The organism is Neobacillus mesonae (genome assembly GCF_023715155.1).
In the GTDB taxonomy this organism is placed as follows: Bacteria; Bacillota; Bacilli; order Bacillales; family Cytobacillaceae; genus Neobacillus; species Neobacillus mesonae_A.
This window is the reverse complement of the sequence record NZ_JAMBNQ010000003.1, coordinates 115,344-289,528: the sequence shown is the minus strand read 5'-3', so window position 1 is coordinate 289,528 and position 174,185 is coordinate 115,344. Positions and strand designations below refer to the sequence as shown.

At 39.2% G+C, this 174,185-nt stretch carries 165 protein-coding genes, 1 tRNA gene, 1 other RNA gene, 5 pseudogenes and 2 riboswitches (1 of these 174 only partly in view); of the genes and pseudogenes, 29 read left to right on the top strand and 143 right to left on the bottom strand.

All coding sequences use genetic code 11. The annotated features are described in order from the left end of the window. A partial coding sequence (locus M3183_RS05760; protein WP_251467466.1) for an IS3 family transposase occupies positions 1 to 90 on the top strand: 90 nt, incomplete at its 5' end. A gap of 59 nt (positions 91 to 149) precedes the next feature. On the opposite strand, the gene M3183_RS05755 is transcribed toward M3183_RS05760, so the two are convergent. Next, positions 150 to 476 carry a YuzD family protein gene (locus M3183_RS05755; RefSeq protein ID WP_251467431.1) on the bottom strand — a complete coding sequence of 109 codons (327 nt, stop codon included), beginning with the start codon at positions 474 to 476 and terminating at the stop codon, positions 150 to 152. A gap of 157 nt (positions 477 to 633) precedes the next feature. Here M3183_RS05755 and M3183_RS05750 point away from each other — a divergent pair. After that, positions 634 to 925: pseudogene (locus M3183_RS05750) on the top strand (NifU family protein). A 48-nt stretch (positions 926 to 973) separates the two neighbouring features. Here the strand turns inward: M3183_RS05750 and M3183_RS05745 are convergent. Continuing rightward, positions 974 to 1,954: a 2-hydroxyacid dehydrogenase gene (locus M3183_RS05745; protein ID WP_251467428.1), complete on the bottom strand. Its 981-nt coding sequence runs from the start codon at positions 1,952 to 1,954 to the stop codon at positions 974 to 976. Positions 1,955 to 2,011: 57 nt separating this feature from the next. Then, a complete protein-coding gene (gene yutH, locus M3183_RS05740) occupies positions 2,012 to 3,022 on the bottom strand; it encodes a spore coat putative kinase YutH (protein ID WP_251467425.1) in 1,011 nt (336 codons plus the stop codon). A gap of 196 nt (positions 3,023 to 3,218) precedes the next feature. Between yutH and M3183_RS05735 the strand changes: the two genes are divergently transcribed. Further along, positions 3,219 to 3,728: a phosphatidylglycerophosphatase A family protein gene (locus tag M3183_RS05735; RefSeq protein ID WP_251467423.1), complete on the top strand. Its 510-nt coding sequence runs from the start codon at positions 3,219 to 3,221 to the stop codon at positions 3,726 to 3,728. Positions 3,729 to 4,031: 303 nt separating this feature from the next. On the opposite strand, the gene M3183_RS05730 is transcribed toward M3183_RS05735, so the two are convergent. Continuing rightward, on the bottom strand, positions 4,032 to 4,796 hold the full coding sequence (locus M3183_RS05730) for a TIGR01457 family HAD-type hydrolase (protein ID WP_251467420.1): 765 nt from the start codon (positions 4,794 to 4,796) through the stop codon (positions 4,032 to 4,034). 44 nt (positions 4,797 to 4,840) lie between these two features. Then, the gene (locus tag M3183_RS05725; protein ID WP_251467417.1) at positions 4,841 to 5,278 is read right to left on the bottom strand and encodes a DUF86 domain-containing protein; all 438 of its coding nucleotides are present in this window, start codon (positions 5,276 to 5,278) and stop codon (positions 4,841 to 4,843) included. Between the two features lie 288 nt (positions 5,279 to 5,566). Here M3183_RS05725 and M3183_RS05720 point away from each other — a divergent pair, with 288 nt between their 5' ends. Both M3183_RS05720 and M3183_RS05715 read left to right on the top strand, forming a co-directional pair. Further along, positions 5,567 to 5,833 (top strand): DUF3055 domain-containing protein, encoded by a 267-nt coding sequence (locus M3183_RS05720; protein WP_251467414.1) that lies wholly within the window; start codon positions 5,567 to 5,569, stop codon positions 5,831 to 5,833. A 61-nt stretch (positions 5,834 to 5,894) separates the two neighbouring features. Then, a complete protein-coding gene (locus M3183_RS05715; protein WP_251467411.1) occupies positions 5,895 to 6,188 on the top strand; it encodes a cytosolic protein in 294 nt (97 codons plus the stop codon). A gap of 23 nt (positions 6,189 to 6,211) precedes the next feature. Here the strand turns inward: M3183_RS05715 and M3183_RS05710 are convergent, their stop codons facing one another. Continuing rightward, positions 6,212 to 6,487 (bottom strand): YutD family protein, encoded by a 276-nt coding sequence (locus tag M3183_RS05710; RefSeq protein WP_251467407.1) that lies wholly within the window; start codon positions 6,485 to 6,487, stop codon positions 6,212 to 6,214. Between the two features lie 116 nt (positions 6,488 to 6,603). On the opposite strand from M3183_RS05710, the gene M3183_RS05705 reads away from it, so the two are divergent. Next, a complete protein-coding gene (locus M3183_RS05705; RefSeq protein ID WP_285878721.1) occupies positions 6,604 to 7,236 on the top strand; it encodes a YhcN/YlaJ family sporulation lipoprotein in 633 nt (210 codons plus the stop codon). Positions 7,237 to 7,351: 115 nt separating this feature from the next. On the opposite strand, the gene lipA is transcribed toward M3183_RS05705, so the two are convergent. Beyond that, positions 7,352 to 8,269, bottom strand: coding sequence for a lipoyl synthase (gene lipA, locus M3183_RS05700; protein WP_251467401.1), 918 nt, complete (start codon positions 8,267 to 8,269; stop codon positions 7,352 to 7,354). A 173-nt stretch (positions 8,270 to 8,442) separates the two neighbouring features. Between lipA and M3183_RS05695 the strand changes: the two genes are divergently transcribed. Beyond that, positions 8,443 to 9,435 (top strand): M23 family metallopeptidase, encoded by a 993-nt coding sequence (locus tag M3183_RS05695; protein ID WP_251467399.1) that lies wholly within the window; start codon positions 8,443 to 8,445, stop codon positions 9,433 to 9,435. A 22-nt stretch (positions 9,436 to 9,457) separates the two neighbouring features. Here the strand turns inward: M3183_RS05695 and yunB are convergent, their stop codons facing one another. The 21 genes and pseudogenes from yunB to M3183_RS05590 form a co-directional block, all read right to left on the bottom strand. Continuing rightward, the gene (gene yunB, locus M3183_RS05690; RefSeq protein WP_251467397.1) at positions 9,458 to 10,255 is read right to left on the bottom strand and encodes a sporulation protein YunB; all 798 of its coding nucleotides are present in this window, start codon (positions 10,253 to 10,255) and stop codon (positions 9,458 to 9,460) included. Between the two features lie 108 nt (positions 10,256 to 10,363). Then, positions 10,364 to 10,666: a YunC family protein gene (locus M3183_RS05685; protein ID WP_251467395.1), complete on the bottom strand. Its 303-nt coding sequence runs from the start codon at positions 10,664 to 10,666 to the stop codon at positions 10,364 to 10,366. Positions 10,667 to 10,733: 67 nt separating this feature from the next. Beyond that, complete coding sequence (locus M3183_RS05680; RefSeq protein WP_251467394.1) at positions 10,734 to 12,080, bottom strand: bifunctional metallophosphatase/5'-nucleotidase; 1,347 nt, start codon at positions 12,078 to 12,080, stop codon at positions 10,734 to 10,736. A 7-nt stretch (positions 12,081 to 12,087) separates the two neighbouring features. Next, entirely contained in the window at positions 12,088 to 12,909 is an 822-nt protein-coding gene (locus M3183_RS05675) for a sulfite exporter TauE/SafE family protein (RefSeq protein ID WP_251467393.1), read from the bottom strand. A 59-nt stretch (positions 12,910 to 12,968) separates the two neighbouring features. Next, positions 12,969 to 13,313, bottom strand: a pseudogene (locus tag M3183_RS05670) (DUF72 domain-containing protein); the annotation flags it as partial. 358 nt (positions 13,314 to 13,671) lie between these two features. Next, the gene (locus M3183_RS05665) at positions 13,672 to 13,812 is read right to left on the bottom strand and encodes a hypothetical protein (protein WP_251467392.1); all 141 of its coding nucleotides are present in this window, start codon (positions 13,810 to 13,812) and stop codon (positions 13,672 to 13,674) included. 332 nt (positions 13,813 to 14,144) lie between these two features. After that, entirely contained in the window at positions 14,145 to 14,315 is a 171-nt protein-coding gene (locus M3183_RS05660) for a hypothetical protein (RefSeq protein WP_251467390.1), read from the bottom strand. 28 nt (positions 14,316 to 14,343) lie between these two features. After that, positions 14,344 to 14,814 (bottom strand): hypothetical protein, encoded by a 471-nt coding sequence (locus M3183_RS05655; RefSeq protein ID WP_251467389.1) that lies wholly within the window; start codon positions 14,812 to 14,814, stop codon positions 14,344 to 14,346. Between the two features lie 343 nt (positions 14,815 to 15,157). Further along, the gene (locus M3183_RS05650) at positions 15,158 to 15,607 is read right to left on the bottom strand and encodes a hypothetical protein (protein ID WP_251467388.1); all 450 of its coding nucleotides are present in this window, start codon (positions 15,605 to 15,607) and stop codon (positions 15,158 to 15,160) included. A gap of 1,259 nt (positions 15,608 to 16,866) precedes the next feature. After that, positions 16,867 to 18,249, bottom strand: coding sequence for a nucleotide-binding domain-containing protein (locus tag M3183_RS05645; RefSeq protein WP_251467386.1), 1,383 nt, complete (start codon positions 18,247 to 18,249; stop codon positions 16,867 to 16,869). Between the two features lie 7 nt (positions 18,250 to 18,256). Continuing rightward, complete coding sequence (locus M3183_RS05640; protein WP_251467384.1) at positions 18,257 to 19,348, bottom strand: SAVED domain-containing protein; 1,092 nt, start codon at positions 19,346 to 19,348, stop codon at positions 18,257 to 18,259. A 334-nt stretch (positions 19,349 to 19,682) separates the two neighbouring features. Continuing rightward, complete coding sequence (locus M3183_RS05635; protein ID WP_251467378.1) at positions 19,683 to 20,996, bottom strand: restriction endonuclease subunit S; 1,314 nt, start codon at positions 20,994 to 20,996, stop codon at positions 19,683 to 19,685. A 6-nt stretch (positions 20,997 to 21,002) separates the two neighbouring features. Continuing rightward, the gene (locus M3183_RS05630) at positions 21,003 to 22,439 is read right to left on the bottom strand and encodes a class I SAM-dependent DNA methyltransferase (RefSeq protein WP_251467371.1); all 1,437 of its coding nucleotides are present in this window, start codon (positions 22,437 to 22,439) and stop codon (positions 21,003 to 21,005) included. 13 nt (positions 22,440 to 22,452) lie between these two features. Next, a complete protein-coding gene (locus M3183_RS05625) occupies positions 22,453 to 22,815 on the bottom strand; it encodes a replication/maintenance protein RepL (protein WP_251467367.1) in 363 nt (120 codons plus the stop codon). A gap of 147 nt (positions 22,816 to 22,962) precedes the next feature. Then, a complete protein-coding gene (hsdR, locus tag M3183_RS05620; protein WP_251467364.1) occupies positions 22,963 to 25,284 on the bottom strand; it encodes an EcoAI/FtnUII family type I restriction enzme subunit R in 2,322 nt (773 codons plus the stop codon). Between the two features lie 157 nt (positions 25,285 to 25,441). Continuing rightward, complete coding sequence (locus M3183_RS05615; protein ID WP_251467362.1) at positions 25,442 to 26,200, bottom strand: hypothetical protein; 759 nt, start codon at positions 26,198 to 26,200, stop codon at positions 25,442 to 25,444. Then, positions 26,184 to 27,935 carry a site-specific integrase gene (locus tag M3183_RS05610; protein WP_251467360.1) on the bottom strand — a complete coding sequence of 584 codons (1,752 nt, stop codon included), beginning with the start codon at positions 27,933 to 27,935 and terminating at the stop codon, positions 26,184 to 26,186. The genes M3183_RS05615 and M3183_RS05610 overlap by 17 nt, the downstream gene beginning before the upstream one ends. 22 nt (positions 27,936 to 27,957) lie before the next feature. Then, positions 27,958 to 30,603 carry a hypothetical protein gene (locus M3183_RS05605; RefSeq protein ID WP_251467359.1) on the bottom strand — a complete coding sequence of 882 codons (2,646 nt, stop codon included), beginning with the start codon at positions 30,601 to 30,603 and terminating at the stop codon, positions 27,958 to 27,960. After that, the gene (locus tag M3183_RS05600) at positions 30,604 to 31,917 is read right to left on the bottom strand and encodes a hypothetical protein (RefSeq protein WP_251467357.1); all 1,314 of its coding nucleotides are present in this window, start codon (positions 31,915 to 31,917) and stop codon (positions 30,604 to 30,606) included. It lies immediately after the preceding gene. Between the two features lie 58 nt (positions 31,918 to 31,975). After that, a complete protein-coding gene (locus tag M3183_RS05595; RefSeq protein WP_251467355.1) occupies positions 31,976 to 32,512 on the bottom strand; it encodes a helix-turn-helix domain-containing protein in 537 nt (178 codons plus the stop codon). 353 nt (positions 32,513 to 32,865) lie between these two features. Continuing rightward, positions 32,866 to 33,378: pseudogene (locus tag M3183_RS05590) on the bottom strand (DUF72 domain-containing protein); the annotation flags it as partial. 348 nt (positions 33,379 to 33,726) lie between these two features. On the opposite strand from M3183_RS05590, the gene M3183_RS05585 reads away from it, so the two are divergent. Both M3183_RS05585 and M3183_RS05580 read left to right on the top strand, forming a co-directional pair. Then, positions 33,727 to 33,963 carry a hypothetical protein gene (locus M3183_RS05585; RefSeq protein WP_251467354.1) on the top strand — a complete coding sequence of 79 codons (237 nt, stop codon included), beginning with the start codon at positions 33,727 to 33,729 and terminating at the stop codon, positions 33,961 to 33,963. Between the two features lie 30 nt (positions 33,964 to 33,993). Continuing rightward, positions 33,994 to 35,055 (top strand): annotated as a pseudogene (locus M3183_RS05580) (aminotransferase class III-fold pyridoxal phosphate-dependent enzyme). Between the two features lie 378 nt (positions 35,056 to 35,433). On the opposite strand, the gene M3183_RS05575 reads toward M3183_RS05580, so the two are convergent. From M3183_RS05575 to M3183_RS05510, 14 genes are all read right to left on the bottom strand, one after another. Further along, positions 35,434 to 36,078 (bottom strand): hypothetical protein, encoded by a 645-nt coding sequence (locus M3183_RS05575; RefSeq protein ID WP_251467353.1) that lies wholly within the window; start codon positions 36,076 to 36,078, stop codon positions 35,434 to 35,436. Positions 36,079 to 36,145: 67 nt separating this feature from the next. Next, positions 36,146 to 37,333 (bottom strand): restriction endonuclease subunit S, encoded by a 1,188-nt coding sequence (locus M3183_RS05570; protein WP_251467351.1) that lies wholly within the window; start codon positions 37,331 to 37,333, stop codon positions 36,146 to 36,148. Between the two features lie 3 nt (positions 37,334 to 37,336). Then, the gene (locus M3183_RS05565; RefSeq protein WP_251467350.1) at positions 37,337 to 38,890 is read right to left on the bottom strand and encodes a type I restriction-modification system subunit M; all 1,554 of its coding nucleotides are present in this window, start codon (positions 38,888 to 38,890) and stop codon (positions 37,337 to 37,339) included. Positions 38,891 to 38,914: 24 nt separating this feature from the next. Next, positions 38,915 to 39,505 (bottom strand): restriction endonuclease subunit S, encoded by a 591-nt coding sequence (locus M3183_RS05560; protein ID WP_251467349.1) that lies wholly within the window; start codon positions 39,503 to 39,505, stop codon positions 38,915 to 38,917. A gap of 168 nt (positions 39,506 to 39,673) precedes the next feature. After that, entirely contained in the window at positions 39,674 to 42,427 is a 2,754-nt protein-coding gene (locus tag M3183_RS05555; RefSeq protein ID WP_251467348.1) for a type I restriction endonuclease subunit R, read from the bottom strand. A gap of 130 nt (positions 42,428 to 42,557) precedes the next feature. After that, positions 42,558 to 42,923 (bottom strand): HEAT repeat domain-containing protein, encoded by a 366-nt coding sequence (locus tag M3183_RS05550; RefSeq protein WP_251467347.1) that lies wholly within the window; start codon positions 42,921 to 42,923, stop codon positions 42,558 to 42,560. A gap of 452 nt (positions 42,924 to 43,375) precedes the next feature. Continuing rightward, complete coding sequence (locus M3183_RS05545) at positions 43,376 to 43,939, bottom strand: hypothetical protein (protein ID WP_251467346.1); 564 nt, start codon at positions 43,937 to 43,939, stop codon at positions 43,376 to 43,378. 2 nt (positions 43,940 to 43,941) lie between these two features. Beyond that, positions 43,942 to 44,589, bottom strand: a complete 648-nt coding sequence (locus tag M3183_RS05540) for a head maturation protease, ClpP-related (protein WP_251467344.1) — start codon at positions 44,587 to 44,589, stop codon at positions 43,942 to 43,944. 20 nt (positions 44,590 to 44,609) lie between these two features. Then, positions 44,610 to 44,891: a hypothetical protein gene (locus M3183_RS05535; RefSeq protein WP_251467343.1), complete on the bottom strand. Its 282-nt coding sequence runs from the start codon at positions 44,889 to 44,891 to the stop codon at positions 44,610 to 44,612. Between the two features lie 169 nt (positions 44,892 to 45,060). Next, entirely contained in the window at positions 45,061 to 45,399 is a 339-nt protein-coding gene (locus tag M3183_RS05530; RefSeq protein WP_251467342.1) for a hypothetical protein, read from the bottom strand. A 217-nt stretch (positions 45,400 to 45,616) separates the two neighbouring features. After that, on the bottom strand, positions 45,617 to 45,985 hold the full coding sequence (locus M3183_RS05525; RefSeq protein ID WP_251467341.1) for a hypothetical protein: 369 nt from the start codon (positions 45,983 to 45,985) through the stop codon (positions 45,617 to 45,619). Then, positions 45,960 to 47,708: a DNA polymerase gene (locus tag M3183_RS27300; protein ID WP_251467339.1), complete on the bottom strand. Its 1,749-nt coding sequence runs from the start codon at positions 47,706 to 47,708 to the stop codon at positions 45,960 to 45,962. Before M3183_RS27300 ends, M3183_RS05525 begins: the two co-directional genes overlap by 26 nt. Further along, positions 47,705 to 48,283, bottom strand: coding sequence for a hypothetical protein (locus M3183_RS05515; protein ID WP_251467337.1), 579 nt, complete (start codon positions 48,281 to 48,283; stop codon positions 47,705 to 47,707). Before M3183_RS05515 ends, M3183_RS27300 begins: the two co-directional genes overlap by 4 nt. Positions 48,284 to 48,422: 139 nt before the next feature. Beyond that, complete coding sequence (locus tag M3183_RS05510; RefSeq protein WP_251467334.1) at positions 48,423 to 48,713, bottom strand: helix-turn-helix domain-containing protein; 291 nt, start codon at positions 48,711 to 48,713, stop codon at positions 48,423 to 48,425. Positions 48,714 to 48,872: 159 nt separating this feature from the next. Between M3183_RS05510 and M3183_RS05505 the strand changes: the two genes are divergently transcribed. Continuing rightward, positions 48,873 to 49,277 carry a helix-turn-helix domain-containing protein gene (locus M3183_RS05505; protein WP_251467332.1) on the top strand — a complete coding sequence of 135 codons (405 nt, stop codon included), beginning with the start codon at positions 48,873 to 48,875 and terminating at the stop codon, positions 49,275 to 49,277. A 7-nt stretch (positions 49,278 to 49,284) separates the two neighbouring features. Beyond that, complete coding sequence (locus tag M3183_RS05500; protein ID WP_251467331.1) at positions 49,285 to 50,442, top strand: tyrosine-type recombinase/integrase; 1,158 nt, start codon at positions 49,285 to 49,287, stop codon at positions 50,440 to 50,442. Between the two features lie 88 nt (positions 50,443 to 50,530). Here the strand turns inward: M3183_RS05500 and sufB are convergent, their stop codons facing one another. The 10 genes from sufB to M3183_RS05450 form a co-directional block, all read right to left on the bottom strand. Beyond that, complete coding sequence (gene sufB / locus M3183_RS05495) at positions 50,531 to 51,928, bottom strand: Fe-S cluster assembly protein SufB (protein WP_251467330.1); 1,398 nt, start codon at positions 51,926 to 51,928, stop codon at positions 50,531 to 50,533. Between the two features lie 137 nt (positions 51,929 to 52,065). Beyond that, complete coding sequence (sufU, locus tag M3183_RS05490) at positions 52,066 to 52,503, bottom strand: Fe-S cluster assembly sulfur transfer protein SufU (RefSeq protein WP_285878705.1); 438 nt, start codon at positions 52,501 to 52,503, stop codon at positions 52,066 to 52,068. Continuing rightward, positions 52,493 to 53,722, bottom strand: coding sequence for a cysteine desulfurase (locus M3183_RS05485; protein WP_251467328.1), 1,230 nt, complete (start codon positions 53,720 to 53,722; stop codon positions 52,493 to 52,495). The genes sufU and M3183_RS05485 overlap by 11 nt, the downstream gene beginning before the upstream one ends. Further along, positions 53,722 to 55,032: a Fe-S cluster assembly protein SufD gene (sufD, locus tag M3183_RS05480; RefSeq protein ID WP_251467327.1), complete on the bottom strand. Its 1,311-nt coding sequence runs from the start codon at positions 55,030 to 55,032 to the stop codon at positions 53,722 to 53,724. The genes M3183_RS05485 and sufD overlap by 1 nt, the downstream gene beginning before the upstream one ends. A gap of 22 nt (positions 55,033 to 55,054) precedes the next feature. Continuing rightward, the gene (gene sufC / locus M3183_RS05475; RefSeq protein WP_251467326.1) at positions 55,055 to 55,840 is read right to left on the bottom strand and encodes a Fe-S cluster assembly ATPase SufC; all 786 of its coding nucleotides are present in this window, start codon (positions 55,838 to 55,840) and stop codon (positions 55,055 to 55,057) included. A gap of 424 nt (positions 55,841 to 56,264) precedes the next feature. Then, positions 56,265 to 57,116, bottom strand: coding sequence for a MetQ/NlpA family ABC transporter substrate-binding protein (locus M3183_RS05470; protein WP_251467324.1), 852 nt, complete (start codon positions 57,114 to 57,116; stop codon positions 56,265 to 56,267). Between the two features lie 18 nt (positions 57,117 to 57,134). Beyond that, complete coding sequence (locus tag M3183_RS05465; RefSeq protein WP_251467323.1) at positions 57,135 to 57,800, bottom strand: methionine ABC transporter permease; 666 nt, start codon at positions 57,798 to 57,800, stop codon at positions 57,135 to 57,137. Further along, positions 57,793 to 58,818 carry a methionine ABC transporter ATP-binding protein gene (locus M3183_RS05460; RefSeq protein WP_251467322.1) on the bottom strand — a complete coding sequence of 342 codons (1,026 nt, stop codon included), beginning with the start codon at positions 58,816 to 58,818 and terminating at the stop codon, positions 57,793 to 57,795. Before M3183_RS05460 ends, M3183_RS05465 begins: the two co-directional genes overlap by 8 nt. A gap of 119 nt (positions 58,819 to 58,937) precedes the next feature. Further along, positions 58,938 to 59,041, bottom strand: a riboswitch (SAM riboswitch). A 118-nt stretch (positions 59,042 to 59,159) separates the two neighbouring features. Beyond that, positions 59,160 to 60,476, bottom strand: a complete 1,317-nt coding sequence (locus tag M3183_RS05455) for an O-acetylhomoserine aminocarboxypropyltransferase/cysteine synthase family protein (RefSeq protein ID WP_251467321.1) — start codon at positions 60,474 to 60,476, stop codon at positions 59,160 to 59,162. Positions 60,477 to 60,542: 66 nt separating this feature from the next. Then, positions 60,543 to 60,645: riboswitch (SAM riboswitch) on the bottom strand. Positions 60,646 to 60,723: 78 nt separating this feature from the next. Next, positions 60,724 to 61,077: an SCP2 sterol-binding domain-containing protein gene (locus tag M3183_RS05450; protein WP_251467320.1), complete on the bottom strand. Its 354-nt coding sequence runs from the start codon at positions 61,075 to 61,077 to the stop codon at positions 60,724 to 60,726. Positions 61,078 to 61,284: 207 nt separating this feature from the next. Between M3183_RS05450 and M3183_RS05445 the strand changes: the two genes are divergently transcribed. Beyond that, positions 61,285 to 62,196: a nuclease-related domain-containing protein gene (locus M3183_RS05445; RefSeq protein WP_251467319.1), complete on the top strand. Its 912-nt coding sequence runs from the start codon at positions 61,285 to 61,287 to the stop codon at positions 62,194 to 62,196. Positions 62,197 to 63,175: 979 nt separating this feature from the next. Here M3183_RS05445 and M3183_RS05440 read toward each other — a convergent pair. The 7 genes from M3183_RS05440 to M3183_RS05410 all read right to left on the bottom strand — a co-directional run bounded on the left by M3183_RS05440 (position 63,176) and on the right by M3183_RS05410 (position 70,910). Beyond that, positions 63,176 to 63,499: a thioredoxin family protein gene (locus tag M3183_RS05440; protein WP_251467318.1), complete on the bottom strand. Its 324-nt coding sequence runs from the start codon at positions 63,497 to 63,499 to the stop codon at positions 63,176 to 63,178. A 4-nt stretch (positions 63,500 to 63,503) separates the two neighbouring features. Continuing rightward, positions 63,504 to 63,860, bottom strand: a complete 357-nt coding sequence (locus M3183_RS05435; protein ID WP_251467315.1) for a toprim domain-containing protein — start codon at positions 63,858 to 63,860, stop codon at positions 63,504 to 63,506. A gap of 212 nt (positions 63,861 to 64,072) precedes the next feature. Continuing rightward, positions 64,073 to 64,456: a glycine cleavage system protein GcvH gene (gene gcvH, locus M3183_RS05430; protein WP_251467313.1), complete on the bottom strand. Its 384-nt coding sequence runs from the start codon at positions 64,454 to 64,456 to the stop codon at positions 64,073 to 64,075. 70 nt (positions 64,457 to 64,526) lie between these two features. Beyond that, positions 64,527 to 64,886, bottom strand: coding sequence for an arsenate reductase family protein (locus tag M3183_RS05425; protein WP_251467310.1), 360 nt, complete (start codon positions 64,884 to 64,886; stop codon positions 64,527 to 64,529). A 180-nt stretch (positions 64,887 to 65,066) separates the two neighbouring features. Continuing rightward, positions 65,067 to 66,848, bottom strand: a complete 1,782-nt coding sequence (locus M3183_RS05420) for an acyl-CoA dehydrogenase family protein (RefSeq protein WP_251467308.1) — start codon at positions 66,846 to 66,848, stop codon at positions 65,067 to 65,069. Between the two features lie 61 nt (positions 66,849 to 66,909). After that, positions 66,910 to 68,085 (bottom strand): acetyl-CoA C-acetyltransferase, encoded by a 1,176-nt coding sequence (locus tag M3183_RS05415; RefSeq protein WP_251467463.1) that lies wholly within the window; start codon positions 68,083 to 68,085, stop codon positions 66,910 to 66,912. Positions 68,086 to 68,522: 437 nt separating this feature from the next. Next, positions 68,523 to 70,910 carry a 3-hydroxyacyl-CoA dehydrogenase/enoyl-CoA hydratase family protein gene (locus tag M3183_RS05410; protein WP_396953698.1) on the bottom strand — a complete coding sequence of 796 codons (2,388 nt, stop codon included), beginning with the start codon at positions 70,908 to 70,910 and terminating at the stop codon, positions 68,523 to 68,525. Positions 70,911 to 71,126: 216 nt separating this feature from the next. Here M3183_RS05410 and M3183_RS05405 point away from each other — a divergent pair, with 216 nt between their 5' ends. After that, entirely contained in the window at positions 71,127 to 71,261 is a 135-nt protein-coding gene (locus M3183_RS05405) for a YuzL family protein (RefSeq protein ID WP_251467305.1), read from the top strand. A gap of 48 nt (positions 71,262 to 71,309) precedes the next feature. Here M3183_RS05405 and M3183_RS05400 read toward each other — a convergent pair whose 3' ends face one another. Further along, the gene (locus M3183_RS05400; protein WP_251467302.1) at positions 71,310 to 71,561 is read right to left on the bottom strand and encodes a DUF2573 family protein; all 252 of its coding nucleotides are present in this window, start codon (positions 71,559 to 71,561) and stop codon (positions 71,310 to 71,312) included. A 451-nt stretch (positions 71,562 to 72,012) separates the two neighbouring features. Here M3183_RS05400 and M3183_RS05395 point away from each other — a divergent pair, with 451 nt between their 5' ends. Beyond that, on the top strand, positions 72,013 to 73,368 hold the full coding sequence (locus M3183_RS05395; RefSeq protein ID WP_251467299.1) for an alanine/glycine:cation symporter family protein: 1,356 nt from the start codon (positions 72,013 to 72,015) through the stop codon (positions 73,366 to 73,368). 42 nt (positions 73,369 to 73,410) lie between these two features. Here the strand turns inward: M3183_RS05395 and M3183_RS05390 are convergent, their stop codons facing one another. Both M3183_RS05390 and M3183_RS05385 read right to left on the bottom strand, forming a co-directional pair. Continuing rightward, positions 73,411 to 74,580 (bottom strand): FtsW/RodA/SpoVE family cell cycle protein, encoded by a 1,170-nt coding sequence (locus tag M3183_RS05390; RefSeq protein WP_251467297.1) that lies wholly within the window; start codon positions 74,578 to 74,580, stop codon positions 73,411 to 73,413. A gap of 127 nt (positions 74,581 to 74,707) precedes the next feature. Beyond that, entirely contained in the window at positions 74,708 to 75,487 is a 780-nt protein-coding gene (locus tag M3183_RS05385; RefSeq protein ID WP_251467457.1) for a DUF4931 domain-containing protein, read from the bottom strand. Positions 75,488 to 75,639: 152 nt separating this feature from the next. On the opposite strand from M3183_RS05385, the gene M3183_RS05380 reads away from it, so the two are divergent. Both M3183_RS05380 and M3183_RS05375 read left to right on the top strand, forming a co-directional pair. Beyond that, on the top strand, positions 75,640 to 76,422 hold the full coding sequence (locus M3183_RS05380) for an undecaprenyl-diphosphate phosphatase (protein WP_251467296.1): 783 nt from the start codon (positions 75,640 to 75,642) through the stop codon (positions 76,420 to 76,422). Between the two features lie 140 nt (positions 76,423 to 76,562). After that, a complete protein-coding gene (locus M3183_RS05375) occupies positions 76,563 to 77,315 on the top strand; it encodes an SDR family NAD(P)-dependent oxidoreductase (RefSeq protein WP_251467294.1) in 753 nt (250 codons plus the stop codon). A gap of 71 nt (positions 77,316 to 77,386) precedes the next feature. Here the strand turns inward: M3183_RS05375 and lpdA are convergent, their stop codons facing one another. From lpdA to M3183_RS05245, 26 genes are all read right to left on the bottom strand, one after another. Next, complete coding sequence (lpdA, locus tag M3183_RS05370) at positions 77,387 to 78,769, bottom strand: dihydrolipoyl dehydrogenase (RefSeq protein ID WP_251467292.1); 1,383 nt, start codon at positions 78,767 to 78,769, stop codon at positions 77,387 to 77,389. Positions 78,770 to 78,972: 203 nt separating this feature from the next. After that, a complete protein-coding gene (locus tag M3183_RS05365; RefSeq protein WP_251467290.1) occupies positions 78,973 to 80,175 on the bottom strand; it encodes an MFS transporter in 1,203 nt (400 codons plus the stop codon). A 216-nt stretch (positions 80,176 to 80,391) separates the two neighbouring features. Further along, positions 80,392 to 81,144, bottom strand: a complete 753-nt coding sequence (locus M3183_RS05360) for an SDR family oxidoreductase (RefSeq protein ID WP_251467288.1) — start codon at positions 81,142 to 81,144, stop codon at positions 80,392 to 80,394. Between the two features lie 78 nt (positions 81,145 to 81,222). Next, entirely contained in the window at positions 81,223 to 81,789 is a 567-nt protein-coding gene (locus M3183_RS05355) for a VOC family protein (protein WP_251467286.1), read from the bottom strand. Between the two features lie 36 nt (positions 81,790 to 81,825). Beyond that, positions 81,826 to 82,839 carry a 2,3-butanediol dehydrogenase gene (locus tag M3183_RS05350; protein WP_251467284.1) on the bottom strand — a complete coding sequence of 338 codons (1,014 nt, stop codon included), beginning with the start codon at positions 82,837 to 82,839 and terminating at the stop codon, positions 81,826 to 81,828. Positions 82,840 to 82,906: 67 nt separating this feature from the next. Further along, positions 82,907 to 83,740, bottom strand: coding sequence for a sugar phosphate isomerase/epimerase family protein (locus M3183_RS05345; RefSeq protein WP_251467281.1), 834 nt, complete (start codon positions 83,738 to 83,740; stop codon positions 82,907 to 82,909). Positions 83,741 to 83,865: 125 nt separating this feature from the next. Continuing rightward, positions 83,866 to 84,885 (bottom strand): 2,3-butanediol dehydrogenase, encoded by a 1,020-nt coding sequence (locus tag M3183_RS05340; RefSeq protein WP_251467278.1) that lies wholly within the window; start codon positions 84,883 to 84,885, stop codon positions 83,866 to 83,868. Positions 84,886 to 85,044: 159 nt separating this feature from the next. Further along, positions 85,045 to 87,024: an NAD(P)/FAD-dependent oxidoreductase gene (locus tag M3183_RS05335; RefSeq protein WP_251467275.1), complete on the bottom strand. Its 1,980-nt coding sequence runs from the start codon at positions 87,022 to 87,024 to the stop codon at positions 85,045 to 85,047. 106 nt (positions 87,025 to 87,130) lie between these two features. Then, positions 87,131 to 88,213: a TRAP transporter substrate-binding protein gene (locus M3183_RS05330; protein ID WP_251467272.1), complete on the bottom strand. Its 1,083-nt coding sequence runs from the start codon at positions 88,211 to 88,213 to the stop codon at positions 87,131 to 87,133. A gap of 297 nt (positions 88,214 to 88,510) precedes the next feature. Next, positions 88,511 to 89,785 carry a TRAP transporter large permease gene (locus tag M3183_RS05325; protein WP_251467270.1) on the bottom strand — a complete coding sequence of 425 codons (1,275 nt, stop codon included), beginning with the start codon at positions 89,783 to 89,785 and terminating at the stop codon, positions 88,511 to 88,513. Between the two features lie 17 nt (positions 89,786 to 89,802). After that, complete coding sequence (locus M3183_RS05320; protein ID WP_251467267.1) at positions 89,803 to 90,339, bottom strand: TRAP transporter small permease; 537 nt, start codon at positions 90,337 to 90,339, stop codon at positions 89,803 to 89,805. Positions 90,340 to 90,522: 183 nt separating this feature from the next. Continuing rightward, on the bottom strand, positions 90,523 to 91,767 hold the full coding sequence (locus tag M3183_RS05315; RefSeq protein ID WP_251467454.1) for a dihydrolipoamide acetyltransferase family protein: 1,245 nt from the start codon (positions 91,765 to 91,767) through the stop codon (positions 90,523 to 90,525). Positions 91,768 to 91,824: 57 nt separating this feature from the next. After that, positions 91,825 to 92,865, bottom strand: a complete 1,041-nt coding sequence (locus tag M3183_RS05310; RefSeq protein ID WP_251467265.1) for an alpha-ketoacid dehydrogenase subunit beta — start codon at positions 92,863 to 92,865, stop codon at positions 91,825 to 91,827. 184 nt (positions 92,866 to 93,049) lie between these two features. Then, positions 93,050 to 94,051: a thiamine pyrophosphate-dependent dehydrogenase E1 component subunit alpha gene (locus M3183_RS05305; RefSeq protein ID WP_251467262.1), complete on the bottom strand. Its 1,002-nt coding sequence runs from the start codon at positions 94,049 to 94,051 to the stop codon at positions 93,050 to 93,052. A 57-nt stretch (positions 94,052 to 94,108) separates the two neighbouring features. Further along, the gene (locus M3183_RS05300) at positions 94,109 to 95,590 is read right to left on the bottom strand and encodes an aromatic ring-hydroxylating oxygenase subunit alpha (RefSeq protein WP_251467259.1); all 1,482 of its coding nucleotides are present in this window, start codon (positions 95,588 to 95,590) and stop codon (positions 94,109 to 94,111) included. Positions 95,591 to 95,795: 205 nt separating this feature from the next. Beyond that, positions 95,796 to 96,872, bottom strand: coding sequence for a TRAP transporter substrate-binding protein DctP (gene dctP / locus M3183_RS05295; RefSeq protein WP_251467256.1), 1,077 nt, complete (start codon positions 96,870 to 96,872; stop codon positions 95,796 to 95,798). A gap of 151 nt (positions 96,873 to 97,023) precedes the next feature. Then, complete coding sequence (locus tag M3183_RS05290) at positions 97,024 to 97,689, bottom strand: 3-oxoacid CoA-transferase subunit B (RefSeq protein ID WP_251467253.1); 666 nt, start codon at positions 97,687 to 97,689, stop codon at positions 97,024 to 97,026. Continuing rightward, complete coding sequence (locus M3183_RS05285) at positions 97,689 to 98,357, bottom strand: 3-oxoacid CoA-transferase subunit A (protein ID WP_251467250.1); 669 nt, start codon at positions 98,355 to 98,357, stop codon at positions 97,689 to 97,691. Before M3183_RS05285 ends, M3183_RS05290 begins: the two co-directional genes overlap by 1 nt. 26 nt (positions 98,358 to 98,383) lie before the next feature. After that, positions 98,384 to 98,785 (bottom strand): Zn-ribbon domain-containing OB-fold protein, encoded by a 402-nt coding sequence (locus tag M3183_RS05280; protein WP_251467248.1) that lies wholly within the window; start codon positions 98,783 to 98,785, stop codon positions 98,384 to 98,386. A 1-nt stretch (position 98,786) separates the two neighbouring features. Continuing rightward, positions 98,787 to 99,926 carry an acetyl-CoA acetyltransferase gene (locus M3183_RS05275; RefSeq protein ID WP_251467245.1) on the bottom strand — a complete coding sequence of 380 codons (1,140 nt, stop codon included), beginning with the start codon at positions 99,924 to 99,926 and terminating at the stop codon, positions 98,787 to 98,789. A 319-nt stretch (positions 99,927 to 100,245) separates the two neighbouring features. Beyond that, complete coding sequence (locus M3183_RS05270; protein WP_251467242.1) at positions 100,246 to 101,673, bottom strand: acetate--CoA ligase family protein; 1,428 nt, start codon at positions 101,671 to 101,673, stop codon at positions 100,246 to 100,248. Next, positions 101,670 to 102,413 (bottom strand): acetate--CoA ligase family protein, encoded by a 744-nt coding sequence (locus M3183_RS05265; protein WP_251467238.1) that lies wholly within the window; start codon positions 102,411 to 102,413, stop codon positions 101,670 to 101,672. The genes M3183_RS05270 and M3183_RS05265 overlap by 4 nt, the downstream gene beginning before the upstream one ends. Positions 102,414 to 102,646: 233 nt before the next feature. Next, complete coding sequence (locus M3183_RS05260) at positions 102,647 to 103,429, bottom strand: IclR family transcriptional regulator (RefSeq protein WP_251467235.1); 783 nt, start codon at positions 103,427 to 103,429, stop codon at positions 102,647 to 102,649. Between the two features lie 171 nt (positions 103,430 to 103,600). Further along, complete coding sequence (locus tag M3183_RS05255) at positions 103,601 to 104,413, bottom strand: enoyl-CoA hydratase/isomerase family protein (RefSeq protein WP_251467232.1); 813 nt, start codon at positions 104,411 to 104,413, stop codon at positions 103,601 to 103,603. Further along, positions 104,410 to 105,501 carry an acyl-CoA dehydrogenase family protein gene (locus M3183_RS05250; RefSeq protein WP_251467229.1) on the bottom strand — a complete coding sequence of 364 codons (1,092 nt, stop codon included), beginning with the start codon at positions 105,499 to 105,501 and terminating at the stop codon, positions 104,410 to 104,412. Before M3183_RS05250 ends, M3183_RS05255 begins: the two co-directional genes overlap by 4 nt. Beyond that, a complete protein-coding gene (locus M3183_RS05245) occupies positions 105,501 to 106,652 on the bottom strand; it encodes an acyl-CoA dehydrogenase family protein (protein ID WP_251467227.1) in 1,152 nt (383 codons plus the stop codon). Before M3183_RS05245 ends, M3183_RS05250 begins: the two co-directional genes overlap by 1 nt. Positions 106,653 to 106,863: 211 nt before the next feature. Between M3183_RS05245 and M3183_RS05240 the strand changes: the two genes are divergently transcribed. From M3183_RS05240 to M3183_RS05210, 7 genes are all read left to right on the top strand, one after another. Continuing rightward, positions 106,864 to 108,366 carry an aldehyde dehydrogenase family protein gene (locus M3183_RS05240; RefSeq protein WP_251467225.1) on the top strand — a complete coding sequence of 501 codons (1,503 nt, stop codon included), beginning with the start codon at positions 106,864 to 106,866 and terminating at the stop codon, positions 108,364 to 108,366. A 96-nt stretch (positions 108,367 to 108,462) separates the two neighbouring features. Next, complete coding sequence (locus tag M3183_RS05235) at positions 108,463 to 109,536, top strand: zinc-binding dehydrogenase (protein ID WP_251467223.1); 1,074 nt, start codon at positions 108,463 to 108,465, stop codon at positions 109,534 to 109,536. A gap of 186 nt (positions 109,537 to 109,722) precedes the next feature. Further along, positions 109,723 to 110,202, top strand: a complete 480-nt coding sequence (locus M3183_RS05230) for a VOC family protein (RefSeq protein WP_251467221.1) — start codon at positions 109,723 to 109,725, stop codon at positions 110,200 to 110,202. Between the two features lie 48 nt (positions 110,203 to 110,250). Next, positions 110,251 to 110,571, top strand: coding sequence for an EthD family reductase (locus M3183_RS05225; RefSeq protein WP_251467219.1), 321 nt, complete (start codon positions 110,251 to 110,253; stop codon positions 110,569 to 110,571). A 40-nt stretch (positions 110,572 to 110,611) separates the two neighbouring features. Further along, positions 110,612 to 111,550 carry an aldo/keto reductase gene (locus M3183_RS05220; protein WP_251467217.1) on the top strand — a complete coding sequence of 313 codons (939 nt, stop codon included), beginning with the start codon at positions 110,612 to 110,614 and terminating at the stop codon, positions 111,548 to 111,550. 117 nt (positions 111,551 to 111,667) lie between these two features. Then, positions 111,668 to 112,600 (top strand): aldo/keto reductase, encoded by a 933-nt coding sequence (locus M3183_RS05215; RefSeq protein ID WP_251467214.1) that lies wholly within the window; start codon positions 111,668 to 111,670, stop codon positions 112,598 to 112,600. Between the two features lie 39 nt (positions 112,601 to 112,639). Beyond that, a complete protein-coding gene (locus M3183_RS05210) occupies positions 112,640 to 112,837 on the top strand; it encodes a 2-hydroxymuconate tautomerase (protein WP_251467212.1) in 198 nt (65 codons plus the stop codon). Between the two features lie 46 nt (positions 112,838 to 112,883). On the opposite strand, the gene M3183_RS05205 is transcribed toward M3183_RS05210, so the two are convergent. The 4 genes from M3183_RS05205 to nadE form a co-directional block, all read right to left on the bottom strand. Beyond that, positions 112,884 to 114,398: a flotillin family protein gene (locus M3183_RS05205; RefSeq protein ID WP_251467209.1), complete on the bottom strand. Its 1,515-nt coding sequence runs from the start codon at positions 114,396 to 114,398 to the stop codon at positions 112,884 to 112,886. Between the two features lie 144 nt (positions 114,399 to 114,542). Continuing rightward, on the bottom strand, positions 114,543 to 115,091 hold the full coding sequence (locus M3183_RS05200; protein WP_251467451.1) for an NfeD family protein: 549 nt from the start codon (positions 115,089 to 115,091) through the stop codon (positions 114,543 to 114,545). A gap of 320 nt (positions 115,092 to 115,411) precedes the next feature. Beyond that, a complete protein-coding gene (locus tag M3183_RS05195) occupies positions 115,412 to 116,233 on the bottom strand; it encodes an amino acid ABC transporter substrate-binding protein (RefSeq protein ID WP_251467207.1) in 822 nt (273 codons plus the stop codon). Between the two features lie 164 nt (positions 116,234 to 116,397). Continuing rightward, the gene (gene nadE / locus M3183_RS05190; protein WP_251467203.1) at positions 116,398 to 117,219 is read right to left on the bottom strand and encodes an ammonia-dependent NAD(+) synthetase; all 822 of its coding nucleotides are present in this window, start codon (positions 117,217 to 117,219) and stop codon (positions 116,398 to 116,400) included. Between the two features lie 165 nt (positions 117,220 to 117,384). On the opposite strand from nadE, the gene M3183_RS05185 reads away from it, so the two are divergent. After that, positions 117,385 to 117,855: an acyl-CoA thioesterase gene (locus M3183_RS05185; RefSeq protein ID WP_251467447.1), complete on the top strand. Its 471-nt coding sequence runs from the start codon at positions 117,385 to 117,387 to the stop codon at positions 117,853 to 117,855. Positions 117,856 to 117,898: 43 nt separating this feature from the next. Here M3183_RS05185 and M3183_RS05180 read toward each other — a convergent pair whose 3' ends face one another. The 5 genes from M3183_RS05180 to M3183_RS05160 all read right to left on the bottom strand — a co-directional run bounded on the left by M3183_RS05180 (position 117,899) and on the right by M3183_RS05160 (position 122,679). Further along, positions 117,899 to 118,900 carry a DUF3231 family protein gene (locus tag M3183_RS05180; RefSeq protein WP_251467200.1) on the bottom strand — a complete coding sequence of 334 codons (1,002 nt, stop codon included), beginning with the start codon at positions 118,898 to 118,900 and terminating at the stop codon, positions 117,899 to 117,901. 101 nt (positions 118,901 to 119,001) lie between these two features. Then, positions 119,002 to 119,964, bottom strand: a complete 963-nt coding sequence (locus M3183_RS05175) for a cation diffusion facilitator family transporter (RefSeq protein ID WP_251467196.1) — start codon at positions 119,962 to 119,964, stop codon at positions 119,002 to 119,004. Between the two features lie 290 nt (positions 119,965 to 120,254). Then, positions 120,255 to 120,488 carry a group-specific protein gene (locus M3183_RS05170; RefSeq protein WP_251467193.1) on the bottom strand — a complete coding sequence of 78 codons (234 nt, stop codon included), beginning with the start codon at positions 120,486 to 120,488 and terminating at the stop codon, positions 120,255 to 120,257. A gap of 54 nt (positions 120,489 to 120,542) precedes the next feature. Continuing rightward, positions 120,543 to 121,544 (bottom strand): AI-2E family transporter, encoded by a 1,002-nt coding sequence (locus M3183_RS05165; protein WP_251467191.1) that lies wholly within the window; start codon positions 121,542 to 121,544, stop codon positions 120,543 to 120,545. A gap of 88 nt (positions 121,545 to 121,632) precedes the next feature. Then, a complete protein-coding gene (locus tag M3183_RS05160) occupies positions 121,633 to 122,679 on the bottom strand; it encodes a polysaccharide deacetylase family protein (RefSeq protein WP_251467189.1) in 1,047 nt (348 codons plus the stop codon). Positions 122,680 to 122,980: 301 nt separating this feature from the next. Here M3183_RS05160 and M3183_RS05155 point away from each other — a divergent pair, with 301 nt between their 5' ends. The 3 genes from M3183_RS05155 (at position 122,981) to arcD (ending at position 125,585) form a co-directional block, all read left to right on the top strand. Continuing rightward, the gene (locus tag M3183_RS05155; RefSeq protein WP_251467187.1) at positions 122,981 to 123,199 is read left to right on the top strand and encodes a hypothetical protein; all 219 of its coding nucleotides are present in this window, start codon (positions 122,981 to 122,983) and stop codon (positions 123,197 to 123,199) included. 168 nt (positions 123,200 to 123,367) lie between these two features. Continuing rightward, positions 123,368 to 123,991, top strand: a complete 624-nt coding sequence (locus M3183_RS05150) for a DUF2085 domain-containing protein (RefSeq protein ID WP_251467183.1) — start codon at positions 123,368 to 123,370, stop codon at positions 123,989 to 123,991. Positions 123,992 to 124,184: 193 nt separating this feature from the next. Beyond that, entirely contained in the window at positions 124,185 to 125,585 is a 1,401-nt protein-coding gene (gene arcD / locus M3183_RS05145; RefSeq protein WP_251467180.1) for an arginine-ornithine antiporter, read from the top strand. Positions 125,586 to 126,491: 906 nt separating this feature from the next. On the opposite strand, the gene ssrA is transcribed toward arcD, so the two are convergent. The 14 genes from ssrA to M3183_RS05075 form a co-directional block, all read right to left on the bottom strand. Next, positions 126,492 to 126,829: a transfer-messenger RNA gene (gene ssrA / locus M3183_RS05140) on the bottom strand. A gap of 155 nt (positions 126,830 to 126,984) precedes the next feature. Further along, the gene (gene smpB, locus M3183_RS05135; protein WP_251467178.1) at positions 126,985 to 127,452 is read right to left on the bottom strand and encodes an SsrA-binding protein SmpB; all 468 of its coding nucleotides are present in this window, start codon (positions 127,450 to 127,452) and stop codon (positions 126,985 to 126,987) included. Between the two features lie 137 nt (positions 127,453 to 127,589). Beyond that, a complete protein-coding gene (gene rnr, locus M3183_RS05130; RefSeq protein WP_251467176.1) occupies positions 127,590 to 129,929 on the bottom strand; it encodes a ribonuclease R in 2,340 nt (779 codons plus the stop codon). A gap of 24 nt (positions 129,930 to 129,953) precedes the next feature. Beyond that, positions 129,954 to 130,700 (bottom strand): alpha/beta hydrolase, encoded by a 747-nt coding sequence (locus tag M3183_RS05125; protein ID WP_251467174.1) that lies wholly within the window; start codon positions 130,698 to 130,700, stop codon positions 129,954 to 129,956. 268 nt (positions 130,701 to 130,968) lie between these two features. Beyond that, positions 130,969 to 131,202 (bottom strand): preprotein translocase subunit SecG, encoded by a 234-nt coding sequence (gene secG / locus M3183_RS05120; protein WP_251467172.1) that lies wholly within the window; start codon positions 131,200 to 131,202, stop codon positions 130,969 to 130,971. A gap of 165 nt (positions 131,203 to 131,367) precedes the next feature. Next, positions 131,368 to 132,666 (bottom strand): phosphopyruvate hydratase, encoded by a 1,299-nt coding sequence (eno, locus tag M3183_RS05115; protein WP_251467170.1) that lies wholly within the window; start codon positions 132,664 to 132,666, stop codon positions 131,368 to 131,370. Between the two features lie 49 nt (positions 132,667 to 132,715). Further along, positions 132,716 to 134,248 (bottom strand): 2,3-bisphosphoglycerate-independent phosphoglycerate mutase, encoded by a 1,533-nt coding sequence (gene gpmI, locus M3183_RS05110; protein WP_251467167.1) that lies wholly within the window; start codon positions 134,246 to 134,248, stop codon positions 132,716 to 132,718. Continuing rightward, positions 134,241 to 135,002 carry a triose-phosphate isomerase gene (gene tpiA / locus M3183_RS05105; protein ID WP_251467164.1) on the bottom strand — a complete coding sequence of 254 codons (762 nt, stop codon included), beginning with the start codon at positions 135,000 to 135,002 and terminating at the stop codon, positions 134,241 to 134,243. Before tpiA ends, gpmI begins: the two co-directional genes overlap by 8 nt. A gap of 170 nt (positions 135,003 to 135,172) precedes the next feature. Then, a complete protein-coding gene (locus M3183_RS05100) occupies positions 135,173 to 136,357 on the bottom strand; it encodes a phosphoglycerate kinase (protein ID WP_251467162.1) in 1,185 nt (394 codons plus the stop codon). 358 nt (positions 136,358 to 136,715) lie between these two features. Then, positions 136,716 to 137,723 (bottom strand): type I glyceraldehyde-3-phosphate dehydrogenase, encoded by a 1,008-nt coding sequence (gene gap, locus M3183_RS05095; protein ID WP_251467158.1) that lies wholly within the window; start codon positions 137,721 to 137,723, stop codon positions 136,716 to 136,718. A 50-nt stretch (positions 137,724 to 137,773) separates the two neighbouring features. Next, the gene (locus M3183_RS05090) at positions 137,774 to 138,796 is read right to left on the bottom strand and encodes a sugar-binding transcriptional regulator (RefSeq protein ID WP_251467154.1); all 1,023 of its coding nucleotides are present in this window, start codon (positions 138,794 to 138,796) and stop codon (positions 137,774 to 137,776) included. Between the two features lie 132 nt (positions 138,797 to 138,928). Then, a complete protein-coding gene (locus M3183_RS05085; RefSeq protein WP_251467444.1) occupies positions 138,929 to 139,186 on the bottom strand; it encodes a glutaredoxin family protein in 258 nt (85 codons plus the stop codon). A gap of 18 nt (positions 139,187 to 139,204) precedes the next feature. Beyond that, entirely contained in the window at positions 139,205 to 140,530 is a 1,326-nt protein-coding gene (rpoN, locus tag M3183_RS05080; protein WP_251467151.1) for an RNA polymerase factor sigma-54, read from the bottom strand. 153 nt (positions 140,531 to 140,683) lie between these two features. Next, positions 140,684 to 140,755, bottom strand: a tRNA-Arg gene (locus M3183_RS05075). 201 nt (positions 140,756 to 140,956) lie between these two features. Between M3183_RS05075 and clpP the strand changes: the two are divergent. Next, positions 140,957 to 141,565, top strand: a pseudogene (gene clpP, locus M3183_RS05070) (ATP-dependent Clp endopeptidase proteolytic subunit ClpP); the annotation flags it as partial. A gap of 128 nt (positions 141,566 to 141,693) precedes the next feature. Here the strand turns inward: clpP and M3183_RS05065 are convergent. The 27 genes from M3183_RS05065 to M3183_RS04935 all read right to left on the bottom strand — a co-directional run bounded on the left by M3183_RS05065 (position 141,694) and on the right by M3183_RS04935 (position 167,415). Continuing rightward, entirely contained in the window at positions 141,694 to 141,957 is a 264-nt protein-coding gene (locus M3183_RS05065; protein WP_251467147.1) for an HPr family phosphocarrier protein, read from the bottom strand. A gap of 55 nt (positions 141,958 to 142,012) precedes the next feature. Continuing rightward, positions 142,013 to 142,963, bottom strand: a complete 951-nt coding sequence (gene whiA, locus M3183_RS05060) for a DNA-binding protein WhiA (protein WP_251467144.1) — start codon at positions 142,961 to 142,963, stop codon at positions 142,013 to 142,015. 58 nt (positions 142,964 to 143,021) lie between these two features. Continuing rightward, positions 143,022 to 144,005: a gluconeogenesis factor YvcK family protein gene (locus tag M3183_RS05055; RefSeq protein ID WP_251467142.1), complete on the bottom strand. Its 984-nt coding sequence runs from the start codon at positions 144,003 to 144,005 to the stop codon at positions 143,022 to 143,024. Continuing rightward, positions 144,002 to 144,895 carry an RNase adapter RapZ gene (gene rapZ / locus M3183_RS05050; protein WP_251467140.1) on the bottom strand — a complete coding sequence of 298 codons (894 nt, stop codon included), beginning with the start codon at positions 144,893 to 144,895 and terminating at the stop codon, positions 144,002 to 144,004. Before rapZ ends, M3183_RS05055 begins: the two co-directional genes overlap by 4 nt. A gap of 16 nt (positions 144,896 to 144,911) precedes the next feature. Next, positions 144,912 to 145,370, bottom strand: a complete 459-nt coding sequence (locus tag M3183_RS05045) for an 8-oxo-dGTP diphosphatase (protein WP_251467138.1) — start codon at positions 145,368 to 145,370, stop codon at positions 144,912 to 144,914. Positions 145,371 to 145,611: 241 nt separating this feature from the next. After that, entirely contained in the window at positions 145,612 to 146,562 is a 951-nt protein-coding gene (gene trxB, locus M3183_RS05040) for a thioredoxin-disulfide reductase (protein WP_251467134.1), read from the bottom strand. A 141-nt stretch (positions 146,563 to 146,703) separates the two neighbouring features. Continuing rightward, entirely contained in the window at positions 146,704 to 148,197 is a 1,494-nt protein-coding gene (locus tag M3183_RS05035; RefSeq protein WP_251467131.1) for a tetratricopeptide repeat protein, read from the bottom strand. A gap of 328 nt (positions 148,198 to 148,525) precedes the next feature. Further along, positions 148,526 to 149,158 (bottom strand): bifunctional phosphoribosyl-AMP cyclohydrolase/phosphoribosyl-ATP diphosphatase HisIE, encoded by a 633-nt coding sequence (hisIE, locus tag M3183_RS05030; RefSeq protein WP_251467129.1) that lies wholly within the window; start codon positions 149,156 to 149,158, stop codon positions 148,526 to 148,528. Then, positions 149,155 to 149,916, bottom strand: a complete 762-nt coding sequence (gene hisF, locus M3183_RS05025; protein WP_251467127.1) for an imidazole glycerol phosphate synthase subunit HisF — start codon at positions 149,914 to 149,916, stop codon at positions 149,155 to 149,157. The genes hisIE and hisF overlap by 4 nt, the downstream gene beginning before the upstream one ends. Next, positions 149,913 to 150,644, bottom strand: coding sequence for a 1-(5-phosphoribosyl)-5-[(5-phosphoribosylamino)methylideneamino]imidazole-4-carboxamide isomerase (hisA, locus tag M3183_RS05020; RefSeq protein ID WP_251467125.1), 732 nt, complete (start codon positions 150,642 to 150,644; stop codon positions 149,913 to 149,915). Before hisA ends, hisF begins: the two co-directional genes overlap by 4 nt. Next, positions 150,641 to 151,264, bottom strand: coding sequence for an imidazole glycerol phosphate synthase subunit HisH (gene hisH, locus M3183_RS05015; protein ID WP_251467122.1), 624 nt, complete (start codon positions 151,262 to 151,264; stop codon positions 150,641 to 150,643). Before hisH ends, hisA begins: the two co-directional genes overlap by 4 nt. A gap of 63 nt (positions 151,265 to 151,327) precedes the next feature. Then, complete coding sequence (gene hisB / locus M3183_RS05010; protein ID WP_251467119.1) at positions 151,328 to 151,915, bottom strand: imidazoleglycerol-phosphate dehydratase HisB; 588 nt, start codon at positions 151,913 to 151,915, stop codon at positions 151,328 to 151,330. A 171-nt stretch (positions 151,916 to 152,086) separates the two neighbouring features. Next, positions 152,087 to 153,361: a histidinol dehydrogenase gene (gene hisD, locus M3183_RS05005; RefSeq protein ID WP_251467116.1), complete on the bottom strand. Its 1,275-nt coding sequence runs from the start codon at positions 153,359 to 153,361 to the stop codon at positions 152,087 to 152,089. Continuing rightward, positions 153,362 to 154,000: an ATP phosphoribosyltransferase gene (hisG, locus tag M3183_RS05000; RefSeq protein WP_251467114.1), complete on the bottom strand. Its 639-nt coding sequence runs from the start codon at positions 153,998 to 154,000 to the stop codon at positions 153,362 to 153,364. It abuts the gene before it with no gap. 24 nt (positions 154,001 to 154,024) lie between these two features. Next, a complete protein-coding gene (locus M3183_RS04995; RefSeq protein ID WP_251467112.1) occupies positions 154,025 to 155,197 on the bottom strand; it encodes an ATP phosphoribosyltransferase regulatory subunit in 1,173 nt (390 codons plus the stop codon). Positions 155,198 to 155,769: 572 nt separating this feature from the next. Continuing rightward, positions 155,770 to 156,300, bottom strand: coding sequence for an acyltransferase (locus tag M3183_RS04990; protein WP_251467109.1), 531 nt, complete (start codon positions 156,298 to 156,300; stop codon positions 155,770 to 155,772). 2 nt (positions 156,301 to 156,302) lie between these two features. Further along, on the bottom strand, positions 156,303 to 156,947 hold the full coding sequence (ppaX, locus tag M3183_RS04985; RefSeq protein ID WP_251467107.1) for a pyrophosphatase PpaX: 645 nt from the start codon (positions 156,945 to 156,947) through the stop codon (positions 156,303 to 156,305). Then, positions 156,916 to 157,887, bottom strand: coding sequence for a nucleoside recognition domain-containing protein (locus M3183_RS04980; protein WP_251467103.1), 972 nt, complete (start codon positions 157,885 to 157,887; stop codon positions 156,916 to 156,918). The genes ppaX and M3183_RS04980 overlap by 32 nt, the downstream gene beginning before the upstream one ends. Before the next feature lie 18 nt (positions 157,888 to 157,905). After that, positions 157,906 to 158,724, bottom strand: coding sequence for a prolipoprotein diacylglyceryl transferase (gene lgt / locus M3183_RS04975; RefSeq protein WP_251467101.1), 819 nt, complete (start codon positions 158,722 to 158,724; stop codon positions 157,906 to 157,908). A gap of 18 nt (positions 158,725 to 158,742) precedes the next feature. Beyond that, positions 158,743 to 159,684 carry an HPr(Ser) kinase/phosphatase gene (hprK, locus tag M3183_RS04970; protein WP_251467098.1) on the bottom strand — a complete coding sequence of 314 codons (942 nt, stop codon included), beginning with the start codon at positions 159,682 to 159,684 and terminating at the stop codon, positions 158,743 to 158,745. A gap of 137 nt (positions 159,685 to 159,821) precedes the next feature. Beyond that, positions 159,822 to 160,190 carry a phage holin family protein gene (locus M3183_RS04965; protein ID WP_251467097.1) on the bottom strand — a complete coding sequence of 123 codons (369 nt, stop codon included), beginning with the start codon at positions 160,188 to 160,190 and terminating at the stop codon, positions 159,822 to 159,824. An 18-nt stretch (positions 160,191 to 160,208) separates the two neighbouring features. Then, on the bottom strand, positions 160,209 to 161,312 hold the full coding sequence (locus tag M3183_RS04960) for a DUF4097 family beta strand repeat-containing protein (protein ID WP_251467095.1): 1,104 nt from the start codon (positions 161,310 to 161,312) through the stop codon (positions 160,209 to 160,211). Positions 161,313 to 161,349: 37 nt separating this feature from the next. Next, positions 161,350 to 161,664 (bottom strand): magnetosome magnetite crystal formation protein family, encoded by a 315-nt coding sequence (locus tag M3183_RS04955; protein ID WP_251467093.1) that lies wholly within the window; start codon positions 161,662 to 161,664, stop codon positions 161,350 to 161,352. Positions 161,665 to 161,910: 246 nt separating this feature from the next. Then, on the bottom strand, positions 161,911 to 162,084 hold the full coding sequence (locus M3183_RS04950; RefSeq protein WP_251467091.1) for a hypothetical protein: 174 nt from the start codon (positions 162,082 to 162,084) through the stop codon (positions 161,911 to 161,913). Positions 162,085 to 162,161: 77 nt separating this feature from the next. Continuing rightward, entirely contained in the window at positions 162,162 to 165,035 is a 2,874-nt protein-coding gene (gene uvrA / locus M3183_RS04945; RefSeq protein WP_251467089.1) for an excinuclease ABC subunit UvrA, read from the bottom strand. Between the two features lie 7 nt (positions 165,036 to 165,042). After that, positions 165,043 to 167,022: an excinuclease ABC subunit UvrB gene (gene uvrB / locus M3183_RS04940; protein WP_251467088.1), complete on the bottom strand. Its 1,980-nt coding sequence runs from the start codon at positions 167,020 to 167,022 to the stop codon at positions 165,043 to 165,045. A gap of 156 nt (positions 167,023 to 167,178) precedes the next feature. Then, the gene (locus tag M3183_RS04935; protein WP_396953699.1) at positions 167,179 to 167,415 is read right to left on the bottom strand and encodes a DUF2198 family protein; all 237 of its coding nucleotides are present in this window, start codon (positions 167,413 to 167,415) and stop codon (positions 167,179 to 167,181) included. A gap of 329 nt (positions 167,416 to 167,744) precedes the next feature. On the opposite strand from M3183_RS04935, the gene M3183_RS04930 reads away from it, so the two are divergent. Further along, positions 167,745 to 170,114, top strand: coding sequence for an immune inhibitor A domain-containing protein (locus M3183_RS04930; protein ID WP_251467085.1), 2,370 nt, complete (start codon positions 167,745 to 167,747; stop codon positions 170,112 to 170,114). A 119-nt stretch (positions 170,115 to 170,233) separates the two neighbouring features. Here M3183_RS04930 and panF read toward each other — a convergent pair whose 3' ends face one another. The 5 genes from panF to M3183_RS04905 form a co-directional block, all read right to left on the bottom strand. After that, complete coding sequence (gene panF / locus M3183_RS04925; RefSeq protein WP_251467084.1) at positions 170,234 to 171,685, bottom strand: sodium/pantothenate symporter; 1,452 nt, start codon at positions 171,683 to 171,685, stop codon at positions 170,234 to 170,236. Further along, positions 171,682 to 171,966: a YhdT family protein gene (locus M3183_RS04920; protein ID WP_251467083.1), complete on the bottom strand. Its 285-nt coding sequence runs from the start codon at positions 171,964 to 171,966 to the stop codon at positions 171,682 to 171,684. The genes panF and M3183_RS04920 overlap by 4 nt, the downstream gene beginning before the upstream one ends. Positions 171,967 to 172,177: 211 nt before the next feature. Continuing rightward, on the bottom strand, positions 172,178 to 173,107 hold the full coding sequence (locus tag M3183_RS04915) for a cation diffusion facilitator family transporter (protein WP_251467082.1): 930 nt from the start codon (positions 173,105 to 173,107) through the stop codon (positions 172,178 to 172,180). A 77-nt stretch (positions 173,108 to 173,184) separates the two neighbouring features. Next, positions 173,185 to 173,796: a class I SAM-dependent methyltransferase gene (locus M3183_RS04910; RefSeq protein WP_251467081.1), complete on the bottom strand. Its 612-nt coding sequence runs from the start codon at positions 173,794 to 173,796 to the stop codon at positions 173,185 to 173,187. 140 nt (positions 173,797 to 173,936) lie between these two features. Further along, positions 173,937 to 174,185 carry the final stretch of a heavy metal translocating P-type ATPase gene (locus M3183_RS04905; RefSeq protein ID WP_251467080.1) on the bottom strand. 1,830 nt of this gene lie beyond the right edge of the window, so 249 of the gene's 2,079 nt are visible here — the last part of the coding sequence; its start codon lies off the right edge, out of view; it ends in the stop codon at positions 173,937 to 173,939.

The following is a 174,185-nucleotide window of genomic DNA, read 5'->3' as shown; positions in this document are numbered from 1 at the left end:
ATCCGCCACTATAACCATACTAGATATCAATGGAATCTAAAAAAGATGACTCCTGTACAGTACAGGAATCATCTGTTACAGGTAGCCTAGGCCTTTTTTTAAAATGTCCTTTACAAGGGGTACACTTTAATGAAGGAATGCTTGTTTTTTTATACCGCTTTATATCCATATTTCTCAAGTTCTGCAAAAATCGTTTTCAGGCGGGGATTGCCTTCTCCTACCACTTTTTCTCCAATCAAAACGACTGGATAAAACATATCCTCTTCAATGACCCGCTTGGCAAAATCGCCTTTTTTTGTGTCTTCCTGCGGCTGGTGAATATCAACATAGCTAATTTTAAAAGGCTGCTGAGGAAATTTCCTTGCAATTGCCGCTTCCAGCCATTCGTATGTTTCCTTGGAGGATGGCATGTTTACACAGCTGGGACAAATCTGCTCAGCACCATAAAGAACAACCTCAACCTCTGTAAATTCCATAAAATCATTCCTTGCTCTTTTTCTTCTATTTTACTATAATTCTAGGGGAAAATTAAATGGCAACTTGCAAATTGGCAGGCCCGTCATCCGGTTTCATACTGTATAATTGACTTTATCTAAGAAAATAGTTTTTTGGGTGATCCGGCAAATTCTGAGAATGGATTTTTACTGCTGGCATCAGTATAATATAATTAGGAAAGGAGTCGATAACTATGTCAGAACAAGAAATGTTTGAACAGGTTTCAGAAGTATTAGATAAATTACGTCCATTTCTTCTTCGCGACGGCGGGGATTGCCAATTAGTTGATGTTGAGGATGGTGTTGTGAAACTTCGCTTGTTAGGTGCATGCGGATCCTGCCCTAGCTCAACTATCACACTTAAAGCAGGTATTGAAAGGGCACTTCTTGAGGAAGTTCCTGGTGTTGTTGAAGTTGAACAAGTTTTCTAAAATTTAAATAGTTAAAGCGATTGCTGTATGTCCAGCAATCGCTTTTTTTTAGGCATTCTGCCATGCTTTATTTACCAGCGTTATCGGAGGCTTACCTGTTAAAACAGCCTCAATGTTATCAACACAAACCTTCATCATGGCTGTTCTTGTTTCAATGGTGGAGCTGCCAATATGAGGAAGGGCGACAACATTATCAAGTTTTAATAGGGGATGATTATGACGTATTGGTTCTTTTTCAAAAACATCCAAACCGGCTCCGGCAATTTCTCCCGTCTTCAGCGCCTCTACTAAATCCTGTTCATTTACAACCGGACCACGGGAAGCATTGACGAAAATAGCCGATTGCTTCATTTTTTTAAATACACTGAGTGTAATCATATTCCGTGTTTCTTCTGTTAATGGTGTTAAACAAACAACAAAATCAGACTGTTCAATTAGTTCTTCAAACGATACATATTTAGCTCCCAATTGCTGTTCCGTTTCCGGTTTTCTTGAGCGATTGTGATAGAGAATGTTCATGTCAAAGCCTGCTGCCCTTTTGGCAACAGCTTCTCCTATTTTCCCCATCCCAAGAATGCCAATGGTTTTATGATGGATGTCATGTCCAATCAAAAGATAAGGGTTCCAGTTTTTCCATCGATCTTCCTTTATGAAACGGGCTGCTTCTTCTAATCTTCTGGCGGATGCCATCAATAAGGCAAAGGTCAAATCTGCTGTTGCATCTGTTAAAACATCAGGTGTATTGCAAACAGCAATCCCATATCTGGTTGCTGCCTCAATGTCTACATTATCGTAACCAACCGCCATATTCGCGACTATCTTCAATTTTTCCCCGACGGAAAATACATTTTCATCGACCACATCCGGCAGCATCGTTAATAAGGCATCGGCCTTTTTTGCTTCTTCCAGCAATACTTCTTTTGGTACTGGCTCCTCCTTATCCTCCCACATATTTACATTGAATTGCTGTGTTAACGGTTTAATCACCGCTTCAGGAAGTTTTCTGGTAATATAAACGTATGGCTTCATCCTCATTCCCTTTCCTTGTCTTTTTTGTCTATTTTACCATAGTCTTCCTGAATTTGTTTAATGATACAGCCATTCCAGCTGGGGCAGGTTGATTCGATTAATAGGCGCTCCGCTCATTTGAAAAAAGCCAGCTAAAAACCGCTCGTTTTCAGATGATTGCCGGAGAATTTTACTCAACTGTTCTTCTAACATCTTCCTAGCCTGTTCTTCTTGTGTGGAATAATAATCCTCAATACAATCAAAATAGTGAAGCGGAAAAATTAATCTTGCATACAACAGCCGCCACGAAAAAGGTGATAGCGGCACAATGCTTTGATATTCGGAAAAAAACTGCCTTAATTCTACATCATAGGTTTGGTTATTACGAAAATACCTCTCTCTTGTCCATTCAGCTAAATCCCTGCTTCGATGATCAAAAATCCAATCAAATGGGTTCTTAACGATATACCGGCCGCCCCATGTATGGGTGGTAAATCGATTATGACAGACCGTCCCGCTGTCGGTTTCCAGCGGTTCATCATCAAGTTCCGTATCAACCAAATATTGTATAGCGTTCTCGGTTAATCCCATATAATAGGGAAAGGATTCAATAAACATTCTTTCGAATTCATCTTCAGGTGTTTGAAACAATAACCCATTCCAAACCCTCTCCATTTGTTCCAGCCTTTTTTCCCATAATCCCTTCCACTGCCCGATTCTCGAGGTCCGTTCAATTTGAAATGGCACCCTTCTGCCACGCTCATGAAACTTGGCTAATTTCCTGCCTAATTTCGTCTGACGCTGCTGCCGCTCCACTTCCATAACCGCCAATACACAATACTGCTTGCCTTCCCACTTGGTAATAAAATTCCCGTCCTTTGAAGGCATAATGACGGGTACCTGCTGATCTCCATATCCCCTGAGATGCTGTGATATGCTGCTCAATTCTTTCAAGTCTTCTTCTTCTTTTCCATGTGGACCGCTAATCAAATACAGCCACCCATCTCCTCTTACTGCATCAAAGGCGTTGATTTTGAATTCCTCTTTCGCATTAATTCCATAATAGGTCCCCAACATTTTCGATAACAAATTAAGCCACCTCTTTTCGGTACACCTTCTAAATTCATATATATGTTTTGAAATGGCAAAACTTGTTCCCTACCTTCTTTTAAAAAAATCACCAGAGAAGCCGGTCACTTTCGTTGATTGTTTTTAATGAATTTGCATATTATAAAATAATAGAGCACGGAGTTAGCTAAATTATACAGAAAAGGTGATATAAGGTATGGCAGATCACAAAAAATTAGATCAAGTCGAAGAAACAGCACGCAGATGGCTGAAGGAAAGAGGCGTGCAAATTAAAGATATTGCAGATTTAGTGTTTTATCTGCAGGAAAAGTATCATGAGAATTTACAATTAGATGATTGTATAGCTAACGTGGAGCGGGTTCTTTCCAAACGTGAGGTACAAAACGCTATTATTACCGGGATACAGCTTGACAGACTGGCTGAAAAAGGAATGCTTGAGGAACCGCTGCAAACCATTATCGGAATAGATGAGAGCTTATATGGGGTTGATGAAATTCTCGCCTTTTCAATTGTGAATGTGTACGGCTCCATTGGCTTTACGAATTATGGTTATATTGATAAGCAGAAACCTGGGATTTTGGCAAGATTAAATGATAAGTCAACAGGGGAATGTCATACCTTTTTAGATGATATTGTCGGTGCGATTGCAGCAGCTGCATCAAGCAGGCTGGCTCACCGGGCAGCAGGTGTAGATGATAAGGATTGATAGGAGAAGCGCAAGCGCCTCCGGAATAAGCGCAGCTTGTTCCTGCGATGATGATTCTTAGCAGCATCCTTAGTGATCAGTTTAAAGGGCTGGCAAATGTTCTGCGGCCCATAAACGCGGTTTTACTTAATGAACAGCATTTTTTTTAACTGCGGGCTGCTTTGAGCTAACGCTTTACGCAGGATTTTCTAGGATCTGATTCGAGAAAGAAGACTTGCGGGGGATGAGGCTGGATTATTTTCAGAGCCAAAATTTAATACTTCTTTACTTTTTAAAAAAAGGATGGCGCGGGCCATCCTTTTTTTAAAACTCCCAATCATCTAAGGAATCAATGGCAAATGTCGGCATTTGGTCATAGCCCGTCAGAAGTTCTTTTGTTGTCACACCAGTGTGGACAAGGAGCGTGTCCATCCCGGCATTTATTCCTGCCAAAATATCCGTGTCATAATTGTCGCCGACCATAATCGTTTCTTCCTTCGATGTACCCAAAACTTTCAATGCCTGCTCCACGATAATGGACTCCGGTTTGCCAATGAAGACTGGCTTTGTTTTAGTTGAAACAGCAATCACTGAAGTTAATGCACCATTTCCTGGAAGCAGGCCTCTTTCAGTTGGAAGGGCAATATCACCGTTTGTGGAAATGAATTTTGCCCCATTTCTGACCGCTAAACAGCCAACAGCCAACTTTTCATAACTAATTGACCGGTCGATTCCTACAACGACAAAGTCTGCGTCTTCTTTAGCCTGCTTCAATCCCTTTTCTTCGATTGCAGTTTGTATCCCTTCTTCTCCAATCACATAAACAGAAGCATCCTTTTTTTGTTCATAAATGTAATTAGCTGTTGCCATGCTTGTAGTAAAAATAAGCTTCTCTTCGGCGGGAATGTCGAATTGAACCAGCTTTTCGGCAACCTGCGCCGGTGTCCGGGAAGAATTATTCGTCACAAATAAATAAGGAATCCCCTTTTCCTTTAATCTTTTTACAAAATCAGAGGCTGCTTCAATCCGCTCAGACCCCCGATACATTGTTCCATCTAAATCAATCAAATAACCATTGTATTTTTTCAAAAGATTCACCCCAATATGGAAAAAAGACCGCATTCACGGTCCAGTTAGTTTTTAAATGCTGAAACAGGTCCCAATTCATTTTCAAGATAGTCACGAACATTTGCAGCAAAAGTGGTTAATGCTGGTACACTGGCCGCATACTGCTCAAATAGCTTTTCGTGATCTACTTCTGTATAGGCTCGTACAAGCGGTTTCCGAAAGCTGATAAGGCCTTTTAAGGATTCTCCTATTTCGGCAGAAACCACCTTTTCATCCATAAGAATATCAATAATATCCTCATAACTTCCAGGGTCACGCATGATAAATCCATCAATCATCGCGTTTCCCACATCTAATACAGACTCCAATGACATTTGTGCAATCCGTTCAAGAGCTGCTTTTTCCAATGGAGACTGCCATTCTTCCCTGCTTGAAAAAAGCTGAACCTGTGCTTCTAAATATACCAATATTGTTCCTATTTTTTCTCGGTCCACAAAATACATTGCTTCCACTTCCTTACGATTTCTATGTTGCTATATTTTTTACCTTGCCACAGACTTTGGCCGCGGGCAAGAATTTCAACAGCACGAACATCGTTTAATCGCAATATCCATGATAGGCTGTTCAACAGCGGCATTCGTTCCTCTATATTGTAGCATATTTTGACAATATTCGTATTTTCCTTTATATAATTTCCCCCAAAATTCTAATGATGTATTTATTCCCATAAACCGGCTTTATTTGTTACTATTAAGAAGATGTGAAAAATGTAAAAAAGGAGACTGCCTTTCATGACAGAACGTTTTTTTCTATATGATGATAAAGAAGATACAAAAACAAGGTTTGTAAGCTTTATGGGGGAACACAAACGGTTTGATTTAGCCATTACCCAAACAGGGCGTCATTATGGAAAACATCTTGTATTGGATATGCAGGGAAACCGCTTTGCTATTATTGGGCAGGATGACCTTCAGGAAGAAGGCTATTTAGAATATGCTTTTCAACTAAATGAAGCGGATGCCGAGGAATTAAGATCTTTCCTAAGTGAAATCGTCTAGGTTTGACACATGTTTTTCCCCTTCCCTGCCATAATAAGGGCAAAGGAGGAGTGAAAATAGAATGGCTGATAATAATGAAAGAGAATACTTTGACCTGTCCAATGTGGAAAAACAAAGGAATTACCTTACCGCTGAGGAATTTCCCGATGGACCATTTGGATCTCCAATCAGACAAGATGAGCCTGTCCAGCTTAAGAGCACTCCATGGAAGGAAGGACAGCGCCGCTATAGTGCTTTCAATTATGAGAATAAATCATTACATCAAGATATGCCGCGGCAGATGGAAGGATCCCATCCAACACATGATGATCCTGATGCCGATGAACAGCCCCCATATAATAAAATACATCAGTGAAAAACTCGCCTCATTGGCGAGTTTTATTTTTTTATCTTTTTTAATACGAAGTAGGCACAGCCAAAATTGCAGTATTCATAAAGGTATTCACTTAATGTACTTATTTTTGTATCGAAGGTTGCCTTTTGGTTTTGATCATCAAAGAATCCCTTTAAGCGGAGCTGGCCATATCCCCAATCACCGACAATATAATCATATCTGGATAAAATATCGCTGTATCTCGCCTTTAGCGCTTCTTCATTAAATCCATTCCGATATTCCTGAAGGAGCTCATAGGCAGTGTTATTAATCATAACCATGCTTTATCACCTCTAATTCGCCACACATGTCTATCTTCCATTATAACCGATAAACCATCAATTACTAAGAAAAAAAATATAGGCTTTGGTCATTCTAATAAAAGGAGGTGTTTCATTTGAAAAAAGCAGCCATCACACTTGGCATATGTGCTATTACAGCTTTAACGGGCTGTTCAAAGGATATGGGTAACAGAGATGTATATGAAGAATCAGGCAATACCGTTAATGTCAATAATGAGCGGCATGAGCTATACCGGGAAGGCGCCGGCAAGTCTATTCGCAATGTCAGCAATGACTATGGCTTTGTCCGCCATCAAAAAAGTCCAGTGATGAATGATAATAGTGCCAATGATCAAAGGTCAGCCATTGACCGGGAACAGCTTGCCCATCTCATTAGTAAATATAGTGTAAATCTTCCGAACGTAAATGACGCTGCCACACTTGTCACTGATAAAGAGGTCTTAGTGGCTTATGCAGCCGATACGAAAGATCGGAAATTAACAGCAGACCAGGTAAAAAGAACAGCAATGTCTGTTGTACCAAGATATTATCATGTGTATGTCACTGATAACAAATCATTAATGCAGGATGTGGAAAATCTTGCAAGCCTTAATTCAACTAATCGACAAGCCCGTGAACAGGTGAATTATGTCATCAATAAAATGAAAAAATCACCTCAAGGGAGCAAGTTAAATTCTGGTGAAGATGCAAACGGTTTGGCACCGGAAGATCAAAACAGAACTCAATAAAATAAAAAGAACTGCAGCCTCTAATTTTGGACTGCAGTTCTTTTCTTAAAAGTAAGTGTTATATTCCGGCCTTGAAAATAGCCCGTTCAAGCGCCAAGAAGGACTTGCACATTTCTTATGCTTCCTGTGCATTTTGTTCTCCAAGCAGCTGCTTATGTTTGGCAGCGGCATTAACCTGTTCATCTGCATGATAGGAAGAACGGACAAGCGGGCCTGCTTCGCAATGATTAAAGCCTTTGCTCATCGCAATTTCCCGTAACTCATTAAATTCATCAGGACTGTAATACTTTTGTACCTTTAGATGTGATCTGGTTGGCTGTAAATATTGCCCAATGGTCATAATATCCACATGATTTGCCCGCAGATCATCCATCACCTCGATAATTTCCTCTTTTGTTTCTCCCAAACCAATCATTAGACTTGATTTAGTTGGGATATCCGGCTGCATTTCTTTTGCACGGCGCAAGAATTCCAGGGAACGGTCATATTTTGCACGAGCTCTGACTCTTGGAGTTAACCGGCGGACTGTTTCGATATTATGATTCAAAATATCTGGCTTTGCGTCCATTAAAGCCCTTAAATTTTCTTCCTTGCCTCCCATATCTGATGGAAGAACTTCAATACTTGTAAATGGATTTTTCCTGCGGATGGCACGTACCGTTTCAGCGAAAACCGCGGCTCCTCCGTCTTTTAAATCATCACGGGCAACAGCTGTGACAACAACATGTTTAAGATTCATTAATTGCACAGAATCAGCAACTCTTTCTGGTTCGGCCCAGTCCAATTCTGTTGGCAGACCCGTTTTTACCGCACAAAACCGGCAGGCACGGGTACAGGTATCTCCAAGAATCATGAATGTAGCTGTCCGGCGTGACCCCCAGCATTCATGAATATTGGGGCAGCGGGCTTCTTCACAAACCGTATGTAAATTTTTTTCCCGCATTAATTTTTTCAATCCTGTATAAGACTCATTTGTATTAAGCTTTATTTTTAACCAATCTGGTTTTCTTAGAACATCATCATTCTTGCTCATTTTTAGCCCCCCCATTGAAAAATACTTCTTCTGATGTCACTTTAACATACGATTCCCGTAACCACAAGATAGCAAACTTTTTTGGTTTGAAACACTTACCATATATTAGCGATAATGAAATTTCTTATAATTCATAAACTAAACTTGTAATTTAATCGGAAGGAGAGATTCCTTTGCGTGCTGCTCTATTCATTGGAGCCTTTCTTTTTTGTTTTAATACAGCATTCACGGTTCAGGCAAAAGAACCGGGTGCCAATCCATACCAAGAAAGAATGCTTCTCTATAAAAAGGTTGAAACAGTTACCCAGGTCCCATGGTATTATTTAGCGGCCATTGACCAATATGAAAGAAATATGCGCTCAGTCCGCCGTGATCTGCCAAAACCAAATGGAGTTTTGGGTATTTATTTCCCAAAGGAAGTTTGGGCAGGGCCGGCCAATCCGAATCTTCTTGAGGAAAATCCTGCAATTATACAATTTTTTAACGGGATTGGAGTTGATGGGAATGGGGATGGCAAGGCAAGCCTGAATCAAGATGAAGATGTCTTATATGCGATGGCCAATTATCTGACAGCCTACGGGGTCGATCACGATAATATAAAAATTGGTTTATGGAATTATTATAAACGCGATCGCACTGTTGGCAGCATCGCGACCTATGCAAAGCTGTACCGCCACTTTGGCAGGCTTGATTTAGACAAGCGGGTGTTTCCTGTGCCCCTTCATAGCAACCACAGTTACCGGAGTACATGGGGAGACAGACGAGGCTGGGGCGGCCGGCGGATTCATGAAGGAACTGACATTTTTGCAGGTTATGGCGTTCCAGTAAGAGCTACTTGCTATGGAGTAGTGGAAATTAAGGGCTGGAATAAGTATGGCGGCTGGAGGATTGGAATCCGTGACATCAATAATACGTACCATTACTTTGCACATCTAAGCGGGTTCGCAAAAGATATCCACGTCGGTCAAATTGTCGAGCCGGGAACGGTAATCGGCGGAGTAGGAAGCACTGGCTACGGTCCTCCTGGAACCTCTGGAAAATTCCCGCCTCATTTACATTATGGGATGTATAAAGACAATGGAAGATTAGAATGGTCATTCGACCCTTATCCACATTTAGCAAGATGGAAACAGCTTGAACGGATGGAAATGAGAAAGAAAAAGTAGGACTGTCCATGCGGATAGTCCTTTAATTTTTCTTCTTTTTGGATTTATCTTGCTTTTCCTCTATTGGAACTTGAAAAGAAGGAGTGACTCCCCCGCCGCTGTTATAAAACTGCGGAACTTCTCCTTCCACCAGCTGGCCGCCGACTGGAATACTTTGCTTTAGCTTCGTTATATCCGTCGCAAACGGTGTAATAATTTGTACGGATACTTCAACGTCTACAGAAACTTCTATCCAAGTATTGTTAATCCCCATTTCTTCTTTTTTTATTTTAACATCCGGTTCCACTTCACCGATCGCATGAAATTTGACGGGAATTTTCGGACCTAGGTTTCCCAATAAGGCAATATTTGTTGATTGCCCCAATGGCACATACCATGTAATGGTTTCATTATCGGACGAATCTTCTGTTTCAATTTCTACATCTGTCAACTGTTCAAGAGAAGCAAGTTTCCCCTGTTTCGCTGCCCTGATATTTTTTTGAATTTGGGCCGTTGTTTCCGCCAAAACCCGGTTGATGAGATCCGTATTTAATTGGGCATTTTGCCCGATACCGTTTTTGCCGGCTGATACAACGATCACATCATTATTTTCTCCAACATTTGTTGTTCGTTTTGTAATGGCCTTATTGATGACAACCGAAGCAATATTTCTTGTTTCCGTTTCAGCATAGCGCATTAACGTAGGTTCGATTCCTTTGTTCACCAGTATGATTCCTATTGCTGTCGATAAAATAAAAAAGACAAAGGATAACAGTATGACATATCGGAATGGCAGCGCTCCCCGCCGCAGGCGTCTTTTGCGAAATTTAGCCAAGTTCATCACCCCTTCTAGCTATATGTATGCTAAAAAAAGGTGAACTAGCCCAAAAAACTTGGCTGTAAGATATGGACAAGCAAAACAAAAAAGCCTGCATTTTAAACAGGCTTTTTAAATCATCTTTAGCAGTGCATCCCTGCCAATCATTCCTTTATGAATGCCTAATGCCTCTGCTTCCAAGGTCACTGACTCCAGCGGAGCATCTAACAGCTGATCAATCGTACGGACTCCAACTGCCCTCCCGGCAATAATCCTACGGTCCTTAAGTTTTTCATTTAGCAGACCGACATCAAGAGCACCGCACATGATATAGCCCTTATCACTCTGAACTGCCAAGAGCGTTGTTTTTGGAAGCTGCACGGACACTGCCAAAAATGTATGGCCGTTAATCTCGATTGGTAAAAGATTAATCAAGAGTCCTACACTCCTTTCCCTACTAACACACTATGTCAATAGGGAAAAATGTGTCCTAGGCAAAGGACTAGTTTTTAAGTCTCCATTTTAAAATATCACGAAGAAATTCAGGAAGAAAATACTTTTTCTCCTTGTTCGGCAAAACTTCTTTAAAGAAATGGCCAAAGGTAAACATATCAGGCAAAGCTAACGAATAAGTTCTTTCCGGTTCTAATTGCTTTTGCCCGACCAAAATCCTGTCTGAATGGATTTCGATTTGGTCATATACAAATATCCCCAAAACAGTTCCCCTAAACCCAAGTCCTTTAATTTCACGATGATGCAGTGATTCATCCATGGATTCCAAAATGATCTTAGATAATTCTGTACCTGTCAGCTCGATTACACATGGGTTAATCGGATGAGGACAAATGGATAACAAATCATATTCTGTAACATCGCCAGATAATGACCCTAATAACAATCCGGCATTGATCATAGCACAATCAGCGCCGCACCATTCCCTTACCGCCTCACACAAAAGCCTTGAGAACACTGTTTCCTGGAATGGATTTGTTTCCAGTGTCTCGTTCAATGTCGTGACTTTATTTTGCAATAATCCTTTACCCTCATTAAAAAATGAATCGATTTGCTCTGCCTCGTTCACTACAGCTGGAAGAGATTCTACTTCATATAGAACTGCCTGTTTGTTTTGAACCGTTTTTTGCTGATCAAGCTCCAATGTTACATGTCCAACATAAAACCCAAACTTCCCTGCTGCTCCAAGAAGTGTATCATGGACCAGTTTTCCTTTTTCAAGAACATGGTGGGTATGAGCACCCAAGATTATATCCAGTTCCGGAAACTCTTCAGCTAACTGTTCATCCATGCTGAGACCGAGATGAGAAAGAAGGATCATGACATCTGACTGCTCTTTTACCTCATCTATCCATTTTTTCAATTCCTCAACAGGATCAGTGCATTTCCATTCAAGCAAATGATATAAATGGGGAAAGTTTACTGTTAACCCGATTACACCGAGCTTTGTCCCTTTTTTTGTTTGAAAAATCTTGTATGGACGCACCCAGTCAGGGTATTTCCCATTTGTATAATAAAAGTTTGCTGACAGTACATCAAAATGCGCATGATCATACAGATGATTTAAATCATCATGTGGAAGATTGACTCCTTCATTATTCCCGATTGTCACCGCATCATATTGAAGTTCATTTAAAAGCTTGATATTTTCCTTCCCCATCGTCGCCTCCGTTAATGGATGCCAGCGATCAATAAAATCACCAATATCAAAGAGGAAGAACTCTTCATCGGCTGTTAAATGACGTTCCCTTTCTTGCTCAATGAAATGATGGAGTCTTGGCCAATGCTCTAAATGGCTGTGAACATCATTTGTATGATAAACATGAATTTTTTCCATATCAACACTACCCTGTTATTCCTTCATAAATTAGCCGTACGGCAACTACTATGAGGATAATTCGAATGATTAATACAATTGTTTTACTCTTAAGCCTTGAATTTAAATAAACCCCCACTTTTGCCCCGATCCAAGCGCCTGGAACCAATGCCAGTGCATAAAGCCAATTAACATTTCCCAGGGCAATATGTGTAATGGAGCTTAAAATCGAAGTGGGCAGAATCATAAACATTGAAGTCGCAGTGGCTACATGCGGCGGAAAGAAAAATAACAAAATCATGGTTGGAACCATTAAAGATCCCCCGCCAATTCCAAATATACCAGACAGGAAGCCGACAATAAAGGAGATGACCACAGCTAAAATTGGATTAAAGCCATATTCAAAGGTTTCCCCGCTATTATCGGTAAAACTTCGGACAATCCCTTTTTCCTTTTTATATGGAAGAGGTTTTAACTTTTCCTTTATCACCATGACAATAGAGACGAACAAAATAAAAATCCCAAAATAAATATTAAAAGAGTGCAAGTCTAATTTTTCCGTCACCCATGCCCCAAGGATACTCCCTGGTCCGCTTCCGATAAGGAAGATAAGTCCGCTTTTATAGTCAACCGTTTTAAGCTTCAAGTAAGCCAATGTGGACGAAAGGCCTGTAAAAATCATGGTAAACAGCGATGTCCCGACAACCACCTGTGGAGTCAGATGACTAAAGGCTGTAAGTGTTGATAAATACAGCAAAGCCGGCACCACAATGATTCCGCCGCCCATGCCGATCAGCGACCCCAATGAACTGGCCGCAATTCCTACTAAAAGTAATATAATCCATTCCATATTTTCACCTTCTACATTCCTAAATTAACGTGTTTTCCTGCCGTCATACATCCTTACTTTTAAAATAAATCCAGCTGTCTTGGAGCAAGTCCTTCATATTCAATATGTAAAAGCTGCATCATCTGTTTCGCATTATCTGCCGCATCCCCGCCGGAATTATTATTAAACAAAAGATATAAATCTTTGCTTGTCTTCGTTAATTTTATAATTTGTTCTGCCCATTCCTCAAGCTCTTCTTTGTTATAGCGGTAAAGATAGCGGACTTCGCGCCAATCTTCAGAAGATCGTCTTTGCTTTTGCCAGCCGTAAATATTCCTCCCATGAAATCGGACTAACACTTTATCAGGATGCGTGGTTTCTAAGATTGCCGGTATAGATCCTTCGCCTGCCTGCGGCTCATCACATTATATTAGATATATGTTTGTGTGAAATTAACTTTTCCCTTTAATATCATATGTTATATCAATTTCACCCAAATGTATTTGTGCGAAATAAATTAATTTAAACAAAAATTTAAGTATTTTATGTATAAAAATACAATTTTATTGAATTTATATTTGTGTTTCTCTTGCTTGGTGCATCAAGTGAAAACCGTCACGATTTTCTAAGGAAAAACCATTTCCTTTTTAGTCTTTCTAAAAATTCAAGAAGCTCCTTTGTTTCCCTTTCTCGTTTAGCAGTCATTGGAGAAGGAGAAGGAAGGGGGCAATAAACTCTTGATTTAGCCACGAATTTCTTTGCACCCATTGTTAAAATACCCCCTTAGTATCCTAATTTTGCAAGAAGTCGAAGAGCTTTTTCATTCATTTTCCGTACTTTTTCCAAATCAGATTCATGGTCAACAGACATCGGTCTTCTATTGGGATTAACTATCGGGGTTCTTTTCTTCCATTTTAATGACATTGAAACCACCTCATTATAAATGTAATTTTTCCAAATCATTTTCTAAACCTTACATCTATATGTAAATCAGTGTAAAAATTTGAAATCACAAATGGAAAAACCACCCCAAGCTCCGCATTAGGCAAAAAGGTGGCTTCCTGGTCGTTCTCGTAAATAACCTTTAATGAACCAAACCTTAAAGCTCGGTTATATGGACAACGATAAATGTCCAGTATCGTTATCCACTTTAAGATTACAATAAAAAGGGATATAACACCAGTATAAGAAAAGTTTAAAAAAACAAACTTCCCTGTAAAAATGGTAGAGAAGTTTTCGATGCTGACCTGTATTTTTTATAATGACCGCATGTAAGAATTTTCAAGGGTCAATTCTAATACTGCCAATGCTTGGGAGTGAATTTTTTTATCCTTATCATTGATATCTTGTTCCAATTGATACTTCAATGCTTGAATCTGTTTTTCCAGTTTCTTTTTATCAGATGAGATGACAGCATGAATCGGCATAACTATCGCTCCTCCAAAAAATAACAAGTTATTTATTCATTAATCTTCGTATTGTTTCCGCAGACTCTAATCCTTGTTTCTCCGTTTCAATAAATTTATCATCTTCGCTGTTGTAATAATAACGATAATACCAAAGAGAATTCGTATCGAGAACATAGCAATAGATATATAAAGTATTATTTTTCTTGTTATATTGATACTCATGATTCATGTTGAGCGAACGACCAAATTGTAAAACCACTTGTTCAACAATCTCTGTGCATTTTCGTTCCATTTCCATTTCTTCCACGATTTCTCCCAATTCCTTTCGGGTTTTTATCGGCAAGTTTTTCACCATTGTTTCTAATCCTACATTCTGCATTAATAACAAAAGCATTTTTATCCGTTCGTCTTCGCTGAAAAACAGATTGTTCTCAAACATTTCAACCTTTTCTGGAGTATATTCTTTATACTGGTCAAATGTTATCTTTTGCGGTTCTCTGTGAGGTTTAAGCTCCATTACCAACACTCCCTATAGTTTTGGTTTCGTATGTACACTTGGTCTATAATCTTTTCAACCCTATGAACCCCAGTTAGGTTTGATATTCCAAACTATCAATCATGCCATTTTGAGTAAATTCCCGAAGTAATGGAATAAATAAACACTGCATATCCAAAGTTATAACTTCCTCTTCCATGTATTTAAACAATATGGGCATTTCCAGGCAACAATTGAATCCCAATTGGATATACCAATTTTTTCACTGACATAACGAAGGTTGTATTTCTTTTGTTCTTGTTCCGAAGGTACTCTTATCAAATTCTTACCACAGAACGGACAATATTCTTTTGGTATTTCTTGCTCATTCTTCATTATTTTCTTCATCACCCACACCTTGTTCATTTAACAGCTTTCGTAAGATATCCTTTTTATCACCAGAAAGGAGTTCTAAAAAATCATTCCAACCTATTGCGTGAAGACCAAGCAATATCATATTTCTTGCCCCATCCAGTTTCCCCCATCTTACATACATATCTTGCGGTAAGCATTGAAAAGGTAATAATCTATCCTCAATATATTGTGGTTCGGCTGTTATTTCTAAGGTTTTCGCAAACTCTAACTTTTGATGTTCTTCTCTAAAGTGTTGAACTTTGTAAATAGGTACTCCAAACTTTTCAGAAATCCTTTCATCATCATAATTAGTAGTTTCCACATAAATTCTGGCAACTTCCTCTGCCACTTCCTGCTTTGCCTCTTTTTTTATATCCTCAAGTATTTCTGCTTTAAACTTTTCTTTCCAATCTTGTTCCATTAAACCTTTCCCCCTTATACCAAGATACTCGAAACAGAAAACAAACCCACACCTTTTGTTTAAATACAACATATCAGGGTTTTCTTATAAATCTATTTAACGTTTACAGTAGGAACAACAAAATTAACAGCAATGCTTTTCAAAATCGTTTCCATTTCCTTAATATCAGCTTCACAGATACCACTGCTAAAACTACAATAATTACTATTGCAAATAGACTTACAACAATTAATGAACCCATTACTTTTCACCCCACTTCCCTATACTTACTTTCCATCCTTGCAATGCTTTACACCTCACTTATCCCTTGAATATAGTCAAAAAATAAGGCATCCTGCTTTATAGACTACTACCCTACTTTTTTTTAAGTAGATGAGTCTATAGCAAGATGCCTCTGAATTTGCCTATATATGTGACCTTTATTATTTATAGAATAATGTTGGATGGACAGAATTACAACAACAAAATCATAATTCTTACCAATCCATATTTATTAGCCCCATTTTCCCCGTTCTGAATTGACATTTTTTATAATTCTACATATTATCCGACATTTACTTGTTCAAAGTCCGTATTTTCCCGTACTATGTGGCGTATTTTTGTTTCATCGTGTCAATTTTTCCGTTCTGAAGTGACATTTTGTAGCTTATCAGACATGAATAACGGGGTGTTCCGATTTCTCCGTTCTGAATTGACATTTTTTATAATTCTACATATTATCCGACATTTTACTTGTTCAAAGTCCGTATTTTTCCGTACTATATGGCGTATTTTTGTTTCATCGTGTCAATTTTTCCGTTCTGAAGTGACATTTTGTAGCTTATCAGACATGAATAACGGGGTGTTCCGATTTCTCCGTTCCGAAGTGACATTATTGTATATTAAAGCCTATTATTCGCTTTTATACTTATTCAAAGTCGATATTTTCCTTACTGTATGACATATTTCTTATGCCATCGTGCCAATTACTCCATTCTGAAGCGTCACTTTTCGATACATTTTGTAAAGTGCGTAAAATATTAGATATGATTCAAATAAGGAGAAAACCACCATGAAGCTCCGTCACAGCAAAAAAGGGTGGTCCTCCTTGTCGTTCTCGTAAATAATCCTTTCGGTGAAACCAAACCCTTAAAGGCTCGGCATAAGAAACAACGATAAATGTCCAGTATCATTGTCCTCTTTTAGATTACATTAGCGAGGAAGAAAATTCCAGTATAAATAATAAGGATAAATTATCTATAAAAGGATTACATATATTCTTAGGAAATTTTAATATCTACATTAATTCTTTGTTTAGCAACACATTCTCCATTTTTGACAATATAGCATTCAACATAATGATTCCCTTTGAAAGATGTCTCTTCATAATGAAACAAGCTATCTGTCTGTACAATTTCTCCTCTAATCATATCATTTGCTTCAGCTACTACCCCTCTATTTTTCACTTTCCAATACACGTTATAAGGTGCAGGGACATTTGTTTTAGCAATAAAGTATAACTGACAACTCGGTAATAATACCTCTCTTTTTTTCATCATAGACTGTAACCAACCAATTGTTTTTTCATTTCGGACTACTCTACAATCTATCGTAATTTCATATTGAGATTCGTAGTTCACTGGAAATAGATGTTGAATAAATTCCTCGGTTTCTCGATAATGGATAAATTCCTCCATTTCATTAAGAGAAGTGTAGGATTCCAATGCCTTTGAAAGTTTTTCTTTTTGTTCTGTCCAATAAGAATGATTAAAGAACGCTTCCCATGCTTCAATTGCTTGATAATCGGTACAATTGTCATCAAAGAGAATTTCTAATTTTGATAACTTATCTTTCAGTCTGTTGTATAAATTGACCATTTTCGTATCATCTTTGCTAACCAATTTAAGACTCTTGGTCTCATCCGTAGGATTAACTACTTCTGTGTCTTCTTCTAATCTATCTTTAATCGCCTTTGCAGTATAATAGAAACATTCATCCATTCTCTCATAGGACTGGAATTGTTCGTTTGCCAAAACACTTTGAATGAGTCCACCAGGCATATTTACCCAACTCTCTCTTGATTTACAGAACATTTTTAACAAACGAACCACTTCTCTTAATTGATAATTCTTTTCTTTATTTTCATCCAAGAACCATTTCGTTATTGCTCTTGGATTTCTTTCTCTCCATTCACTACCGCAATGTTCATATGTGTAACTATCATCCTGTTCATTCTCTTTATATCTGCGATAGATAGCAAAATCAATATGATACCCTTCCTGATACTCTATACGAACGCAATTCGTCTTTGCTGTTGGTTCGACTTTAAAATTTGTGCATTTTCGTTTTAAGGCATCCACGATGATGTTCTTTGTGGCTTTTGTTCCTTCTGGAAGTTGGTCTTTTTCAAAAACAATAGCCACATCAATATCATAGTCCTTACTTTCGTTTTGAGTAACTGTAGACATCGCCACACTACCTTGAACAATAGGTTCTTCTGCTAATTTGTAACTTGTGCCTTTCTCCTCGTTGTATTCTTTTAACCCTTCCTTCAATCGTTTAATGTTTAGATTTTTTTTCTCAAAAAGAGAATCCTTTTCGGTTTTTGGCAAAACCACATGTTTACCATAAAATGTGTTAAACTTACTATTCAGATTTTTCATTCCAGTTCTATTTTCCCCCTGTTATTTTTATACTTATTTGATTTCCTATTTTCTTAAGATTAATAGTCCAATTGTACTTTGGATAAGATATCCCTACATAGTTATAGACCCAAATCTCTTTATCCATTCTTGGAGAAATAGCACTTCCCAAACGATACGCTAAGGAAGGTTGTCCTGAATATAATAAATGAATTTTTTTCAATTGAGGATAGGTTTGATTGATTTCATCTAAAAGCTGTCGAAATTGCTTCTGGTACTGATTAAGTTGCTCCATACAAACAATCGCATTTCGGTGTGGATGTTCTAAATGGAGATAATAGGAGTTAAAGTTATCCAAATCAAGTCCATTTAGGTCAGCATCATTAACTGGATAAGTGATTCCTATTTTAACAACTACCTCATTTGTTTCGTCTACACCTTGTTTTGAATTATTTTTCTCTATCTTCAGGGTTGGATATATCGTCTGTTTGTCTTTAACTTTTTCCCACCTTAATTGATTCTGATTCCATTCATAAAAGGAGCTATTCGACTTGTCAGCTATTTGATAGCCAAGCAAAAAAAGTAATGGAATATGAGCCAATCCCCAATAGGATAACTCGATATCATTATTTCCATCTACACGTTGGAGAATTTTTGTAACTGTTTTCTCCTGCTCTCGTAATGCATGGCGAAGATTAGTCTCATTAATTACTTTAAGCTCTTCTAATTGAAGAATTGGATATGGTTCGATATTGTAATCGGATAAATCAACATCAACTTTGGTGTAATCTACCGATTCTATAGAGGAATGGCGAATTTGCAACATTGTTTGTTTCTTTACTTTTTCTTTTGTTTTGAAATAAAACCAAAATCCTAATCCGATTAATCCTGCACCAATTAATGTTGATATTGTTAAATAAACGTAATTGGTTGGCTCTTCTGTGTTTTCTAAATGGGTATCAAACACTTCATTTATAAAAGATACAAGTACACTTTTCCACCAATCTTGGGCAAATCCAGTCGATAATACACCGACTCCACTTGTGATTAGGAAGAAAGTGATTTTCTTTTCAAACCAGCCTCTAAAGAAATCTTTTATTTTTGAAAATAGATTGTTCAAATACTAAAACCTTCTCTCCTAAATTTTAATAGTATTATTTTACCATGTTTATAGATATTATTGACCTGTATTCTTTTATTCAACACACATCCCGAAAGGTGTCTTATTTAAATAAATTGTAGAAAAAGAAAACCACCCAAAGCTCCGCAAAAGCAAGGGGTGGTCTTCTTGGTCGTTCTTTCGTGAACCGAACTTTTATTAGGCTCGGTTACATAGAAGACACGATGTGTCCAGTGTCAATGTCTTCATTAAGATTCAATAAAAAAGAGTTGAATTCCAGTTTTTATGTTACCTTTTCAATAAAGAGAAACCTTTTTGATTATGACTGTTGTGATTATAATTGACCGAAAGCCTCTTGGAATACTTTCTTGGTGAAATTTTGCATTTCATCTTTAGCCAAATGAATTTCTTCTTTGAGCTTATTTAAATATTCCATAAGACTATCAATTTTTTTCACGATTCTCTTTTGCTCCTCTAAGGGAGCTAAAGGAATTGGATACTCTTTCACTGTTGATGTAGATAATTCTATTTGCTTTGTACTACCAGTAGACACACTTTCGATTTCAGATTGTACAAAAGGACTTGATAACCAATAAAATAAAAATTGTGAATCAACAATATTACTAAACGGTCTTATAACTGTAACATGCGAATCTGCCACAGCAATCTTAAATGGGTTATATTCCTCTTTATATACAATAATTCTTCCAAGTGTTCCTAATCCAGTAGAATTCCATAATAAATCATTTGACTTTAAGAATCTTTCATCTGAATAACCTTTCAATGTATCTGGGTCTATAAACTTTGCTTTATGGATTTCAAATCCACTCCATTGAATACATTTCTGTGCAATTACAGGAATTTCTTGTATTTCAGAGTATTTTGGAGACTTTCCTCTTTGAATATAGGAAGATATATCTCCCAGCCTTACCCATTCCCATCCTTTGGGCAATTCAAATCGCACCTCAGAAATTGGAATTTCATCTTGTATTTGACCACCTTTTTCCTTTTGCAATCTTTCTAAAAGCTCTGAAACAGGTTCATCACTTGAATTTTGTTCAAGTAATTTTCCTTGTATCCCCTGACACAAAATAGCCTTTTGTAATTCAGCAACTAATTCATTTTGTTCATTAAGTTCCGTTTCAGCCTGATTTATAAGGCCAACCACATTATTTATTTTCTGAATAACCACTTTTTGTTGTTCGATATTAGGAAGTGGTATTTCAATCTCTAAAAATTTTTTCTCATTTAATCTTACCCTGTTGGTTGTTCCAGAACTTGCTTTAACACATTGCTCAATAAACCATGTTGTTTTGCTCAACCAGAATAAATATTCTGGAATTATTAAGTCTTCATTAAAATTAAAAGAAAGGAAGTCCCCCGTTGTTACAGCTCCGTCTAACTCATTGGGAATTAAACCAGAAGCTCCATTTCTTGCATCAATTTTAGAAATGATAAATTGGTTTGGTTTTACAATAAATCTTTTGGCAGACTTGATTTCATGCCCTTTGACTTCATCCCTTAATTGAACACCTTTACCCCAAAGTCGAACTGTTACCTGTTTATAAGTTTGATTATCTTCAATCGTTACTTGTTCTTTATTTCTTTCAATTACTTTTCCGAGTTGAATAAATTTAATACTTTTCATTTTTACTTACCTCAAAATCCTATTTAGTTCTTCAATAAGGTGATGAATGTTTTGATTTTTTTCTTGTATCTTAAATAAAATTTCAGATGCAGTAAGATTGGTACTTTCATCGGCTTTATTTGGGTTTTTAAAATCAAGATTATATCCCTTGGATATAATTTCTTCTATCGAAACTTTCCAAGCATACTCATTTTCAGTTCTGTTGTTCCACCAATCAATTTCAGCTTTAAATTCCTCTAATTTAATTGGTCTGGTTTTTGTATAATTTTTAAATCCTTGCGGAAGTGGATGTCCATAATACCAGATTTCTTTTGTAGGTACAGTTTTATCAAAAAATAAAAGATTCGTTGGTATATCTGTATAAGGTGAAAATACCCCTTTGGGCAACCTAACAATTGTATGCAAATTGAATTCAGTTAATAGTTTCTCTTTAATGGCTCTCTTCGCACCATCTGTAGCAAACAAAAATCCATCTGGAAGAACAACACCTGCTCTTCCATTTTTCTTTAGCCTATACATGATTAGAGTCATGAATAAGTCTGCAGTTTCAGAGGATTGCATACTAACAGGGAAATTCACTTTAATGGCATCTTCTTCAGTGCCACCGTAAGGGGGATTCATTGCAATTACAGAGTATCTATCTTCTTCCTTATAATCCCTAACATTTTTGGATAAAGAGTTTCCATGAATTAGATTTGGTGAATCAATATCATGGAGAACTAAATTAGTCATTGCCAATAAATATGGAAGTGGCTTTTTTTCAATCCCAAACAAACTCCTCTGTATCACTTTTTTATCTTCTGGAGTCTTTACTTGACTTTCCATGTGAGAAATTGCTGATGTTAAGAACCCACCTGTTCCACACGCCAAATCCGCAATACTTTCACCAATTTGAGGATTCAACATTTCAATCAAAAATTCTGTTACAGGTCGTGGGGTATAGAACTCTCCAGCATTTCCAGCAGATTGAAGGTCTTTTAAAATATTCTCATAAATATCATTGAACGTATGACGTTCTTCATATTCGGTAAAATCCACTTCGTTTAACACGTTTATGATTTGGCGTAGAAGCGTACCATTTTTCATATAGTTAAAGACATCTTCAAAAACATATTTTACGATAGCACTTCTTTTTTCAATTGTTTCATCTACCTTCAAATCTTTCAACGTAGGGAAAAGCTCATTATTGACAAAATCAAGCAATTTTTCACCTGTAAGTGCTTTACCGTCTTTTTCGTCAACTGCCCAATTTCTCCAACGTAATTCCTCTGGTATGATGGATTTATAATTTTCGTCATAGAACTCCCACAACTCTTCTTTCGCATCATATACTTTTAAAAATAGTAACCACACCATTTGGGAAATACGCTGAGCGTCACCATCTACACCAGAATCCTGACGCATTATATCCTGAATGCGTTTAATTAATGTTTCAATACTCATATTAAAACCCCTTTCAACTCGGTTCTATCTCTTTTTTATTTTTTCCATAGGTTACTTTAAATGAAACTATATTACCTTTGATTAACTTTGAAGCATTTAATAGAGTGGCATGAGGGACATAAACCCCTCTATCTAACCGTTCCAATAGCCCTGAATCTTTTAACTTTGTTAAGGCATTATCGATTGTTCCTTTGCTGATTTTCACTTTTTCAGCTAATTCTTTTTTGATAAAAGCGTTGATAACAATTTGATTATCTTTATTTACATAGCTCAATAACTCAAAAAGAAGAAGAGCAAGGTTCTTCGGAACGCCATTTAGCAATAATAGGTCTTCCAAATAACATTTCGATTGTTCAAATTCAGTTGAGTTCTTCAATTTATCACCACCATAAAACTCATCAAAAACAATGAATATAATTAACATTTTTTAATTAATATTTTATCTGCATTTTTTGTATTCATCAAGTCATAATTTGATTAATTCTGTCGAACAAAAAGCTCCTTCCTAAAGGAAAGAGCTACATTAAGCGTAAATATTCTTTTCAAGTTCCTTGATTGCTTGAATATAATTGTTTTTACCTCCAAATGACTTGGTAATCTTCATAGGATTTCCGAACTTATTAAATGGATTTAATTCTAAAAGCTGTACGTCTTCAAAGTCAAATCTGCCTTCGTCTTGATACTTGTCTATAAGGGCTTCTAACACGTCTCTGGCTATTCCTGAATACTTGGAAAGGTAATCTTCCTTCCGAGCCTTCTTAGCCCTTTCTGAACGTGTCATAGGCTTCATATCGAAGGCTATGTGAGTGATTAAGTCGAACTCGTCAAAATCTTGGCCAACTTCCTCTTTAAGAGCTTCTAAAAGGACACCATGTTCCTTTAATTCATCAATAATAGCCTGTTTACGGTCTTCGCTGTTCCACTTTTTGATAAAGTCATCTAACGTAGCAAATTCTTGTAAGATTGTCTTTTTAGAATAATCTTTCAGGCTTTCTGTAATTAGTTTTCCATCTTTGTCATAATAAAGAACTCTTTCATTCAAGACTTGGACACCAGCATCGGCTACATAGAACTTTTTCTTTCTTTCACCGTCACCATCTCCATCATCATTGTTATCGTCATCATCACCATTACCACCAGGTGGCGTAGGTGGAACAATGTCATCATCTTCATCAGGTTCATATATTTGTACTGGTTCGCCATCAAAGTTAGGGTCAGCAAACAGTCGAGATGCGTTACGGAAGTCCATAATCGTAAAGTATTCTTTTCCGTATTCGGGCTTTAAACGTGTACCCCTACCAATAATTTGCTTAAATTCCGTCATACCATTTTCACCAAAAATGTTGTCCAATACAATGAGTTTGCAAGTTTTACAGTCCACACCTGTTGTCATTAATTTACTTGTGGTAACAATGGTTGGATAAAGACTCTCTTCATCGATAAAATTATCCAATTGAGCCTTGCCTTCGGCATTATCTCCAGTAATTCGCATGACGTATTTTGGATTTTCTGCTACTAAATCAGCATTTTCGTTTACCAGAGCTTGTCTCATTCGTTCTGCATGTTCAATATCAATACAGAAGACAATCGTTTTAGCAAAACGGTCTGTTTTCTTTAAGAACTCTGTTATTTTCTTGGCGACCAATTCCGTTCTTTTTTCTAATACAATATCTCTATCAAAGTCCGTTAAATAATACTCCCTGTCGTCAATTATTTGACCGTATTTATCTAATTGTCCTTTGGTTGGGCGATACCCTTCCAAGTCCCTATCAATGCCAATACGAATCACTTTATACGGTGCTAAGAAGCCATCTTCAATACCTTGTTTGAGGGAATAAGTATAAACTGGTTCACCAAAGTAAGCAATGTTACTGATTTTATCGGTTTCTTTAGGTGTAGCAGTTAAACCGATTTGGGTAGAGTTGTGGAAGTATTCAAGAATTTTTCTCCATCTGGAAGATTCCCTTGCACTTCCTCTATGAGCTTCATCCACGACTATTAAATCAAAGAAGTCTGGTGAGAATTGACGAAAAATCTCCATTTCGTCTGTGTTGCCTGAAAGCTGTTGATATAAAGCCAAATAAACTTCGTAACTACTATCCATTTGACGGTTTTCAATCTTCGTCATAACCCCTTGAAAGGGTTTAAAATCATTTTGCATAGTTTGGTCAACCAAAATGTTACGGTCAGCTAAAAACAGGATTTTCTTCTTCTTTTCAGCTTTCCATAACCGCCAAATAATTTGGAATGCTGTATATGTCTTACCAGTTCCAGTAGCCATGACCAGCAAAATACGGTCTTGCCCTTTTGCAATCGCCTCAATGGTACGATTAATGGCATTGAGTTGGTAATAACGTGGAGTTTTGTCTCCAATTGTATAATAATAAGGCTCTGTAATCAGTTCCTCTTGTTCTTGTGTGATACCTTTAAACTGCTTGTATCTATGCCATAAATTTGATGGTGAAGGAAACTCTGCTAACGTAAGCTCACGCTCCTTACCAGTCAACATATCATGTTCAATGAAGCCATCGCCATTGCTTGAATAGACAAAAGGTACATCTAATATATCTCCATATTCAATAGCCTGTTGCATCCCTGCACCGATAGAATGTTTATTATCTTTTGCTTCAATAATGGCAATAGGTAAATTTGCTTGGTAATAAAGAAGGTAGTCAGCTCTTTTTCTTTTCCCTCTTGTAGTTAAGTTTCCTCTTACTATTACACGACCATCGGTAAAGCCATATTCTTCTCTAACTTGCTTTTTTATATCCCATCCTGCCTGTTCAACAGCAGGACTAATGAATTTCGTACAAATATCACGTTCGCTCATTTTTTTCTTATCCACTGAAAACATACCTCCTTCCCTATCAATATTATTATAACTGTTAATCAATGGAATTCTATTAGTTATTTTATAAAATATAGTCAATATATATCATTTCTACGCAAAACAAAAAACCACCCAATTTTAAAATATGGGTAGTCCTTCATAAAAATTCTTTTTACTCCTTTTGGTTAAACTGTTCTGTTATCTGCTGAAGTCTACTTTTCTTATTTATTGGTGTCACAACACTATCTTTTGTATTTGCTATTGCTTTTTCATTATTTCTTTCAGCATTTTTCCTGAATTGTTCAAATTTTTCATATCCCTCAGTTGGGTTAGAAAATGCAGTTTTAAAAAACAAATCAATAATTGGATGTCTCGACTTCCCTGTAGTTATCAAATTGATTAAAGGGACATCTGATTTTAGACTTGCATTGAACCATGAAAATAAAGTATTTTGATATTGCTCCACCAATACCTCTAATTCCTTATTCTTGTCTTTTTGGATGGATATTTCCTGCTTTAATTCTTCTATCTTAATCAAAAGATTATTTGAATCCTTTGCCTTTTTTTCGTTAATCTTTAAGGCTTGAATCAATCTTTTCTTATCTGACGGTTTACCTGTAAAGAATTTATTGACACATTCTTCTGTATCTACAAAAATATCAGTTTCATTTGTCTTTTTGTTTACAATTGTAGTTTCATATAATCTATTGGCTTTATCTATCGTTTCTTTTCCTTGTCTGCCATCCCGTCTCCAATAATCTTCACTAAATTTATATGGTATTTCCCCATTTTCATACAATTTGTTAGCGAACCGATACATTTCTGAATACCTAATTAATCCACCAACCTTATCTTCTTGTGTAAATCGGTAAATGATGTTGTCAATTTCTGGTTGAGGATATATCTTTGGTTTTCTACCTCTTGTTTCCAATAGAATCAATCCTTTCTTTTACCTTCATAAGATTGATATATTTTCTAATTGCGTTGTCTATCCGCTTTGATTTGTTAATTAACTCATTTCGTATTTCTGGGTTGTCGGAAGAATAAAATTCATCCTTTCCAATATTATTGTAAATACCCTTATATAGGTTTGTAAGATTACCTACAACTTCATTAATACCAGATTCGGAGTCCTTTAATTTTTGTGCTAAAATATCTTGTTTTTCTATTAATTCTTCTTCTGTTATTCGCCAAGAATCACATTCCCAACAATCTTCCACCTTACAATTCTGGTTAGCATCGGTACAATAGCCATCCCTCAATTTTATTTTAACGTCACCCATCGGTGGTCTTAATACATACTTCTCAATGAACGATACACTAATCGAATGGTCGCTTTTTGTTTCCGAATCTTCCATTTTATTCTTATAACTATCTAAATCAATATTTGCAATCAACTCTAATATCTCAAGGTCTACAAAATTAGAAACATGATTGAAATAGTGGTTTTGAGAATATATTGTATTATGACCACCAATCCTTGCAATTTCCACTGGATGATAACCCTGCCTATTTAAATTGAGAAATGCGAGATGTCTTGTATCCCCAGGTCGTAGCTTTTGAGTAAGAGATAATCCTTCTATATCAGATTCACCCTCCACCTGTAGAACATTATACTCACCGAAAACAATGTATTCATAAAAACTCTTTAAATTCTCCCTCAGAATATTTATTGAATAATTATATGGATTCAATTTATTATCATGAAATGATGTAGTGGTTGGAAAATATCTTTTATCTACAAAATGTGGAATGGATAAATAAGAAATCAAAGTATCTGTTCTACCATAAGGTTCTGTTTTTTCTTTATATTCTTCTATCTTTCTATATAACTTTTCAGGAATACTTATTTTATCAAGAACCTGTATGTTTCTTCTGTTATTAAACTTCTGTTTATGCCTGGGTAATTTAATGTAAAATTTACCATCCTTTTGTAAAAGGCAATCACGTTCTATAGTACAATACTCAGAAGGTCTCATAGGAATCAACATTGTTAAATTCCACCACAGCCAAATAGGAAACCACTTAAGATATTCTAATTCAGACAGGTCCTTAGAAAAATATTCTTCTAAAACTTTTGAAAAGATAAGAATATCCTTAGAAGGGGGAAGTAATCTTGCTTTAGCACCTTGATATTCTGGTTTGACGGAATACAGTAAAGATGCATAATCCTCACCTAAATCTGGAAAATAATCCAAAAAATTTAATGCACTATTGCAGACAATCCTTTTTTTACTCTCCGATAAATTTAATAGTGTATCTGCAAGTTCATCTTCGTTTGCTTCTGTAAGACCTTTTGTTATAATCAGAAAATCTTTCAACCCTTCATTAACCATTTTTGCAACAACATTTGAATTATATCCTCCCTCAATTAAAGAGGCGGTCCAACACTTTACTATATTAATGAATTCTATTGCATCAATTTTTTTGTTAAATTGAATACTTTCCCTTATTTTATTGAAATCAATTCCTACTCTCTTTGCAAGAAAGGTAGATTCTAAGTACCATTTATTTTCTTTAAAATGACACTCACTTAATTTGTTTATACTCATTTCTTCTTCAAGAACAGCAATAGATTCCTCAATTGAACTTTCCAAGTTAAATCTATTATCATTAAAATCTTGGATATTCTCTATAAGTTCCTCCATAATATTGACTGTTTCCATACTATTCGCCTTCTTTTTTCTTTTAATATATATTTTCAATATACTGAGGGTCTGGTAGTTCCACTAAACGCCTTGAAAAATCATTTAGGTCGCTATCTAAAAACATCTCAACAATTTCATTTCCAAACTTTTGTTTAGCTTCCATAATGCTCTTAAAGTCAATTATCAATAAATTATAGAGCCTTATTTTTTCACCCACTGGAATTTCTTGATTATAGGCTATTTCCTGATAACTCTGGAATGTTCTTTTTATTCTTTTTGAAATTGAGTTAAGTGAATAAAAGTGCGGAATTGAAAACGGACACTTACTACAATCTATCTCCATAGCAATACAACTTGAAAAAAAGCACTGATATGTTTCTTCCTTCGCTGGAGAAAGACCTAAATTTATCAGGTTTAATCTATTTTTCAATTCCTCTTTTGGCATCTCTTGCAAGTATTTACCTAATTCGTCTCGTTCTTGTGATAACTGCTTCAAATAGGTAGTCGTATCTTCCAATTTAACTACGTCACCAAACAACTCCTTCAATTCATTTGATGCTCTTGTTTGTTCTATCCTATTTGTAGGATTTCCACCAATCAGCAATTGATTGACTTGATTATAAATAAATCCAAAATACCCTGTGTCAAAAAGCTGTTCGCTAATAAAATCTAAATGCTCTTGAGGGAGTTGTATATAAATATTAGTAGTTTCACTGGTTGTATGTCCTCTTAAATGACGAGCGATTTCTATAGGGTCACCATTAAAAGTGGATTTAATTATTGAACTTGTATAAGTTAAAACCGTTCTGTTCATTTTTCTTGATTCAAATTTAAACTCCCCACTGTAGTTTTTAAAGAATCCACCATGTATAGCAGGGGTAACATTATTTCTTGAATTGTAAAAATGAATCAGATTTTTTTCGTTATGAAGATGCAATTTTCTACATCTAAATTCGCAAATGACAATGGCATACGCCATTGGTAAAGTTAAAACACTGGAACAATAAAATGTCGCTTTTTCTTTGGTTTTATTATGTTCAAACCACTGCATTTGATAGTATTTTACTATCCGTTCGGCTTCATTATATGTTAAATGTAAATTTTCAAGAGACTCAATAGAATTTAAATTGAGCTTATCAAATATAGGATTGTTGAATCTTGGGAACTCTAAAACAGTACCATTCCTCCAACCATTGTTCATATGAAGCAATACATACAACCAGAAAGAATCGTATTTTTTGTAACCCTTTTTGTTGTTTAATGCCTTTTCAACATCAGCAATCGCTAATTGCTTATGACTTTCAAAGTCGCTTAAGTAATTGTATAAAGCTAAATATTCTTCAACTGAATATATTTCTTTTTCCTGTTTATTTGTATTTTCGTATTTAAAATTTAATTTCGATACGTTAAATAGCTTTTTACCTGTTTTTTGTTCAACTGTTTGTATAATATTATACAGGAATGAAAAAATTTCCCTTTGATACTTTTTCGGGATATTATTGTTAAAAATACCCATGTTTAACTCATTCACTGAAAACTCATATATCTCTTTCGTAGCTGTAAATTCGGCTAACAGTTTTGTGGTATGTCTAAAACCAGACACTCTATGCAAAGCCGTTCCTCGACTGCCTTGCATATTTTTAAGTTTCCAATGAACAAATTGATACCAAAGCTCTTTTGTTAGTGATGCATTATTAGAAAAAAATACATTATCAATCTCAAGAATTTGTTGTAAAAGAGAATAATAATCGGTGGTGGTTATTTCACATAACCTTGATATTTCTTTATCTTTTTTTAATTGTTCTATATACTTGTCAACACCAACTTTAGAATAGACTGTCATCTTTCGCTTATATTTATCAATTCGTACAAGTGGATAAATATTACCTGGTACTACAAACTTTTTAATTGCATTATCATCTATTTTTTTCCCACCAATATTCTCTTTATAAAGAGAGTCAACTTCCTCCCAAGTATAAGTATTCTCTTTTAAATCATTTAATGTTTTTTCCTGTAAATTTTTCAAAAGTTCAAAATCTTCTCTTCTTATATAGAGTCTTGACTTACTTCCCCAAAAACTTTCGATTTTGCAAAGTTTAATTGCCTCACTAAGGTTTTTTTCTGTTAAACCTAATAGGTTTCTGACTTCAACAACACTTATAATACTCTCATATTTATTCAAATCTTCCTTCTTTACAAACTGAAGCTCATAACGATTTTGAAATGTTACAACTATTATTCCTTGTTTTTTTAAGTATTCTCTAAAATGCCAAATATCTTTGTGCATTTTTAGTTGATTGTAGGCTTCCTGAATTGATATATAATCCTGCAAAAATTGTTCATAACTACTTTTTTTAATAAGGTATTTCTCACTTTGCGTTATAGGTATGTCCATAATTAGCAGTTCAAGGCAGGACTCTTCTACAATTTGTTTAACTACACGAATATTGTATCTTCCTTTTCCTGTAAGTTTTAAATAAAATTCTTCAATTGTCATATAATTACTGCGAATTTCATCCACTTGCTGGATGTATCTCTCCAAAGATTGAACAGAAATATATGTTCTATTTCCTATAACTTTCTCTTCCAATTCACCACTTTTTGATAATTGCTTAACTTTCCCAACCGTCAATCCATATTCATTGTAATTACTATAAACATTAGATACCGCTTTATATCCTTCCATTTATAAACCCCTTAAATTTTCTATACTTGTATAATTTCGCTGATTAGCTTGAATTGTTGCTCTGGCAATAATTTCTACTGCTTCTTCCGTCTGTTTCTTAACATTTTGCTCTTCAATATAGTCTTGTGCGGATTGAATATTACTATCTCCTCTTGCAATCGCCACTTGACTTGCTGACCATCCGAGTAGGAACACAAGCATATTAGTATAAATCCCTCTGCCTATATGTGTTGACCAGGACTTTGATGTTAAGAATTGATAATCTTTTTCATTAGGTTCAAGAATTTCTAAGAATTTGTCTTTCACCTTCGTAAAGCGTTCCCAATAAGCCATTCCCGTAATTGGCTTTCCAGTGTGAATAGAACAGAACAAAGCGTGTTTATTTTTTATTCTTCCTCTTCTTTCTAAACGTAATAAATTCTCTTTATGTTTTTTATATAGTTCTAAGACAATGGGAACTTTAAATATTGCTTGTATCCGTTCCTTTTTTACCTGTTCTGACACAGTAAGTTCCTTATCTGGAAAGAGTATTTTCCAGTTATCCTGTATGTTAAGTGTAAATTCTCCAGAATCATTCTTGTTCGGTTCTTTTACACTGCTTCGTAATAGATTTACCACTTCGCCTCTCCGTAACCCTCCATAACACTGAAATGCTATTCCTAATGCAATATCGGGGGCTTCTATTTCCGCAACTCTTATAAAAAGATTTACAAGGTCTAACCTACCGTTTCCAAAATCATGTAATTTTATATCCTTTGCTTTTGTACTTTCCCTTTTATTTGGGTACTCTGTTCCAAGTTCAAAGTTATCAAAAGGTGAAATGGTTATAGTTCTTTTTTCACCTTTCACAATTCTAATTTCTTCCCTATACTGAACATTCTCTTTAGTTATGTTTTGTTCTATTAACCAGCGAAAAAATCTAACAAGAATACGTTCTGTACGGAATACTTGAGTTGACTTGATTTGGCCCAATTTAACCCTGTGAGTCAGGAATGAGATATATCTTGCACCATGCTGTAATTGTAATCCAAATATCCCCTCCTCCTCTAAATGTAAAAATGTTTCATCTTCATTCTCAATACACTCTAAAATATAATTCAAAAATTTTTTTATTTCCTCCGCATAATTCCTTTGTGTAGTAAGAGAAAGTGATTTCCTCTCCAGTTCACTTTTTATGAAATTGGATAATGGATGTGGGTAAATAATTCCTGTTACCTTATCTTTTATACACAGAAATGTTTTATCACCTGAATTGAGTTTTCCTTCCCTAATTTCATTTATCTTTTTTTGTTTTACTACGAATTCATAATTCACAATTATCACCCTTTAAGAGCAGATTAAATTCTTTTAAGCCCAACTTTATTTCTAATCATTAATCTTCTTCAAGCCAATTATAAAAAGGAACTGTTTGCTGACTATATTCTGATTGATTACTTCGGACTCTTGCTATATTTCGTTCCCTCTTAATAGGCAGTGTATTGGGAGTCCACCCTTTAGTAATTGCCTTTCTGATAAATCCTTCGGGATTTTTAACCTTATTAGGTGACTGACTCATGATTAGCAAGATTTCTAAGGTACGCCTAATTCCTATATAGTTTAGAAGATTAATTATGGTGTCCGTAGGTGAAGTCATGGTGACTGCTTGATATGCCAATGATACTAATTCTTTTGAATCCTCATTCCGAGGTGGTTGAGAAATATACAAATTTGACATTTGTTCGTCTATATGTGGAGAAATGCTCCTTGTGGTTTGCAGGACTTGGACATCTTCATGAGGAATCTGCCACCCTTTCTTATCAGATTCTTTGAAAGCATTAGCAAATTTTCCTAAGCGTAACCATCTTTTAATAGTTTCCTCACTTTTATTAAGTCGTTCTGCTACTTCTTTTACTGTTAGCAAATGTTCCATTTTAGCCCACCTACCTTAATTATTTTCTTGAACCCACATCGCATATAAGCAATACACATTCTTTTATTGACTATAAATGCAAAACGTATGTTCGGTTTTAATGCAAAAAATTTACAACAACATTTGCTGAACAAAAAACAATGTTGTTGTTGTAATAGTGGTCTATTGAGAGTCTTAAAGCAGTCAATAAATATACAATATTTTATACAATTATATTAAATTAAATAGAATATAATTTCAACACAAAATTGGAAAGATGTGTTAAATATTTTCTCGAACAATACATTGGTATATGTAGGTTTATATATATAGTGGTAAAATATGGATTATAAAACAAAAAGAGACTAATATAAATCACAAATACTATGAATCCATTTTTCCATCTTCATAAAATCAAGTGTCTGCACTCGGTATTTTGGGATGAACCAAGATTGATGCCTGAACTCAAGGGCACATGGGATATCACCCATTTGCTTTTTGCACCATCTTAAATAATTGACGTTTTCTCTTCGCAGATCAAACCATGGCGGGAATTGGAATAATACCATTGCCAGCTTATTTTTATCTATGTATGGTTCAAGGGATTCTTTAAATGCTTGAAACATCTCTTCCTTGGTTTCAAAGGGAATTTCGCCGCGCTGATGTCCAGTCATCCCTTGATAGGCTTTGACGATAAACTTGAAGCTTTCAGGGGTTTCAGTGACCCATTTTACAGCATTTCGCTTCGGCTGTATGGCATAAAAAGCGGTATCCACCTCAACAATCGGGAAATGACCTGCATATTCTTTCAGCTTATCACGTGAAGACGTCAGGTTCGGATACAGGCTTTTATGATCGCCCCATCCCGTAAGGCCAATGTAAATCAATTGAACTCACCCCCATTACCTAATAATAGCATATCCTTTTTTTAAAAAAGGAGTTTTTTAAACCTATACCTTTCACAAAAGATAAAAAGCTGTCCTTTATCTAATGTGTAAAGAAAGGCCGAATGATTTTTATCATGAGGAAATGGGCAGAGCCTGAATTACTATTTTTACTGAAAGGTGTACACAAACTGGTTGTGATGTTATGATGACATTATAGTTAATTGTGTGAATTTTCTAACTATGATATTTAATGCACAAATCATTCATTTTTGGTATATTACGGCTCAATTTGGAAGTGAACCGTTTTGGATGTACGATTCTAAAAATGATTTTTTGGGGGGGCTTATAATGAAAGGCGATATGGAAACGCAAGAACTCTATCTAAAAGCAAAAAGTCATTTATGGCACGACATGTATAGTTTTGATGGAAAATCGAGCCCTATCATTGGGGTAGAAGGGGAAGGAGGATGGTTTATAGATATAGATGGAAACAAATACTTTGAAGCTATGTCTGGACATAGTTGTCTAAACTTAGGATATGGAAGAGTAGAACTTGCACAGGCTGCTTATGAGCAAATGTTGTAATTAGCTTATTTTTCACCAGATTCATGCAATATCCCTGCCATTCAATTAGCTTCTAAACTTAGTAATTTGCTTGATGGTTCATATGTTACTTTTTTCTCAACAAGCGGGTCTGAGGCGAATGAAGCCGCTTTAAAAATAGCAAGACAATACCATATTCAAAACGGTCATCCTGGGAAACATAAATTCATCTCCCATTATCGGGGTTATCACGGGGGCACTTCTGGTGCTCAAAATATCTCAGCAACGCCTGCATTCAAGGGCAAATTTGGATCTTCATCCCCAGGTTTTATCCATGTTCTGCCTCCGTATTCGTATCGATGCCCTTTTGGTGATTCTGGATCAAATTGTGACCTTATTTTTGCAGAGCTTATCGATCAAGTAATTCTACGGGAAGAAGCAGATACTGTAGCAGGGATCATTTTAGAACCTTTTCTCTTTGCAGGAGGATGTATTATCCCATCTAAAGAGTATTTAACTCGGGTTTCAGAAATTTGCAAGGAACATGATGTTCTCTTAATTGTAGATGAAGTGATTACAGGATTCGGAAGAACAGGGAAAATGTTTGGATTTATGCACTCTGAAGATGTCCAACCCGATATTGTGACGATGGCTAAAGGATTGACAAGCGCTTAGGCTCCGCTTGGTGCTGCTGCGGTAAGTGAAAAAATTTATTTAACGTTTAAAGAAAAGGGAAACCATTTAAGACACTTTTCAACTATGGGAGGAAATCCTGCAGCATGTGCCGTAGCCCTAAAAACGATAGAAATCATTGAACGTGAGAATCTGGTGGAACAATTGGACCAATTCAGCAGCACCATCTTAAGCCAGCTGCATGAATTAACTCGTTTAGACAACAACGTTGGCGAGGTTCGTGGAATTGGATACTTATATGGGATTGAGTTTGTAGAAGATAAGGAATCAAAAACACCAGTACCAGAAGAATTTACAAAAAATATTGCAGAAGAGTGTAAAAAGAGGGGCCTTATCGTTGGTCAAGATGAAAATATTATTCGTATTAATCCACCGATATCTTCAACAGAGGAAGAACTGCAATTTGTAGTTACTACTTTAAAATCTGTTCTGAATGAATGAATGGGGTTAAAATTTTTTGGTAGAATAGCATGCTTAAGATAGGATTGTATCTGAAATCAAAAATCCCTTCTATATAAGACAGCAGTTTCTGCTGCCTTTTTAGAAGGGATTTAAATCAACTATTTATTTTAAAAATCTTAACCTATGCTGCCTTCCATTTCGAACTTGATTAATTCTGACCGAAATGGCACGAAATGATTTATAAAAAGGTCGGTTAAACCGCGATATAAAGCCATTTCTTCAAATGGTTTAAAATGGATGATAATTTCAACTTGGCATGGATTTGGCACGGTGTTGGCACGAATTTTGAACTTAAAACATGTGAAAAGGGTTAAACACTTGAGAACTCACAGTTTGTACTGCTGTGGGTTCTTACCTCTAATATTCCATTTCAGCTTCAAGTTCACTTCTTCGTTCCAATATTTCTAACAAATAGGATGACATATTGTGTAAATCACTAAATACATCATTAAAGAACTGCACGAAGTTTTCTAAATCAATAACAACGTTATCGAATTCTGTAATATAAAACTGCGGTTCTAAATCTCTTGTTAAGGAATAACGAGCAAAAGTAATATCATAAACTTTTTTACCATTATCTTTTACAGTTTCAATTTTAGTATAGAGTTCATCTATATATTTTTCTAATTGTATAGACCATTGTAATGCCTCAGGTTGATTATCAAACTCTACAATTAATTTTTTCGTTTCCTTTATTAGATTTTTAAGATTATGTGATGCCTCAAAGGTTTTAGCTTTATTTAATAGCTGATTTAAATTCCAACACATTGCTTTTAAGTAAACTTCAATACCATGATTTAAATTAAACAGAATCGGAAAAATTAACATATCAGCTTTTTTGTCATGATTATCTTTTAAGCAGGATTGGGCTAATGAGATTGAAGAATTCATAAACCCCTCCGCTATTACATGCATGTTATGTATATGATCAAATCGATTTGTTCTCCAATTCATATAGGCATTCTTATTTATATCAGCATTATAGGAAAAAATATCTTTCATCGGGAAAACCTCCTTATTTTTTAAAGAGCTAGAGTACATGGAATAATACTCTAGCTTTTATTAGTTATTAAATAAATATTTGTTGCATGATGGCTTGTTTTTGTTTATCAAGTTCTAGGAGCATAGACTGTTCTATTCTAATTTTCTTATCAAACATATTCAAGAAGTCTGAAATCTTTTGTTGTTCTTCTTCACAACAAATCTTAATTTTAAATCTATCTATAAAGCTTTTTGAAACATGTGGAACTCCTGAACCCTCCCTCCAAGATTTTTTTATAATTGGCTCAAAGTATTGTAATTGTTGACCAATAAAGTTTGAGTTGATTTTTGGAATTAATTCTAATGCCATGAAAGTTGATCCAAGTACACCTTCTCTATTAAAATAAATATTACCAGCTTGTGAACCATCCCATAAAATCAAAATGTTTTTATTAGAAACATCATTTTCTTTGTTTACATATAGAGGGTTTATACCGAGTTCAAGAAACTCATTGTGTAAAAGTAAATTGCCTTGTGATGGGTCTTCTGAATAATCGGCATTGCTCCCTTTGAATTTTTTTGAAACAATGTCTTTTAAAAATGTTTTTGTCCATTGTGGAAAATCTTTTCCCGTATCATCTTTAAATCGCAATCTCCGACTAAAAATCTTCTGCATATAGCCTTTTTTCTGTTCTTTCAGCAAGTCGATTTTTTCTTGTTGAAGTTGAATTTTTTTATCGAAGTTACTGATAAAGTTAGCAATTTTTTCTTGTTCCTGTAAGCAAGGAATATTTATTTCTATTGAATTTAAGATAGGTTGGCTAACATTAAAACGTGTACTTCCGCCAGCTTTAGAACTTATTTGGTTACGTACATTCGGTAATTCCAGATTGAGTTTTAAAAAATATGGATGGTAATCGCCATGTTTTTTGCCACGAATTACAAAGCCACCAAATAACGCAAACTCATCTTTATCCAAATAGACAGAACTTTTACCTACATCTTCTCTAGTTTCAGAACTACGAAGAAATAGTAAGTCTCCGTACTCGACCTTATTGGTTTCTTCAACCTTTTGAGAAACAGATACAGAACCAATAATATCTTTATACTTTATAGACGTATTATTTAAAATGTCTAGTACGTTAATAAATTTCCTTCCATGACCATAACTATCTTTGTCAGCGTTGATACCATTATTAAATGTCATTAAATCGCTAAGAAGAGTCATTTTCCAATCGTCACCAAAACCCGCAAATCTCAATTTAGGTGCATTCATCTCTTACACCCCCAACTCTTTAAAATACTTCTCTAATTCACGATCCACTTCTGCAGTTTCATCATCGATTTCTTTTAGACGTTGTGCAACTGCTTGTAAATCAATTGATTCTTCTTCTTCAAATGTATCCACGTAGCGAGGGATATTTAAGTTATAATCATTTTCTTTGATTTCATCAAGCTTTGCTGAATACGAATATTTATCAATTGTTTCACGACCTAAATAAGTTGAAATGATTTTTTCAACATGTTCATCTGATAATAAGTTTTGATTTTTTCCTTTTTCGAATTCATTTGAAGCATCAATGAAAAGAACATTGTCATCATGCTTACGACATTTTTTAAAAACTAAAATACAAGTAGGAATGCTTGTACCATAGAAGACATTCGCTGGTAAACCAATGACTGCATCTAAGTAGTTTTTTTCCTCTATAAGATACTTACGAATCGCTTCTTCTGCTGCACCACGGAATAGGACACCATGTGGTAACACGACTGCCATTGTGCCGTTATCATCTAATTGGTGAATAAAATGTTGAATGAAAGCAAAGTCTGCTTTTGATTTTGGTGCTAGTTTTGCATAGGCGCTAAAGCGTTCATCTTCTTTGAACTTATCATCTGCGCTCCATTTTGCTGAGTATGGAGGATTGGCAACGATTGCTTCAAAGCGTTGGTCGATATGATGCGGTTCCTCTAATGTATCCGCATTTTGAATATCAAAACGTTGGTATGGTACATCATGTAGCAACATATTCATGCGAGCTAAGTTGTATGTTGTTGAAACTTTTTCTTGTCCGTAATATTTGTGTACTTTCGCTTCTTTTCCTACACGTAGTAGCAAAGAACCTGAACCACAAGCTCCGTCATATACATCACGAATTTCTGATTTTCCAGCAGTCACAATCTTCGCTAAGATTTTTGATACTTGTTGTGGCGTATAGAACTCGCCAGCTTTCTTCCCTGCATTTGCTGCGAATTGAGAAATCATGTATTCGTATGCATCACCTAAAACATCAATTTCTACATCATCTTGTAAAAATGGAATATCTGCAATGTTGACAATTACTTTACTGATTAAATTTGTACGATCCTTCACTGTACGCCCTAAGCGGGAAGAAGTTAAATCCATATCGTCGAATAGATTTTGGAAATCGTCCTGGCTTTCAGTACCTATAGTTGATGATTCAATTGCTTTAACACCGTTTTGTAGCATCTCTACATCAAAGTTACCATTTGCCCCTTTTTCGATTTCTTCAAGGAAACGTGAAAACAAGAATTGCGGCTCTACTACATAACCTAACTCATCAATAAGATACTCAGCTAAGTCCTCACGGTACTCATCATTTCCCCATGCTTCTGCGTAAGATATGTTATCGTCTTTTAGTAGTTTTTTTGCACGAGCTTCTACTTTTTCAGATAAGTAGCGGTAGAAAATTAGCCCTAAAATATAATCCTTGAATTCGTTGGCATCCATTTGACCTCGTAAATCATTTGCCATCGCCCATAATTTTTTATGTAATTCAGCTTGTTGTTGACGTTGCTTTTCACTTGTAGTCATAATTGAGTTCCTCCTAAGATAATTTTAATTTACGTTGATACTTTGAATTAGCTTCTGTTGAATATATATCTGTTGTAATTCACGTTTTTCATCCATCAATAATTCTCTTCTCTTTTTAAGCTGTGCGATTTTCCCAATAATGATTTGCTTTTGGATAGGTGGTAAGTCAATTTCTAAATCCTTTAAATTAGAAAGTTTCAATAATGAAATGACTGTTCCTTCACTTAAAACAGACAGTTGTTTTTGAATGGATGGATGTTCATTAAAATACCATTCAAAAAAGGCTGCATCTACATCACTGGTTAATTCGATTTTTATAAAGTTATTTGTTAATAATAACCCGCTATATTTCTCGGGTAACAGAGCGACCTTTTGCGTATGCGTGTGTAAAATAAGACTAACTGTATCAGTTAGCAGTTGTGGAACTAATTTTTCTTTCGGTACAGCAATTTCCACATTTTTTTCATTTGAAATTCGATAAGCCAAGCCCAGTGTTTCGTTAAATTCCTTTAATGAAAGTGGCTTGACTTTTGATGTTTCAATGTTGTCAGAAAAAGTTTCCAATCGATTTGCAAAGGCACCTTGTGTTAATTGTGCAATTTGATAAAGTTTCACAACACTCCTCCTTTGATATTTTTTAATATATCAACATCAATACATTTAATATAAATGATATTTTAAAAAATATCAATGTTTTTCCATTTATTTTTTTGATATTTTTTAAAATAACAAGAGAGAGCACTATTTAGCGCTCTCTCTTTTATTACATGGGTATTGTGGTAACTACGCACCGTATTTTTCGGTAAAGTCACGAATGAAAGAAGTAATCGCTTTAATTGCTTTGTTCTTTTTCAAGAATGACCCTGATAAAGAATCCATAATCGCATTTTTTTCAATTAAAGTGGAATACTCATATGTTGATACTTGTTCACGTAATACACTATCTTCAATATTTACTTGTTTCGCAAATGTTGAGAGTTCTTGCTCACTCATTTCTTCTTCGTAACGACTGTATGCATCCATTACTGATTCATTAGGTGCTAACGTTGGTGCGACCTTATCTAAGAAACCTTTTATCAACTCAATTTTTAGACGTAACTTCGGATCAGATGCATGGTCTAATTCTTGTTTGATAAAACGAATCTCTTTGTCACGTTCTTTTTCATCTTCTGTGTTAAGGTTCGCAATGAGATTTAAAATGTAGCTTACGTTAATACGGTCTGTATGCATTAGCTCTAATTCAAAGTCGATATCATGCAATATGGATTCTTTTGGTACTTCACCACGTTTGATCATTTCATATACCTTGAAGTACTTGCTCTTAAAGTCTTCGTATGTTTGCTCCGAGATTTGCAATTTTTCTTCATCAAACACAAAGTCAGAGAAGGACTGCAACTTCTGCAAGAACTTCGTCATGTTTTTGAAAGCAGTAATGAAACCTTTTTTATCCTCTTCACTTTCTAATAAATCCACTGCTTCTGGATTTGCTGCGATTTCAAGTAGAGCATTTCGAGCCGTTAAGAAGGCAGCTAAGTACTCCTCAGGGTTATGCATCAATACTTCGTCCACTGATTTTGTTTGGGAAAACAGTTTGATGGCTTCATCGGTATTCTCTTTTAGGTTACGGTAACAGACAATATTTCCATAAGGCTTTGTCGCTTTCTCTACACGGTTTGTACGACTGTATGCTTGCAGTAAATCATGATAAACCATGTTTTTATCTACATATAACGTATTCAGCGGCTTGCTGTCAAAACCCGTTAAGAACATTTTAACAACCAATAAAATATCGATTTGTGCCTTCTTTACTTTTTTCGATACATCGGAGAAGTAGCGATCCCATGATTCTGTTGAGAAATCGGTATCGTACATTTTGTTATAGTCAACAATCATGCGGTCTAAAGATTCACGAGAGTGCTCTTCCGTCCCACTACTTTCCTCATTTTGCCCATATGAATAAATGCCAGCAATCTTCAGATTGTGTTTCTTCTGTTTGAAAATATCATAGTACTTGATAAGTGTTGGAATAGAATCCACTGCAAACATCGCACAGTAACCTTTACTTTTTGACCGTCTTATATGGTTATCTATAATATGGTCGGCAATAAGGTTTAAACGTCTTTCGTCATGCCATACTTCATTCGTATCGATAGCTTGTACTTTAGTTGGGTCACTTTCATCAATATTAGCATTAAAAGTACGAATGTATTCAACTGAGAAACCCAGTACATTCCCATCACGAATTGCATCTTTAATTAAGTAATGGTGTAAGCATTTTTCAAATAGGTCGGCTGTTGTACGACCATCTTGGCTCTTGTTTTCTACAAAACGAGGTGTTCCTGTAAAGCCAAAGTATTGAGCGTTTTGGAAATGACGATCAATTTCTTTTCGCATATCACCAAATTGGCTACGGTGACATTCATCGATGATGAAGACAACATGTTCTTGCTTGTAAGGCTCCATAACTTTTGTATATCTTGGACTTTTTATAGCATTGTTCATCTTCTGAATTGTTGTTACGATAAAACGCTTCATTGGGTTTTGGATTTGTTCAATCAGTATTTCCGTTTTGTCTGTACGGTCTACAGAGCCTTTTTGGAATTTATTAAATTCCGCAATTGTTTGGCTATCTAAATCTTGTCGGTCAACTAGGAAGAATACCTTTTTGATACTTTCTTCATCTGCTAAGATTTGACCAGCTTTAAAAGAGGTTAAGGTTTTACCAGAACCCGTTGTATGCCAAATATAGCCATTGTTGTTGGTTTCCGTTGCACGTTTTACCAATGCTTCTACCGCATACATTTGATATGGTCGCATAACCATTAACGCTTTATCAGTATCATTAATGACCATGTAACGACTAATCATTTTGGCTAAATGACACGGCTTTAGGAAAGCACTAGCAAAATCTTGTAAGTTTGTAATCAGTTTATTCTTCTCATCCGTCCAGAAAAATGTGAACCCAAATTGAATATCGTAATCAGAGTTCGAAAAGTATTTAGTATCAACACCATTACTTACAATAAAGATTTGTAGGAAACGATACACACCAGGAAATGTATGACGACGATAGCGCTGTATTTGATTGAATGCTTCTTTAAAGTCTAGTCCACGTCGTTTCAATTCGATTTGAACAAGTGGTAACCCATTAATTAGGATGGTCACGTCATAACGATTTGTGTATTTTCCAATCACCGTTGTTTGTGTTGTGACTTGGAATAGATTTTTACACCACTCTTTTGTATTGAGTAGCTCTACATACAATTGCGTACCATCTTCACGTTCTATCAGTAGCTTGTCACGTAAAATTTTCGCTGAATCGTAAATACTTTTACCTTCAATTAAGGTAAGAATTCTCTTAAATTCTATATCAGTTAATGGTTGTCCATTTAGTTTATGTTCATTGAATTTATTGAGTTGTTGCTTAAAGTTGGTTAATAAAGCGTCATAGTCTGTAATCTTGACTGCATCGTAGCCTTGATCCACAAGCTGTTTATGTAAATTTTTTTCAAGCGCTGCTTCAGGTTGATGTGCCATGGCGGAAACCTCCTTAATACCCATCATCCCTCTATTATACAAAAAAATTAATGCTTAAGTTTCATTTATTTAGGATAATAAGAAATAAAAAAATGCCAACCCACTTAAGGCTGACGCTATCCATACTTGATTAATTTTGGAGTTTAGATATCATTAATTCAACTTCACTTCTTACACCATGTGCTTTATCTTCTAAAAATGGTCTCAGTATTTCAAGTGAGTCTGTCCCCATTAAATTAACAATACACTTTAATGCTTCTAACCTGATATGCCAATCTTTATTCTTTGTAAACTCAATGATGGTCCCAATTTCGTTTTTTGAAATAATATTTCCATACGCTTTTAAAGCTCCTAACTTTGCATATGTTGGACCTTCTAAAGTGATTTTTAACAATTCACTCTTTAGCTCTGACGGTTGCTCCATAATTATTTTTTCTATCGCTTTATTCCGCTCATTCATATTATTAGATAAGATACCTTCCAATAATGAATCCACATCATCACCCCAAAAAGATCAATTTTATAATAACATCTTACACTTTTTTACGTTTACCCTTAATTATATCAATAAAGTGTAAAAGTACGATAATAAAAAAGCTATAAACAGCCCACTTATGAGTCGGTTTGGATTCCGTTATTCGTTCACAAATCTGTCGAAAGGGAAAAAGAGAGACTTTACTGAATATAAATAATTTTAGATCACTCTAGGCAATGGGTCTGTCCTTTGCTTTCTTAATGCCCTTTTATTTCTCCAATTAATATTCCATCAAATAAAAAAGCAGCTACTTTTTAAAATGCTGCTAAAACATTGAAGAAACGTTTAGTTCCGATAATATTCGGGCATTTCTTTAAAAATCTTCCAAAAAAATACATGTAAGCATCACGCAGAAAAATTCTTCTCCCGTCATCGGTACCCTGGGCGAAGCCCATCATTTTTTACAGGGGGGACTAGGCGAGTTCTTTTTGTAATAATTTTTTTAGTGTGTTTTCAATATCGGTGATACTATTGATTCTTCCGAATTTTAATTCAAATTGTTGAATCAGATCTGGTTCCAATCGAATCATAACAGCCCGATAGTTTTCTTTCCTCCGTTGTTCCATCCGTCGTTCATCTTGTTTCTTCTGAGCTTTAAACGTCTTCTTTACCTTTGTCCAAACCAACGCCCGAACAAATTCCTCAAGCGTCATCTTTGCCTTGTTAGCAGCTTGACCCAATGATTCCTTTGCTTCCTTATCAAACTCAAGCGTCAGCCAATCCTGAGGGTCTTCCTCTGTTTGTGGTTGGATTAAACCATCCACCTCATCGATGCCTTCAAGTGCCGTTCTAACAAAGCGTATAGACCCCTGATTCTTCATATGGCATGCAGAGATAACTGCATTATATTCTTGCTCCGTTATCCGTACCTTGACTTTCCCATCATATGGCTTCTCAGCTGGTTCCTCTTTCTGAAACCACTGTAAACCACGCTTTTTCTGTTCTTTACTTGGCAATTGCTCTTTTGTAATTTTCACCGTTAGATACCTACTTTCAATTTCATTAATTTTAATTGTGCTGCCATCTTTCTCGTTTGATAAGTAGCTAACTTACTTCTTCCATCAAAACTTAATCCCTGCTGTGATCGATCGTCAAACAGGATTTCATCAACGAAACCATGTAATAAAGCAGCTTCAGGAGTGAGCCAGGTTTCTGCATCCAACATCGATAGAAGCTCCGCTTCGGTTTTGCCCGTCTTTAATCGGTAGGCATTTGCCAGAGTTTGATTCACGTTCTTTAACACACCTGACATATGATTCATGTCCCTATAATCGCCGTTTGCGCCATTAATGTAGGCATTGTGAATCATAATCTGCCCCACAGGAGTGATTCGCACCACATCCCCTGCCATAGCAATAACCGATGCTGCACTTGCTGCCAAGCCGACAATATTTACTCCAACATGACCGCCATTGAGAGAATAAGCTCTTAAAGCCGAATAGATTTCACTCCCAGCGAACACATCTCCGCCACCAGAGTTAATATCTACTTCCACAGGCTGACCATTAGCCGCAGCAAGTTGGTTATGAACGATTCTAGGGCTTGTGGCTTCTATATCAAGCCATTCGTAAACGGGGTAATCATTATTTGAAACTATTGCACCTTTGATCATAATTTTGTTCGCCATTTGGCTGTCCTCTTCTTTCCTCAGTAAAATGTTGCGACAGATGGCTCATATTTCATTGCTTCTCTTGCCTCTATTTCAAGTTGCTTATTTTTCAATTGTTCCAATTCAAATAAGGCTTGCTCTTTAGGTGTCATGGATTCTAGTGGTTTCTCCATCTTTACTTCCTTTGCTATCAATGCTCTTTTCAAAAACCAATTATCACGATACCCTTGTACTTTTTCTGGGTTTAACTTTCGATAATCTCTCATATATTCTCGGTGATAAGCCCGTTTCGCTTCTTGGATTAATTCACGTTCATCCATTGAAACACACCTCGTTTAATATTTATTTTTTATCCTTAACTTTATTATTCCAATAGGATTAATCGTTTATGCTTTAAGGCATCCTAATTAATAAGCCTTTGAAACTGACCTTAGCCAATATTTTTTCACCGCCAAAACAAAAAGCCAGCCCCATCAAAGGCTGGTCTTTTTATTGAATAATATGGAATCGATATTTTTCACATAGCTGGTCCAATTCAAATTTTAAATCGCTAATTCCTTTTGCATGACGGATTTCAAGAAGTCGTGTTTGATTTTCCCATAAATAAATAGAAAATTCCTGCTTTTCATCACATCCGCCCTCGATTTCAATATCATATCCATTCTGTAAATCATATAACAAACAAATTCCTGAATCGATTATCACAATTCGATAACCCTCTCCTAAATTTCTTAACACCTGAAGCATGTTTTTTTGCTCGGGAGGATCAAGTTTATTTAATATTTGTTTTTCAGAATTAGTTAGTCCGTCTTCAAGTTTAATATTCAATACCCCTTTAAAGAAATTTACTATTTGTCCACTTGACAGAAGGTGTTAAGTCACATTTACACAAATGTAAGGTCGCAAATGTGTAATATATGTACGACTTAACACCTGGTCTATTTATTAATTATTTATATTACTTAATTAAATTTATTAAGTAAGTATTTTATATAAATATACTTTATAGGTACTGGTACCTTTGATAATAAAGCGGATTAATTCCTCAACTTTCCACTAATTTGAGGACCTTAATCCTCGTTTTACTTCCTTGACTTTTTTGAATTTCTATTAGCCCTTTATCCGCTAGTTCTTTTAAGGTAAGGCAATATGTCTGCCTTGTAATTCCCCATTCTTCAAGTTTGCTAGAAGGAATATAGAATCGTTTATCTTTGTTTAGGCTACTGTAGTACAGCACCAATAACGTAACCAGTGGTTTTTTATATTTGGAATCCATTGCTTGACGGACCCAGTTTAACTCCACGTTTCGAATGTAAGGCTTAACATTCTTCTTTTTAGTTTTCTTCATTTCATGCCGTTGCTTGGAAAACTCAGATAAGTATTCACCATCAGCTAACCTGAATTGCTTGAACAAATTTCCCACCGCCTAATTCATTTAGGATTTTTATAATTTTTTCAAACGTTTCTTTACCTCGTTCATCTTCATAACGATCAGGATAATGAAAAATATCAGCATCGGAACGTAAGGGAAAGTCTTTTAGTATAATTTTTGATGCATCAACTAATGCCGCTTGGGTAATGGCTACCGCTTCTTGAATGTTGCTGCTATCTGCTTCAATCAGAATCGCATCATGTATAGGTGCCAATACTTTTACACCTCGTTCCAAAGCAATAATACAGCCTAAACGCAGCATTTCCGCTCCATTTGCCTGCATCGGGAAGTTTTGCAGCATTCGGAAATTATAGCCGCTCTCGACAGCAAGGTCCCAGCCTAATACGCTTTGAATATGTCCGTTAAGAATAGCAGAATTAACTGCTGCGTCCGACCATTTCCAAAACATTTGATACGTTTCCTTATGGGCATTTAATAACCGCCTTGCTTTTAAAGGAATGTCCTGAATCTTGTCTGCTAGTGACTCAGCACCCATCCCATATTGAGTGGCCAAGACACAGGCTTTATATTGGTCCCTTATAGCCTTATGACTTTTTTTAGTTGCATCCATCGGCACAGCTCCAGCTTGTTTGGCAAATTCTAAATATGGGTCTCCACTTAAATAAGCTTGTTTCATTTTTTCATCATTGGATAAGGCTGCCGCTATTCCAAATTCCTGTTGGCTCCAATCAACGTAAGCAATAGATTTCCCGCATTCTGGTTTAATCAGGCTCCGAAGCCAGACCGCAGGTCCAAAGATGAATTTGCTGTTACTTGGCTGATTCCTGCCCGTCCGTGACTGAAAAGGGCTTAACATACAACGATTCCTTCCATCCGCACCAACGGCAAGTTTATTCAGCTTCAACTGACCTAAAATGTACCGCAAATCCCGCAGGGGTTGCAGTTGAGGAAACGATTTACACGCATCTTTAAAGGTTTCATCGTCCAATTTCAAGTTCCCATTTTCGGTTGTCGGCCATGGAATTTTATTTTCCACCAGCCAACGCTCCCATTTATCTACCTTGAACGTAGTGCCTTCATATACATGAAAATCATTATCGACATCGGCTATTAATCGTGATTTGATTTCTTCCCAATGATCCATCAAGTGCTTTAATAAATGAGTGTCGATAGGTATCCCATACCGCTCCATTTGAGCAACTGCCCACATATAACGGCCACGGATCAAGGCCTGACCTAGATGAATCCGATCCTTCATACACGGGAATATTTTATTTAAGGCATAAACATCTTCCGAACAATAATCCAATAAAGCTTTTTCTTCAGCGCTGGAATAAGGGCCACCTCTTATGGCCAAATCCCGCATTTCTTTCTTTTCAGAAGCTAACATAGGATCTAGTCCGAAATAAGTTAATGCTCCCAAAAGGCTTCGACTATAAGGAATTGTCTTTCCATTTGTCAGATTTCGATATTCCACATACAAATCCAATATATGCACAGGAATTTCCCATCCTAATGCCAAATAGCAGCTGATTTCTGCTGAAGCAAAATAGGCAATATATAAAGTATCAGGTCCTATATTAAAAGGAATTGGTACTGAAGCTTTATCCCAAAGCCAAAGCCTAATTTCTCGCTGCGTTCGCAATTCTAGGGCTACCATACAGACAGGTCTTGGCAAAAGGTCTGGGCCTGATGAAAATTCAAAGTCTACAGCCCAGATTTCTTTAAAACCTTCAAATTTCACGACATTCCTCGTAATTTATTGAGGGCTTCATGGTCCATATTATCAATAATTCTATGTTTAAAGGCTTTGAGCAATAAACTTTGGAAATCTTCATCTGGCCAATTTGGGTCTGCAAGGTTCCCTTCTGCATGATAACAATCATAACCACCAATATTCTGATTGGCGACAACTCGGGACCATTTCTCAATAGCTCCTTGTGCCGCTTCCCGTGCAGTCTGCCACCATTCAAGATCTTTGCCATCAGGCCCTGGTTGTGGGATTGGCCACAAAAACACATCACCCTGCTTCGTAATAGCTGTGTAGATGGTTTGAGCTTTCATATATTGATGAAATTCAGCATATATTTCCGCTGATACACTACTAGCCACCAAATAAAGTTCTTTCCCGAAGGCATCTGAGATTTCCAAAAGATAAAATGTACCTCTATATTTTTCATTCTGATGAACACGAACAAACCAGGATTTGTCTGGCTTACGTACTGGTACTTTAATGATTTGCTTTTTAACCAATTCGTGTTGAGAAAAGTCTTGGTTTACCTTAAAATCATCTAAGGAGTAATCTTTTTGTATATCCATTAATAAAATCCTTTCTGCGCCTTCTTTTTGGAAGGCGTTATTTTTATTCGTATCATTTATCTCGCACGGAAACCACGGTTTCCATTTAAATTAAAAAATTTCATCGACACTGACAATAATTTTGTCCTCAATAAGCTTTCTAATCACATTCTATAACGCAGCCTTTTTTCCTAACATCAATAGACCAACGTTTGATATATTCCTCTACTTCTTTACGAGGAAACAACCACTTCTTCCCTACTCGCATGGAAGGAAAGTTCGGATTGTATATAAATAATTTTTCTACTGTTGGTCTGCTTAACGAAAGCATTTTACAAAGTTCTTTCATATCCATGAGCAGTGTTTGTTGCTCCCAATCTTCTAATCGTTTTTGTACTTCTTCAAGATAGATCGTTTTTAATTCGTCTTCATTTAAGCTGATGTTAAACATTAGCGAACTCCTTTCGGTGAATTATTTACTATTTGCGACCGCAATCGCATAATAACACTTTTGTTATGTATTTGCAAACATATCTAAAAAATAGTTTACTTTTGCAACCGAATGAATTAAAATGAAATAGGATTCAAATAGAAAGAGGGAGATGAAATAGTGAGAGAATTTGGAGAGGAATTACGGCAGTTAAGAAAAGAAAAAGGACTTTCTATTAGGAAACTTAGTGAATTGTCAGGGGTCGCACACTCTTACCTTTCTCAAGTTGAAACAGGAAAACGGGGGATTCCAAAAGTTGAAACGCTTGAAAAGATTGCCGCAGGGCTTAATATTCCATTGCCTGATTTGCTAGAGATGGCAGGGTATCTCCCAACTGAAATAGTAGAAGATATGCAATATGAAAAATTGGAACATAATCCTTCAGGATATGACCTTTACTATTTATTAAAAAATTCAGAGCACCTAAAAATTTATTTTAAGAAAAAACCGCTCACAAAAGATTTACAAATTGCAGTAGCAAACATATTAGAACCCATCGTAGAGGAATTGTTAAAAAGGAAGTGATTTAACCATGGCAAACTTCAGAAAGTTAGCCAGTGGAAAATGGCAAGCACGTGTTCACAAGGATGGAAAATTAGTAAGCCTTGGCACTTTCAGAACAAAAAAGGAAGCAGAAATTGAAGCTGCAAAAGTTGAAGAAAGAAAATATTACGGACAAACGATAAATGATAGAAATATGCTTTTTGATGAAGTTGTGAAAGATTGGCTTGAACATAAAAAAGCTAATGTAAAGGAATCGACATTTAAACAAATTGAAGTCATTATAAGGAATCACGTTTTGCCCACCTTTGGACATAAAAAAATTATGACGATTCATAGACCAGAAATAAAAAGATGGATGGCTACATTTGGTGAACTAGATGAAAACGGAAAAGAAAAATATTCTTTTGGTTCAAGATTGAAGTATCTCTCTTATATAAAAAGTATTTTCCATTATGCAGTTCACGAACTTGAAGTGCTTGAAAAAAATCCTGCTGATAAATTAAAGGTTCCTGTCCAAGATTCTGTCGCTATAAAGAAGGAAAAAGTAAAATATTTCAGCCTTGAAGAATTAAATCAGTTATTGGATTTCATGAAAACATATAAGCATCAACGCTTTCCTGATTACCAGCTTTATTATATGCTCATGCTTTTTTTAAGCAAAACTGGTTTAAGGATAAGTGAAGCATTAGCCTTAAGATGGGAAGATATTAATGGAGATAAAGTAACGATCGACAAACAAACAAGTCGTGATGATAATAACAATGTAAAATTGACAACATTAAAAAATTCTTCTTCCTATCGTACGATCAAGATTGATAATGATTTAGTACGTGAATTAAAGAAGTTCAAGATGAAGCAAAATGAATTGATTTTAGGAAACCCAAGATTCCGCAAAAATGAGGACAGCATTATCTTTCAAAATTATAACGGGCATTATTTAACGCCTTCTACTATTCGTGAAACCATGCAAGATTATTGCAAAAAAGCTGGTGTTGAATATAAAGGCACCCACGGTTTCAGACACACACATGCAGTATTGCTACTTGAATCAGGTACAAGCCTCAAATATGTATCAAATCGCTTGGGACATAAAACCATCAAAACAACAGCGGATACTTATCTTGATGTTACCCCAAAAATAGAAGAAGACGAACTTCAAAAGTTCGCCTCCTATACTAAAAGATAAGGTCAACTTGGCACGAATTTGGCACGCCATCAAGTTGGCACGTTATAGAATCCCCTCAAACCCGCAATATATATAGGCTTTTTGGATATTAACCGATGCTGCCTTCCATCTCGAATTTGATAAGTCTGTTCATTTCAACAGCATATTCCATTGGTAGTTCTTTTGTAAATGGTTCAATGAAGCCCATAACAATCATTTCAGTTGCTTCCTGTTCTGAAATACCACGGCTCATTAAGTAGAAGAGCTGCTCTTCAGAAACCTTGGAAACCTTCGCTTCATGCTCAAGGGAAATATTGCTATTTAACACTTCATTATATGGAATCGTATCAGATGTTGATAAATTATCCATAATTAATGTATCACACTCAACATTTGAACGGGCGCCATCGGCTTTACGGCCAAAGTGTACTAAACCGCGATAATTTGTTTTACCGCCATGTTTAGAGATGGATTTTGACACAATGGTTGAAGAAGTATTTGGTGCCAAATGATGCATTTTGGAACCCGTATCCTGTACCTGCCCTTTGCCGGCAATGGCAATAGATAATGTCATACCGCGGGCACCTTCGCCTTTAAGGATAACAGCCGGGTATTTCATCGTTAATTTAGATCCAATGTTACCGTCAACCCATTCCATTGTTGCATTTTCTTCACAGACCGTACGCTTTGTAACAAGATTGTATACGTTGTTAGCCCAGTTTTGAATCGTTGTATAACGGCAGTAAGCGCCTTTTTTAACAATGATTTCAACAACCGCACTATGAAGGGAATTTGTTGTATAAACTGGTGCTGTACAACCTTCTACATAGTGTACGCTTGCACCTTCATCAACGATAATTAGTGTTCTTTCAAATTGTCCCATATTTTCAGAGTTGATCCGGAAATAAGCTTGCAATGGAGTATCTACCTTTACACCTGGCGGAACATAAATGAAAGAGCCGCCGGACCAAACAGCAGAGTTCAGTGCAGCAAATTTATTATCTGTAGGCGGAATTACTTTTGCCCAGTGTTCACGGAAGATATCTTCGTTTTCTCTTAACGCAGAATCAGTATCTTTAAAGACAATTCCTAATTCTTCAAGATCCTCTTTCATGTTGTGGTAAACAACTTCTGATTCATATTGAGCAGAAACACCAGCAAGGTATTTTTGTTCTGCTTCCGGAATGCCGAGTTTATCAAAAGTTGCCTTGATTTCCTCTGGAACTTCATCCCATGATTTCTCAGATTTCTCGGATGGTTTTACATAATAAGTGATTTCATCAAAGTTTAATCCGCTTAAATCTCCGCCCCATATTGGCATTGGTTTGCTGTAGAAGATATCAAGTGATTTTAAGCGGAAATCAAGCATCCACTGTGGTTCTTTTTTCATCTTTGAAATCTCTTCAACAATCTCACGTGTCAGGCCACGTTTTGACCGGAAAATGGAAACGTCTTTATCGGCAAAACCGTATTTATAATCACCGATTTCAGGCATTTTTTTTGCCATCGTCGTATTCCTCCTTTTTAGAAAAGCGAAGCGATTTGGTCGGAGGGACAAGAAAATGAAGAGCCATCATATTCCCTTTTACTTGATCCCTGGACGCGAAAAGCTGGATAAAGCCTTTTTAATCGCATTTTCTTATTTTATTGTTTTTCCCCTTCATTTAATCCTTTTTCCATCGCCTTCCATGCTAGTGTTGCGCATTTAATGCGGGCTGGAAATTTGGATACACCGTGCAGTGCTTCAATATCACCTAAATCAATATTCTCATCGATTTCTTTTCCTTGCATCATATCGGAGAAAATCTTGGACATCTGCAATGCCTCTTCCACTTTTTTCCCCTTAATGGCCTGTGTCATCATCGATGCAGATGACATTGAAATAGAACAGCCTTCCCCTTCAAACCGGCAATCCTCAACAACTCCATCTTCTACTTTGAAAGTTAATTGAATCCGGTCGCCGCAGGTTGGATTATTCATATTAATCGTATGACTGCCATCTTCTAAAATTCCGCGGTTACGCGGTTTTTTATAATGGTCCATAATTACTCTTCTGTATAGTGCATCTAAATTAGAAGACATCACTGAAATACTCCTTTGTTTTGACAAGCCCTTCAAAGAGTTTATCAATATCTTCTTCCGTATTATACAGATAGAAACTTGCCCGTGCTGTTGCTGACTGTTTCAGCCATTTCATCAGCGGCTGTGCACAATGGTGGCCGGCACGTACCGCAATTCCTTCTGCATCTAAAACGGTTGCTACATCATGTGGGTGTACATCTGCTAAATTAAAGGTTACAAGTCCGCCGCGTTTTGCAGGATCATGCGGACCATAAATGGAAATTCCTTCAACAGAAGAAAGTTTATCAAGCGCATAAGCGGTAAGCTTATGTTCATGCTCTAAAATATTATCCAAGCCGACTTCATTTAAAAAGTCGATAGCAGCTCCAAGTCCAATGGCACCGGCGATAATTGGAGTACCTCCTTCAAATTTCCAAGGAAGCTCTTTCCATGTTGATTCATATAAATGAACGAAATCAATCATTTCACCGCCAAATTCAACCGGCTCCATATTTTCGAGCAAATCCTTTTTACCATAAAGAACGCCAATCCCCGTAGGTCCGCACATTTTGTGACCAGAGAATGCAAGAAAGTCGCAATCCAAATCCTGGACATCTATTTTCATATGCGGAGCACTTTGGGCACCATCAACAACCATGACAGCTCCATTTTCATGGGCAATCTTAGCGATTTCCTTGATTGGATTAATGGTGCCAAGAACATTGGAAACCTGTGTCACCGAAACAATTTTCGTATTCGGTGTAATAGTTGAGCGAACATCATCCAATGACAATGTACCATCTTCCTGAAGCGGAATGTACTTTAACTGAGCACCTGTCCGTTTTGCAGCCTGTTGCCACGGAATGATATTACTATGATGCTCCATATATGTGATAACAATTTCATCACCTTGTTTTAGGTTGGCCGTTGCATAGCTATGAGCCACTGTGTTCAGTGATGTCGTCGTCCCTCTAGTAAAAATAACTTCCTGCGTTGATTTTGCATTAATAAACTTACGAACTTTTTCTCTTGCACCTTCATAAGCATCAGTTGCCTTTGTTCCTAATGTATGAACACCGCGGTGAACATTAGAGTTATACTCGCGGTAATAGTTATTCACTGTCTCGATTACCTGAATCGGCTTTTGTGATGTTGCGGAACTGTCCAGGTAAACAAGCGGATTGTCATTCACTACTTGATCTAGTATTGGAAATTGACGGCGAATATCCTGGATATTCATTATCTAACTTTCCTTTCAATAACATCCGTTAATTGTTTTTTCACTTTTTCAATTGGAAGCTGCATAACAACCGGCGCAAGGAAGCCGTGAATGACTAAACGTTCTGCTTCCTTCTGCGGAATGCCGCGGCTCATTAAGTAATAAAGCTGAACCGGATCGACGCGTCCGACTGAAGCTGCGTGACCTGCCATGACATCATCTTCATCAATTAACAGGATTGGGTTTGCATCGCCTCGTGCTTTTTCACTCAGCATTAACACGCGTGATGTTTGTTCAGCATCTGATTTTGATGCTCCATGCTCAATTTTTCCAATTCCATTAAAAATAGATGTTGCACTTTCTAATACTACTCCATGGTTTAAGATATTGCCTTGAGTATTTTTACCAAAGTGAACAACTTTTGTTGTAAAGTTTTGTGTCTGTTTTCCACGGCCGACAACTACCATTTTTGCATCTCCGGAAGCCCCGTCACCGAGTAAGTTGGTGGTGTTTTCAAAAATCGTATTTCCTTCATTCATTGAACCAAGAGCCCAATCAATCTCGGCATCTCTTCCGGCAACCCCTCTGCGGTTTACATAGGAAGTAATCCCTTTAGCTAAGGTATCAACCGCACCATATTGAACACGTGCATTAGCACCGGCAATAACCTCAGTTAAAATACTGGCCAAAGTATTAGACTCCTCCACTGTGGAAATATAGTTTTCAACATATGTTAAAGAACTATTGTCCTCAGCCACCACTATTACATGGTTAAACAAGTTTGCTTCTGCATCATCTTGAATGAAAACTGCTTGGATTGGCTCAGTTACTTCCACATTTTTTGGCACATATAAGAATGCTCCGCCATTCACTAGTGCCGCGTGCAATGCAGTCAGTTTATGTTCATCAGCATTAATGGCCTGTGTCATATAATATTTTTTCAATAAATCGCCATGTTCTCTTGCTGCAGTTAATAGATCTGTAAAAATAACACCTTTATTTTTCAATTCATCTGACAAAGTCAAATAAGCAGGTGTTTGATTTCTCTGTACATATAGGTTTTGATTGCCAGCTTCCACATCGACTAAGTCTTTCACTTCTTCTGGAAGTTCAGTTAGAGACGAAAAAGCTTGACTTTTAACTGTATGCTGTTGGAATTGTGTAAAATTCCATTTGTCAATTTTTGTTTTATCTGGTTTTGGCATTGGCAGTTGTTCAAACTGCTCTAATGCCTTTAGGCGGAGATCAGCAAACCAGGCAGGCTCGTTCGTTTCTTTTGAAAAAGAGCTGACTAACGCCTTATCAAATGGTAATTGAATTTCAGTTGTCATTTTAATCCCCCTAACCTAACACTTAAGCTTCTTGCTCAACTGTTTCATCTTCAATGCCAAGTTCCTTCTTAACCCAGTCATAACCTTCCGCTTCTAAGCGCTGCGCAAGTTCTGGACCGCCGTCTTTCACAATACGGCCTTGCATCATGATATGCACATAGTCAGGAGTGATATAGTTTAATAAACGTTGATAGTGTGTGATAATCATGCATCCGAAGTCTTCAGAACGCATTTCGTTAACGCCTTTTGAAACAACCTTTAAGGCATCGATATCAAGACCAGAGTCAATTTCATCTAAAATAGCAATTTTTGGCTGAAGCATCGTTAATTGAAGAATTTCATTACGTTTTTTCTCCCCGCCAGAGAAACCTTCATTTAAGTAACGCTGTGCCATATCTAAATCCATTTCAAGGAATTCCATTTGTTTATCCATTTGGCGGATAAATTTCATTAAAGAAATTTCATTGCCCTCTCCGCGGCGGGCATTGATTGCTGAACGCAAGAAATCTGCATTTGTTACCCCGTTGATTTCGCTTGGGTATTGCATTGCTAAAAATAGACCAGCACGAGCACGCTCATCTACTGCCATTTCTAACACATTTTGACCGTCTAATGTGATGCTTCCGCTCGTCACTTCATATTTTGGATGGCCCATGATTGCTGAAGATAAAGTGGATTTACCTGTTCCGTTAGGGCCCATGATGGCATGAATTTCGCCGCCTTTAATTTCGAGGTTTACCCCTTTTAATATTTCTTTTCCCTCAATTGCAACATGAAGGTCCTTGATTGTTAAAGTTGATCCAGCCATATTTATACCTCCGAAATAGTTGTATCTTGCAGACCGTAACGATCTGTAGTTTTTATTCTCATTCTATTCTCATTACAATCTTATAACAAATTAAAAGTATTAGCAACCTTTCCATAGTAATAACTAAAGTGTATTTTCACTAAAGACATTGCAAATGAGAATAAAAAAAGAAAAAGGCGTATTCTTATAAAAAGTATGTAAAAACAACTCGATTAAAATTTTACTCTTTTTTCAGAATAAATGCTATGGGTACGTAAAATCTATTTTTTGCCATATGATGTTATTTCATGTATAAAATATGAAAAGCACGCTTCTTGTCAGCTTATTAAAGATGAAATGGCCGGACGCATGTGCTGAACAGTTCTATAAGTTGAAATAAAACAAGAAGCCGGTGATTTAAGTTCACCGGCTTCTTGTATGACTATTATTTTGTTGGGGCAGGTACAACTGCACCTTTGTATTTTTCTAGAATAAAATCTTGAATTTCTTTTGATTGAAGAACTTCTACAAGGGCCTTGATAGCCGGCTTGTTTTCGTCGCCTTTGCGAACCGCAATAATATTTACATATGGTGAATCTTTATCCTCAATCGCGATTGAATCTTTTACTGGATTCAACCCAGCGTCGATGGCATAGTTAGAGTTAATTAATACAGCATCGCCTTCGCCATTGTTAAAGATTTGCGGCAGAAGCTTTGCCTCATAGTTTGCATCAAATTTAAGATTCTTAGGATTTTCTACTACATCTTTAATTTCCGCTTTAGTTTTATCGATGCCTTCTTTTAACTTGATTAGCCCATTTTGCTCAAGCAATGATAATAAACGGCCATGGTCGGCAACAGAGTTACTCATAATGATGTGTGCACCTTTTGGCAGGTCTTCAAGTTTCTTATATTTCTTTGAATAAATTCCTATTGGTTCAATATGAATACCGCCAGCGTTCACAAAGTCATAACCAAATTCTTTAATTTGTCCATTTAAATAAGGAACGTGCTGGAAGTAGTTTGCATCCAATTCCTTTGAAGCAAGAGCTTTATTTGGAAAAACATAATCTGTAAATGTTTTTATTTCTAAATCGATGCCTTTTTCCTTTAAAATCGGTTTTGCTTTTTCCAAAATTTCAGCATGTGGCACAGGAGATGCTCCAACTACTAATTTGGTCGTCTCAGCCTTGTCTGCGCCAGTATCTTTACTTTCTGACTTTTGTTCTGATTTACCGCATGCTGCCAATGCCAGCACAAGTGTTAATGCTAAAAATATTCCAAGCCATTTTTTCATTTCAACCTATCTCCTTTTTTATCTTTTATCTAATTTTGAAGTGATAAAATCACCTATAAACTGAATAACAAATACAATGATCAGAATAATGACAGTTGCGATTAATGTGACATCATTTTGGTTTCGCTGGAACCCGTAGTTATAGGCAAGGTTCCCTAAGCCGCCGGCACCGATTGCTCCGGCCATTGCCGTATAACCGACAAGTGCAATGGCTGTCACAGTGATGCCCGAGATTAATGCCGGCATGGACTCTGGCAGCAGCACCTTCCAAATGATAGTTCCAGTGCTTGCCCCCATTGATTTCGCTGCTTCAATAACACCTTTATCAATTTCCCTTAGACCAATTTCCACCATTCTTGCGTAAAATGGTGCAGCACCCACAATTAAAGCAGGAAGTGCAGCTTTTTCGCCAATCATCGTCCCTAATAATAAGGTCGTAAATGGAATCAATAAGACAATTAAAATAATAAACGGAATCGACCTAAAAATATTGACGACAGCGCCGATTACCGTATTAACCGGTTTATTTTCCCATAAGTTATCTTTCCCTGTAAGGAATAGCAGCATGCCAAGAATGATTCCCAAAACAAATGTCGCCAGGACTGATATTCCAGTCATATAAAGGGTTTGTTTTGTCGCATCCCACATAATAAGCCAGTCAACGTTCGGAAAATATTTATCCATTCGTAACCACCTCCACTCCTACCTGCTGGGAACGAATAAAGTCAACAGCCTTGTCCACTTCTTCATCTTCCCCATCAATATGAATGAATAGTGTGCCATATGATCCGTTCTGGGTTTGTGAAATTTTCCCCTGAAGGATGTTCACATTGACATTGGAATGGCGGATAAGGTTCGTTATAACAGGCTGCTCGGCAGAATCCCCTATAAAAGTTAATTGAACAATCTTTCCTGAAACAAACCGTTCAAGCAGGTGTTCCAATGTTTCTTTTGTTTCTTCCGGTTCTGTAACTTGCTGAACAAAACGTTTTGTAATCGGCTGCTGCGGGTTTCTGAATACGTCGAGAACAGGACCCATTTCAACAACCTTTCCGCTTTCCATGACCGCTACCCGATGTGAAATTTTTCGAATGACATGCATTTCATGTGTAATCAACACAATTGTCAGACCCAGACGTTTGTTGATATCCACTAATAAATCAAGAATAGAGTCCGTTGTTTGCGGATCCAGCGCCGAAGTAGCTTCATCACAAAGGAGAACCTTCGGACTGTTAGCCAGCGCTCTGGCAATTCCGACACGCTGTTTTTGTCCCCCGCTCAATTGTGAAGGATAGGCATTTTCTCTTCCCTCTAAGCCAACTAGTTTAATCAGCTCATCAACGCGTTTTTTTCTTTGCGGCCCCTTAACCCCTGCAATCTCAAGTGGGAAGGCAATATTTTCACTGACTGTCCTTGACCATAGTAAATTAAAGTGTTGAAAAATCATGCTGATTTCCTGCCGTGCCTTACGTAGTTCACTGCCTTTAATTTTTGAAATCTCCCTTCCGGCAACCGTTACCGATCCTTCTGAAGGGAGCTCTAGTCCATTTAACATTCGGATTAGGGTACTTTTCCCGGCACCGCTGTATCCAATCACCCCAAAAATTTCTCCATCCTGGATTTCAAGATTCACATCATCTACTGCTTTTAACTGACCTTGTTTGGTTGGAAAAATTTTTCGGACATTTTTGATTGAAATCATCAAATCACCCGCTTTTTATCCCTAATAGATATAGAATTTGATTTTTTTAAAGGAAAGATTCCCGTTTAAATGAAAAAGCCTTTCTGCAAAGGCAGAAAGGCACGTCAAACATAACCTTTCTCCCATCTTTCAAAGCGTTTGCTTTGTGTGAATTGGCACCATTTCAATAATTGACGGTTGCCGGGTTTCATCGGGCACATCCCTCCACCTCTCTTGATAAGAGACAAAAAACAATTCTATATTTAATTATGTTTTATGTTTAATGACATTGTAAAATCCAAGAGCAATCGTAACATGGATAAAAAGAGCTGTCAATAAAATTGTCTTATATTGTCGAATTTTTAAGCTTTTGCTTTTAAAGAAGTTAAGCCTGTCGCAGCTTCAATCGCATCTTCAAGATCTTCGATTAAATCTTCCACATTCTCAATCCCAATGGAAAGACGAATTAAATCCTCAGATACTCCGGCAGCCTTTAATCCTTCCGCATCTAACTGTTGGTGGGTCGTGCTTGCCGGATGGATAATTAAGCTTTTAGCATCACCGACATTCGCCACGTGAGCCCAGATTTTAATCGAATTGATTAATTTAGCTCCTGCTTCTTTTCCGCCTTTAATGCCGAAAACAACCATTGAACCTGCACCTTTAGGAAGATATTTTTGAGCAAGCTCATAATCTGGATGTGACGGATGACCTGGATAAGTAACCCATGCCACTGCAGGGTGATTCGTTAAATACTCGACAACCTTCTCTGTGTTAGATACATGCTCTTTCATCCGAACATGGAGGGTTTCAAGTCCCAAAACAAATTGGAATGCATTAAATGGGCTTAATGCTGGGCCAAGGTCTCTTAATAATTGGACACGTGCTTTAATAATGTATGCAGCTGCCCCAATGGCTTCCGCATAAACAATATCATGATAGCTGGCGTCTGGTGTTGTTAAGCCAGGGAACTTTGGTGAATTCCAGTCGAACTTTCCTCCGTCAACAATAATTCCGCCTGTTGATGTTCCATTACCTAAAAGCCATTTTGTTGCTGAATGAACAACGATATCAGCTCCATATTCGATTGGGCGGCAAAGATACGGCGTAGCAAATGTATTGTCTACAATTAATGGAACTCCAGCCTCATGTGCAATTTCTGCAACCTTTTCAATATCTAAAATAGCTAAACTTGGATTTCCAATCGTTTCCGCAAATACAGCTTTTGTTTTTTCAGTAATGGCTGCACGGAAGTTTTCTGGATTTGACGGGTCTACAAAATTTACTTTAATTCCGTACTTTGGAAGGGTAACAGCAAACAAGTTAAAGGTTCCGCCATACAGGTTAGAAGCAGCAACAATTTCATCTCCTGCTTCCGCAATATTTAAAATGGCCAGCGTAATGGCAGACATACCGCTCGCAACCGCAAGCGCACCGACACCGCCTTCAAGAAGAGCAACTCTTTCTTCAAAAACGGTTGTGGTAGGATTATGAATCCGCGTATATATGTATCCAGGCTCTGCTAAGGCAAATAGATTCGCCGCATGTTCCGTGCTTTTAAACTGATAGGCATTATTTTGATAAATCGGAACAGCACGGGCACCTGTTACCGGATCTGGTGACAGTCCTCCATGAACACTCAATGTTTCAAAACGATATTTTTTTTCATTCTCCGCCATTTATTCCCGCTCCTTCTTTTACCATTTCAATAAAAAATCCCCGCTTCATAAGAAGAGAGGATTCTCTTCTTATCTTTCAGAGCTTTAACTCTGCTGGATGTAGCACCGTGTATTAAAACCGGTTGCCGGGCATCATTGGGCCAGTTCCCTCCGCCGCTCGCGATAAGAATTTTTATGAAATTGATTATTGATTTAGAATATTTAAAAGTATCATACACCTTATTTAATCCCGAGTCAACAGGTTTGATTAAATTATTTTTTCTAAATAACGGTCTGATTGGGTTAAGAAAAAAATCGACTCGAGCAATAATATGGTTCTTAATGGTGCGGTGACTGTTAAATTCCCGCTTCGCTCTAGTGTCCGCAATCTTTCTTTTCCTGTAAGCAGCCTATTCAGGTTGTCCGGATTGCCGGAAATTTCGAAGATTGTGGGTTGTTCTTGGCCGGCAGTCATTATAGAAATTTGGCCCTTTTGTATGGACAGCTGAATGATCTCGTCGTTTGTTTTTAGATTGACTGTCAACTCCTTTTGGTGGATCAATGGAAGGATATGCGTTTGTTTTTTTAATGCATGGATAAAGCTGTTCACTGCCTCTATCATATCTATCACTCCGGTTCATTACTCATTATTTAAAACTATTCCGTAATGAGACCAAAAATCCTTTTTAATTCGCTCGACTTTTTTTGAGATTTCCTGAGAAATATGTCAATTTTAAAACAATTGTATCGAAATTTCAAAAAATTCATGGTGTGATTAGGGCTTTTTTATTAAAATAGGTATGAGTTAGATGATGAAAGGTTGTGGAATATGAAAATCGGACCGCGTACTGCTGCAAAAAATTTACTAGTTTTGAGATCATTGAATGCCCGTATGACATTAGCTGAACAGGATTATTGGAACTATATCGGGCAGGAAAAAGGGTTTGAAGGTGAACTGCAGTTTGACCTGTTAACCGACAACCTTCAAAATCAGTGTATCGTTTTGAAGGGCCTGCTGCTTGAGATTGGCGGAAATGAATTTCAAATTGATACCGTTATGATTTTTCAAGACACGATACACCTTTATGATGTTAAAAACTATAAAGGTGAATACTATTATGAATCCGGGAAACTATATCGCGCCAATGGAAACATCGCTAAAGATTTGCTTTCTCAACTTCAACGCTGTGAATCATTGTTTATCAAATTGCTCCAGGAACTTGGCTTTGACTTTCGCGTTGAGGCTCGTCTTGTCTTCATCCATCCCGAATTCACCCTCATGCAGGCTCCAAAAGAATATCCAATTGTTTACCCCACCCAAGTTAAAAATTATGTGCAAACCCTGAATTTCATCCCAGCAAGATTAACTAAATCCCATGAAATACTTGTACAGCAGCTGCTTTCTATGCACAAATCTGTGTCTTCCCATATGCGCATGCCTTTCTACGCATATGAGAATCTTATAAAGGGAATGCTTTGCAAATTATGTTTTTCACTTGAGACCTATGTTGATGGAAACTGGCTGGTATGCAGGAAATGCGGGCATAAAGAGCCATTAGAGGCTGCTGTAGTACGGAATGTTCAGGAATTACTGCTGTTATTTCCGGGTATGAAGATTACTACTAACGGGGTGCATGAGTGGTGTGGGATGGTCTTGTCTAAGAAAACGATTCGAAGGATCTTGTTGAAGTATTATAGGTCGGTTGGGAAGACAAAAGTTAGATATTTTCTAATTGAATAGGGGTTATTTTTAAGGTTCAGCTTTAACATTATTATGATAGAGCTGAGCCTTACTTTTTGGGAATTATGCTGATACTAACCATTCGCTCTTTTTCAAATTTCTTCTGGGAAAAATCAACCCTTTTTTTTTACCGTTGGACTTCTTTTGACTTCCTTCCGGGAAGAATTAACCCTTTATTTTTACCGCCAGACTCCTTTGGGTGTTCTCTCGGGTAGAATCAGCTCCTCATTTTTACCGCCAGACTCCTTTGGGTGTCCTCTCGGGAAGAATTAACCCTTTATTTTTACCGCCAGACTCCTTTGGGTGTCCTCTCGGGAAGAATCGACCCTTTTTTTTACCGTCAGACTCCTTTGGGTGTCCTCTCGGGAAGAATCGACCCTTTTTTTTTACCGTTGGACTTCTTTTGACTTCCTTCCGGGAAGAATTAACCCTTTATTTTTACCGCCAGACTCCTTTGGGTGTTCTCTCGGGTAGAATCAACCCTGTTTTTTTACCGTCAGACTCCTTTGGGTGTCCTCTCGGGTAGAATCGACCCTTTTTTTACCGTTGGACTTCTTTTGACTTCCTTCAGGGAAGAATTAACCCTTTTTTTTTACCGTCAGACTCCTTTGGGTGTTCTCTCGGGTAGAATCAGCTCCTCATTTTTACCGCCAGACTCCTTTAGGCTTCCTCTTGGGAAGAATCGACCCTTTATTTTTACCGTTGGACTTCTTTTGACTTCCTTCCGGGAAGAATTAACCCTTTTTTTTTACCGCCAGACTCCTTTAGGCTTCCTCTTGGGAAGAATCGACCCTTTATTTTTACCGCTGGACTTCTTTTGACTTCCTTCCGGGAAGAATTAACCCTTTTTTTTTACCGCCAGACTCCTTTTGACTTCCTCTTAGGTAGAATCAGCTCTTATTTTCTCCCAAATCCCCTTTATTAACCAATCCTGAGAAAGCCCCTTAAGTAGTTCCTCAAATATAAAAAAGCAGATACCTCAAGCATCTGCTTTTTTCATCAATTCACCCTTTATTTTGTCCAAGAGATAGGGAACCGAGTGAAAGGCGTAAATTCTTTCCTTCACTTGGCCGTTTTTTATCAACAGGAGGCAGGGGACACTTTCAATTTCAAATTTTTCAGCCAAGGCAGGGTAAAAATTAAGGTTCATCTTCCCCATTTCCAGCTCAACAATTTTTTCTACGACCTGCAGCATTTTTCCAGCAAGCTGGCAGGTCCCGCATAACGGGGTAAAGAAATACAATGCCCCTGTTCCGCCTTTTTCCATAAATAAAGATAAATCGTCTTGATTCCATTCATTCATAGTATTATCCCATTTCTAAAAACTCTGTGTGGACATCAATATTGGCACCAAGTAAGACGGTTGCCAGGTGTTGCACCGGTGCAGTCGCAACTTCGCGGTACATCCGGTCTATATATAAATGCTCAGCATTTGGAAATTCACGTTTAAACAGCTTTCGAAGCCTTTCTCCTGCTTCGTCGGCATCGACAAGGATATAGACATCCTTATCATCTAAGAATTCAATCCATTCATCTAATTTTGTATGGCTGATGGTCCCGTTGGTACAAATAATATCCACCGGTCCCTTCACAATCTTTTTAACCTTATTTTTATCTGATTTTCCTTCGACAATAAGAACTTTGTCAACATACGATTCATTCATCATCCATCACCTAAAAGAAGTGGTTTACTGTTAACATATTCTAATTCCTTGAAGATTGCTTATGCTCTGTATGTTAACAATATCATTATTGTCAATTAAAAAATAGTTTTTTGCTTACAACCTATTTTTTCCTATAGATGTCCATGATATAGTGGAAGTTTTTTCAAAATAAAAAGCACCCGAAAAAAGGGTGCCTCTAAAACAAAATAGGATTAGTCTTCTTGTGTCATTTGTTCATATTGTTCTGCAGTCATAAGTTTTTCTACTTCACTTGAGTTTGATACTTCCACAACAATCATCCAAGCTTTTTCGTAAGGTGATTCGTTCACAAATTCTGGGCTGTCATTTAACTCTTCATTTACTTCTACCACTTTTCCGCTGATAGGAGCGTAAAGTTCAGAAACAGTTTTTACAGATTCAACACTGCCGAATGGTTCGTTAACGGTTAATTCAGAGCCAACTTCAGGCAGTTCTACGAAAACGATATCCCCAAGTTCAGATTGTGCAAAGTGTGTGATTCCAACACGTACTTTTTCACCTTCCACTTTTACCCATTCGTGTTCTTCAGAGTAACGTAAATCCTTTGGTACTGTCATTGTCATTTCCCTCCATGTTTCATTCTAAAATCTATCATCGATTAAAATCGATTTCACTGAGTTTGGCGGCTTATTTCAGCCATATTTTTTCATAATCCTCTTCTTTAAAACCAACTGTGACATGTTCGCCATCGGTTAAAACCGGGCGTTTAATCAGCATGCCATCAGATGCCAGCAGGTCCAAAAGGTCAGATTCACTAGCTGTTTTGATTTTATCCTTGAGACCTAATTCACGGTACTTTTGTCCGCTGGTATTGAAGAATTTTTTCAATTCTAAACCACTATTTTTGTAAAGCTTGTCCAATTCCTCACGTGATGGTGGGTTATCGACAATATGTACGGCTTCATAAGAAATATTATGGGTATCCAGCCATTTCTTCGCATTTCGGCATGTTCCGCATTTTGGATACCAGTAAAAAGTCAGCGACATTGATTTCACGCCCCTTTTCAATAAAATAGTACCACATGATATTATCATATTCCTGTTTAAATTCCTAACAGGCAAATGAATTCCACCAGATACTTTCGACATGATTCGTAGAATTTCCTTCTTTTTTTTCAAAAAAATAAAAAGGACTTCCTTCACCAACGGAAGGAAGCCATTCATTCATTAAACTAGATAGCGCTCAGCAGCAATCACTACATCTGCAGCTTCACGTTTTTTCGCAATGACGTTGATTGGGGTATGACGTGTAAATTTGCGAAGGGAGGACAACATCATTCGAAGCGTGTCGCCCTGCTCCACCGCAACAAGCGTTTCTTTTGCAACGGCTTCAATATGATTGAATGCTTCTTGACAGAAGATTTGAGTGTAAAGAAGCTTCTGATGATTTTTCTTAATCCCTTCTTTTGCAAATGCTTTTTCCGTACGTAAAACAACAGATTCCATTGCATAAACGTCTGAAATAATATCTGCAATATTGGCCAGCACTTCTTGCTCTCTTTCAAGTGCTTTGCCATATTTCTGTGCTGCCAGGCCTGCAGCAAGCAGCGCAATTTTCTTCGCATTTCGAACAAGATATTTTTCCTGGGCAAGCGGTGCATCACCTGGTTCTTCCGGCATCAGCATCATTAACTCCTCTTGCAGCTGAAGCGCCTTTTGGAATAACGGAAGTTCGCCCTTCATTGCTTTTTTTACAAGCGTGCCCGGAACAAGCAGCCGGTTAATTTCGTTCGTTCCTTCAAAAATACGGTTGATACGGGAATCGCGGTATGCTCTTTCAATTGGATACTCCTGCATAAATCCGTAGCCGCCGTGGATTTGCACACCTTCGTCCACTACATAATCAAGAACTTCACTAGCGAAAAATTTATTTAATGAACATTCAATAGCATATTCAGAAACAGCCTTCGCAATCTTTTTGATATCCTTAGCATCCTCCAAAGAAAGCAGGCCTTGGTTGTTTTCATACAATCCGACCGTGCGGTACACAGAGCTTTCTGCTGCATAAATTTTCGAAGCCATTGTCCCGAATTTTTCTTTTGTCAAATTGAACTGTGAAATAGGTGTTTTAAACTGCTGGCGTCCATTCGCATATTTCACAGTCATTTCCATAGCATTTTTAGCACCGCCTACAGCTCCGACAGCAAGCTTATAGCGCCCGATATTGAGAATATTAAAGGCAATCACATGGCCTCTGCCAAATTCACCTAATAGGTTTTCAACTGGAACAGGGACATCTTCTAAAATAAGTGTACGAGTAGATGAACTCTTGATTCCCATTTTCTTTTCTTCTGCTCCGGTAGAAACCCCTGGGAATTCCCTTTCCACAATAAAGGCGGTGAAGTGCTCGCCATCCACCTTTGCATAAACAACGAAAACATCGGCAAAACCGGCATTGGTGATCCATTGCTTTTCACCATTTAAAATATAGTGAGTGCCTGCCTCATTCAATTTGGCCGTGGTCCTCGCGCCTAGGGCATCAGATCCTGAGCCAGGCTCTGTTAACGCATAAGCAGCCAGTTTTTCCCCAGAAGCAAGGGCAGGCAGATATTTTTTCTTTTGATTTTCATTACCGAATAAAACAATCGGCAGAGACCCAATCCCAACGTGGGCACCATGGGATAAGGAGAATCCCCCTGCCTTTGCCATTTTTTCAGTTAATAAGGATGAAGTGATTTTGTCTAACCCTAATCCTTCATACTCTTCCGGCACATCTGCTGCTAAAAGTCCAAGTCCGCCCGCTTTTTTTAATAATTTTACAGTGCGGTCAAATTCGTGTTTTTCTAAATATTCAACTTGTGGAAGTACTTCTTTTTCAATAAAATCTTCAGCTGTTTTAGCAATCATTAAATGTTCTTCCGTAAAATCCTCTGGTGTAAGTACTTGTTCATATGAAATATCTTCAATTAAAAAGCTTCCGCCTTTTACCATTTTTTTTGTCTCAGTCATAAATGTTTCCTCCTAAACTTGTTTTTCAAGAGGGCCTGATTTTTTTTGCCCCAAAGATCCTTTATAGCAATTCAAATACCCCGGCTGCCCCCATACCGCCGCCAATACACATGGTCACAACACCAAATTGTTCGTTTCTGCGTTTCAATTCATGAATCAATGATAAAGTCAGCTTTGCTCCTGTACAGCCAAGCGGGTGACCAAGGGCAATAGCACCTCCATTGACGTTTACTTTTTCTTCATCAAGGCCCAGTTCACGAATGACTTGAATCGATTGGGAGGCAAATGCTTCATTTAATTCAAATAGATTAATATCAGATAATTCAAGTCCTGCAAGCTCCAATGCCTTTGGTACAGCAACAACCGGGCCAATCCCCATAATTTCCGGCGGTACTCCGCCGACAGCAAAGGATCTGAATTTGGCTAATGGTTTAAGTCCAAGCGCCTCTGCTTTTTCACGGTCCATTACCATTACGGCAGCCGCTCCGTCACTTGTTTGCGATGAGTTTCCTGCTGTTACGGTTCCCGTTACCGAAAAGGCCGGACGAAGTTTTGCCAGAGTTTCCAGGTTTGTATCCGGGCGGACACCTTCGTCTTGTGCAAATTGAATCGTTTTTTCTACCAGCTTATTGTCTTTCCCGACAGAACGCAGCATTACATCCACTGGTACAATTTCATCGGTGAATTTTCCTGCTTGTATAGCCTGAAATGCCCGCTTGTGGCTTCGTACGGCAAAGGCGTCTTGTTCTTCGCGGGTAATGCCGTATTTTTTTGCTACCTCTTCTGCTGTATGACCCATTCCCATATAATATTGCGGGGCAGATTCTACCAACTTTGCATTCGGCCGTAGAACATGACCTGTCATCGGCAGCATACTCATTGACTCGACTCCGCCGGCGATGACAGTATCCGTTTGCCCCAGCATGATGGATTGTGCTGCATATGCGATTGTCTGTAAACCTGATGAACAATATCGGTTTACTGTCAGGGCAGGAACTGTATGCGGAAGCCCTGCCAATGCGCCAATATTTCTTGCGACGTTTAATCCCTGCTCAGCTTCAGGAGTTGCACAGCCAATTATTAAATCATCAATATTTCCTTCATAATTTCCGGCACGCTTCACTGTTTCTTTTACTGCCAATGCTCCCAGGTCGTCAGGACGAACATGGGCAAGCGTTCCTTTCTTTGCCTTACCTACCGGTGTTCTGGCCCCGGCTACAATTACCGCTTCTCTCATGCATGTTCCCTCTCTTTCTTTCAAGTTATAAAGTAAAACTTCATTCATTGGGTTTTTTCCATCCCCAAATGATTGTTTATCGAACCACTCGGGCTTTTACGTGCAGTTATCCCCCGCTTTTACTTCCTGCTTGCGATAACCCTAGAAGCGGGGATCATAAGCCCGTTAAAGCGGGATAAAAATACGAATCTATTATTTAGAAAAGCGCAAGCGCCTGGGTCAGACCCGACAAGCACAAAACGAGCCGGTAAGAAATAAAGCTCTTTAACCTTCTTGACGGATTGACTTGTGGCCTCGAGCTGCTTAAAGCTATCGCTTTGCGTAAGATACTCGAGAAGTTTATTCTGAGATGAATACTGGCTAGGCGCTGGAGCTGGACAATTTTCAAAGTCGAAAACATATTATTCTGATATTATTGAAGAGGACATCTCCTTACTTTAATTTCTTAACGGCTTGCCTTTCAGGAGCATGTGCTGCATACGCTGCTGTGTTTTTTGCTCTTGAATCAGGCTTAAGAAGGCCTCTCTTTCCAAATCCAATAAATATTGCTCATCTACTTCGGTTCCAAATGGCAGGCTGCCGCCGGAAATGACGTAAGCAATTTTCTTGGCAATTTTTAAATCATGTTCTGAAATATAGCCAGATAAGCGCATTGCCTCTGCACCGAGTAAAAGGGTCGCATAACCTGACTCTCCAGTAACCGGAACCTTTCTCCGTACTTTTGGTTTGTAGCCGTTTTCGTGTAACCTAATTACAGCCTGTTTAGCATCATAAAGCTGATGGTCACTATTCACGCTGATTCCGTCAGATTTACTTAAAAAGCCATTATCACGTGCTTCCTCTGCTGATGTTGAGACTTTTGCCATGGCAATCGTTTCAAATACTTTATTAGCCACTTGCTGCAGATCGAATTGAACGCCTCTTGGCATATTATCTAAGTGCTTCATATAAAGCTCCTTGTTTCCGCCGCCGCCTGGAAGCAGGCCGACACCGGTTTCAACAAGGCCCATAAACGTTTCAGATGCTGCTTGAATATGTGCAGCTGGCAGACAAACTTCTGCACCTCCGCCAAGAGTCATGGAAAATGGTGCAGCAACAACCGGCTTGATACTGTATTTGACTTTCAGCATGGCACTGTGAAGCTGGCGGACAAGCAGATCCAGTTCAAAAACATCATCATCCTGTACGGCCATTAACATCATCGCAAGGTTTGCGCCGACACAGAAATTTTTCCCCTGGTTTCCAATGACAAGGCCCTTATAGTTTTTCTCTACTTCATCAACTGCGAAGTTGATCATTTGAATAATATCAGGACCAATGGCATTATTTTGGGAATGAAATTCGAGGAGTGCCACACCGTCGCCGATATCAATCAGGCTTGCACCACTGTTCTTTTTAATCACACCTTTTTGTTTCTTTACTCTGTTAAGGTCAATAACCTTTGGATTAAAATCTACAGGCTGGTATTCACCTTTGTGATAGAAATAAAGCTGTCCGTTTTCTTCCTTATAGAATGAACCATTGCCTTTGCCCAGCATTTCTGTGACCCAGGCAGGAACCTCCATTCCGGATTCTTTCATTTTCTTTACAGACTTTTCTACACCGATCGCATCCCATGTTTCAAATGGGCCCATCTCCCAGCCAAATCCCCATTTCATGGCCCGGTCAATGGCAACAATATCATCCGCAATCTCACCCAAAAGCTGGGCAGAGTATACAAATGATTTTGTAAAAGTGTTCCATAAGAATTGACCAGCACGGTCATTTGCATAAACAAGCGCTTTCAATTTATTGACAGTTCCCTTTTCCTGTTTTGCAAGTTCGATAGCAGGTGTTGAAAGCTTTTTACGCGGGCCATATTCCAATGTATTTGGATCAAGTTCAAGGATTTCTTTGCCTTTTTTTAAGAAGAAGCCTTGACCGGACTTACTTCCCAGCCACCCGTTTTCAATCATTTTCTTTAAAAATGCCGGTACGGCGAATATCTCTTTTTCTTCGCCCTCCACCTTTTCATATACATTGCCGGCCACATGATAAAATGTGTCCAATCCAACCACATCCAGCGTGCGGAAGGTTGCACTTTTAGCTCGGCCAATCAGCGGTCCCGTGATAGAGTCAATTTCACCGACACTTAAACCGGACTGCAGCATTTCCTGTACAGTCACTAAAAGGCCGTAGGTCCCAATACGGTTAGCGATAAAGTTGGGAGTATCTTTTGCAGCCACAACCCCTTTTCCGAGAACATCTTCACCAAAGGTTTTCATGAAGGAGAGCACCTCTGGGTCTGTATGTTGTGTGGGAATCACTTCTAATAATTTCAAGTAGCGCGGCGGGTTAAAAAAGTGTGTACCCAAGAAATGTTTTTTGAAATCGTCCGAACGTCCCTCTGCCATTGCTTCTACCGAAATGCCGGATGTATTTGAACTGATAATACTTCCTGGTTTACGGAAATGATCTACTTTTTCAAACACCTGTTTTTTCACATTCAGGTTTTCAACCACTACTTCTATGACCCAGTCCACATCTTTTAATTTGACTAAATCATCTTCAAGGTTGCCTGGTTCAATTAAGTCAAGATTCCTTGTCACTGTCAGCGGAGCCGGTTTTTGCTTTAACAGTTTTTGAACAGCCGCAGTACTGATACGGTTTCGTACTTGTTTATCTTCTAATGTAAGTCCTTTTAATTCTTCTTCTTTTGTTAATGTATTTGGCATAATATCTAATAACAAGGTAGGAATTCCGATATTTGCCAGGTGTGCTGCAATTCCGGATCCCATTACCCCAGATCCTAATACAGCCGCTTTTTTTATCAATTGGTTCAACATTGTCTCCCCCTTTACGAACTTTGAATGAACACTCATTCATTTTTTGCTCAAAAAAATTTACCCTTGAATGAGTTCCGTTATCTTTACTATAAAATATTTTGAAAAATTTCGCAATCAGTAAAAGTGGAAAATTTAAATTTTTTTGAATAATAAATCCTCACTTTTGCTGAAGATAATTTTAGCGTCAAAGGGCAACCTAAAGCTGAGGTGATGAAAATGGCAAGAATGAAGAAGGACCCTTCTAAAGCAGGGGTCAGTGCAGCCAGTGTCAAAGGCAATGCCGGTCCCGGCCGTGAAGCAAGCGGGATTGACAAACAAAACAGCCAGAACAGCCAATACAAAAAAGATTAAACAACTTAGGCACCATTCCTGCAAATGGTGCCTTTCGATTTCAAATTATTATTTTTTCGTCGATTTCCGATGCTGTTCGTTAAGATCCTTAATTTCTTGGATAATCTCCTTCATTTCCGCCCGTGCATTGGGATACAAGGCACTCCAATGGGAAATGAGCGGCGGCATGGATTTCGCAATATGGGTATACATGGCCCATGCCTTCACTTTTTCTTTCGTTTCCTCATTCGTTTCCCCTACTAAAAGCTCGCTATATTTTTCAAGCAAAGCATCAAGCTGCTGAACAAATTCTTTCTCCATGTGTGTATTTTCCCTCCTTGAAAATTTATCCCGCCGTAACGGGCAGTAAAGCTCCTGCTTATTGAAGTTTAACTTTATTCACAGAACGAAATCAGCGCTGTTTTTAGTATATCAATAATTAGAGAAATGTTGTTTATGAAAGGGGAAAACGGTCAAATATATCCAATCTTATAAGCTATACTTTTATTTTACTTATTAGAAAATAGAATCTTTTCTAAAAAAATAATAGACACTATCAGAATTGTTAGGTTATAATTTTTGTTATATAACAAATCATAGTTACTTCACCTTTATTTATAACAGTTGACAGATGACCGGTGTTTTTATCCAATTTACAAGATTCTTAATATTGCAAAAGCACTGCTAATATTTTAATATATTATTAGAATATTTTGCTTTTTGCCTAATATAGGCGGTTTTACCTATAAAAAGATAAGGGATGGTGGAATGAATGGCAGATTTTCTAGAATGGTTAGGCGGTGTTGTGTGGGGGCCTCCAACATTAATCCTCATTGTGGGAACCGGGCTTTTGCTTACATTACGGCTGGGCTTTTATCAATTCTCTAGTTTGCCTTATGCTTTAAAGCTTGCTTTCTCGAAAAAGGATCAAGATCACACCTCTGATGGTGATATCTCACACTTTCAGGCATTAATGACAGCACTCGCTGCAACGATTGGTACCGGTAATATTGCTGGTGTTGCTACCGCTGTTGTGCTGGGAGGACCTGGTGCCGTATTATGGATGTGGATTACAGCACTTGTTGGTATGGCAACCAAATATTCAGAAGCCATTTTAGCAGTTAAATACCGGATTGTAGGAAAAAATGGCCAAATGGCCGGCGGTCCGATGTATTACATTGAAAAAGGATTAGGATGGAAATGGCTTGCAGTCCTGTTTGCCCTTTTTGGTTCCGTTGCCGCATTTGGAATCGGCAGCTCTGTTCAATCCAATTCAGTTGCCGATGCAGTTAAAACCAGCTTTGGATTAAATCCTTGGATAACAGGAGTTATTTTAACTGTCTTTACGGCTCTCGTCATTTTAGGCGGAATTCAAAGTATTGGAAGAGTAACTTCTTATTTTGTACCAGTTATGGCCATTTTTTATGTATTAGGCGGACTTGCTATTATTTTTATGAATCTTGATCTTGTTCCACATGCAGTAGGATTGATTTTTTCAGATGCATTTTCAGGCCAGGCTGTAGCCGGCGGTGCAATTGGTTCCGTAATCCGTTACGGAGTGGCACGCGGGGTATTCTCGAACGAAGCAGGAATGGGTTCTGCTCCGATTGCGGCAGCTGCTGCTAAGACCGATCATCCGGGACGCCAAGCACTTATTTCCATGACCGGAACATTCCTTGATACCATTGTTGTTTGTTCTATCACCGGTATCACGCTTGTCATGGGCGGTATGTATATGGACGGGCCGACTGGAGCTGCATTGACAACACAAACTTTCGATGCTCTGCTTCCAGGAGGCGGCTGGATCGTTACAATCGGCATTATCCTTTTTGCCTACTCGACTGTGTTAGGATGGGCTTATTACGGGGAAAAATGTTTTGAATACTTGTTTGGTACTAAATCCATTACCATCTACCGTGTGATTTATGTTGCTACTGTTTTACTTGGTGCAGGCATGAATTTAGGTATGGTTTGGACCATTGCCGATATCTTTAATGCCTTAATGGCCATTCCGAACTTAATCGGACTTGTCTTCCTGTCAGGTATTGTTGTAGCTGAAACAAGATCATTTAAACAGCTGCGGGCACAGGAAAAATTACAGCAAAAGAATCAAGGAGTAAACGTCTAAAGTAAAAAGAGCAGGATCTGCATCCTGCTCTTTTTGTCGTCTTTAAGAATCGGTGGAAAACATATATTTCTTATAATGATAACGGATCGAAAAAATTAACCCAACTGCCAGCATATTTCCCATTAAAGCACTGCCTCCATAGCTGATAAATGGAAGCGGAATACCGGTAATCGGCAGCACGCCGATGGTCATGCCGATATTTTGAAATACGTGGAACGTAATCATGCTGATAACCCCGACACATATATAAGTGTAAAATGGATTCTTTGTTTCCATTCCAACCTTAGTAATATGGTAAATTAACAAGAAAAACAAACTTATGAGGACACTTGCACCAATAAAACCATATTCCTCACCGACAACGCTGAAAATAAAGTCTGTCTGGCTTTCCGGTAAATACACTTCGCGGTTCCCGATCCCTTTTCCGTTCGTTTGTCCTGAACCAATTGCCAGCATCGATTTAATCAGCTGATATCCTGCTGAACTTTGATAATTATAGGGGTCAAGCCAAGAATAAATACGGCCAAATTGATATTGCTTTACCCCGAGGTATTTTTCCAAAATGTCCGGCTTCCATAGCACAAAATAAAAAATGGTCCCAATCAATAGGGTTGCTGCAGAAAACATGGGGACAAGCATCTTCCATGTAATCCCCGAAATAAAAATCATTCCTAGTAAAATCGCTAAAAAAACAAGTCCAGTTCCCAAGTCCTCTTTAATGATTAGGCCAAGCGGCACCATAGTCACCATTCCCAGCTTTATTAACAGCCAAAAATCGGTTTGCAGCGTCTTTATCACGTTTTTTTGATGATGATCATCAATTACGCGGGCTAACGCAAGAATCAAGAATATTTTCATAAACTCTGAAGGCTGAATCGTTCCTATTCCAGGAAGCTGAAACCAGTTTTTAGAACCATTGATTCTTGGAGCAATACTTTCCGGTGCAATAATTAATAGAATCAAAACGACAACGCCAAATCCGTAGGCATACCATGTCAGCTTACGCAATTGGTCGGAGTCAAACCGCATCACCACACTGATGATAATACTGCCGACCACATACCAGGCAATTTGCATCACTAAAAAGTTCCGATCATACTGCCCGCTTTGCTGGGCACTATAAATCGCCGCACAGCTGGCCAGAAACAGAAGCATTAGTATAAGAACAAGACTATAGTCCAGATTCGAAGTTGAATTTTTATTGGAAGTCATGATGGTCTCCACCTTGATAATAAAACTTGTACATTCCTACATTATATTTTTAAAAAGGGGAAATCACAACTTCTAAATAACGTCTGACTATATTTACTATTGCCATTTACCCCATGGATTCCCTTTTCTAAGCCGTTTGAGGTACATTAAAATAGATACGTTCAATTTCCCCTGCCATCCATTCCAGATTGCTGGGCACCTGCGGCAAACCATAGCCGATAAACAAAGGAGTCGTCACAAAGCGCGGCACCACTTTAGCGAATATTTTTCTATCAATATGATAAAAAAAGACATTATAACTATTAGCCTTAAACGGAAAGTGATTCAGAATGTAATGCACAGCGATTTGCAAATACTCCGAGAATCTTTTTTGATAACATGAATCGGACATCTCCATATTAAATTCGTAAAAGCCGACACGGGGTTTTGTTGATAATGTAAAACGAGTGCCGTCTTCCTCTTCTGCAATGACAATTCCTTCAAACATTTCCGGGAAAACTTTTTGCTTATAGTCAATCTCATGAAAGCCAATGATTTGCATATGTGGATGAGATAATGACCCTCCAGATAATGGTCCATGATTCTTAAAGAAAATAACTGAACGGTAAGCGCCCGATTCTTCCATCTCAAGCCAATGCTTGATCCCAAACTGAATTAATTTGTGCAGATATTCCTTTGAATAAGTCGAAAGGTCCCCATGACAATCGTCTGTTTCGATTAACACGGTTTGATAAGCATTCTCCAAAACTGGATATTTATTTTTCAAGAGAATAATAGGTTCTTCCACATCAATGATATTCGTAAGTTCGTTCCTGGCACAAAAAGGACAGGCCGTTGTTTTGTTACGAATATTTTCAGGCTTTTGTACACCAATTGACGTATTAAAGTGAAGATGTTTTGTTTCCACCATGCTTATCTCCCTTCGAATGATTATGATTCTATTTTATGGGAGAAAGCGGTTCGATTGCACACATTTTGATTTGTTATTTTCATAGCCTGTTAGTTTTTTGCATATCAATATGGTACAGGCTAAAACTTCATGGAAATGAGAGGGACGATATGTTAACAAAACTTGAGGCACTTATTCTTGGAATTATTCAAGGCTTAACAGAGTTTTTACCCATATCCAGTACGGGGCATTTATATTTAGGAAGAAATTTATTTGGTTTGCAGGAAGCAGGACTTCTGCTCGATACCATGCTCCATGTCGGCACATTAATCGCTGTATTTATCTTTTATAAGGACGAGTTTCTGAAAATCATTCGAAACCCCTTTAGTAAATTAACCTTTTTATTAATTGTCGGCACAATTCCTGCTGTTATTATTGGGCTTGGTTTTAAAGACTACATTGAAGATATTTCAAAAACCGGGGTGACAATCGGATGGGAGTTTCTGCTGACAGGTTTATTCCTTTGGATGGCGGATTCCGCCAAAAACGGTTATAAACGGATGGACGACATCACCTATAGAGATGCCTTTATAATCGGCTCGTTTCAGGCCGTGGCCATTCTACCTGCCATTTCCCGTTCCGGCATGACGATTGTGGCTGCACTTTGGCGTAAATTGGACCGTGAAACCGCCGCATATTTTTCATTTTTATTATCCACACCTGCCATTGCTGGTGCAGTTGTCTTACAAACGAAGGATTTAATCAGCGGCGGCGGGGAGCAAATCTCATTATCGGCTCTCCTGGTCGGAATCGCTTCCTCTGCTTTTTTTGGCTATGTTGCGGTCAAATGGATGATTCGCTTTTTGAAAAAGCACTCATTAAAACCGTTTGCCATCTACGTGTGGGTATTGGGGCTTGTTGTGCTGGCGTTTCAGTTCACAGGAAAATTGTAATGGCTAAGAGGTACCCCCCATCCTCAGTTAACGAACAAAGAAGCTTAAAGTCCTCCCCTCTTTAAAGTTGATTTAACCACTGCGGCAACATACAATATGATAAGAAACTTTACATAAACTCTGCGATAGGGGGAGCTGTCATGAAATATGCCATTGTGACCGGGGCTTCCAAAGGTTTAGGGGAAGCTATAGCCAAACGTTTAATCAATGAGCAAATTGCCATTGTATCTGTTTCTCGTACGGAAAATGAGGACCTTAAAAAACTGGCACAAGAAAAGAAAACTTTCTACCATCACTTTTCCTGCAACCTTTCTTTAGAAAAAGAAGTGGAGGAAGTGTTCATGTTTATCAATCATTATATTTTTGAAAAAGAACCGGAAGAAATATTACTGTTTAATAATGCCGGTATAATTGAACCAATTGAAAATGTCGGGAATCTAGATTTAACCCCAATGGTTCGCAATATAAAAGTCAATTTAGTGGCACCCATACTGATTACAAATCTACTTTTTAAAGAGGCACATCTTGCCAGTACGCCTATTCAGGTCATTAATATTACGTCTGGAGCAGCCAATCGTCCAATTGAAGGGTGGAGTGTTTATTGCAGTTCTAAGTCTGCACTTAATATGTTTACAAAAACGGCGGCTATTGAGCAGAAGGAAAAGAAGACGAAAAATAAAATAATCGCCTTCAATCCCGGTGTGATGGATACAAAGATGCATGAAACTGTCAGGACCGCTTTCAAGGATGCGTTTAAAGAAATTGACAAAGATAAAGAATATAAGAAAAAAACAAGAATCGTACAGGTAGAAGATGCCGCAAACTATCTTATTGACTTAGTTCTAAGCGGTAATCTAGAAAACGGTAAAGTGTACCATATGAAAGAACAATAATTATGTATAAAAAATAGAAAACACTGCAGTTTGAAATTTCAGCTGCAGTGTTTTTCATCTACAAACATATACTACGCATGGATTTGCTGACCAGAAACACTAAGGAGTGCCTCATGAATCGCTTCTGATAGGGTTGGATGAGCGGCAATAAAGCTCTCCATCGATTCAGCAGTCATTTCGGCCTGCATCATAATGGCCCCTTGCCCAATTAATTCCGTTGCATGTGGACCAACAATAGTGATACCCACAATTTCATTAAACTGCGGCTCCACAATCACCTTTACCTTTCCAGCCGCTTCCCCGCTGATTAATGCTTTTCCATTGGCCGCAAACGAGAATTGTCCCGTCCTAATATCGCCATACCTTTCCTTGGCCTGTTTTTCATTTAATCCTACACTGGCAACTTCGGGATAAGTATAAATACAGCGGGGAACCACTTGCAAGTTTGCCATTTCCCTCCCTCCACATGCATTTCTTGCTGCTGTCCGGCCTTCATGAAAACCGACGTGTGCCAATTGTATACCACCAATTACATCACCGCAGGCATAAATTCCCGGAATGTTGGTCTGCATGTATTCATCTACATGAATTCCCTTCCTTTCATCGAAAGAGACACCTATTTTCTCTAAATTCATCCCTGCCACACTTGGCTTTCGGCCAATTGCAACAAGGATTTTGTCAGGCTTAAGTTCTTTTAATCCTTCTTTTTTCGTTTCAATCATTGCTTCCCTGTCTCCCTTATCAATTCGTGATAAGCTTGAACCACAATAGATTGACACACCTGATTTTTTCAAAGCCCTTTCTAAAAAGGACACAACATCAGGATCTTCACCTGGAAGCAGATGATCCTCCATTTCCACAATTGTCACTTTTGATCCCATTCGACTGTAAATACTGGCAAATTCACAACCAATGACTCCTCCTCCTATAATAAGTAAAGAAGATGGAATTTCAGACAACGTCATTGCCTGCCTGCTGTCAATGACCCAATCATCAAATGGGGCAAAAGGAAGACTCGCTGATTCTGACCCCGTGGCAATAATGACTTTGTCCGTTTGAATTTCTTCTACTCCCGCTGTCGTTTTAACTTGTATTCGCTGACTGGATATAAATTCAGCTTCACCAGTGATTACCTGAATCTTGTTCTTTTTCATTAAAAAGTGAATGCCTTGAACAAGTTTTTCTGTAATACTATTTTTATAGCGCTGCACCTGGGGCCAATCGATTTCGGCTACATCGTCTTTGACTCTTATGCCAAAATGATAGGCATTCTTGACCTGTTCGAATCTAGCAGCACTTTCCAGAAGTGCTTTCGTTGGCATACATCCTTCGTTTAAGCAAGTGCCTCCTAGGTTCTTTCGTTCGATAAGGATTACATTGCTTCCCTGCTGTGCCGCTGTAATCGCGGCAACGTATCCTGCAGGACCTCCACCTATTACTGTAACTGTATTCATCATCTATCCTCCGGTGTTATATAAATATTTTATATAGAAAGAGCTGCTTTAAATCCCGCATGCACGGCTCGGCCGATTACGCTTGGTAATTCATGATTTACTTAATGAGCAAGCATTTTGGAAGTTTTTTATGAAAAAGGAACAACTGAACTGGTCTAGATTTGTATTCATCTTAGTTTTGTGACAATTCAAAGTCTAATTCTTTATACTTCCGAGGATACTGGTTTATTAAATGCTGCCTTTTTCCCATGTATGACATAGTATAAAAACGCACAAAACAGAACAATAATCCCTAAAGTAAAATACATATTTCGATAACCTATGACTGGAATAAGATAGCCAAGAAGAAAAGGGCCAATTCCCACCCCAACATCATGACAGATAAAAAATGTTGAAACCGCCAGTCCTATTCGATGACTTGGGGTCTTTTTTATTGCCACTGCCTGTAAAGATGACTGCAAATTCCCAAATCCAAGCCCAATAAATGCGCCGCCAATTAGTAAAGTAAGGCCGTGCCCTGCTTGACTCAAAAAAAACAAGCCGGCTGAAAAAAGAATAAAAGCAGGGTACATGACAATGTTATCTCCTCTTGAATCCAGTACTCTGCCTGTGACAGGGCGGGAAAGTAGAACGATAACAGAATAAACAATAAAGAAGAAGCTTGCTGCAGTCATTAGATTGATTTCCATGGAATAGGCCGCTAAAAATGTGAGAATACCAGAGTAAGATAAGGCTAAAATCCCCATTAATAACGCAATCGGGAGTGCCTTTCCTTCAAAGAAATCCTTAAAATGAAATCCCTTCATTTCATCAAGTTGTTCACTTGTGATATTTCCTTTTGGTATTGAAGTAAAACAAGATAAAACAACACTGATTGCCGTCATTATGGTACAAACGATAAATATCGTTTGCATATTTGCTATTTGATTAATCAATACACCCAGAAAGGGACCAATCGCTGTTCCTAGAATAAAATTTAATGTATAAAAACTGATTCCTTCGCCACGTCGTTCATCTGGTATTAGGTCCATAACAGTTGTTTGCATAACCGCAAGCGCTATCCCCATTACTGCACCGTGAATAAACCGGATGATTATTAAGATATTTAAATTGTCTACTGGAAAGTAAAGCAGCGTTGCGAAAAAGGTCAAAAAAACACCAATATAAAAAAGTTTTCTTCGACCTATAATTTCAAGATATTTTCCGATAATGAGACGGGATATAAGGATACCAATAACATAAATACTTGCCGCAAGCCCTGCTTTACTTTCTGCGGCATTGAAGTTCTCAATCACATATGGCGTTATAGTAGTCAGGATTAAAAAATACATGACACTTATAAAAAAAGATGTCAGTGTAATCAATATAAAATCTTTTGTCCATAATCGTTGTTTAGAAATACTCATTTCAAACTCTCCATTCGCTTCCTTTTTTAACTAGCATAAAAACACTAAGATTCGATGACGGAGATGGTGATGCTTTATTGCTTTTACCTGAAACAATAAAACACTAAGTAAAAAAGGATAAATACGAATGTTAGCAAATCTATAAATATATCGTTTTATCAATTTCTCAACTAATCTTTTCATCGTGCTCTTTTATACTAACCTCTTATTCATTCTTTAGCGTGCTAAGTATCCGCCATCTACTGGAATAATTGTTCCAGTAATATAATTGGATGCTTGTGAGGAAAGGAAGACCACAATACCTTCTAAATCTTCAGGGGTGCCCCATCTGCCGGCAGGAATACGTGAAGTAAGTTCTGAAAATCGTTCTTTTTCATTGGATAACGATTTTGTCATTTCTGTCTCCATACATCCCGGGGCTATTGCATTCACTTGGACGCCGTATCTTGCCCATTCATTCGATAATGATTTCGTCATTTGCGCTACGGCACCCTTGCTGGCAGAATAGGCTGTTCCATTAATATGTCCTATAAAACTAGTTAAGGAACAAATGTTAATAATTTTTCCACTCCCTTGTTTGGCCATCATTCCACCAGCAAACTTACAAAATTCAAATACTGCCGTTACATTAATTTCAAACGTTCGATTCCAGGATTCAATAGGATATTCAACACTTGGGCCTTTATCATTAATGCCCGCTGCATTGACTAAAATATCTAGTTCTCCGCCCAGTAATTTGACAGCATCTTGAAATAATCGATGACGATCCTCACGATTGGATAAATCCCCCGTCAATGCATGTACCTTTGCTTGGCTGGCTGTAAATTCTTGTTTTGTTTTTTCGACCTCATTAGAAATATCGATTAAAACTACTTCAGCTCCAGCCTTATGTAACCCATAGGCCATCCCCCTGCCAAGGCCGCGGCGGCCGCCGGTGACAATTGCCTTTTTTCCTTCTAATCCAAACATAATAGAACCTCACTTTTTAAAATTTTAATCAGTCATCATAAATTCTCATTTGCCAAAAAGAAATAATAGGATAACCTATTATTCAGGTATTTCTTCTTCTTTCCTATAGGGCCTTGTACCGTCCCATCCCTCCGCAGCTTTAGCAATTCTTTTATATAAATCTGTGATCAAAACATTCTTTTCATATACCTCCGTCATGGCACCAGTTATTGTTCTTGTATCGAACATAGCTACCCTCATACCACTTTTCGCCGTACACTCCCATATAACTGAAAATCCTAAGTTCTCCATCCGCTCAACTTCTTGATCAAAATGATTTGCCGTATAAGAAATATGATGGAACTTCCCAAATCCTTCTTTGATCGTGTTCATTTCCTTCATTCCTGCCGGACTATCACAGTGTTGTAACCACAGTTCAATCTGGATCGGTCCCCACTGTCCTAATGCATGGGAATGATCAAGGGAAGCAGCCTCACCTTTGTAAATTAATTCATCTACAGGGCGGTGCATCCGCTCGAAAAATGGTCCCGCACCGAAAACAGCCGCCCATTGCTTGGCTGCTTCCTCCAAATTATTGACGGCATAGCACAACTGTTGAATAGAACCATTATGGAAAGGATTGGGAAACAGTTTACCATTCCTCATAGAATGTACCCTCCTTTCATCCGCTTTTTGATTTTTTTATTCAGGGGAAACTAAAATTTTGCATTCATCTTTACTGGAAGATAATTTATTAAAACCCTGTTCTACTATATCTTTTAGACTGATTTTGCTTGTAATAATTGGATTTATATTAATAGATCCTTTTTCCATTAAAGAAATAACTTGCGGGAAGATGTTCTTATAAGCCCTTGAGGTATTAATTTTGCGTTCACCCAGCCTTTGTATTTCTATGTTATAGGCGACAGGTTTTGTAAAAACACTAATAATCATCAGCTCTCCACCCGGTATTAAACTACTAAGCCCTGCATGAAAAGTAGCTTCAACACCTGCTGCATCAAAGGAAACATCAACCCCTCCATTTGATAGTTCGCGAATCCTTTTAACGGCATCTTCCTTTTGTGGATTAATGACATAATCCGCGCCCATTTCCAGTGCTAACTGTTGGCGCTTTTCTTCTATTTCTACTACTATTATTTGACTGGCACCTGCCGCTTTTGCACACTGTGTCACGAGCAGCCCAATGGGTCCTCCCCCAAAAACAGCTGCCTTATCCCCAATTTTTAATGCACTTGATTTTACTGCCTGCATAGCTACTGCAGCTGGTTCTACAAGTGCAGCTAATTCATAGCTCATATTTTCAGGAAGAGGAACTAGATTTTTTTCCTTTACAAGAATATATTCCGCGAATCCCCCCGGATGATGAAGGCCATAGGATTGAAGGTGTTCACATGTGTTGTAATTCCCCTTTCGACAGCTGCTGCATTCATTACAGGTTATGATTGGTTCAATAACAACCCGGTCCCCAACCTTGTAATTTGACACACTTTCTCCAATGTTGACAATTTCACCGGTAATTTCATGGCCCAAGATCATTGGTACTTTAGAGAATCCTTGTTTATGATATTCATGTAAATCTGTCCCGCAAATACCTGTGTATTTAACCTTAACCAAAACAGTACCGGGCTGTACTTCAGGTACCGCCACCTCTTCTAGCTTTATATTATTCGTACCGTAATAAACCATTGCCTTCATTAATAACCCCTCCTATGAAAGGATGAAAAAATTTTTCCAGATTTGTCATCAACCATTATCCTGTACCTCATTGCGGTAATAGACTGCGATCGAGATATTCTTTTGCCGTTTGTAAACAGTTACGGGCAAACTTTTCTACTCCCAATTCCTTGATCCGTTTTACATTTGGTATTTCAATAGCATACGGAATTTCCGGCATTTTCGATAGAATCGATGCGAGATCAATTCCCCCTTCGCCGACATATAAACGCTCTTTCGTTGCTGTATAGATGAGTTCTTCTTGTGTGGCAGGAATCTTAGCAGGGGCATCACAAAGTTGTGCATAATGAAGCCATTCTTTAGGTACATTTTCCAGCTCATTAGGATGAATTCTAGAACGATGGAAGTGAAGGGGATCGATTAAAATACCTCCATTATCACAGCCAGCAGATTTAACAATATCAATTGCTCCTTTAAGTGTTGAAACATTAAACCATGTGACAAATTCAAGATCAATGGTTAACCCAAACGGTTTTGCTAATTCACAAAGTTCTGAGTAGCATTCAATTGCCTGATGACGGTCACTCGTTCTAATAACGGTAAGAACATGTCTCCCACCCAGCTCTGCCGCTGCTTCAAAGTCTGAAAGATGTTCTTTTGGATCGACGCCATCATAAATGACAACTACTTCAAGATCGAGAAGTTTTATGCCTGTTTCGTTCAGTGCCGTTTTTGTTTTACGGAGCATTTCTTTATTCTTTGATAAGGAAATAGATGGATCTACAGCAGAAAATTTACGGTCATGTGGAGTAATCGATCTAAAACCAACAAAATCATACCCTGCCTGCTTGGCGATATACGTCATTTCTGGGGGAGAACAGCCAAGTGCAGTTAGGTAAGACATTGAAAATTCCCTAGTCATCTCTTTTTATCCCTCCAAGTATTTTTTATAAAATCCTGCCTTGCCATTTCAATGAATTGCTAAAAAAGGAATCGAAAAATGGCGAGGTCCAGTCAGTTTTAAGTAAGATTTATAGAATCATATATTTACAATTCCGGGGAAACCAATACTTTCCCTTCCTCACCGGCAAGCAGTTTTTTATAACCCAGCTCTACAATATCGTCTAAACGGATAGTACTTGTAATAACCGGATCGACTACAATAGAACCTTTCACTAATAAACCCATAACTTTTGGAAACATATGATGGTTCCCTCTGGTTGTTTTAATGGTTTTTACCCCTTTTTGTTGAAAAAATGGGCTATAGGTTACATAATCTGCAAACACGCTGACAATCATTAATTCTCCTTTTGGCCTTACACTATCTAGAGCAGCTAGGAAAGATTCTTCAGCCCCTGCCGCATCGAAAGCAATATCAACACCATCACCGGTTAATTCTTGAACTTTTTTTACCGGGTCTTCTTTCGTTGGATCAAAGACATAATCTGCTCCCATTTCCCAGGCAAGCTGTCGTCTCTTTTCATGGATTTCAAAAACGATAATTTGACTGGCACCTGCTGCTTTTGCACATTGGGTCACAAGCAGACCCATAGGGCCGGCACCGAATACGGCTACCTTGTCACCAATTTTCAAATTACTGTTTTTAACAGATTGCATAGCAACAGCTGTTGGCTCAATAACTGCTGCTACTTCATCGCTTATTTGATCTGGGAGCTGAAATACTTTATCTTCCCTGACAACAACATATTCAGCGAATCCCCCTGGATGTTGGAGACCGTATGCTTCAAGTTGTTGACATGCATAGTATTCTCCCTCTCTACAATAAATGCATTCACCGCATCCCCAAAAATTTTCCACAATGACACGATCTCCAACATTACATTGAGTAACCCCTGCTCCTGTCTCAACAATCTCTCCTGTAAATTCGTGGCCCGATATTATTGGTGCTCTGGCCCCTATCTTTTTTTCACCACGGTATACATGTAAATCAGTGCCGCAAATACATGCATATTTGACCTTCACCTTGACTGTACCTGGTTGTACTTTAGGTTCTTCTACATTTTCCACCTTTACATTTTGGGGGCCGTAATAAACACTCGCTTTCATACTAAATCCTCCCTAAACCATTAATCTGATAGATTAATCCCCGCTATTTCCCAGAAAAGTTAATCTAAAGTAAGAGCTTTTTAGGAAATAGCGGGTTTACTATTATCTCAGCGTTCCGCTGACTGGTTAATGCTTTTATTCCAAGTACTACAACGATTTTTAATTAATAGTCAATCCAGCAATAAATCCAGTGTGAACAGCCTCACCAGTCAGGCCCTTACCTGTAGAGTCCCCGACATTAACAGCATTGCTATATTTATCACAAATTTTATTGGCCAGCACACTTTCTCCTTTTCTTCCAAATGCAGCAACAACGGTATCAGCCTCTATTTCAAACTCTTCACCTGAAGATACCTGTACCTTGACACCTTTTTCAGTAAACTCCGTGACTTTGTGATTAGTTAAAACCGTAATATCAACTTCTTCCATTTTAAAAATTAATGGATTACGGTTTTCTACAATTAAATCATGGGCAATCGCATCACCCATTTCTACAATAATCACTTCTTTCCCTTTTCGACCAAGCTCCAATGCAAATTCAGATCCAATCCGCCCGCCGCCGGCAATCACAATTTTATCCCCTTGAACCAGTTCCGGATGAATATGTGCCTGCGTCACTTCAATAACATTTGCTCGGTTAATCCCTTTAATATCAGGAATGACTGGTTTTGCACCAAGTGCTACAATAATGTGATCTGCCTCCGCCAGCACAGGGGAATTTTCGTTTATTTCTGTATTCAGACAAACATTTACGCCTAACTTTTTCAGTTGGATTTGTTGATGCGTAATAAATTTCTTTAACCTATGCTTAAATGAAACCCCGGATGCAATATTTATTTGGCCGCCAAGCGTGTTGCTTTTTTCGTAAATAGTTACATTATGCCCGCGTAAAGCTGCTACTCGTGCCGCTTCCATACCTGCAGGGCCCCCGCCAATGACCACAACATTTTTAGCTGTATCAACAGTATTTTCAAGATGATTAACATCTACTTTGATATCCGGGTAATGTAATTTAAAATTAGTGACCGGATTAATGGCACAAGTAATTCCTTTACCAAGCTGTACATACCCATCACAATATTCATTACAGAATAAACATGGTTTGATGTCTTCCTCATGGTTGTTTAGAAGCTTATTTGGCAAATCAGGATCAGCAATTAACGGCCGTCCCATTTGTACAAAATCAATTTTTCCTTCCTCCAATAGTTTTTCAGCCGTCTCTGGAGTATGGGTTCCCGCATTAATGACAGGAATATTTACATGTTTTTTAATTTCTGCCGCGGCATGTGCCATACTAGACATTCCGTGAACCGGAGTAGGAACGATCCACTGTTTACGTTCATAGGCACCTAGGTCAATGTCCAATGCATCAAACCCAATTTTCTCCAAGTATTGGCAGATTTCAATCGTTTCTTCTATTTCTCTGCCTCCAGGGAAATCATGGTATCCAGCCAAACGAATGGTAATTGGGTAATCCGGGCCAACAACATTCCGTATCGCTTCATAAGCCTCTTTTACAAAGCGCATTCTATTTTCAAAGCTTCCGCCATATTGATCTGTACGCTTATTCCAAAGTGGTGTCATAAATTGATCCAACATATATCCAGCATGAGCATGGATTTGAAGCATATCTACATTGGCTGCCACTGCGCGTTTAGCGGTTCTTTCATAGCATCCAACCAAATAATGGATCTCCTCCACTGTTAATGCACGGCAAATATGATTTGGATCACGATGAGAAGGAACCGCAGAAGCCGATACCATCTGACCTTCGTCACCAAACAGAAATCCATTTCTTCCCAAACCAATGCTCAATTGCATCCCCATTTTAGCGCCATGGGCATGTATTCTATCTGCAAGGATAGCCCAGCCTTCTCCTTGTGCATCTGTGTCTGCAATGGTCTTATTACGAATCCAAGGGTCGGTTTTATTCGTAATATACTGAGATTCAACTATAACCATTCCGACTCCGCCCTTTGCCCGGTTTTCGTAATATTCGAGTTGAATGTCATTAAGTGAACCATCAGGATTATCCAAAAAGCTTCCCATCGGAGACATCGTTAGTCTATTCCTTAGATTTAGACCGTTAATTTTGGCAGGCTCAAAAAGTTTCGCATATTTTGTTGTTGTTGTTTGCATATCAACATCTCCCTATTATTAAAATTGTTTCAACTGTCCGATTTGCGGTTGAATCATAAAAGTATCGACTATCGATATCAGGTACCACGTATAATTCAAAAAAAAATTACTTCCTTACTTTGGCTACTTCTTCCTTAAACTGCTCTAGGACATCTTTAAATTGGTCATCTTGTTTTGCAAGGAACTGTTTTTCAAATTTATCAAAGAATTTTTGCCATTCGGCACGTTCTTCTTTAGTGACATCATGTAAAGGTACATCACCATCTTTAATCCATCTTTCTTCCCTATCGAACGTGTCCTTATCCCAAGCCTTTGACCCGTTGGCAGCTACATACTTACCAGCTTCCAGCAAAGCATCCTGAATATCTTTAGGCAGCGTTTTCCATAATTTCTCACTTATAATAAAGCCGGTTGTTCCTGCTGAAAACCCAAGGTTTCTGCTTCCCCAGTTACTTAATTCCCTTATTCCGTGGGCTACATCTGATGCTGCATAATGATGAAGTACATCAACTGCTCCCTTGTCATATGCTTCATACGTTTCCGTTGCCGGTATACCAACAGGGGTTCCACCTGCCATTTTAATAATTTCTGATAATGTTCCTGCACTTGTCCTAACCCTATGGCCTTTTAGGTCAGAAGGAACATTGATTTCTACTCCTTTGGAATAAAAGTTAAATGTTGGAGTTGTAACGGCTAACAATGGCCTTACCCCATGACTTAAAAACTCATCAATCATAGGACTTTTTTGAGAGACGGCATTAAACGCCATTGAACCTTCGTAGGCATTTTGAAATAATCCAGGCAAAGCAGTTACTTTATTTGCAAGTGATAGTTCACTAGGAAATACACTTGCAGAAAACATCCCAATATCTGCTACTCCATCTGCTGTCAAAGTTAGATAATCCGCCATTTGCCCTAATTGTTGTGAGGGGTACCATTCAAATTTCAGTCTTCCATTCGTCAATTCTGTTGCTTTATCCATAAATGCTTTGTAAATATAGACAGAATCAGGGTCTTCCGGTACAGATACAGTAGCCACCTTAAATGTATAGGTCTTTTCACCGCTGCCATTATTACCTTCTTTCGATTGACTGCCTGCCTCTTTGGTGTTTGAAGAACTGCAACCTGTAAACAATAAAAGGATTGCAATAATACAGGTTATTAGGAATGAAGACTTTTTACCTTCCAAATTTACTCCCCCTTATATAAATACAAAAACATAATGTATCTTTCTAAATGCACTTTAACTTGAAAACTCTAGCAATTTATAAATCATCCATATAAACTTTCTTTTCACCATTCTAATTGGTTAGAGTTAAACATTTATTTTGACTCTAATTCTGCAGGATACAATTGAACTAAACTTCTATATTTTTATAAAATTCTTATACTATCACTCCCAAATAATGAAAGTTTACATGGAAATTATTAGACTATCATATGCTAGCTTTTTAAAATTATGTTTCTTTCATTCGGTAAAGAATCTTCACATAAGCGATGGCAGATATAAAGCAATTTGTGGGAAAATACATAAAATTAAAATACTTAATAACAATACTCCGATAAATGGAATGGACCCTACAAAAACTTTTTGTACAGATATTCCCGTATGCTGGCTGGTAATATATAAATTAATGCCAACAGGCGGAGTCACTAACCCAATTTCAAGTACTAAGACAACAATGATACCGAACCATACCGGGTCATATCCGAGACTTGTAATTAATGGGAATACCAGTGGGAGAGTGATTAACATTGATGCCATCAGGTCCATAAATAAACCAAGAATTAAGTATAATAAGATCACAAGCAATAAGACGGTCCATCCAGGAAATCCGCTTCCTTGGATGTAGTTTAAGATATCGACTCCAATTCTTGATAGAGTAATAAAATAGGAGAAGATATATGAACCAATAATGATGATGAAAATCATGCCAGTTTGCCTGATGGTTTCCAAAAGTGAGTCCACAATCTCCTTAAAAGAAAGCCTTTTGGTCATCAAACCGATAGCGAGGGCGCCTGCTGCACCAAAAGCGGCCGATTCAGTAGGAGTTGCGATTCCAAAATAGATGATTGATATGACGAATAGTACTAAAATGGCTGCTGGCCAAACCGTTTTTAAGGAGCTAAACCTATCTTTCCAAGGGTATTTTTCTGTCATGCTTTTCTGTTTAGCCCCCACAATCACAACAGCAGTAATTAACAAAAAAGCGATTAACAACCCCGGAATAATACCTGCCATCAAAAGTTTACCAATTGAAGTTTCCGTTTGAATTCCATATAACACCAATGGAATGCTGGGTGGAATCATTACGGCCAATGTTCCTGTACATGTTGCTACCAAACCTGCCGCAAACGATTCTGAATAACGTGATTGCACCATTTTTGGAACAGCGATTTGCGACATAACGGAAGTGGCAGCGAGACTAGACCCGGAAAGTGCTCCAAAGCCTGCACTTCCAAAGATTGTTGAAATTCCTGCACCACCGGGAAAATGTCCAAACCATTTCAATATACTGTCAAAAAGATCATCTGCAATTCTACTTTTGGAAATAAAATGAGCCATTAAAATAAACAAGGGGACTGCACTAAAAGTAAAGTTATTCACACTTCGATACGCAGTTGTTGAAAGATAACTCTGTACGATATCGAACCCAGAAATTAAATATAATCCGATAGAGCCTGTAATTAATAAAACAAATCCGATTGGCATTCCAAGTAGAATCAGCCCGATTAATATAACGATACATAGTGCAACCATTCTTTCATCACCTCTTTTTAGTTTGCAAAATTACTTGTTTCTTGCAGTATTTCACTTTCTTGTTGTACACTTTTGTCATTAATCATATTGATAGAATCGACAAATAATCTAAGGGAAAATAACAAAATCCCTATAGAAACCATTATTAAAGCAGGCCATAAAGGATATTTAAGGAGACTTGCACTTCTTGTATCCGCTGCTATATATTTCAATGCTTGATGATAGTTGTTAATCCCCAGCATAAGATAAATAAATAATGCACATAAATTAGATAATAACCGGGTAATCTTTTTCATCATTTTTGGAAACCTTCGTTCTATTAAATCAACATTTACATGGCCTTTATGTTTTTGTGTATAACTTATCGCAAAATAGACGATAATGGGCAGCAAATATTCTCCTGTAAACTCAAGTGTTCCTACAATCGGAGAATTAAAAAATGTCCTTAGCACGACATCCAAAAAGATCCACATCATCATTAGAAAAAGGATGGCTGCAGATATATAACCGAAAAAGTTATCTAATTTATCCATCCATCTATTGATCCTAACCATATTCCAACCACCTTTCTTAATTTGATTATCTTTATAAAGAAACCGCTTTCAACGTTATTTTGAAATAGCTTCTTATAAAGATAACTTCTGGGGATTTTAGAAAGAGTATAATAAGTTTCCAAGACAGTGATCACCTCAAGCCAAGGAAACTTATTATTTTTAATCTCTAAATTCATAGGCTCTTTATAAGAGTAAATGAATAGGTTCTTCCAGGTAATTCTTTACCGTTCGGAGAAATTCAGCTGCCGGAGCCCCATCTACCACTTGGTGGTTAAATGTTAGACTTAAAGGCAGAAGGGTTCGTTTCTGAATGGCTTCCCCTACAAATATAGGGGTATCCTGTGCAGTTCCTACACCTAGAATGCCTGTTTCTGGCGGATTAAGAATCGGAGTGAAATATTCTACTCCATAGCCCCCTAGATTACTAATGGTAAAAGTTGAACCTTTCATCTGTTCGGAGGTTAATTTTTTCGATTTTGCAAGCTGGCCGAGTTCTTTAATAGAGTGAGAGAGTTCTAAGAGTGATTTGGATTCTGCTTGATGAATAACTGGAACCACCAGCCCATTTTCCACATCTGCTGCGATTCCAAGATGGATATTGTGGTAAACGTGAATTTCATCTTCCATTAACGCACTATTCATCTGTTCATGTTCTATAAGGGATAGAACAACTGCCCGAGCGATGAAATCTGTTACTGTCAGTTTGCCATGAAGACGATTTTGCACATGCTCTGCTGTTTGTTTTTTCAAAGATAGAAGTTCGGTAATATCAGCTTTAACATGATGGGTTAACTGGGCGCTTTGTTGAAGACTTTGCTGCATCCGGGCAGCAATCACCTTGCGCATTCCAATTAATGGAGTCTTTTTTGAAGATGCCGCCGAAGTCTGCTCTTGTTTCGTTTCAGGTTCAGCTGGTTTTACTGTAACCGTTACACTTGCAGCTGCTGCTTTTTCTTGTATTACTTTTTCAACGTCCTCTTTTGTAATCCTCCCGTTTGGTCCAGTCCCCGCAATGGCTTGCAAATCGAGATTCGCCTCAACTGCCATTTTACGAGCAACAGGACTAATCTTTATTTTAGCCGCTTGGTTTTCGGGCTGATTAACAGCCTTTCTTTCTACCTTAGCTTCAGCAAACGTTTGGAGAGCTGCTGCTGCTTCTTGCGAATGGTTCCCATTGCCCGTATTTTCTCCAGGCATTCCTATGTACGCCAGTACGGAATGGCAGGCAACAGACTCTCCTTCTGAAGTAACAATATTCAGGAGCACTCCATCTTCAGGAGAATCCAATTCACAAACTTCTTTATCAGAACTGACCTCAACAATCGCTTCTCCCTTTTTTACCGATTCCCCAACTTCCTTCATCCAATGTAAAACAGTCCCCTCTTGCATGGTGAGACTTAGCTTTGGCATCTCAATGATTACTGCCATCATGATTCTCCCTTCAATATAATACAGTAAGGTGGTTGATCCACCTTACTGAGCTATTTAAACTGGTATAATGGATTCGTCGTTTACAACTTCAGCTACAGCCCTAATAATGTTCTCAGCTGATGGAGTGTATAAATCCTCTAACGGTTTTGAGAATGGCACAGGTGTATGTGGTGCATTTACCCGTTTTATCGGAGCATCCAGGTTATCAAAGGCTTTTTCCTGTACGATAGCTGCAATATCAGCTGCTGCACTGCATCTAGGGTTTGATTCATCTACAATAACCAGCCTGTTCGTTTTCTCGACCGATGCTAAAATAGTATCCTCATCCAGTGGAGAAAGGGTACGAGGATCAACCACTTCTGCATCAATCCCCTTAGCTGCAAGCTGTTCTGCTGCTTGAAGTGCTCTTTGAACCATATTTCCGATAGCAACTATTGTCACATCACTTCCAGCCCGTTTGATTTCTGCCTTTCCTAAAGGAATTGTATAATACCCCTCCGGAACCTCTCCCTTTAAGCCGTAAAGGGAAATACTTTCGAAAAAGATGACTGGATCATTATCTTCAACCGCGGCAAGAAGCAGCCCTTTTGCATCATAAGGAGAAGATGGGACTACCACTTTAAGTCCTGGAACGCTTGTTACCATTGAATATAATGTTTGTGAATGCTGTGCACCTGCACCATAACCTGCCCCAAATGGCATGCGTACAACAAGCGGTACATTTGCTTTTCCGCCATACATATAACGAAATTTTGCTGCCTGATTCATTACTGCGTCCAGGCAATAGCCGAGGAAATCATTGAACATGACTTCAACGATGGGCCGTAATCCAGTAATGGCAGCCCCTACCCCTGTTCCAACAATTGTGTTTTCAGAAATCGGGGTGTCCAATACCCGTTCCCGGCCGAATTCAACGGAACAGCCTTTGGTTACACGGAATGCACCGCCAACTGCTTCGATATTTTGCTCTTCCAAATGGGGCAGACCAGTACCTCCTACAACATCTTCCCCCATCACAATAACTCTTTCATCAGCCCTCATGGCAAGTTTAATCGCTTCATTAAGTGCTTGAACAGTAGTAATTTGTCTGCTCATTTCTTCAACTCCTATTCTTAGGGGAGGGTTAGACAATATGGCAATAAGAAACAGCCCCCTTATCATCTACCCCTTTTTAAGTTTAAAAAATGATTTTATCGAGCTGGGTTTTAATTTCCTGTTGATCTCCCCTACAATCAACAGTGACCTATCACACAGCCTTTTATTAAGAAAATATCAATAATTAATAAGATACATACACATCTGTATAAAGCTCTTTTGCATCAGGGTATGGACTATTAATCGCAAATTGAAGAGCTTTTTCCACTGTATCTTCTATAGATTGGTCAATCTCTGACATCTCTTTGTCGCTCAGCAGCTGATGTTTAGTAACATATGATTTAAATTTTTTGATACACTCCTCATCTGTTAAATGTAGCTGCTTTTCCTCTTCTGTTTTGTATATTTGCGGGTCTGAAATTCCATGACCTTGAATTCTGAATGTCTCGCATTCAATTAAACTTGGACCTTCTCCATTTCGTGCCCTCTCAATAGCCTCGCCGACTGTTTGATATACCTCAACTACATCATTTCCATTAATTGTTTTCCCTGGTATATTGTAGCCTGCAGCACGATCAGAAATTTTGGTGGCTGCTGTTGCATAACCGTTCCAAGTGTACTCCCCATATTTATTATTTTCACAAACGAAGACTACTGGTAATTTCCAAATTGCTGCAAGATTAAGTGCTTCATGGAAAACTCCCTGATTGTTCGCGCCATCGCCAAAGAACGCTACCGTAACCGCACCACTCTTCGTCAATTTTGCAGTTAGGCCTGCACCGCATGCAATCGGCAGACCTCCGCCGACCACACCATTTGCGCCGATATTCCCTTTCGTTAAATCAGCTAAATGGAGAGAACCGCCTTTTCCTTTATCACAGCCTGTAGCTTTTCCCGCCATTTCAGCCATCAATGTATTTAAATCTCCGCCTTTTGCAATGCTGTGGCCATGGCCCCTGTGAGTACTTGTAATATAGTCCTTTTCATTTAAATGAGCACAAGTACCAACGGCAACTGCCTCCTGACCGTCAGATGTATGTGCAAAAGGTCCTAAAGATCCGTTTCTCGTACCCTTTATCACAGCTTCCTCAAATTTGCGGATTTCTACCATTTTTCTATATATCCATCTTGTTTTTTCAGCTGATAGAATATTTGCTTGAGTTTGCTGAGTTTGAGTATTACTCATTTTCTAACCTCCAGAACGACTTTTATAAGTCTGAAATATTCTTAACTATAAAGTTAGTTACTTTAAATCTTTCATATATAAATCGTATTCAGCAAAGAACTGCTGGATTCTGCGTTCTTGCTCACTGAGACGAAGAACCCCATTCAATCCTTTCGATTTAATTCCTCTGTGTACCTGGCCGATTTGCTGTAAGTCCTGATCTAGCAAAAACCCTACTTCAGAGTTTTCGACAGTTGTATGCTTTAACTCTGGGCGGAAATTCCCGCTGATATCTTGATTAGGATCAACACCATAGGTGAACTCTAAGAAGAACGGCCGTCTTTTCTCCGTATTCATTTTTCTACTTAAAATCGTGATATGATAATATGATTGATCCGGATCAGACTCATGTGGAATAAACCGTTGAATAAGGGCCACCTCTGCGTTAATGTTTAAGTTTAAGTTAGGAAAAACAGAACAGCTCCAAGTATCGATGATTTGGCTGTCAGATAGATTAGTATAATCCACTTGGAAAGGACTTAATCCCTGACGTTTTGCTTTTTGGCAAGCATCTCTTACATCATCAGCTTTCCCCGTGAACGTATCAGGATTAACCCCTGAATCTTCCATTAAACTGCGAAGCGCATCATTAATGGTTTCATGATCATCCTGCCTTTTACTTACCTTCCCTCTAGGTACAATCATTCGGCTGTGCCCATTCTTGTAAAAATCATATTGGCCAAAATGATCGTCCGTCGCTAAAACACCTTGAGGATGTGTTTGATGAAGATGGTACATTTCAGCAAATGCATCAAGATTCGTTTTCCAGTTTGCAGGTACAGTTACCTTGACATCTTTTACAATATGCCATTCTTCAAACTTGTAAGCATCCAATGCACGCCTTAATGCAGGATCCAGATATTCGTCAAATGGAACAGGATTTTCGGCCAAATTAATAAAAATAAAACCGCCCCAAATATGACAATGGATTTTGGATAAATTTAAATCATCACATAATAATTCTGGAGAAAATGTATTTCGATCTGTTACACGGGCAATATCTCCATCACATTTCCACATCCAGGAGTGATAACTACAGATAAAACTCTTTGCCCCTTTGCCGCATTCCTCGTGGACCAGCTGATTCCCTCTATGCTTACATACATTGTAAAAAGCTTTCACAGTATCTTTATCACTGCGTACAATCAAAATAGATTCCCTGCCGATATCAAACTTAAACCAATCACCTGGCTCAGCTACATCCGATGCACGGCCGGCAATAATCCAAGTTTTTGTCCATAACTTTTCCCATTCCTTTTCCATTGCATCATGACTGTAATATAGCTCTGTAGGAATCTTCCTATAGTGTGCGATATCTGGGTACAGTTCTTGCAAACGTTTCGGCGCCTTCGCGTCTAACGAGCCTGGTGCAGCATTTGGTTCCACAAGAAAATCCTCTGGATCAGCCAGCACAGGGTTAATCTGCCGGTTTGTTTTGCGAAGATCATCGAGCATACTTGCAAAATTAGATGGATTTGACTTACTTGTCTTAGTACTCATTTCCATTACTTCCTTTCAAAAATATGATTATTATTTATTCAGACCCCTAGGAGCCCTGCTAACAACAATGGCCGTTTTTCCTATAAAAGATATAAATCTGTTTAAAAATTTCGTGACCTTCTAGTAAATAAACAAAATACAGACTCTTAAAAGGAGAAGAGATGTTTATCCATAGAAAGCCCTTTCATGTTTATCAAACTAAAATTTATTGTTTACGGACTTTTTCTACTTCTTCTCTGAACATCTTAATCACCTTATTTACATCCTCGCTGTTTTTCTTCTTTAAATAATATTCAGTAAAATCATCATAATATTTTTGCCACTGTTCTTTTTCACTTTCTGTTGGTTCGTATAGGTCTACATCACCATTTTTAACCCAGCGGTCTTCTCTTGCTTTTACATCATCTTCGTATGCTTTAGAACCGTTTGCGGCGATATAATCTCCTGCTTCCATAAACGCCTTTTGAATATCTTCAGGAAGCCCGTCAAATAACTTTGCATTCATCATCAATCCCGTTGTTCCCCCAGAAAAATTAAGATTACGAGTTCCATAATTACTTACCTCTCTATAACCGCCGGAAGTATCAGATGAAGCAAAGCCATGAAGACCATCTACTGCTCCTTTTTCATACGCCTCGTACATATCGGCTGATGGAATAGCAACTGGAATTCCACCTGCAAACTCTACCATTTCTGCATGTAAGCCGCCGCTGGTCCGAAGTTTAACTCCTTTTAAATCCTTTGGAGTCTTAATTTTAATATTTTTTGTATAGACATTATATGGAGCTGTTGTGATCGCCACTAATGGTCTTACACCATGGCTTAAGAAGTCTGTATCAAGCATAGGACTTTGCCGGGTTAAATTATTATACGCAATGGACCCTTCCCGTGCATTCTTATAGATTCCTGGAATACCAGTCACTGTATTCCCCAAAGGCATTTCATTTGGAAATACGCTGACAGCAAACATGGCGATGTCAACTGCTCCATCCGCAGTCATGTCAATATAATCAACAATGCTTCCTAATTGCTGTGCAGGGTACCAATCAAATTGAACTTTACCATCCGTTAACTCTGTTACTTTATCCATAAACCCCTTATAAATTAATTGGGAGTCCTGGTCTGGTTCAGCACTGGCAGTGGCAACTTTAAAAGTGTACTTCTTTTTTCCATCATCCTTTGGCTGGCTTCCAGTCTTTTCTGTGTTAGATCCACATCCAGCTATAATTAAGAGCAGGACCATAAGATAGCTAAATATGATGGGAAATTTTATTCCTTTCAACTTGGTTCCTCCTTTTTATTATCAAACTATGGTTAATCTTCTGATTATTTATGCTGGTATCTGCCTATTCTAGTTGATAATAAAGAATAAAACCTCCCAACTCCTTTCTAGTCCTGATTTCCCTCTTAAGAAAATTCCTACTATTATATAGTTAAATTGACATCTCCTTTAATTCATTGGAAACAATCAATCTAGCTTCGGTAACCTTTTGTACATCCTCTGCATTTAATCCTGGCGCAACCTCTTTTAGAACTAATCCTTCTGAAGTAACATCAATAATCGCCATGTCTGTATATATTCGGTCTACACAGCGAAGAGCAGTTACAGGATAGTCAAGCTCCTTCACAATTTTAAAGCCGCCATCTTTGCTCGTATGAGTCATCGCAATAAAAAGTTTTCTACTTCCTAATGCGATATCCATTGCTCCGCCAATACTGCCAAGCTCAGCGCCTTTCACCTTCCAATTTGCCAAATCTCCTTTTTCAGATACCTGCATACCGCCCATAACAGCAATATCAATATGCCTGCCTCTTAACATGGCAAAAGAATCTGCATGATGACAGAAACTTCCTCCAGGGACAAGAGTAACCGGCTGTTTTGAAGCGTTTACCAAATCTGGATCTTCTTCACCCGGTTTAGCCACGGATCCCATCCCCAAGACCCCTTGCTCACTTTGATAAATAATTTCAGCATCATTTGAAACATAATTGCTGACTAACACCGGAATCCCAATTCCCAGATTTACAATAGCGCCGTCATGAAGATCCTGTGCAATCCGCTCTGCAACCTGCTCCCGAGTTAATAATGTTTTCTCCATTACAATCCCCCCTTTTTGACGATACGATGTACAAATATTCCCGGGGTAACAATGGTTTCAGGATCCAGTTCGCCTAACTCGACAATTTCATCGACCTCTACAATGGTTATTTTGGCTGCTGTGGCCATAATTGGATTGAAATTTCTTCCTGATTTATTGTAAATAAGGTTTCCCCAACGATCTGCCTTTTTGGCTTTAATCAAAGCAACATCAGCCTTTATTGCCTTTTCAAGGACACATGGTGTACCATCAAATTCCCTTTCTTCTTTACCGGCAGCAATTTCTGTCCCCACACCAGTCGGCGTATAAAAGCCCTCAATTCCAGCACCTCCTGCCCGGATTCTTTCCGCTAAAGTCCCTTGAGGAACTAATTCAAGCTCGATTTTTCCTTCTTTATATTTTTCTTTAAAAATATAACTTTCCTTCATTAAAGGAAAAGAACAGATAATTTTTGAAATCCGATCATCCATGATCAACTTAGCTAAACCCTTTTCATAGTATCCACAATTATTACTTACAGCCGTAATATTTTTGGCACCTTGGCGCGATAAGGCTGAGATTAATTCATTTGCAACACCTGCACCTCCAAAACCGCCAAATAAAATCGTACTGCCATCCGTTATATCCTTTACTGCATCATCAACGGAATTAACTATTTTATTAATCATCTAGCAGCCTCCTTGAAATTCCATTCCTATACCGGTCTAAACTGCACCAAATTATACTCACCGAAGCTCTCACTAAAATCGACCTGCACCTTCATTCCAATTTTCACATCTTCTATTTCTGCACCGACCAAATTTGTTAACATTCTAGGGCCTTCATCCAATTCAACCATTGCAACAATAAATGGAACCTTTTCTTTAAAGTCAGGATTAAAAACCTTCTGCACTTCTGAAAAGCTATATAGAGTTCCTTTCCCTTTAGATGTGGTCCATTCTACATCCGATAAACAGTTTTTGCAGACAATACGAGGATAAAATTGATGGGTATTACAAGTTGGGCAATATTGAATAAGTAATTCACGCCGTTTTGTCGCTTCCCAAAACGGACGAGTATCACTGTCAATCGTATTTAAAACATCTTCAACCAGCATATTAATCCCTCCCAAGAATAACCGTACATGAGGACGAAAGAACGCCTCCCATTCCGTTACATAATGCTGTTCTAGCATTTTTAACCTGCCGTTCCCCGCATTCTCCGCGCAATTGGCGAACTCCTTCAATGAGAAGAAAAATCCCAAACAGACCAGGGTGACAATATGAGAGCCCTCCACCGCTTGTATTCAGGGGAAATGTTCCGCCAGGAGCAATCCGTTGGTTTTCTACAAATCTTCCGCCTTCCCCTTTTTCACAAAAACCTAAATCCTCCAGCTGAAGAATGACGGTAATGGTAAATGAATCATAAACCTGAACCACATCTATCTCATCCGGCCTTAACCCCGCCATTGCAAATGCCCTTTCACCTGACTCTCTTGCTCCTGTTATAGTAAGATCCGGCATCTCGCTAATATTTAAGTGTGTATGAGTTTCTCCCGTCCCGAGCACCCATATTGGCTTTGTTCGGCATTCCTTCGCTTTCCTATCTGATACAATAACGATTGCGCCCCCGCCATCCGTTACTAAGCAGCAATCCAATGCATGGAGAGGACTGCTGATTAAAGGAGAGTTTAGAACATCTTCTACTGCCAGCTCTCCCTTTGCATAGGCCTTTGGATTTAAGTTTGCCCATTTCCGGGCAGCAACGGCTACTTCAGCAAGCTGTTCTGGTTTGGTTCCATATAGTTCCATATGTCTTTGCGCCGCTAATGCATAGCCGCCTACTGGGAAAGGCATCCCATATGGCGCCTCAAAGGGGTTTACAGCGATACTGCTGCCAGGACGCACCCGTTTACTTCGTTGATTACTTCCATATGTAATAAGGGCGACATCAAATAATCCTGCATAAATACCTGCAACTGCATGTTCAATATGGGCTTCAAATGAAGATCCTCCTAGACTGGTAGAATCAGAATATTTTGGTGTGATTCCTAGATATTCTGCTATAGTCATAGTTTGCAGGTAAGCATATGGACCTGCAGAGAAGATCGCTTCTACCTCTTGTTTTTCAATTCCCGCCTCTCGGAGTGCCGCGCGAGCTGCCATTGCTTGCAATTGAAGTGGATTTTTGTCCCCCACTTTTCCTAATTCCGACTCAGCAACACCCACAATGGCCGCTTGCCTTGAAAGTTTCGACATGACTGACCCCCTTCTTCCACTTTAAAAATGACTGTGATTGTTTTCTTTTCATTTTACCGATTAACGGTTTTATATATCGTTAGTATATAAATACATGATAATATACTTTTTTGCGAATTTCAATATTTTTAACTAAATATTGAGAAAATTTAAAATAGAGTATTTTTATCTTATTTAATGAGGATGCAAAACTATGATGAATGGAACATACATTAAACCATGTTCATTTTATATAAGGGGTAAAATTTACCTTATAGAGCTGCTTTGGTTAAATCTCCGGTCAGAATGATAATTTTATTAAGTAAAATTCAACAAATGATTAAAAAACACCTTCTATTAGCAGGTCTTTCTTCTTAAGATAATAATTTGTAACATAGTTTAGGACATTGATTGCCCTCTCCGGACTTGAGAAGATCGGTATTTGATTCTTTCTCAGTAAGTGAAAGGCATTGGATGCTAGAGTTTCAGAAATAAGCCAAGTTACAATTAAACTCTTAGAGCTGCTTTTCGATATTTCAATAATATCTTGAGCAACAATGGATGCAATAGGTTCACCGACAGTAGTCAACATGAGGACTATAGAATCAATTGCAGGATCTTCCATCAGAACTTCCATTGATTGACGGAACATTTTGGGATTATTAATGATATTTGCTGTCGTGTCAAAAGGATTTTGCACAACACCATAGTCGGGAATAATTTGATTTAGTTTAACCTGAGTCTCTGAAGAAAAAGCTGGCACATTTAGACCATGTTGAATACATGAATCCGCAATAATCGTACAGCAGCCTCCTGAAGTTGAGACAACGCCTACATTTTTATCTCGGATATCCTTCATTGACAAGATCACATTCGCAACATCAAACATTTCTTCCAAATTATCAACTGCAATAACTCCATATTGTTTAAAAACGGCTTCGTAGATTTGATGGTCTCCAGCTAAGCTTCCGGTATGCGACTTTACAGACCTTTTCCCCAAGGATGTTCGTCCATTTTTATAGATAATAACAGGTTTTTCATTTAGAAAGGCCCTTTTCAAAGCATTTATAAATTTTTGACCGTCTTTTAATCCTTCTAAATAAACACAAATGACCTCCGTATTTTTATCATCAGCTAAAAAAGCAATATAATCAGCGGAATCCAGGTCTGCTTCATTTCCAGAGCTAATATAATGACTGGTTCCTATTCCCTCTGACCAAACCCTGCTTAACAATCCGCCCCCAATTGCACCGCTTTGGCTGACAAATGCTATTTTTCCATTTTGAGGTATTTTCGGGGTTTCCATTGACATACTAAAACTGCCATAAAAGTTTTGATGCGTATTGACAATACCAATGGCGTTCGGTCCACAGATATACAGGTCTAATTCTCTTGCTTTTTTAAGAAGCTTTTCCTGAAGTACCTCTCCTTCCCTCCCAAGTTCAGCAAAACCGGATGAAAATATCGATATGACTTTTATCCCTTTTGCAGCACATTCTTCCATCGTAGAAAAAATCAGTTGAACAGGAAGTACAACTAACGCCAAATCCACTTCTTTCGGAATGTCCTTTATGGATCGATAACAGGTTATCCCCTGTACTTGTTCCTCTTTAGGGTTAACCGGATAAATTTCATATGGATATTCATGTTTTAAAATATAAGACAACAGCCTTCCGCCGGTCTTCTTTATATTATTTGACGCTCCAATTACAGCAATCGACTTAGGATAAAGCAATTTATTAACCGCTTTCATTCTACTGCAATTCATTGCTGCACCACTCCTTTCTCATTCATTTTCATTGGTGCCATGATGATTCTGGCATCAACAACCACTGCCCCCTTGCCTTCTTCATAAAGGAAAACAGGATTTAAATCGATTTCACTTATTTCTGGATACTCTAGCGCTAACCTTTCCACTTGAAAAATAATAGTTTTTAAGGCATCAATATCACGCGGTTTTGCCCCGCGGTAATCTCCGAGTAAACGGCTGCCTTTAATCTCTGAAATCATTTCATCTACATCCTTCTCCCGTAAAGGCGACACCCTAAGTGCTGCATCCTTCATCACTTCCACCCATACCCCGCCGAGCCCAAAGAGAATGGCCGGCCCAAATATAGGATCCCGTTTCATCCCAATGATAACCTCTGTGCCAGGCTCAGCCATTTTCTGCACTGATACTTGAACCTGATGATTAGCAGGAAGGTACTGACAAGTATTTTTAACGATTTCACGAAAACCTTTCCTAACCTCATTAGAATTCTTTATTCCGAGCAGGACACCATTGGCATCACTTTTATGAGAGATTTTAAAAGAATGGACCTTTAATACAACTGGGTATCCAATTACCTCTGCTAAATAAACTGCCTCATCCTCTGATCCTGCCAATCCTTGCTCCGGTATATTCATTCCGATGCTTTCAAAAATTTTCTTTGAGAAGACTTCAGGAATAGCAAGGCTTTTGTTTGCTCTTGTCAATTGTATAATCTGATTAATTTCCTCAATTCTCATTTCTTCACCCCACGGTTACACTTATAATATATTTAGTTCATAACATTATCGATTTACGGTAACTAAAATCATAATACGATATTTATAATTATAGTAACACATATATAAATTAACTGTAAATTATTTTTTGAAAATTTTAATTATTCCATTTACAAAACATCAAAAAAAGAAACGATCTCGTAAAATCGTTTCTTTTTTTGATGTTTTTGGGATAGGATTTCTGTAATCGAAATTTAATTAAAGGTTTTAAGGGATTGTGTAATTTTACCAGATCCTTCTTTTAACAACTCAATTAACATTTCCTTATCGTATTCTTCAAATCGTGGCGAAGGTATAGCTATAGAAAGTCCAGCCAAGATTTCATTAAATGGGTTAAAAATAGGAGTGCTTACAGATACGGCTCCTTTTACTCGTTCCCCAAAACTAAAAGCATACCCCTGCTGCCTAATTTTCATCAGCTCTTGGTATAACGATTCTTTTGATATAATGGTTTGCTCTGTGATTTTACCCAGATCGGTTTCTTCTACATATTTTTCTAACTCATCAGGGGATAAATACGCTAATAAAATCTTTGCAGACGCCCCTGCATATAAAGGAGATTCTTGTCCGACAAAGGTAAGCGTTTGCAGTTCGTATTTACTTTTTAGATAGCCAATACATTTGCGCAGATTATCTTCAATTACATTCAAGCTGACACTTTCTCCTGTTTTTTCCCGGATTTCTTCCATTATAGGAGTAGCAATCGATAATAAACTTGAATTTTTTTCAACAAGGCTGCCAAGAAATAATAACTCTAATCCCAGCTGATATTTTTTTGTTTCCTCATTTTTTTGTAGTATCCCTTCAAACACAAGTGTGGATAATATTCGTTGTAAACTAGCCTTCGATAAGCCTGTTCTGTTATGTAATTCTGTTAACGTGAGCATCTTATTTTCAAGTGAAAATGCTCTAAGTATTTGTATGGATCGATGAATGGTCTGCATGGAATAATTTTTTCGGAAATTCTCCTCATTCATGACATTCCCTCCTTGTGTAGATCTGCTGCTTCACGATGATTCTTAAAGGTTATAGTTCAACTCTAGAGTACCATATATATTGAAATTAACAAGAATTTCTATGGTCCGATAAAAAGAATCCAAGTAAAAGAGCGCCTAATGATAAGGCAGCTCTTCATACTTCCTTTTCAGTTAACGGAAATTCGGTTTTCTCTTTTCAATAACTGCTTTTATTCCCTCATGATAATCTTCCAGTTCCGTGACAATGCCCAGTGAAGATGAAATCATATCTAAAGCGGATCGTAAATTCATTTCCTGCCCTTGATAAACTGCTCTTTTTGTAAGGCGGATCGCTGTTTGAGGACCATTTGCTAATTTTTCTACATATTGATTCACAAATTGATCCAATTGATCATCTTCCACCACATGAGTAACGAGCCCCAATTCTTTTGCTTCCTGAGCGGTTAATACGTTCCCGGTCCAAAGCAGTTCTAAGGCCTTATCGACACCAATCAGTTTTGGTAAAAAGTAGGCTCCCCCATCCCCAGGCACTAACCCTGCTTTTAAGTAGCTTTCAGATATTCTTGTACTTTCCGCAGCAATTCGGATATCACAAGCTAAACTCATATCAAATCCAGCACCAATAGCAAATCCATGCAGGATAGCAATAACCGGCTGATCAATTTCCTGTAAAATCAAGGGTACTCTTTGAACCTTTTTCCATATTGCATTTTTTCTTGCCAGGGCAGTGGAGGTTAAATCCTCGGTGCCATCGGAATGTATAAACCCCAGCCCATTTTCCATAGATTTCAAATCACCGCCCGAGCAGAACCCCCGCCCGTTTCCTGAAATAATGAGAACTCGAATCTCCTCTGAATCACGAACCTCTTCTAGTGCCTTGATCCACAAATCAATCATTTCTACACTAAATGCATTTAATCTTTCTGGTCTGTTAAGAGTTATTCTTGCAATATTGTTTTCAACGGAAAATAACAAATCACTCATTTGATTTCCACCTTTTCTTCATTAATAACTTCTGTGACTAATGACCAGAGTTGATTTTGCTGTAGTTTCAGCAAATCCTTCGCTATGATTTTCTCCCAATCCGTTTCCGTACCAAATTCATCTCTCCATGCCCAAAGTCTTCTTGTACTGTGGTGTAATGTATGTTCATAGGTAAAACCGATAGCTGCTAGTACTTGGTGGGCAATGGGGCTTGCCTTTCCGGCTGCCTCGTTGACACGAATTTTAGCTAAAGCAATTTCTTTATTACCAGAAGCCTTTTGAAAAGCTGCAACTGCACAATTTGCGGCCATATTCGCTGCCGCTGTTTCCCCTGCTAAAAGTGCTAAATGATGCTGAACAGCTTGGAAGCGATTGATTGGGCGGCCAAATTGAGAGCGCTCTGATGCATAGTTAACCGTCAGTTCAAAAATATTTTCTAATGCTCCCGCCATCATAATGGCTCGTGTGAGTGCACCACCATAATAGATTTTGTCTGCCATTTGATTGGAATTTACGGAGAATATTTTACAGTCATCCATCAAAACTTGATTAAATACCACTTCATCCCTAGCTTCACCAGCTAGATTATGACCTTTTACAATATTGGCATGTTTTAAGTTAATGAGTGCTAAGATTGAACCTTCTTCCGCTTCTCCTTGAATAAGAAGTTTTTCAGCAAATCTTGCCCATGGAACATTCTTGACCTTGCCCATTACGATCCATCCTGAATCTTCTTTCACGAATTGAAGCGGGTTCGAATTGTTTGAATAAGAAATTGTCATGATTTCCGTTGTAACATACTCACCTAATTCACTTAATAGCCAGTTGGCAAGAAAGGTCTCTGCAAGTGGAACCGGCGCTGAATACTTCCCTGCTAAACGTAAAATACTGAAGGCATCCGCATAATCCCCGTCGCTGCCGCCCAATTCCTCAGGGATGGCAACCGATGTCATTCCATATTCCACTAGAACATTCCATAATTCTGCTGCCCATTGTCCTTGTTCCGCCTCATTCACCACTTCTTTTGTGGAAAACTTCTCCATAATCTTTATCGTTGAGTCAATAATCATCTCTTGCATTTCGCTCATTATTGCATTACCCCCTTTGCCACAATTCCTCGAAGTATTTCTGTTGTACCACCGCGCAGTGTAAAGCCTGGTGAATGGAGAATAGATTCGGCCATTAGTCTTTCTAATTGCGAGCCGGATTGAATGGATGGTACAACCGATACAAGCAGCCTGGCCGTTTCAGCAATTTCCTGTTCAAACTTCGTCCCTATATCTTTCACTAAAGAAGCAATGATATTAGAGGGCACACCCTGCTCTAATATTTGGGCAATTCCAAGCGACATGTTTCGTAAAGTCCATAACCTGGAGACTAATCGACTTACTTTAGCCAGTCCTTCCTCATCTTCATCTTCTATTAATCTATTTGTAAGTTCATTAAGCAGCGGATATGTACTTAAAAAACGCTCAGGTCCGCTTCTTTCATAAGCCAGTTCAGTCATTCCCTGTGCCCAGCCATTCCCAACTTCACCTATCACCATTTCATCGGGGACAAAAACATCCTCAAAGAAGACCTCATTAAAGTGATGTTCCCCTGTCATTAAATGAATCGGCCGTATGGTAACACCTTTAGATGTTAAATCTACTGCCAGCTGGCTCATGCCCGCATGACGATTATTTGAATCTTGCGGGCATGTACGGCAAAGCGTGATCATATAATCAGCATAATGTGCCCCGCTCGTCCAGGTTTTGCTTCCATTTAGCACCCAGCCTTTTTCTACCTTGACCGCTCTTGTTTTAATAGCAGCCAAGTCCGAGCCCGCATCTGGTTCGCTAAGACCAATGGAAAAAGCACATTCGCCTTTTGCTATTCTAGGCAGAAAAAAATTTTTTTGTTCCTCTGTTCCAAATTTCAAAAATAATGGTCCGGATTGCCGATCTGCAATCCAATGACGGGCAACAGGTGCCCCGGCTGCTAATAATTCCTCCGTTACTACATATCTTTCAATTGCTGAACGACCGCCGCCGCCGTATCGAACAGGCCATGTCATACCAATCCAGCCGCGGCTTCCTAATTTTTTAGAAAATTCTAGAGATACAGCACTTAGCCAACAGTCACTTTTCGGTATAAATGCTCCCTTCTCTTTTTCTTCTTTGATAAATTGCCTTACTTCTCTTCGGAGAATCTCGGTTTCTTTTGGAAGTTCCACAACAGGAATTTTTAATGTCTTCATAACTGTTCACCTCTTTTTGTTTTACCACTATTCGGTACTAGTTATCTTTATTTAATAATATTATAAATGCAGAATATTGTTTGGTCAATTCCAAATTATCTGAAATTTAATTTTAAAAATATTTAAAATATTGTTGACATTTTTAGAAATACTTTGTTATAAATTAACTGTAGTTATGCATTCCAAATCTCCTAATGAAATGAGGTATTTTATGTCGGTAGAAACTATGATTCCATTAAACTCTAAAGCTGCTAAATTTGTTTCGACTCCTAAACAACTTTTTATTAACGGAAAATTTGTCGATGCTGTATCGGGAAAAAGATTTGAAACTCTTAATCCGGCAACTGGAGAAGTTATTACTACCATAGCTGAAGGAGATAAAGAGGATATTGACAGGGCCGTAGCCGCAGCACGAAAGGCATTCGAAGAAGGTCCTTGGGCTTCTATGAAACCAAACGAGAGAGCTAGACTTCTATTAAAATTTGCTGATCTTGTCGAAGAAAATATAGAAGAATTGGCTCATATTGATACACTCGAATTTGGCCAGCCATTGGCTACCACTACTGCATTCGCCAGCTCAGTTCCCGAACTTTTCCGCTACTATGCCGGCTGGGCAACAAAAGTAACAGGAGAAACCATTCCTGTATCCACACCAGGTACTATTTTCAATTACACAAGAAGAGAACCTTTAGGAGTCTGCGCGGGAATCAGCCCTTGGAATGCTCCAGTAAGTGTAGCTGCTATGAAATTAGCTGCTCCGCTATCAGTTGGAAATACAGTCGTCTTAAAACCAGCTGAACAAACACCATTAAGCTCATTAAGATTAGCCGAATTATTTGTTGAGGCCGGTTTCCCGGATGGAGTTGTTAATATTGTTCCAGGATTTGGCCCAACTGCAGGTGCTGCATTGGTAAATCATCCAGATGTAGATAAAGTCGCCTTTACCGGTTCGACTGTTGTTGGTAAAGAAATTATGCGGTCTGCTGCCGGAAATCTGAAAAAAGTAACTCTTGAATTGGGTGGAAAATCACCACATATCATTTGTGCCGATGCTGATTATGAGAAAGCGCTTGCCAATGCAGCTTTTGGAATCCTATTTAACTCCGGTCAAGTATGCTTTGCAGGTACACGCTTATTTGTTGAAAAGAAAATTTACGATAATTTTGTAAGCGATTTAATTAACTATACGAAAAAGTACAAGCTTGGCAGCGGATTTGATGCAACAACTACTCTAGGTCCGCTGATTTCTGAAAAACAAAAAAATAGAGTGTTAAATTACTTAGATATCGGCCAGCAGGAAGGGGCTGAAATGTTAGTCGGCGGAAACGCTGTTTCGAGTGATTTAGCAAATGGCTATTTCGTAAAACCAACTGTATTAGCGAATGTCCAAAATACAATGACTGTTGCCCAAGAAGAAATTTTTGGTCCTGTTATTTGTGCAATGCCATTCGATGATCTGGATGAAGTTGTGAAGACTGCTAATGAAACCTACTATGGTCTTGGTGCAGGTATTTGTACCACAGATCTGCGAAAAGCCCATAAGCTTGCCCATGCCATTAAGTCTGGAAATGTGTGGGTCAATACGTATCACCTGATGGATCCGGCTTCCCCAATGGGAGGATACAAACAGAGTGGTATTGGCAGGGAAAATGGAGCAGCTTCTGTACTAGATACGTATACACAAATTAAAAGCGTCTGGGTTGATTTAGACTAATACCTAAACAGGAGGTTATGCCATCATAGCCTCCTCCCTTAAGACAGCCACTTATTTGAACAAACACCAAATTAATTGTGAAAGGGAGTAGATGAAATGTTAGCTGCTGTTATGGAGGAGATTGGAAAACCCTTAGTTGTAAAAAATATGCCGGATCCAGAATTAACACCTGATGGCGTTATTATTAAAGTGGAGGCTAATGGAATATGCCGCAGTGACTGGCATTTATGGCAAGGACACTTCGATTGGGTTGGTCTAAAAATGCAGCTCCCTCATATTTTTGGTCATGAACTCAGTGGTGTTATTATTGAGGTTGGCAAAAATGTAAAGAACTTCAAAAAAGATGATCGAGTAGTCGTTCCGGTCAGCGGCGGTGATGGCGTTTGTGAAATGTGCCGCAGGGGGCACCAGAATCTTTGCGATCACGGACAAACCCCAGGCGTTGCTTATTGGGGCGGATTTGGACAATATGTTCACGTACCTTCAGCTGATTTCAATTTAGCTTTAATACCAGATAATGTTGACTTCATTGAAGCATCAGCTATTGGCTGCCGATTTGCTACAGCTTTCCATGGTGTGCTCGACCGTGCTAAGGTTCAGGGGGGAGAATGGGTCGTCGTTACTGGCTGCGGCGGAGTTGGGCTTTCGGCGATTCAAATTTCTGCAGCAGTAGGTGCAAATGTTATTGCAGTAGATATTGATGATAAGAAATTAGAATTTGCTAAACAATGCGGGGCTGTTGCCGCTATTAATTCAAAAAAGCAAAATGTTCCAGAAGCTGTCCGCGAGATTACAAAAGGCGGTGCACATGTTTCGATTGATGCCCTTGGAATCACAGCAACGGCCCAATCTTCTGTTTTAAGCTTAAGAAAAAGAGGGCGTCATCTGCAGCTTGGCATGACATCTGACAAAGAGCAAGGATTCATTGCATATCCGGCCGATTTAATTGTGGCTACAGAACTTGAAATCGTTGGCTCCTACGGGTCTCCTTCCTATCGATACGCAGATATGTTAGAAATGGTTGATAAAGGAATTTTTCAGCCAAAGAAACTAGTAACGCAAACCATTAATGTACACGAAGTAAGCTCCGTTCTAGAAGCCATGACGAATTTCGAAACAACAGGTCTTACCATTTTAAATAAATGGGAACAATCTTTCATTACAGCTTAGCCAGCATCACATAAATCATCACTCTCTTTATATAAATATATTATTTTTAAAATAAAAGGCTGCTATTATTTAAGGGGCATTCGACTATATTGATTTAGGCCGGTAATCTGCTAATGATAGAATTCAAATGTCCCTTTTTTTAGAATGTCTCTATTTAAGTAAATTAGCAAATAAAGGAGGGGCATAATGGTTGAAGAGGGAATAATCCGCGGAATCCATCACACTTCATTTACAACCCAGAATTTCGAAGGAATGCTTCATTTCTATCGTGACTTATTAGGCCTTGAAGAAATCTTTAGAAATGAACTGATTCAAAGTGAAATTCTTGACTATATTTCAGGAATCCAAAACACGACGTTAAAAAATGTAATGTTAAGGGCCGGCAACATGATTATTGAGATTTTTCAATATATATCCCCGGAAGGTAAAGCAGGTAATCCGAACCGCCCCGCAAATGATGTAGGTCTTACCCATGTCTGCTTTGATGTTGTGAATATTTTCCCAATTTATAACCGACTAAAGGCCGCTGGTGTTGAATTCAATTGCGAACCACAAAATTTTAAAGACAGAGTCTGGTCAACATATGGCCGTGATCCGGATGGAAATCTATTTGAGTTACAAGAGATTATCGATCCGAGCCACCCTGCCATGTTGAAATGGGACTAATAAAACAGCATTGGCATCAATTCATTACATAGTGATGGAGGGTGAAAAATGGCGAAAATTGTTGTGTTTTATAAAAAAACAGACCAACAGGAGGAATTTGAAAACTATTATTTTCATGTTCATCTACCATTAGTTAAAAAAATTCCACAGATTCAAAACTTAAAAATATCCAGGGTTGTTTGGAACAATGGAACGGCACCAGATATTTATTTACATGGTGAAATTGAATTTGCAAATATGGAGGCATTAAATCAAGCTTGCGAATCCCCTGAAGGGAAGGCCATGTTCGAAGACGCCAAAATGATGAGAAAATTCTTTGATTCACCACCGATAACAGCTTTTATTGACGGAGTAGAGATAGATTCCTAGACCTTAGAAACTTTTTTTTATCACACTGGAGGGAATAAACATGAAATACACTACACTTAAAAAGACGGATATGAAAATTTCAACAATTGGAGTTGGAACGAACAAAATCGGCGGCCATAACATTTTCCAAGGACTGGATGAAAGCGAAGGAAAAGCGTTTCTCCGTGAAGCTATTCATTTAGGCATGAATTTTATCGATACCGCAGATATATATGGTCCTGCGCGTTCAGAAGAATTAGTCGGCGAGGTTCTTCAGAACATTGATGTAAAAAGAGAAGATCTTATTGTTGCTACAAAAGGCGGGGTGCAATGGGGGCAGCCCGGAGGCAATCGAAAAAATAATGATCCTGCCTATCTTCGTTCAGCTGTAGAAGACAGTTTAAAAAGACTCCAGCTCGATTATATCGATCTATATTACCTGCATTGGCCAGATAATGTAACACCATTTTCAGAATCCATCGGCGAATTGGTCAAACTAAAGGAAGAAGGAAAAATCAGAGCCATCGGGGTTTCTAACCTGCCAATTGAGCAGCTGAAAGAAGCGGCAAAAGTAACCGAAATTGCTGCAATGCAATCTGATTATAATATGTTTGACCGCACAGTCGAAAAAGATGTTCTTCCATTTTGTGCAGAAAATCAAATTTCCTTTATTCCCTGCTATCCGCTGGCCTCTGGCCTTCTTGGCGGCAAATATAAAGTGGGTGATCCTGTACCAAAAGGATTAACAGAGGAGCAATTTCATCAAAGAATTGAAATTGCAGATAAACTGAAACCAATTGCCTCGAAAAAAGGAACGACACTCGCTAATTTAGCCCTCGCTTGGCTGCTGGCCCAAGATGGAGTCGATTCTGTTATTCCTGGCGGCAGAGGTCCTGACCATGCCCGAGGAACTGCAAAGGCGGCAGATGTAAGCTTATCCGCCGAAGAATTAAGAGTTATTAATGAAATTTTAACACAAGGAAAGACGACCGTTTCCTAAACCACTTTTAAGGAAGACCGCTCTTTCCTATCTGCTGCGGACCGAAAGATACTCCAGAAAACCAGTTTTTCGGTCCCTTCTATACCTTCAAAAAAATAATTATACAAGGGGGAAAATATGCAGTATACTACGCTGAAAAAAACTGATATCCGAGTATCAAAAATTGGAATCGGCACAAACAGGGTTGGCGGTCATAATATCTTTCCAAACTTAGATGAAACCGAGGGAAAAAACTATATTATAGAAGCGCTGCATCATGGGGTAAATTTTATTGATACGGCGGATTATTACGGATGGGGACGTTCTGAAGAATTAATTGGCGAAGTGATTCATGCAGTTAATATAAAAAGGGAAGACCTGGTGATTTCAACTAAAGCCGGGATTCAAAGGGATCCTCAAGGCAATCGAAAAATGAACAGCCGGCCTGAATATTTAAGAGCTGCATTAGAATCCAGTTTAAAAAGACTTGGTACAGATTATATTGATTTGTATTTTTTACATTTTGCCGATAATGAAACTCCTGTGGCAGAGTCCACTGGAGAGCTTGCACGATTAAAAGAAGAAGGAAAAATTAGAGCGATTGCTGCCTCCAACTTATCATTGAATCAGCTTAAAGAAGCTGTCAGTGTTACCGATATTTCTGCCTACCAAGACCTTTATAATATGCTGGAACGGGACATCGAAAAAACCATCCTGCCATTTTGCCTGGATAATCAAATATCCTTTTTACCTTATTATCCTTTATCTTCAGGTCTCCTTGGCGGAAATTACAAGATTGATGATCCCCCTCCAAAAAGATTCACCAAAGAAGGGTTCCAACAGAAGGTACAAATTGTAGACCAGTTAAAGATCATTGCAGATGCCAAAGGGATTTCCCTTCCTAATCTAGCCCTTTCCTGGATCTTAGCACAAGAAGGAATCGATATTGTTATTCCGGGCGGCAGACACTCCGGCCATGCACAAAGTAATGTAAAGGCTGCTGATATTCAGCTGACTCCGAGTGATTTGGAGGCAATTGAAAATGTTTTAAAAGATGTGATTCAGTCATAAGGCATGTGAATCTTTCAAAATAAAAACGAGGTGAAAAGTATGCCATTTGTTCATATCAGTTTAACAAAAGGCCGCACGGAAGAACAGTTAGAGAAGTTAATTGAGGAAGTAACAAAGACCGTTTCAGAGGTAGCTGAAGCGCCATCAAGCTCCATTCAAGTGATGATTAATGAAGTAGAGATACAGCATTGGGGAATTGCAGGAGAATCTGTTAAAAAAAGAAGACAACGGGCTTGATGACAAAGGGCATCCAAATTTGTGATTTGGATGCCCTTTTTTTCGCTTATAAATCTTGTTTTTTCATTGTATTATTCAGTTCTTCAATGCTTTTTTTCACATTGCCTTTGCCTGAATAGTTTTCAATTAGCTCCTTTACATCAATCCCGCTGGAGGCCTTTAATGATTCCTGCAGGCTTGCCATCAGGTTGGTTGCATAACTGGTAATTTTACCTGCTCCGCTATTTTCTGAAGAACCGCCGCCGGTATCCACAACTGTAATTTTATCAATATTGGAAAGCGGTGCTGCCACCTGTTTCGCATATTCAGGAAGCATTTTGATCACCATATCGAGAATCGCAGCCTGCCCGAATTGTTCGAATGCCTCCGCGATTTTTTCCTTCGCTTCTGCTTCCGCCAGACCTTTCATCCGAATGACTTCTGCTTCTGAAAGACCTTGTGCTTTTTGGGCTTCGGCTTTGGCCAAACCGTCGATACGCACCCGCTCTGCTTCAGCTTTGGCCATTGCTTCAATGCGGTATTTATTAGCTTCTGCATCCGCCATTTGTTTTGCTTTTTCAGCAGCAGCTGACTGCTCAACAGAATAACGATCGGCATCCGCCTTTTTCTTAACTTCTGAATCATACTGACGCTCACGGCGCAGAATTTCTTTTTCTTCGAGCTCAATTTGCTTTTGTCTTTCAATAATTTTAACTTGCATTTCCTGCTCCGTTACATCTTGTTTTGCCTTTGCACTTTCGAGGTCATAAGCCATATCTGCGCGCGCCTTGGCAATATCCTGCTCACGGCGGAACTCTGCAATTTTCAATTGATTTACTTTTTCTGCTTCAGCAATTTCAGTTGCCCGTTCTAATTCTGAGCGTTTGGCTTCCTTTGCTGCTTCCGCCTTTTTAATCCGTGTTTCTTTTTCCGCTTCAGCCGTGGCGATATCTGCATCACGCTTCACCTGTGCAATCCGTGGCTTACCAAGTGCATCCAAATAACCGTTTTTGTCACGAACATCTTTAATAGTGAACGATACAATCACAAGACCCATTTTTGCAAGGTCCTGTGAGGCAACCCTCTGCACTTCCTGGGAAAATTTATCCCTATTTTTATAGATTTCTTCGACTGTCATCGAACCAAGAATGGAACGTAAATGACCTTCCAAAACCTCTTTCGCTTCATTTTCTCGATCTTCCTTGGGCTTTCCAAGAAACTGTTCTGCCGCTGTGGCAATTTCGCTGATAGAGCCGCCGATTTTAATAATGGCTACCCCATCGGCCATTACCGGTACCCCCTGCTCTGTATAAACTTCAGGTGTTGTTACTTCTAGTTTACTAGATAATAAGCTTAGTGGCTCTGCTTGCTGAAAAACCGGCAGAATAAAGCTGCCCCCGCCGCGAATGATTTTAATTTTGTTTCCTGACTCATCCACATGAACATTTTTATTGCCTAAGTAGCTTCCTGTGACAATCAATGCTTCATCAGGACCGGCTGTTCTGTATTTTGTGATAAACACACCAATCAAAGCAATTAGAATTAATACAACAATACCAATGATAATCCAAATTAATCCCATATTTTTTTACCTCCTTGTATATAAAGTGAAACATCATCAGGCGGGTTTTTACCATCACCCTCTGATTGTTGGTCCCGTTTTCGGATCATTTCCCCGCTTATACTTCATGCTGGTGTTAAGTCTACAAGTGAAGACATACTGCCGTTAATACGGGATTAAGCTTTCATTCTTTTGATAAACAGTTACCTGCAAGACCCCATCCTTCACCTGTATCACCAGTACTTTTGTACCATTAGGAATAGCTTCATGATCAAAGCTTGATGCAGGTTTTGCAATTCTGCCGCTGGCACTTTCAATTAACACTTCCCCAAAGCCATCAGCTGGAATAGACGTAATGACCAGCCCGATTCGGCCGCGTAAATCAGATTCTTTATAGACTAATGATTCCTCAGCAGAGGAAAGCGGAACTAGAACGAAAACATTTAGTAAAGTAACAAGAATTAGAGATATAACTGCTGAAATCGCTAAAATCAGTAAAGAATGGAGGGAAGATAGGCGTTCAAATAGGTAGCCGCCGGCAGACAGAATGGTAATAAAAGCAAAAATAAGAACAGGATTTAAAAAATGAAGACCTCCGTCCCCAGTATCAACATGCAGTACATCTGCAAACAGAACATAAAGGATGGTAAGAATACCTGAAATAATAAGTGCGTACAAATAAATCGAGGCAAGGGGAAGTCCAAAAAGTTCCATAAGCATCATCCCTTTTTTGTAATAGATAAGAAATACAGCGGAGAATGTAAAATTATCTCCAATAGGCCATGGCATCCTCCTTCTTTTTAAAAATTATGTATAGTACTATATACGGATAAAAAGTGAAAATGTTTCAATTTTTCCCTAATTTTAGTATACATGATAATCGAGCCCTCTGGGTAACATTTCTATTTTAAAATAAAAATGCCGCAGCCCTTTTCAGCTGCAGCACTTACTTTATCCTATTCCAAAATATTTGGATTCGTTCCTATATACAGTTGATTAATGGACTGAATCTAAGTTTTTTGTTCAAACTCAAATTACTTCAGTACATCCTCCCCGAACCATTTTTCAGAGATCTTTTTATATGTGCCGTCATCAATCATGTCTTTTAGGGCTGCGTTGACAGCATCGACCATCGGTTCATTATTCTTTCTGAACATGAATCCGCTGGTTGAGACATCTTCACTTTTTGCCACGATTTTCAAAGGTGTATCTGGTTTTTTCTTTTTATAGTCTAAAAAAGCAATATTATCATTAATCGTTACATCCACTCGATTCTGTGCCAAAAGTTCAGCTGACTGTTGAAAGCCATCCACTCCAACAAGATTGGCACCATATTTTTTTGCTAAATCCCCATAGTTACTTGTTAATGATTGAGCTGAACTTAATCCTTTGATATCTTCAAATGATTTTACTTTGGTATTGTCCTTTTTCGTAATTAAAACTGCTGTCGTTTTAATATATGGATCAGAGAAATCATACTTTTTTTGACGGTCTGGTCGAATCCCCACTTCATTGGCAATCATATCAAACCGTTTTGCATCTAGTCCTGCAAACATGCCGTCCCATTGGGTTTCTTTGAATACTGCCTTAACTCCCAGGCGTTTCGCCACTTCTTCTGCAAGGTCGACATCAAAGCCAGTCAATTTTCCATTTGTATCATGGAATGTAAATGGTGGATAAGTGCCTTCTGTTCCAATTAAAATTTCCCCATCATCTTTCACTTTTTGCAGCAAGTCTTTGTCTGCCTTCTCAGCTGTTTTATTCTTATTATCCTTTTTATCATCGTCTTTGCCGCATGCGGACAAAACAAGTGTAAAACTTAACAAGAGTCCTAACACAAGCAATACCTTTTTCATTAGTAAAAATCACTCCTTTTCCATTTAAAAAAGTCTTAGCGAATGAAATTAGTTTTCCCTGCTTTTCAAAAATAAACCTAAGAAGGTTTGGATGGATCTAGAAAAAGCCAATTGATGAAAACGAAAAAAAGAGACTGCCTTTTATTAGCAATCTCCTCACCTTATTATTTCCACCAATCATCAAACATTGTGGCCGGCATTCTGCGCTTATGTTCTGTTTGTACATAGCGCTTTTCAATTTTTTCTGCGGCCTCCTTTGAAACAGGGTGCCCTTCCAAATAATCATCCAGTTCCTCATAGGTAATTCCTAATTCGGTTTCATCTGCCTGTCCTGGCTTTTGATCCAATAGATCTGCTGTCGGCACCTTTAAATATAATCTTTCCTCTGCCCCTAGTTCTTTTAATAATGCCTTTCCCTGCCGTTTCGTTAATCCAGTTAGAGGCAGAACGTCTGCACCGCCATCACCATATTTTGTATAAAACCCTGTGATTGCTTCTGCAGCATGGTCTGTTCCAATAACCAGCAATCCTTCCATTCCGCCTGCAGCATACTGTGCAATCATCCTCATTCTCGCTTTTACATTCCCTTTTTGATAGTCACTTAAAGGCTGTCCAATTGTCTCTTGATTATATTCTTTCTGAACTTCATCTACAGCCGGCTTAATGTTAAAAACCATCTCTTTGTCTGCCTTAATGAAGGCTAATGCTTTTTTCGCATCGTCCTCATCCTGCTGCATCCCGTATGGCAGCCTCAAGGCAATAAATACAGCATCCGTTCCTTCCTTGCGAAGTTCTTCTACCGAAAGCTGTGCGAGCCTCCCTGCAAGGGTTGAATCCTGCCCCCCGCTAATTCCTAAAACATATCCTTTTGCTTTCGTTTTAACTACATAACTTTTCAAAAAATCAATCCGTTTGCGGACCTCTTCCTTTGGATCAATCGAAGGTGAAATATGTAAATCCTTCATAATCTGTGCTTGCAAACTCATCTTTTACCCTCCCTGATTTCATTATTCTTTAATGTACCACAAAATACGCCTTTTCAGTAATGGAGAGATTCCAGATGGAATGGGTACAATAATGGTATTAAGAAAAGTAATGGAGGGGTAAAGTTGGAAGCAAAAAAGTGTAATGAGTCAAGAGTAGTGAGAATCATGCGGGTATTTCCAAATGATGTAAATGATCATCATACACTATTCGGCGGAAACTTAATGAGTAATGCAGATATGATCGCTTCCATTTCTGCAACGAGGCATTCAAGAAGAGAATGTGTTACGGCCTCAACAGACTCTGTTGATTTTCTAAGTCCCATTACTCCAAAAGATTCCGTTTGTTTCGAATCATTTGTTACTTGGACAGGAACCTCTTCCATCGAGGTTTTTGTAAAGATCATTGCTGAAAATATGCTTTCAGGCGAGCGAAAAATTGCTGCCACTGCTTTTTTAACTTTTGTCGCTCTGGATGAAGACGGAAAACCTACGAAAGTTCCAGGCGTCATTCCAGAGTCAGAAGAAGAGAAAAAACTGTTTGAAACAGGTAATGAAAGAGCAGAAAAGCGGAAAGAGCACAGAAAAAGCAGTAAAGAACTGGCCGCCTATTTTACGACAAACAAACCTTGGGAATAAAATAAATCTAATAAAGGTTCGCGCTCCTTTTCAGACGCGAACCTTAGTTTAAATTCTGGAGTTTTTTTCGATTGGGGGCATGGGGAGGAGTTTGCGCCCAGCCTCGGTCAACCATAAGTTTAAATCCTTTTGCTGAATAGGCTAAAACTTCTAGGATGTATTTTTGGTAATAAGCAGCCAAGTCCGTCCTCATGGATAAAGATAATGCATGACCAATTAAGGTAACATCAACTTGATTAAGAGTATTAAATAGCGTTACAATCAGCCTGTTCGAAAAAGGACTCACGGTACTATCTGTGACATCCACAGTGGTCGAAACATTCCCTAACAATTCCTCTCTCAAAAGAATATCGTTAAAAGTATCAATTTGTTTTTCTGATATTTTTTTACCATCACGGATATACTGATGAATTTCCTTATCCTTCACCACCTGCAGCAGCCCTATACATAATACAATGGCGAGATAATTACGTTCCGTATTAAAAAAAATTTGGGTAATTTCCATGACATTGATCGGCCGCTTTTTTCCAAATCCACTAAGGTAGTTTACCTTATCAATATACTCTACTTGATCTGGATAAGGAATCATTGGAGGACGGTCATATACCCCCTTTTCCAGCATTAATTCCGCTGATTTCTGATATAATTCTGCAGTTTGCTCAACCAATGTGACGAAAAAGTCCAATACATCTTTACGGACAACATTTACGGTAATAAAACCAAAATTGATCATAGACATGCGGCTCATTAAATAAACCATACTTAAACCGAACAAATCATAAAACAATGGCGGTGCCGTCAAATCCAGATCTTTTTCAGAGAAGCCGTCAGGAAGAGGGATGCCTTCATTTTGAAATATTTCAGTGATTTGTTTGAGATGAGAATTACTTAAATCATAAGCATTCTCCAGCAGCTTACTTATTTCTGCATCCTTATTATGATGAAGAAAATAAGTAAGCAGGCATGCTGCCATACTCTCTTGAAGATAGGTTTCCCATAATCCAGCGATTTCCGCACTCGATAACCTGATACTCCGCTCTGACATCCGAAATCATCCCCTCAAGCTTTTGACGTTCAATCCATCTATAAAGAATAGCTTTCCACATTATGGCTGTATTATTCTTACATCATTTACTAGTATCAGGTTTATTTCTCTTGATTTTTCCAGGTCATTACTCCGTCCTCTTCATCAAACTCAATCATTACATCGACAACACCCTTTTCAGTTAAAATCCTCTCCTCCAATCGGTCTTTAATATCATCGGCAGCTGCTATCGTCATTTTCGGATCGATTTCAATTTCCAATTCAACATGCAAGTCTTCCCCTTCTTTGATAACCGTCAGGGATTGAATATCCTTAACATCCGGATCTTCCATGACAATCGTACCAATTTTACTTTCCATTACTTCATCCGATTGACCGATAACACCCGCAGCATTATCTAAGAAAACTCTTCCCACAACAAAAAACATCATGAATCCAATCAGCACGGAAGCAATGCCTTCTAATTGATGAAGATTTGTAAAATGGGCGATGATGACAGCAAGAATTGCTAACAAACCACCTATAGAGGCAACAAAGTCTTCCATAAAAACGAGTTTTGTTGCAGGCTTGGCTCTTCCTAGATTAGCAAAGCTTTTCACAAACACATTTAGTCCTCCAGCTTGAATATCCAGTTCATGTAAAATTTCCTTCATCGCTTTAAATAATACAAACATTTCCAGTATTGTAGAGAGTCCTAATACTGAAATATTTATAATAAACCCGCCAGATTTAGTGGGATGAAGTATGTGCCTGTATCCTTCCTTAATTGTTTCAAATGCCATGATGCCGACGATCAATACCGCACCCAATAAAACCAAATTTACCAAGCGTCCAAAACCATTAGGAAACTTATCTGTCGGGGCCTTCTTGCTTAAGGCTGAACCCGTAAATACAAAAAATTGATTTGCTGCGTCTCCCAGGCTGTGCATGGTTTCCGCAAACATCGCTACATTTCCTGTAAAAAAGTAGGCAATTCCTTTTATCACCGCAATGACGGTATTCACAATTGCGGCCAGCATGGCAGATTTGTTTCCTCTTTTTAATAACTGCAGTAATTCTCCCATGAAAACCCCCAAAAATAATTATTTTTTTTAATGTTTTCTATTGCAGCATATTTCATTAGCTATTTTTAAAATAGGTTATGTTAAACTGGGCAGTTTATTTCGCTCCACAAGGAAGTTTTCGGCAGCATAGGCATCGCACGACTAAAAGCGATAGCTCTAGAAGATGGCACAAATGGTCCGCGGGCATTCCGGGAAATCTTCGTGCCTTCCACAACAAATCAACAGGGTTATACCACTTTAACAGAGCCAAAATAAAAAAAGGACCCGGCATTAATCCGGAGTCCTGCTGGTTATACGTTTTTTAGCACTAAATACAAGTGATTGTTTCGTTCGCTTTTCTCCTGCTCATCTGCTAAATCATACTTTTTCAGCAGGTGAAACACTTCATTTAATAAATCCTGTGTATGCCCTTGCGCAAAAAACTGTTCAAATAATGGTTTCAAATCTTCTGGCAAAAAGGATGCCTGAGATTCATACTTGCTTTTCACGTCTTCTGGTGAATGATTTATTTTACATTCGCTCATTTAACGGTCCTCCTGAATCTTTTTACCCATAGGATAACACTATATCACCCTATATTAAACCTTTTCATTATCTGTTACATCAAGAATATCCAATAAGAAGACAAATACCGGGATCCCTACAATCAAGCCCCATACACCAAAGAAGTGTTCGGAAAAAATCAATACAATAAAAGTATAAAACACTGGAAGATTGGTCTTTGAACTCATTAAATTCGGGTTTAATATATATGCTTCAATCCCATGAATAATGGCAATCGCAATCGCGATATAAAGCACCGTCATTATTCCGCCAATACTATAGGCAATAATGACAAGCGGGATTAATGAAATAATAACTCCGGCGACAGGAATTAATCCTAAAATAAACACCATAATCGATAAACCGCCAAGCTGCGGAAAATCGAGGATCCACAGCGAAATGGTTGTTAGAATACAATTCACAAGGGCGATGATAAGCTGAGCTTCAATCACTTTCCCAAATGTTCTTACAAATTTATGGGCAAAAAATTCAATTTCCTCATAAATAGATGCTACTTTGCTTGTTTTGAATTTCTTCGTAAACTCCACCAATCTTGGTTTTTCCAGCAGGAAAAATAAGCTCAACAGCAGAGCCATTAGGATTTCTAAACCGACCTTGCTGATTCCGCTGAAGGATTTTAATAAATACGCAACTCCTTGTTCCAAATAGTTGGTTATATTTATTTTTTCAATCCGTTCTACAAGGTAATTTAAGACCACATTATCATGTTTAGAAGTATAAAAAGCAGTTAATTGTTTAATCAATGTTGTTATTTCATTCGCAATCATTGGCAGGTACATCACCAGTCCATATGAAAGAAGTCCAACAATACTGGCGTAGGAAATAACCACCAGCAGTTTCCGGTTTAAAGGGATTTTCCTTTCAATGAACTGGACCAGCCGATCCATTAAAAATGTAAAAATAAACGTAAGTAAAATTAAATTAATCATCGACCTCATTGCGTACAAAACAATCGCAATAAACACAAAAATTAAAATCCGCTTGAAAGCGCTGCTCTGGATAAGTTTATTGATCATAGATCTATATCGGCCCCATTACTATTCTGAATTGAAATTTCACAATTTAATTATAACAAACCCAAATGAATTTTGTCCTTTATTAGCTTTACCTAACTTTGAATTGATAAGGATTCAAAGAACTGTCAATAGCATGACTGACATAACCGTTTTTACGTAAATAATCAAGCAATTTTGGCAGATGGGCAAGCGTTTCTTTCCGCTCGTGAAGCAAAATCACGATTGGCCCTTGATGGTGTTTCATTCTGTTCAACTGGTCAATGACACTGTTCACATAGCGTCCATCCTTATAGTACCAATCCTTACTGTCAATATTCCAGTCCCACATCAAATACCCTTTTTCATCCACAGCTTTACGATATTCCTGCTTCATCCCCGGCACACTGCCATAGGGTGTTCTGATTAGAAAGGATTTGACACCAGAAATTTCCTTCAAGGTGTTTTGATTTTGATTTAATTCACCTAAAACGGAATGAACTGAAGCATAGAACCTCTTCGAATCATGTGATACACTATGAAGTCCTACCGCCTCACCTGACTTAACCATCAATTTAACCGCTTCGGGATATCTGCGAATATTGCTGTCAATCATAAAAAATGAAGCCTTAAAATGATATTTTTCTAAAAGTTTGATAAGATCGCCGGAAGTTGCTGCTGGACCATCATCAAATGTTAAGTAAACTGCTTTTTTACCGGTACCGCTGTTCACAGGGGTTTCCGGAGTTTGCTTGGCTGTTGGTGCTAGGGATTCTTTCTTTGTTTGTTGAGGAGTTTTTGAATCTTCTTTGGCAGGCGGTGCCTCATCTGAATCTTTTTCCGAATCTTTATCTTGTGCTTTTTCCAAATCTTGCTGTGTCTTATTCGCTTCTTTCATGTTTCTCCAGGCAAATGCTTTCTTTTCCTGCTTGTGAATCCATTCTTTTTCCAATTGATAATCCTTTGTATTCTGCCTAATCATTTCAGGTGTTAAATTTTCAACTACTGGTTTACCAGCTTCATTTTTTTGTTGATTAAGAGGTTTTACTGCAGCTTTTGCCTGAAAATAATTTGAGACTGATATTCCGGTTAACAATCCTCCAACTACGAATACCAAAACCAAGGACCAAATCGACCAACCGCGCCTTAATTTCCTCATTGTTTATTACCTCACTGCTGTTTAAAATTTCCCTTTCCCATTATAGACGATTTTTCACTTGGATTGTTTCGAATCTATTAAAAATATTACAGTTTTATTAAATGCAGAAATTAATAGAAACTTTGACAAGTTCCTACAATTTTTCCTATCTTTTATTCTAACGGAAATGGAAAGGGAATAGTAATATAATTCATTTAAATTTAAAAATACAGGCAAATTTGACTCATGACCAACATACATTTCATTGAGCACAGATTTTCTCATGAAAAGCTCTTTTTTTATTCCTTTTGGAGGTGATCGTGTGTCTGGCGGTATCAAATTTCTGCTTTATCTGGTATCATTTTTTATTCCTATAGTAGGAATTATATTAGGAATCATTTGGATGAATGACCAAGAAATCGAAAAAAAAGCGGTTGGCAAGAATTGTTTAATCGTCTCCATTGTCTCGATTGTCCTGTCATGCATTTGCTGGTTTGCGCTTTCGGCTTTATCGATTGCTCCTGCATTTTCGGGGTATTAAATTGTTATTTCAAGGATGTAAGGAGATTTCCGCGGAAGTCTTTGTTTTTTCCGCGGGTTTTTATTTTATTCCGCATGCTTTAGAAGGATTTTGAAGGAATGACCGTTTTGTTCCGCTATATGCCTCAGGAGTACCGCGCATTCGACTTTATCAAAGGAAGGGATTCAAATGCTGCAGGAGTTATTTCAATTCTTTGGAAGGGCTATCTGTCATCAATTAGAAGAACGGACACTCCTTGTCTCTGGCGATTTCCTTTCGGTATGCGCACGCGACACCGGCATTTATATCGGCATTTTTTCATCTCTTTTTTATTTACATATGCTAAAACGAAAAAAGCAGATTACCATACCAACGATCAAAATGAGCCTTTTTCTTTTACTTTTAATGGGGCCGTTAGTCATTGATGGCATTGGCTCTTACAGTCATCTATTTGAAAGCACCAATGAGCGGAGACTTATCACAGGGATTTCTTTCGGCCTGGCACTGCCTTACTTTCTCTACCCATTAGCATTAGGAAAAGCGTTAAAAAAGGATGCTCTGCCGGTCATCACAAATGGCTGGGATGTACTTATACCGGTAATTTTCAGCTGCATTATTGGCAGCATCATTTATATGGGAAGAGTTCCACATGTATTAGTGGATGGTTTTATTATTTTAATGATTATTATCTGGTTTAGTTTGTGTGCTTCATTCTTATTCTCCCAATTCCGTTTACAATGGCTGCTGGCTGTTACCGCTGGGTTAGCATTCCTCAGCATCCTTTCCATCCTTCATGGAATGATTATTTCATAACAAAAAAAGACTGCAGACCGCATTCAGCCGCCAATTTCTTGAGCTGAATGCGGTCCTTTTTTCATTTTGTTGAAAATTTAAACTTTCTTTGTAAGCGTAATTTAATGATGTTCCTAAATAATAAATAGTGTAGTATGGATAATGCTGGTTTTAGCAACTATAAGAGTAACGCTTATTTAGAAGGAAGGATTATATGGACAGCAAAGAAAATAAGCTTGGTTTAACGGCGTTAATCGCTTTAGTCATAGGTTCCCAGATTGGCGGGGGCGGGTTCAATGTTGCAACTGATATGGCTGCAGGCGCTAATGCTGGTGCCATCATTTTAGGGTGGATCATCACTGGCATCGGTATACTTTCATTGGTTTTTTCATTTCAAAATTTAACAAATAAACGGCCTGATTTAGATGGCGGTATTTATAGTTTTGCAAGAGAAGGTTTTGGCAGTTATTTTGGTTTCAATTCGGCATGGGGGTATTGGCTTTCTGTCTGGCTGGGGAATGTTGCCTTTTTAACATTGTTGTTTAGTTCCATTGGTTACTTTCTGCCGATCTTTAATGGAGCAAATTTCGCATCTGTACTCGGTGCTTCTATTCTGCTTTGGCTGCTAATCTTCTTTATTTCTAAAGGTATTCACTCTGCGGCCATCATGAATATTGTCGTCACTATTGCAAAATTAATCCCTATAATTGTATTTATTTTAATTGCTTTTACAGCTTTTCATTCTAATGTGTTCACAAAGGATTTTTGGGGCGGCAGGACTTTTGATATAAAAGATGTTATGGCGCAAACGAAAAGCACCATGCTTGTCACGCTTTGGGTTTTTACTGGTGTAGAGGGAGCTGTTGTTTTATCACGCCGTGCAATGCGAAAAAGAGATGTTGGCAAAGCGACAGTGATAGGCGTTATGTCAACGTTAACCATTTATATCTTGATTTCGTTATTATCCTTAGGCATTTTGACAAGGCAGGAACTTGCCGGCTTAGAAAGCCCATCCATGGCCTATGTATTAGAAGCAATTGTGGGCCCCTGGGGTGCAGCATTCGTCAATCTTGGCTTGATTGTCTCTCTATTAGGTGCACTGCTCGGCTGGACTTTGTTTTCGGCAGAAGTTCCTTTTTTAGCAGGGAAAGATGGGACATTTCCCAAATTTTTCACGAAGGAAAATAAACATAATGTCCCCACTCATTCGCTCATTTTTACTGGTGTTTTGATTCAATTATTCCTGGTGACTTTATTAGTTTCCGACAAACCCTACCGATTTGCTTTTTCAATGGCCAGTTCCACGATTTTAGTGCCCTACCTTTTTTCCGCTTTATACCAGGTGAAGTACAGCTGGCAGCAAAAAGAAACCGGGCAGATGATCATTGGTATAATCGCATCCATTTATAGCATTTGGATTTTATATGCGGCAGGGGTCGGCTATCTTTTATTAACATCCATTTTATATTCTCTTGGAATCCTTATATTTTTATATGCTGAAAAAGACAAAAATCAAAAAGTATTTAAACCATTCGAATTGGCCTGGGCTTGTATCTTTGTCCTGCTGGCCATTTTAGCTATTATTTTGCTTGCAATGGGAAAAATTCAAATTTAGCTGGCGGGATGCCGGCTTTTTTAATTATCAGGGTTGAAGTAAAATATGCCAGCCTTGTTTATCCGAGTACAATTTTCCACAAACTAATTCGTCAAAATAAACATTAGCTAACAAGTATAGATATAGTGAAATTAAGGAAACCGCCGTTTCTGTTTGGCCGATGTTTTCTTATTGTCAGGTGAACAAGTCTATTTCAAAAATAGAGATGATATTTGGGATTTTAAATACATCCTTAAGATAAAAATAAGCAAATCAACCTTACAGCAGCTTAGGTTAATTTGCCTTTTAGTTTATCGATTCCCCGGTGCCGGTTTATCTACACCCGTTACATGATGCCGGTGTCCATCATCCTCACTCGTAAGAATTCATATGTATTATCCATTAAAAGTAAAAGGGATGTTTTTAGAACTTTATATGAGATTTCGCCATTCCTAAGAGTTAAACAAAAAAAGGAACGTGCCATTTTTATTTTGAATAACTACGATGACGTGACACCACGCAATGGTAACAATCCCCGGTTACAAAAACAAAAAATTGAATTTGAAAATAACTTTTTTAAAATATAAAAAAGACCAGCAACTAATATGCTGGTCTTGAATTCCACCTTATGTATGGTGGAGACGGTGGGACGTGCTCTTCCATGCTTTCGTCATGGCACTGACTATATCTTGAACCTGCCTTTTATCAGGTCCCCCGGCGTATTATGCGAAATATATATTTACCTATTCGGCAGCATTTCGCATCCTAGTACTACCAACTAAAGATGGCAGCCTATAAGTCGATACACGGCTGTTGAATTACTCCACATACCGCTCGGCATTGCCTTATCGCTATTGATGCGACTTAGGTTTCACCGATCAAGCCGGATTTTCACTTGTATGTTACCACACAAGGCGACTAAGTTACTAATCGAACCCACGTCCAAAGATATCGGCACTTAAGCTTCTACGAGTGTAGTCGATATATTGGCGTTTCACTGATCCTTCTGCCTATCGACAGGCGTCCGGTCAGCTAGCCTGGTTGTTCTCTTCCTTCATCCTCAGGCGGTGGAATCCGGCGTAGCCTGCTAAAGTTGAGTCCGCTACCCTACCACACAGGCGATGGAGGGGCGAACCGCTTAGTGCTTAATTAGGCAGCTAAAGCGAAGTTGTTGTTAGTTTTGCCAGTTATTGGCTTTGACGTTTTAACGAGGCCGATCCCCTCGACTCGCAACCTAAGCTCAAACTATCCCTGTCGAATCCGTAGCGTCCCCATTATAAAAATGCTGAATATCAGCTAAGACGTTAGGAAACTGGCAAGTTGTACTGAGCAAAAGTTTCTGTCGCTCATCTCAGCGACAAACTTATTATAACATACTCAGTGAATTTTTCAATTGTAAGTATTTGTAAGATGAACCAAATTACATTTTCTGACGTTCACGGAAGGCACGTTCAATTTCACGTTTCGCTTCTTTCCGCTTTAAGTCCTCACGCTTATCATAGTTTTTCTTACCTCTAGCAAGGCCGATTAGAACCTTACAGAAACCATTTTTTAAATAAAGTTTCAATGGAATAAGGGCATAGCCTGCTTCTTTTGCATCCCCATAAAGCTTATTGATTTCTTTTTTATGAAGCAGCAGTTTTCGTGTCCGTAATGGATCGTGATTATAGCGATTCCCTTGTTCATACGGGCTGACATGCATTCCAAAGATCACTGCTTCGCCATTATGGATCCTTACATATGCATCCTTTAGATTAACACGTCCGGCACGAATCGATTTGATTTCAGTCCCTTGGAGTACGATTCCAGCTTCGTAGGTTTCCTCGATAAAATAATCATGGCCGGCCTTCTTATTTTGAGCAACTACTTTTCCTGTTCCTCTTGGCATCGTTTCACCTCATCTCTGGAATATTAATCCACATTAACGTGCGGGAAGACCCTCACCTGAGTGAAGTTTCACCTTATTGTAACAGAAATAAACATCTCAGTACAACGAAAAGAGGACTCTTTTGGAGCCCTCAAAATTTATCTTTTCTTCTTCCGTTTTGTACTCTTGGATATTGGAACGTTATCATAAAATTTTCGTTTGTTTTTTGGCTTTTTCCCTTCACCAGATGCTTCCTGCTTATGATTTTTCCCGTCTTGTTTCTTTCGGCGCGGCTTGTGGGTATCACTTCCTGTTTTAATAACCTTTGGAGTCTCAGGACGTTCCCTGCGGCGGGTGCCTTTCATTCCGACGATTTCAAAATCAATCGAGTGCTCATCTTTATTTACTTTTACCACACGGACAGTGATTTCATCGCCAATCCGGAAGACATTCCCTGTCCGTTCGCCAATCATCGCGAAATGGCGCTCGTCAAAGCGGTAATAGTCATCGGTCATATAGCTGACATGAACAAGACCTTCAATTGTATTTGGCAGCTCGACAAACATCCCGAAGTTGGTCACTGAACTAATAATACCATCATACTCAACACCAATCTTGTCTTCCATATATTCCGCTTTCTTCAATTCATCTGTATCCCGCTCTGCATCCACCGCGCGGCGTTCCATTTTTGAAGAATGCTCAGCAATTTCCGGAAGATCGGCATTCCATTTTTCCCGTGTTGCTTCATCCAGCTTTCCTTCAATTAAATAAGTCCGAATCAAACGGTGGACAATAGTATCCGGATAACGGCGGATAGGTGACGTAAAGTGAGTATAAAACTGTGTCGACAGCCCAAAGTGTCCAAGACATTCCGGATAATACTTTGCCTGCTGCATCGAGCGCAGCATCACAGTAGAAACCACCATTTCCTCCGGCTTGCCCTGTACCTCTTCAATTATTTCCTGCAGTGCCCGTGGATGGACTTGATTTGCTGTCCCTTTCACGATATAGCCAAAATTCGTAATAAACTCAAAAAATCTTCGCAGTTTGTCTTCCTTAGGATCCTCGTGAATCCTGTAAATGAACGGCACATCCAGCCAGTGGAAATGTTCAGCAACGGTCTCATTGGCAGCAAGCATAAACTCTTCAATTAACCGTTCTGCCACTGAACGCTCGCGAATGACAACATCGGTCGGCTTGCCTTCTTCATCGACCAATACCTTTGATTCTTTAAAATCAAAATCAATGGCCCCGCGGTTCATCCTTTTCTTGCGTAGAATCGCAGCCAGCTCTTCCATTAATTCAAACATTGGCACAAGCGTCTCATAGCGTGCCCTTGTCTCTTCATCCTTGTCCACAAGGATTTTGTTTACATCAGAGTAGGTCATTCGTTCCGTTGTTTTAATGACACTTTGGAAAATTTCATGTGAGACCTCATGGCCCTCGGAATCAATTTCCATTTCACATGATAATACCAGCCGGTCAACCCTTGGATTTAAGGAACAAATTCCATTGGAAAGACGGTGCGGGATCATTGGAATCACCCGGTCTACTAAATAAACACTTGTAGCTCTTTCTTCTGCTTCCTTATCAATGGGTGATCCTTCTTTCACATAATAGCTGACATCGGCAATATGAACGCCGAGCTTATAATTGCCGTTTTCTAGTCTAGTTACAGTCACCGCATCATCCAGGTCTTTCGCATCTGCCCCGTCAATAGTGACAATGGTTTCATTGCGGAGGTCACGGCGATTAGCCAGTTCACTTTCATCAATTGTGTCAGGAACCGAATTTGCCTGCTGAAGGACTTCATCAGGGAAGGCCAATGGAAGACCATGCTTATGTATAATAGATAGAATATCGACACCAGGGTCGTTTTTATGGCCGAGGATTTTCACGACTTCTCCTTCGGCACTTTTTCTTCCTTCAGGATAAGAGGTCAGCTGAACCACGACTTTATGCCCTTCCACTGCCCCTTTGGAAGCTTCTTTCGGAATAAAGATGTCGCTTGCAAACTTTTTATCATCAGGAATCACAAACCCAAAATTTTTACTTTCCGCATAGGTACCGACGATTTGCTGAACTCCCCGTTCAATAATCCGGACAATGGTTCCTTCACGTCGCTGCCCGGAGCTTTCCGAGGAAACACGGACGAGTACCGTGTCACCATGCATTGCATTACTGGTTTCTGTCGGCGGGATAAAAATATCATCCATCCCTGGTTCATCCGGAACCACAAAAGCAAATCCTTTAGCATGGCCTGTCATCCTGCCGCGGACAAGATTCATTTTTTCCGGCAGACCATAGCGGTTGGCACGTGTTCGCACAACAAGCCCTTTTTCCTCCATTTTAACTAAGGCTTTGACAAATTCCTTAAAATCGCTTGAATCTTGAATGCCAAATGCACTTTCCAGCTCTTGAACTGTTAAAGGCTTATAAGTCTCTTCCTTCATATATTGCAAAAGCCGGTCAATATGCTTTTTAATATTTTCTTCCATAGCAATCCCTCCTCTATCAGGTTTCTATTCACGCCAGTCCAGCTTTTCTAAAAAGGCATATACATCCTCATGAAGCTTATCCCGCTCTTTATCAAGCGTAATGACATGGCCCGATTCTTCATACCATTTAATTTGTTTTACCGGTGACTCGATTTCATTGTAGATGATGTCTGCACTTTCCGTTTTAATCATTTTATCAAGACGGGCCTGTACAACAAATGTTGGTGCGTAAATCATATCAACATTATTACGTACATCTGCAATTAAATTTTGCAAAGCTTTTAAGGTATTCATCGGTGATTTTTTAAATTCATTCATTTCCAATTCGATTTGTTCTTCAGATTTTCCTTCTCGGTTTTTAAATTCGCGGGCATATTCGAGCACACCCTCGTACATGACTTCTTCACTTTTTATATACATTGGTGCACACATAGGAATAATTCCCTTTATAGGTACAGTGTATCCCAATTTCAAGGAAAATACGCCTCCTAAGGAAAGTCCTGCCACAGCAATTTCATCATACCCATTATTTTTTAAAAAATTATATCCGTCCATGACATCCTTCCACCACTCTTCCGGGCCGGTATGCACTAGTTCTTCAGGAGGCACCCCATGTCCTTTATAATGCGGGGCATGGCAGGTATATCCCCTTTTTTCAAGAAAGCGTCCAAGCATCCTGACATCTGAAGAATTTCCGGTAAAGCCGTGCAATAAGAGGACGGCTCTATGGCCCCGTTCAAAGAAAAATGGTTTTGGCATTGTTATTTTCATGTTTTAAGACTCCTTTAATACAATAAACTTTCATCAGCTGGGGGCGAACTTCCCCCATTGATTGTTTGCTCAAATCGGGTTTTATGAGAAGTCAATCCTAGAATTAATCTATTGACTTCATCATTCCAACTGCCCGTTAAGCGAAAAAAATACTGCTATTCTTTTTAGTTTAAGCAAAGCAATAGTTAACATTCCAGAAAAAAGCTTAAGGGAAAATTATTCTCTTAACAAAAAACCCGGCTTAACAGCCGGGTTTTAATCGTTGTTATTAGATTTTGAAGTAAGTAACAGCAAGTGCAAGCAAGAAGAAAAGAATGGATAATACGACCGTAATCCGATGAAGAATTAAATCAATTCCCCGTGCTTTTTGTTTACCAAATAAAGTTTCTGCACCACCGGAAATGGCACCGGATAGACCAGCGCTTTTGCCTGATTGAAGTAATACTACAGCAATTAGTGCAATACTTACAATAACTAATAATATAACTAATAATGTATGCATGAAGGCCACCTCCTGTAGACGTACAATACACAGTATAATAAATTTACCATATAAATTCCCATTTCACAATAGATTATTGGGACTCTGCCGGCAAGGCCGTAAACTTCAGCAGACCTTCAAAAGGCATCCACTTTTTCATGGATGCCTTTATAATCCTATCTATAATTATTTATTTAAATTATAGAAAGATTTAATTCCATTGAATTGTGCTGTTTCGCCTAGTAAATCTTCAATGCGAAGCAGTTGATTGTATTTTGCAATACGATCGGTACGGGATGGTGCACCAGTTTTGATTTGGCCAGCATTAGTTGCTACAGCGATATCAGCAATGGTGCTGTCTTCTGTTTCACCAGAACGGTGAGAAACAACAGCAGTGTAGCCAGCGCGCTTAGCCATTTCAATGGCATCAAAAGTTTCTGTAAGTGTACCAATTTGGTTTACTTTGATTAGAATTGAGTTGGCAATACCTTTTTCAATACCTTCAGCAAGCTTCTTAGTATTGGTTACGAATAGGTCGTCACCGACTAATTGTACTTTACCGCCAAGACGCTCAGTTAAAAGCTTGTGGCCTTCCCAGTCATTTTCATCAAGACCATCTTCGATAGAGATGATTGGGTATTTTGAAACAAGTTCTTCGTACCATGCAACCATTTCTTCGGAAGTTTTGACAACACCTTCACCAGCAAGATGATATTTGCCGTCTTCTTTATTGAAGAACTCAGAAGATGCAGCATCCATTGCAAGCATTACTTCTTCACCAGGCTTGTAGCCGGCTTTTTCAATTGCTTCTACAATGGTTTGAAGAGCTTCTTCGTTTGATCCTAAGTTTGGAGCAAAGCCGCCTTCGTCACCAACAGCTGTATTAAGGCCTTTGCCTTTAAGAACTGTTTTTAAAGTATGGAAAATTTCTGCGCCCATGCGAAGTGCTTCTTTAAAGCTTGGAGCACCTACAGGCATGATCATGAATTCTTGAATATCGACGTTGTTGTCAGCATGTTCCCCGCCGTTTACGATGTTCATCATTGGCACTGGAAGCTGCTTAGAGTTGAATCCGCCAAGGTATTGGTATAATGGAACACCAAGATAATCAGCTGCTGCACGTGCAACAGCCATAGAAACACCAAGGATGGCGTTTGCGCCTAACTTACCTTTGTTTTCTGTACCGTCTAACTCGATTAATGCTTGGTCAACACCAACTTGATCAAGAACGCTGAATTCTTCGCTGATTAACATTGGAGCAATAATATCGTTAACATTTTCTACAGCCTTTAGAACACCTTTTCCAAGGAAGCGGCTCTTGTCACCGTCGCGTAGTTCAACAGCTTCGTATTCACCTGTTGAAGCACCGCTTGGAACTAATGCGCGGCCGAATGCACCGGATTCAGTATAAACTTCTACTTCTACTGTTGGATTACCGCGGGAATCCAATACTTCACGAGCATAAACTTCAGTAATAAATGGCATGTCTATTCTCTCCTTAAAAATAAGTTAAATTTTTTCACCAATTAAGAGTTTACTTTATTATGGACGTTCCTGTCATTTCTGCAGGTTTCTTAACATTTAATAAATCAAGCATAGTTGGGGCTAAATCACCAAGGATTCCGCCGTCACGTAATTCTGCACCTTGCTTGGTAACAATGACTGGTACAGGGTTTGTCGTATGCGCGGTCATTGGATTACCTTCAAGTGTAACGACTTCGTCAGCATTCCCATGGTCTGCAGTAATAATGGCTGCGCCGCCTTTTTCCAAAATTAAATCGACGACTTTTCCTAAACATTCGTCTACTGCTTCAATCGCTTTAACCGTAGGCTCAAGCTTACCAGAGTGGCCTACCATATCAGGATTGGCAAAGTTTAAAATAATGGCATCGAAATGGTCTGCTTGAATTTCCTTTACCAGTGCATCTGTTACTTCATAAACGCTCATTTCTGGTTTCAAGTCATAGGTTGCTACCTTCGGCGAATTGATTAAAATCCGCTCTTCGCCAGGGAATTTTGCTTCCCGGCCGCCGCTCATAAAGAAGGTAACGTGCGGATATTTTTCTGTCTCGGCAATGCGCAATTGCTTCAGATTATTTTGCGACAACACTTCACCCAAAGTATTATCAAGATTTGCTGGTTTGAAAGCAACATAACCATCAACTGATTCACTGAAATGAGTTAAACATACGAAATAAAGATGTTTCGGATGTTTTGGTCCTCTGTCAAATGAGCGGAAGTCCTCATTCGTAAAGGTATTTGAAATTTGAATGGCCCGGTCCGGACGGAAATTATAGAAAATCACAGCATCATTATCTTGAATAGTTGCTACAGGCTGTCCATCTTCTTTCACCATTACAGATGGAATCACGAATTCATCATAAATTCCGTGGGAATAAGAATCCTCTACAAGCTCTAATGGATTTTTGTAAGTCGGTCCTTCTCCGTACACCATCGAACGGTATGATTTTTCTACACGTTCCCAGCGCTTGTCACGGTCCATAGAATAGTAACGTCCTGAGATGGTGGCAAATTCACCGATCCCATACTCTTTCATTTTGTCCAGAGCTTCCTGAATATATGTTGGTGCTGTTTGCGGTCCTACATCACGTCCGTCAAGGAAAGCGTGAATATAAACCTTTTCAACACCACTCTCTTTGGCAAGCTTTAAGAGTGCAAACATATGGTTAATATGGCTGTGAACCCCGCCATCAGACAACAAACCAAATAAATGAAGGCTTGTACCATGTTTTTTCACATGTTCCATCGCGCCAAGGAAGGTTTCATTTTTCTCAAATTCATGTTCGCGGATTGCAATGTTCACTCTCGTTAAGCTTTGATAGACAATCCGTCCGGCCCCGATATTCAAGTGGCCGACTTCAGAGTTACCCATCTGTCCTTCCGGAAGACCAACAGCCTCACCGCTTGCAGTTAAATGGGAATGCGGATAGGTGCTCCAAAAACGGTCAAAGTTTGGTTTCTTCGCATGTGCAACAGCATTTCCTTTTGTTTCATTGCGGCATCCGAAACCATCTAAGATGATAAGGGCTACTGGAGCTTTACTCATTTTTGCCCGCCTCCAATAATTGTAAAAATGATTGTGCCTCAAGGCTTGCTCCGCCGACTAAAGCACCGTCAATATCAGGTTCAGCCATATATTCTTTAATATTTCCCGGCTTAACGCTGCCGCCATATTGAATACGGACTGCCTGTGCTGTATCTTCTGAAAATTGCTTAGCAATGGTTTGACGAATATGGGCACATACTTCATTGGCATCTTTTGCAGTAGAAGATTTTCCTGTTCCAATGGCCCAGATTGGCTCATAAGCAATAACGGTTTGTTTTACTTGCTCATCGGTTAAGCCTGCTAATGCCTTCTCGATCTGGCCGGCGATAAAATCCATTGTTTCGCCGTTTTCACGCTGTTCCAATGTTTCACCACAGCAAACGATTGGGCTTAAATGATATTTAAATGCAGCTAATACCTTTTTATTGACTGTTTCATCTGTTTCATTAAACATTTCCCGGCGTTCAGAGTGGCCAATGATGACATAATCTACACCAAGATCTTCTAATGCCTTTGGACTGATTTCTCCTGTAAAAGCACCGCTTTCTTCAAAGTGCATGTTTTGTGCACCAATTTTTACATTCGTTCCTTTTGCTGATTCTACAAGGGTTTGTAAAAATAATGCTGGTGCACAGATGACAGAATCAACTTGTTCTGGAGCTGGTACAAGGCTTTTTACTTCCTCGGCAAAGCTTTTTGCTTCAGAAAGTGTTTTATGCATTTTCCAGTTACCTGCAATAATCGGTTTACGCATTCTGGACATCCCTTTCTATATTGATGAGGGGCGGAGCGTCGCATCAAAATTCGAGAAGCTTATTTAGCGTTTCAATAAATTACTCCAAATTTGTAGAACTTAGCTCTGCTCACACCGCCTTCATTTATTAAAATTGATAATACCGCCAAGCTTTTGTGTTTGGACTCTTGTTACTTGTCGTTTAAGGCCACAACACCCGGCAATGCTTTTCCTTCCATAAATTCAAGAGAAGCTCCGCCGCCGGTTGAGATGTGGCTCATTTTATCCGCTAAACCAAATTTTTCAACCGCTGCAGCAGAATCACCGCCGCCTATGACTGAATAAGTATCCTTTGCATCTGCCAATGCCTGGGCAACTGCCTTTGTTCCTTGAGCAAATTTGTCTATTTCAAAAACACCCATTGGTCCATTCCAGATGACAAGTTTTGATTTTTCGATAACATCACGATAGACAGCCGCTGTTTTAGGGCCGATATCAAGGGCTTCCCAGTCTGCTGGAATCTCTTTAATACTTACCACGTTAGTGTTGGCATTTTCGGAAAAATCATCCGCTACCACCACATCAACCGGCATATAGAAGTTTACGCCCTTTGCTTTTGCTTTTTCCATAAATGATTTTGCAAGCTCAATTTTGTCTTCCTCAAGAAGTGATTTACCAATTTCAAAACCTTGAGCTTTCACAAATGTATAAGCAAGTCCTCCGCCGATAATAAGGTTGTCCACTAATTCAAGCAGATTTTCAATGACACCGATTTTATCTTTTACCTTAGCACCACCGATAATTGCCGTAAAAGGACGTTCAGGATTAGAAAGAGCTTTACCAAGAACATCCAGCTCTTTTTCCATTAAAAAGCCGCTGACTGCCGGCAGATGATGGGCAATTCCCTCAGTAGAAGCATGTGCGCGGTGTGCGGCACCAAATGCATCGTTCACATAGAGATCAGCAAGCTCTGCAAAGGATTGAGCAAGTTCCGGATCATTCTTTTCTTCTCCAGGATAAAAACGAACATTTTCAAGAAGAAGAACATCACCTTCCTGCATGGTGTCAATCAATGCTTTTACAGAATCTCCAAAAGCCTCATCTGCTTTTTTCACCTCTTTGCCAAGCAGTTCAGAAAGTCTGGCAGCAACCGGTGTTAAGCGCATTTCTTCTACCACTTTACCTTTTGGGCGGCCTAAGTGGCTTGCTAAGATAACTTTTGCCCCCTGCTCAATTAAATACTGAATGGTTGGCAATGCAGCGCGGATCCGCGTCTCATCAGTGATTTTTCCTTCCTGCATTGGTACATTGAAGTCTACCCGGCAAAAAACGCGTTTTCCTTTTACATCGACATCTTTCAACGTTTTCTTGTTCATTAAAAGGACCTCCTATGTATTGGCTTTTTGGTCAAGCATCTATTCTCGCAAAACAACATAAAAAAGAGCGGGGCTCGTAAAACCACACTCCCCGCTCCCCATGGAATACCATTAAATATTATAACAGTTTAAGATGAAAATTCCATTCTTAACCATTAAAAGCTTAAAGCTCCTTCGCAACAAGCACAGCTCATTCCTGCGATAATGTTCTTAGCAGTTTTCTTCATTTTAACAGCTTTTAGGCTGGCAAAAGGTTATTTGACCTCGAGCTGCTCAGAGCGATCGCTTTGAGCAAGATACCCGAGGGAACATTTCCAGAGATGAAAACTGGCTAGGCGCTAAAGCTAAAAACTAAAGATTAAAGTCCTCTTTGTGCAAGGTAATCAACAAGGTCAACAACACGGTTAGAATAACCAACTTCATTATCATACCAAGAAAGTACTTTTACCATGTTTCCTTCAAGAACCATTGTTGAAAGAGCATCAATAGTAGAAGAAACAGTTTTTCCGTTAAAGTCACGTGATACTAATGGAAGTTCGGTATAATCAAGAATTCCTTTTAATTCGCCTTCTGCAGCAGTTTTTAATGCACTGTTTACTTCTTCAACAGTAACATCTTTTTCTAATTCAGCAACAAGGTCGACAATTGAAACGTTTGGTGTTGGTACACGCATTGCCATACCATTTAATTTACCTTTTAACTCAGGTAATACAAGAGCAACCGCTTTTGCTGCACCAGTTGTAGTTGGAATCATGTTTTCTGCAGCAGCACGGGCACGACGGTAATCCTTATGCGGCAAGTCAAGGATTTGCTGATCATTTGTATAAGAGTGAACAGTTGTCATCATACCGCGTTTGATTCCAAATGTATCATTTAATACTTTAGCAAACGGTGCTAAACAGTTTGTAGTACAAGAGGCATTAGAAATGACATGATGGTTTGCTGGATCATATTTTTCTTGGTTAACGCCCATAACGATCGTAATATCTTCGTTTGTTGCTGGAGCAGAAATAACAACTTTCTTTGCACCTGCTTCTAGGTGTTTAGCTGCATCTTCGCGTTTTGTGAAACGGCCTGTTGATTCTACAACCACTTCAACACCAAGCTCTCCCCAGCCAAGTTGTGCAGGATCGCGTTCAGCTAGAACTTTCACTTTATGTCCGCCAACAACTAAGTATTCGCCATCAACGGTTACATCTTCAGAAAGAGTTCCGTGAACAGTGTCATATTTCAAAAGATGGGCAAGCATGTTTGCATCTGTTAAATCGTTGATTGCTACGATTTCCACATTATTATTATTTAATGCTGCACGAAATACGTTACGGCCAATACGTCCAAATCCATTAATTCCAACTTTAACTGTCATGAAAATTTCCTCCTTAATTTGGGTAAAGCATTTATTTTAGTTTAAAAAAACTACCCTTTAAGTAATAATTCTGCTGCACCCTCATCTGTGATAAGAATGGTGGATGCAGGAGCTTTCTTCATATAGGCTTTAATTGCCTTTGCTTTTGAGGCTCCCCCGGCAATCGCCAGTACATTTGGGATGCCTTCAAGATCTTTCAGCTGAATGCCAATGGTCTGCAGTTTATGAACAATTTCGCCTTCTTCATTAAAATAATATCCAAAAGCTTCGCCAACAGCTTTTGCATCTTCCAGCTTCTTCAATAATTCTGGACTGCTTTTTCGCCGTTCGGCCATTGTCATAGCATCCCCAATCCCGTGAAGAACCATGTTAGCAGATTGTATAAGCTTTAAATTTTCGTGTATTTCAGGCTCTTTGATAAGGGACTGATAAATTTCTGTACTCACCTGGTCGGGTGCATAAAACACACGATGCTTCGTGCGGGTGTTAGCCGCCATAATCGCACAAATGGTGTTTGCTTGATTTTGCAGATCTTCACCTACTCCGCCGCGGGCTGGAACAAACAATAATTTCTTATCACCAGATTCCGGAGTTAGTTGATCCGCGACAGCAGCCATCGTTGATCCGCCGGTTACCGCGATGATATTTTCCCCTTGAAAAAGCCTTTTCATGCAAGATGCTGACGCTTTACCAAGCTCTCGTTTTACAAATGGGGATTGGTCACCATTCCCAGGAACAATGATAACTTTTTTAATTCCCAGGCGATGTTTAAGCTCTAATTCCTGTACATCAATTCCCTTTACTTCACGCATAGAGCCTTCTAAATCCTCCAGCAAATTTCTTCCTTCTTGAGTCAAACTCATACCCGCAGTATTTGCTGTAATAAGATTTTGCTCTTTGAGGAATTCTACTTCACTACGAAGGATTCGTTCCGTTAAATTAAGGCTGACTGCTAAACTTCTGCGCCCTACCGGCTGCATAAATCCTATTGAACGAAGGATGGAATATCTTTTTTGCAGAACTGGCAGAAAATCTGGTAATAATCTTTTGGCAATATCGATAAAAGACTGCATAACCAGCGACTCCTTTATTATATGTAGTTGGTCAAAAAATGTCCACCCTAGACATATTGTGTCCCACCTGCTGCAAAAAAAATTCACCCTTGCTACGGTTTATATTGTAGCAGGTGTGAAAACTTATTTCAATCAATTAGATTCCCTATTTTTTTGCAAACGATTACTTATTTCATATTTATTTACGGAACCATAAGCAGCTTCTTCTCCGTTAATGTAAACAACCGGAATCATTAACCCATAGCGCTCCGTTAGTTCATCGCTTTGTTCAATATCCACTTCCACTAAATGAAATTCATATTCTTCTTTTAGTTCAAGCAGCACCGTCTTTGCCTTGTCACATAATGGGCAGTGGTTTCTTGTATAAATAGTAATATTAGGATCCTGCATATCAATCATTTCCCTTCTTCAATTAAATCTTTTTCGTTTGCTAGAGGACGGGATTCCAAGCTGGCCGCGGTATTTTGCAATGGTACGTCGTGAAACGACAATTCCTTCTGCCATTTTAAGGTGTTCGGCGATATCTTGATCAGACAAAGGCTTTTCTTTATTTTCATTATCAATTAGTTTACTAATTGCATTTTTAACCTGGGATGAGGAAGTATTGTCATCACCAGCTACGGTTTGAATCGTACTGGTGAAAAACGATTTTAATGTAAAGGTCCCCAGCGGTGTCTGTACATACTTTTCACGAACAGCCCGGCTTACCGTTGATTCATGAATATTAAGCTCCGATGCAATTTCCTTCATTGTCATGGGTACTAAACTTTCGGGCCCTTTTTGAAAAAAAGCGGTCTGCTTTTCGACAATCTTGGTTACGACCCTTGTCAAGGTTTCTCTTCGCTGCTCAATACTTTTAAGAATCCACTGATAATCTTGAACCTTATCCTTCAAAAATCGGCTTACCTGCTGGTCCTTGTCCTTAAATTTTTGAAAATATTGTTGGTTAAACGTTATTTTAGGAAGGATATCATCAAACATCCGGACGGTCAAACCCTCAGGTGTTTGTTCAACAACCGCATCAGGAATAATGTAAGCCGAGGTTTCATACCCAAGCCTTGCACAAGGTTTAGGGTTTAAAGCCTGTATCTCATCAAAAACATGTTGAATTTCTTTAAGTGATATATTTAGAGCCTTTGCGATCTGCTTCCACTTCTTTTCCGCAAATGGGACAAAATAATCTGTAAGAATTTCCTTGGCTAGTTCATAATTTTCGGGATACTCATATTCTAATTGTATCAATAAACACTCCTGAAGATTTCTTGCTCCAATACCAACTGGCTCAAGCATTTGAATCACCCGCAGGCAGTCTTCCGTAAACTCCCTTGGTACTTTTAGTTTTAACGCGATCTCACCCAAGTCGTCCGCTAGGTAACCGTTTTCATCTAAATGTTGAATTAAATGGCGAATCACGCGTAACTGTTCACCAGATAATGATTTTATATTCAGCTGCGAAATTAACTGCTCTTCAAGTGAAAATCGCTTTGCTGCAATTTGTTCAATCCAATCCTTCTCCATCTTCTGATGCTTTTTACGATTTCGGTCAATTAGGGGATTCATCGGCTGTACATTAACATTCTCAATTTGCATTAAAGGATTTTCAAGCGCTTTATTTTCTAAAAACTCACTTAATTCTTGAGCTGAATATTGCAATAGGGCAATTGCTTGAGTCAGCTCTTGAGTCATTGCAAGTTTAAGAGTTTGCTGCTGCCATAACCCAGCTTTTAAATTCATCGCTTTCCCCCCTTATGTCTATTTTACATGAAATAAGCGGTTTGGTGTATGCAAAAATCTGAATTGGAGGAATTATTAATTTTGAAGATTTATGTATGGAGATGCTGACAAAATAAAAACCTCCTGTCGTAATAGATCAGGAGGCTTTTATAACGCCCTCGGCAGGAATCGAACCCACAGTTCAAGAACCGGAATCTTGCGTGTTATCCGTTACACCACGAGGGCTAAATGTAGCGACTCACATATTATATGTCATTTCTCGACACTTTGCAAGAGGAAAAATAGTTTTAAAATTCACGAGAATTGGATATCCTTGAGAGAGGAAGTTGTCGAACAAAATTAAAGGCGATTTGTTTGACCTTAATTGACCATTAGTGTATGATAACAGTACATAGTTTTTAGCCTTTTCATTCAAAGGAGGAGAAAAAAATGAATTTGATTCCTACAGTAATCGAACAAACAAATCGTGGTGAAAGAGCCTATGACATTTATTCACGTCTATTAAAAGACCGGATTATTATGCTCGGAAGTGCCATCGATGACAATGTGTCAAACAGCATTGTTGCACAATTGTTATTCCTAGAAGCAGAAAACCCAGAAAAGGACATTACACTTTATATCAACAGCCCAGGCGGAAGCATCACAGCCGGAATGGCGATTTATGATACAATGCAATATATTCGTCCAGACGTATCCACTGTATGTATTGGTATGGCGGCATCTATGGGAGCTTTCTTACTAACAGCTGGTGCACCAGGAAAACGTTATGCTCTTCCAAATGCTGAAGTCATGATTCACCAGCCTCTTGGCGGTGCACAAGGACAGGCAACAGAAATTGAAATTGCTGCCAAACGCATTCTTTTCCTTCGTGAAAAATTAAACGGCATTTTAGCCGAACGTTCAGGCCAGCCGCTTGAAGTAATCCAGCGTGATACAGACCGCGATAATTTCATGACTGCTGAAAAAGCAAAAGAATATGGATTAATCGACAATATTATTACCCGTAACGTTACTGACAAAAAGTCAGAAAAATAAGGAGATACTCTGACAGTATCCCTCAGGCGGGTTTCTTTAAAACAATCGGCTTTTTAGAGCCGGTTGTTTTTTTATATAAAAAAGGTCTGGTCCCACTGGCCAAACCCTGATACTTTTTAAAATTTAAATTAATGGTGGTGTTCTTGTTCAATGAAATCAATTAGCGTATTCATTGCAGTTTCTTCATCATCACCATCTGTAATAATGGTAATTTCAATACCCGCTCCTACCGCCAGGCTCATTAACCCCATGATACTTTTAGCGTTCACTTTTTTTCCATCCTTCTCTAGGAAAATATCCGCAGAGAATCGGTTTGCCTCTTGAACAAAAAGCGCTGCGGGCCTAGCCTGCAAACCTGTTTTCAATTTTACTTCTACTTGTTTTTCCAACATCTATAATTCCTCCCCGTATTTCTTCTATGTTTATTTTTTCACAAAGATAATTTGACTATTTTTTCAGTGGTAAACTTCCTCCGCGGAGCTTTTCGGCAATCTCGTCAATTTTCCTTAGACGATGATTAATACCCGATTTGCTGATAGTACCGCCTGACACCATTTCCCCCAGCTCCTTTAATGTTACATCCGTATATTGGAGGCGGAGCTCTGCAATTTCTCTTAGTTTTTCAGGCAATATCTGCAAACCGACTGTTTGATCAATAAAGCGGATATTTTCTACCTGTCTGATGGAGGCGCCAATCGTTTTATTTAAGTTAGCGGTTTCACAGTTTACCAGACGGTTAACAGAATTCCTCATATCTCTGACTATTCTGACATCCTCAAAACGGAGCAAGGCATTATGTGCACCGATGATGTTCAAAAACTCGGTAATTTTCTCCGCTTCTTTTAAGTACGTAATATAGCCCTTTTTCCGCTCCAGCGTTTTGCTGTTTAACGAGAATGTATTCATCAGTTCACATAAAGAATCATTATGTTCCTTGTAAAGAGAAGCTATTTCCAAATGATAAGATGACGTTTCCGGGTTATTCACCGAGCCGCCGGCTAAAAAGGCGCCCCGCAAGTATGATCGTTTGCAGCATTTCTTTTTTACCAGCTCTGGAGAGATATCATGAATAAACGTAAAACCTTCCCCAATGATTTTCGTATCCGTAAGAATTTCCTTTGCCTGATGTGAGAGACGAACAATGTAAACATTATTCTTTTTCAAGCGCATTTTTTTTCGTACTAGCAATTCAACCTGTACGTCATACCGTTTTTTCAATAATGTATAGATTCTTCTGGCAATCGCGGCATTTTCAGTCTGAATATCGACCACTACCCCGCGATTGGAAAAGGAAAGGGAGCCATTCATGCGGATAAGAGCAGACAATTCCGCAAGAATACAGCAGCTTTTCACTTCCAGATTAGTTAATTCCTTTTTCGTTTCCGAAGCGAAAGACATTTCCCCCACCTCCATTTAAACAGCTTTCACCATCACATTTTCAAACATGATATCTTATTTACGCTTCATATCGTTTTTTGGTTTCATTCACCAACAAATTATATAAAATTTTTGCCACTTTTTTGGGATCATGCCTTAGGGCACCATTTTCGAGATTGGCAATATCGGCATGGACGACTTCAAGCCCAAGTTCAAATAATTGCGGCATATCATATTGTACCGGACTTGCCAGTTCTTCTTTATAGCGGAGCTTTACATCCTGTGGAATTTCCCTGTCATTTACCAAAATCGTATCAATAAAAACACGATTCATATGATCGTAAAATGCTTTGATATGGTCGCTGGCAGTAAAGCCGTGCGTCTCCCCTGCCTGTGTCATTAAGTTGCAGATATATACCTTTTTCGCCTTTGAGCTGCAAACCTCATCCCCAAGCTTTGGCACAAGCAAATTTGGCAATATACTCGTATATAAGCTGCCTGGGCCCAGGATAATTAAGTCCGCTTGGCGAATAGCCTGAAGTGTTTCAGGTAATGGGCGGATATTTTCCGGCGTCAAAAATACCCGTTTTATTTTCTTCCCGGAATAAGGGATTTTGGATTCTCCAGACACAATTGTGCCATCATCCATTTCTGCATGCAGAATCACACTCTGATTAGCGGCCGGCAGCACTTTACCCCTTACATTTAACACCTTGCTCATTTCCTGAATAGCATAAACAAAATTGCCGGTAATGGAAGTCATGGCAGCTAAAATTAAGTTGCCAAGGGAATGTCCTGAAAGTTCATTCGATGTTTTAAAACGATGCTGAAACATTTCCTCAACCAGTGGTTCTACATCAGATAATGCTGCCAGCACATTACGTATATCGCCGGGAGGAGGAATATTGAGGTCCTCCCGGATTCTGCCTGAACTGCCGCCATCATCGGCCACGGTCACAATCGCGGTAATTTCTACAGGGAACTGCTTTAAGCCTCTAAGCAAAACAGGCAGACCAGTCCCCCCGCCAATGACAACAATTCGCGGCTGATCATAATCACTCATGTTGTTTTTTCCTTTCTCCTCTCAATGTCACGATGGGAAACAACAGTTTTATAATCACCTTGGAAGAACTTTCCGATGTATTCAGCTAATGCAACTGAACGATGCTGTCCCCCGGTACAGCCAATCGCGATGACAAGCTGGGCTTTCCCTTCACGCTTATAATGAGGCAGCATAAACCCCAGCAAATCTGTCACCTTATCCAGAAACTTTTGTGTTTCATTCCATTTTAGAACATAACTGGAGACATCTTCATCCAGACCTGTTTTCGGACGCATATGGTCTATATAATGCGGGTTTGGTAAAAATCGCACATCAAAAACAAGGTCAGCATCGATAGGGATTCCATATTTAAATCCAAATGACACGACATTGACGGTAAAAATAGATTGTTTATTTGCACTAAATTCCGTTACTATCTTCTCACGTAATTCCCGAGGTTTCATCTGGGAAGTGTTGTAAATTATCTGAGCTCTTCCCTTTAATTCCTCTAAAAGCTCCCGCTCCAGTGTAATCCCTTCAAGCGGAAGACCTGATTTTGCAAGTGGATGGGATCTTCTGGTTTCTTTGTACCTGCGGACCAATGTGGAGTCATCCGCATCTAAAAAAAGGATGCTGGGTGTCACCCAAGATGTCTCCCCCAATTCATCCAATGATTTAAAAAGACTGTCAAAAAATTCGCGGCCCCTTAAATCCATTACAAGGGCCACTTTATTCATTTTATTCCCTGAATCTTTCATTAGTTCCAGAAACTTAGGAAGCAATGTAGGAGGCAAATTGTCAACACAGAAAAAACCTAAATCTTCAAAGCTTTGGATGGCAACCGTTTTTCCAGCGCCGGACATTCCAGTAATTATCACAATTTGAACATCACTTGTCGAACCGGTACTCATTTTAAAAACTCCTCCATTAGCTGGGATCTAATCGGTAACTGATTAGTTTAAATTCTTTTGTATAGGTAAAAGTGCCATAGATGATTCCTTTTCCATGAATCATGTAATCAATAATATGGTGATCACCGGAGGCCATCGGCAGATCTTTGATATCGTCAAACGGATGCCATGCAAGCTTTCCTTCTTCGGATTCATCAAGGTCAATGCCATCAGATTCTGTCGCCACAAATGTAAACATCATCCATTCTGAAAGAAGCTGATCTCCTTCTTTCATGATCATGGTAAAAATCCCTTTTAACTGGGGGTTTTTTAAATATATTCCTGTTTCCTCACGAAATTCTCTGATACACGAATCGCGGACTGATTCACCCGGCTCCATCTTCCCGCCTGGCGCTACCCACCATCCACGGCGCGGTTTTTGCAGCAACAAAACTTTATTATCTTTTGCCAACACACAATTGGTAACCCGCTGCATTCTTTTCACCCTCTTTACGAGTGCTATGTGCACTTATATTCCATGATAAATTTTAGTCTATTTATTATACTATTTTTAACAAACAGTCACAATGAATTAAGAAAGTAAAAACATCCAAAAAAAATAGCACAGGCTGGTCCTGCGCATTTAAAAGTATATAAAATTAAAGGGGGTCAATTTCTTTTATCATACCTTATCTTTATTTCACAACTGTTACAGTTAAATGATAAAAGAATTAATTTTATTTTTTTAATTTTATTTCCTCTTTTAATTCTTCTACATAATGCTGTGCTGTTTGTGCGGCAATACTTCCGTCACCTGTTGCCGTTACAATTTGGCGCAGTGTTTTTTCACGGACGTCACCTGCAGCAAAGATGCCAGGTATTTTCGTTTCCATTGTTTCATTGGTTTCAATATAACCATTTTCATTTGTAATTCCTAAAGCTCCAAAAGGCTTTGTCAACGGTACCATACCAATATAAATGAAAACACCATCTGCCGGAAGCTCTTGTTCTTCGCCATTTTGCGTAGATACGAGGGTAATACTTCCTACCTTCCCGTCTTTCCCGTTAATGGACTTCACAGTATGATTCCAGATAAAGTCAACTTTCTCATTTGCAAAGGCACGGTCTTGCAGAATTTTTTGAGCACGAAGCTGATCACGACGATGTACAATTGTAACTTTTGAAGCAAAACGGGTTAAATATACACCTTCCTCTACAGCTGAGTCTCCTCCTCCGATAACATAAAGCTCTTTCCCTTTGAAAAAGGCCCCGTCACATACCGCGCAGTAAGAGACGCCGCGTCCGCCTAATTCCTGCTCACCTGGAACACCGATTTTCTTATACTCGGCACCTGTTGAAATAATAATAGAATAAGCTTTATATTGTTTAGAACCAGCAGTCACGACTTTATAGTCACCGTGATCTTCAATTCCTTTAATATCGCCATAAGCATATTCAGCGCCAAATTTTTTCGCATGTTCAAACATTTTTGTCGAAAGATCCGGCCCTAAAATACTTTCAAAACCAGGATAGTTTTCGACTTCCTCTGTATTGGCCATCTGCCCGCCCGGCATCCCCCGCTCGATCATGAGTGTGGAAAGGTTTGCACGGGATGTATAAACGGCTGCTGTCATCCCTGCAGGACCAGCTCCGGCAATAATAACGTCATAAATTTTTTCCTCAGTCATTATGAAGTTCCCTCCTTATTTAAAACAGCTTAAGCGGTTCTTCCTCCTAAGCTGGTGTATAAAAAAATACGATTAAGCATAGTATCCCCTACTTAATCGTATTAAACAATTGATTTATAGTCCAAGAATCTGCTTACCTTTTTAGTTTAAAAACTCATTGACAAGCTTCACATATTTTCCAATGGTTGCTGGTGAAATTGCATACCGTTTTGCCACGTCCTGCTGTGAAACCTTTTCACTGCGGAGCTTGTGCCATACATATTCAACAGCCCCTGCCCAAGCCCGTTTATTCTTTAACCTAATACCTGCTTTGGACACTTCTACAAACACGGAAAACAACATCAGGTAAAGTCCGGCTTCAACGGTTCCAATCGGCTGATATGTTTCATAGAACAGCTCTGCAATTTCCTGTGCGTCTGCTGTTGCCGATGTTTTGCCTGAACGTATTAGTGATATATATTCTTTTTCTAAAGTCGTAAATTTGTGATTTTGAAACAGCCGTTTCGAAGTGATAATTTCCTCTTTTTTGCTTGATACAGATGTCAAGAAAAGAGCGAAAAGCCGTTCTTCTACATAGTCACTTTCAAGTTTTTGAAAAATAGAACCCGAAAGATCTTCAAATCCATTCACTTGATCCTGATCAGCCAGCCATGGTTCATTGCCTTCTTTTTCAGGATTTAACTCAATCAGTTTTTTCCAAATGGCTTTGGCAAAATTCTCATGTCCGGTGTAATGGGCTGAATAAGAAAGCCAATAATAAAATGGGCTGTCTCCATCAAAACCGGTTTTATAAAGCTTTTTCAGCCATAAAAAGGCCTGCTCATATTCACCGACTAATGCAAATGATGTACCAAGCTTAAATTTCTGCTCGCTTAGGAGCGGCTGAATTTTCATTAATGATTCAAGCATTTGGTTCACAAATTCTGTTTGTCCTTGATAATAGGCAAACACCATCTTATTGCATAATGCATGAAGATTACCTGGATTTCGTTCAAGCACTTCATCTAAAATGGCTTCCGCTTTCTCTGTTTTGCCTAAATAAAAATAAGCAAGTGCTAAATTGTTATAGGCAGACCAGTATTCCGGATATTCTTCAACAACTTCTTTTAACAGCTCTATAGCCTTTGGAAAATAGCCTGTTTCCAAAAGGTCTCGAGCCTGCTCCTGCTTGATAATGAGGTCATCCTGCTGATACAGTTCGTCCTCTACTACATCCTCTTCAAAAGCGAGCAATTCAAGCAGTTCCTCTGCATCTTCTGTAAAATCACCATCTGGATCCATCTGTAAATAAGTAACCGTATGGTGGTATGCATCTTTAAAAAATCCCATATGGGCATAATTATTTGCTAGAAAGTAGTGGCATTCTACCATTTCATGATCAAGATCTTCAAGGATGAGGTGTAAGAGTCGGTTGGAATGTTCAAATTCGCCCAGTTCTGTTGACACAATGGCCAGCTGGCATGCTATCATCGGTTCGCCCGGCTCAAGCTGTAGCGCCCGTCCCAGATATTTTTTAGCTTTTAAAAAATCACGTCGATGGTATGCCTTGATACCCTTCTTAAAGTAATATTCCCCCGTTGGAATAAATGAAACAATTTTCCCCTTATCCATTCTTGCTTTTGCGTCTCTGCTCATGAGGTCCTCCATCATCCTTTAATAACCACAACTAATGTAGTATAACATATTTACCGGTGGTACGAGAAGGGATTTATGCCGGGGGTAGATGGAAATTAAACCAGCGCAAGCGCCTTCGAAACAAGCACAGGCTTGTTCCTGAGATGATGATTCTTACCAGCTTCCCCAGCGGCCAGCCTCAAGGCTTGGAAATGTTCTTCAGCCCTAAAAGTCTGGTATTTGACTTTTAGGGCTGAAGGATTATTTAACCTCGAAGGGAGGCTGCTTGCCTGAACCATTTTCAATGTCTCTAGTCTATATTTTTCTTTACTCAGCGCAAAGACCAGCCTTAGGACCGGTCTTTTTGCTTATGTCTTGCTTCAAGTGTTTGTAATACTTCTTTTAATGGAAGGCCTTGTTCTACCAACAATACCTGCAGGTGATACAAAAGGTCTGCGGCTTCCCATTTTAATTCTTCCTGGCTTCGGTTTTTTGCAGCAATAATAACTTCTGCAGATTCTTCACCGACTTTTTTCAAAATCTTATCGACGCCTTTTTCAAAAAGATAGGTGGTGTAGGCACCCTCAGGACGTTCCTGCTCGCGTTGTTGAATGATTTTCTCGAGTGTTTGCAGAATCTGAAATTCTCCTAAGTTGGTTTTTCTATCCACAGCATTTTGCGAAAAACAGCTGACTGCTCCAGTATGGCAAGCCGGTCCTTTAGGGTTGACTAGTACAAGCAGGGCATCTTTGTCACAGTCATATTTGATTTCTACAACAGACTGGGTATTGCCGCTCGTTTCACCCTTATGCCACAGTTCCTTTCGAGATCTGCTATAAAGCCATGTTTCACCTGTTTCCTGGGTTTTTTCAAGCGATTCCTTATTCATATATGCTAATGTCAATACTTCCATCGTTTCTGCATCTTGGATGATGGCAGGAACAAGACCTTTTTCATCAAATTTTACTTCGTTCGTATTCATCGAACCGTCACTCCCTTTTCGCTCAAATAGCTTTTCACTTCATGGACAGAGGTTTCTTTATAGTGAAAAATCGAAGCTGCTAAGGCTGCATCTGCTTTTCCTTCTTCGAATGCTTCGGCAAAATGTTCAGCATTTCCTGCACCGCCTGAGGCAATGACCGGTATTGTTACCGCCTCACTTACCGCTTTTGTCAGTGCCAGATCAAATCCATGTTTTTCACCGTCACTATCCATGCTTGTTAACAAAATTTCTCCGGCGCCAAGTTCCATGGCTTCTTTGGCCCAGTTAATGACCAGTTTTTCAGTCGGCTTCCGGCCGCCATGGGTGTAAACGCGCCAAGTGTTCACTTCCGGGTCAAATTTTGCATCAATAGCAACCACAATACATTGTGAACCGAAAAAACCTGCCCCTTCTTTAATTAGTTCTGGATTTTGGACAGCAGCTGTATTTAGTGATACTTTGTCAGCACCCGCGCGAAGGATTTTTTTCATATCCTCTAGAGAATTGATGCCGCCTCCAACCGTGAATGGAATGGCAAGCTCTGAAGCAACAGCTTTCACTACCTCGACCATTGTTTTTCGTCCTTCCACTGACGCCGAAATGTCCAAAAACACTAATTCATCTGCCCTCTGCTCATCGTAAAATCGTGCAAGTTCAACTGGATCGCCGGCATCGCGAAGCTGGACAAATTGAACCCCTTTTACAACACGTCCATCCTTTACATCCAGGCAGGGAATAATTCTTTTTGTCAATGTCATACAGCCCCTGCCTCCTTTAAGGCATCCTTAAGGCTGAAACGCTTTTCGTATAAGGCTTTTCCAACAATGGCGCCGCTGATGATTTTGGTTTCAGCCAGTGCTTTAAGATCTGCCAGACTGCTGACTCCGCCCGATGCAATCACATTTTTGCCGGTCACTTCTGCCATTTCTTTAACAGCCGCAATATTAGGACCTGATAGCATACCGTCTGTTGCAATGTCGGTAAAAATAAATGTTTCTGCCCCAGCTTCTGCAAAACGCTTGCCGAGTTCGATTGCTTTAACTTCGGATGTTTCAATCCAGCCGTGTGTAGCAACATAACCGTTTTTTGCATCAATTCCAATTGCAATTTTCGAACCATATTTCTGAATCATATCGATTGCAAACTCAGGATTTGAAACAGCAATACTACCGATAATCACACGGTCCACTTCATTTTCAAGGTAATGAGCAATATCTGTTTCCGTACGAATACCGCCGCCAATTTGAATCTTTACATTCTGCAGTTTTTTTGCCGCTTCAATGACAAATGAGTCGTTCACCCGTCTTCCGTCTTTGGCTCCGTCAAGGTCGACCATGTGAATCCACTCTGCCCCATCTGCAGCAAATTGCCCGGCCATATCAAATGGGGAATCCCCATATACTGTTTCCTTATCATAGTCCCCCTGCAGCAGGCGGACACATTTCCCGCCCCGCATGTCAATTGCCGGATAAATTGTTAAGCTCATCGAACCGCGTTCCTTTCCCCAACTATTTTTAAAAAGTTTGCTAGCAGTGACATCCCCAGCTTACTGCTTTTTTCCGGGTGAAATTGCATCCCGAAAATATTGTCTCTTCCTACCACAGCTGCCACCTGTGCATGATAATCCGTTTTGGCCAAGACAACGGCGGAATCCTCTGCATTGACAAAGTACGAATGGACGAAATAAACATAATCTTCCTCAAGTTCTTCCGTAAGCGGTGAAGATTTTACAAACTCCAGCCGGTTCCAGCCCATGTGAGGCACTTTGTATGATGCTGTGCCCTCTTTTCCTGGGAAACGGCGCACACTGCCCGGCAATAGGCCTAAGCCTTCTGTAAAACCATTTTCTTCGCTGTTTTCAAATAATAACTGCATGCCAAGGCAGATGCCGAGAAGCGGTTTCCCTGAAGCAGCAAACTCCTTTATTGTATCTGCCGGCAGCTGGTCCATCGCATCTCGAAAAGCGCCAACTCCCGGTAGAATCAGGGCATCTGCGTTTAATAGCTGGTTTTTATCTGCTGAGATAAAATAATCGGCATTGAGCCGTTCCAGTGCTTTACTGACACTGAACAAATTTCCCATGCCATAGTCGACAATTCCTATCATGGTGAATCACCGCCCCAAATTTTTATTGCGTTCCTATGTATGAATGGTAGACGCTTATTTTTATTACAGCATTCCTTTTGTTGACGGAACACCTTTGATCCTAGGGTCAACAGTTGTCGCTTCGTCAAGTGCCCGGCCCAAAGCTTTAAAAACAGCTTCAATCATATGGTGTGTATTTTTTCCGTAATGAACAATGACATGCAGGTTCATTCGAGCTTCTAATGCAAGTTTCCAAAGAAATTCATGGACCAGCTCTGTATCAAATGTTCCAACCTTTTGTCCAGGAAATTCACCGCGCATTTCAAAGTGCGGGCGGTTGCTGAGGTCTACTACTACTTGTGCCAGTGCATCATCCATTGGCACGAAGGCATTTCCGTAACGCTTGATTCCTCGCTTGTCTCCAAGTGCTTCACGGAGTGCTTGTCCTAAACAAATGCCGATATCTTCTGTTGTATGGTGGTCATCTACCTCCACATCTCCACTGGCGTCTACAGTTAAATTAAATTGACCGTGTTTTGTGAACAAATCAAGCATATGGGTCATGAAGGGAACGCCTGTTTCAAGATCAGAACGGCCCTCACCGTCGACTGCCAGCGCCAGTTTAATACTAGTTTCGTTTGTCTTACGTTCTACTCTTGCGATTCTTTCCATGAGAAATTGGCCTCCTTTGATGCGTTCTATTTACAAATTTGGATTGCGGTATTTCATTAATTAGGATTAAAAACCGGATGTTGAGCTTCATGGTGCATTAATTCTTTTTTGATGGGCTCTATTTAAGACATTCGTGCTTTTTATATGTGTTTGTTCCGTAATACAATTTTCTTACTTATCATTCTTAAGTCTTGTTTCCACAGCTCTTGCGTGGGCTTCGAGTCCTTCCATGCGGGCGAATGCTGCGATTTTCCCTGCATTTTCTTCAAAGGCATTCTTACTGTAAATAATAACACTTGATTTCTTTTGGAAATCGTCAACGTTCAGCGGACTGGAAAACCTTGCTGTTCCATTTGTCGGGAGAACATGGTTCGGTCCGGCAAAATAATCGCCGACAGGTTCTGAACTATAGCGTCCTATAAAAATAGCGCCGGCATGACGGATTTTCCCAAGCAGTTCAACCGCCTCAGCTGTAACTACCTCTAGATGTTCTGGTGCCAGCTGGTTGACGACTTCCACCGCTTCATCAATACCATCGGTAACGTAAATCGCACCATAATCTGCAATGGAACGTTCTGCAATCTCGCGACGGGGTAAAACAGCAAGCTGCTTTTCAACCTCTGCCGAAACAGCTTCAGCCAATTTCATAGACGGTGTAACCAAAACACTGCAGGCCCTAGGGTCATGCTCTGCCTGTGATAAAAGGTCTGCCGCCACTTCATCAGGTCTTGCCGTTTCATCTGCTAAAATAGCAATTTCACTAGGCCCGGCAATCATATCAATATCGACATCACCATATACCTCACGTTTAGCAAGGGCAACAAAGATATTTCCCGGGCCGGTGATTTTATCGACAGGAGCAATGGATTCAGTTCCATAGGCAAGAGAAGCAATCGCCTGTGCCCCGCCGACCTTATAGATTTCTTTCACTCCCGCTTCTTTTGCTGCGACAAGCACTGCTGCTGGTAAATTGCCATCCCGGTCTGGAGGAGAGGTCATGACAATCCTTTTAACGCCGGCAACCCTTGCAGGCACCACATTCATTAATACTGAAGATGGATAGGCTGCAGTCCCGCCCGGTACGTATACGCCAACAGAATCGAGCGGTGTCATTTTCTGCCCTAAAATGGTGCCATTCTCTTCTGTCGTCATCCAGGAAGGACGAAGCTGTTTTTCATGGAAAACACGGATATTTTCCGCTGCCTCGCGGACAATGGCCACGAACTCATCCGTAACTTTTCCATATGCCTCCTCCATTTCTTTTTCCGTAACTGAAAAGGCAGAAAGCTGAACTTGATCAAACTTCTCTGTTAGTTCTTTGACTGCTTGATCACCCCGGGCTCTGACATCTTCAATAATTGCTTGAACAGCTGCCTGCTGTTCGGAAGTTCCGGATTCTACTGAACGTTTTATTGAAATAAGATCATTTACTTGAAGTATTTTCATTTAAAGTTCCCCCACTGATACTACTTCATGAAGTCTTGAGACAAGTTCGTCAATCTGAGTGTCCCTCATCCGATAGCTGACAGGATTGACAATCAGCCTTGATGTCACATCCACAATTCTTTCATATTCTACGAGCCCGTTTTCCCTCATCGTCCGGCCGGTTGAGACAATGTCGACAATCCGGTCTGATAAACCAATCAACGGGGCTAGTTCGATGGAGCCGTTTAATTTAATAATTTCGACCTGCTCCCCCTGCTCACGAAAATACGCCTCCGCCACATTTGGATACTTGGTTGCCACCCTTGGGGCCACATCATTCATTTTAGTATCAGGCAGTCCTGCAACAGCCAAATAGCAGCCGCTGATTTTTAAATCTAGAAGTTCATAAACGTCCCGCTCTTCCTCCAGCAAAACGTCCTTTCCAGCAATGCCAATATCCGCCACGCCATGTTCTACATAAGTAGCAACATCCATTGGCTTTGATAAAATAAACCGCAAATTTTCTTCCGGTACATCGATAATCAATTTACGCGAGTCATCAAATTCCGGCGGAAGCTTGTAGCCTGCTTTACGAAGCAATGCTGCTGCCTCTTCAAAAATACGCCCTTTCGGCATCGCTATTGTTAGAATGTCATTCATTGGTGCACCTCCAAATCAGATTTCCTATTCATTGTTTCGTCCTCCGATTAAAAAGGTCGTTTTAGCAAATTTCTTTGTAAAAGCATCAAGATTATTCACACCGCTTATGTCTTGAAGAATAGATTTTTGACCCTGTTCACGCATTTCTTTTGCTAATTGAAATGCCTCGCTGCGGCGCTCCTGACTGAAAAATATACAATGACAATCAGTTTCAGACTGACTGCCTCCTAAAGCCTCAAGCAGCATATCGAGTCTGACGGCAAATCCGGTGGCGCTTGCCTTCTTTCCAAACTTTTCAATTAAGCTGTAGCGGCCGCCATTACCGATTGGAAAACCGACCTTTCCAGCATAGACTTCAAATAATATACCGGAATAATAGCTCATATGGCTGACAATCGAAAAATCAAATTTCACATGATCCTCAACACCATAATCTTTTACAATGTTCCACAGTTCTTCCAGCTCGCTGATAGCCTTTTTCCCTTCCCCATTTTCAATGATGTCAGCGGCACTGCTCATGATCTCTTCGCCGCCCCTTAACTGGAGAAGCTTAAGTAATCTTTGTTTATCAATGGATGATAAATTTAAAGACTGAACATGTTCACGATATCCAACATAATTTTTTTCGTATAAAAACTTCCGTAAAGCTGTTGCCCGTCCATTTGTTCCTAAAATTTGAACGAATAATTCCTGGGCAAATCCAGCATGACCTATTGAGATTTGAAATTGCTCCAGGCCAGCCTTTTTTAAAGAAGAAATTAATAATGCAATGACTTCACCGTCACAGGAGATGGTATCTTCATTAAGATATTCCACTCCAATCTGTTCAAATTCAGCCGGCCTGCCGCCCTCTCTTTGCTGGGCACGGAAGACGTTAGCTGAATAGGCTAGCCTTACTGGCAGATCGTCCTGCAAGAGTTTAGATGCAGCAACGCGGGCAATTGGAGTCGTCATCTCAGGTCTTAACACAAGGGTATGTCCTTCTTTATCAAGTAATTTAAACAGCTGGGCATCATTGATGGCTGAAGCGGCACCAACGGTTTCATAATATTCGAGAGTTGGTGTTTCAATAAATTGATAGCCCCAAAGTTTGAACGTTTCCGCCATTGATAAGCGGACCCGGTCTTTCTTTTCATATAATTCCGGCAGGGTATCGCGCATCCCCAACGGTTTCTCAAACATAAACAATTGGCTCATTTTGTTCATCCTTTTCAAGTTGCTTTAGTCTGCTAATATATTAGAGGATTAAAGTTGTTGTTTTTAAGTTTACTCCTTGTGGTAAATTTCGTCAATATAAAAATATTATGACAAGATTCTAGTGTTAAGAGTAGTGATTTCTGTGAAGATTCCGCCAATTTTCAGTAGAATTTGACTGCTTTTTTAAAAAAGTGCCGCTAAATTTTCTCGAAACAGATTTTTATAAAAGGCTATGTTAAACTTGGCTGTTGATTTTGCTCCACAAGGAAGTCTTCGTCAGCATGGGCATCGCACGACTAAAAGCGATAGCTTTTAGAAGGAGGCACAAGCGGTTCGCGGGAGTTCCGTGGAGCCTCCTCGGCGCTAACGCCTTCGGGGTCTCCCCTGGCACGCACCCCCGCAGGACACTGAATTAACATCATTGAATCCGCCCACCACGAAGGAAATGCGTTCGCATTTACGAGGAGTCTTCGTGCCTTCCGCTGCAATCAACAGGGGTATAAAAAATCAACACCACTCTTTAACAGCCTTATAAAAAAAGTCCGGTCAAAAAAAAGATAGACCAGACTTTTTCATTTTTTTCCGTAAATCTCATCATCCGCCCATCGTTCGGCAAGCTGCTCCTTCGTATAGATCATCCGCATCGGGTTTCCGCCGACAAAGCTTCCTGAAGGGACATCCTTATGTACAAGGGTGCCGGCCGAGACAATGGCACCGTCACCGATTGTGATACCCGGCATGATGGTGGTATTCGCACCAATCATCACAGCATCACCGATTACCACATCTCCCAAACGATATTCTTTAATCAGGTACTCGTGTGCCAGAATGGTCGTGTTATACCCAATAACCGTATTGCGTCCAACCCTGATTTTTTCCGGAAACATTACATCCAGCATGACCATTAACGCAAAAGAGGTCTCTTCTCCCACCTTCATGCCAAGAAACGTACGGTAAAGCCAATTTTTCATCCCCAAAAAAGGGGTGTACCGTGCCATCTGAATGACGACAAAGTTTTTTACCACTTTCCAGAAAGGAACAGTTTTATAGACATGCCAGAGGGAGTTGGCCCCTTCTACACGATAGCGGGTTGTCTTTCTCATTTTTACACCTCTAAGATGGTCAGTAAATCCGGCATCTCTTCCAGGATATAATCTGGTTTGTATTTAGCAAGAAAGTCCCTGCCTTTAAGCGACCAGGCGACGCCAGCTGTTAATGTGCCCGCATTTTTTCCGCCTTCTATATCATGATAGTTATCCCCGACCATGATGGCTTCATCAGGTGTTGAACCAAGCTTTTCTAATGCTTTAAAAATCGGTTCAGGGTCCGGCTTCACTTTTTCAACCTGATCAATCGCGATGATGACATCAAAAAAAGAATCAAGCTTCATTAATCGCAATCCCCTTAAAGCAGTATCAAAGCGTTTCGTTGTTACTACCCCAAGCTTATATCCTTTTTCCTTTAATGTTTTCACTGTTTCATATACCCCGGGAAATTCCTTGACAAGATTGTCATGTTCAGAGAGGTTATATGCCCGGTAGTCTTTCACCAATTCTTCTACACGGTCTGGGTCGATGCTCCCAAAAGCCTCATCAAGGGTAGGACCCATAAATGGCAGAACATCCTCTCTTCCAAATTTGCCTGGATAATATTTTTCAAGCGTGTGCAGATATGAAGCGACAATCAGTTCATTTGTATCAATTAAGGTTCCATCTAAATCAAATAGTAGAGTCGTGATTTGTTTTGTCATAAGATGCTTCCTTTCTTTTTCTTAACTTGCCGGTCCGCCTCCAAATCGTCCCAACTATTAAGGTCAATGTAATGGCAACTCCTACTCTTATTAAAAACAAGGGCCATACAGGAATGCCGAGAGGGACAAAAATTAGCGTATCCTCTACTACAGCATGGCAGGCGACAAGAAATATAAAGGCTAATGTAATATCTTTTTTGCTGACACCATCTTCTTGGACAGCCTGAATCATAACTCCTGCGCCGTAGGCAAGGCCAAAAATGAGACCGGCTGCCATTGTCGTTGATGTATTTTCCTGCATGCCCAGTGAGCGGGTGACAGGAGACATAGCCTTTGAAAATTTTTGCAGCCACTGTAAGTCTTTTAAAATTTGAATGACAAGCATTAACGGAATAACAATCATAGCGAGCTGCAAAATGCCGAGTCCTGCTTTTTCCAAGCCTTCGAGTAAAATCCCCGCAAAACTTGCCGCCGGTTCTGATTTTGCTTCAATCAAGCCATATTTGGCAGGCTCTCCGCCGCCATGCCAGACAAGGTTAATGACAGCAGCTGAAATAAATGCCAGTCCAAGCCTGGTTGTAAGGATCACCCAAAGCTTCACACCTGCTTTCATGGCTACCCCAGATTCAATGAATAAATTATGCGAAAAACTCAGCATCACTGCTAAGATAAATACTTCTTTAACGGAAAAATCAAGCGTAATAATCGCACCGATTCCGGCATAAAGGTTCAGCATATTTCCAAGTACAAGCGGAATGGCTGCATCCCCTGACAAGCCAATCAGCTTCATCACCGGGGTTAACAGCTTAATGATCCATGGTAAAACAGGCGTATACTGTAATACAGCGACAACAAGGGTAACGGGGAAAATAATTTTCCCTAATGTCCAAGTCGTTTTGAAACCAGCCAGAATTCCCTTTTTTACTGAATGTAGAAGCATTTCCCCTAATACTCCTCTTTATTTATTGGTTCCATCTAAATAACGGACATCGGAGAGACCTTGTTTCCGGCGGTATATGAGTATAAGAATGGAAACAACGACAAGTGCAATTGAAATGGTTTGCGCCATCCGAAGGCTGCCGAGCATCAAACTGTCCGTTCTCATGCCTTCTACAAAGAAACGGCCGATTGAATACCAAATGACATAGGAAAGGAATAATTCACCACGGCGCAAGTTTACTTTTCTCAGCAGCATCAAAAGGATAAAGCCGGCAAAATCCCAAACGGATTCATACAGGAAAGTCGGGTGATAATAGGTTCCATTTATATACATTTGATTAACAATAAAATCAGGCAGATGCAGGTTTTCGAGGAATGACCGTGTCACTTCTCGTCCATGTGCTTCCTGGTTCATAAAATTGCCCCAGCGGCCAATGGCCTGTCCTAGAATAATACTTGGTGCTGCAATATCCGCAAGCTTCCAAAAGGAAATTCCCCGTTTCCTTGTGAAAATAATCGTCGTGATAACAGCACCAATCAGCGCTCCGTGAATCGCAATCCCGCCGCCCCAGATTTTTGGGATATCCGCCGGGTGCTGTGAATAATAACCCCATTCAAAAATAACATAATAGATTCGAGCTGAAATAATCGCTATCGGAATCGCCCATAGCATTAAATCCGCAAACGTATCCTGCGGCAATTTTCTTCGATTTGCTTCCCGGATTGCAATATAAAGACCTAGTGCAAGCCCGGATCCAATTATTACTCCATACCAATGCACTGGAATCGGGCCAAGATAAAACGCAATCGGATCTAGCGGCTTAATATTCTCGTTCATTTCATTCTCCTCTTCCTATTACATATCTTCCTGTTCATGATCTGCATCTTCAATAACATCAGATAGACGGTCTGTAAATTGCTGTGCTGCATTAACTCCCATTCGTTTCAAGCGGTAATTCATCGCCGCCACTTCGATAATAACAGCGAGGTTTCGGCCTGGCCGGACCGGAACTGTCAGCTTCGTTACCTCAGTATCAATAATTTTCATTTTTTCCTCATCAAGTCCCAGGCGGTCATACTGTTTTTTAGGGTCCCAGAGTTCTAAGTTAATGACCAGTGTTATCCTCTTATTGCTGCGGACTGCACCCGCTCCAAACAAGGTCATTACATTAATAATCCCTAAGCCGCGAATTTCAAGTAAATGTTCAATTAATTCCGGAGAGGTCCCGACTAATGTGTCTTGGTCTTCCTGACGAATTTCGACGCAGTCATCAGCAACCAGCCTGTGGCCGCGCTTTACCAATTCAAGGGCCGTCTCACTTTTTCCGACACCGCTTTTTCCGGTAATCAAAACCCCAATTCCATATATATCCACCAATACTCCATGTACGGCAGTTGTCGGAGCAAGCTTACTTTCCAAAAAATTGGTCAGGCGGCTGGAGAACCGGGTGGTTTTCATATTTGCTCTGAGAACTGGAACTGATTCCCTTTCAGATGCTTCAATTAACTCGGGAGGCACGTCCAATCCCCTGGTAATAATAATCGCCGGGGTGATATCCGTGCATAATTGTTCCATTCTTGTTACTTTATCCCGATTCGAAAGTGCCTCATAAAATGTCAGCTCTGTCATTCCTAATAACTGAATTCGCTCAGCCGGGTAAAATTCAAAATACCCAGCCATTTCAATACCTGGACGAGAAATATCACTCATCGTAATGGGGCGGTTGATCCCCTCTTCACCACTTATTAATTCGAGATTAAATTTTTCTAAAATATCTTTAGTACGTACCTTTGGCAAGAATGATATCCTCCTTAAAACAACTGCGATAATTTTTCTAATAAATTCATTTTTTTCATTTTACCATTTTTCTCGCAAGAACCATACTTTCAGGAATTAAAAAAAGATGCATACCTTTTAAAAGTACGCATCTTTTGTTATTTCTTTTTAGAGTACCTGGATGGCTCTAGTATGGTTTTTTGAATTACCAGGTTGACAAGTGACATCAGTACAGCAAAAAACAATGCCATACCAAAACCATCAATCTCAAAGGTACTGCCCATTAAATAATCGGTCAGCTCCAATGTAATGGCATTAATCACAAACAAGAAAAATCCCATCGTTAAGATTGTCACAGGCAGAGTAAACAAAATCAAGAGCGGGCGGACCAGGACATTCAAAATGGACAATAAAATACTTGCCTGCAGAGCCGCTGAGAAGCCTGAGAGATAAAAGCTGTCATGAAAATAGCCGGACAGTGCCATAAACAATACTGCATTAATGATGCATCCAATGAGCCATCTCATATGAAACAATCCCCTTACTTATTCTGCTTTTTGCAGGCTGATAGATCCTGTTTTGGTTTCAGCATAGATTTTTACCATTTGATCTGTTTGGTTGACGGATTGAAAGCGAAGTAATTTTTGAATCATCTCGCTTTTCTCCTCAAGAATTTGCACCCCGGTCAACTTCAGATTAAAGCCCCCTAAATTGGTTTTCAGTTCACCATTCACCGGCAGAATCTCGGGAACAAAAACGTCAATGGTGCCGGATGTTGTTTTGGCATGGATCCACTCACATCGGCTGCCGCTTAGGTTGTAACTGATATTCCCATTGAATGATTGGGCTTCTGTCTTTTTAAAATCACCTTCAAGCCTGATGGCACCATTAATCGTTTCTGCCTCAAGTTCGTTCATATTACTGGTAAGAACATCGATTTTCCCGTTAGCCGTTTCGATCTCTCCCCTTTTTCCATAGATGCGGTCAAGCTGAATTTTCCCATTGGCTGTTTTCACATGGAGGTCATCCACCATCATATCACTGCCGGTAATCGGGCCATTAAAAAGCCTGATTCTCAAATGCTCATACTGAGCTTTTGGAACAAACATGACTGCATCGACTTTCATCCATTTTTGCTGGGTGTTAAATTTTAACTTTTGTCCCTCAACCGCAAATACTACATCACGGAGGAAATTATGGCGTGCCTGATCCTGGTTTTCCACCCGGAATACCTTCGCCTGACATTCCACCCGCACATCCGGCTGGTCCCAGACAGCGATTTTAACCGATCCATTCGCAATATCAATATCAATATTCTTCAGTTCAACATCGCCGTGATGGAAAATATGAGAAATCTCTACCGATTTCCCAAAATTAAAATCAAAATCAATTTCTTTTATCTTTTTCAAAGCGGAATCGACAAAATCAAAGATTTTATCCTTTGTCGATTGATATTTTGCTTGAAACGGATCTTCCTTCTTGGCCTCTTCAAATTTTACCACTGTGGAAAGTTCGTTGATGATTTGTTCTTTTTTCTCGTTAGCAGTCTGCTGAGCTTTTTCTAATTCTTCCATTAAAGTTAATGCCTCATCAACCGTCAATTTCCCCTCTTCCACCATTTTTAAAATTCGTTTACGTTCCTCTTTCATATTAACCCCCCCAAAGTGAATTTTTACCCATTTCATTTTATTCAGTCATCAGTACCTTTACGCCTTTTATAATGTTATAAATGACGATTATAATCCAGACAACTGCTGTAATAATCATGCTGATCACCGTTAAAATAGGAACCTCGTTTTGAAAATTAACCATTTCAAATATAACTGCAAACACAACAAAAATTGTTGGAATGATTGGAATCAAATGGGATATTAACGATTTTTTGGCATGCTCCTTGGTCACCGAATCACTGCTTGCAAGCCATACGATAAACGGAAAAATAAATCCCGCAAAAAAAATGCTGAAATAACATAAACTTGAAAGTACCTTTCTACTCTCCATCTCGTCCCATCCCTTCTATAGTATATCTACGATTCAGGAGAGTGAAAGTTTCCTACTATTTTTCCTACTATTTTACATTAGTTGGATAATTATTGGTTTTCAAATGAAGTTTCTGCTGGAGATTTGGGGAATTCCGCGGGATTTATCTTTTATTCCTCGGATGTGGTATAGCCCGATTTTTCCGCATGGCCTTTGAAGGGAGGATCCGCTTCGCTGATTGATTTGCCTTCCGCTAATTACCGGCGCTTATCCGCCAATTGGAATGCTTTTTTCGCTGATTGCCGACGAGCTATCCGACAATCGGAACACGGTTATTCCGCGGGATTTACCTTTTATTCCGCGGAATCCCCCGATTATTCCGCGGATTCTGCACTTTATTCCGCCGGCTTTTCCTTTATTTCCGCCGAATTTCGCAATCATTCCGCGCGCCTCGTATTCGCAAATATAAAAAAGAGCCGAAAACTGACTTTTTACCGTCAGTTTCGGCTCTTTCTTATTTATGCTTTAATTGCACTTTTATCTTCGATTTGCTGTTTCATCCGCAATCGATCTCTTTCGAGGATCGGCTTTAAGTATTTGCCTGTATATGAATCCGGCTCCTCCGCAACTTTTTCCGGTGTTCCGGTCGCGATAATGGTACCGCCTCTGTCTCCGCCTTCTGGACCAAGGTCGATGATATAGTCGGCTGCCTTTATCACATCGAGATTATGCTCGATGACCAGGACAGTGTTGCCATTTTCAACGAGACGCTGCAAGACGATGAGCAAACGTGAAATATCATCTGCATGAAGACCTGTTGTCGGTTCATCCAAAATGTAGAACGATTTGCCGTTTGACCGGCGGTGCAGCTCAGATGCAAGCTTCACGCGCTGTGCTTCGCCGCCCGATAATGTTGTGGCCGGCTGCCCCATCCGGACATAACCGAGTCCTACATCCACAATTGTCTGCAGCTTGCGGCTGATTTTTGGATGGTTTTCAAAAAAGCTCAAGGCTTCCTCTACCGTCATTTCCAGCACATCTGAAATATTCTTACCTTTGTATTTCACTTCCAGTGTTTCACGATTATAGCGTTTTCCGTGGCACACCTCACAAGGAACATAAACATCAGGTAAAAAGTGCATTTCAATTTTGATAATCCCATCGCCGCGGCAGGCTTCACAGCGGCCCCCTTTTGTATTAAAACTAAAGCGGCCCTTTTTATAACCGCGGACCTTCGACTCATTTGTTGCCGCAAACACATCGCGGATATCATCAAATACGCCGGTATAGGTGGCCGGATTGGACCGTGGTGTGCGGCCGATCGGCGACTGATCAATATCGATGACCTTTTCCAGGTGTTCCAGCCCTTTGATGCTCTTATGCTCCCCTGGCTTCGCTTTTGCCCGATTGAGTTTTTGTGCCAATGATTTTAGCAAGACCTCATTCACTAGTGAACTTTTCCCTGAACCAGAGACACCCGTAACAGCAATCAGCATACCAAGTGGAATTTTGACATTGACGTTTTTCAAATTATTTTCGGCAGCACCTTTGATTTCAATGTAACGTCCATCCGATTTGCGGCGTTCAAGCGGCAGCGGGATGAACTTTTTCCCTGATAAATACTGGCCGGTCAATGAATTTGGGTCCGCCATGACTTCTGCCGGGGTTCCAGCAGACACCACTTTACCGCCATGCTCACCGGCACCAGGGCCAATGTCAATCAAATAATCAGCTGCAAGCATCGTATCTTCATCATGCTCGACGACAATTAATGTATTGCCGATATCCCGCATATTTTTTAATGTGTCAATGAGTTTGTCATTATCCCGTTGATGAAGTCCGATGGATGGCTCATCCAATATATATAACACACCCGTTAATCTGGAACCGATTTGGGTTGCCAGGCGGATTCGCTGTGCTTCCCCTCCGGAAAGGGTTCCCGCTTTGCGGCTCATTGTTAAATAGTCCAGTCCGACGTTTACTAGGAAGCCGAGACGCTCATCAATTTCCCTTAAAATTAATCTGGCAATCTGGATTTCTTGATCAGACAGCTCTAAATTAGACATAAATTTAAGTGCTTCTTTAATCGACAAATCCGTCACTTCAGAAATATGATGGCCATTGATCAAGACAGCCAGGCTTTCCTTTTTTAAGCGATGGCCTTTACAGTTCGGACATGGCTGCTCTGCCATGTATTTTTCCATTTGTTCGCGGATATAATCGGAGCTTGTTTCCTTATAGCGGCGCTCCACATTACGAATCACGCCTTCGAATTCAATGTAGCCTTCACGTGTTTGGCCCCAATCATTTTCATAACGGAAATAGATTTTTTCACTGCCGGAACCGTAAAGGATTTTTTCCAGCAGGTTTTCCGGTATATCCTTTACCGGAATATCCATGTCGATACCGTAATGACTGCAGACTGCCTCAAGCAGCTGTGGATAATATTGTGAGCTTGTCGGCTCCCACGGGGCAATCGCATGCTGCTTCAATGTCAGGTCTTTATTCGGAATCACCAAATCAACATCCACTTTAAGCTTAGAACCCAGACCATCACAATCCGGGCAGGCACCAAACGGGGTATTAAACGAAAACATCCGCGGTTCCAATTCACCGATGGAAAAACCACAGATTGGACAGGCATGATTTTCACTGAACATGAGTTCTTCCTGGCCAATAACGTCTACTATTACCTTTCCTTCACCAAGACCAAGCGCTGTTTCAAGGGAGTCGGCAATCCGGGTCTCCACTCCCTCTTTGACCACAATCCGGTCTACTACTACTTCGATGGAATGCTTCTTATTTTTTTCTAATTCAATGTCATCGCCAAGGTCAAGCATTTCCCCGTCCACACGGATGCGGACAAATCCCCGTTTTTTAATGTCTTCCAGCACTTTCACATGCATTCCTTTTTTCCCGGATATGATTGGAGCTAGAATCTGCATCTTCGTCCGTTCGGGATATTCCATAATCCGGTCAACCATTTGTTCAATCGTTTGGGAAGCAATTTCTATATGGTGGATTGGACAGGTTGGGTGTCCGACCCTGGCAAATAATAATCGTAAATAATCATAGATTTCTGTTACCGTTCCGACGGTCGAGCGCGGATTGCGGCTTGTTGTTTTTTGATCAATGGAAATCGCCGGTGATAATCCTTCAATCATATCGACATCAGGTTTGTCCATTTGACCGAGGAATTGCCTGGCATAAGCCGATAATGATTCCACATAGCGGCGCTGTCCTTCGGCATAAATCGTATCAAACGCAAGCGAGGACTTTCCCGACCCGGAAAGTCCCGTTAATACAACAAGCTGATCTCTCGGAATGGTGACATCAACATTTTTTAAATTATTGGTTCTGGCGCCTTTAATCACTATTTTTTCTATCGCCATATGCTCGTCATCCTTCCGCTTTCAATTCGAAAAGCAGGTCACGCAGCTCGGCAGCACGTTCGAAGTCGAGCGCTTTCGCTGCAGCCTTCATTTCCTTTTCCATATCGACAATTACTTTCTCTTTTTCCTTCTTCGTCATCTTACCAAATGTCATTTTTGGTTTATAGTCTTCTTTATCTTCTGCCGCATGTGTAGCACGAATAACATCACGAATCGCCTTCTGAATGGTTTGCGGCGTTATTCCATGCTTCAGATTGTATTCTTCTTGAATACTGCGGCGCCGTTTCGTCTCACTGATGGCTTTTTCCATAGAGTCTGTAATCCTGTCTGCATACATGATAACTCGTCCATTGGCATTCCGGGCTGCACGGCCAATTGTCTGGATTAATGAACGTTCGGAACGCAGGAATCCTTCCTTGTCGGCATCAAGAATCGTCACAAGCGAAACTTCAGGAATATCCAGTCCTTCCCGTAAGAGGTTAATTCCGACTAAAACATCATAGGTTCCAAGGCGAAGTTCACGAATAATTTCAATCCGCTCAAGTGTCTTGATTTCCGAATGCAGGTACTGCACTTTAATCCCTATTTCTTTCAGATAGTCGGTTAAGTCCTCAGACATTTTTTTCGTTAGGGTCGTCACAAGGACACGTTCATTACGTTTTACCCGATCTTGAATTTCACCAATAAGGTCATCAATCTGCCCTTCAATTGGACGTACATCAATGATAGGATCCAGCAGTCCTGTCGGGCGGATAATCTGTTCGACCATTGATGGGGTGTGTTCCAATTCAAATGGTCCCGGTGTTGCAGAAACAAATACAATATTATGGATATGTTTTTCAAACTCATCAAACATCAGAGGGCGGTTGTCTAAAGCTGACGGAAGACGGAAACCGTGCTCAACAAGAACTTCCTTCCGCGCCTTATCGCCATTATACATCCCCCTGATTTGCGGCAGGGTGACATGGGACTCATCGACGACAATCAGAAAATCCTCAGGAAAATAATCCAGTAAGGTATAGGGTGTCGATCCCGCCGGTCTCAATGTTAAATGCCGTGAATAGTTTTCAATTCCTGAGCAGAACCCCATTTCCCGCATCATCTCTAAATCATAGCGGGTACGCTGTTCAAGACGCTGGGCTTCCAGTAATTTATCCTGCTCGCGAAGAATGGCAAGGCGTTCTTCAAGTTCTATTTCAATATTTTCAATTGCTTTCCTCATCTTCTCTTCCCTTGTAACGAAGTGGGATGCCGGGAAAATCGCTACATGTTCGCGATCACCGATAATTTCGCCGGTAAGTGCATCCACTTCACGGATCCGGTCTATTTCGTCTCCAAAAAACTCAACCCGAATACAGTGCTCATCGCGGGATGCAGGAAAGATCTCAACGACATCGCCGCGGACGCGGAATGTCCCCCGTTTAAAATCGATATCATTTCGATTATATTGAATATCAACCAGGCGGTGAAGCAGCTGATTGCGTTCAATTTCCATTCCCGCTCTAAGGGACAGCACCATTTCACGGTATTCTTCTGGATTACCGAGACCATATATACAGGAAACACTGGCAATGATAATGACATCGTTGCGCTCAAATAATGACGATGTGGCCGAGTGGCGCAATTTATCAATTTCATCGTTAATGCTGGCATCCTTTTCAATAAAGGTGTCCGTCTGCGGAACATAAGCTTCCGGCTGATAATAATCATAATAACTCACAAAATACTCGACAGCATTGTTCGGAAAAAATTCTTTGAATTCGCTGTAAAGCTGTCCAGCTAATGTTTTATTATGGGCAATGACCAATGTCGGTTTGTTCACTTCTTTAATTACGTTGGAAATCGTAAAAGTTTTCCCCGTACCCGTTGCCCCGAGAAGTGTCTGATAACGCTTATTTTCATGGATGCCTTCGACTATTTGTTTAATAGCTTCAGGCTGATCCCCCTGGGGTGAATACTTTGACACTAATTCAAATTGGTTCTCCACAAAAAGTTCCTCCCAAATTTAAATTCAGGTCTATCTGTTTGAAAAAATTCAATAATACCATTTTACCACAATACCCCAAAAACAAACCAATAATATGCGAACGTATATTTGTTTTTTTACAAATAAAAAGCCTGCCCCTTTGACAGACTCGAACAATTACTCTTTTTTTGCAGCACGGGGTTTCATTTTAACAGCCAGCCAGAAACCTGCCGTTAAGGAAAAGGCATCGACCACAATTAAAATAAATGAATTTGTATACCCCTTATACACGGAAGCTGCAATGAGGGCAACTGTTAAAATAAGGCCGATAAAACGGTTGTAGGTAACACGGGTGAACAACAACACTAACAAGCCCGGCAGAATCAATCCTGATAAATATCTTAATACAACGATTTCCAAATGAGTGCACCTCATTTTTATAATTTCTGTTAATTTATTCTAGAAAGGAAACAGGAAAAATGCAACCAAAAAGGAATGAGGCCAGGTGTTTAGGTCTATTGTTATGACAAACTTTTTGATGCTTTTTTACTATTTTTTTCAATGTTTATTTAGAATATTTACAATTTTCAATCATGGGCTTATTATATAATTATACTATTTTCCTAATATTTTATAAAAGTGGATAAATAGTATGGCAGGAAAACTATTATTTAGGGGGGGATCCATACATATTATTTTTTTGAAAAATATTATATAAATCAAATATCAAAAGGGGGAGCTTTATGAAGAAGAAGAAATTTTTTTCCACAGCTCTTGCGTTGTCATTAGGTATTGGAATGCTTAGTGCTGCAGGACCTGCATCAAATGTAAAGGCTGACGATTTTTCCGCTAAATATTCCTCACAAACTGGACCAATAGATTTGGGAATGGCAAATGATGATAAATTAATAGAAATGCTGAAGCGGGAAGGAAAGCTGGAAAAAAACGCAAGCCCTGCTGAAGCTGAAAAAGCACTTCAAAGATATTTAAAAGGAAAGAGTAAGCTTGGTCAAACAAAGGACAAGCTCCCTGCCGGACTTGGCAAGGCAAAGAAAAGCGCAGAGCCAAAATCTAACGGTTTAAAAAATGGAAACGGCAACAAATTAGGACAGGCCAAGAAAGACACTGTTGACCCTGTGCAAAAAGAAGGCTATGACGGGAATGTCCGACATGACAAGGTCCTGGTTCTGGCAATCGATTTCCCTGATTATCCTAAAAGCTCGATTACAAAAGATGAAACCGACATGTGGTATGAAGACTATACCCATGACCACTTCCAAGATATGATTTTTGGAAAAGATGGATACAAAGGCCCTAATGGAGAAAATCTTGTTTCCATGAAGCAATACTATGACCAGCAATCCGGCGGCAGCTATACGGTTGATGGAACTGTGGCCGGCTGGTATACGGCAGATCATCCTGCTGCCTATTATGGCGGAAATGATCCTGCTCCGGATGGAAGCGATGCCCGCCCGCGGGAACTTATATATGAAGCACTAACAAAAGCTGGGCAAGATCCAAATGTAGATCTAAGCGAGTATGATGTTTGGGACCGTGATGATTACGATAACGATGGCATCTACAACGAACCGGACGGCATTATTGACCACTTAATGGTGATTCATTCCGGTGTCGGCGAAGAGGCCGGCGGCGGTAAATTAGGCGGCGATGCTATCTGGTCACATCGCTGGAATCTTGGAAACTTAATCGCTGTTCCCGGCGGTAAATCGAATAGTGACCGCTTCGGAGGACTGTTAGGGGCTTATGATTACACTATCGAACCTGAAGACGGTGCTGCCGGCGTATTTGCCCATGAGTTCGGTCATGACCTTGGCCTTCCTGATGAGTATGACACAGTTTATAGCGGTGCAGGTGAAGCCATTGGATATTGGTCTATCATGTCAGCTGGCAGCTGGGCTGGAGACATTCCAGGAACAGAACCGTCTGGATTTAGTCCATTTGCAAGAGAAATGCTGCAAAACTTACATGGCGGCAACTGGTTAAGCGGTACAACGTTACATGCTGATAAGATTACAAAAGAAGGCACAACCGTTCTTCTGGATGAAGGAGCCACAAAAGGTACCAATAATGATACCGTCAGAATTGACCTGCCGGACAAAGTAAATCTACTTAATACCCCTAAGGGAGGAGAGTACGAATATTATGGCGGTAAAGGTGATGAAGCCGATCACAAAATGGCTGCAGAGGTTGATTTAACTAATGTCAGCAAGGCTTCCCTGGATTTCGATGCATGGTACAACATTGAACCTGAATGGGATTACGCGATGGTGCAGGTTTCAACAGATAACGGGCAAACATGGAAATCACTCTCAACTGACCATACAAGTTCAAAAATTGATCCAAACGGTTATCCAGCCATCAAAGAAAATCTGCCTGGATACACTGGATCCAGTAATGGCTGGATTCATGAGACAATCGATTTAAGTGACTATAAGGGGCAAAAAATTCAGCTTCAATTCCGTTCGATGACAGACTGGGCAACAAATTTAGATGGCTTCTTCGTTGATAATGTAAACGTAACTGCTGATGGCAAAGAAGTTTTATCTGATGGTGCTGAAGGGGACTCCCAATTTACATTAGACGGCTTTGAAAAGCATGATGGGAAATACCAGAGCAAACATTATTACCTATTAGAGTGGCGATCCCATAATGGTGTTGATGCCGGCTTAAGCCATATTCGCCGCGGTGACAGTTTGATAAGCTATGATCCGGGATTAGTTGTTTGGTATGTCGATGAGACTTATGATAACAACTGGACAGGCGTCCATCCTGGCGATGGTTTCCTTGGAGTAGTGGATGCAGACCAGCATGCATTGTCTTGGAGTGATAAATCTATCGGCGTTTCTCGTTTCCAAATGCATGATGCGGCATTTGGACTTAACAAAACAGAGAAAATGTTCGTCAATTACCCTGGACAGTATACAATGAAGGACAATTTTACAAAACGCAGCCCATTATTTGATGACAAGGCAGATTACAGCAATCCTGGTATTGTTGATGCCGGACGTAATATCCCTAATTACGGATTAAAATTCCGTGTTGCCGGGGAAAGCGCTGATGGCACTGTTGGGAAGGTATTAATTTTTAAATAAGAAATGAGGGTGTCCCAAAAGGGGCACCCTTATTTTATGATTCGCGGATATATCGTTTAAATTCGCTGATAACCACTTTATTTCCGCGGATAAACAGCCAAAATGAGCGGATAACCCCTTTAAAATCGCTGATAAGTGTTTTCCAAGCTTATTCTCCTCTGTGTGAACAGACTTACCGCCACAAATACGAGCATCGAAATGATAATTGGAAGAACGACGGTGTGCATGCCAAAAGCATTTGGGTAAAACCGATCAAGAATAATGTAAGAAATCATACCAATCACCATCGAAGCAACCGCCCCATATTTGTTGCCTTTTGCCCAGTACAAACCAAAAATAACAGGCCAGATAAAGACAGATTCGAGCCCGCCAAATGAAAATAAATTCAGCCAAATGATTAAATTTGGCGGACTTAATGACAATAAGATGACGATGATACCGATAACAGCCGTCACACTGAAACTGATCTTTTTCACATGGGCATTGCTTGCATTCGGCTTGATATAATTTATATAAACATCCTTCACAATTGCAGAGCTTACAAGAATCAATAAAGCATCAACCGTCGACATAATCGCGGCCATTGGTGCAGCCAGAACAATTCCAGCGGCAAACGGCGGTAATACCTTCATCGATAATAGCGGCATGACCGTATCGCCAATTTCTATACCTGGCATGACCGGTCTGGCAAATACGCCGATTAAGTGCATGCCAAGCATGATAAAACCGACAACAATCGTACCGATGATGATTGCACTATGCATAGCTTTGGAATTTTTATACGACATCGCCCGAACGGTAATTTGCGGCAGGCCGATTACACCGATTCCTACTAATATCCAGTATGAAGATACATAGGATGGTGTTAAAGTTCCGTCGGCGCCAAACGGGCTGATTAATTTTGGATTTTCCGCAGCTAAATCGGATATAATTTTTGGAATTCCCCCGCCCGCTTTAATGGTCGCAATCAATAAAATCAGCGTGCCGGCAAACATAACTACTCCCTGAACAGCATCGGTTAAAGCAACTGCCCGGAATCCGCCGATAATGACAAAAATCAGGACAGAAAAGGCAAAAATCAATAATGCGGCTGTATAAGGCAAACCTGTTAAACTTTCGACAAGCCGCGCCCCGCCAATCCATTGGGCAGTCATCGAGGAAAACAGGAAGATGACAATGCTTGCCGCAGACAATAACACGACGGTTTTACTTTGATACCGTTCTTTCAAAAAGTCTATTAAGGTAATCGCCTTGTACTTCCTGGCCATTATCGCAAACTTTTTTCCAAGAACCATCAGCGTAAAATAACCGGTTGCCAGCTGGGCCATGGCTAACAGCACCCAGCCGAGTCCTTTCGTGTAAGCAACACCAGGACCGCCGATAAAACTTGAGGCACTTCCATAGGTGGCAACCATGGTCATGGCCAGGATAAATCCTCCCATCTGACGCTCTCCTAAAAAGTATTCCTCCAGAAAGGAATGCGACTTCAAAACAAATTTATGGGACCAGAAGCCAACTGCAAAAATAATCAGCAGAAAAATGACTAATGGTGTAATAACAGACCAATTCATTTAGGTTCTCCCTCCTCATCCTCAAAGGGAACATCTGTAAATAGGAATTTGACAGTAAGGATGACCAGAATCACCATCACGAAAAAGCCGACGATACAGCTGTAAAAGAACCAGGCCGGCAGTCCCAAGATGTATGTATAATGTTCAACCTTGTCCGAACCAAGCCCATATGCAAACCCATACCACCATAAAAAATTGATGACAACGAGAACAACACCTATCAGTGCTTCCCGATGGGCGATTTTAAAACGCTTGTCCTTTGGATTAATTGTGTTTTTCAAAAAGATTTCCCCCTTGTCTTACAACATCTAGCTATTATTCCCCTTACATGACAAGAAACAACAAAAAACCTTATTTTCATGGTTATTATAGTACCATACGAAAATAAGGTTTGGTATATTTTCATGAAGTGTCCACCCTGGATGGACAAATGTCCGCGAGTGGCTGCGGGCACACTAAAGGTTCACATCTTTTGTTCCAAAATCTCTTCTATTAGTTACACGTCCCATGCGGACTTGGACATCCGATTGCTTCTTTTTCAAGCTGGATAGTGCTGTGTTCGATGTGGAATACATCGTGTAATATTTTTTGTGACTTGGCAAGGATTTCGTCTTGAATTCCTTCATTTGAAATTGTAAGATGACAGCTTAGCACCGGATATCCAGAAGTAATTGTCCAAATATGCAGGTCGTGGACCTCTTTAACGAGCGGAATCTTGCCCAGCGCCTCTTTTACTTCACGTGTATCAATTTGCGTTGGTGCCCCCTCCATTAGAATATGGAAGGAATCTTTCGTGACACGCCAGCCGCTGATTAGAATCAGTATGGCAACAATAACACTTGCGATTGGGTCAGCAATGCCCCAGCCGAAAAACATGATCAGAAGGGCTGCGAGAATGGCGCCGACAGAACCAAGCATATCACCAATCACATGTAAAAAGGCACTTCTTACATTCAGATTTTCCTCTTTATCGCCTTTCATGAGAATCCAGGCGGCAAGGATATTAACCAATAATCCAATAACCGAAATGATCAGCATTCCCGTACTCTGCACCTCAGGCGGATCGAAGAAGCGCCGGACTGCCTCATAACAAATAAAGAGGGCAATCACAATTAGTGCTAAACCATTTAAAGCAGCTGCAATGATTTCAAACCGCTTGTAGCCATATGTTTTTTCTTGAGAAACGGCTTTTTCACCTAATTTGATGGCAAAAAAGCTTAACCCCAGCGCTGCAGCGTCGCTCAGCATGTGCCCTGCATCTGACAAGAGCGCTAAGCTGTTGGTGATGATGCCGCCAATAACTTCGACAATCATAAAAGCTGCAATTAATAGAAAGGCACTAAGCAGCGCTTTTTTGTTGCTTGTATGTGAATGACCATGTGAGTGGCCATGTCCGTGTCCATGATGGTGATGATGTCCCATATTTATCCCCCCGTGAGCTTCACCAATTTGGTTCTTTTAGTTTTTAGATTCTAAACCGAAAATATTACGATTAAGGTTTATTTTTTTCCAATCATTATTTTTCGATACATACCGCCGAATAAGACGGCTTGATCTTCAAGTAATGTTATAGTGTGATCCCTATGTTTTGCGAATAATGTTTCAAATGAAAGACCAATATCGGTACCCAGAATTTTTATGATGGGCCGTATGAGTTTTTTCACACGTAATGGCTTTGAAGCAAATTTGTCAAAAATAATGATCCTGCCGCCTGACCGTGTCACTCGAATCATTTCGGAGAAGACCTTGCTGCTATCAGGGACAACAGAGAGGATCAAGCTTGCTATCACATAGTCAAATGAGTTGTCCGCAAGCTGTAAATCCTGTGCATCCATTTGGCGGAAATTAATTGTACCAGTTTGAAATTTCCTTTTGGCCTGCAGGAGCATTTCTTCCGAATAGTCAATGGCGGTAATCTTTAGGTGGTTAACAGGGACCCATTCAAGGTCAGCACCTGTTCCCACGCCCACAAATAAGACTTTTTCTCCCTTTTTGAAGCAGACTCCGTTGAACACCTTCCGCCGCGCATTTAAGAATGGACCTCTATTGAAAAAATAATCATAGACAGGTGACCATAGACGGTAAATCATTTTGGTCCAATGATTGTTCAACGGATTCCACCCCTTACCGGATGTTTTATTTAATTTTAAAATTTTAGTCCTTCTAATTGTCCTGCCGTCAGATTTATCGGCGAATTAATATCCAGTTATCAGCAAATCTTAGAAAATTATTGGTGAACTTAAAATCTAACCTAATCTTTCAGCCGCAGCAGCCGCAAGCCATTTAACGTGACAATTAATGTCATGCCCATGTCAGCAAAAATGGCAATCCATAATGTCAGCCAGCCGGGGACAACGAGAAGCAGGGCCAAAAGCTTTACAACGAGTGCTAAAGTAATATTTTGTTTAATAATCCTCAGCGTTTTGCGGCTTAATTGAATCGTAAATGGCAGCTTTTTTAGATCATCATTCATTAGTGCGATGTCCGCTGTTTCAAGTGC

Coding starts and splice junctions, on each gene's coding strand:
- M3183_RS05755 (WP_251467431.1), bottom strand. CDS start 476: ATGGAATTTACAGAGGTTGAGGTTGTTCTTTATGGTGCTGAGCAGATT.
- M3183_RS05745 (WP_251467428.1), bottom strand. CDS start 1,954: ATGAAGCCATACGTTTATATTACCAGAAAACTTCCTGAAGCGGTGATT.
- M3183_RS05735 (WP_251467423.1), top strand. CDS start 3,219: ATGGCAGATCACAAAAAATTAGATCAAGTCGAAGAAACAGCACGCAGA.
- M3183_RS05725 (WP_251467417.1), bottom strand. CDS start 5,278: ATGTATTTTGTGGACCGAGAAAAAATAGGAACAATATTGGTATATTTA.
- M3183_RS05720 (WP_251467414.1), top strand. CDS start 5,567: ATGACAGAACGTTTTTTTCTATATGATGATAAAGAAGATACAAAAACA.
- M3183_RS05715 (WP_251467411.1), top strand. CDS start 5,895: ATGGCTGATAATAATGAAAGAGAATACTTTGACCTGTCCAATGTGGAA.
- M3183_RS05710 (WP_251467407.1), bottom strand. CDS start 6,487: ATGGTTATGATTAATAACACTGCCTATGAGCTCCTTCAGGAATATCGG.
- lipA (WP_251467401.1), bottom strand. CDS start 8,269: ATGAGCAAGAATGATGATGTTCTAAGAAAACCAGATTGGTTAAAAATA.
- yunB (WP_251467397.1), bottom strand. CDS start 10,255: ATGAACTTGGCTAAATTTCGCAAAAGACGCCTGCGGCGGGGAGCGCTG.
- M3183_RS05680 (WP_251467394.1), bottom strand. CDS start 12,080: ATGGAAAAAATTCATGTTTATCATACAAATGATGTTCACAGCCATTTA.
- M3183_RS05675 (WP_251467393.1), bottom strand. CDS start 12,909: ATGGAATGGATTATATTACTTTTAGTAGGAATTGCGGCCAGTTCATTG.
- M3183_RS05665 (WP_251467392.1), bottom strand. CDS start 13,812: ATGTCATTAAAATGGAAGAAAAGAACCCCGATAGTTAATCCCAATAGA.
- M3183_RS05660 (WP_251467390.1), bottom strand. CDS start 14,315: ATGCCGATTCATGCTGTCATCTCATCTGATAAAAAGAAACTGGAAAAA.
- M3183_RS05655 (WP_251467389.1), bottom strand. CDS start 14,814: ATGGAGCTTAAACCTCACAGAGAACCGCAAAAGATAACATTTGACCAG.
- M3183_RS05650 (WP_251467388.1), bottom strand. CDS start 15,607: ATGGAACAAGATTGGAAAGAAAAGTTTAAAGCAGAAATACTTGAGGAT.
- M3183_RS05645 (WP_251467386.1), bottom strand. CDS start 18,249: ATGAAAAATCTGAATAGTAAGTTTAACACATTTTATGGTAAACATGTG.
- M3183_RS05635 (WP_251467378.1), bottom strand. CDS start 20,996: ATGAAAAGTATTAAATTTATTCAACTCGGAAAAGTAATTGAAAGAAAT.
- M3183_RS05630 (WP_251467371.1), bottom strand. CDS start 22,439: ATGAGTATTGAAACATTAATTAAACGCATTCAGGATATAATGCGTCAG.
- M3183_RS05610 (WP_251467360.1), bottom strand. CDS start 27,935: ATGGAAACAGTCAATATTATGGAGGAACTTATAGAGAATATCCAAGAT.
- M3183_RS05605 (WP_251467359.1), bottom strand. CDS start 30,603: ATGGAAGGATATAAAGCGGTATCTAATGTTTATAGTAATTACAATGAA.
- M3183_RS05595 (WP_251467355.1), bottom strand. CDS start 32,512: ATGGAACATTTGCTAACAGTAAAAGAAGTAGCAGAACGACTTAATAAA.
- M3183_RS05585 (WP_251467354.1), top strand. CDS start 33,727: ATGAAAGGCGATATGGAAACGCAAGAACTCTATCTAAAAGCAAAAAGT.
- M3183_RS05575 (WP_251467353.1), bottom strand. CDS start 36,078: ATGAAAGATATTTTTTCCTATAATGCTGATATAAATAAGAATGCCTAT.
- M3183_RS05570 (WP_251467351.1), bottom strand. CDS start 37,333: ATGAATGCACCTAAATTGAGATTTGCGGGTTTTGGTGACGATTGGAAA.
- M3183_RS05565 (WP_251467350.1), bottom strand. CDS start 38,890: ATGACTACAAGTGAAAAGCAACGTCAACAACAAGCTGAATTACATAAA.
- M3183_RS05555 (WP_251467348.1), bottom strand. CDS start 42,427: ATGGCACATCAACCTGAAGCAGCGCTTGAAAAAAATTTACATAAACAG.
- M3183_RS05540 (WP_251467344.1), bottom strand. CDS start 44,589: ATGGCGAACAAAATTATGATCAAAGGTGCAATAGTTTCAAATAATGAT.
- M3183_RS05535 (WP_251467343.1), bottom strand. CDS start 44,891: ATGGATGAACGTGAATTAATCCAAGAAGCGAAACGGGCTTATCACCGA.
- M3183_RS05515 (WP_251467337.1), bottom strand. CDS start 48,283: ATGGATATACAAAAAGATTACTCCTTAGATGATTTTAAGGTAAACCAA.
- M3183_RS05510 (WP_251467334.1), bottom strand. CDS start 48,713: ATGTTTAACATCAGCTTAAATGAAGACGAATTAAAAACGATCTATCTT.
- M3183_RS05500 (WP_251467331.1), top strand. CDS start 49,285: ATGGCAAACTTCAGAAAGTTAGCCAGTGGAAAATGGCAAGCACGTGTT.
- sufB (WP_251467330.1), bottom strand. CDS start 51,928: ATGGCAAAAAAAATGCCTGAAATCGGTGATTATAAATACGGTTTTGCC.
- sufU (WP_285878705.1), bottom strand. CDS start 52,503: ATGTCTTCTAATTTAGATGCACTATACAGAAGAGTAATTATGGACCAT.
- M3183_RS05485 (WP_251467328.1), bottom strand. CDS start 53,722: ATGAATATCCAGGATATTCGCCGTCAATTTCCAATACTAGATCAAGTA.
- sufD (WP_251467327.1), bottom strand. CDS start 55,032: ATGACAACTGAAATTCAATTACCATTTGATAAGGCGTTAGTCAGCTCT.
- sufC (WP_251467326.1), bottom strand. CDS start 55,840: ATGGCTGGATCAACTTTAACAATCAAGGACCTTCATGTTGCAATTGAG.
- M3183_RS05470 (WP_251467324.1), bottom strand. CDS start 57,116: ATGAAAAAATGGCTTGGAATATTTTTAGCATTAACACTTGTGCTGGCA.
- M3183_RS05465 (WP_251467323.1), bottom strand. CDS start 57,800: ATGGATAAATATTTTCCGAACGTTGACTGGCTTATTATGTGGGATGCG.
- M3183_RS05460 (WP_251467322.1), bottom strand. CDS start 58,818: ATGATTTCAATCAAAAATGTCCGAAAAATTTTTCCAACCAAACAAGGT.
- M3183_RS05455 (WP_251467321.1), bottom strand. CDS start 60,476: ATGGCGGAGAATGAAAAAAAATATCGTTTTGAAACATTGAGTGTTCAT.
- M3183_RS05450 (WP_251467320.1), bottom strand. CDS start 61,077: ATGATAGAGGCAGTGAACAGCTTTATCCATGCATTAAAAAAACAAACG.
- M3183_RS05445 (WP_251467319.1), top strand. CDS start 61,285: ATGAAAATCGGACCGCGTACTGCTGCAAAAAATTTACTAGTTTTGAGA.
- M3183_RS05440 (WP_251467318.1), bottom strand. CDS start 63,499: ATGAATGAATGGAATCAAGACGATTTATCTTTATTTATGGAAAAAGGC.
- M3183_RS05435 (WP_251467315.1), bottom strand. CDS start 63,860: ATGAATGAATCGTATGTTGACAAAGTTCTTATTGTCGAAGGAAAATCA.
- gcvH (WP_251467313.1), bottom strand. CDS start 64,456: ATGACAGTACCAAAGGATTTACGTTACTCTGAAGAACACGAATGGGTA.
- M3183_RS05425 (WP_251467310.1), bottom strand. CDS start 64,886: ATGTCGCTGACTTTTTACTGGTATCCAAAATGCGGAACATGCCGAAAT.
- M3183_RS05420 (WP_251467308.1), bottom strand. CDS start 66,848: ATGACTGAGACAAAAAAAATGGTAAAAGGCGGAAGCTTTTTAATTGAA.
- M3183_RS05415 (WP_251467463.1), bottom strand. CDS start 68,085: ATGAGAGAAGCGGTAATTGTAGCCGGGGCCAGAACACCGGTAGGTAAG.
- M3183_RS05410 (WP_396953698.1), bottom strand. CDS start 70,910: ATGTTGAACCAATTGATAAAAAAAGCGGCTGTATTAGGATCTGGGGTA.
- M3183_RS05405 (WP_251467305.1), top strand. CDS start 71,127: ATGGCAAGAATGAAGAAGGACCCTTCTAAAGCAGGGGTCAGTGCAGCC.
- M3183_RS05400 (WP_251467302.1), bottom strand. CDS start 71,561: ATGGAGAAAGAATTTGTTCAGCAGCTTGATGCTTTGCTTGAAAAATAT.
- M3183_RS05395 (WP_251467299.1), top strand. CDS start 72,013: ATGGCAGATTTTCTAGAATGGTTAGGCGGTGTTGTGTGGGGGCCTCCA.
- M3183_RS05390 (WP_251467297.1), bottom strand. CDS start 74,580: ATGACTTCCAATAAAAATTCAACTTCGAATCTGGACTATAGTCTTGTT.
- M3183_RS05380 (WP_251467296.1), top strand. CDS start 75,640: ATGTTAACAAAACTTGAGGCACTTATTCTTGGAATTATTCAAGGCTTA.
- M3183_RS05375 (WP_251467294.1), top strand. CDS start 76,563: ATGAAATATGCCATTGTGACCGGGGCTTCCAAAGGTTTAGGGGAAGCT.
- lpdA (WP_251467292.1), bottom strand. CDS start 78,769: ATGAATACAGTTACAGTAATAGGTGGAGGTCCTGCAGGATACGTTGCC.
- M3183_RS05365 (WP_251467290.1), bottom strand. CDS start 80,175: ATGAGTATTTCTAAACAACGATTATGGACAAAAGATTTTATATTGATT.
- M3183_RS05360 (WP_251467288.1), bottom strand. CDS start 81,144: ATGTTTGGATTAGAAGGAAAAAAGGCAATTGTCACCGGCGGCCGCCGC.
- M3183_RS05355 (WP_251467286.1), bottom strand. CDS start 81,789: ATGAGGAATGGTAAACTGTTTCCCAATCCTTTCCATAATGGTTCTATT.
- M3183_RS05350 (WP_251467284.1), bottom strand. CDS start 82,839: ATGAAGGCAATGGTTTATTACGGTACGAATAATATAAAGCTAGAAGAG.
- M3183_RS05345 (WP_251467281.1), bottom strand. CDS start 83,740: ATGACTAGGGAATTTTCAATGTCTTACCTAACTGCACTTGGCTGTTCT.
- M3183_RS05340 (WP_251467278.1), bottom strand. CDS start 84,885: ATGAAAGCGAGTGTTTATTACGGCCCCCAAAATGTAAAGGTGGAAAAT.
- M3183_RS05335 (WP_251467275.1), bottom strand. CDS start 87,024: ATGCAAACAACAACAACAAAATATGCGAAACTTTTTGAGCCTGCCAAA.
- M3183_RS05325 (WP_251467270.1), bottom strand. CDS start 89,785: ATGGTTGCACTATGTATCGTTATATTAATCGGGCTGATTCTACTTGGA.
- M3183_RS05320 (WP_251467267.1), bottom strand. CDS start 90,339: ATGGTTAGGATCAATAGATGGATGGATAAATTAGATAACTTTTTCGGT.
- M3183_RS05315 (WP_251467454.1), bottom strand. CDS start 91,767: ATGGCAGTAATCATTGAGATGCCAAAGCTAAGTCTCACCATGCAAGAG.
- M3183_RS05310 (WP_251467265.1), bottom strand. CDS start 92,865: ATGAGCAGACAAATTACTACTGTTCAAGCACTTAATGAAGCGATTAAA.
- M3183_RS05305 (WP_251467262.1), bottom strand. CDS start 94,051: ATGAGTAATACTCAAACTCAGCAAACTCAAGCAAATATTCTATCAGCT.
- M3183_RS05300 (WP_251467259.1), bottom strand. CDS start 95,590: ATGAGTACTAAGACAAGTAAGTCAAATCCATCTAATTTTGCAAGTATG.
- M3183_RS05290 (WP_251467253.1), bottom strand. CDS start 97,689: ATGGAGAAAACATTATTAACTCGGGAGCAGGTTGCAGAGCGGATTGCA.
- M3183_RS05285 (WP_251467250.1), bottom strand. CDS start 98,357: ATGATTAATAAAATAGTTAATTCCGTTGATGATGCAGTAAAGGATATA.
- M3183_RS05280 (WP_251467248.1), bottom strand. CDS start 98,785: ATGCTGGTTGAAGATGTTTTAAATACGATTGACAGTGATACTCGTCCG.
- M3183_RS05275 (WP_251467245.1), bottom strand. CDS start 99,926: ATGTCGAAACTTTCAAGGCAAGCGGCCATTGTGGGTGTTGCTGAGTCG.
- M3183_RS05270 (WP_251467242.1), bottom strand. CDS start 101,673: ATGAATTGCAGTAGAATGAAAGCGGTTAATAAATTGCTTTATCCTAAG.
- M3183_RS05265 (WP_251467238.1), bottom strand. CDS start 102,413: ATGAGAATTGAGGAAATTAATCAGATTATACAATTGACAAGAGCAAAC.
- M3183_RS05260 (WP_251467235.1), bottom strand. CDS start 103,429: ATGAATGAGGAGAATTTCCGAAAAAATTATTCCATGCAGACCATTCAT.
- M3183_RS05255 (WP_251467232.1), bottom strand. CDS start 104,413: ATGAGTGATTTGTTATTTTCCGTTGAAAACAATATTGCAAGAATAACT.
- M3183_RS05250 (WP_251467229.1), bottom strand. CDS start 105,501: ATGAGCGAAATGCAAGAGATGATTATTGACTCAACGATAAAGATTATG.
- M3183_RS05245 (WP_251467227.1), bottom strand. CDS start 106,652: ATGAAGACATTAAAAATTCCTGTTGTGGAACTTCCAAAAGAAACCGAG.
- M3183_RS05240 (WP_251467225.1), top strand. CDS start 106,864: ATGTCGGTAGAAACTATGATTCCATTAAACTCTAAAGCTGCTAAATTT.
- M3183_RS05235 (WP_251467223.1), top strand. CDS start 108,463: ATGTTAGCTGCTGTTATGGAGGAGATTGGAAAACCCTTAGTTGTAAAA.
- M3183_RS05230 (WP_251467221.1), top strand. CDS start 109,723: ATGGTTGAAGAGGGAATAATCCGCGGAATCCATCACACTTCATTTACA.
- M3183_RS05225 (WP_251467219.1), top strand. CDS start 110,251: ATGGCGAAAATTGTTGTGTTTTATAAAAAAACAGACCAACAGGAGGAA.
- M3183_RS05220 (WP_251467217.1), top strand. CDS start 110,612: ATGAAATACACTACACTTAAAAAGACGGATATGAAAATTTCAACAATT.
- M3183_RS05215 (WP_251467214.1), top strand. CDS start 111,668: ATGCAGTATACTACGCTGAAAAAAACTGATATCCGAGTATCAAAAATT.
- M3183_RS05210 (WP_251467212.1), top strand. CDS start 112,640: ATGCCATTTGTTCATATCAGTTTAACAAAAGGCCGCACGGAAGAACAG.
- M3183_RS05205 (WP_251467209.1), bottom strand. CDS start 114,398: ATGGGATTAATTTGGATTATCATTGGTATTGTTGTATTAATTCTAATT.
- M3183_RS05200 (WP_251467451.1), bottom strand. CDS start 115,091: ATGGAACTTTTTGGACTTCCCCTTGCCTCGATTTATTTGTACGCACTT.
- M3183_RS05195 (WP_251467207.1), bottom strand. CDS start 116,233: ATGAAAAAGGTATTGCTTGTGTTAGGACTCTTGTTAAGTTTTACACTT.
- nadE (WP_251467203.1), bottom strand. CDS start 117,219: ATGAGTTTGCAAGCACAGATTATGAAGGATTTACATATTTCACCTTCG.
- M3183_RS05185 (WP_251467447.1), top strand. CDS start 117,385: ATGCGGGTATTTCCAAATGATGTAAATGATCATCATACACTATTCGGC.
- M3183_RS05180 (WP_251467200.1), bottom strand. CDS start 118,900: ATGTCAGAGCGGAGTATCAGGTTATCGAGTGCGGAAATCGCTGGATTA.
- M3183_RS05175 (WP_251467196.1), bottom strand. CDS start 119,964: ATGGGAGAATTACTGCAGTTATTAAAAAGAGGAAACAAATCTGCCATG.
- M3183_RS05170 (WP_251467193.1), bottom strand. CDS start 120,488: ATGAGCGAATGTAAAATAAATCATTCACCAGAAGACGTGAAAAGCAAG.
- M3183_RS05165 (WP_251467191.1), bottom strand. CDS start 121,544: ATGATCAATAAACTTATCCAGAGCAGCGCTTTCAAGCGGATTTTAATT.
- M3183_RS05160 (WP_251467189.1), bottom strand. CDS start 122,679: ATGAGGAAATTAAGGCGCGGTTGGTCGATTTGGTCCTTGGTTTTGGTA.
- M3183_RS05150 (WP_251467183.1), top strand. CDS start 123,368: ATGCTGCAGGAGTTATTTCAATTCTTTGGAAGGGCTATCTGTCATCAA.
- arcD (WP_251467180.1), top strand. CDS start 124,185: ATGGACAGCAAAGAAAATAAGCTTGGTTTAACGGCGTTAATCGCTTTA.
- smpB (WP_251467178.1), bottom strand. CDS start 127,452: ATGCCAAGAGGAACAGGAAAAGTAGTTGCTCAAAATAAGAAGGCCGGC.
- rnr (WP_251467176.1), bottom strand. CDS start 129,929: ATGGAAGAAAATATTAAAAAGCATATTGACCGGCTTTTGCAATATATG.
- M3183_RS05125 (WP_251467174.1), bottom strand. CDS start 130,700: ATGAAAATAACAATGCCAAAACCATTTTTCTTTGAACGGGGCCATAGA.
- secG (WP_251467172.1), bottom strand. CDS start 131,202: ATGCATACATTATTAGTTATATTATTAGTTATTGTAAGTATTGCACTA.
- eno (WP_251467170.1), bottom strand. CDS start 132,666: ATGCCATTTATTACTGAAGTTTATGCTCGTGAAGTATTGGATTCCCGC.
- gpmI (WP_251467167.1), bottom strand. CDS start 134,248: ATGAGTAAAGCTCCAGTAGCCCTTATCATCTTAGATGGTTTCGGATGC.
- tpiA (WP_251467164.1), bottom strand. CDS start 135,002: ATGCGTAAACCGATTATTGCAGGTAACTGGAAAATGCATAAAACACTT.
- M3183_RS05100 (WP_251467162.1), bottom strand. CDS start 136,357: ATGAACAAGAAAACGTTGAAAGATGTCGATGTAAAAGGAAAACGCGTT.
- gap (WP_251467158.1), bottom strand. CDS start 137,723: ATGACAGTTAAAGTTGGAATTAATGGATTTGGACGTATTGGCCGTAAC.
- M3183_RS05090 (WP_251467154.1), bottom strand. CDS start 138,796: ATGCAGTCTTTTATCGATATTGCCAAAAGATTATTACCAGATTTTCTG.
- M3183_RS05085 (WP_251467444.1), bottom strand. CDS start 139,186: ATGCAGGATCCTAATATTACTATTTATACAAGAAACCACTGCCCATTA.
- rpoN (WP_251467151.1), bottom strand. CDS start 140,530: ATGAATTTAAAAGCTGGGTTATGGCAGCAGCAAACTCTTAAACTTGCA.
- M3183_RS05065 (WP_251467147.1), bottom strand. CDS start 141,957: ATGTTGGAAAAACAAGTAGAAGTAAAATTGAAAACAGGTTTGCAGGCT.
- whiA (WP_251467144.1), bottom strand. CDS start 142,963: ATGTCTTTCGCTTCGGAAACGAAAAAGGAATTAACTAATCTGGAAGTG.
- M3183_RS05055 (WP_251467142.1), bottom strand. CDS start 144,005: ATGAGTGATTATGATCAGCCGCGAATTGTTGTCATTGGCGGGGGGACT.
- rapZ (WP_251467140.1), bottom strand. CDS start 144,895: ATGAGTACCGGTTCGACAAGTGATGTTCAAATTGTGATAATTACTGGA.
- M3183_RS05045 (WP_251467138.1), bottom strand. CDS start 145,370: ATGCAGCGGGTTACCAATTGTGTGTTGGCAAAAGATAATAAAGTTTTG.
- trxB (WP_251467134.1), bottom strand. CDS start 146,562: ATGACTGAGGAAAAAATTTATGACGTTATTATTGCCGGAGCTGGTCCT.
- M3183_RS05035 (WP_251467131.1), bottom strand. CDS start 148,197: ATGAGCAGAGACGCAAAAGCAAGAATGGATAAGGGGAAAATTGTTTCA.
- hisIE (WP_251467129.1), bottom strand. CDS start 149,158: ATGAATACGAACGAAGTAAAATTTGATGAAAAAGGTCTTGTTCCTGCC.
- hisF (WP_251467127.1), bottom strand. CDS start 149,916: ATGACATTGACAAAAAGAATTATTCCCTGCCTGGATGTAAAGGATGGA.
- hisA (WP_251467125.1), bottom strand. CDS start 150,644: ATGAGCTTAACAATTTATCCGGCAATTGACATGCGGGGCGGGAAATGT.
- hisH (WP_251467122.1), bottom strand. CDS start 151,264: ATGATAGGAATTGTCGACTATGGCATGGGAAATTTGTTCAGTGTCAGT.
- hisB (WP_251467119.1), bottom strand. CDS start 151,915: ATGGAAAGAATCGCAAGAGTAGAACGTAAGACAAACGAAACTAGTATT.
- hisD (WP_251467116.1), bottom strand. CDS start 153,361: ATGAAAATACTTCAAGTAAATGATCTTATTTCAATAAAACGTTCAGTA.
- hisG (WP_251467114.1), bottom strand. CDS start 154,000: ATGAATGACATTCTAACAATAGCGATGCCGAAAGGGCGTATTTTTGAA.
- M3183_RS04995 (WP_251467112.1), bottom strand. CDS start 155,197: ATGAGCCAATTGTTTATGTTTGAGAAACCGTTGGGGATGCGCGATACC.
- M3183_RS04990 (WP_251467109.1), bottom strand. CDS start 156,300: ATGAGAAAGACAACCCGCTATCGTGTAGAAGGGGCCAACTCCCTCTGG.
- ppaX (WP_251467107.1), bottom strand. CDS start 156,947: ATGACAAAACAAATCACGACTCTACTATTTGATTTAGATGGAACCTTA.
- M3183_RS04980 (WP_251467103.1), bottom strand. CDS start 157,887: ATGCTTCTACATTCAGTAAAAAAGGGAATTCTGGCTGGTTTCAAAACG.
- lgt (WP_251467101.1), bottom strand. CDS start 158,724: ATGAACGAGAATATTAAGCCGCTAGATCCGATTGCGTTTTATCTTGGC.
- M3183_RS04965 (WP_251467097.1), bottom strand. CDS start 160,190: ATGAGATGGCTCATTGGATGCATCATTAATGCAGTATTGTTTATGGCA.
- M3183_RS04960 (WP_251467095.1), bottom strand. CDS start 161,312: ATGAAAGAGGAACGTAAACGAATTTTAAAAATGGTGGAAGAGGGGAAA.
- M3183_RS04955 (WP_251467093.1), bottom strand. CDS start 161,664: ATGGAGAGTAGAAAGGTACTTTCAAGTTTATGTTATTTCAGCATTTTT.
- M3183_RS04950 (WP_251467091.1), bottom strand. CDS start 162,084: ATGATTGCGAAATTCGGCGGAAATAAAGGAAAAGCCGGCGGAATAAAG.
- uvrA (WP_251467089.1), bottom strand. CDS start 165,035: ATGGCGATAGAAAAAATAGTGATTAAAGGCGCCAGAACCAATAATTTA.
- M3183_RS04930 (WP_251467085.1), top strand. CDS start 167,745: ATGAAGAAGAAGAAATTTTTTTCCACAGCTCTTGCGTTGTCATTAGGT.
- panF (WP_251467084.1), bottom strand. CDS start 171,685: ATGAATTGGTCTGTTATTACACCATTAGTCATTTTTCTGCTGATTATT.
- M3183_RS04915 (WP_251467082.1), bottom strand. CDS start 173,107: ATGGGACATCATCACCATCATGGACACGGACATGGCCACTCACATGGT.